This window comes from Lederbergia citri (genome assembly GCF_018343625.1).
In the GTDB taxonomy this organism is placed as follows: domain Bacteria; phylum Bacillota; class Bacilli; order Bacillales; family Bacillaceae_C; genus Lederbergia; species Lederbergia citri.
This window is the reverse complement of record NZ_JAGYPG010000001.1, coordinates 680,051-910,736: the sequence shown is the minus strand read 5'-3', so window position 1 is coordinate 910,736 and position 230,686 is coordinate 680,051. Positions and strand designations below refer to the sequence as shown.

The window sequence follows — 230,686 nt, the reverse complement described above, 5'->3', positions numbered from 1 at the left end:
GAAGCAATTCGATATTGTATGAAATCTGGAATTTGTAATGAAGGATGGGCATCAGTAAGTTTGAAAGAATCCCGTAGAATGTACAGAACGAAAGATGGAAGAAAGACTTCTGCTCAGAGAAATAAAGGTTATACTGGAGCAGATCACATCCTTCTATATGCAATCAACTGAGAGCTTCGGCTCTCTTCTGTTTGTTTGACAGCGGAAATTAGCTTGGTGAGATGCAAGCAACTACTAAACAATCGGAGGAATTACTTTATGGAATTATGCGAAGGAATTAAGGTACAGAAAGTTGTTATAAATGAAAGTCTTCTTGAGTTCGAAACTGGAATTGTAATCGGTCTTACGATGTTCAAAGATTTGTATTCTCATAATGCTAAATTCGAAGTTGGTATTTTCGAAGATGAAAACTTGGAGCCTATCCATGCTTATCAATTTGAAGCTGTTGATACTTATCTAAATGAAGAAAAACTTTATGATCTTTATCATGATGAAGTTATTCCGTTCTTGTCGAGAAAATACAAATGCAAGAAATTCTTCTTTGATACTTGGGACCTAATAGAAATTGATGAAGAGGAGCTTTAATGATGAAGAAACCATTTTCAATACGTGTCGAGTCTACTGTATCAGATAGATTCAAAGCTTTATCAACTGTACTAGGAATTGATGGCTCAGAACTTCTAAAAGAAATAGTTAATGACCGTTCTGAACAACTTAATGACAAGCAAAAAGCAGCATATGAAGCTCTACTAAATTGTTGGAAGAATGCTGAGTAATCAGCGTTCTTTTTGTTTGGTCAGAAAATACAAAATCGGAGGAATTAGAATGAAAAGAGCAGCTATTTTAACTATGGCAGTAATGCTATTAGGAGCATGCAATGATGGAAGTAATCGATGGAATTTTTCTTGTACTGTTCATGAATTGGAAGAATACGGATTTGCACAATTGAGTGACTATCAAGAATATGTCTGTGTGAACGTAAACGGAGATAAAACTGACTTTATTGTAATTGAGGATGAAGAAGAAAAATATCAACTAGGAGACCGATTAAAAGTCTTTCTAAATCACGATGATATTTTGAAGATTAAGCTGATGAAATGAAGTCTAAATTTTATAAATCGGAGGTTAGTAGAATGATAGAAATTAACGGAAAGAAGTATAAGACTTATGAATTTGATGAAATTGATCGTGAGAAATATGCTGGATTCATTTATGTGACAGTTGATGAAACAAACGGAATGATGTACGTAGGCCAGCATACTCTTTGGAATAGAAACTATTACGGAAGTGGAACTTACTTTTTAAGAGCTGTTCAAAAGAGAGGAATAGAGAATTTTAGTAGATATATTATCTTTATTGAAGAAACTCAAGAAGACTTAGATGAAAAAGAAATATTCTACATTTCTCAAGGATTTGGAATTGATACTGTAAAATCAAGCAAATGGTATAACATAAGGTACGGAGCTAGAGGCGGAGACATAACAAAAGGTATGACGGAAGAAGACTATGAAAAATGGAAGAAAAGGCAGTCTGAAGCAGCAAAAGCGAGAGATGATTTAGAAGAAACTACACGTAGACTTGTTGCTATAAATTCAAAACCAGTAGTTGTTTTTTATAACGGACAATTATATAAGGAATTTCCATCTACAGGTGCCCTTGCAAGGGATTTACAAAAGGTTTATAATCGAAAAAGTTTAATGTCTACTTGGGAAACTTGTAAAATAATTGTTAACGGAGGGAATACTGATTTTACTTGGGCAGAAGGTTGGATTGGCATATTTAAGTTAGAATTTGAAGCATTACTTAAAAACGGATATAGTATAGAAGAAATTCATTCGAAGCTTCAGAAAAACAGGCCTATTAAAAAAAGGCCAGGACGAGGTAGACCGAAAAAAGACAAAACAGAAAAAGAATATCAAAAACTTCAGCAAAAAGAAGCATAAAATTAAAATTTTATTCCTGACTTGCTTTACATCTTCCGAAAGTTCGATACAAAGCAACTAGACAACTTTGTATCGAGGTGACTATAATGAAGGAAACGAATAAGAAAAAGAACTTAAAAATAACTGTCACGATTAAGAAGGAACTTGGCGGAAAGAAAATAGCAGAATACTTACTACGGACAGCATAATTTGCTGTTCTTTTTTTATCCTTTACATTTATCGAATTAGGAGGTATCTTATGAACAAGGTAAGGGAGCGCAATATCGGATGGCGGATTGACTATTTTATTGTTTCCGAAAGAATGGCCGATAAGTTAATAGATTCACAGATTCACTGTGATGTAATGGGGAGCGATCACTGTCCAGTGATGATAACGATAAATGGATAAAACAGTGGTCATCACAGGAGCTTCTAGCGGCTTTGGGCTGCTTGCGACATTAGAGTTGGCAAGAAATGACTTTTCTGTTATAGCAACAATGAGGGATTTGCGAAATAAGGATACAATAATAAGGTTATGTAAACAAGATAGTATACTTTCAAAAATAACCTTTATGCAACTTGATGTCACAAATAAGGAATCGATTGAACAGTTCTCTAATCAATTAACCCGACTGCCTTCTGTTGATATCCTAATTAACAATGCAGGATTTGCTTTAGGCGGCTTTTGTGAAGAGACAGCCATATCAGAATACGAAAAACAGTTTCAAACGAACTTTTTTGGATTGATTAAAGTAACACAAGCTGTACTTCCTTATATGCGGAAGCAGCGGAGTGGGAAGATCATCAATTTGAGCAGCATCTCAGGAAAAATTGGATTTCCCGGACTTTCGCCATATGTTGCCTCAAAACATGCTCTTGAAGGCTGGTCAGAGTGCCTTCGTCTTGAGGTTAAACCATTTGGAATAGATGTAGCTCTCATAGAGCCTGGCTCATTCTCGACGAATATATGGACTAAAGGGAAAAAGATAGCTGAAAAATCAACCGTTGTGACATCACCTTACTCCTCTTATATGGAAGCCATAGAAAAGGAATTAGAGTCAGGAAAATCAAACCACTGTGACCCACGGGAAGTCGCTAATCTTATCGTTAATCTTTGTTCCAAAAAAGAAATTACTAAACTTCGGTATCCAATTGGAAAAGGGGTTAAGTTGTCACTCTTTTTAAAGAATTTAATTCCTTGGAAGGTATGGGAAAATATTTTTCATAAAAGATTAAGGGTGTAGGAGGGTTTGCTCGTGACAATAGAATTTATTAAAAATGAAGAATGGTTTACTTTTTTAGACGGAGAAGGAAATAAAGTTGAACGAAAAACAGAAATTCGTTTTGATCCATTAACTGGTGAGAGTTCTCGTCTTGTATTTGATCCGGGGTTAGTACCAACACCACCTGATTATACAGAGGCAGCTGAACAAACAAGTGGAAAAAATTGTCCGTTTTGTTCTGAAAATATACTAAAAATGACGCCTTTATTCCCGAAAGAAATCACGGACGAAGGGAGAATTTTTTATGGAGATGCGATTGTATTTCCAAATCTTTTTCCTTACAGCAAGCATAATGGAGTCGTTGTTTTTTCAGGGCAACATTACGTACGGTTGGAAGAATTCACTACATCCATGATTAAAGATGCATTTATGGCTGCCCAAAAATATATTGAAAAGGTTATAGAAACAGACAATAAAGCAAAGTGCATTTCTATAAATTGGAACTATCTTCCTTACTCAGGAGGGAGTATTTTACATCCTCATCTACACGTGATTATTTCTGACTCACCTACAAATTATCAAGCTAATGTTTTCGAGAAAGTAAATGATTTTAAACAAGAAACAGGATTAGAATATTTTTCCGAGTTATATCGTAAGGAAAAGGAAACCGCAGAAAGGTGGATCGGCGAAAAAGGAAGTGTAGCCTGGCTCCATGCATTCTCTCCGAAAAGTCATAATGATTTTATTGGGATATTTACTAAATCAGCGACTCTTCTAGATATTACTGAACAAAATTGGACTGATTTTGCAGAAGGATTAAAGTCTATTTTCGCCGCCTTAAGCGAACAAGGATATGCAAGCTTTAATATGTCAATGGCATTGTCAACTAATGAAACAAATAGTGATCCTATACATGTACGCCTAATTCCACGTCTAACGATTGGAAATTTAGGAACGAGTGATATTAGTTATTTTCAAGCTTTACATCAAGAATATCTTTCCTATAAAGCACCTGAAAAAGTTGCCAAGCTAGCTAGAAGACTTTTTTAACCTAACCTTCGTCAACAATAGCACCTATTAGAAATAGGATAATGGTGAACGATCGTTGGAGGTGGAGGTATGGCTGTTGTTAAAGCCAGAGAATCAGATATTGATTTGTTGGCGAGGCTATTAAGGGCTGAAGGAGAAGGTGAGGGAACACAAGGCATGTTAATGATTGGTAATGTGGGTATCAATCGAATTAGGGCCAATTGTTCCGATTTTAAAGGTATTCGAACGATTCCACAAATGATTTATCAGCCCCACGCTTTTGAAGCAGTTATCCACGGATATTTTTATCAGGGGGCAAGGGAAAAAGAAAGAAGTTTGGCAAGAAAAGCAGTGAATGGACATCGGCTTTGGCCATCTAAATATAGTTTATGGTATTTTAGACCACCAGGAGATTGTCCATCACAATGGTATGATCAACCTTTAGTAGGAAGATATAAACTTCATTGTTTTTATGAGCCGACTGGTGAAGAATGTGAAAATGTATATAATACCTATTAAAAAAATTTAAATTAGCATCGTGATTGATGCTTTTTTTAGTGGATTTAATACAACGTTATATTAATATATTATATGAAGTAGTATTTATTAATACCTGGTATTAGTAGTGGAACAGTGTTATTAATACTAGGTTTTAATTCCAAAAAAGTTATACGTACAAGTTGATTTTAAAAAACGGCAGCCTCTATGCTAAAGTGCTTGGTTGAAGGAGAGAAAACAATAAATAACATTCTAATTATAGAGGTAGTTCGTATTATAAAAAGCGAACTACTTTTTTTGAAAAAACGACGGAAAATTTATGTTAATAATATTTCCAAATATATACAGCAAAACATACATTCGTGTTACAGTATTTCTATAATGTTTACTGGGAGGATAATATGAAGTTAAAAAATATCAACATTGAAGAACGAATGAAACATTATAAAGTGCAAGGTTTAAGTATTGCGCTAATTGAAAACGGTCAAATTAGCGGAACAGAAAATTACGGTTTACTTGAGATAAATAGCAATAGAAAAGTAAATGAAAATTCTATTTTTAGTGCGTGTTCGATTAGTAAATTCTTAACTGGAATGACAGCTTTAAAGCTGATAGAGGAAGGACTTCTTGATTTAGATGAAAATGTAAATGAAAAACTTGTAACGTGGAAAGTGCCTGAGAATGAATTTACAAAAAATAAAAAAGTTACTTTAAGAAACTTGCTTAGTCATCAATCTGGAATAAAGGACCCTGAAGATAGTTTTTTTGAACTAATTTCATATATAGGAATTCCTTTAATGGTTGAATTGCTGGAGGGAAAAACACCATATTGTAAGGTTCCTATTGAAGTACAGTACGAGCCAGAAAGTGAATTCCATTACTCAGATGCAGGCTATTGTATTATTCAGCAACTAATAGAAGATGTGACGAAAAAGCCGTTTTACCAAGTGGTAAATGAGTTCATATTTAAGCCATTAGGAATGGAAAATAGCTATTTAAATATAACGATGTTAGAGATAGATAAAGAAGACTTTTCTTGTGGTCATAACAAAAAAGGTGAATTGGTAGATGGAAAATATCCTATCTACCCTTATCCAACAGCTTCAGGATTATGGACGACTTCATTAGATTTAGTTGCATTAGTTCTTGAGCTAATGAATTCTTTAAAAGGAGAAAGTAAACTTGGAATTTCCAAAAGTTTAGCTAACGAAATGATAACTTCTCAAAAAGGAAAAAGCTGGACTGGATTAGGTGTATTTCTAGAGGGATCTGAAAAAGAATTAGAAATTACATCTATGGGTTGGGGAGTAGGTTTTCAGTGTATGATGGTGGCCTATCCACATTTAGAAAAAGGTGCCGTAATTATGACGAATGCAGAATTAGGCGTTCATCAAATGGAAGGGATTATTGGAGAGATATATAAATCTCTAATATCTTAAAAAGCGTTACGTTGGGAGATGGGTGCAGATAGTTTTAGCGGATCCAACTCATATATCTGAAGTTTGACTTTTTTAACGAAAATATAGACCGCAATAACAATGCAGTTTATTCTGAAGAGTTTTTATGTCTTCCTGGAATGAAGAAAATTAAAGAAGACGAAAAAAGGCTTGGATGTAACTCAAAGCCTTTTTATTTGCTAAGTTAACTGCTAATTATTTGTATTTTCTAGCCTAATTTACTGTCAAAGCATTTGCTAAAACACTCATTAATTTATTTGTTATTTCAATTTTTTCTCTCTCTGAACCAAACCCGTTACCTTTATACAGGTTACATATTGATAAGAAACTATCACTATTCTTCTTTTTGATTACTCGTCAAAATAAGGTTCATCTCTTTGAGCTGCCCAAAATGCAGCGCCAATGGAAACTGCCAATACAATAAACGGAGCGGCAAATATAAAAAAATTAGTCATATTAACTTCACTCCTTAAGGATGATAATCTGATTTTCCTTCGACATATTTCTTATCGAATAAAAACAATCGTAATAGCAAATACAGCGAAGGAATCAATAAACATAGACCGGCAATAAAAGCTACGACGAGAGATATTGCCATCGCTTTGTTAGTAAACCCATCATAAATCGTTAGGTGAGGGTAAAGCAAGTATGGATAATGGGAAAATCCGTATGCATAAAAGGCAAGAGCAAATTGGCCAACGAGTAAGCCGAATGCACGTCCGTAGTGCTTTCGATTCCATATGAGCCAAACAGTACCGATAAACATTAGAAAAGATAGAGCGAACATCCACCAAAGACCAAGAATCCTTCCATAATGCTCAGGATTATGGAATCGCAGTTCAACGATAATTCCGCCTGCGGTTACGATTGTCGGGAAAGCCCAAAGCAGAGCGTACTTTCTCATTAGTTCAGTCGCTTTCGAATCCTTCGCTTTATTGGCATACCATGTAAGAAAGACTGCCGAGATATATAATACAGCAGCAAGGCTCAACACAACGATACTCCATGTTAGCGGGCTAGAAAATAAAGCCCAGTAATCCAAAACAGGGTTTCCATCAACCAGCGAAACAAATCCACCCTCGGATATCGTTAGAACGATGGATAATGATGCGGGAATAAACAGCCCTGATAATCCGTACATAAAAGCATATCCTTTATGTCCTCTTGATCCATATGTTTCAAATGCATAGTACGAGCCACGTATGGCTAGCAATAATATTGCGATGCTCGCTGGTACTAAAAGGATTGTCCCATAATAAAAAGCGGTCTTTGGAAAAAAGCCGACTATTCCTACAAAAAAGAAGACGAGAAAGACGTTGGTCACTTCCCACACGGGTGATAAATACCGCTGAATGATATTCGTTAAAATATGCTTTTTCCCCGCATACACACTATAAGCATTGAAAAATCCAGCTCCAAAATCGATAGACGCAACGATCGTATATCCAAATAAGAAAGTCCAAAGAACAGAGATACCGAGAATTTCTAAATTCATTTTGGAACACCGCCTTTTTCTGCAGCTCTTTCTTCCAATTCGCGTTCAACAGGATTTTTTCGGAACATCCTGCTTAACACGACAATCGTCCCAATTGCTAAAATGACATATAAGCCAGCGAATAAAACAAGCATAAGGTCAACTTGATTACTAGAGGTGGCAGCATCAGCAGTACGCATTAACCCTCGCAGCACCCACGGCTGTCTACCAACTTCCGCCATCCACCAACCTGCTTCAATCGCAAGGATAGAAAGAGGACCTCCTAATACAATTAGCCATCTAAACCACTTTGTATGAATGATTGGCCATCTCCGTTTCATACCTATCCAGAATACAAACGACAATACTACCATCCATACTCCTATCGTTACCATGATGTCGAAAAGGTAGTGGATGTATAAGGGAGGGATTTCGTCCTCCGGAAACTGATCCAATCCAAGCACTTCAGCTGTTGGATCACTATGAGCCAATACACTTAGTGCAAATGGAAGCTTAATTGCATACTTTACCTCACCATCATCCAATACACCATACATAATAAGCGGTGCTTTACCTTCTGTTTCAAAATGCCATTCAGCAGCTGCTAATTTTTCAGGCTGATATTCAGCTAAATACTTGCCGGAAAAATCACCTATCACAGCAGCAGCAATTGAAAAAATGAGCCCGAGCTTCATTGTTAGTGACAATGCTTTTTTATGATAAATATGATTGGACCCTTTTAGTAATCGAAAAGCTGCAATCGATGCAAGGACAAAAGCTGACGTCATATACGCTGTAACGACTACGTGCGCCACTTTTGTCGGCATGGCAGGGTTGAACATCGCCACAATAGGATTAATATTTACAAGCTGGCCATCAACAAGTTCAAAACCTTGAGGAGCATTCATGAATGCATTCACCATTGTGATAAAGACCGCTGAAAACGATGCTCCAACAGCTACAGGGATAAGCAATAGTAAATGTTTTCTCTGATTCTCAAATCGATCCCACGTATAAAGATATATACCTAAAAATATCGCTTCAAAGAAAAAAGCAAAAGTTTCCATGAATAGAGGCAGGGCAATGACATTACCTGCAAGCTCCATAAAATTTGGCCATAATAAGGATAACTGCAAGCCAATGGCCGTTCCTGTCACAACTCCGACAGCAACAGTGATGACAAAACCGCGTGTCCATCTTCTAGCTAGCAAAATATAGTGTTCATCATTTTTCTTGATGCCTACCCATTGAGCAATCATAATCATAAGTGGAATACCGACTCCAATGGTGGCATATATAATATGAAAAGATAGAGTGAGCTCTGTTAATATCCGGCTAAAAAAAAGTGCTTCTTCATTTACCAAAATGTAATCTCCTCCTTTACCCACCAAAGATTCTTCCGAGTATGGAAACAAACATGATTGCCGCTACAATAAATGCTAGCCAAATGAGACCTTTTTCATGTTTTTTATACATATTCCAATTCTCCTTATTTAAAATTTATATCTGTTAATCTCTTCTTCTATTTATCATACCCGTTTTTAAAAGGTATTTACTTATAGGGTTTAACAAATTAGTAACATACACTAGTATATATTGTGAACTTTATCACATACAAAAATAAATATCCAATAATTTGAAACAAAACCACAAAACTTTCGTCAAAGATTATGGAGAACAATTTCAAAAATGAGGTGCAAACATGAAAAAAGCAGTAAGTATAACAGGAATGATTGCTATTTTATTTTTTACACTTATGGGATGTAGTAACGGAACAAATAATAAAGCTGGGGCTACTGGAGTTTCAATAGAGGAAATCGTACAAAGTATTAAAGAAAAAATTGCCGAAGACTTAGCTGCTGTCGGGGTAGCCGACGCATTGAAGGATGGTGTTTTGCAATCATACATAGAAAGCGATCTTGTAAATAAAGATGAAAATAATCCAAATAGCGAATTTCTTATGGAAAAATTGTCGATTGATCCTAATGATTTGGAAAACGGATATATCATCGCGGCGATGATGAATATTAATTCGGATGAAATTATTATACTAAAGGCGAAAGATGAGTCGAAAGTGGATGGATTAATTGAAGTGCTGAAAAAGGAGAAGGAGGCACAGGTTGCTACTTGGGAACAATACCTACCTGATCAATACGATAAAGTGAAAAATAACATCATTAAAGTGAAAGGACCATATTTAATTTATATTACGTATGAACACCCAGAAAAACTGGAAAAAATATTTGATGAAAAGCTTAAATGATTTTGCATATTCGGAAGTGGTCAGATGGTCTTTAGTAGCATAGTATTTCTTTTTGTCTTCTTACCTATCACATTATTCATCTATTATCTTAGTCATAGAAAAATGAAAAATTTGCTCCTTCTCATACTAAGTTTGATTTTTTACGCATGGGGGGAGCCTATTTATATTCTTTTGATGTTATTGTCAGCGGTGATGGATTACTTACATGGATTATTAATCGCTAAGTTCAAAGGGAAAGTCTTCGCGAAGCTTTTTCTTTTATCGTCATTAATCTTTAATATTGGACTACTTTCCTTTTTTAAATATGCTGATTTTTTCATCGAGAATCTTAATCTTTTAATGGGTGCAGATTTAAAACTGCTTAATTTGCCGCTTCCAATCGGAATTTCCTTCTACACATTCCAAACAATGAGCTATACGATAGATGTTTACAGGGGAAAAGTACAACCGCAAAAAAATCCCATCGCCTTGGCAATGTATATATGTTTATTTCCTCAGTTAATTGCTGGTCCTATTGTCCGTTATGAAACTATTGAAAAAGAGCTGGTTCATCGACGTGTTACGATACATCAATTTGCTGATGGAGTTCGCTTATTCGTAATAGGACTTGGTAAAAAAGTATTGCTTGCCAATAATATAGGATTGTTATGGAATGATATAGAGAATCAGAATATGTTAGAGTTGACAGTTGTTTCGTCATGGGTTGGAATCCTTGCATTTGCAATGCAAATTTATTTTGATTTCAGTGGATATTCTGATATGGCAAGGGGATTAGGGAAAATGTTTGGCTTTACCTTCCCTATCAATTTCAATTACCCCTACATTTCTAGAAGCATCTCCGAATTTTGGCGTAGATGGCATATGACGTTAGGTGGCTGGTTTCGAGATTATGTGTATATTCCGCTTGGTGGAAACAGGGAAGGGAAGCTGAAGCTTTATCGAAATTTATTCATTGTTTGGGGATTGACTGGATTTTGGCACGGGGCAAGCTGGAATTTTGTCGTGTGGGGAATCTATTTTGGCATATTAATTGCAATTGAAAGAGCAGGACTCCATAAGCTTTTGTCAAAAACCCATCCTGTTATTCAACATATATATTTTATCTTCTTCATTTTGATAGGTTGGGTTTTATTTGTATTCGATGATCTCACGATTGGGTTTCAATATTTGACTATTATGTTTGGGGTTTCCGGGAATCCATTATTAAATCAACAAACAATATATGAGCTTTATACAAATGGTATTTTGTTCGTTGTTACCATCATTGCCGCGATGCCGGTTATCAAAGTAATCGAAAACAGAAAAATTGTGACATTGTTCTCACCGTTCATATACTTCGCGATTCTTTTACTTTCTACGGCTTTTCTAGTGAATGAGTCATATAATCCATTTTTGTATTTTCGTTTTTAGTGAGGGAATAGAATGCGAATGAGCGATAAAATAATTGTCTGCATGTTCATAAGCTTTTTGTCTATTGTTGGATTATTGAATTTGATATCAGATGATACCGTCTTTTCGGAAGAGGAAAATCGAATACTCGAACAAAAGCCAATTTTTTCATTTAAGAATGTTCTTTCTGGAAAATATATGGACCGATACGAAGCATATATTTCGGATCAATTTGCATGGAAGAAGAAATGGTTAAGTATCAAAGCTGTTTCGGAAAAAGCGATGTTAAAACATGAGTCCAATGGGATTTACTTTGGAAAAGATGGGTTTTTACTAGAAGAATTTAAAGAACCAAAAGAGCAAATATATAAAAATATCGAGTATATCAACTATTTTACGGAGCAAAACAAGGATCTTGATTACTATATGTTACTTGCTCCGACAGCTGTTGAAATTTATAAAGAAAAGCTGCCATTATATGCGCAGTCATTTTCACAAAGAGCAGCGATCAACAAAGTGGAGGATACACTGTTAGATTCAGTCCAAATGATTGAAGTAACTGATATGTTAACAGATTATAAAAACGAACCCATTTACTTTAAAACAGATCATCATTGGACGATGCGTGGAGCATATTTCGCATATGTCCAAGCAGCGCAAACATTAGGATTCGACCCTATTCCCATTAGTGATTTCAAAATTGAAACAGTGTCCAACGATTTTTATGGAACTTTTGCCTCCAAAGTGTTGGGACATCGTGTAACACCAGACGAGATTGAAATGTTTCAACCTCTGTATGAAAGGTCCTATATTGTGGAATACGACGGCAAAAAAGAAAATTCATTATTTGAATGGTCTTATTTAAATAAAAAAGATCAATATTCCTTCTTTTTAAATGGAAATCATAGTTTAGTTACTATAAAATCCGATATAAGAAATGGACGGAAATTAGCTGTCATTAAGGATTCGTACGCGCATGCATTTATCCCCTTTTTAGCCAATCACTTTCAAGAGATATATGTGATTGACTTACGCTACTATCATAAAGATCTAGATGATTTTATTCGGGAAAATAATATTAAAGAGGTGTTATTCCTTTATAACGTAGTGAATTTTTCAACAGATTCTAATTTGATTTGGTTGAAGAAGTAGTTGAAGGTGGAATCAAGAACAACTTAAGTCATTTTCCAGTTTAACTAACTGCCCCTTTATATGAATATGTGTAGAGATAATGTTTGAAAAATCTCATTTGTAATGGACTTTTTCAACTATTTTGGTAGGTTAGTTTTACTGGAACAGTCAATAAGATATGATTAATAAGTAAAAAGTCGAAAGGAAGATGGTTATGGTTTATATCGCTCTTCTTCGGGGGATTAATGTGGGTGGAAAAAATAAAATTGACATGAAGTTGCTTAAACAAACTTTTGAACAAGCCGGTATGAATGATGTGGTTACATACATCAATACAGGTAATATCATTTTTTCATGTATAGGCGACTCAAAAACTGAACTATCACGTATTTTGGAAGAAGCGATACATAATGATTTCGGATTACAAATTAAAGTAGTAGTTCTCAGTGTCGATGATGTCAGGGGAATCATTAACGCAATTCCTGACACATGGAAAAATGACAAAGACATGAAAAGTGATGTCATGTTTTTATGGGATGAAATTAATGATGAAACTGTACTTAAGAATTTGATCATAAAACCAAATATTGACACGGTTAAGTATGTTCCCGGCGCGATTTTATGGTCCGTTGACAAGAAAAATGTAAACAAAAGCGGAATGTTAAAGATAATTGGATCCAATTTATACAAACAAGTTACTGTAAGAAATGTCAACACAGCTCGTAAGATATATGAACTCATGCAAGCTCAGAACAGGTAGATCGCCGATGATAATTGTACAATAGATTATTATAGTTTTGGGAAGGAAACCCGGTTTATTCAAAGTGATAGAGAAATTAAATGGACTATTATGGTTAAAAAATGAATTTGAATTTGACTTTGCATGAATGTTCGCGAGCTGAATGCTTCTATTCAGACTTGGAATAGGTTTTATTCAATTAATTTAACTTTTTTATCATTACTAAAAAAGAGATATCGTTTGCTAAGAATGATGTTTGTGTTACAAAGCCGACTTTCTCATAAAGTGTAATAGCTCTTTTGTTAAATTCAGCAACGGTTAAACGAATTTTACTTAAACAATCCTTTTGTTGAATTTCAGCAATAATAAAGCTTACGAACGTGTAACCGAATCCTTGACCGGTTAATTCTGGCTTCATGCCGAATCCTAAATCTACTAATCCTTCTGTTTCTGGATATGAACCTTTATCTCTACCAATTGGAACCTGGGCGAATGATCCTACGCAATAAAAGCCAATAAGTTCTTCGCCAGCGAAAATTCCATTATATTGTAGCAGCTCTTGCAAGGATTCCTCATTGTCATCCATATTATAAAAATCATAGGGCGGCTCGTATTTCCAATTGATGATTTTCTTTGCATCATTTTTTGTCATTTTTTTAATCTCCATATCTATATCTCCTAAACCATTGTTTTAATATTATTATATACATTTTAACGACAATGGAGGCGGGCTGTATGAAAGAAAAAGTGCTTGGACAAACGAAATCAGTTGGATTTCTGTATTAGAAAAAATAAAGAAACATCTACAAATAGAAAGGAATGAATAATAATATGGATGCAGTTTTTAAAACAGAGACAGCCATTTTTAACTTTCGTGTTGCTGGAATTTGGATTGAGGGACATGTTCTATTACATAGAGATAAAAATGATGAGCATTGGTCACTTCCTGGAGGTCGGGTGGCACTGTTGGAGAAGTCACAGGTTAGTATTGAAAGGGAATTTCTTGAAGAATTGGGTGTAGCCATTCAAATTGATAGATTAGTATGGGTAGGGGAAAACTTTTTTAAATACGGGGGAAATGACTACCATGAAGTTGGGTTTTATTATCTGGTTTCTTCAAATGACCAATCCCTATTTCAGGAAGGACCTTTCAATGGTCTTGAAGGGGAACGGTTAATTTATCAATGGACTCCAATTGATGAAATTAAAAATGTAGAACTATATCCAAGACATCTGAGGACTGGTTTATATCATTTACCGAAGCTTACAGATCACTTTGTTGAAAAACAATATATTTTATAGAAGGGGAATGAATAAAGTGCACTCGAATATATTCTGTTAAAATCATTATAAGGAGAAATAAATGAAGCAGTTTTTTCAAAACCCTTCTAAAGTTTCACTTTTTTCTTTTATTGCCCCCGTCATTGTAGCTACTTTGCAATTAAACATCCCCAATACGATTGATATAGTGTTAGGGCCAATATTTTTAGTTTTTCTTTTGTTGAACCCTCTATTTGGGTTTGTTTATTCCTTTTTTATTAAAAGCAAAAAAAGTTTTTTACATACTATTGCACTTAGCTTGTATATGTACGATTTCATTTTTTGCGTTAACGGTTATTATATTTAGATATTTCGCCTCATTTGCACCATAATGTCACACCACGAAATGGCGTGGTGTTTTTAAATTCCGTTTGTCCTGCAATAATCAGCAACGAGCTGTTCAATTTGATCAATTTCGGGATATTTTCCATGGAACGTGAATTTTAGTTCTTCAACAAATTCTCCATTATGATATACGTGAACAGCTCCATTTTGCTCAATGACGCTATATTCTGGCTCAAAAATATATCCATTTCGTTCAATCGCACCCATTCGTTCATCCCTCCAAATTGCTTTCATTTTACTTTTCCCTATTTTTTCACAATAAATCATGAATAGGTTTTACACATTTTTGGAAAGCTTTTTTTAAAAAATCCAGAAATGAGTGTTAAATATTGCGTTATTTATGTGCGATTATTTTACTAACTTCGTTCTTTCTATTTAATGGGCAATTTGTCGAAGCAAAAGATGAGGGAATCGGAATTTCGGTTGAAATGCTTCCTTGGGATGAGGTCAATGGAATTTTACCTAAGTATAGTAAGTTTACGATTTTGGATGTGGAAACGGGGAAGAGGTTTAACGTACAGAGGCGAGCGGGGAGTGGACATGCCGACGTTCAGCCATTGACTAAAAAAGATACAAAAATTATGAAGGAAATTTATAACGGGAAATGGAGCTGGAAACGGAGAGCGATTATAGTTATTCATAACGACGAATGGATAGCAGCCTCGATGCATGGGATGCCTCATGGTGCAGGGAAACTCGATAATAATTTTCGTGGTCATTTTTGCGTTCATTTTAATGGAAGTACAACGCATAGAAGAAAAACTGAGGATCTTTCACATCAACTCATGATTTTGAAAGCAGCCGGCAAATTAAATGAACACCTAAATAGTGTAGAGCCAGAAGAACTCATCCAAGCATATGTTGCGGGAATAAAACAAAAGGATAAGCGAATCGTGTCTGCAGCTTCTGTACAAAAAATAAACTGGAAAGAGCTTTTGAATAAAGTTGAAAATATAAGTCCTAGACAAATAGTAGCAAGACCTTATGAAAAAGACGAATTGTATCTTGAAGTGCCTGTAGAAATCGAATGGATTGATAAACATTCAAAACGTCATATTTTTAATGGAACCATCCATTTAATCCGCTTTTCACCTGTTGGCGGCTGGAAAATTGATAGTAAACGGTTTGTAAAGGAACTTTTTATGCAAATTGAAGGCTCAACACCCCACTAATAAAAGTGGGGGCACCATTTTTTTATTACGTTAAACGTGCAACTGCTTCGCAATCATCTTTTTGATAATTCTAATTTGCCCTCTATGATTTAACTCGTCCTCGAATACGTGGAACCATTTAAAATAATTATTAGCTTGTTCGTCAAACCAGAAGGTAGATTGTTGAAATAACCATTCATCAGGGAGTGTTTTGAAGGTTTCGATTGTTTGTTGTCGTATATCAGCCAATTCTTTTATATAAAAGTCAATACTATTACCATTAATCTGTTCGCGTGCTTTATTCCCTAAATCCAATGCAGGATTTAACTCATTAATATCTTCCTCAGTCAACTCACGATGAAATGTTTCAATTTGATACGCTTTTTCTACTGCCCCCATATGTGCGAGCAACATCCCGATAGAATTGGCATCCTCTTCATTATAGAGAAAGTCTAGCTCTTCCACCGTCAATTTCTTTACTTCTTCAAGTGTCATGACTCTAGTATAATTCATCATTGACACTAATTTACTAAATTCTAGACTCAAACCATCCTTTTGATCAATTAAAAATAATGTCTTAATATCTATAGACATTTTTCCACCTCATTTTGTTAAAAATAACACCACATTTTATATATTCTTATATAGCTAGTCAAATCCCTTTATCAATAAAGAATTAAATAGGATTTCATTTGGAAAAAATGACTTAAGTTGTTTTTTATCTTTAAAATATTTAGGAAATTTTGTATAATTTATCCATTGAAATTAGAAGGAGGAAATATCAATGAGAAATCAAACAATGACACTAGTATTAACATATAGGGGTGCGACACTCAGTTAATGATTGTGTTCCCCTTATATGTGTAGATAGTATTCAGGAAATCTAACATAAGAGGGGTTTACTTGTGAATAATAAATTTAAGAAATTTTTATCGTATTACAAACCGTATTTGAAGCTGTTTTATACTGTAATGACATGTGCTTTAGTCGGTTCAGGCATTGCATTGTTGTATCCATTGCTAACAAGATACATTACAAAGGATATTTTGGAAAATGATCTTTCAAATGTACTGAACCAAATTTATATTGTGTGTGGGATTATGCTCGTTTTGGTTGTCATTCAAAACCTTTGTCAGTTTGTCGTGGATTATCATGGCCACAAGATGGGTGCTTTGATGGAAACTGATATGCGTAGAGAATTATTCGAGCATTATCAAAAATTATCATTTAATTTTTACGATACACAAAAAACGGGGCAATTAATGTCCAGGGTAACGAATGATTTGCTACTCTTGTCAGAGCTGTACCACCATGGCCCTGAAGATTATATGAAGTATTTCATTAAATTTGTTGGTGCGTTCGTTATCTTGTTTTGGATTAATGCACAATTGACGTTAGCAATCTTTCTCTTTATGCCATTTATGGTTGTGTTTGCAATCTATTTTAATAAAAAAGTAAATATCGCACTTCGTAGAAATAAAGATAGAATTGCAGACATCAATGCACAAGTAGAGGATAGTCTTTCAGGCATAAGGGTAGTAAAGTCCTTTGCAAACGAGGAATTTGAAGTAGAAAAATTCAATGTTGAAAATAACCGATTTTTGGAGAGTAGAAAAAACGGTTATAAAAGTGAAGCATATTTTTCTACAGGGATGGATATTTTTGTCCAACTCATTACGATCACAGTCATTGTATTTGGAAGTATAAATATCGTCCACGCTTCGTTAGATCTGCCAGATTTAATTACATTTTTGTTATATATAGCGTATTTAATTGAGCCAATTCAAAAGCTTGCTCATGTGACGATGCAATTCCAAGATGGGATCACTGGATTTGATCGATTTATGGAAATGTTAGAAACAGAACCTGATATCAAAGATGCGGAAAATACAATTGAATTGAATAAGGTACATGGAAATATTGAATTTAAAAATGTCAGTTTCAGTTATAACGGGAACACCCAACGTGTCTTGGATGATATTTCAATGAAAATTAATCCTGGGGAATATATTGCATTAGTCGGGCCTTCTGGGATTGGAAAAACGACTTTATGTTCACTGATATCCCGTTTTTACGACGTAGAAGATGGGGAAGTATTACTAGATGGAGTGAATGTAAAGGATATTAGCCTAGATTCACTAAGAAAGAATGTTGGAATCGTTCAGCAAGATGTATACCTGTTTGCTGGGACCGTCATAGAAAATATCCGCTACGGAAACCCGGATGCAACAAGAGAAGAAATTATAGAGGCAGCAAAAAATGCTAATGCCCATGATTTTATTATGGGGTTACCTAACGGATATGATACTGATATAGGTCAACGTGGCGTCAAATTATCAGGTGGGCAAAAACAACGGATTAGCATTGCGCGTGTTTTCCTAAAAAATCCACCCGTTTTAATCTTCGATGAAGCAACAAGCGCTCTTGATAATGAAAGCGAAAAAATCGTGAAAGAATCGCTGGAATCGTTAGCGAAAAATCGTACCACGATAGTGATTGCACATCGTTTGTCGACGATTAGAAATGCAGAGCGAATTATTGTATTGACTGATGATGGAATCTCTGAAGAAGGAACGCATGAGGAATTGCTCGCATTAGATAGGAACTATGCACACTTGTATAATATGCAATTTGTTATATAGTAGGTTGATAGGATCTCCCTTTTCTTGGTAAGAGGGAGATTTTTTTGTTGTTAAAAGTTAAGACGCAATTCTTTGCATTGATTCTTTGAGGATCAATGCTTTTTTATTATTAATTGTATTTTTTGAATTCAATACAATATTTTGAAGGGAGAAAATCGACAAATTATATTGATTTATTTAAACATTTGAAATAGAATACCTATATGATAGGTTGATAGCTCAGTAGCAAGATAGCATATTAATTTGAAAAGGAAGGAGAAAGTTTTGAAACAAATACGAAAAGTATTGTTACATGAGCTTGTTGCAGAGGAAATTAGACAACACATTAAATTGAAACAACTCAAGAATGGAGAAAAGCTCCCGTCAGCAGGTACATTAGCTAATACATATGGTGTCAGTATAGCCTCTGTTCGTGAAGCATTAAGGTTTTTGGAAGCAACCGGTGAGATTGAAGTGAAGAATGGAAAAGGAATATTTGTTAAAGAAATTGAGCCTTTTAAAATCTTGACAAATATCGAGGTTGAACATGAGAAAAAGTTTCTGCTTGAAATGTGTGAAGTAAGGCGAGCTCTTGAGGGAATGGCAGTTGAACTGGCAGTCGAAAGGGCCACCCCAGAACAAATACAAAAGATGGAAGCGTATTTAATCGAATACGATAGACTTCGAGCGTTGGGTGAAGATAAATCTAATGCGGATCTAGGTTTTCACAAAACCATTTACGAGGCTGCTCATAACCCAATACTAGAAAAAGTAATTTACTCGATGTCGGATGCATTTATGAAGTTCTGGGAAAAACCTTTTGGGATCGAAACGATTTTCGACGATACATATCCAATTCACGTGTTATTGTTAGAAGCCATTAAAAACAATGATAAAAAAGAAGCTAGAAGACATTTTTATTCATTAATGGATTCGGTTGAAAACACAATTCGAAACGTATTTATTAAAGGGGAGATACAACCTTGAATGAATTAGAAACAGCAGAAAATATATGTACCCATCTAGGAGATATATACGAAAAATTCAATGGTGCTGTTGTTCCGCCGATTCACGAAAATTCCTTATTCATATATAAGGATTTTGAATCATTTATAGAAGCGATGAAAGATGAGCAAGGAAACTATGTGTATTCAAGAGGAACGAATCCAACTGTTGAGATCGCCGAAAATAAAATAGCTGCTCTTGAAGGTGGCGAAAAGTGTAAATTATTTTCATCTGGAATGGCGGCAATCTCATCAGCTCTCTTAACTTTTCTCTCTTCTGGAGATCATGTTGTTTGTGTTAGTAATATTTATGGTCCTACAAAGAAATTTTTAGGGTATTTAAGTAAGTTTGATGTACAGTCAACAATAGTGCAGTCTACGGATTTATCCGATATAGAAGCAGCAATACAACCGAACACAAAAATCGTCTATTTGGAAAGTCCAACGACCATGACCTTTAATCTTGTCGATTTACCTGTAGTAGCAAAGTTGGCAAAGTCTAAAGGAATTATAACGATCATTGACAATACATGGTCGACGCCAATATTTCAGAAACCACTTCAATTTGGAATTGATGTAGTTGTGCATTCAGCATCAAAATATTTAGGTGGTCATAGTGACATTATTGGCGGAGCACTAATTACAAATAAGAACATCATGAAAAAGATATTTTATAATGAATACCATTTATTAGGTGGAGTAATGCCGCCATTTGAAGCTTGGCTATTGCTTAGAGGGCTACGAACATTACCTATTAGGATGAAAGCACATCAAGAAAGTGCAAAACAAATTGCACAGTTTTTGGAAAAACATCCTGCAGTTAAAAAGGTAAATTACCCTGGGCTAGAAAGTCATCCCGATTATGAGTTAGGCAAGCAGATGCTTACTGGGTATAGTGGATTACTAAGCTTTGAGTTAAAAAACAACAAGTTTTCAGATGTTAAAAATGTAATAGATTCACTAAAACTATTTAATATTGGTGTTTCATGGGGGGGATATGAAAGTTTAGTATTGTCACCTAACCATGGCCATAACGAAGAATTACTTGCAAGTGAGGGGCTAGATTCAGGATTAATTCGTATTTCAGTTGGTTTAGAAAGTACAGAAGAATTAATAGAAGATCTAGACAAAGCTTTGCGAGGAAAATTGACTGAATAAAGAAAAAACAAAGGGGAGTCACTTCATGAAAAAATTAAGCGTAATAATGGCAACATTTGTACTCGTTTTAGGTTTACTTGCTGGTTGCAATAGCAACGAAAGTAATTCTAGCGGTGGGAAAGATAAGGAAAAACAAGTAACAATAAAAATGATTGAAAGTATCACTAGTCCTGCAAGAACAAAACTATTAAAGGATATGCTAGCAAAGTTTGAGGAAGAAAACCCAGGAATTAAAGTTGAACTTATTTCACCGCCACTGCAAAGTGCCGACCAAAAAATAACACAAATGCTCCAAGCGAAAGAAGATATTGATGTATTAGAAGTAAGGGACTATACATTGAAGCAATTTACATCCAATAACTACACTGAAGACCTTACACCTTATACAGATAAATGGGAACATTGGAGTACAGTTAATGATAATGCAAAGAGAAATGCAATGTATGTAGATGATACTGTTTATTACATTCCGTATGGTTTATATCAAAAAACACTTTTTTATCGCAAAGACTGGTTTGAAGAAGCTGGTATCGAAGTGCCAAAAACATGGGATGAACTATATGAAGCAGGAAAAAAACTTACAGATCCTTCAAAAAACCGTTTTGGCTATAGCTTTAGAGGGGGAGCTGGAACTTCAGACTATGTTGAGTTTATGACATGGGCATATGTGGCTGATAAAATTCAACCGGATGATGGATATTTTACGACAGATGGAAAATCAATGTTCTCCACTCCGGAAGCAAAAGAAGCTTTAAATATGTTTGTTAAACTTTATAAAGATATTTCTCCTCCAGATTCTATCAGTTGGAGCTATCCGGAAATGGTTCAAGGATTTACATCTGGAGTAACAGCTATGCTGATCCAAGACCCTGAAGTAATTGTAGCTGCTGATGAAAGTATGGAAGAAGGGACATGGGATACTGCGCCATTACCACTTGGTCCAACAGGACTTGCTCAACAAACGGCTGGAGCTGCAGGATGGGGAATCACATCGTTCTCAAAACATAAAGAGGAAGCCTGGAAATTGGTTGAATTTTTGTCTAACCCAGAGGAAAATCTTTATTTCGCAAAAAACAATTCACTAATTCCAATTCATACAACTGCTGCAGATGATCCATTCTTTAATGAAGGCTATTTTAAATCTTATATTACGATGAACAGTGAAACTGATAAATATAGAGCAGTAGATCGCCCTCTCGATTATAAAGGATGGGGTGAATATAAAGGCCAGTCTGACAAAGATATCCAATCATTTTTGTTAGGTAAAACGTCAGTAGATGACTTTTTAAATAAATGGTCCAAATATTGGGATGAAGAGAAAAAGAATAAGTAACAATGAGGGCAGCTTATAGGCTGCCCTTACCCAAAGGAGGTACCCACATTGCAAAATCTCAATGGATCACATAAGCCTTTTTTTAGTTTTTCTAAACAAGGAAAGTTTATCTTACTCTGCTTACTCCCCGCTATTATTCTAGTTACCGCTTTTATATACTACCCGCTGTTTCGAGGAGTAATAATGGCATTTCAAAATTATACATTGTTTGATATGAGTAATACCGATTTTATTGGTTTGAAAAATTTCAAAGAAATTATTTCGACTCCAGATTTCAAGGAAATTTTGTGGAACAGTTTTATTTGGGTTGCTGTTTCTTTATTCTTTCAGTTAACGATAGGGTTTACTTTGGCACTATTTTTGCGAAAGTCTTTTCGTGGACGAGGTATATATCAAGCATTTGTATTTTTTCCATGGGCAATGTCAGGATTTTTAATTGGTTTAATATGGAGATGGATGTTTAATGGACAAAATGGTGTGATCAATGACTTATTACTTAAAGTTGGATTAATTGATCAACAAATACCATTTCTATCTGATCCAAAATGGGCAATGACATCAGTCATTATTGCGAATATTTGGTATGGGGTTACGTTTTTTGCCATTATGATTATGGCCGCACTGCAATCAATACCTGAAGAACTATATGAAGCAGCAGATATTGATGGAGCAAATAAAGTACAGCAATTGGTGAAAATTACCATTCCTTATATTATGCCGACCTTATTGTCTACAATCCTATTGAGAGTTATATGGATTTTGAACTTCCCAGATTTGATATATTCAATGACAAATGGCGGACCAGCTGGTTCTACACATATACTGTCAACATTTATGATTGAAAAAGTAATTTATGCTCAAGATTATGGACAAGCAGGTGCTGTAGGAGTCATAATAATTGGTCTGCTCCTCATGTTTGCTATATTTTTCCTTCTTGTGACAAATTATCGGAAAGCGGGGGATTTTTAAGTGAGTAGAAAAATAAAACGAATCTCTTGGCTAACGACAAAGGTTATTTTTCTAGGGATATTTCTAATCATTACTGTTTTTCCTTTATATTGGATTTTTATCACTTCATTGAAGTCACAAAAGGATATTTTTACAGTTCCGATTCAGTATTGGCCAGAAAATATTTCGTTTGAAAATTATATTAACATGTTTGAGTTTTCAAATTTCCAAATCTATATTATTAATAGTTTAGTAGTTTCAGTTGTCGCTGGATTTTTCACGCTCGTGATTTCAATTTTTAGTGGCTATGTTTTGGCAAGATATCAATTTAAGGGAAAGAGCCAAGTCATTTTAGCATTTTTTGTTACTCAAATGATCCCTATATTTATAGCCCTTGCGCCACTTTATTCTTTAATGTCAAAGATGCATTTATTAAACAAATTGACTTCTTTGTTATTAATTTATACAGTGATGATGATTCCGTTTTGTACCATTATGATGAGGGGATTTTTTGAAAGAATTCCTGCGAGTTTAGAAGAAGCAGCGATGATCGATGGGTGTAATAAGCTTCAAGCTCTATTCAAAGTCATTATTCCTGTTATGCTACCGGGAATAGCTGCTACTTTCATATTTGCATTTGTACAATGTTGGAATGAATTGTTTCTGGCTATTATGTTTATTGATGATGAATCAGCTAAAACCATTCCGGTTGCAATGAACTCATTTATAACAAAATTTGATATCGACTGGGGAGCTATGTCTGCCGCCACGATCATATCCGTTATCCCTACACTCGTCTTGTTTGCCTTTTTCCAAAAGTATATTGTAGAAGGAGCGACACAGGGATCAGTGAAAGGATAAGCTAAACTGCTCTAAATTCATATTTAATATTTGAACACATGGTAATGTATCGTGCCATGTGTTTTTTTAGTTTTGATTTCATTGAGGGAGATGGAATATGGAAGAATCCTATTTTTATATTTAATAGGTTTTTTGTATTTCAAGTGGCTTAACAACTTGAAAATAGTTAGACGGACGTAAAATTTTGTTTAGAGTAAAGTACCAGTTCGGCCCCGACCACCGTATCTTTAGGTAAAAACGAGTTAATTTAAGAAACGCATAAAACACTTACAAATATCGTTCATTAATGTTTGTTGGTGTTTTTTTGTGGGAAAAGGATAAAAATGGTAAGTCTCGAATTCAATTCAATTACTTTGAAAGCAAAATAAAGTATGTTAGTATGATGGCGGTACAAACAGAAACAAAAATTCATGGAATAGCCGGTTAAGCGGGAACCAAAAACATCATTGGACAACGAAAATGAGTGTGTGAACATATCTAAACGAATATGCATCTCTGCTTGTTGATAATGCAATATGCAACTTCTATACATTCACCAGGTGAGAATATATCTCCAAGAATTCAGCAAATGCTGGCATTTTTAAATCCGCATGTATATTTTGTTTCAACCCCTAGTTTTCTCGGAATCATATATTGATTTTGGATTTCAATAGCTACTTAGACAATCAAGAATTTACATGAAAGAGGTCATTAAATGGAAACTAAAGGAGAAGCCAATCAAATTTTAATCTATGCTCCCGTAAGTGGTAATGTGGTAGCTTTAGAAGATGTTCCAGATCCCACATTTGCTCAAAAAATGATGGGAGATGGCATTGCGATTGAACCTACGGATGGGAAGGTGGTCGCTCCATTTGATGGAGAGGTCATTCAAATTTTTCCAACCAAGCACGCCATTGGGCTTATTAGCCATTCGGGACTTGAATTATTGATTCATATTGGACTAGAGACCGTTTCCCTAAATGGAGAAGGTTTTGAAGCACATGTCAAGGCAGGGGATAAGGTAAAAGCCGGAGACCCATTAGTCACTTTTGACTTGGATTTTATTAAGGAAAAAGCGAAAAGTCATGTCACTCCAATTATTGTTACAAACGGAGACCAGTTCGAGGAATTACATAAAACGAACGAGAAAGATGTTATTGCATTAGACTCAATTCTTTTGGGAACAACGCCAAAAGGAAAGGCCGAGCCTAAAAATAATGAACAAAGGACTACATCCACAAATGGGGTGCAGTATGGTAAAGAGGCAGAGGGAATTGTAGCGGCTGTCGGCGGCGTAGAGAATATAAATGCAGCCACCCATTGTGTGACCCGTCTACGTTTTGCGCTAAAGGATGAAGATAAGGTTAACAAAGCAGCCTTAGATAATATGGGAATCGTAAAAGGAACGTTTTCGGCAAATGGCCAATATCAAATTGTGATTGGCCAAGGTACTGTTGATAAGGTTTATAAAGCAATGGTTCACGAGACGGGTATTGCTGAAGCATCAAAAGAGGATGTTAAAGCAGCGGGTGGAGAAAAACTAAATCCACTGCAAAAAGCAATAAAAGTATTGGCGGATATTTTTATTCCGATTTTACCGGCCATTGTAACTGCTGGTTTATTAATGGGTATTAATAACATATTAGCGAATCCTGGAATCTTTGGGAAAGGTGCACCTGCACTTATCGAGACATACCCACAATGGGCTGGTATTGCAGATATGATCAATATCATTGCGAATACAGCATTCACATTCTTACCTGCATTAATTGGTTGGTCAGCCGTTAAGAGGTTTGGGGGCCATGAATTACTTGGTGTTGTCCTTGGCTTAATTCTTGTCCATCCAGACTTAATGAATGCATGGGGATATGGCTCAGCAGTTGCGGAAGGTAAAATCCCTACTTGGAATATCTTTGGGTTGGAAATAAATAAGGTTGGGTATCAAGGACAAGTACTTCCAGTACTATTTGCTTCATGGGTACTAGCTAAAATAGAAATCTTCCTTAGGAAACGTGTCATTGATTCACTTCAATTATTGGTGGTTGCACCAGTTGCGTTATTGGTAACGGGCTTTTTGGCATTTGTTTTAATCGGTCCTGTTACATTTACAATCGGAAATTGGATTACAGAAGGATTGGTATACGTTTTTGATGCAGTACCAGTCATCGGAGGATTAGTTTATGGTGCATTATATGCTCCACTCGTTATTACCGGTATGCATCATACGTTTTTGGCGGTAGATCTGCAACTAATCGGTAGTACGGGAACGACATTCTTGTGGCCAATTGTTGCTCTATCTAACATTGCCCAAGGTGCAGCAGTATTTGCCATGATGCTAGTTGCAAGAGATGAAAAGTTAAAAGGGCTGGCAGGAACATCGGGTATTTCTGCATGGCTCGGAATTACGGAGCCTGCAATGTTTGGGGTAAACTTGAGGTATCGATATCCGTTCTTTGCGGCAATCACTGGTACTGCAATTGCTGGGGCTTTTATCACATTACAAGGCGTAAAAGCAACATCAATCGGAGTTGGAGGCATTCCGGCGATATTATCGATTGTAGCGTCTAATTGGGTATCGTTTTTAATTGGCATGCTTATCGTCATTGTCTTTCCGTTTATCGTTACGTATTTTATTGCTAAGCGGAGATTATCAATGCCTAGGAGTGAAAATAATGAGTGAAGCTTGGTGGAAAAAGGCAACGGTGTATCAAATTTATCCAAAAAGCTTTAATGATACAACCGGAAATGGTATTGGTGATATACAGGGAATTATCCAAAAGCTAGATTATCTCAAAAAACTAGGCGTCGACGTAATTTGGTTAACACCTATTTATAGATCACCGCAAAAAGATAATGGTTATGATATTAGCGATTATTACGACATTGAACCAATGTATGGGACAATGGCTGATTTTGAGCAATTATTGGATGAAACCCATAAACGCGGTATGAAGCTAATTATGGACCTAGTCATTAATCATACGTCGACAGAACATGAATGGTTCAAACAAGCAGCCTCATCCAAAACAAATAAGTACCGTGATTTTTATATATGGAAAGATGCTGTTGATGGAAAGGAGCCTACAAACTGGGAATCAAAATTTGGAGGTCTAGCATGGCAATATGATGAGAAAACGGGTCAATATTATTTGCATTTATTTGATGTAAGCCAGGCAGATCTTAACTGGGAAAACAATGAGGTTAGAGAGAAACTGGTTGAGATGATTCGCTTCTGGGCAGAAAAAGGAATTGATGGGTTTCGCCTGGATGTGATCAACTTAATCTCAAAGGATCAGAATTTCCCAAATGATCATACAGGTGATGGCAGAAGGTTCTATACCGATGGTCCACGAGTCCATGAATATTTACATGAAATCAATCAAGCTGTTTTTGCGCCTTATAAAATGATGACGGTTGGAGAAATGTCTTCGACGACAATAGAAAATTGCATCCTTTATACAAAACCGGAACGAAAAGAATTAGATATGACCTTTCAATTTCATCATCTAAAGGTAGATTATCCGAATGGGGATAAATGGACAAAGGCACCATTTGACTTTATTGAATTAAAAAAAATCCTCTCTGATTGGCAGGTTGGTATGCATAGAGGCGCGGGATGGAATGCACTGTTTTGGTGTAATCATGATCAACCACGTGCTGTATCTAGATTTGGCGACGATAAAACATATCATAAGGAATCAGCAAAAATGCTTGCAACCACAATCCATATGATGCAGGGAACCCCATATATTTACCAAGGTGAAGAAATCGGGATGACAAACCCCGGCTTTACCTCAATAAATCAATACCGTGATGTGGAATCTTTGAATACATATGAGATTCTAAAGCAAAAGGGTAAATCAGAGCAAGAAATAATCGCCATACTCCAGCAAAAATCACGTGATAATGCCAGAACACCTATGCAGTGGTCCAGTAATGAAAATGCTGGATTTACAACAGGTGTACCGTGGATCGAACCAGCCCGAAATTACAATGAAATTAACGCTGAGAAAACAATGAATGACCCCAATTCGATCTTCAGTCATTATCAAAAGCTAATTGAGCTGCGTAAAACGTATGACATCATAACTTATGGGGACTATTATCTGCTTCTAGCAAATGACCCTCAAATCTTTGCCTATACACGAGAATTTAAAAATGAAAAATTAATCGTGGTAAATAACTTTTATGCTAGGGAAGTTTCGATCGAACTGCCAGTAGAAGGTGCAGAAAACCCGCAAATCCTAATATCAAATTACGAGGATTCATCAAAGAGATTGCACAAAATAACATTGAGACCTTATGAGTCGATTGTGTATTGGGACAAGGGGGAGGTTTAACAAAGGATTTTAGAGGAAAATATAAGGTTGGCCAATATAAAACGGTTCGAAGGTGTCGCTCGATGTTAATTCAGACCATGATAGCGAATTTGTATGACAGACAAAGTATACGGATATTATCATTTTAAGTTATTTAATGTTTTGGAGTTAGTGTTAATGAGAATTTGGGACCCTATGTTTTATGCTCCCATCCGAAATCGATGGAACACGGATTTTATTTTGAATTCTGGTGCCCGATCCCCAATGCGATTTTAAATACGATATGACACTTTGATATATCAATGTTTGTAGCTGTTTTTTGTTGTACTTGAAAAAAATGAAAGAAGTAGGATTTGTATTTTTTCGACCCCGCCACAGTTATCTTTAGGTAAAAATGAGTTTAGTTAAAAAACGATAGAACACTCAAAAATGTTGATGTATCAACGTTTGTGGGTGTTTTTTGTTTTGTGGGAAAACGGGTGAAAAAGGTAGGTTTTGAAATCATTTTACACATTTTTTACACAAGATATTTTTTGTGCCTGTGGACTAATGTAAGAGTCCATACTTAGATTTGAAGAGTTTTAAGGTTACGTATTTGTATTATTTACTATTGATATTTAAAAAGAAAATGGAATGGGCCTGATTGTGTAGTAACTCTTTTTTACGTAGTAGACTTATACTGCGCAATAAATAATCTCGAATATGTAAGTATGTACTTTAAGTTTTTAATTGGTTATCTATTCGGCAATCGCGAAGATTTCAGAATAGATAAATATGGATATATTTTAATTACAGTGAATAAGTCTTAACCATGTTGGATATGAATGCAGCTTACCTAAATATTTATGATACAATAATTCTATACAATCATTTAGGAGCTGAAAATTGATGCGATTAAGTCAGGAGCAATTCTTTAAAAGGTATAACCTAGACAGAACTCAATTTGAATCGGCAAATATAAATTGGAATAACTTATTAGAGATTTATGAAGATTATTCTACATATAAAGAAACATTGAAAGCCACTGCTGACTATATATCAAATCTACTACGCACGCACCCAGGTGCTCATACTGTTAGATCTAGAATTAAAGACACCGAACACCTTATTGATAAAATTATTAGAAAGATAATTAGAAATAAGGATAATGACCCAAATTATTATATAGACATAAATAATTATAAATCTGAAATCACGGATTTAATTGGTATTAGGGTGCTTCACTTATATAAAGACCAAGCTGTTAACATTGATAGGTTTATTAGAGAAAATTGGAATTTAGAAGAAAAGTGTACTATCTATTACCGTGAAGGTGATTATTCTAAACCTGAAGAACACGAAGATAGTGAGCATTTTGAATTTAAGGTCCACGAAGCCGGCTATCGTTCATGGCATTATCTAATAAGCTCTCAAGGTACAAAGAATGCACATATTGCAGAAATTCAGGTTCGAACTATTTTTGAAGAAGGTTGGAGTGAAATCGATCATCAATTAAGATATCCTAACCATATAGATAATATGCTCCTAACTAAACAATTAATGGTTTTAAATAGAGTAGCAGGTAGTGCTGACGAATTAGCAAATTCTATCCGAGAAACCAAAGTTAACATGACTAGTTTGGTTTCAGAAAATCAAAAAAATAAAATATTGATTGAAGAATTAAAAACACAACTTGATTCATTGTTAAGTGACTATAAAGTAGAAAAAGAAGATAAAGAGAAGCTTCAAGCAAAAGTTAAAGAACTAGAAAGTTCACTTACAGTATCCTTACCAAGAGATGGGCTATTTAAGGGCTATAATTTTAATGGTGATATTGCAATACCAGGCCCTTCCTCCGGAGGCTATAGTATTAATAGTTGGACTAAACCTGGTAATTTGGTGATTCAAACAGAAGACAACACGTTTTTCGATACCAAAAAGTACTTGAGTGGCTACACACATCCAGCAATAAAAAGAGATGAAAATTAACTATCTTCAACAATCGAGCTTGTTTATCTCATATCGCGTCTCTTTTTAGGGAGCTAATGTTGATAAGAGGAAAATAACTGAACTACTTATGAGCAGTACGAATATAAAGGGGAATATAAATAGTAGAAAAGTGGTGCCGATTCAATGGTAACCGCTTTTTTTTGTTTCATAAACTCATATTAATATTTGGAGGGATTTTACAATAATATGTCGAAGAATATAACTTAGTTCTTGTAACACCAATTATGTGTATCTAATTATTAACTTTAGGACTAGTATTTAAATTTGGAGGAAAAGGGAATGAATTATAACTTTATAATATTAATATGGAGTGTTGGCTTTATTTCATTGATCTTTGAGATTACTTTTATAAATGGTTTATCAACAGCCCTAAAAGATATTAAAGAAAAAAAACCAACATATACTGGCAAACTTTCAGAGGAAATAAGGATATTCCAATATGGTTTAAAGGAATCGAGGTTTAAGGAGTATACAAAAAGAAGAATAAGGAATTTAGTTTTGAATTCAGTTGGACAAGTATTAATTATTCTGTATTGTATTTATTTTTTAGACTATTATTGGATACCATTAATATCATTTATATTATTCTTATTTTCTTTTATTTTCTTGACTTTAGGAGATTTAATTACTCAAAAGGAAGAGATTATCAGGTGAAAGGAACTTATAACGAGAGTAATTATTTATATAATTATAGCTTATATGATTATTCTTTGTATGTATCTGATTATAGGCTTACCACTTGAAGGATTAGCAACTACAGTTACACTTATTGGTTTTCCTATTGGGCTGGTCTCAGTAATCTCTTTAGTAAAAGATTGATTTGAGTGATTCTTACTGAGGTGCCATTTATAATAAGAATTGTTTTTGGAATCCTTTACTATTATGTTAGATGTCGTTATAAACTCTTGCATTTGACTTTTTTAACATAAATAGAGCTATCATTTATAATGAGATCTCTTGCTGCGTAGTACACCGATACTAAGAAATAGAAAATCAATATTTTACAAACGGGTTCTTTAATGAAAGAAGTTGAATTTTTTTGCTGGCTATTAAAACGAATGTAAACTTACCAAACATTTCATGTGTTGCCACATATAATCTGGACATGTGGAATCCGGTAAAATTGTTAGTTTGTGTTTGGCAAGTATAAAACGGCAACCAATTTATTCATAGAACCTTGCCAAACACATACCATTGGAAATATTAAGAAGGGATATTCCGGGATTTGTTGTACTGCAAATGTATTACTATATTGATGATACGGCTTTATTAAAGTATTTATAAGAAAGCCTAGAGCAAACAGGCTTACTTATAAGACATATACGGTTGAACTTTACAATCCTCCTTTGACATTTAACTGAAGTGCAGCAGAGAAGACTGCTTAGGTTGGCAAATGTCGATGAGAGAAATTGCTGTATGTGAAGGGATTAAACATCACGCAGTAATGGAGTCCATTGAACGAGGCAAGATGGATGAACTATGAAGATGTAGTAAAATCTTTTGAAGACGCTGGATATACAAACATTATGGTAAATGTGGATTATGATATTATTACTGGTCGGCTAACCGATGAGGGTGAAATAGAATCAGTCACTATTGATGGCGAGAAGAAAATTAATTCTTACGATGAATTCCGGTTGGATGCAGAGGTTAAAATTACATATCACGATCTTAGGAAGAACAAAAATAAGTGATAATGAGGTGTGCATAGGTGGGTGAGATACTTAGAGAAAATCAAAATACAAAATTGTTGCTTGAGATGAGCGTTGTGGATGGTGAATATGACTTCACATCGTCTATTGTCGAAGCGCTAAATCAAGCAGAATTAGAAATACATAATTTAGATGAAACAATTGAGTCAATTCAATGCTTAAAGCCTAATTGTGATAAATTGGACTATATATTAGCTGCGAGTTCAGGTGCATTGTGTGGCATCATTGATATTTTCTTGGTTGGTAAACCTGGAGAATCACCTCTCGGAGATATTACTGATAAATGGTTTGCTAATCGAACAACTGATTTTGCTAAATTGTGCGGATGGGAAGATAAAGGAGAGAACTCTTTGTCTTCAGCAATCCGTTTTCTTGAAAAAAAGTTTAAAATTCCATATGACCAGCGTGGAGTTGGTGACGCGGCAAGTTTTGTTTTTGATTTAAATCCGACAAATCATCATTTTAAATCACTCGCACATAATCCTAGTTTGCTTGGTTTGTTCTTTTCAATATTAGACCAGTTTACTAATTCTTCGCATTTTATTTCCGGTGGTGAACTTATATCTTTAGCTGATGCAGATGGGAAATTCGAGTTAAGAGGAAACAACATACCAAGCAAATTATTCTGTGCATTTGCTAATTGGTTTGGTCATTTAATATCTGATATGTCAGGCTCATCAGGTAGCAAGGGCCGTGGAATGGGGATTCCTTCTCCTTTATGGACATGGACAAATGATATTATTGTATTAAAAAGGTCTTTGAATATTCCAGTGTCACAGTTTGATAACTCAATAAACGAGCTAGCTATAAATATATATAAAGAAGGATATGATGCTCGATTCCAGTCGACTCAAGCCATTCCAGTTTTTATAAACGAGATATTAGTTCGACTTGTTTTTGCTATCAGAAGACTTATAAAATATTTTGCTGAAACCGATAAAGAAACTCGTTCGTTTTCACTTATGTGGAAAAAGTGTGAGCCTTTTTCAAATCCAACTGTTAAAAGAATGTTGACTATAGCACATGGGACGTTTTGCCTTATAGATATAGGTGATGCTTCTGTTCGTGGTTTTGTAACAGGTGCAGGATTTTTTAATCCGACTGAGTTTTTCTTGCGTCTTAACATCTTTGGGGTTGGACGACTTACTATTTCCTTATACGGTGAAGTTAAGCGTGAAATTGGCATACAAAAAGCAGAAAGAGAAATAATCTTTGCGAGAAAAGAAAAATTAGTTGTAGAAAATTATATTGAGGGACTTAAACTATTATCGGAATTATATGAAGATAAAAATCTTTTGAATTTTATAACTGATTTCAAGATTAGTGATATGTATATACACGCTTTTGAAAAATCTGTTATGTTAGCTAAAAAGAGAAATGTGCCAAATAATGAAATATTAAAAAATAAGATGGAAATAGATTCTTATTTTTTGGGAGGAAATAAAACGTGAGTAAGAAGAGATCAAATTTACAGATTGCTCAAGAACAAGCTGAATCTACCATCAAAAAGACAAATGATAAAATAGAGGAGCTTGGAAAATATACTAGCAATCTTTATACTGCATTAAACGATATTCAGGAGCTATTTGATAAAATTAGAAACGTGCCAAGTCAGAAACACTTGGAATATAAAAAACTAAAAGAAGTTCGTTTGAATTGGAAACAACAGGTTGAAAAAATCGAGTCAGATTATAAAAATGCTGTCGCCAAGAATGCTGGAAAAGGTGTAACAGGTGTTGGCGCAGGTGTTGCAGTAGCCGCCCTTGGTCCTACTGCAGCAATGGGAATAGCTACAACTTTCGGTGTTGCATCAACAGGTACGGCTATATCCGCTTTGAGTGGTGCTGCAGCCACTAATGCTGCATTAGCGTGGTTAGGTGGTGGAGCACTTGCCGCAGGTGGTGGCGGTATGGCAGCTGGAAATGCTTTCTTAGCCCTTGCTGGACCTGTTGGTTGGGCAATTGCAGGTATTGCACTTTTGGGTAGTGGACTTCTTTTTTGGAAAACTAAAAGTGATCAGAATCGACTTGAAAACATTTTTACATTGATAAGTAAGCGAGATAAAAAATCATATGAACTTGCAATTGTCGAGCTTAATGAACGCATATCTCGTATAAAAGACGAAAGTGTTAAACTCAACGATGCGATTGAAAAGATAGAATCATTTGGAGTGGATTATAATCAAATGACCGAAGCTCAGCAGTATGAATTAGGTGCTTATGTGAATTTGATGTCAGCATCAACACAATTGCTTGTAAATCCGATATTAGGTTTGCAACCAAAGTATAATGAAAAAGACTTCAGCAAATTTATTTCTGAAGGTAACGGAAAAGCTAATGAAGTTTTATGTTCCTCACATAAAGATTTGATAATTGCATTATCAAATCTTTTATATAAAATTAAATTAGATGATAAGGATAAAAAACTTTTATGGAAGTCCTTTAAAAAGAACAAGAAGTTCTTATCATCAATGAATATCTCGAAGAAAGAGTTTGATGATATAATTCTTGATATAGTTTGCGAGGCTCTTTATTTTAGACTCTGTTAACCATTAATGTTGACATCCAGCAAAAAAGCGAACATTCGTGCTATAATTAGAGTGTGAAACTCTAATGTAGGCAGCGGAATAATTATGAAGCTTATTGATATGCTCTACTCTATATATTGTCGATAATATTTCAACTACATAATGATGAAAGTAACCCAAATATGAAGTGGTTTGTTGCGTAGTACAATCATACTATGCAATAAAATGATTTTTTCAACAAAGAGTGGTTCTATGAATTGTGGTATATGTAAGCTCAGAGATAGTCTCTAAGCCTACATATTCTCTAAAGTATCAATCGTCAATTTTTCCTCTTCCTCCCTCAGTTCCTTAAGCACGTGAGGATAGTGTTTATAAGTCGTTTCGATTGTGCTATGTCCCAAACGCTCACTTACATAATTAATGTCAACTTTCCTATATAATAGGACACTTGCATGAGTGTGTCTTAAACCATGCAGAGTGATTGGATCGATATCAAGTTCTTGTAAGGTTTTTTGTAAGAGCTTATTGGCATTGGTGTTGCTAATTACTCTGTACTTGGACTCTGGGGTATAAAAGACTAATCCATATAGATTAGGTATCACAGTCTTGAAAAGTCTTTTAAATGAGCTCATTGTCTTTTTATCTAGTTTGATTGTACGGTTGGATGCTTCATTTTTCGTTGGTCCGAAACCTTCAGGATGCCTTTTTGCATTACCCCATGTTTTGTTAATGGTTATTGTGTTTTTTTTAAGTCAAAATCCTTTCTTGTCAATCCCACTAACTCGCCAAACCTAGCTCCAGAGGTCAATCCCAATAGAATTCAATAATAACCTAATCCTTCCTCCAACAAAATATATATCACTGCAAGTAATCTTTTAGTCTCAAAATAATTTTAAATGCTTTTCTTCTGGCTTCTTCGTGGGATTGCTCCAGGTGAGTAAGACATTTCTTGTGAAATCATGCAGGATAAATTGCTCTTCAATCGCATACTGTACGCATGATCAATATGGATATTCATTTCTCAACAGTTTCTTAGCTTATCAGCTCCAAAGTTATTTAAAAAAAGCTGGTAATCATGGCGTTTAATTTCCTGGAGTGGTTTTCCGCCAAAATATTCTTTAATCACTCTAGACGTATAATCGTAATGGAGTTTGGTGGTTTTTGTTAAATTAGATTTATAGAGTGTCATCCATTTTTCAAAATACCCATCAAACAGCAGTTGCTTCAAATGTGGTAAAATACCTTTTGCTAAATTTGCCCAATTTCTGCTGCTGCATTTTGCGCTTCCTTTTTGGTTTTGAATCCACCTTTCCTTATCAGCTTCGATACTCCGTTCACCATATGACTTACAGTAAATTGATAGGTTTTACCTCTTTTTTGTATACTTGCCATACTATGATGTCACCTTTCTAATATTGTTTGGGGTTTAACCAAGCACGGTATAAAGGCTGTGCTTAGTAATTCTGTATATTTGTAGTTTTTAAGAAAAATCCGATCTAAGTTTTCATCTAAAAACTTTGCCATTTTTGATGCTTGAAATGACCTAGTTTGGCCCTTACTTCGTGGATAGAATACAAATCCACCATTCTGTGCATCCAGTACCTTACGGAAGCGTAAAGGATAAAGTATATTTTCCTTGATCCATTCACTTTTTCTATTCACTTGTTTTTCAATGTCTTTCATTGACCAGTAGACTCCTGCAAACTAAAGTTTTTTCAGTTCATGTAATTCGATTTTAGAAAATAATTACGAAATCTGAAGGGATAGGAATGTTTATATTTATTGATAGTGCTTAAACGTAACTAGATCCTTTTGATGGTAGAAAAGATGATTTTTACTTTGATTTTCCTGTTATACAGCTGCATATCTGTTGCCATTCTTTTGACCTCCTGGTTGAAAAGTATTTATCGAAGATACTTGGTATCGGTTAGATAATAGAATTATTTGGGCCAAATACTGGAAATGAATCTAAGCAAAATATCAATTAGCTTATGTTTTTATAGTAAAATCAGAAAATTTGCTAGGGAGTGGGTGGAATTTATTGAGAGAAATAAAGTGCAAAAACAATCTGTATAACACAAGTACATTCACTCGTTTGAGAAGTGCACCCGTATTAAGCGATTTAAAGGTTCTCACTACAACTAGAACCTTATTATAAATCAGTTAAATGACGAGGAAATATTTTGGGAAAGAAAAAAATCTGAGTCGTATGGGTCCAGACCCTGGAACGGTAAAGTATTACTGTACTGGGGGTCAGGTCCCATCTTACATCCACCTTCTTCTGAGTATACGGCATGCGTTTTTCCGATATTGATTTTGCTTTGAGCAAGCGCATCATTTGAAAATAACAACGACGATCCTAAAGCAGCCGTGATGCCTAATGATAATTTGAATTTCTTTTTTAACATAAATGACCCTCCTGTTTAGGTGTAGGATTTTATTTTCAATTCGATTTAACATTCATCTTTCATTTAACCGACAGACACGAAAAACCTTTAAATACCTGCGTTTTTTGAGTTCTTCATAAAAAAACAAAAAAGGATTTGAAAAAATTGGTATATTTTTGATTCGCTTTCACATAATAAGTGTGTGAGGTTGGTACAAAAGTTCAAAAACATTTCGGCCGAAAATTCAACGTTCTAATTTGTTAAAGGCCGAAGGAAGCAACAAGAGAGAGGAACAAGGTTGAAGGTCTTCGGATCAGAAGCAAGCGTTCTTTGAAAATAAAATAAGGAAGCTTGAAGATATTTTTTTTCGCAAATCGTGGGCCTGCGAAAAAATCAAACATCAATTTTTCGGCCCAACGACAAAAAAACAAAGGAGGAAAAAAACAAATGTCAAATGCTCACCAAATGGAAGTCAACGATGAACTTGAAAGTATGTTGTCTGTGAAAATGAACAAAAAAGATAAATGGCATCGAAGAGAAGATGCGTTAGCTTTTATTCGCAGGCTTATTGATGCTCATTGTTTAATGGAAGGAATTACACGAGACGAGTTATTACAGGCTAATCCGCACATCGAAGAAAAGTTGTTACAAAGTATGTTAGAAGCTCGTTATATCACGACACATGAGGGGAAATGTTTATCCAGTCTGGATGCAAAAACACTTAAAGAACGCAAGAAGGAAATTGAAGAACTGAAGAAGATTCCAATATGGAATCAATGGGAGGCGTACAAGAAACATTTATTGATTAATAAAAAGTTTCCACAACAAATCATTGATAATGTCGATGCGGACACTGATACCTTGCTTGCTCATTTACCCATGCCTAAAAAAATGAAAGAGTTTTTCAAAATTGGGATCTGTATGGGGGCTGTTCAATCAGGAAAAACCTTGAATTATGCAGGATTAACCAACAAGTTGATTGATGTAGGGTATGACATCATCATTATTTTATCTGGTATCCCATCCAGCCTTCGTAACCAAACACAAACACGGATGGAAACAGATGTTATTGGAATTGACACCTTAACAGGCAAAAAGATCGGAATTGGTATGTTTCTTCCGAACGGCGGCGAAGTTGAGATTTATACAAAGCAAGACAGTGAGGAAGAAAGTGGTGATTTCAATTTAACCCATATGAGGCACTTGCCTGTGTACCAAAGAAAGAAACAAATTGTCATCGTAGCCAAAAAGAACCCTCATATGTTAAATGCCTTAAAAACTTGGTTACGTGAACTGCCATTTATGAACGAACAATCAGGTAAACTGGAAGACCTATCATTGGCTTTAATCGACGACGAGTGTGACAATGCGAGCCTCAATATTGAAAAAGATGCTTCGAAGCGAAGCTCTATCAATGAAAAAATCACGGATATCTTGAACTTGTTTAACAAAAGAGTCTTTATTGGATATAGTGCATCGCCTTTTGCCAATATCTATTTGGACCCTGATGATAAGAATAGTTTGTTTCCAAATGACTTTATGTATTTATTAAAAACACCAAATAATTATCTAGGACCTGTGGAATATTTTGGTGTGACGTTAAAGAATAAAAGAATTCCCGGATTGCCTCTTGTTCGCGAGACAGACGAAATTGATAAAACACATTTTCGAAAAGGGGAAACCGTTCACGATTGGGATTATGAAATGAACGGAGTGAACCCTTCGTTAGCAAAAGCCATCAACTCGTTTGTTTTATCAGGAGCCATTCGTATCCTACGAGGACAAGGAAATGAACACCATTCCATGATGGTTCACAACTCTGTTAGTGTTAAGTCTCATGAAATTTTGACCAAAGCCATTCAAAATTATATAGATGAAATTAAAGTTGTCACAAAAGGGAAACCGTTGAAACGATTTTGGAAGCGTTTGTTGGAATTATGGGAACAGGATTTTCTCGTCACATCCTCACAAATGGAACAGATTGATTCAGAACGCTTCAAGGAAATCATTAAATATAACAATGACTTCTCGTTCAAAGAAATTCAAAATGCGGTGATTGAATTTTTGAATGACTTGGAAGATGTTCGTGAAATCAACGGGAAAAGTGAAGATGAATTAGATTTTCACAAAACCAATAAGAAGTTGAAAGTGATTTGTGTCGGCGGAGCTATCCTAAGCCGTGGTTACACCATCGAAGGATTGGCTTGTAGTTACTATATGCGAAATTCGCTGTACAACGATACGGTGCTTCAAGCCATGAGGTTCGCTGGTTACAAAGGAAATTATCGCGACATGATCCGAGTTTTTACGTCAAAAGGTATCAAGCAAATTTTCCAAGAAACTGCAAAAGTTGTGTATATGTTATCTGAGCAATTAAGTAAAATGGCCGAACAAGCAAGAACACCTGAGGATTTTGGGTTGTTTATTGAAACAAAGCGAAAAAGCCAAACAAAGCCAAGTGCGAAGATTCGTCCCGAGTCGTCTTATAAAATTGACCCGAATTTTTCTGGGGCATCAAAGGACGTTGCTGCTTTCTTATTAGAAGATGACATCCTCAAGAAAAACCGAGAATTAACGAGTGATTTTATTGATAAACTTGGCAAACCAACTAAACAAACTAAGCACGAAATTACGTGGAACGGTGTTGATACACGAAAAGTCATTGATTATATCTGCCAATTCAACTATAGCCGTTATGGACGTTTTCATGCTCCGCTTTTATTAAGAAGGTATTTAGAGGAAGTCATGACGGATTACCATTCAACCAAAATGTTTGATGTGGTTATTCCTGTGTTGAGTAGATACGGAAAAGATACCGCTTACCTGGGTTCGTCTAAATTTAAAGTTCGCACAGCACGTCGTAATGGTGTTGTCTATACAACAGAAGAAACAGGAAATGGAAATCATCTTATTCTATCAGGTGGTCGTGCCTTAACAAGTCGTCACTTGGTATATGGATTAACCGAACAAGAATTACACGAATTGAATAAGAAGTATCCACTTCCAAAAGGAATGGTCCACAAAGAGGAACAGGTTCGTCAATTCCGAACAGACCGTGGGCAACTGGTACTCTATGCGTATTGTAAGGACTTCATCAATGAAACAGCGTTAGCAAAACTCGGAGTAGAGGTTTCGTATTCACCTATAGGTTTCCATTTCAACTTGCCGTTTTGCAAGGAGTATGAGGACCGAGAACAATTAACCAATCACATTTATTATTGGAATGAAATTTTAGGAGGTAATGTGAAATGAAAAAGATGTATAAAGACATGATGGCTGTTGAAGCAACTCTTCCTGAAACCGAAATTGTGATTGCACGTAAAATCAAATCCAAACACAATCAATTCTATTTGTATTACAACCGTATCAACCAAGAACTTCATTTTGGTATCGAGTTGGAAGGCAGTCGTCCTTCTAGCTCGAAATTGCCAAATTCAAAAGGATTTCAAACAAAATGGTCAACTTTACCATTCACAAGCAGTTCAAAACCTGCCTTGATTTTATCTTGCGTGGGCGTTCAAAATGTTGATTTCTTTCTTCGTGTAACAGAGGATTTGAAAAACTGCCTTCAACACATTAAGGATGAAGAACGAATGGCGACCAATGCAATTAGTCGCATCATTATGTGGCAGGATTTCTTCAAAAAACATGGAGAAAATCAATTCGCACCAGAAAAACAAAAAGGACTATATGGGGAACTTCGAACTATTGAATTAGTAAGTAATGACCTATCATTAGAAGAAGTCATTAAAGGATGGATGGGACCACGCAAAACATCACAAGATTTTCATCTCGATTTGTGTCATATGGAAACAAAAGTTACTAGCAGAAAAGACCCTGCCACTATTCGTATTCATGGTTTTGAGCAATTAACACCACCTGTGGGTAAAGAACTTTACCTTCACACATTAAGCGTAAAAACTTCTGAAACTAGTGGTGAAACAGTAATGGATATCGAAGGTCATATTTCGGCAAAATTGCTAATGTCACCTGAAGTGTTAGAACAGTTCCATTCAAAACTTCTTTCTTATGGGTATCCAGTAGGTGGTTTCAATAATCCTATGCATTTTGAAATCGAAGAAGAAAAATTCTATAAAGTTCAAGAAGGTTTTCCACGAATCGAAAGGCGGCCAGGCATCTATAATATCGAATATGATATTCTTTTAGCAGATATTGAACCGTTCAAAATTGATTATTCAACAGTTCGCAAATCATTAGGAGTACTCCACAAAGCCATATAAACACTTCCTTAGGAATTGTTTTTTTGTTGTGAGCTTAACATAGGTGCAGTCTATAGGGTGAAAGTGCCGAACTGTGGAGGCAGAAGAAACAGTTGCTTAACGCAAGGGTGTTTGCGGTGACGCAAAATCTGAAGGAAGTGAGCGGCACACCTTCGGTCTGAGGAACACGAACTTTATATAAGGCTAGTTATCATTGGATAAGCTTGCAACACAAAACAAAGTCCTTTCTGCCGAAGGTGATACAGAGTAAATGAAGCAGATAGATGGAGGGAAAGACTGTACTCTTAACTGGGGAGATCTGATTGAAATGCCAAGTACACTTGGTAACTTATTTAGAGATAGATAACTGAACACTCAGAAGTCAGCAGATGTCATAGTACTTTACTAACTCGAGATGATAGTAAGAGAATGACAGAACAATTAGGAAGAACTAGAACTATGCGTAAAATATCTTGCGTTGAGGCAGATATTCTGAAAAGACATACTTGAAGGAGGAAATGGTGAATACATGGGGGACTTCAAGAGTGCGGAATAAGAATAACACAAATAGATTTCTACATTCAGGTGGAAATGAAATATCAAATGTTAATGAATTCGATATTATCACGGGAAAACTTAATAGAAGCACTAAAACTTGTGGAAAGAAACAAAGGTAGTCATGGCATAGATGGAATGTCCGTAAAATCCCTACAAAGAGATCTCTATGATAACTGGGACTTACTATGTAACTCGTTAAGAGATGGATCCTATCAACCAGTACCAGTACTTCGAATCGAAATCCCGAAACCGAACGGTGAATAGACAAGTGCCTGGCACTTGTCTATTATTGCAAATAGAATAGAAGTTACAAAAAAGCAACTCACCCTCCCACTAAGTAGTGTGTGTTACTATTTTCTTACACGTATTTAATAGCAACAGATCTGCGGATAACTGATGTGGATGCCTGTACTGGGGCCGGTGTTACAACACCGAGACTTTTCATAAATCCTAATCTACATTAATTCTATTTCCACTGAGATTACATATTCTCAAAAGTTTCAATCGTCAGTTTCTCCTCTTACTCCCGCAGTTCCTTAAGCACGTGAGAATAGTGCTTATAAGTCGTTTCGATAGTGCTATGTCCCAAACGCTCACTTACATAATTAATGTCAACTTTCCTATATAATAGAACACTTGCATGAGTGTGTCTTAAGCCATGCATCGTAATTGGATCGATACCAAGTTCTTGTAAGGTTTTTTGTAAGAGGTTGTTAGCATTGGTGTTGCTAATTACTTTGTACTTGGACTCTGGGGTATAAAAGACTAATCCATACAGATTAGGTGTAACTGTCTCGAAAAGTCTTCTAAATGCATTCATTGTCTTTTTATCTAGTTTGATTGTACGATTGGATGCTTCATTTTTCGTCGGACCGAAACCTTTGGGATGTCTTTTCGCATACCCCCATGTTTTGTTAATGGTTATTGTGTTGTTTTTAGTGTCAAAATCCTTTCTAGTCAATCCCACTAACTCGCCAAACCTCGCTCAAGAAGTCAATCCTAATAGAATTAGATAAAAACCTAGTCCTTCACCTAACGAACTATAAATCGGTTCTAGTAATCTTTTAGTCTCAAAATAATCTTTCCTGTATTTGGTTAAGTCCAGTAGCCTAATGATCTTTGGATGATTAGACTTGCGGGTGATCCTCAGCAGATATGAAACTCAATCAGATTATAAAAGCGACTATATTTATTGTTGAAGGCTCCACAATTGGACCCTGAATTAAAAAAGAAACTGCAAAAACAAAGAATGCATTTCTCTAGTATCCAGGATATACAACTATCTCATTCGCTTTTCAATTCACATCGCTATAACCGCAATAATCAACACTATAGAATGTTAATCAACATTAGTGAGTTAATTTATCATGGATTAATCACCAATGAAAAAGGCAATGATACATCATTTTCTAATTTTATTAGGGACAGACAGATGGCCAAGTTATATGAAAAGTTTGTATTGAACTTCTATCGTAAGCATCTTAACAGTCAGATATATCATGTTTATTCACCAAAGTTGCAATGGAATCTGAATGAGGAAGTTAGTGACGGTGACTTATCACTACTTCCTGAAATGCGAACGGATATAGTAGTGGAAAATAAGGTAACGGAAACACAACTAATTATAGACACCAAATATTATGCTGAAACACTAGTCACCAGCAACTGGACAGAGACAGAAAAAATACGAACGGGGCATTTATACCAAATTTTGGCATATGTGAACAATAGTAATTATCCGGGAAATACTAAAGGAATGTTACTATATCCTTCAGTCAATAAAGAGCTAAATGCTAATTACTCTATTGGTGGAAAAGCGATTCACATAAGGACATTGAACCTTGATGCCGAATGGCATGTGATTTTTGAGAGGTTGTTGTCTTTTGTGGAGATGGTATAGAACAATATATGTGTTGGTTTGACACCGACCACCGGTATCTTTAAGTTAAATTTAGTTACGATTGATAGTAATTGTTAAGCTCGTAAACCTTGATTTAAAAAGGTTTATGAGCTTTTTCCTTTTATTTGAGTATCCGTATTTAAAACGATATGATTTTGTATCATTTTACGCATTTATACTCCATGTTTTACTCAGCCATATTTTCAAATGTTTGAACTGTAACTTATTCATCTTGGAATCGTAATTCATTTAGTACATGCGTATTCCTTAAATGTCGTTTCAATGTCACTATGACCTAGTCGTTCACTAACGTAGTGAATAGATGCCTTCCGATATAGAAGAATACTTGCATGAGTGTGACGTAATCCATGAACAGTTATAGGTTAAATGTTCAACTCCAATAGCAGTTTTTTTAGTAACTTATTGGCTTTCGTGTTGCTAATGACTTTGTATCTTGATTCTCGACTGAAGAACACTAATCCATGAATATTCGTTGGAGTGTTTTTAAAAATTTTTTAAAGTGATTCATCGTGAATTCTGGTGTCTGACCCCAAAGTTCGGTAACGCACCGTATTGGGGTCAGACACCATTTTTAATAATTTTCTTTTTAGAAATATAAATGCCCTCATTTCTCTATCTATCACATAAAGTAAGGTGGTGAAGGTAATAGAATTCAGTGGTGTAGTCCAATATCTCTTTATTTAATTTTCAGAAGAATATATTAATTACTACTAAAAGAAAGTTTATTTTGATAAGATAATTTTATAACAGATAAGGGAAATTGTCGAAAGAGGAAAGATGGTTTAATTCCAGAATAGAACTCCAATTAATGCTGATAATGCGAATAAAGAAGGTTTCAAGCTTTATAACCGTTTAGCATAAGGGAGATAGTATGCAAAACGTAATCTAGAATCTATGTTAAAAGTAGGAGGATAATATGTTATTTTCTGAACTGTATAGTGTTGACAATCCAGAAAGTGAAGAATGGTTTGATCCAATTTTACACCAAGATACAAAATTGTTTATTGACCCATTTCTTATATTTAAAACCAATCACCCTTTATTTTCGGATGTTTATGACGAAATGATGGAATTTATTAATGATGTTTTTAATCTTATTGCGAAGTCAGGTGGAAATAAGAGAGATATTAATTATAAAAAGGCAGTTTCGATGCTAAGGTTTCATGAAGTAAATGAGTTGTGTTTAGGCTATTCAACTAACCGAAACGGTGCTGGTCCAGGTCCGAAATGGTCAGAGACGATAGCATCAAATATTAGTCGTTGCATTGATTATTCTATATTCGAGTTAGATCATATGGAAGAAATAGGATTATTTTCTATTGGGATTGGACCTGACAGTATTAGTGATATAACAGCAAATATCATGAAAGATAAGTTGGTTGTGTACACCCAGAAAATATGTAAAACACACGATATTCCGATGAAAGAAACAATTCTAAAAAATGCTAGTTTTAACAAAAAGTTCAGACAGTGGGAAACAGAAAAAGTCTTATTACCAGTTAATCCTTATAAAGATAGAAGCACTGGAATATTGTTGGTTCCAGAAATATTTTTAAGAGAATTACCAACAATTAATAAAGATGACTTTCTCTCAAGCATTATGGAAAATAGCATTTTAAGGTCTGATCTTAACTTTGAAATTGATCAAAATCTTAAAAAAGAAGATATAGCCAAAATAGCCTTAGAAAATTATAAAATTGTTAAGGAATACACTAGGAAAGTTGAATCAAGAAATGGAACACCATATGATCTAATCAAAGATCCGAAAATGCTCTATAAATGGTATATTATTGCACAGTCGATCACTAACTCAAACCCTATCAGCATTAAGGATCCAACATCAAAAGAAGAATTTCTGGAACTAGTTTTCAAGATGGCAGAGACATTTAAGAATTATGTAGAAAATAAATCTGGCTATAAACTCCTATGGGATGAAAAATTTACTAAGGGTAAAAGTGAAGAATCTGTCCAACTTCTATTTAATGGGATAGTTGAACAATATTGTGTAGCAAATGGAATTGATTTAACCAGGGAAGTAAATCAAGGACGTGGACCTGTGGACTTTCGCTTTTCCTCAGGATATCAGAATCGAGTATTACTAGAGATTAAACTTGCTAGAAATTCTAAATTTTGGCATGGACTAGAGGCGCAACTTCCTAAATATTTGGAAATAGATAAATTAAAAGAAGGTATATTTTTGGTGGTAATCTATAACGAAAATGATCAAAAAAGAGTAAAAGATATAAATTCAAGAGTTAGTAGAGTTAATAGAGAACAAAATCTAAAGATAAAAACTATTATTGTAGACGCAACCCCTCAAAAGCCATCTGCGTCAAATCTGTAAAAACGGATTTTGTTCGATTTAATAAACAACAAGATGGATGACCTAATGAAGCGAATAAAACAAGAAATTATTTTCTATAGTCTAATCTAGAAATATAAAAAGTAGCATAGTCATATCTCTTCATCTATCACCTTACATTATCGTAAGGTTTTCTCTTTTTTACGTTGATAGTGTGCTATAATATAATTGTCTTAATTTTACATAGCTACTGGAGGTTTTTGCATGGTTATAAGCTATGATAAGTTGTGGAAACTCTTGATTGATAAGAAAATGAATAAGACGGAGTTGAAGGAACAGGCTGGGATTACATACAATATATTAGCTCGCCTTGGGAAACGCCAACCTGTAAATCTAGAAAGCTTATATAAAATTTGCAAGTGCCTCGAATGCAACATTGGAGACATTATGGAATTTGAAATAGAATAAGTGATTTTTCAAAAAATAGGGTGGAGGGTCTGAGCTAATGGGAAAGAGAAATCTATCTGAGGAAGATATTAAAACCAGGTATATTACACCAGCGATCACTGATGTGGGTTGGGACATAATGAAGCAAGTTCGACTTGAATATGCCTTTACGGCTGGTAGAATCATACTTCGTGGAAATGTAACCGCCAGGGGAAAAAAGAAAAGAGCGGATTATGTACTTTTTTACAAAAATAACTTTCCTATAGCTATCATAGAAGCAAAGGACAATAATCATCCAGTAGGTGCAGGTTTGCAGCAAGCGATCGACTATGCGAAAGCACTGGATATACACTATGTTTACGCTTCTAATGGAGACGCTTTTGTTGAGCAGAATCTAATCACTGGTGAGGTAAGAGAACTTAGGCTTGAAGAATTTCCATCGCCAGAAGAATTATATCAAAGATATTTAATTGATAAGAATATCAATGAGGCTGAAGAAAAGGTAATGCTTGAGCCTTATTACTATGTGCCTAATTACAAGACACCTAGATATTATCAAAGGGTCGCAATCAATAGAACAGTCGATGCGGTTGCTAAAGGGCAAGATCGTGTGCTTTTAGTCAGTGCCACAGGTACGGGTAAGACCTATATGACTTTCCAAATTATTTATAGGTTATGGAAATCTGGGTTAAAGAAAAGAATTCTTTTCTTAGCAGACCGGAATGTACTGGTTGACCAGACTATTTCCGGAGACTTCAAGCCTTTTAGCGGAAAGATGACAAAGGTAAAGAATAAAAATCTGGATAGTTCATATGAGATTTATTTAGCTCTTTATCAGCAACTTAGCGGTGACGATGGTGAAGAGACTTTCCGTCAATTCCAGCCGAACTTTTTTGATTTAATAGTTATAGATGAGTGCCATAGAGGGAGTGCAAAAGAAGAATCAGCATGGAGAAAGGTTCTGGATTACTTTTCATCGGCTACTCACATTGGCTGTACAGCAACACCAATTGAAACAAAAGAAGCCTCAAGCCAGACTTACTTTGGTGAGCCCATTTATGAGTATTCTTTAAAACAAGGAATTAATGATGGCTTCTTAGCACCTTATAAAGTCATCAGAATTGGTCTTGATAGGGATTTAGAAGGTTATCGGCCAGAAGCAGGAAAGGTTGATAAATATGGCTATGAAATTGAAGATCGAGAGTACAATGTAAAAGATTTTGACCGAACTCTAGTAATTGATGATAGAACACGAGTCGTAGCATCTAAAATCACAGAGTTCTTAAAGAAAACAGATCGTTTTAGTAAAACAATAGTATTTTGTGTGGACATTGAACACGCAGAACATATGAGACAAGCACTTATCAATGAGAATAAAGACTTGTATGCAGAAAATGATAAATACATCATGCGTATCACTGGTGACAATGATGAAGGAAAAGCCCAATTGGAAAACTTTATTGATGAAGAAAGTCCTTTTCCGGTAATAGCAGTAACGAGTAAGCTCATGACCACTGGTGTCGATGCTAAAATGTGTAAGTTGATTGTTTTGGAAAATAACATCAACAGTATGACCGAATTTAAGCAGATTATCGGTCGTGGGACAAGACTTCTTGAAGAATACGGCAAGACCTACTTTACCATTATGGACTTTCGTAATTCTAGCCGACTCTTTGCTGATCCTGCATTTGATGGCAGACCAGAGGTGGTTATTGACCTTGATGGGAATGATCCGGTGGATGAACCAGAGACACCGATAGATGGAGGCGAAGAAGGCACTGGAGAAGATGCCGGTAATGGTGGTGTCAAAGAAGATGATGGTGAGTATGGAACTGGAGATACACCTCCTTTCAATGACGAGGGTGAAGACAAACCAAGGAAATATTATGTAGGGGATGTTACCGTTAAAGTTCTTTCAGAGAGAGTCCAGTATGTTGATAAGGATGGAAAGCTTATCACTGAAAGTCTTACTGATTATACAAAGAAAAATATACTGCAGCAATATGCAAAGCTAGATGATTTCTTGAGAACTTGGACAGAAGCGGAGAAAAAACAAGCCATCATTGATGAATTACAAGACAGTGGTGTACTGCTAGATGCGGTCAGAGAAGAACTGGGCAAAACGGAGCTAGATGATTTTGATCTTATCTGTCATTTGGCTTACGATAAACCACCTCTGACAAAAAAAGAGCGAGCAGAGAATGTGAAGAAACGTCACTATCTGTACAAGTTTTCCGATACTGCCCAGCATGTAATTGAAGCACTGCTTGATAAGTATGCTAATGATGGCATTAAAGAGATTGAAGATACAAAAGTACTTCAACTAAAGGAATTTTCCAAGATTGGTAGTCCAATGAAAATAGTCAAAGCCTTTGGCGGAAAGGCAGCATATCTGAAGGCAGTACAGGAACTAGAAAATGAGATTTATTACGCATAAGAAAACATACAAGACAAGGCAGGTATAGATTATGGCGATTAGTAATTTTGTAAAGAGAATTCAAGATGTCATGCGAAATGATTCAGGCGTTAATGGAGATGCACAGAGAATCGAGCAAATCGTGTGGATTCTTTTCTTAAAAATATATGATGCAAAGGAAGAAGCATGGGAACTTTATGATGACAACTACAAGTCCATTATTCCGGAAGGATTAAAATGGAGGGATTGGGCAGTGGATCGAAAAGATGGTGAGGCACTTACAGGGGATTCATTACTTGATTTTGTAAACAACAAACTGTTTCCTACCCTTAAGAATTTAGAAATTGATGAAGAAACTCCGATGAGCCAAATCATCGTAAAATCCGCATTTGAAGATGCCAACAACTACCAAAAAGATGGTGTACTCCTTCGTCAAGTTATTAATATAATTGATGAGATCGACTTCACAGAATATAAAGAGCGCCATGAATTTGGTGCAATCTATGAATCGTTTCTTAAGGACTTACAAAGTGCAGGGAATGCTGGTGAGTTCTATACGCCGAGAGCTGTAACAGACTTTATGGTCGAAGTGGTTAAACCAATATTAGGTGAGAATATTGCCGACTTTGCCTGCGGTACTGGGGGCTTTTTGACATCTACCTTAAATGCACTAGATAAACAAGTTGGGAGCTCACTTGAAAATAGTAAAATTTATAACAAGTCCGTGTATGGTATTGAGAAGAAATCATTGCCACATATGCTGTGTGTTACCAATATGCTAATTCATGATATAGATGATCCCAACATACTTCATGGGAATGCATTAGAAATAGACTATAAAGAGCTTCGTAAAATGGAACCTTTTGATGTGATTTTGATGAATCCTCCTTACGGAGGAAGTGAGAAAGATAGCGTCAAGGTCAACTTCCCAATGGAACTGAGAAGTTCTGAAACAGCTGATTTATTTATGAATGTGATCATGTATCGACTTAAGAAAAATGGTCGAGCAGCGGTTATCTTGCCGGATGGATTCTTGTTTGGTACAGATAATGCTAAATTCAATATCAAGAAGAAATTATTCAGTGAATTTAACCTCCACACTGTTATTCGCATGCCGCATAGTGTATTTGCACCATATACATCAATCAGAACGAACATCTTGTTCTTTGATAATACCCAGCCTACAGAAGAAACTTGGTTCTATCGGGTAGATATTCCTGAAGGATATAAGAACTTCTCAAAGACTAGACCTATGAAGCTGGAGCACTTTAGTGAAGCTCTCAATTGGTGGGATAATCGTGAAGAAATCGAATCGGATGGCTTTCCGAAAGCGAAGAAATATTCCATCAGTGAGATTGAAGAAAGAAGCTATAATATTGACTTATGTGGCTTTCCTCATGAGGAAGAAGTAATCTTAGAGCCAATGGATTTGATTCAAGAGTATCAAGAAAAACGTGCTTCTCTTAATGCTGAAATCGACCAAGTATTAGAACAGATTACTTCAATGCTTGGAGGTAATTAATATGAATGCACAGGATTTAAAAAATAGCATTCTACAGCTAGCCGTTCAAGGTAGGCTAGTAGAACAAAGAGAAGAGGAAGGAACTGCTGAAAAGCTGTATCAGCAGATTAAAGAGGAAAAATCAAAGTTGGTTAGGGAAGGCAAGGTTAAAAAATCAAAGAACCTTCCAGAAATCACTGAGGATGAAATATCTTTTGATATACCTGCAAGTTGGAAGTGGGTGAGGTTAGGAGAAGTTGGAGAAACTAATATAGGGTTAACATATAAACCATCTAGTATATCTAATAATGGAACAATTGTTTTGAGGTCGAGTAATATTTATAACGGTGAATTGGTCTATGATGATATCGTAAAGGTAGAAATGTCTATTCCTGAGAATAAAATGTGTAAATCGGGTGACATTTTAATATGCGCAAGAAACGGTAGTAAAAGACTTGTTGGGAAGGCAGCAATAATCGACAAAGAGGGCATGAGTTTTGGAGCATTTATGGCAATTTATCGAAGTATTTGTAATGAGTACGTCTTACATGTAATTAACTCAACTTACTTTAGAAATGCACTGTTGCCCGAAACAGGTACTACTACAATTAATCAAATTACACAAGATAGGTTGAGAAATTTCGTTTTACCTCTCCCCCCACTTAAAGAACAAAAGCGGATTGTAGCAAAGATTGAAGAATTAATCCCGTATGTGGAGAAATACGATAAAGCCTATTCTAAAGTGGAAGAACTGAATAAAAAGTTCCCGGAGGATATGCAAAAATCTATTTTACAATATGCGATCCAAGGCAAACTGGTTGAACAGCTAGATGAAGAGGGTACTGCTGAAGAACTGTTTCAGCAGATTCAAGAAGAAAAAGCAAAGCTGATTAAGGAAGGCAAGATTAAAAAGACGAAGGCACTTCCGGTGATTACAGAGGATGAGATACCATATGATATTCCTGAAAATTGGAAGTGGGTTAGGTTGGGTGAGATTGTTTCTATTTTAGGAGATGGGATACATGGGACACCTGTATATGATGACAAAGGTGATTACTACTTTATAAATGGAAATAATTTAAACGACGGTAAAATTGAGTTCAAAGATAACACTAAGAGAGTTAATGAAGACCAATTCATTAAACACAAAAGGGAATTGAATGAAAGTACCGTTCTAGTTTCTATTAATGGGACTATTGGTAATGTTGCATTCTATGGTGGAGAAAAAGTAGTGCTCGGAAAAAGTGCTTGTTATTTCAACTTGATTATTGAAGATTTTAAATACTATTTGTATTGGGTTATAAAAACAAAGTATTTTCTAGATTACGCATTTAAAAAAGCAACCGGAACAACGATAAAGAATGTATCATTAGCAGCAATGAAAGAAGTTGCAATACCTCTCCCTCCACTCGAAGAACAGAAACGAATTGTGGAAAAGCTAGAAGAACTATTACCTTACGCAAAACAACTGATTAAGTAAACTGATACTCTAGGGCGGGTCACATCTTTTCAAAATGGTGACAGCGTCCGGGTCGTTCGCGAAAAATCGCATAAGGTAGCTAGGGGGATACCCCTAACTGTCCAAAATAAAACCACATAACCTTGTAAACCCTGATATAAAAGGGTTTAAGGGTTATGTGGCTATTTTTTTCGTGTAAGGGTATAGGTTCTTACTAAAAAATTGCTGATTAAAAATCTTAAAGTAAGGTTGTTTTTAACCCTTAAATTGTTAAAAATGACATGAAGTTAACTGAGTGATTTATGTAATAGTGAAAATATAGAATGTGCGTTAATGAAGGAGTTATATGGCCAAAAGTTTACTAATAGCAAGGATTTAAGGGAAGTAACGGAAGATGCGAAGAAAAGGGGGGGGCGGCTCGGACTATACGGTTTAATAATTTTTTTGAGATGAATATTTTTGCTTTGTTGTTCTGTCTATTATTTTATTCAGAATACCAAGAAATGAGCTCTTCCTCTATATTATGAATCTGGTTTTTTATACTTTAATAAAAAAATAAATAAGTATCAAAACTCAACGGTTTTGAAACACAATACTTAAACCTTAATATATGGGGTACCATCAGAAAAATGCGATTACAACGCTAAGCATTTTGATTCGAGTCTTATGAGACATTATGAACTTCTAATCTAACAGTGATTTGATAATGTTTCAATAGACTTTACCTTATTAAGATTGTGAAGGTTTCTACTTACACTAACGAAGTAGGTTGAATAAGAAAGTTTTATGTAATTACAGTATTCAAAAACTTTTTATTATATAATAGTATAAAATAACGAATTTAGAGGTGTATCTATGAGTGAAATATAGAATTTGATAAAACCTTAATAAAACTCCAAGAAAACAATTTTGACCTAACCAAATTAACCCCGATAGAACTTGAAATCTTACAAAAATATGCTCCTGCAATATTAGAAGGAGTTAGCAAAATTGGAGAAATGGGTCTGAAATCACAAGAAAAGGTATTTAGTATAATTGACAGAGCAATAGAGATTTTTTCAGAACAAATAAAAGATCCTAATTTAACTCAAGAAGCTAGAGATAATCTAAATGACCGTATTGAGAGGATGGTTGATAAAGCTATTCAAACAGATAGTGGTTTCAAAAAATGGATGGTTGGTTTGGTCTGGGTAGGAGTAGGTGGAGGAGCTTTAGCTTTAGCAGGAACAAACCCTGAAGTGAGAAAGGCTGCTTTAAAGTTACTAAACAAAAGTAAACCAATCTAATATTAATACTTACTGTACTATTTATTGAATATTTTTACTAAACTAATGCTTCTTTAGTACAATAAGCTAAATTTTAAAAGGGCGATTTTCAATCTCAAGAAATCACCTTTTTTTTGCTATATTATTAATTTGAAAAGAATTTGTACGAAGACTACCAACGATAATAGCAACTTTAGTCATGCTATTCTTTTAGAGGTGAAAGTTATACCTACGCTTTCTCTGGTATAAATAGAAGTGCATACTACTTTAACAAGGTAGATAAACAATGATGATCTTACTTATAGAAGTTAAAATCAACCTTTCTTTTAATCTATTAAATTTTTAAAACTACACTTTATACGCTTTAGTTAGTATCTTTTTAACAAGATTAGTTGATCATTATCCATTATTTAGAACTCAATCCTCAATCCACAACAAATTCACTTCCTGTAGCATAACTAGACTCATCAGATGCTAAGAACAATACCATATAAGAAGATCTCTAAGCTCTGCTGCATGCGGTGGAATTGGGAAATTGACCTCTAGTGTCTTTCTTAAATCAGGATCTCTTTTCAATGCAGTTTCTATTAACTGGGTTTTTATTAGACTTGCATGGACAGGATCACAGTGCCTGACCCCAGGTTTGATATTGCTTAAATCATTACCGCACCTGGGGTAAGGCCCCTTTTTTTCAAAAAAGAACCACATCCATTGAAATACAAAAATAATATTCCGAATCACTCTGTAAATACTAACCAATGTGCTATAGTAAATAAGCCTTTGTACAAATACAACGGCATTCATATAAGAAAAGAGACGTGATTAGCCTTGCTTGACTTCTTACAACTTGGTATTCGAAAAGAAATTAACTTTACATTAAAGTCATTAGGAATAGTAACTCCTACTTCTATCCAAGAACGGACGATCCCATCCGTACTGGAGGGGAAGGATGTTATTGCAAAAGCACAAACGGGAACAGGAAAGACGTTGGCTTTTGTTCTTCCCATTCTTGAAAAGATAGATGTGCACAAATCGGATGTTCAAGCACTTATTTTAACTCCCACAAGAGAATTGGCTCAGCAAATTTCAAAAGAAATTAAGAGAATGATGGAGAACGTAGAAGGCATCCATGTGTTAGCTGTGTACGGTGGTCAAGATGTGGAGCACCAATTAAAAAAGTTAAAAAGTGGTCAACATATTGTTGTTGCAACTCCTGGGCGGTTATTAGATCATATTCGCCGTGGCACAATTGACCTTTCAACGGTTGGGATGCTTGTGTTAGATGAAGCGGACCAAATGTTACATATGGGTTTTCTTCCAGAGGTAGATGACATCATACAAGAAACACTTTCTTCCAGACAAACAATGCTCTTCTCTGCGACAATCCCAAATGAAATTAAATCTCTTGCAAAAAAATATATGGTAGAGCCAGAATACATTGAAGTGAAAGCTAAAAAAGTAACGGTTGAGGAGATTAAACAAGTAGTTATTGAAACAACTGATCGGAGAAAACAAGCAACTTTATTCCATTTAATCGAAGAACATCGTCCTTTTTTAGCGATAATATTTTGTCGTACAAAAATTCGTGCCAGCAAGCTTCACGAAGCTTTGATTGCCAACGGGTACGAATCAGACGAGTTGCACGGTGATTTATCGCAGTCTAAACGGGAAAAAGCGATGAAACGTTTTCGTGATGCGAAAACTCAGTTTTTAGTAGCAACAGACGTTGCTGCAAGGGGACTTGATGTAGAAGGGGTGACACATGTCTACAACTATGATATTCCACATGATGTGGAAAGCTATGTTCACCGGATTGGACGAACTGGCCGTGCAGGTGTCGATGGAGTTGCCATTACGTTAGTGGCTCCTAAGGACCTTGAGTTCCTACGAATGATTGAAAAAGGGATTCATCAAAGATTGGAAATACAAGTGATTAAAGGAGTCAGTATCCCTGATCGTGAGGATTATGAGAGAGTAGGCAGCAAGCAACAATCTGGTAAACGCTCGGAAGGTCGTAAAAAATCTGCAACACCTTCTTCTAGTAGAAAAACTAATAATAGTCGACCAAAAGGGAATGCAGGTACTACAACAAGAGGTAGAAAACGTTCGCGCTAAAGAGTTGATAATAATAGGAGGAGACACCTATGTTACATAAACTAATGCAACAATTCATTTCTTCAGAATTGAATCAAGGGAAAAAGCTGGAGATATATCCTGAGGAAAAAGAGTATATGGTGAAACATGAATTGATTTCAAACGACATTACATTAATAGAAAAAGATCCTACTACACGTTTCCAAGAAGCTTATATAGAAAGATGTGACAAAGAAACAGAAGAAACTCTTTCTAAAGAATCATTCGCTTTTTTAGCACACCCGATGGACTACCTGCAAAAACACAAAAATGAATTTCTATACTTAGAATCTAGTTGGTTGGAACTAATCGGCGTCGATGCAATTTCGTTGGAAGTGAATGATGTATTTGGAACATACGACGTCATGGTAGGATTGAAGCTACAGAAAAGGTTTGAGACATCTATTAAAGAAAACTTAAGTAAGGATTTACATGGAGATGATGCAAGATTTGAATTAATGTTTAATCAAAATGATGGTTTATGGGACTTGAATTTCGCCTTGAATTATGTGAATGGGTTCCAAGAGGAGATGTTATTAGAGGAAGTTTTTCGGTTAATTTATCGATTTTTATTTAAACTTGTAGAGAGAATAGAAGAAAGAAGCAAGGACGTGAATTAACTGTTAAATCGTATTTCTTTCCTAGAAATGATAGCATTTAGCACTATACAAAAAGAGGACGTGATGAAACATGATAAAAATTAGCATACCAACTCCAGATATTACGATTACAAAACGGAAACAAAATCCGAAAGAAAATGAACCAGAAATCAAGGATATTTATGGTTTTATTGATTTTCACCTAATACCACGAGATAAAGGCGGCATTTTCTTATTTTTTAATAATAAGGATGAGCTTCTTTTTATTGGAAAAGCACGGAAACTACGTCAAAGAATTAAAAAACATTTTGAAGATACAGTTTCACCTATTAAAAGGCACAGAGACGAAGTATATAAAATCGATATTTGTTTAGTAGAAGATCCAATGGAACGAGAAATATATGAAACGTATATCATTAATAAACTCCAGTCGAAATATAACGTGGAGAAAGTATTTTATAAATAAGGTTGTTTTCGTAAAAATTATTGCTTGTATACACCTTTTGATTGCAGCTAACTTTCGAGTGACTTTTAAGTTTTTAAGCTGGGAAGTTCATTCAGTTCATGAAGAAATACTCCTTAGCTAGACTCAAGGCGAAAGTAAGCATTTACGACGTTAGAGATGAGATTAGTTATACCATGTGAATGATGGTAAGAGGAGCGGTGTGCGGTAGTTCCGCTCGCACGGTTCTGAGAGGAGTAAGCACACAATCTAATGACTCAGATGTAAAATGACAATAAAGTTATTTAATTTTAAAACTCAATCAAGCATAACCCCGTTCCAAATTTAGACGGGGTTTGAAATATAGTTGATTAATTCTTGATGTAAGATACTTAACTATACAAAAAGTATAACAATAAGTTGTTTAATAATCTAAGTTATACATTTTGTGGATTAAGAAAGGAAATAGGAAACTCCAATTCTATTGTATTAGAGCATCCTATTATTATACGTTTGCTATACTTATATACAATATTTGAAATAGAAAGATGTTAAAAAATAGTCGGTACCATTCCCCCATCCATACGGATAGGAGAACCTTTAAATGCGGATGCATAAGGACTACATACAAATGTAGTTAATCTACCTATTTCAATTGGCTTGATAAATCGTTGTATTTCAGATTGAGGTAGGTTTGTAGTCATAAATTCTTTCTCTTTTTCTGAAAAAGTCATATCTTTATTAGGGTATATACCTTCAATTATTTGATGAACATTTTCAGAGAGTGTTGGTCCAGGCATGATTGTATTGACTGTAACTTCTGTTCCTATTGTTAATTTAGATAAGCTTTTTGACAATGATAATAGCATTGATTTTGTCATACAATACTGAGGCATTTGTCCTGAAGGCATGATTGCTTCTTCACTCGCAATAAAGATAATTCGACCATAATCATTTTTAAACATTTTAGGTAAATAAAATTTAGATAATCCATTTGCAGCAAGAACATTAGTACGGAAGTATTTTTCCCATACATCATCGTCAATGTCCTCATATTGCATAATTTCATAAATACCCATATTGTTAACCAAAATATCAATAGTGGGGTATTTTTTAAATAAAGCTTCTCTTTGTTGAATATCGACAATATCGTCTGTAGCATTTTGAGGAGAGGTAGCCGGGAAATCCGATTTAATTTCATTTACAATTCGTTCTACCTCTTCAAAATTTCGTCCATTAATTAGCACATTGACACCTTCTTTGGCGAGTTCAATGGAAATTGCTTTACCTATACCTTTCGTTGATCCTGTAACTAAAGCTGTTTTATTGTTTAATCCCATATCCATGAATACATTTCTCCATTTCATTTATCTTTTATGAGTATAAAAAGTTACTATAATTACGCTCCTACTCTTTGAGGTAATAATTAGGTTATTTTTTTTAATTGTGTTAAATAATTTACTTTTAAGACAAAGTTAATTTATCGAGTTTGTATCTAAATGTTCCGTACGCCAATTTAAGGGAGTATCTCCTTCCCAAATGCGGAAAGCGCGGTAGAACGAGTTTTGGTCTTCATATCCAAGCATGAAGGCTATTTCTTTAATATCTAACGAGGGGTCTGCCAAGTACTCTCGAGCCAACTCATGTCGGAACTCTCTTGCGACAGTCTGAATGTCAGGGCGCCCTCCTGTTAAGCTACGTTTCATGATCCACGTTACCATTTCGGTGATTGAGCGACTGCGTTGCTGCTCATCCAACGATTTGTCCAATACGGGAGTCAGAATCTCCAGCAACTCTTCATTGTACGAGACAAAAGGGAGGTCCAAATCTCCTCGATGTAGCGTCAACCTGTTACAATTTGCACCAATCCGGATATCGCAGCCGAAGAAACCTTCAAGTGTCTGTATGTCGCCCATTGAGTGCGTAAATTCGACAAACCTTGCCATCAACGGTTGACCTGTGCCACGACGTCCAAGTTCCAAAAGAAATGCCAGTGTGATTCCAACCAGCATCGGTGGACCTGATTGCTCGGTATACAACCAATCTAGCTCGATTGTACAGTACTCACCTCTCTCGCTGATACGTAAGCTTTCAGGGGGACACAGTTGTTTGTACCGTGCCATTCGTTTTAGAGCGTCACGGTAGTCACGAGCATAGTAAGTGGCTAAGACTGCTGGTGGGTAATGCGCTGTTTCAAAGACGGTCGCAAGCTTGATAATTCCTTCGGCAGTGTCATCAATGAGATCCGAATAAGCCTGCCAAATCTTGAAATATTGGTCGGTGGTGACAAAAGGGCTAGTAATAATGGTTAGTGGCAGCCGTGCTTTTCGAACCACGTCGTGGGGGGCAATTCCTAATTGATGTATGCCTGCCCAAAATCCTGCTGGGATTTTAATACGAGTATGAGACTTCATAATAGGTCCTCCTTTAGCTATCTGCACATTCACTTGTTTGGGTTGTGATTGCATTCTGCCTAGTTAACAGGACAGATATTATATTACCGATTCAATGTTAACTTGTAACTAGCAAAGGACGACATTTTACTAGCCAACTACGTCGAATAAATCCACCATTAATGTAATAAAGCTACCGTTTCTACAGGCAGCTTCATTAAAAAAACCTAAAAAATCCTAATACCTAAGTGTTTGAAAAATGTATTAGTATTTTTGTTATTTGTACCTACTCGTCATATAGCCACTCTTTATAATCGTGGGCTTAAATTAATTTTAGTATTAAATTAACTTACCCGGTATTTATATGTCTATACTTCACAATAATCCGATTGTTGATTAGAGTAACTCGCATTCTTTTAAATAACTTTATTATTTTTTAAAAGGCTTTATTGTAAATTAAACAACTTTTTTGTCACTTTACATCAGAGCAGATAGAGAGTGCTTATTTACTCGGCCAAAGATTCTGCCAAAACATATGGAATCCATAAACCTCCCTCTATTTTTTTGGAATGTAAACACAATAATTTAGGGAGAAGGTATTGGATGTGATTTCCTTTATTTTACAAAAATATTTAGTTAAGAAAAGAGTCTACAAAAATGAAAATTAGCTAAAGATATGGTCGAGAATATTTGGGAGGAATGCTGTATGACGAATGCTAGAGAGAACTGGGAGCTTATCGAACTTTCCCGTAAACTTGAACAAGAAGCAATTGCCGCTAGAAATAATGCTGATATTGAAGCTGTTCAAGAGGTGAAACAACAATTACATGAACTACAGGAGCGGATTTTACAGGCCCAGGGAAGAGAACTGAAAGGAAACTTTAATTCTGGTGAGCCTTTATTTGACGCTCATTTGCGCGTAGAAGATTCGGTGGGGCATATGGAAAGAGCACTTATAAACCTTCAAGCTATGCAGGATGATGTACAACCATAATCCCAAAAAGCTGGAATTAAAATCACATAACAAATCCTCGGGGATCAAGTGCCAGACCTCTTCTACTATAAAGATTTAAAGTAGTGGAGGACTGGCACTTTACATGTTCCTGGCACTGTCTAAATTCCAGTACAATTCAGAATGGGTTCTTTCGACCGGCAGACGAATCGGTTTACAACACTTTTTGGAAGCAATACGGCTATACGTTTTCGGATGAATTTTCCCAGCTGTATCGATCTATTAACGGCCAACTATGGGGGGATTACGAAAATGGTAAAATTCTACTCGATATAGTATTGAACACCAGGTTTTCAGAAACCATTTCAAAACTGGGAAAAGTTGTGGATCGTTTAGAAAGGGAAAACCAATAAAGGGAGTTATTGGGCGATGGGGAACAGGTATTGATGGAGAGGGCCTTGGATGTCTGCCAAAGATTATATAAGTCACATCGTTTGTTTATGATTACTAATGGCATCACCCGCAAATAGATCAAAAGATTAAAGACATCGGGCCAATACGATTATTTTGAAGACATTTTCGTCTCGCAAAGCATCGGATTCCAGAAACCATCCCCGAAGTTTTTTGATTATGTGATGAATCATAATAAGGGTTTCAATAAAAGGGAAGTGTTGATTATCGGTAATTCATTAAGATCAGATATCAAAGTTGGTATCTTATCAGGTATCGATACATGCTGGATCAACAGAGCGCAGCAAAAAAACTGTCAGACATTCAAAGTACATACACGATTATAAGCTTGACTGAACTTTATGAAATAGTCTAGAACACTGCTGTGAAATAGTTATGAGAGGTTCTAGGAATCTGTACGGATGTAAACATAAATTTTTTTGTGAAATTATTCGGGGTAATTAAGTGGTGAAGGTGCCTGACGCCTAGTAAGCTATTTTTTTAAAACCCAATGCCTTTAGGTAAAACCTATTGAATATATATGTTATAAAGGAGAAGGGTGAAGGGTTGATGAAAATGAAAAACTTGCAACATAAATTGATTGGGCTTATTCAGGCTATAAACCGGTATCCTTTAACGATGCTTTTTCTTTTGGCTATTGCTACTGTGAACGTGAATATGATCAACAATGAAACAGAGGATTATTTAAAATATCTTTTTACTTTTATTGTTGGGGCATTGTTAAGTGTGATCGGCCAGCAAGTGTATGAACGTTTTTTACAAAAGTTAGTGAACGTGTCATGCTCATGGTTGGATCCGTTCTTTTGGCAACTGGCTATTATTTTGCTATTCAATCCGCATCCACCTTTAACTTAGAAATTGGTACAAAAACAGCTGTTTCCATATTTGCCTTAATGATAGCCTTTATCTGGATCCCAGCCATCAAAAGTAGGGTAACGTTTAATGAAAGCTTTATGTCTGCATTTAAAGCCTTTTTTCTCACGGTGCTCTTTTCATCCGTTCTTGCAGTGGGGCTAAATTTAATCATTTTTGCAATTGACCAGCTTCTTTTTCAGGTGAATTATAAGGTAAATGCACATATTATGAATATTTTATGTTCCTTATTTGCCCCCATTTTCTTTCTATCATATACCCCACCATATCCAGGCAAAAAGGATATCATCCTAAGTGACCAAGAGGAAAAGGTAAACAAAGCTATCACATGTCCCAAAACATTAGGGATCTTGATTTCTTTTATCATCATACCATTAACTGCCGTATATACGATTATCCTTCTTATCTATACAATCTTAAATATCCGCGGCGATTTCTGGACAAATAACTTATTAGAACCGATGCTCGTTTCTTACGCCATTACGGTTATTTTAGTGTATATTCTTGCGAGTCACCTTGAGGACAAATTTGCCACATTATTTAGGAAGGTTTTTCCAAAAATATTAATACCAATTGTATTATTCCAATCGGTCGCTTCGATTTTAAAAATCAGCGAAATAGGTATCACGTATGGCCGGTATTACGCTATCATGTTTGGTATCTTCGCCCTTATAGCAGGAATGGTATTCAGCTTTTTCCCTGTCAAAAAAAATGGACTGATTGCTTCTGTATTGATTGCTTTCTCTGCTGTTTCGATCATTCCACCTGTTGATGCTTTTACAGTTGCCAAGGTTAGCCAAGTAAATTTGCTAAAAAGAACTTTGGTGGAAAATGATATGCTTCAAAATGGCAAAGTTGTTCCGAATTCAGATATATCCATTGATGATAAGAGAACAATTACGAGGACTGTCAGTTATTTAAACAACTTGAACTATTTGGATGAAATCGATTGGCTGCCGGAAAAAATCTTTTACTATGATAAATTTAATAAGACGTTCGGATTCGAAGAAACAAACGATCAACCAATCGATAGAACGGAAGAGAAATTTGCTCACCTTGATTGGTATCGCAGCCCCGTTGTAAATATTGAAAATTATGACCGGATGATTCATTTGTATTTTCAAAATTCTCAAACCGATTTGAAAATACCAATTGAAATAGACAATAAAACATACTCTTTAAAGAATGACAGTGAGAATCTTATTTTAATGGATGAAAAACAAGAAATATTCCGATTTGATATGAAGAAAGCGATTGATCAAATTTTTGAGAACCAACCTGAGAGTGATTCAGGAAAAGATATGTTAACTACAGAGAAAATGATGGTTACTCAGGAAAATGACAAAGTCAAAATGACCATTCTAGCTACGTCCGTTGACAACTATGGTTCTCAATACAACGCGGATATTTTTGTTTTCCTTAAAATTAAGTAAGGGGAGGGCAACAAAGAAGCTAAATATGATTACAGTTCAGAAGCATGTAGGGAATGTAGGGTAATTCCCCGAGGTAATATCTCCGGACATGATAAATAAGGTTGAAAATAGATTAGGGTATTGAAGCTTTGGAGAAAGCCCATACAGCATAAAACAACTGTCCAAGGGCCAGACCCCAAGTAGGAAAGAGCGTTAACGTACTGGGGATCTATCCCTTACTTTTGCTCCTTATCCTATTTATGTGCGAAGTTGCCATTTTAATGGTTATAATAGAAAGAGAAATTTGCATGGGTTGACAAATGGGGAAAGACTGAATTAGTGCTAGTTAACGAATTTTCACACTATCAGGCACCCGTTTGCTTCTTCAATAAGTGAAGACGTTAAATCCACTTCCCGGAAAATTGTCTCCTGGTAACAGGGGATTTTTTTTGCTGTTAAACACAATATTTACAGTATGTTTTAGGCTTTGCTCTTGATATAGAGAATGGGTTAATTGCATTAAACGCATTGAGTTACTTTGTACTAAATATTGTCTTGAGGAATGGCCGCAATCCAAAGTATGATCTAAGAGATTGGGCTCCAAATCACGAGAAAATGGGTAAAGGTGTAACATTGACAAAAGAAGAGTTGGAAAAACTAGGAGAAATATTAAGTGAATTAGAATAACATAAAGCAGGTAGCAAAGGGGAATTGACATAAGAAAGCGATTGATAATGATACTTGGGAGGAATTGAAATGAAAAAACTGGGAATGGTGGGTGGCTTAGGACCTGAATCAACAGTCGATTATTATCAAACCATTATTACTAAATATCAGGAAAGAATAGGTAGTAAAGAGGTACTCCCTGAACTTTTTATTAATAGTATTAATATGTACCAAGTTTTCCAGTTTATTGATCAAAGCGATCTAGAGGGTTTAGCGGATTATTTAGTGGAAGCTGTTCAGAAGCTAGAACAAGTTGGATCAGATTTTGCAATCATCTCTGCTAACACACCGCATATTGTGTTTAACCAAGTCCAAAATCGTGTGCAAATTCCATTATATAGTATAGTTGAAGAAACGTATAAGAAAGCTCGGGAACTAGGATTAGATAAGATCGGACTAATCGGCACCAAGTTTACAATGGAGCATAGTTTCTTCAAAACGGCATTTACCTCCCAGGGAATAGAAATAGTTGTACCAACTGCTTCAGAACAACAGTATATTCATAAGAAAATTGTTGAAGAACTAGAGAATGGGATTGTGAATAAAACAACGAAAAAGAGTTACCTAGATATTATCAAAGAAATGGTACAACGTGATCAAATACAAGGAGTCATATTGGGCTGCACGGAATTGCCAATGATTATAAAAAAAGAAGACTTAGATATTCCACAATTAAATACAACCGAGATTCATATTGATAGAATCTTAGATTTAATGTTTAGTTAGGTTTTCAATTGTTTCGCCCTTATTGAGTAGAGGGCGTTTTATTTTTATGTTATCGGATAAGGAAAAGGGCTGGGGATTGATGTCTACTTTTCACATCCCTATGCTTCGTGGGAGCGCGGATTTAATAAGCGTCACAATGGACTAATTCGAAGATTCATTAAAGAAGGGCACCCCATCCCTTCATATTCAGATATATGCATTGGAAAAGTGTAAACTTGGATGAATACACTTCCTCGGAAAATACTAAAATATCAACAAACTTCAGGTAATGCCTTATAAGTGGTTTCTCATAAGGTGTTGCATTTAATATTGAAATTTGCGTTGGATAAAATAATTAGATAGTGTATGATGAAAAAAATGGGTATATTTCCACTTTTAGGTAAGGAAGTTTAAAAAAGATACGATTAGAGATGGGCGGGACTCAGTTGATTCTATTAGACTATATTATTAATCTCTCAATTTTTTCACTATTGGTCAGTACTCCGTTAGTCATCCGTTCGTTAATCAATCATTATCCACTTAAGCGGTTTCGTCTTTGGGTTGGAGTGTATGCGGGAATTGTATCCACAATCCTTGTTGCATTATCCTTCCAGCAAAAAGGCTACTCTTATGACATTCGGTACTCTGCAATCATTCTTGTTTTTGCTTATCTTGGACCTGTGGCGGGCATAATTACTGGGGGATTCGCGTTAATTGCCAGACTATTGGTCAGTGTTCATTGGCTTCCTGCTATTATAGGGTGGCTCATTATCATGATTGTTTTCTCAATATTGCGATTATATATATCCCGTTTCACACCAGTAAAAAGATGCATCATTCTATTTGGAGCATACGTAGTAATCTATGTTACTACTGTTCCAGTTATTTTTAATGTATTTCCGGATAGACCTATCTTTCATCTTCAATATATAGTATTTGTGATGATGGGAGTGATTATTGGGGGTTTATTGATTGAGTCAAATGAGAATCTGTATAGAATCATTACTGAAAAGATAAGTATGAAGAAGGCTTTGGAAAAAAGTGAATTTAAATACCGACTAATAGCTGAGAACACATCTGACCTCATATTGGTTGTGGGTAAAGAGGATAAGGTTAGTTACTACTCTCCTTCCCATGTACACGTTTTAGGTTACCAAAACTCTGAATTGGAAAATATTGAACTTTTTAAATTAGTTCATCCGGATGATGTTGATATATTTAGAAATACAATTAGGATATTGTTTGAAAATACAGAACCTCAGACGATAGAGTTCCGTTTAAGGCATAAACAAGGTCATTGGATTGAATTTGAATCTCGTTGTAAGCCTGTTCTAGGGGAGAAATCACTCATAGCACATATTGTTCTTATCAGCCGAGATATCTCTGAGCGTAAAAAAGCGGAGGAGCAACTATTACAATCTGAAAAATTATCAATCGTGGGTGAATTAGCAGCGGGCATAGCGCATGAAATCCGAAATCCACTTACAACCATCAAAGGTTTTGTTCAAATTTATAAAAGCAATGGGGGAATTGAATATACGGACTTGCTGCTAAGTGAACTGGAACGTATTGAAACAATTACTAGCGAACTTCTTTCCTTGGGAAAACCTCAAGTCATCCAAATGAACCATACGAATTTAAAAGACTTGATTGAGAACACGCTCGAGCTACTTTTGCCTCAGGCTAATATGAACAATATTCAATTTAAATTGAGTTATGAAGGATCATCTTTTTTTATTACATGTGAACAAAATCAAATAAAGCAGGTCTTTATAAATATATTAAAGAACGCCATGGAGGCTATGCATGAAGGTGGAGAGATTCATTTGAACCTGCGAAAAGGTGCAGAAGGTAAGTGTATAATTTCTGTTCGGGATGAAGGTTGTGGAATTCCGGAAGAAATACTCAAACGTTTAGGTGAGCCTTTTTATACTCTGAAAGAAAAAGGAACAGGACTGGGCCTAATGATTTGTCATAAGATTATTAAACAACATCATGGTACCATAACCTATCATAGTAAAGTGAATGAGGGAACCCTGGTGGAGATCGTATTGCCGTTGGTTAGTTGAGGGGGTAACGAAATCCCGAAGGAATACCTTGCTTATTGTGCCTACCGTCCCTAAAAGATCTAATCAAGATAACTTTGGATACGCAGGGTTTCATATAGGCCCACGTGGAGATATTAATAAATGATAAACACAGTGCTATTTTTTAAATCAAAATAAAATATAGGGGAGAGTCACTCAGATGGTTTCACTGCTGGGTTAAATCGCAAAATTGAAATAAGATGATTCTTTATTTCTCTTTTTGAGGAAGTCTTAGGACGGATTATCACTAGTTTTTCGTTTACAAATGTCTTGAGGAGCAGGTCCAAAAAATAATGATCTATCTTCATACATCATTCTCAAGCCCCAGGACGATTCTCATTTTTCGTAATTCCTCTTATATGACATTATTTTGTGCAGGTTTTTTAATCAGAAGTAGGTACTAGCTTGTCTCTTTTGGACCCAGAGCCTGTGATACCTAGTCTATAATTTGGGTAACATTTAAGAAAAACTTCCTTTTCTCATATTAATAAGGATTCGAAAGTAATATGGAGGGGAACTCTCTATTAAGAACGTCTAAGGCATAGTGAACAAATATTATCAAGGGGGAATTTCCATGGCAGACCTTAAATATGAAATTACCGAGCACATAGCTGTCCTTTCGGAATCACCAAAAGGATGGACAAAAGAGCTTAACCTTATTAGTTGGAATGGTCGTGAACCCAAGTATGACATTAGAGATTGGGCTCCAAATCACGAGAAAATGGGTAAGGGTGTAACATTAACAAATGAAGAATTGGATAGTCTAATGGAAATATTGGGTGAATTAGATTAACTTAAAGCAAAGTAAAACGAGCTAATAAGTATGTTATGTTAAAAGGCAAGAAAGCTGTACTTAATATTAAAACTGATCCCGACATAACCAATATAAAAACATGAGTGTTAATGAAATAACAGTTAACCCGTGAGTAATAAAGTTGGAGTATGGGCAGGTATCTTCTGCACACACTCCAACTTTTTTATACTTTATTAATATTTCTTGATCAATTCAACAAATTCATTAACGAAACCTTGTAGGAATTCTATTGTTCCTTCATTCAGATTACCCTTTTCATCCAATAATTCATGTACAGAACCAATATAAGCTTCTGGTTGTTGAACTACAGGCATATTTAAGAAAGAAAGTACTTGACGTAAGTGATGGTTTGCACCGAATCCAGCAAGAGCACCAGGGGATTGGCTAATGATTGCTGCAGGTTTTCCGTTCCAAACACTTTCTCCATAAGGGCGAGATGCTACATCAAGGGCATTTTTTAATGCAGCTGGGATTGAACGGTTATATTCAGGTGTTACAAATAATACCGCGTCTAATTCTTTGATTGCATTACGGAAATCTGTATATTCTGCAGGAGTTCCGAGGTCCCCTTCAAAATCTTGGTTAAATAAAGGCAGGTGGCCGATTTCAACAAACTCTGTTACATATCCTTCAGGGAATAAAGATGCTACATTATCAGCAACTTGTTTTGAAAAAGAATTTGTACGAAGACTACCTACAATAATACCAACTTTAGTCATGCTATTCATCCATCCTTCTTGTTTGTTTTGAATTCGAGATAATTGCACTGATTTATTTTGAATTCGAGATAATTATACTGGATTCGACATAAATCGTCAAAAGAATTGCTTCAACTTAATACAAGTCGGTCACTATTAATGTCTTGTTCATAAAATTGCTTTTACTCACGATTAATAGAGAGTAGCCAAAAAATGATTATTTAGATATTACAGCTCATCAATAAAAAGGCAATTAAATGTCCTAAACTAATATCAGTTTGATGTAGAGGCTGTACGACGATTTTAAAAGAGAGTTTAACTGTTGGCTATAGAAACAAAAGGTAAGTTCCTGATTAATAGGCAAACATTTTCAATCGATTTTCATAATCTTTTGCTCTCAATTTAAGTTTTTTGTTCTAGATTTTCTAGTAACTTCATGTGGAATAATGGAAGTCCACCACCATGTCTTTTGTTAAGTTGTCTATTTAAAGAAATTACAGAGGGTATTAGAAATATCACTTACCTCCATCCGATTGGCCCCTCGATACTTCTTCAATTAAAGGTCATGCCAAATGAACCGATCATCGGAAAATATAAAAAATTTGGTTTTCATTTCTTTGTGATTACAATCCAAGTAAGATCAGTAAATTATTTCCTTTACGTTTTACTCATAACTTTTGGGTAATCTATAGTAATAATGAAAAAATAATCGTAAAGAAGGATAAAAATGGGTCACAATCAATCCAAAGCGATAGCCCCATCTATTATTAAGCAAGCACTACAGGTTAATAAGAAACCATTTCCTTGGATAAAAGCATTTCGTGCGGGGTTAGCAGCTGCCTTGCCTGTTATGATAGGACTTGCCTTTGGTCATTTACAATATGGGTTAATAGCCGGCTTGGGTGGCTTTGCTTATTTGTATGTTTTTAACATCCCATACGCACAGCGAGCAAAAAAAATATTCTTGGTAGTTCTAGGTTTAACACTTGTTTCATATTTGGGAACTATTAGTGCACCATATCCGCTAGCAGTTGCCGTTCTGATGGGAATCATTGGAGCTGTATCCGTTTTTATTTTTGGTGCATTAAGAATTGCCGGTCCTTCCGCAATCTTTTTTATTTTAGTTTTTGCCTTGACAACAGGAATGCCAATCAATCCAAATGAAGCATTCTTAAGAGCTGGATTGGTATTTCTTAGTGGCAGTTTATCGTGGATGATTGCCATGATAGGATGGATTTTTAATCCACATGGACCTGAAACTGGTGTAGTGACTAGAGTTTATTTGCAGTTAGCGGAACTTTTGGATTCTGTTGGAACGAATAGCTTCACAGCAACCAAGCATAGAGTCATGGAGGTTTTAAATGAATCAGAAGAGACACTTTCAGCGGGTTATATTCCATTGCGGACAACAGACAGGTTCAACCGGTTATATCTATTAAATATGTATGCAAATGAATTGTTTATCACGGTTGTGGAAAATTTTTCAAATGCGAATGATATGTTGCCTAAAGAATTAGGAGAATCCATTCGAATGATGGCAAATTCTTTAAACAAGCGTGGTAACAGAGAAAATAAAAGAATATTGCAGCCGGAGAACATGGAAATGCAGGTAAGTCAGCTGTTCACCACCATCTATAATGCAGATGCAGTCCTTAATGAACCAATTAGTAAAGTGAAAAAATCGATTCAATTTGATAAAGCCTCTCTGAAAACGATTTTTATGGGGGCGTTTGATAAAAATTCAATCGTGCTTATTACGTCCGTACGCATTGGAGTGATTACGGCCATCGCCGCGATCATTGCCTATCAATTTGGATTTATTCGTTCCTATTGGATACCGTTATCTTGTGTAGCCGTGATGTCGGGTGCAACGATTGTAACGACATTTCATCGTGCGATTCAGCGATTTTTAGGTACGGCAATTGGAATAGCAATCGCCGGGTTCATTCTATCTTTCAACCCATCTGGCTTTGTAATTGTGTTGTTAATTTTAGTATTAACATTTATTACTGAGTTGTTTATCGTGAAAAATTATGGATTGGCGGTACTTTTCTTCACCCCAAATGCATTGTTAATAGCTGAAAGTACAAGTCAAGGTGTATTTAGTTTTTCTTATTTTGCCCAGGCGAGATTTATTGACATTGTAATCGGCAGTGCGATTGGCTTATTAGGGGTTTATATCGTAGGAAGTAAATCTGCATCTAGCAGAATTCCGCACTTACTGAGCAAAACCCTTCGAAGTCAAGCACAATTTCTAATGGTACTTTTTTCGGATCAGGGAGAAGGATTTAATGCAAGAAAGAGCAGTGAAAGAATAAAAATGAGGACAAATTTAAGTAATTTAGAAACCTTGTATAACACTGCCACTGGTGAGCTTCCCCCTAATCGTGAGGCGTTAGATTATTACTGGCCGATTCTTTTTTCAACAAAGCATTTAGGATATTTATTAGAAAATTGTTCAAGGGAATCGAATCGGCCAATACTTTCTCACGAAAAATTAGCACAAATACTATTTGCGTTTGAAACAATGGCAAATGCTGCAGCACGGAATGTTTCGGCAAAGCAGATCGAAATTCCTGAAATAGAAGGCTATCCTAGTATACAGAGGGAAATTCAATTTCTACAAAAAGAACTTGGGAGATCGCGTGAGTAATTGAGAAAAGGGCTGTGCTGAAAAGTTAAGACCATACTACCACCCAGAACAGCCTCATTAGTCCCATTAACTGGAAAATTATTCCGTTTATAGTTGACGTAACATAAGGGTATTTATTTCTTTAAATCACAAACACTATTTTCATTATTAATCACGAGTTGGAGTGAAAAGATGATACTCAGATTTGGTTATGTCTCAACGGCACTTTCTTTGTGGGAGGCTTCTCCTTCTCGAACGTTAACGTTTACGAATTGGAAGAAACTAGATAAAGATAGTAGAAAGGAAAAGTTATATCATCTTACTGAGCAAAATTTAAAAAATACGATTCGAATCCTTCATTATAATATCGCACATGGCATTGATATTTACCGAATGTCTTCTTCGTTAGTTCCACTTGCAACACATCCTGAAGTAAAGTGGGATTTTATAACCCCTTTTGAAGATCTCTTCAAAGAAATTGGAGCATTGGTACAACGACATCATTTACGAGTCAGCTTCCACCCAAATCAATTTACATTGTTTACAAGTCCAGATGATCATGTTACGAACAATGCAATAATAGATATGACCTATCACTATGAAATGCTGAAAGCAATGAATTTACACAAAGATGCAACTATCAATATCCATGTTGGTGGAATGTATGGCAATAAGGTGGAGGCCATAAATAGATTTAATAAAAACTTTGTAAAGCTTGATAAAGATATACGGATGCAAACGACGCTTGAAAATGACGACAAGACCTACACAGCAAAAGAAACACTACAAATTTGTGAGGAGCATGGTGTACCTTTTGTTTTTGATTATCATCATCACGTCGCAAATTCTGGAAATGAAGAATTTGAGAATTTGTTACCTAGAATTTTCGCCACATGGGAACGCACTGGAAGGGTACCTAAATTTCACTTATCCTCTCCTAAGTCAGAAAAATTAATACGAGCACATTCGGACTATGTTGATATAGAGTTTGCAATGCCCTTTATAAAAGCATTAAAAGCATACGGAAAATCAGCTGATATTATGATAGAAGCAAAGGCAAAAGATAAAGCTGCATTAAAGCTAGTAGAAGATTTAAGTAAAGTACGTGGTTTCAAAAGGGTAAATGGAGGAGCGATAAAGATTTGAGTTCTAGTGGGGTAGCCTAAGTTTTTTTGTGATAATATATAATTTGATATTAATTAAGATGGATTTATAAATGTGGGGTTGCATATTATGATTACGATTTTAGATATCGCTAAGATGGCAAATGTTTCTCGTACAACTGTATCCCGCGTGTTAAATAATACTGGCTACGTAAGTGAAGAAGCTAGGGAGCGTGTCATGAAAGTAATAGATGAAACTGGATATGTTCCTAGCCAGCAAGCGAAGTCACTTCGAACAAAAGAAACAAAAGTTGTAGGCGTCATTTTACCGAGAATTAGTACTGAAACTTCCAGTAAAGTCGTAAGTGGTATTGATGAAGTATTAAGTGAACACGGGTATCAAATTCTATTAGCCATTACGAATCTGCAAATTGAAAAAGAAATTGAGTACTTAACATTATTAGCTAATCGGCAGGTAGATGGAATCATATTAGTTGCAACGAATGTTCAACAGGAACTAATAAAGGAAATAGAAAAATTAAAACTTCCTTTCGTTGTAATCGGACAAAATATGCCCGGAATATCATCTGTTTATTATGATGATTATCATGCTGCGAAATATTTAACACTACTGCTCCTCAACAAAGGGAAGGAGAGAATTGCTTATATTGGTGTACATGAGACGGACCAAGCGGTAGGTGTTTTAAGAAAAGAAGGCTATATCGATGCTTTAAAAGAAAACCAAATTCCTCCAAGTGAAAAATGGATAGAAATTGGGAGTTTTCATTTGGAGTCAGGGTATGAATGCATGAAAAAATTAATAGAAAATAATGAAGACTTACCAGACGCAGTTTTTGCTGCTACAGATCGGATTGCGATCGGTGCCATGAGGTACTTACAAGAAAAAAACATAAGAATTCCAGAAGATATGAGTATTGTAAGTATTGGTACGTCAGAGTTATCAAAATATATATCGCCAAAACTGACGACAATTGATTATGAAAACGAAAAAGCTGGAAAGGCAGGAGCTGATATTTTATATAATAAAATGAAGGCTGGAGTGTTGGGAGAGAAAAAAATCGTATTAAATTATAGAATAATAGAGGGAGATACTTTATAATTAACATAAAGAATTTTACGAACTGTATTATTCTTGCACACAATATGGAATCGATTCCCTATCTTGAGAATATAATTTTTATAAGGTTTAACTTTATTTTCATCTTTGTGGAATCGATTCCACATCGTGGAATAAAAATTGTGCCCGATTGAATTAGGAATTTACTAATACGGGTAAAGTGTAGTATCAACTTTAAAAAGGAGTGAGAATCCATGTCAGAGAATAGTCAAATTGCAAAAGACCTAATTGAAGCGATTGGCGGAGAAGATAATATCAATTCTGCTGCGCATTGTGCAACAAGACTAAGAATCATGGTCAAAGATAAGGATAAGATTGACCAAGAACGTGTAGAAAATATTGATAAAGTAAAAGGTGCTTTTTTCAATTCCGGTCAGTATCAAGTCATTTTTGGAACAGGTACTGTTAATAGGATGTATGAAGAAGTAGTCAAATTAGGAATTAGTGGTTCGACGAAATCAGAACAAGCTCAAGAAGCAGTTAAAGCTGGTAGTGGCTTTCAACGTGCTATTCGTACATTTGGCGATGTGTTTGTTCCCATTATTCCTGCCCTTGTAGCAACCGGTTTATTTATGGGTTTGCGTGGACTTGTCATGCAAGAACAAATCTTAGCTTTGTTTGGATTAACACCAAATGATATTTCACAGAACTTTATTCTTTTTACTGAAGTTTTAACAGATACAGCTTTTGTCTTTTTACCTGCATTAGTAGCCTGGTCTACTTTTCGGGTATTTGGTGGTAATCCGATAATCGGTTTAGTTTTAGGATTAATGCTCGTCAGTCCTGCACTACCAAATGCATATGCAGTAGCAGCTGGTGATGCTGATCCAATTAAGTTCTTAGGATTTATTCCAGTTGTAGGGTATCAAGGCTCTGTATTACCAGCATTTATCGCAGGTATTGTCGGTGCCAAACTTGAGCGCTGGATCCGTAAAAGAGTTCCAGAAGTGTTGGACTTAATTGTGACTCCATTCTTAACATTATTAATCATGATTACTCTAGCATTATTTGTAATTGGACCGATTTTCCACTCCGCAGAAAATATTATTCTCTCAATATTTAAAGCGATATTAGAATGGCCATTAGGAATTAGCGGTCTCTTAATCGGTGGTTTGAACCAGCTTATCGTCGTCACTGGAGTGCATCATATCTTTAATATGTTAGAAATCCAGCTATTAGAAGCCTATGGCAATAACCCATATAATGCAATCGTCACTTGTGCTGTAGCTGCTCAAGGTGGAGCTTCCCTTGCAGTCGGATTAAAAACAAACTCCGCAAAATTAAAAGCTCTAGCATTGCCTTCATCTCTTTCAGCGTTTTTAGGGATTACCGAACCCGCTGTATTTGGAGTTAACCTTCGTTATTTTAAACCTTTCGTATTTGGTTTAATTGGAGGGGGAGTAGGTGGTTTCTTGTCGGCTATATTCGGTCTAAAGGCAACAGGAATGGCAATCACAGTTATCCCTGGTACTTTACTCTATTTAAATGGACAAATCTTGTTATACCTACTCGTTAATATTGTTGCGATTGCTACGGCGTTTATTTTAACATGGCTTTTTGGATTCTCCGATAAGATGGTAAAAGATTTGAATAAAAACTAATTGAAAAAAACTAAATGAGCGGTGAAGAGTAAGTATACTCTATACCGCTTTTCTGCTGTTAAAGGTATAGCTTACTATTTTGTAAAAGGAGTTCATTATGGAGAAGGACAAACAGCTAAGAAATAAGATAATACAAAGGTTAAAGGATTGCGAGCTACAGGATGATAATCGGGTAGCTTTTCATTTGACTCCACCAGTTGGTCTATTGAACGATCCTAACGGGTTAGTATATTACAAAGGAAAATATCATGTATTTTATCAATGGAACCCATTTGAGACGAAGCATACGTTTAAATGTTGGGGTCATTATTCTTCAAAGGATCTTATTCATTGGGAGGAACACCCACCAGCATTAGTGCCAAGTGAATGGTATGAAAAAGACGGATGTTATTCTGGTTCTGCCATTGAATATAATAATATGTTATATCTTTTTTATACCGGAAACGTTAAAACGGAAGAAGGTGGCCGGGAAACATATCAATGTCTAGCGGTATCTGAAGATGGTATTCATTTTGATAAAAAAGGACCAGTCATTCATTTACCTGAAGGATATACCCCTCATTTTCGAGATCCCAAAGTGTGGCAGCAAGAGAATAAGTGGTTTATGGTCATTGGTGCACAAACTACATCACTTGATGGTACCGTTGTTCTTTTTTCATCGGACGATTTAGAGCATTGGCAAATGGAAGGTCCGTTAGCAGGGAATGGTATATCCCTACCAAATGAATTTGGATATATGTGGGAATGTCCTGATTTTTTTTACTTAAATAATATGGATATCTTATTGGTTTCTCCTCAAGGATTAAAGACAGAACCATTTAAATATGAAAATTTATTTCAATCCGGATATTTTATCGGTGAATGGGATTTGATGGAAAATACGTTTGTTCATGGTGAATTCAGTGAACTTGATCATGGTTTTGACTTTTATGCACCACAGACTTTTGAAGATCGTTCAGGCAGAAGGATTTTAATTGCTTGGATGGGCATGGGGGATGAACAAGAGCAGTCTCATCATTCAATAAAGAGTGGGTGGGTTCATGCATTAACAATTCCTCGAGAAATATACTTAAAAGACGGCAGTTTATATCAAAAGCCTGTTGAAGAACTGAAGCAATTACGAAAAAATCCAAAGTCAGAAACCATAACAATCGCCAATGAGCAAATGGAATTCCCATTAGACAGTGAACTTAATGAAGTATTTATAGATATTGAACAATTTGATGGGAAACAGTTTGAAATTCAACTACAGAACAATTGTAAGCTCATTTTTAATAATGAAAAAGGTATTTTAACATTAGAAAGAAAAAGCTTTGATCAGGGCAATCTTGAAACTAGGCAATGTAAAATTGATAAATTGCAAAACATTCACATGTTCTTAGATCGTTCTTCATTAGAAATTTTTATTAACGATGGCCAAACTGTATTTACAAGTAGATTCTATAAGGATACAGTAGAGAATCAATGTGTAATAACCGTCGAAGGAAAATCAAAGTTTACGTGGGAAAATTGGAGCCTTCATTCCTATCAAATTAATAATCTAAAGTCTTAAAAAGGTTGTGTTTATATGTTTAAAAATCTTTTCGGTAAAAAGCAAGCAGTTTCTAAAACTATCGAGCTTAAAGCATACGCTACAGGAAACATCTTGCAACTAGAAGATGTTCCAGATCCTGTTTTTTCGAAAAAATTAATGGGCGATGGTATCGCCATTGAACCACAAGAAGGGAAATTTGTCTCTCCGGTCGATGGGGAAGTCATACAAGTTTTTCCTACAAAACATGCTATTGGAATAAAAGCATTAAATGGTGCAGAAATTTTAATTCATATTGGTTTAGAAACTGTTTCTATGAATGGTGAGGGCTTTACTTCCCATGTTGTAGAAGGAGAAAAAGTAAAAGCTGGTGATACTCTTGTCACAATTGATCTCGAAAAAGTTAAAGAAATGGCAAAAAGTATCATAACTCCAATCGTTATTACGAATTCTGATGATATGGAAAGTATTGACCATTTGATTTCATCCGGAAGCGTTTCAGTAAATGAGGAAGTTATTTTGCGCGTAACTTCAAAATAACTCCTAATAAAAATTCAATTCAGTAATATCGTTAACTGCATCACTAATTGTTAGACACACATTTAACAATTAGTGGTGTTTTTATTGTGGCTAAGTTTTTCAATTGACAGAAATTAAACAGACTATCTCTTATTCTATCAGGAGCAAAAGATTGTATTACATACATGAATTATGTAGACTCAGTTTTTAAGGGAAATAAGAACCTCATTTTTCCTAATCAAGAATGTTCGTACGGTTCTTTATCTTCTTAGAGGGAATTTATTTAACAAAGAATTAATATGTTTCCACTGAATAATTAAGATATAACCCTTATACGTCATGAAAGAGAATAAAAATAATAAAGTTATGAAAAAATAAATATTGACTGGACACTTTATGGTGTCTTATAATAAAGACACCAATTGGTGGCCAATTTGTAAGGAGAGGGTGATTTTGAACGATAAAAATCAAGAGCGAGATGTTTATGGAGCTATTGCTGATCCAACAAGACGCAAATTGCTACGTTTGTTAGCAGAAGCAGAGGAGTTACCTCTTCACGAATTAACCCCTCAATTTCAAATGGGTCGTACTGCTGTTTCTAAACATTTGGCCATTCTTAAAAATGCTGGTTTAGTTGCTGACCGTAAAGTTGGTAGAGAAACAAGATATCGCCTAAATGCTGCTCCCTTAAAGGAGATTAAAGATTGGGTATCTTTTTACGAGAAGTTTTGGACGGATAGAATGGCAATTTTAAGAAGTTTATTAGAGGAGGAGTAAATAATGGCAGATGTATCATTAGATTTCCAGTATAAAAGTTCAATCGGTAAAGTGTGGAACGCATTAACAGATTCGGATATGCTTGCAAAATGGATATGGAAAAACGACTTTAAACCAATCGTAGGACATAAATTTCAATTCCGCTCTGAGCCAAATGAATGGTGGGATGGAATTGTAAATGGCGAGGTGCTCGAAGTGAACGAGCCTCATACATTATCTTACATTTGGGCAAGTGCTGGAGAAACAACTACTATTACATGGACTTTAACTGAAAAAGAAGATGGAACAACCAATCTCCATATGGAGCAAACTGGATTCAGTGAAGCAACAAAAGCCCGCGCCGGAGCGATCCAGGGAGCTAAATATGCTTGGACGAAAAATGGTGAACAACTGGAAAAAGTGTTGGCTGAATAGTAAAGAAGATTTCTTCATCTATTAGGATGCCTGCTTTTCAGGACCAACCTTCTAAGCGGACGCTTGAATATTTCATTCAAGTAGAAATTGATCAATATTATCATTAATTGTCTTATACAAATAAAACAATCTTCAAAAATATGGCGCTTTTCCAGAAAAAGAAAAGCGTCATTTTTATCATGTAACTGAGGTTAAGTAAATACTTTGTGGGGACGTTGATAAAAGGACCACTAACTGCTGGAGTTGAACCATGGATTTTTCTTTTAAAAAATTGGAGTGAATATAAAACAAAATATATAAAATCTTCGTCTTCAATTATTATGACAAACAATAAATTCTTTTCAAGTCTTACTTACATGGCCATACTTAATTTAGAGAAGGGGAGGACAGGCTATGAAAATAAATCAATTAATTGCTAACAATATTAACCGGTTAGATACCAACTTGCCGGAAGATCAATCGTTAGGAATTGCTGGATTGTCAGGTTCCGGTAAGACTACATTTTCTCAAACGATTGGTGAAGAATCCAAGAAGCGTCTCGTTTCCTTATTGCCAAAGGCTGAATATCAGTATTTGTTTCCAAATATTATGGAAACCAATTTCAGTGCCATCAAGATGGAAGACATGCCATTAGTCCTTTTTCTTGGAAGATCATCCATTTCTGCCAATCCTCGTTCAACGATTGGCACCCATACAGGCGTTTTTAAAGAGATCCGCGTACGTCTTGCTGAAAAATTTAATCTTTCTCCAGAAGTGTTTTCATTTAACAATGAATTAGGCTGGTGTCCTGGGTGTAAAGGACGGGGTACGAATAAAAATGTCGAATGTAAAAAGTGTGAGGGTAGACGCTATAGTTCTGAAGTCGAGAAATATACAATTGTATTATTTGAAAAACAACATAGTATTTCTGATATCAACAATTTAAGTATTGAAACGATTCTTTCCCTTGCAGAAGAATTACATATTAGTGAAGCGAAACAACTTATTCTAAAACATATTATCAATATGAATATTGGTTACTTAACATTAGATCGCATTATGGGTACGTTGTCAGGTGGAGAATTAACACGACTATACTTGGCAGAATTCATGGCAGCCAGCGAAAATACCGTGATTATTATTGATGAAATCTCTGTTGGTCTTGATCACGTAACGCTAGTAAAAATTTTAGAACAGATTAAGCAATTAGGTTATAAGAATCAAATATGGCTCATTGATCATTCCGACACAGTACTCGATGCAACGGATGATCAATTGTTCTTTGGACCAGGCAGTGGGAAATATGGAGGGAAAATTGTTAAAGAATCACCGCGCCCACAGCCAATCCATTGGCAAAGAAATCAGGAAATACCAACGGAATATTATCAATTTCACGATCTTCACTGTCGTAATATTCAAATGGATAAAATTAAGATTCCTAAAAATAGACTAGTAACCATTACAGGTGAGTCTGGATGTGGTAAATCAACACTTGTCAATGAGTGTATAGTAAAAGATTTTCTGAAGCGATATCCAAAAGATAAACTAGTAATGGTAGGTCAAGATCGTAACCAATCGATTACCAGCCGTTCAACCGTTGCAACTTTTCTTGATATCAAAAAGAAGCTCACAAAATATAGTGAAGATATTGATGATATTTTTCAGCGCTCGATTGAAGATATTATTGAGGAACTGCCAAATGAAGACATCGCTCATAAACGCTTGAGCCTATTAATTAAACTGGGGCTCGGTTATTTAACGTTGGAAAGAAAGACACAAACCTTATCAACTGGAGAATTTCAATGTGTCCATTTAGTTTCTGAGCTGTTCTCGAACTCAAGAAACCCACATACTCTTTTTATTTTTGATGAGCCATCAAAAGGATTGTCTCAAAATATATTAAACCAATTTATTGATAGTGTAAGGGGCATTCTGCAGGACGAATCTGTCAGCATCATGATGATTGAACATAACGACTATATGCTGGAAAGCTCTGATTTTATCATTGATTTTGGAAAAAGACAGCTAGAACCTGTTGAGCATCTTGATGTTGTCAGTCATGATGATTATTTTCGTCAAAAAAATAGTGAAAATAAAGTTGTTCCATCACATATTTCTTCTAAACTCAAACAGCAAAATGGCATTCACTACTTAAAAGAAAACCATATTGGTTACTTTAAAAATGCAGAAAACATTTATAAGGGCGGTATCTTAAAAAGTCTATCGTCAATGGCCCGTCTGATATATGGTGAATACGAATCCGACACCATCGCACCTGTCATCGCCATTGATCTTGAAAGGCATTTGTATAGTCAATACAGCTTTCTCTATGAGATAGGTGGATTAATCAACCATATTGTAGCTGCCCATCCGACCAATAAAGATACAAGAAGCTTCGATTTCTTTAATCAAGAAAATTTTTGTCCATGTTGTTCTGGGAGACGGGTTATTGAAAAATTTGATTTTGATGTAGTCATTCAAGATAAAACAGTACCATTTTGGGATGGCCTATTACATCCAGACGTAATGGAAGTATTGAAGTATTATCAATATCCGAAATTGCAATTCCTTTTTGATGAGATTAAGAATGAACTTAATCAAGATATTAGTAAAAGCTATAATGAGATGACAGAAGCGGAAAAGCATACATTTTTATATGGTTATTGGGAAACGTCATTTTATGATAAAGCCGGCAAGACCCGGAGGACATGGGAAGGATTTAATAAAATCCTTGGGATGTATATGGCCATTTCAAAATCAAAGATTAAAGAGGATATGAAAGCATCAAAAGAGAAGATTAAATGTCCGATTTGTGAAGGATCTGTGCTTAACCATCATAAAAAACTAAAATTTGGTGACACGGATATACGCGAGATTATTCATCAGCCACTTGATCAAGTTATTGAGACAGTAGGAAAGTTACCAGAACTGGAAAAACTAAAAGCAATAGTTGGCGGCGATATGACGCTTACGGAAGATGTCTCTTTACTCCCTAGGGAAACACAAGTTTCGCTGAAAATGCTTGAATTGGAACTAGCAAGCTTTGTAGAGTATGAAATCGTATTACAAAATGTTTTACCGTTCTGGGACAGAATTAAAGGTAATATTGAAGCGATAAGTACTAAAAATCTGATCACAATCTGTGATTTTCCCAATATTGACGAAACGAGAGAAACCATTATTGATAAGTATTTCACCAATGGAAAATACAAAAAACTAACGTATGTGTATGAAGCGTTTGGATATAAAAAATTGGTGACCGAAATAAATAAGATTAAAAAAAGTCATCCATGTCCATTTTGTAAAGGGAAGAAAGTCATTTCAGAAGATAATCTCCATGATGGCGTCTTTAAATTAACAATTCCATGTGTTAGTTGTCATGCAAGTGGCATCAATGATGAAGGTCGTGAGGAAACAGTCGATGGCATAGATGTACAAACGTGGCTAACTGGTAAAGTAAGGGATGTTGTACCTGAAAGCTGGAATCTTGAAGCTGTTGCAGATATACCAATTTTCAATCGTATTCGTGAATTGAATAAACGAGAAATGATGGAAGTTTATCAATACCTTGAGCAAAATAATTAAATTAGAACAAGCGATATTTTATTTCATTGTAGATGTCAGACAGTGAAGAAAACCCATTTGCATAATATATTGCAAATGGGTTTTTTTTTCATTCTGAAGAGGTTTTTTGGCTTAAAAATAAAAATGTCAATCTAGATAGACAAAAGAACGTAAAAAATCTACTAATGATCTCCACATACTAATCAAAGCAAAAGTTTTTAGTCATTCTCTCATTCTATTGTGTAAAGGAATTAATAGAAAGAAAGGAAATCTAGATATATAAAGTGTTATTTAACAACAGGGCGCATTAATAGAGCAGCGAAAAGCCTAATTTCTTAGTATTAATTTGAGAAATTAGGCTTTTAAACATTATAAATATGCCTTTTGTAGCGAGAGACCCCCTAAAGGCCCTCATTATTTTTTCCAAAAATAAACGGTATTTTTATGTATGATTTGTTGATAAAATCTATTCTGTTGGAAAAAAGATAGATTCACTGGGGGATTAAAATGATTAAAATAAACAAAATAGAGAGAAAACGGGCATTTTTGGGCATTATTCTCTTTTCTTTCATCGTATCAGGTATTTTCGGGGTAGTGCCAGCCCAAGCTGCAACAATATCATCGGCTTATTTTTCGGTTGATGGTGAACTCATTAAGACAAACTATTATATGCAAAATGGTCGTGTAATGGTACCTGATCTATTTTTCAAGCATACAGGTGCCACAGTTGATAAGAATGAAAAATATAATTCTATTGCTGTGGAGAGAAATAATATTGTTGCACTCTACTTGGACAAGGCGTATATGGACTATTTCGTAAAAGAAAAAAACAAATGGATCCGTGAATACCTTGCTACAACCACAACGGTTATTAATGGCCGTCCTTATATTCCATTAATAGAAACTGCATTAAAATTAGGGATGACCGTTTCCTATGATTCTAAAATCAATCGAACCTTTATTCAAACAAACGCTCCAAAAGAGAGCAAGCCAATCGCTATCAAAAAAGGAGAAACAACTGAAAAGAAAATTGCTTTAACTTTCGATGATGGCCCAGACAAAATTATTACACCTCAACTTTTGGATATTTTAAAAGAAAAAGGTGTACACGCCACGTTTTTTGTAGTTGGAGAGCAAGTTTCTTATTATCCGCAGTTGGCTAAAAGAATGGTAGAGGAAGGGCATTCCATTGCAAATCATTCATGGAATCATCCGGAATTATCCAAACTTTATACGGCACAAGTTATCCAACAGCTTACATCTACAAATGAACTCATTGAAAAGGTAACGGGGGTTAAACCTACCTTATTACGGCCACCATATGGCGACTTTACAGCTGCTGATGCTCTGGTATTTGAAAAACTAGGATTTAAAAATATTCTTTGGTCCGTGGATACAATCGATTGGGATGGTAATTCAGCAGAGAATATATTAACGATTGTAAACAGGGATAAATCACCAGGAGGGATTGTCCTCCAGCACAACTTCCAAAATACCAAATTACAAGGCACTGTCGATGCGCTTCCGAAGATGATTGACCAATTAAGAGCAGAAGGCTACAAGTTTGTAACAATTGACAGCTTATTAGCAAAATAGTAGTTTAAAATATTTATATAAACATGAATAGGTTATAAGGTTCGCTACAAAGCCTACAGATGCTTGATAAAAGAGATGTACTCAACCCTCGTTACTTTAAATAAAGTACGGGGGTTTTCCCATTTGTTTAATGTAAAACTGTTTTGAAGTTTATTATTAAACAAACATGTAAAAGAATAAAAAAATGATGGACTGTTACAAAAGTACTTTTATCTTGGACATTAATTAGTTAAACGGCAGGTTAGCAAAAGAAAGATTTTTCGAAATAAAATTGGGAATTCAAGGATATTAAAGAAGAACTATGAGAGGATGCCCAAGTTTCTGTGATGTTAATGGAATTATTTTCTGGTAGTAAAAAAGTTTTATTGATGAAGATCACGAGAAGCATAAACCATAATAACCTTACCATGTAATGGGTTTTGTTATAATAAAAGCATATTGAAGATACAGTAGGTGACTTGGCATGTTACAGAAATTATCAGCAGATAATCATAGGCAACCTTTCAAAGGACCCATTACTATTACTCGAATTCAACCTAGTGACATTTATGTGGAAAAGAAGGCAGATTCAGCATTTGGACCATTAAGTATCATTGATCATGCAGTAATGAAAAAGGGAATCACGATTAAAATGCATGAGCATGTAAATGATGAGATATTGAGCTATGTTTGGAAAGGCACGATGTATCATAAGGATTCCAGAGGTCTAGAAGAACCAGTATCTCCTGGAAAATTAATGATGATGAATGCAGGATATAGCTTTTGGCATGAAGAAAAAGTAAAAAATGATCAAGTTGAGATGCTTCAAATTTTTGTTAGGCCGAGGGAGACAAATCTCGAACCGAATATTCAGTTTCACTCAAAGGCTATTTCAAATCGAGAGTGGTATTTGATGGTAGGCCCTGAAGACAGTAACGCACCACTTCACATAAGACAAAATGTCTATATTTTGGATGCACATCCGAAAAAAGGGGATGTATTAGAAATTCCTGTGTATGAAGGTTTTCAACCATTTTTATATGTTTTAGACGGAGAAATTGCTATTAACGATTTGATGATAAAAAAACAGGAAGCTGTAACCGACTTAGAAGATCCACTTCCACCCATTACAGCATTGACCCACACTACCGTAGTGCTATTTTTTGTAGATATGAATGCACCTATGTCACTAGATGGTACAATAAGTGGAAATAAGAAAAAACTAGTTTAAACTCTAGCATTCCATTCATAAATGATACAATTGAAAAATTGCATCCCCAATCGTTAAGCATATCTTACTGTTGGAGATGCAATTTTTATGGAATAGCTATATATTAACTAATTAGAAGTACCAATTAGAATTTAAATAAAAATAGATATTTCTTCAATTTGCCTTCAGAATTTTTTCATCAATTTCATTCTCTTTGGAATCAAACGTCCTAATCCACCTAAATCGGTTCACCTTCACAATCGCTACAAAACATTTCAATATTTGATCTGATTTCAGACAAATAAAAGTGATCAAAGGTGATAGATTAAATACGAATGCACAAAGGGCTGAAGCTGGAAGGACAATCATCCACATGAAAATAGTGTCATTGATCAATACAAATTTCGTATCTCCGCCACTCCGAACAATCCCTGTTAATGCAGGCATCTGATAAGCAGTGCCAATTACCGAAATAGAGAGAATGGTCATGAACTGCAAGGCAAGAGATCTTGCCTCTTCCGAAATAGTATAGAAGTCAAGAACTAGGCCCTTTGTTAAAAACAATAGCACACCTGTAAAGAACCCAATAATAACATACAAGATTTGTAATGTTTTAGCGTATGATTTAATTTTATTGACGTTTCCTTCACCAATCGTTTTTCCAATTAATACGGTTGTTGCACTAGCAGAGGCAAAAACGGCGACGGCTACTATTCCAAAAACGGTTGTTGCAATGCTGTTTGCTGCAATGGCAGCTGCTCCCATATGGCCGAGAATAGCAGTTTGTACAGCCATCGCTAATCCCCAAATAAAGTTAGACATAATAATAGGTGATCCTAGATTTATATATTGCTTGAATAAATCCAGTTCAACATGTATAAAATCTCGAAGTTTCAAATAGATTTTTTGGTCAAATCGCTTCACGTAAATGATAATTATCATTAATTCGATAATTCTTGAAGTTAGAGTCGCAATAGCTGAGCCCTGCACACCTAAACTCGGAAATCCGAAATGTCCATATATCAAGATGTAGTTTAGACAAACATTGATAATAAGAGTAGAAATGGATAATATAAACCCAATTTTTACGGTTTCTACACTTCTTAATATAGCTATAAGAATGCTAGTAATAGAAAAGAAAATATACGAAAAGCATATGATCTTTAAAAATTTTGTTCCTTCAGAAATAACATTTGCGTCTTTCGTAAAGAGTGACAGAACTGCTTCTGGGAAGAAAAAGATAATCGCCCACATAATCAACCCTACTAAAATGGATATTCTCATGCCAATGCTTGATATCTTCTTAATGGATACGATATTTTTTGCTCCCCAGTATCTTGAAGCCATAATGACCATACCTTCACCAACACCCATTACAAGCATCTGCAGAACGAATTGAATTTGATTTGCTAACGCAACTCCAGAAAGGGCGTATTCACTATATCCTCCAATCATAAGATTGTCTGATAGATTGATCCCGAACGTAATAATGTTTTGCAGTCCAATGATAACTGTTAAAGTAAAGAATGTTTTGTAAAATGATTTTTCTCGTACAAATAAGCTCATTAATTGGAACCCTTCTTCGCTATAAGATGTTTTTCTATATTTTTGTAAATTCATACAATATTGAAATTTTATCAGATTATTTCTGGAATACAATACTTTCTATAGTGTTATTTCTACTTTGCTAAATGAAAAAGGAACATTATTTGATTAATAGTAGTCGGGTATAATAGTTATTGAGGAACAGTAATATTTTGTATTAGATATTTAAATGCCTACTAGTAATGATATTTAGGCATATTAGAAAATTTTTCGGAGGACCAAATGTACGATCCAACCATTTTTGAAAATTTAAAAGTAGCATTTGAAAATCATGTATACGATCTTGATAATATCCATCGCATAATAACCATTATGAACCGTGTAGATCGAATGGATTTCTCTGTTCTTGCTAGGGAATTTTCTATTCAATTTGCTTTGGTGGATCAACCTGATGTCACTGCAGAAATTGTATTAGAGGCTTCATTAGAGGATCTGGCAGGCGAGATATTAGAATGGAAAGGGACAAGTCCGGGGTGTTCTATTACATTACGATTTTATAAACGTATCAATAACGTGGCGATTCAATGTAAAAACATTGAACAAATATTGATTTCTATTTGGGAAAATGACATAGAACTTACCCAAACATTAAGTTTTATCTATGGGGATGATTTAAATTACATAAACAAAGTGGAAGCCAGATTTAAACATAAAATTAACGAAGAAAATATGAATGAGATAGTGGAGTTTCTTGATCACGTATTAAATACGCTGGAGGAACTAACTGAAATTTGAAGATAATTCAAAACGGAATTTTATATGAAGTATGCATCTGATCCGCAAAATAGACATGAATCTGTGTTGACAGACCCTAATTGCATACCAAGTAACAGAAAAAATGCAGGGAAAAAGACCCTGCATTTTATCATTTTTTACTTTTTTTCCATCACAGCAAAATAATTATGTTCACGATCAGCAAAATTAAATACTCTTCCAGATGGCATATTAACAATTTCACCGACGGTAATCCCATGAGATGTTAAGTTTTGATATAATTTATCAAGATCTTCAGTAAAAAACATTAAAGAAGGGGTACCAAGGTTTAATTCAGGCTGCATTTTAGCGATTATATCTTTATTATGGAGTACAATACTCGTTTGCGCTTCTTTTGAAGGAGCTATTTCAATCCATCTCATGCCTTGACCATTATCAGCTTCCGAAATGACAACGAATCCTACTTGTTCAGTCCAAAATTTCACTGAGTCATCCTGATTATGTACATATAACATTATTTGACCGACTTGATTAATCATTTTCCGTTCCTCCTTAAGATAAAAGTTTAAATTAATTATATCATTGGAATGGCAGTTAATTACAAATTTAATAATGTTAGCTGGATGGTTATCTTTTTGTAAAAAAGAATAAAACCGCGTTGTGCTCCCAACTCTGGTGGTTTTAACACGTTTTATACTTGATATCCCATTAGGTACCAACTATTGCGTCGCCGTTTCGATGTTATCCGCATCGAAACATTTTTTTCTTTATGTTATTCTTACCAGGGGTACCGCCAACATATTAACGAAAATATACGCTAAGCCCTGAATTGCGCCCGACTTGGCGTTTCTCCTTACTCTAAGCTCAAACGACACAATCACCCGTCAAACTGAATTGAACTGACTTTTAAAAAAAGCAGTGACGGACTAGGAACTCGAAAGACCTAGACTTCCGCTGCTTTTATTGTGCTAACGTAATCCTTTAGCGTAATCTACTTTAGGAGATAAGGTCATCTAACCGTCTGGTATGCGAGGCCAATGGCTCCAGAATCAAATGTCTTGTTTTCGATAAGTTTAAGATTGATCTTCTCCTTGAGACCTTGGAATAACGGCAACCCGCTGCCGATCAGGACGGGAGAAACCGTAATTTTATACTCATCTATTAAATCAAGCTGCATAAGGTAGTGTGCGAACCTAGGACTGCCGAGGATGACCATATCCTTGCCTGGCTGCTGTTTGAGGTTCTTGATCTCTTCCTCGACATCTTCTTTCACTAGTCTGGAATTGTTCCATTCGACTTTCTCCAGCGTCGTGGAAAAAACGACTTTGGCTGTCTTTTCGATCCACTCGGCATGATTCAGTTCATGCTGCGAAGCTGATGGGTTCGAAGGCACAGATGGCCAGTAACTGTGCATCATCTGATAAGTCCCACGTCCCCAAATGACAGTGTCGGCAGTACTCAGAATTTCTTTCGCGTGTTTCTCCAAATCAGCATCGTAGGAAACCCAGCCAATGTCCATTTCACCGTTCGGCCCTTCCACAAAACCGTCAAGCGATGCGTGCAGAAATAGAACGAGTTTTCTCATTTCAGTTCTCCTTTGTTTATGAGGGATATCTACATTATACCTAATGAATCATTTATGAAAACATTCCATTTATTTATTAATAGCTAATTCTGCTAGTTTATTTCTTTTTTCATAAAATGAAGTCAAGAATCCTTGTTCATAAGCAAAACCTGCATGAATTAAAACTCGTTCATTATATCGTGCGGCTGCAAGTTGTAATCCAACTGGAAGTCCATTATCAGCCAAGCCGCATGGTATCGATAATGCTGGGTGTCCCGTTACATTGAATATAGCCGGAAGGCGAATCATTGTATGATATACACTATCTTGCGTACCGTTGATTTCCACCATTTCCTCACCAATTTTTTGAGGAGTGATTGGTGTAGTAGGAGTAGCGATGATATCTACTTTTTCAAATAGCCGCTCGATTTGTATAGTTATTTGGGCTCTTCTCTTTAAAGCTTTTATATAGTCAAGTGCTGGAATAGCATGGCTATTTTCAAGAGATGCTTTTACATCTAAACCTAACGAATCCAATGCAGATAAAATGGTTTCTTCATGAACAAAGCCTGCCTCTGATAATCCTATTGCAAAGGAAAGAGCAAGATCCTCGGGAGAATAAGGGATATCTATTTCGATTAGAATTGCTCCAAGACTTTCTAAATCTTTTAAAGCTTTCTTATAAAGAATTGCAGTATTTTCGTCAATTCCTTCATTAAAATAGTTTTTCGGAACACCAATCCTTAATCCTCGAATATCTTCTTTTAAGTTTACCGTAAAATTTTTACCCGTCATGGCTTCCATTATAATAGCTAGATCATCCATATTTTTAGTTAGAGGACCTATATGGTCGAGAGTCCAGGAAATATGTTTTACACCGGAAGCATCTATTAAACCGTGAGTTGGTTTTAAACCGATGACACCGCAAGAAGCTGCAGGAATGCGAATGGAACCGGCTGTATCAGTTCCAATTGAAGCAGCACTTAAAGAAGCTGCTACAGCTGCACCAGACCCACCACTTGATCCTCCTGGTGTATACTCATGATTCCAAGGATTTTTAACAGGACCGTAAAACGGATTATTTGATGTAATTCCAAACGCAAATTCATGCATATTCAATTTTCCTAGATTAATAGCACCTTCTTTTTGAAGAGTGCGAACTACACCTGCATCTTCTATTGGGATAAAATTTTCATCAATTTTTGAACCACTTGTTGTTCGAATACCTTTAGTATTTAAATTATCCTTATATGAGAGAGGGATTCCTTCTAAAATTCCAGAAGCTTCATCAGCAGCATATCTTTTTACTGCAATCTCTGCTTGTTGAAGTGCAATATTTTCCGTTACTGTTATGTAAGCATTTAAATCTTGTAAATGGTGAATTCTGTCTAAATACATTTTAGTAACTTCTACTGGAGAAAATAGTTTTTTCTCATAACCTTCTTTCAGCGAACGAATCGATAAGTTTTCCATTAATCGAACCTCCACAAAATAATTTACATCAAGCTTATCATATAATAAGGTTTAGTTCGCCATTTAGAATCTAGTAATAATATTTGGACATGTTTTATAAGATAAAGTAATGAGTACATTGGGAGTGTCCAAGATGGAAACGTGGATAATAGAGATTATGGAAAGGTTCGGCTATATTGGAATTCTATTTTTAATCGCAATCGAAAATATTTTTCCTCCCATCCCTTCTGAAGTAATCTTAACCTTTGGCGGCTTTATGACAACTAAAACAGATCTGACTTTAGTAGGAGTATTATGGTTTGCTACATTAGGTTCGGTTGTGGGAGCTGTTGTTTTGTATGGACTTGGCCATCTTATGAATATTGATAGATTGGAAATAATAGTTGATAAATATGGTCATGTTTTAAGAATAACGAAAGATGATTTGCAAAAGGCCGATTCTTGGTTCGCCAAATATGGTGTATGGACCGTATTCTTCTGTCGATTTATACCGCTGATTCGCAGCCTAATCTCCATACCAGCTGGAATGGCCCATATGAATTTCGGACTTTTTCTATTTTTGACAGCGGTTGGAACTTTTATTTGGAATATTATTTTAGTGAATTTAGGTGCTGCTTTAGGCGAATCGTGGGGTAAAATTGTACAAATAATGGATGTTTATGCAAATATCATATATATTGGTTTAATAGTATTAGTCGTTTTATTAGCCATACTATTTATGAAAAAAAGATTGTCAAGGAAGTAGGTTTTCAAATGGAAATTACAGGACATACAGTAGAACAACTTTTGGATCCAACTGGAATTCTTGAAGGAGATCGTTATGAATTTTTCCTCAATATAGAGGTACCTGAAGATGATGAACTATTTTCAGAAAATGGAATCCAATTACGCATCATATTTTCTGTCGTTGGGGAAGTAATGCGAATCGCCCATTATGATTTTATTGAACAAGTGACGAATCAAATTCTGGACTTTGCATTGGAAGAAGAAGAGGAAAAAATGGTAAAGGATTATTGTACTAATCAACTTAATCAAACCACTTGACATTTCTGGGTATCATCGTCATAATATTATAAAATCAATGAACGTTGACGAAGGACTAGTACGTAGGCCTTGATGTGAAAGAGAGCGAGATTTATGAGCTGGAAGATTTCGCCACATTAATCTGCAGAACCTGCCTTCGGAGTCTTATGACAAAACATAGGCGTAGACCTCACGTTATGAGGAAAAGTGAGATGTTTTTTACATCTAATTATGGTGGTACCGCGGAAGCATTGCTCTTTCGTCCTTAAACAATGGGATGAAGGGCTTTTTTTATTTCCACATAATGTAAAATTGCAAGGGGATTGGAAGTATGAGAAAGCAACGGATTGTTGTAAAAATCGGAAGTAGTTCTTTAACAAATGAAAAAGGGGAAATTGACCAAGAGAAACTGAACGATCACGTTAAAGCTGTAGCTAAGCTTCGTAAAGCAAGGCATGAAGTGATTTTAGTTTCTTCTGGAGCTGTTGCAGCTGGATTCGCTCATTTAGGTTATCCATCAAGGCCGGTTACGATAAAAGGAAGGCAAGCTGCTGCATCGGTGGGACAAAGTGTTTTGATTCAGTCCTATATGGAAAAATTTAGTCAATATCAAATTGTTCCCGCTCAAATTCTCTTAACTAGAAATGACTTTTCCAACCGTGAAAGATACAGAAATGCTTTTGCCACGATTATGGAATTACTTGAACGCGGAATTTTGCCAATAATCAATGAAAACGATACAGTTTCTGTTGAAGAATTAACGTTTGGAGATAATGATATGCTATCCGCACTAGTCAGTGGGTTCATTCATGCAGATCAGCTGATTATATTAACAGATATTAACGGATTATATGATTCCAATCCACGTCAAAATCCGGCTGCCAAGAAATTAGATTTTTTACATGAAATTACAGACGAAATGTTGGCAGCCACGAATGATGTAGGTTCAAAAGTAGGAACAGGAGGAATGAGGTCCAAATTACTTGCGGCCAAAACTGCTACTTCATTAGGTGTACCGGTGTTTATCGGGAAAGGACAAGGACAAGATAAATTGATGGAAATCCTGCGCGGCAATGGGGATGGTACGTATATTTCCAGTTCTGATTTTTCACCGATTAATACGAGCAGACAGTGGATTGCCTTTCATTCAGATTCAATGGGTAAAATTTATGTCGACCAAGGTGCAGAAGAAGCAATTTTATATAATGGCAAGAGTTTATTGCCGGCAGGTGTGTTTAAAATTAATGGGACGTTTCAAAAAGGAGATGTCGTTGAAGTATTTGGGATTAATGGATTAATAGGAAAAGGTGAAGTTAGTTATTCTTCTGATGAATTAAAAAAGGAAATAAAAAGAAGAAACGAAGAAAAAGGAATGGAGCCACTTGCACCTTCTATTGAAGTGATTCACCGAAATCGCTGGGTTCAAGTTTAATAAAATGGAGGGGTAGAAATGAGTGAAGTAAAAAGAAAAGGCCGGGCAGCAAAGATGGCAAGTTATTCACTTGTAACACTTTCCACCGAAGAGAAAAATGCAGCATTAGCCTTAATTGCCAACCAATTGCTTGAAGATAAAGCAACGATTCTTTCCGAAAATGAAAAGGACTTGAGTGAAGGGAAAAGCAATGGACTGACAGATGCAGTTCTAGATCGCATTATGCTGAATGAAAAGCGGATTCTAGATATGGCCAATGCGATTCATCAATTGATCGACTTAAAGGATCCAATCGGCGAAACTCTTGAGACAATAGAAAAAGATAATGGATTAGTGATACGAAAAAAGCGTGTACCAATTGGTGTCATCGGAATGATTTATGAAGCAAGGCCAAATGTAACGATTGATGCAGCAACCCTCGCTCTTAAAACGGGAAACTCAGTCATATTAAGAGGGAGTTCTTCTGCGAAATATTCGAACATGGCTCTCATAAAATCAATTCATTCAGCTCTAGAAAAAAGTGTCGTTCCAGTTGATTCTATTCAGCTTATAGAAGACACAAGCCGCGAAACCGCGAAGGAGCTTTTTCAGTTGAATGAATATTTAGATGTACTAATTCCTAGAGGCGGAAAAAATTTAATTGATACAGTGGTTCGCGAATCGACTGTACCCGTTATTGAAACGGGAGCAGGTAATTGCCATATTTTTATCGATGAAAGCGCGAAAGAGAATATGACTCATGAAATCGTACTAAATGCAAAATTACAACGTCCATCTGTATGTAACGCTATAGAATCAATTCTCATCCATGAAAAGTGGTTTGACCAATTTGGCGAAAGTCTATTAGCAAAGCTACATGAAAATAATGTAGAGATTCATGGTGATGAAAAAGTAGTTCAAATAATACCTGATGCAAAACTTGCTTCTGAAGGAGATTGGGAGACGGAATACCTTGGCTTGACCGTCAGTGTAAAAGTGATAAATTCCTTGGAAGAAGCAATCGACCATATTAATAAATATGGAACCCAACATTCAGAAGCAATTATCACCGAAGACGAAAGAAATGCAGCGATCTTTTTAAATAACGTTGACGCTGCAGCTGTATACCATAATGCTTCAACAAGATTTACAGATGGATTCGAATTCGGGTATGGTGCTGAAATTGGAATTAGTACCCAAAAACTCCACGCAAGAGGACCTATGGGATTACAAGCACTTACTTCGAGTAAATTTTTTATTTATGGGAATGGGCAAGTACGTATATAATTAAGTGAACGACATAAAGGAGATGGCATTTTTGAAAGATTATCAAATTGATGTACAGTTAAGCTCAACGAAAAAAGAAAAGCCTGCATTTAACCAGCTTTCCTTCGGTACTGTATTTACGGACCATATGTTTGTAATGGATTATACGAAAGGAAAAGGTTGGCATGATGCAAGGATTATTCCTTATCAGCCGATTACGTTGGATCCAGCTGCAATTATTTTTCATTACGGACAGACTGTTTTTGAAGGACTTAAAGCCTATAAAACAAAAGAAGATGAAGTCGTATTATTTAGACCCGATGAAAATATGAAACGATTAAATCGCTCTAATCAAAGGCTTTGCATTCCTGAAATTGATGAGGAATTTGCTTTATTTGCCTTGAAAAAACTGATTTCGATTGATAAAGATTGGGTCCCGAATGTAGAAGGCACTTCTCTCTATGTCCGTCCATTTATTTTTGCGGATGAGCCTTATTTAGGAGTATCTCCTTCAAATACGTATAAATTTATGATTATCTTGTCACCAGTTGGTGCTTATTATAAAGAAGGAATCAATCCTGTTAAGATTGCCGTTGAAAGTGAATTCGTCCGTGCTGTAAAAGGTGGAACAGGAAATGCAAAAACAGCAGGAAACTATGCAGCATCATTAAAAGCACAAGAAGAAGCTGAGGCAGAGGGATTTTCACAAGTTCTTTGGTTGGATGGAAGAGAACATAAATACATTGAAGAAGTAGGAAGTATGAATGTGTTCTTTAAAATTAAGGGAGAAGTTATTACTCCTGAATTAAATGGTAGTATTTTAGAAGGAATTACGAGAAAATCTGTATTAGAGCTTTTACACTTTTGGAATATTCCAGTCGTTGAAAGAAAAATCTCAATTGATGAAATTTTCCAGGCCTACCATGCAAGTGAATTAGAAGAAGCATTTGGTACTGGAACTGCAGCAGTCATTTCACCAATTGGAGAGCTGTCTTGGCAAGGTGAAAAAATCATTATTAATGAAGCAAAGACAGGGGAATTATCTAAAAAGATTTATGACTCATTAACAAGTATTCAAACAGGATCTGTAGAAGACCCGTTTGGGTGGAGAGTGGAAGTTGAATAATTAAGAAATATTTATATTTGCCATAGTTAGAAGATTACTAGCTACTATGGCAAATAATCCATAAAATTTTTTGAATCTTCATATAATAAGACCTTTAGACAGGAGGACATTATTATGTATGCAAAAAATAAAAAAGTGTTGGTTTACTCGACTCTGTTTGCTACAGTTTTGGTCCTTTTATTGTTTGCTACTGGTTTACCTTATTATTGGAGTGGGATCAAAGCTATTGCCGACAATACGACAGATTTTAGTGTTGAAAGAAGTCATAAAATAAAGGGCGAGTATTCAATTCCCATTGATCTTTCAAAATTGGAAAGCAATCTTGGAAAAGAATTATATAATGATGGTACCCACAGAATATATGTTTCCTTTGTAGATAATAGTGGTGATGTAAGTTCGGGTGGCTTTCGCATAGGTTTTAGATTTAGTGGAGAATATTCATTTTCACATGCGACATTAATATCAGGCGTTCAGCATTCAAGGGAAGCTAACAATTCCTTTTCATCAAATATGTCCGCTAAAATGACTTCTGAACATAATGGGAAACTATATCATTGTCCAATATTCAGTGAAAGTGGGATAAATTATAAAGATGGTGATGAATTTGGTTTTTACATTTTCCCGACTTCTGCATACGAAGATCATGACATATCTTTAAATGAAAAAGGAATTGTGAATATAACAGTGACAGATCTTTATAAAAATGATTGGAGTAAAAATAACATTTTATATAAGGAGGAGCCAGATGAGTATAGGAACTGAATACTTACGTGTTGTTACTGAAAGGTTTAAAAATATAAAAAGTCTTGGGGATCGGACATTCGAACAAATATCAGAAGACGATATTCATTGGCAAATGAATGAAGATTCCAATAGTGTTGCAATCATTGTTAAGCATTTAAGTGGGAACATGATTTCAAGGTGGACTGATTTTCTTGATTCAGATGGGGAGAAGCCATATAGGAATCGGGAACAGGAATTTGAGAATGATATAACCTCCAAAAAAGATATGATCGAGATTTCAGAAAGAGGCTGGAGCACTCTTTTTGAAACGCTAAATAGTTTAAAGGAATCCGACTTATTGAAAGAAGTGTATATACGCGGTGAAAAGCATTTAGTAATAGATGCCATTGAAAGACAGGTAGCCCATTATTCTTATCATATAGGGCAGATTGTTTATATTGGCAAGCAGCTAAAAGGAGAAAGTTGGGATAGCTTAAGTATCCCGAAAGGAAAATCAGAGCATTATTTACAGGAAATGTTGAAAAAACATCAGTAAAAATAGAGCAAATGTTTCGTAGAAAACGTTCAGAAACCTGAACGTTTTCATTTTTATCATTGCTTAAAAAAATGTTCTATGCTATATTATCAACACCACTTATTAAAGAAATTTAATAAGTTTTCGAGGTGAATCATTATGAATGAAAATATCACAACTCCAAAAACAATGAAAAAAGTTATTCATCGTAGAATTCGCTCAACTCTTTTGGAAAAGGGAAGTACCACAAAAGTTGAACTAAGCGATCATTTAGGAATAAGTTTCCCGACAATCAGTAAATTTTTAACGCAAATGGAGAAGGAAGGGGAACTTAATTTAGTTGGTCTTGATGAGTCCAGTGGAGGAAGAAGGGCGAAAAGATATGCATATAATCCAGAATATATGTTGGGTTTGGCTATTTTTTTAGAAAGAACTGAGACAAAGTTTATCATTTTTAATTGTATAGGTGAAATGAAGGAACAAGGAAAAACTACTAGTGTATTAAACGATGATATAGAAAAACTCACCAAACATATTGATGGCATCATTAAAAAATACCCAAAAATTGAATCAATCGCAATTGGCGTTCCTGGTGCTGTTGATAATGGACGAATTTTTTATATACCAGGCTACGAAAATTATAATAACTTTGATTTAAAAAAGTACTTAGAGCATTATTTTTCTATCCCTGTTGTAGTGGAGAATGATATGAATGCTGCAGTACTCGGATTTCAAAAAAATAATAGAAATAAAGATAATCCATCACTAGTTTATTTGTCATCCGGAGAAAATGGTCCAGGAGCAGGAATAATGATAAACGGAGATGTAGTGCGAGGAAGTTCTTTTTTCTCAGGAGAGGTATCGTTTGTTCCTTTATATAATAATCAAAGTTTTTTGCAGGCGATAGGGAATAACAATAAATCATTTAAAGATGATAAAGAAATTGATGCAGTTGCAAGATTGATTGCTTCGTTTACAGCTATCATTAACCCTCATACATTCATTTTTTGTAGTGACGAAGTGACCAAACCTATTGTAGAAAAAATTACATTAATAAGTTCAAGATATATTCCTCGAGAGCATCTTCCCGAGATTACAATGAGTGATTGGGAACAAGACTACCTGCATGGATTACAAAGTCTAGGTCTTGATTTATTGATTTCAAATACAGACATATAGAAGCAATAATACCTTAATAGAAGGCGGGTACATAAATGGCAACATTCTTTTTAATACTTATTTATTTAGCGTTTATTAGTTTAGGTTTACCAGACTCATTGTTAGGGGTAGCATGGCCAGCAATGCAACCTGAATTTGGTGCAAGGCTTGATACTGCTGGAGTGCTATTCATGGTAATAGCTGGAGGCACAATTATTTCAAGTCTATCAAGCGGGATAATTATTGGAAAATTAGGGACTGGAAAAGTTACATTTATAAGTGTTCTAATGACAGCGGCCGCTTTACTTGGATTTTCATATGCACCATCTCTTTTTTGGTTAGTCATATGTGCTATTCCACTAGGATTAGGTGCAGGTTCTGTTGATGCAGCATTAAATAATTATGTTGCTACTCATTACAAAGCTCATCATATGAGCTGGTTACATTGTTTCTGGGGAGTCGGCGCCACTCTTGGTCCTATTATAATGGCACAATTTATTTCAGACCAAAATGCTTGGAGAAGTGGATATTTTGCTATTGCTGGAATACAGTTCGCTTTAGTAATCATTCTTTTTTTTAGCTTACCTTTATGGAATAAGGTTGGAAATCGCAGCAATAATGTTTCGAATGAAGCAATGGATGATACAAATACTCATGTTAATGAAAGTGTTAAAAATACAAGACCTCTAAAAATTAAAGGAGTTAAGTTAGCACTAATAGCTTTTCTATTCTATTGTGGCGTGGAAGCAACTATGGGACTTTGGGGAAGTAGTTTTTTAGTAAATGTTAAACAATTACCTGTAGAAGTTGCTGCGCGATGGGTTTCTTTATATTACGGCGGAATTACTGTAGGCAGATTGATTACAGGTTTTGTTACATTAAAAGTAAACAACAAAATACTAATTAGAGGCGGACAAATGATTGCGTTAGCTGGAGCGTTATGTCTGTTATTGCCACTAGCTCCGGTATTCTCATTAGTCGGCTTTATATTGGTAGGTCTAGGATTAGCGCCTATTTTTCCAAGCATGTTACATGAAACACCGGCACGTTTTGGTAAAGAACATTCTCAAACCATTATGGGTTATCAAATGGCCTTTGCTTATACTGGCGCTACTTTCCTGCCACCTTTGTTTGGTTTCATAGCATCTCATTCAACAATTAAACTGTTCCCGTTGGTTATAGTGATTTTTGTAATTGCCATGCTTTTTGGGTCGGAGAAATTAAATCAATTCTTGAGAAAAAAACCTCTTTCTAATGTGAAATCGTCGGTAAGTTAAAAGTGAAGGATTTATAAGGATCATAAATCTATTCAATGCAAACAACTAGGAGTTAGAAAAAGCACCACTTTTTCTAACTCTTTTTTTGTTTTAAAACAATTTTTTTGTTTAGATACGTTGTTATGCAGGGAATATGACATACGTGTTGGGTAAACATAAAATAAAACTATTTGGAGGATCTCAAATGGCATTAGCTTTCGAAAAACAGTTAAGGGTTTTTTGTGATACTGAATACGAAACATTACATAAAGTGATTTTATGCGAGCCTAAGTACATGAAGATTAAGGAAGTTATTAATGAAACTCAAAAGCAATACAAAAATGAAAATATTGATTCTGAACTTGCCACTAGGCAGCATACAGAATTTATAAAGTCGTTGCAACAACAAGGTGTAGAAGTAATTCTTATACCTCCTTCCCAGCAATATCCTGAGCAGGTTTTTACTCGAGATATTGGTTTTACAATTGGTTCAACTTTATTTGTTGCAGAGATGGCCAATGATATTAGATTAGGTGAGGAGAAGGTTTTAAAACAAATTTTACAGGAAAAAGAGATTTTATTTCAGGACTTAACAAAAGGAGTTATTGAAGGCGGGGACGTTATTATCAATAAAAATACTGTCTATATCGGGATTAGTAGTCGTACAAACGGTAAAGCTGTGGAACAAATGAAAAAAATCTTACCCGATCACGAAATTATTCCAATTCCATTTGACGAAAAATATCTTCATTTAGACTGTGTTTTTAATATTCTTTCTCCAAACGAAGCGCTATATTTTCCTGAAGCGTTAGATCAAAACACTATTGATTTTTTAAAGACGAGATTTCAGTTAATAGAAGTTTCTGAAGATGAACAATTTACACTTGGAACGAATGTACTATCCATAGGTGAAAAGAGAGTTTTTAGTTTACCAATTAATAAAAATGTGAATAAAAAGTTAAAAACGTTAGGATATAACGTAATAGAAGTAGATATATCTGAGATTATTAAATCGGGAGGTTCATTTCGCTGCTGTACATTGCCAATATTAAGAGGAAAAAAGTAAAAGATGAAAACTATATTTAGTTATCGCCTTTTACATAGTAAGGCTTAGTCATTTTGACTTTGCCTTTTTTCATTTACTTTTATTTTTATTTAGATTCAAAAAACATTCACATATAAAGATAATCGGAAACATATCCAAAATTTGGCCAGATACACCATGAAAATGTCCTTATTGACCATGAATTGAGAATTTTTAGAAAGTAAAATGATACTTAACTTAATGTAACAGAGTTATTATAATTCTGTTTCACTTGCTTAGGGGGCTACAATGAAAATCATCTTTATATCATTAGATACATTAAGAGCAAATAGGCTCGGTTGTTACGGGTATCATCTACCTACAAGTCCGTATATGGATAAAATCGCGGAGCAAGGTGCGCTTTTTGAAAGCGCTTTCGCATCAGATATTCCTACCGAGGTGGCGCATACGAGCATTTTTACAGGCAAGGTCGGACTTACAACTGGAGTCGTATCACATGGTTCTTCATTGAATTACTTAACAAAAGAAATAGAGTGGTTGCCGACTATTTTACGAAATGCAGGCTACACTACTGCTGCAGTTGACAATTTATACAATTTGAAAGAATGGTTTGCAAGAGGCTATCAATATTATATCAACACTGTAGGTAAAACACGATGGATTGATGGGAAAACCATCAACGGTCTTGCAAAGCCATGGCTTAAAGAGCATAAAGATAAGGATTTCTTTCTATTTCTTCATTATTGGGATCCCCATACCCCTTATTTACCACCTAAAGAATATATCCCAGCATTTTACAACTCTAATAAATATCAATTCGATCCTAATAATAAAAGCATGGAAAGAGCATTTAATCATCCTGCTTACCCATTTTTTAAATATCACCATTATGATTTACTTGGAAATATTACAGATACAAACTATGTTAATGCATTATACGATGCAGAAATTAGATATTTAGACGATTTATTAAAGGAATTAGATATGTATCTCGATGAGCTAGGCATAATAGATGAAACGTTGCTAGTCTTGTTTGGTGATCATGGAGAAAGCTTAACGGAACACGATATATTTTGGGACCATTGCGGTTTATATGATCAAACTGTCCATATTCCATTAATCATCAGGTGGCCAAATAATATTCCATCCGGAAAAAGGATTCGAAGTTTAGTGCAACATGCAGATCTTATGCCGACTATACTTGAGGCTCTTAATCTTGAAATACCATCTGGATTAGATGGAAAAAGCCTTTTCCCATTAATTAATGGTAATGATTCTGTTCACCATAGTGAAATTTTTTTAAGTGAATGTGCATGGCAAGCGGCGCGAGGGATTCGCACAAAACATTACAAATATATCGAAACATATGATTCTGGTCCATTTACAAGACCTCCAGCTGAGCTTTATAGCTTAATTGAAGATCCTAATGAGGAAAATAATCTAATCAACAATCTATCGGAACAAGCATCTGCTTTCCATGAACAATTAACAAACTGGGTCAAAGACAAACTTCAATCCCGTGAAGATCCGATGCAATCTGTGTTAAAAAAGCAAGGCTTGCCATTTAAACGTAGGATTGAAAAAGTTCTAGGCGAATATGGCTTAACATGGGATGAATGGAAAGCTCATCCTAAAAGAGAAATAATTGATTTTGCAACAAGGAGAGCATAAATAGCCAGGAATTTGAAGAAATTTCGATTAAAAAGAGGAGGGATTACATAAAATATTGACTTAATATTCGAAACAATTCAATTGTTCAATAATAAAAATAGGGGGAAAATTTATGCGGTCATCTATTAAACTAAGCTTTATTTTGATTATCATTTTTTCGCTGATAATCGTTGGCTGTTCGTCGAAAAGTAACCAGACCTCCAATGACCCACAGAAAGAAAATCCCGATGGAAATGGAAAGTCTCAACCAGAAGTAGTCGATGTCTCTGAAATAAAGGAATTTCATCAATCTCCAATTCTAGATGGCATGGATTTACCGGATGTGAAGGATAGGCTACCAAAGGAACCTAAACTCCCAAATGAAATGCCTCCTGAGTATCTTAAGTTCGAAATCGGGAAGTATGGAGGTACTTTAAATACTGTTGCTCAATCTCCTACATGGGACCCAGACTTTTTTGTAATGAGCAATGAACCTTTGTTGAACACCCCGGGAATTCTAGGAGAAGAAGTAACTGGAAATGTGTTGAAAGATTATGAAGTATCAGATGATCAAAAAGAATTTACGTTTTATATGAGAGAAGGACTTAAATGGTCTGATGGAGAGCCTGTCACAACAGAAGATGTTAGGTTTGCAATTGAGGATTTCCAACTTAATAAAGAATTGGTGCCAATTTTACCTGCTTGGCTCCATTCAGGTGGAAATGTTGAAGGCTCACCATTAAAACTGGAAATTATTGATGATTACACGTTTAAAATATCTTTCGATGAACCAAATGGTGGATTTCCAATTAGCTTAGCGATACAAAACTGGAGAGGGTATGCTGATCTTCTCAAGCCAGCTCATTATCTTAAGCAGTTCCATAAAGATTATGCAGATCCAAATGATTTAAAGAAATTAATTTCCGATCATAAATTTGAAGAAGATCAAGAAGTTAGCTGGGTGAATCTATTTAACTATATGGATATAACTGAAAGAGAAATGAGCCATCCGAACGCAGTCGGTTTTCCAGTTTTATATCCGTGGAAGCTCAAAGAAATGACAAAAACATATGGATTATACGAAAGAAATCCATATTATTTTAAAGTTGATGCAGAAGGAAATCAGTTGCCATACATTGATATGGTAAAAAGTGCTATTGTCCAAGACATCGAAATGACAGGATTGAAAATCATTGCTGGGGAAGTAGACTTTAACCGAGAAGCAACAGCATTGTCCAAAATGCCTGTTTATAGAGAAAACGCGGAAAAAGGTGGATATGAAGCGTTACTAGCAAATATGCACTTAACTCCAACTGATGTCATGTTGAATTTAACTTATGATAATGAAAATTGGCGTAAAGTGGTCAATGATGTGCGCTTTAGAAAAGCACTAAACTATGCCATCGACCGTGATGAGATTATCGACACTCTCTATTATGGCTTTGCCGAACCATCCACAGTTATCGATAGTACCCTCGATTTAGATAAAGCGAATGCTTTATTAGATGAGATGGGAATGGAAAAAGGTTCCGATGGCTTCCGTAAAGGACCGGACGGGAAACGATTTACAATTCCATTTGAAGTTCAAGCAGCAGCTCCAGATATTGTTCCATTAGCTGAATTGCTTACAGAGATGTGGAAGGAAATTGGAATCCATGTAACAGTAAAAACATTGGATTCAGCATTATGGGGAACAAGAAATGCTGCGAATGAGCTCCAAGCAACAATTATTTGGACACATACCCCACTTTACTACATGCAGGACTGGGGGCAAGGATTCTGGGGCAACCTTTGGAATGCTTGGTGGAATTCAGGTGGAGAAAAAGGTGAAGAGCCGCCAGAAGACGTTAAAGAATTCTACCGATTAATGAATAAGATGAATGTTAGCCCACCTGAAGAGGCAGTCAAAATAATGGATACGTTGAGAGAAAAAATGCATGAAAATATTTATTACTTTGTTCATATTGAGCATGTGAAACAGCCATTAATTGTCAATTCCAAGCTAGGGAATATTACAGACAAAGGAACCGCAATCAGCATTAACTTTGCTGGAGAACAAATGTATTTTAAAGAATAACAGGTAAAACTAATAAACTTAGGTAGTATGTTAAATTGCTGCCTAAGTTTTTCCTTAAAAATTCGTAAATAAAGGAGATTCAAAGATGCTTACATATATTGGGCAAAGACTTTTACAATTAATTCCTTTACTGATCGCCATCAGTATCATCTCCTTTGCACTCATTCAATTACCACCAGGCGATTATTTAACTACTTATATTAATCAATTGGAGTTATCAGGTACTAAAGTATCCGAAGGTACCGTCATTAGTTTAAAACGTCAGTATGGCTTAGATCAACCGATATATGCTCAATATTTTATATGGATAAAAAACATCGTCCTACATGGTGATTTTGGTCGTTCGTTTACTTGGAATGAACCGGTTGCAGATGTTATTGGGGAACGGCTCGGATTAACCATTGTTATTTCAATCATGACTCTCATTTTTACATGGATTATCGCCATTCCAATTGGCATATATTCGGCTGTTCGTCAATATTCCATTTTGGACTACGTATTTACGTTCATAGGATTTATTGGACTTGCTTTGCCTAACTTTTTGATAGCACTTGTTGTGGTTTACACAGTTTTTGTAAATACAGGTGTAGCCATAACGGGATTATTTTCGCCTGAATACGTATCGGCACCATGGAGTATAGCGAAATTCTTGGATATGCTGCAAAGAATTTGGGTACCTATTCTGATTATCGGAACAGCTGGAACAGCTGGATTAATAAGAGTAATGCGTGGAATGCTATTGGACGAATTACAAAAACAATATGTTATCACTGCACGTGCTAAAGGATTAAAAGAGGGGAAACTTTTATTCAAATATCCTGTGAGAATGGCGATTAATCCATTGATCAGTACGATCGGTTGGACGTTGCCAGCTATCATATCCGGTGAAGCAATCGTATCTATCGTACTTAATTTACCAACAACTGGACCAATGCTGTTAGATGCATTAATGACTCAAGATATGTATCTGGCTGGGAGTTTTATATTCATATTAAGTGTCTTAACCGTTATCGGAACGTTAATTTCTGATATTTTGCTAGCATGGATAGATCCTAGGATTAGGTTTGGGGGTGTACAGGAATGAAGCTAGTATTTAATAAAAAGACAACACCTGACATAACAATAAACAATAAAAAAATAGAAGAAGATTACGAAGTTGCCTCCCAATGGAAATTGATGTGGTGGAAATTTAAAAAGCATAAATTAGCTATTATTTCAGCGCCTGTTCTCACACTGCTCATTATTATCGCTGCATTTTCGGAATTCTTAAGTCCGCATTTACCGCTAGAGCGCTTTTCGGAGTATAAATATGCACCACCTCAAAAACTACATTTCATTCACCCCGAAAAAGGTTTTAGCCCGAGGCCCTTTGTATATGATTTGAAGCAAGAAATGGATGAGAAAACATTCAGACGGACATTTGCAGAGGATACGACTAAAACACATCCCATTCATTTTTTTGTAAAAGGAAAAGAATATAAATTTTGGGGATTATTTAAAACAAAAACTCACATTATTGGATTAAAAGATCCTGATGCTCCTTTTTTTCTAATGGGAACTGATTCGTTAGGAAGGGATTTGTTCACTCGAACACTTTACGGTTCCAGAATATCTTTATCGTTTGCATTTCTCGGTATCATTTTGACAGTTATTCTAGGAATCATTTTAGGTGGAATCTCTGGTTATTTTGGTGGAGTCACAGATACTGTGATTCAACGTTTAATTGATTTATTGCTTTGTATTCCGACCATACCTCTATGGATGGCACTTGCAGCTGCTCTACCATCCGACTGGTCACCTTCCAAAATATATTTAGGAATGGTTATGATATTTTCAATAATTGGTTGGACCGGTTTAGCTCGTGTAGTACGAGGAAAAATTTTATCACTTCGTGAAGAAGATTTTACAATGGCGGCAAGACTTGCTGGAGCTAGCAATATGAGGATTATTACAAAACATTTAATTCCTTCTTTTGCAAGTTACATCATCATTAGTGTCACCATTTCAATCCCGGCAACGATTCTAGGTGAAACATCATTGAGTTTCCTAGGGTTAGGTCTCCAGCCACCAGTTGTAAGTTGGGGAGTTTTACTAGGCGAATCACAAAAATTAGAAAATTTAGCTCATCATCCGTGGTTACTTTGGCCAGCTGCATTTATCGTTGTGGCAGTACTCGTTTTTAACTTTCTTGGTGATGGCCTGCGGGATGCAGCAGATCCTTATAAATAAAAGGAGGATACAGAATTGGATACGATTGAAACGAAAGTGCCGAATATTCCTTCCAATATTGATCATGATGACGAAATTATTCTAGAAACAAACAATTTAAAGGTGAATTTCAAGCTTGATGAAGGGTTATTACAAGCCGTAGACGGTGTGGATATAAGAATTAAGAAAAAGAAAACACTTGGGATTGTTGGAGAAAGCGGCAGCGGTAAAAGTGTTACAGCGAAAGCTATTATGCAAATTGTGGAATATCCAGGGAAAGTGGAAGGAGAAATTAAATTTCGCCGTAGAAATAATACAGTCACTGACATTGGGAAGCTTCATCCTAAAGGGGATGAAGTAAGGAGTATCAGAGGTGGAGAAATATCTATGATTTTTCAGGAACCAATGAAAGCCTTTTCTCCCATACATACAATTGGAAATCAGCTTATGGAAGGTATAATGCTCCATGTTACGGATAATGAAAAGGAAGCTAGAAAAATAGCAATCGATACGCTGAGAAGTGTAGGAATGTCTAATCCAGAGCAGAGAATCGATCAATACCCTCACGAACTGTCGGGGGGAATGAGACAAAGAGCAATGATTGCAATGGCTCTTTGCTGCAATCCTTCAATTCTCATTGCAGATGAACCGACTACAGCATTAGATGTGACAGTACAAGCGCAAGTCTTAGATTTAATTAATAATCTAAAAGAAAAATCAGGGTCTGCCGTCATTTTTATAACTCATGATTTGGGAGTCATTGCCGAAATGTCTGACGATGTTGCCGTGATGTATTTAGGTAAAGTCGTAGAATATACAGATGTTGATACTTTATTCTTTGGCGCAGTTCATCCATACACTCAAGGATTATTACGGTCAATCCCTACAATATCTTTTAAGAATCAAAGACTTGAGTCTATTGAAGGAACTGTACCTATTCCTATGAATCTTCCAAAAGGCTGCGGATTTTACTCTAGGTGTAAATTTGCAAAAGATGGCGTTTGCAATGTAGATGATATTCCACTTGTAAAAGTAAAAGAAAACCATTTTGTCAGATGCGTGCTGGCAGAAGAACAATTATAGGAGGCATCTATCAATATGGATGACATTATTCTTGAAGTGCAGTCGATGAAAAAATATTTTCCGATTAAAAAAGGGTTTTTCAAAAGAACAGTCGGCCAAATAAAGGCAGTAGATGATGTTTCATTTCATTTGAAAGAAGGAGAAACATTTGGTTTAGTAGGTGAATCCGGATGCGGGAAATCTACATTAGGAAAAAGCTTATTGAGAGCAATTGAACCAACGGAAGGGTCGGTGAAATTTAAAAACCGGCACAATGAAATGGTTGATGTAATGGACTTGGACTATAAACATTTACGAGATATTAGAAGGGATATGCAGCTAATATTTCAAGATCCTTATTCCTCATTAAATCCACGTATGACGGTTTTAAATATTATCGGCGAGCCGCTTATTTGTAATAAGTTGGCAAAAGGTGAGGAATTGAGGGAAAAAGTTAAGCATTTAATGGAAATTGTCGGATTAAATAGCAAGCATTTAGAAAGATATCCTCATGCCTTTAGTGGAGGACAAAGGCAGAGAATTGGAATCGCCCGTGCATTAGCCACAAATCCGAAATTCCTTGTTTGCGATGAAGCTGTTTCCGCTTTGGATGTATCTATACAGGCGCAAATTATTAACTTATTGGAAGACTTACAAAAAACATTGAATTTGAGCTATTTGTTTATTTCGCATGATCTTGGAGTAATTCAGCATATCTCGGACCGTGTTGGTGTCATGTATGTCGGAAAAATGGTCGAAACAGCTACTACGGAAGAATTATTTACTAATCCGAAACATCCTTATACAGAAGCGTTATTATCAGCAAAGCCGCTTCCAAATCCAAGATTGAAAAAGGAAAGAATTATCTTAAAAGGAGAGGTGGCAAATCCAGCTAATCCTCCATCGGGATGTTATTTTCATCCAAGATGCCCTTATGCCCAAGAAATATGTAAAGTTCAAGCACCATCGTTCAATGAGGTCACTCCTGGTCATCAAGTGGCATGTCATTTCGCAGAGGAATTAGATTTAAAAGGATCTGTTGCAATATGAACACGATTCTCTTACTTATCTTTGTGTTCATAATAGCCTTATTTTCTATAATGGTTGCTTCAATCTGGGTTATGAATATATTTACGAGAAAATATATAGGTGAAAAGCATATGGTTCTAGAGGAACTAACCATGGGTAAGGTTCCTGAACTCTGGTCAAGAAAGTATGAATCAAAGCGATTGAAGTTTGAGAATGAAGGACAGTTTGATAAAGCCAAAAAAGTACAAAGGGCCGCTGTTTGTGATTATATGAATAAGCTTAATAAAATTGTTTCTTATATACAAAAAACGAGTTTGGTGGATAGTGAGGAAACACGTACTTCTATTCTCTCCGATTTAGAAGAAACACGACATCGCTGGAGGGAGAATAAAATTCATGATTGAAAAGAAACATGGAAAAGCAATATTTTCAAGCTTTCTCGTTGTATTGATGTCCACTGTTTCTTCAGGAGTTGGATTAATCCTTTGGTTTGTTTTAAAAGACACTTTCATGACAATTTTACTCTTCAATTCTATTGATAAATGGAAGGTACCGGCAGCTGATCAATTCAGTTTTTTAATAATCGGGATTCTTTGGCTCATGTTTGTTTTTATCGTGTTTCATTTCTATAACAAAGGAAAACAAAATGGTCGGTTTCTTCACACTTTTTTGCTCGTTACGGGTTGTCAATCACTCATCCTATTTATATGTGAAAGCATCATGGTTCTTTTGGACAAAGGGAAAGTGGTAAATATATTTCTGGTAACCTGTGAGTTTTTAATTGCTTGTATTTTGATTTCCTGCTCACTTTTTATAAAGGCAAAAAGCAAAGACAATAAGGCCACTGCCAAATTTTAACTAAGGAAGTAGGTATTCAATTATGGATGTCGGTGTTGTTTCAAGAAGTTTTCCACAGTTGAACAATCATGAAACTGCAGAGCTTTTATCAAAAAATGGATTCAAATGGACTGAGCTTTGCTTCTCCCAAACCGATTCAAATTATTGGGTGTATAACGGACACTCAGATATGAAAAATTTAACGAATGAAGAGAGCATTAAAATCTTAGATACGTACCGAAATGAAGGAGTCGAGGTTACTGCAATCGGAGTATTTACCAATTTATTAGAAACAAATGAAAAGGAGGCTGAGGAAAATCTTGCATATTTTGAAAGATTAATTGAAATTGCAGGAATTAACCAAGTTCCGTTCGTATCAACTGAATGCGGCTTTATCCCTGGGAAAAGGGGTGTCAATGCAGATACGTATGAAGCTGATTTTCAAAGAATTGTTGAAAATGTAAAACATCTATCCAAAATTGCAGAAAAGAATAATGTGTCGATCGCGATTGAACCATGTGTATTAGATATCATTCCTAGTGCAAAAAGAATGGTTGATTTTATCGATCAGGTAGGTTCCGTTCGGGTAAAGGTATTGCTGGATCCAGCCAATTTAATTGCTAATAATTCTGAAGAAGATATGTTTGCTTATTTAGCTTCTCATATTGCTTATTTTCATGGGAAGGACCGAAAAGTAAATGATACTTATGGTCGTGCAATAGGTGACGGAGATATTAATTGGCCATTATTTTTACATTTGTATCACAAATATACAGAAAATGTTCCTTTCATAATGGAGTACGTAAATATCGATAACTTTTGTGATATTCGTGACCGCGTTATTCATTTTGACGAAATTGCATCGTTCCAATTTAAATAAAAGGGACGTCGAATAGACATCCCTCTACATCATTACAATTGAACAGCAGGCTTTTTTCGATAAACTACCGGAAAATCATCTCCAGTTAAAATTTCACCCGGTTTGACGGTAACAAAAGGTTCCATAGGATGTGACCCGGTTGGCTCATACCGCACATGTCCAGGCATATAATGGACGGCAATAGCTCTTCGCTTTCTTTGTGACGTATTTGGTCCACTTCCATGCCATGTCAGACAATGGTGATAACCTACTTGACCTTTTTTAATTTCAAAAGGAACAGGTTCAATATTAGCACCTTCTGGTAATACTTCAGGTTTTGTGTGGTGCGGTTTATAGTCAGCAGTATTTTGTAAGTACTGCTGATGATCACCCCATTTATGACTGCCGGGAACCATCCACATACAGCCATTTTCAATTGTTGCATCATCAAATGCTACCCATGCACTAACAAGATCTGCGGGTTGAATAATTGGCCAAGCTGGATGATCTTGATGCCAGTCGCCAGGTCCGCCAACCACGGGTGGTTTGTATTGTACTTGATCGTGCCAGATTCGTAGGATATCAGTGTTGCAAAGCTGAGCGACCTCTTCACATAGCGTTTCGTTAGCTGCATGGGTCAAATATGCTTCACTCGCCATCCACATATTAACGATTTGGACGACTGTATCTTTTTTGGCCATTTTCATCGCAAACTCTGAGTTATCTTTCATATCTCGATTTAGGACTGGTTTTTTAACTGTTTTACCTGCCATGACTAAATCTAATTGCTCGCGCAAAAGCTCAACTTCTTCATCATTTAAGATTACATCACCTTTGACAAAACCATTTTCTTCAAATTCTTTTAATTGTTGTGCTGTTAACAACATTCTCATCCTTTCTAATTGGGATTTCGTTAAGTAGATGATACCAACCGTATTACAAAGTGTCGTTAGAATATTTATTAAAAACTTTGTACTTTTTACAGATTTTTTTACGAGGGTTATTTCATTATCAGGAGCTTACAATGGTGACAAATGATGTAGTAAATGTCGGGTTACTTTCAAGCCTTAAACCAACAGTGAATTTTGCTAATAAAATGACAGCTGAAGCGGGACAGGTTTGGGGACCTCGAACTATTTCTGATTGCCAATTAATTTTTGTAGAGTCAGGCAAAGCAACCTTATCCATTGGAGATAGTATTTTTTCGATTGGGGCGGGTGAATGTGTCTTTTATGGAGCTAACACACCACATAAGTTAGTGTCTTCAAATCGCAACCCATTTACATTTATGAGTATTCATTTTGATTGGAATAGAGAATCTTCCGAACCCATTCATCCAATACATGGAATACAGGAATGTCAATTATCTGAGAGATTTACAATTTACAAAATTAGAATTGATGATCATCGGGAAATCAATTTTCCGCATTATTTCATTAACCCGAATATAGAAGGATTGTTTTCTCATATTGTAAGAGAATATCGGTATGAGGAACCAGGCTACACTTTTATTCTAAGAGGATTGGTTGTTCAATTACTTACTTTAATTATTAGAAATGAATTAAACGGTGATTTATCTTTAGGAGAAAAAAGAAAGATTGCCCCTTCATTAGAATTGATACGAAAACAACCTGAGAAAAATTGGACGATTCATGAATTAGCAGATATATGTGGGTACCATCCAACTTATTTCACTTCCATCTTTAAGGAATCAATGGGGTGCACTCCTAAGCAATTTTTAATAAATGAAAGGATTAGGAAGGCAAAACATTTACTCTTGGAAGCAAAAACAGTAGAAGAGGTTTCTATTAAACTCGGATATACAAGTATCCATTATTTTTGCAGAAATTTTAAGTTAATAACAGGTTTGACACCAACTGAATATAAGTTACAAAGTTTAGAGCTTTAGAACTATAGTCTTAAAGCATAATGGCCGGATTAACCATAAAAAATGGCAGAATGAACAATGATGATTTAATTCAGTGTAGATAAAATGGTTTCAAGTAGAAAGCGTTTACAAATGATGTCGAACGGAGGAGAACATGTTGATTGGAAAGCGAACTTGGATTATTCCTGATGGCTTTTTACAACCTAAAAGTACAGGAGATCAAATCAGCCATGAAGCTGTTTGTGTATTAAATTTGACGAATGATCCCGCTGAAATCCATCTTACTTTATATTTTGAAGACCGTGAGCCGATGGATCAATTTTATTCTGAATGCAGATCTAACAGAACCCATCATATTCGCTTGGACAAAATTAGAGATCGGGAAGGAAATGAGATTCCTAGAGGGGTTCCGTATGCCATAAAAGTAGATAGTAATGTGCCAATCATCGTGCAGCATAGTAGATTGGACACTTCTCAAGAGGCGTTGGCCTTATTTACAACAATGGGTTATCCCGGAAATTAATAATTTTAATAGGAGGATGAACAAATGACGTTAAAAATAGGGATCGTTGGAGTTGGTAACATTGGCAGTATACATGCATCAGTTTACAAGGAAAATCCAGAAACAGAAATTGTTGCCGTATGCGATATTGTTAAGGAAAAAGCAGATGCTGCAGCGGCAAAATTTGGTGGAACTCCTTTTTACAGTGTAGAAGACATGCTTAGAAGCAACATTCAATTGGACCTAGTCAGTGTTTGTACAAAAGGAGAAGAAAATGGAAGCGAGCATTACGCACCGACGATGGAATTATTACAGGCAGGGATTCCTGTTCTTGGTGAAAAGCCTATATCCAATAACATCGATGAAGGAAAACAAATGGTTGAGCTAGCAAGGAAAAACAAAATTCCTTATGCAGTCAATTTAAACCATCGCTTTACTCCTGCTGCTGAAAGAGCGAAATCTTGGATCGAGAGTGGAAGATTAGGAAAAATTCATATGATCAATATGCGAATGTGGATTAATAATCCAGTAGAAAGCTCACCATGGTTCCATCTCCGTGCGTTGCATCCTCATTCCTTTGATGTGATTCGATATTTTTGCGGCGATGTAAAAAGGGTTGGTGCCTTCATGATGAAAGGTGAAGGTCGCAAAATTTGGTCGAACGCCCAGGTAATTTTGGAGTTTGAAAATGGAGCAATTGGAAATCTTGTCGGAAGCTATGACGCGGGTGCAAGCTACGGTCTTGAATTATGTGAAGTCGTAGGTTCGAAAGGACGTTTTCTATTGGAGGACGCTTGCGAACATTTAACGTTTTATCCAAGAACGAGTATCGAGACTGAAAAGTTCAGTTATCTTGGTGGAATGCGCGCTTTTCCTGAAACGTTCAAAAGCCGCATCAACTCTTTTGTTGATCAACTTGTTTCAGGTGTTACATATGACCATGTGGACGGCTCAGGTGAAGATGCCTTAAAAGCGCAACTCATTATTGAAGCTGCAATTAAATCGTGGGAAACGGGAACGATTGTTGATGTAAAAGAAGTAGGTCTTATCTCAGGAGGGGTAAAATGATAAAACTTGGTGTAAACTCTGTCTTATTTAAAGATTTCGATTTTGCAACAGCTGCAAAACAAATTGCTGCATGCGGATATGACGGAGTAGAAATATCAGCGATAAAAGGGATGTGTGAACATCTTGAATTAGAGAATTGGAAAGAACAAGTGGATGAATTGTGTTCCATTGTTGATGAAAATGGCTTGGAGTTTTTATCTATGGAAGTAGCATCATTAGACGAGGAGCGACTTACTTTGGCTTTTGAAGCTTCAGCAGCTATTGGAATTCCAGTTGTAAATGTCGGTCCCGGTGGAAAATCTGGTGTGGGGGCAGATTTAGAGCATTCCATTGAAACGCTCTACCACTTATCAAAAAAAGCGGAAAGCTATGGTGTTACACTTTGCGTAAAAGCACATGTCGGGAATGCGATCTATAATACGGAAACTACCTTAAAAGCGATGGATGAAATTTCTTCATCAGCGTTCGGAATAGATATGGATCCTAGTCATATTTATCGTGGAAATGAAAACCCCGAACAAGAATTGCCAAAAGTATTAAGTAGAGTAAAACATATCCATATACGTGATTGTAAAGGAAGGACGGCTGGACCTGGTCCGATTCAAAATCAAGCATGTGGACGCGGAGATATCGATCTATTTGCCTATTGTAAAGCAATGGTGGATGGGAATTATTCCGGTCCGGTTGTTCTCGAGGTGATTGGAGCCAATAACCACTCACTATCCGATGTCTCCATTGTCGCGGCCGAAAGCTATGGTTATTTAAATGCTTGCTTAAAGGCACTTGGTGCAAGAGAAGCAAATATCGTTCAGAAAGGATAGAGCCGATGAAAAAGAAAGCGAATATCATTCTGTTTGGGATTGATAGTCTTAGAAGAGACCGTATGAGTTCATATGGGTACGATCGGTTAACGACGCCACATATTGATAAGTTTGCTGAAGGTGGGGTATTGTTTGAAAATCACTTTAGCCCTAGTATTCCAACAACACCCGGATATGCGTCCATGTTAACAGGGATGGATTGCTTCGGGACAGATGTTGTCGCACTCAGACATAAGGGTCCTTTAGGGGATCACGTTAAAACTTTGCCAGAGGTGTTAGCTGAAAACGGCTATAATACAACGTGTGTAGGCTTTACAGGAAACCCATCCTCAAGAGGATTCCAAAAATATATTGATTATGAAGGTTGGGGACCTGATGAAACTGGTCGTTGTCCTAAAGCTGAAAATTTAAATAATGTAGCAATTCCTGAGTTAAAAAGATTAGCAGGAGAAGATAAACCATTTTTCTTATTTTTAAGGCATATGGATCCCCATTCCCCTTACTTACCGCCAAAACCATATGAACGAATTTTTTATGACGGGAATGAATCTGATCCAAATAATGACTCATTAAATAAATTGAAAGATTTTAAACCATTTGCAGATTATATAACTTCTTGGCTCCCAGAAGGATGTACTGATTCAGAATATGTAGACGCACAGTATGATGGTGCGATTGCATATATGGATGCATGTATTCAAAACATTTTTACTACAGTGGAAGCACTTGGTATTGAAGAAGAAACGTTAATCATTGTTACCTCCGATCATGGCGAAACATTAAATGAGCATGAATGTTATTATGACCATCACGGTCTTTATGAAAATACATTAATTGTTCCTTTAATCATGAAGTTTCCAGGAAAACTGCCAGCTGGAAAAAGAATATCAAGTGTTTCGCTCATAAAAGATATAATGCCAACCGTCTTAAAACTTCTCGATATAGACAGTGATAATTCATTTGACGGTCGCAATCTATTAGAGCTAATTAACAAGGATAGTATGAAAGTTTCACAAGTCTCAGAGTTTTATATAACAGAGTGTACATGGATGAGAAAACATGGTTGGCGTACACCTAAATGGAAATTAATATGTTCCCTTGAACCGGATTTTCATTTTAAACCTGAAATTGAGCTTTATAATCTTATAAAAGATCCTAAGGAGTTAACGAATCTCGCGGATGAAGAACCTGATATCGTCAATATGCTGATGGGAAGGATGAATAAGTATATTACTAAAAGAGAAGCTGAAACAGGCAGAACGAATCCTATGTATACAAATTTAAGCTGGCACGGTCGAGATCATGGGCCATTCAAAACTTCTCAAGAAGCATATGATTCACTGTATATCGGATCAATAAGTACAGCCCAGCAGCTTCAGGAAAAGGATAAAGAAAAAGTTTAAGAAGAAAAGTGCAAGGCGCCCGTTCAGCCCTGACAAGTTAAATGTATGATTCTTTATTGATTCAGGTTATTTACCTTGAGGGCTGGGGCCTGGTGCTAGGACAGCATATGTCTATGTTCAAAAATATAAACGATATAAAAGTACTAATTCTCTATTTACAATAATTAATAGAATGCTTCGAAAGAGTTACTTTCGAAGCATTCTAATTAATCTTGAAAAATATTAGCATATTATGGAAGGGAGCGTCCTATTTGATTAAAGTAGCAGTGGTAGGTGTAAACCATATTGGCAAGCTTCATTGTCGTTATTACAATGAAAATCCACATGCCCAACTAGTAGCCATTTGTGACCTAAATAAAGAACTAGCAGGAAAAGTTGCTGAAAATTATGGGGTTCCGGCTTACTCCGATCTAAAAAAGATGCTTAAGTTTGAAGAAATAGATGTCGTAAGTGTTGCAACTGGCGGATTTGAAAATGGTTCCCATCATTATGAACCAGCAATGATTGCGATGGAATGCGGAAAAGATGTATTGGTTGAAAAGCCAATATCTAACAACATTACAGAAGCTAGGGAAATGGTTGACTACGCAATAAAACAAAAGGTACGTCTAGCATGTAATCTAAACCATCGATATGTACCAACTGCTTATAAAGCTAAAGAATGGATTGATAATGGAGATTTAGGGACAATTCTATTTATGAATATGAAACTAACAATCGGAAATCCAAATGAATCTAGTCCATGGATTCACATGAGGGCATTACACCCACATTCAATTGACGTAATGCGATATTTTTGCGGGGAAATAAAAAGAGTTCAATCTTTTATGACAAAAGCACCTGGAAGAAATGTTTGGTCAACTGCATCGATTAATATGGAATTCACTTCCGGAGCTGTCGGACATTTAATAGGAAGTTATGATATGGATAATAGACACCCGATTGAATATTGCGAAGTTGCCGGTACGAAAGGAAGATTCATTATTAATGATGTATATAACGACATGACCTTTTTCCCGCATAAAGATTCAGAATTAAGAGTCTTCAAAAATTCTGTCCTTTCCGGAATAAATGGTTTTAACGAAACATTTAAAAATCGTATTGATGTTTTTATTCAAGAAATTAAAGATAACATTTCACCTGAAAGAATTACAGGTTCCGGCAATGATGCATTGGCAGCTCAAGAAGTCATTGAAGCAATTATTCGTTCACAAACGGAAAATGGAAAAGTTATTGAGGTAAATAATGATATAAAAGTAGGAAAACAACTGCTTTAAATTAGCTGAATGTTAGTAATATTCTTATCTATTCATTTTATATGATGACTCCTTTAAAAAACATGTGGAGGCACCAATTACTCAGTATTTCTAGTTAATCAATTCGTAGGAGGAGTAACAATGAGTACGACGAGATATCAGAGTAGTGAATACATGAAGACAAAGGATTTCCCTTTCTGGATTCAACGTTTCCGCCATGATTCTAATAATGTACCCCCAGTTCACTCACATGAATTCATTGAATTAGTGTACGTAATACAAGGTAATGCAAAACACGTTTTTGAAGGTCAATCGTATACGATTAAAACAAATGATGTTTTTATTATCAATCCCGGCGAAGTCCATACTTTTGAAGTAGAGAAGAATAAAAGTCTTGAAATAATTAACTGTCTATTTTTACCTAGCTTAATTAAAGATTCATGGCTAAAAGAATTAGGCGTTTCCCAGTCAATGGATTATTTCTATATCCATCCATTTTTAGATCGAAATGAACGGTTTCATCATCTTCTCAATTTAGATGTGAATTATTCTGCTAGATTTCTATCATTATTAGAAGGAATGATGCACGAATATAATCGGGAGAATTCTTGTTATTCGACATTAATACGTCTGCAAATGGTTGAATTATTGATTTTGCTCTCCCGAATTTATAATGAAAGGAATTCGCTTTCTGAAAAACCCGTTACGATGGATAGTAGTAATAGCATATTAGTTCAACGCATTTGCGGCTACTTGTCGAGGAACTATGACCAAAAGGTGTCTATTCAAGACCTATGTCATATTTTCAATATAAGTCCTCGGCACCTTAATCGACTATTTAAGCAAGAGACGAAGAAAACAGTTATTGAAATGTTACATAGTATTAGGATTGAAAAAGCAAAACAATTCCTTTTGGAGACAGATGATAAGGTGATTGATGTCGCCATAAGAGTAGGCTACGACGACTCTGCTTTTTTTAGTAAACTCTTTCGCAAAATAGTAGGATGTCCTCCAGGAAAATTTAAAGGAAAGTCGACCGTAAGCAATATAACTACGATGGTTCATATTTGAAAGGAGTATAAAAATGAGTGTCCATGCGTTACACTATTACGTTAACATCGACCCACATGGTGGAGTTTTAATTAATAGAGAAGTAAGTAGGACTGAGAAGGAAACTCAATTAAAACGGGCTTCACACTTGCCTTCCATAATCGTATCAGAATGGACAATTTCCGATATAGAATTAATTGCTATAGGTGGTTTCAGCCCTTTGACAGGATTTATGAAACAATCAGACTATCAATCTGTAATTAATCATATGCGCCTTGAAAACGGGCTTATATGGAGTATCCCGATTACATTGCCTGTTTCTTTTAAGGAAGAACCCTTGTTTAAAATCGGCCAAGAAATAGCTCTTAAAGGAACGGATGATTGTATTTACGGCATATTAAAGCTTGAGGAAAAATTTTTATATGACAAAAAAGAGGAAGCCCAATTAGTGTACGGCACGACAGATGCTGAACATCCTGGTGTAAAAAAGTTATATGAACAAGGAGACGTTTATTTTGCAGGGCCGATTACCTTATTAAATAGGCCTAATCACGGAGAATTCACTGCTTATTATAAAGATCCTGTCCAAACGAGAGAAATGTTTACTGATCTAGGTTGGAAAACAATCGTTGGATTTCAAACACGCAACCCTGTCCATCGGGCTCATGAGTATATACAAAAAATCGCCATGGAAAACATCGATGGCTTATTATTAAATCCATTAGTTGGGCAAACGAAATCTGATGATATCCCAGCACATATTCGGATGAAAAGCTATGAAGTACTCTTAGAACAATACTATCCTAAAGATAGAGTTCGATTAGTTATATATCCGGCTGCCATGCGCTATGCAGGGCCAAGAGAAGCAATCTTACATGCATTAGTACGAAAAAATTATGGTTGTACTCATTTTATTGTTGGACGAGATCACGCAGGCGTAGGTAATTATTACGGAACATATGAAGCCCAAGAATTAATTAGTATTTACGAAAGAGAAATTGGCATAACCATTCTTAAATTTGAACACTCTTTTTATTGTAAAAAGTGTGAGAATATGGCTACTGCAAAAACATGCCCTCATAGTCAGGAACATCATCTTCATTTAAGCGGTACAAAAGTAAGAGAGCTGTTAAAGAGCGGGATTAAGCCGCCAAAAGAATTTTCTCGTCCAGAAGTTGCTGAAATCTTAATAAAAGGATTGCGTGATAAAGTGAATGATGACAACTGAAATAGGATTCGTATTGTTCGTTCTTATATTAATGTTGCTTGGTCTAGTTTTTGAAATAATTAGGCCAGACATTATTCTCTTTTTTACTTTATCTATATTCATATTATCTGGTGTACTTACTACAGAAGAAGCACTCAGAGGATTTTCAAACGAAGGAATGCTTACTATTGCTTTATTATTTATCGTTGCAGCTGCTATTCAAAAGAGCGGTATCGCAGATGGAGTAATTAGGAAACTATTAGGAAACGGTTCATCCATCAGATGGTCCCTTTTTAAAATTCTTACTCCTGTTACCGCATTCTCAAGTGTTTTAAATAACACGCCTATTGTTGTAACGTTTACTCCTATCTTACGAAAATGGTGTTCAGATCAGCAAATCTCACCTTCAAAATTTTTAATACCATTATCGTATGCGACCATTTTAGGAGGGACATTAACGTTAATTGGAACCTCTACGAATTTAGTTGTTCACGGTATGTTATTAGATGCTGGAATGGAAGGCTTTTCATTTTTTCAAATAGGTCTTGTTGCATTTCCTGCAGTGTTTTTTGGATTGCTTTATGTTGTTTTATTTGGTTATAAGCTTCTTCCTAATCATAAAGTGCTGCTTGACAAAGTGAATGAGCAAAGTAAAGAATACATTTCGCAATTGGAAGTTGGGGAAGATTTCCCTTTTTTAAATAAAACTGTAGAAGGGGCAGGACTTAGAAGATTAAAAGGATTGTTTTTAATAGAAATCATTCGTAAAGATGAAAAAGTGTCTCCTGTAAAATCAACGACTATCATTAGGCAAGGAGATAAACTTATTTTTACCGGTCTTATTTCAACGATTGCAGAATTACAAAATATAAAAGGCCTTCAGCTTAAAACGGACTCCAATTTATCTTTGGATATGTTAAAAAACGGAAATACACAGCTCGTAGAAGCGGTTGTGTCTCATCATTCATCCCTATTATATAAAAAAATACAAGATTCTTATTTTCGCAGTAAATTTGATGCCGGAGTGATAGCTGTTCACAGGCACAGGGAGAGAATAAAAAGTAAAATTGGAGACATCACCTTAAAACCTGGAGATGCCCTTTTACTCTTATGTGGTCCAGACTTTGATAAGAAAATAAAACTATCAAATGATTTTTATGTAACAACCCCTTTAAAAGCACCTTCCATATTAGAAGATAAGAAGCGGGGCTGGTTTTCGTTATTTTTACTACTAGCAATGATTGTATTAGTAACCTTAAATATACTTTCCATGTTAAAGGCAATGATCATTCTTGTATGTATGTTATTACTTGTAAGAGTCATTACTCCAGAAGAAGCAATGAAATCATTGCATTTGCCTGTACTTTTATTAATTGCTTGTGCATTTGGAATCGGTACAGCTTTGTTAGACAGTGGCACGGCTTCATTTTTAGCAAGTGGATTAATCCTCATTGCCAAGCCTTATGGAATATTAGCTGTATTAAGTGTTCTCTATCTCGTAACCAATTTGCTTACTGAAATCATTACAAATAGCGCGGCTGCAGTCATTATGTTTCCTATTTCGATAGAAATGGCTCATATGATGGGAATTGCCCCTATTTCTTTTGTACTTGCTATTACGATTGCTGCTTCAGCTAGCTTCTCCACACCTATAGGATATCAAACAAATTTAATTGTTTACGGACCTGGAGGCTACAAATTTATGGACTATGTAAAGATCGGAATTCCTTTAAATATTATTGTTATGTGTTCAACTATTTTTATGATCTACACTTTTTGGGTATAGAAAAGGAGATTTTTAATGAAATCAACAAATGTTACATGGCACGTACAACATGTAAGTAAAACAGATAGACAATCATTGCATGGGCATAAAAGTGTTATTCTATGGTTTACAGGCTTATCTGCATCTGGAAAATCGACTCTATGCGTTGAAATAGAAAAAAGATTATTTACATTGGGAATGAGCACATACGTATTAGATGGAGACAATATAAGGCATGGACTTAATAAGAATTTAGGATTTAGTCCAGAGGATCGTTCCGAAAATATTCGTAGAATTGGGGAAGTATCAAAATTATTGGTAGATGCTGGAGTTATTACTTTAACTGCATTCATTTCTCCATATCGAAATGATCGGGAACTTATCCGAAATTTAGTTGACCACCATGAATTTATTGAAGTATACGTAAAATGTAGCATAGAGGAATGTGAAAGAAGAGACCCTAAGGGCTTATATAAAAAAGCTAGACTAGGGAAAATAAAGGACTTTACTGGTATTACTGCGCCTTACGAAGAACCTTTTAATCCAGAAATTATAATAGAGAGCGACAAAGAAACGATTGAAGCATCAGTAGAAAAAGTTATACAATATTTAAAAGTGCATCAATATATAGAGTAGATAAATTTTCTTTGAAAAGTATCCTTTGTTATGGGCAATATTTCTCCATAATTAAGGGTCTTTTTTACTTCTGCTTTTTAAAAAATGAAGTTGTTAAACTTTATTCTTGGCGCTTAATTTTCACGGTCAGTACACAATTCTTTTAAGCATGATGTGTCTGCAGAATGTCAATTAACCTATTTTTCTCTTCGGAATTTTCCGCCATTAAAGTTGAAAATCAATAATTGCCTAAACAGAGCATAACAAACATAAGGAGATTATCATGAAACCTATTCCTGATCATATAAAAGAAAATTTAGATGTCCTCTTCGTAGGATTTAACCCAAGTATTCGATCCAGCGAAACAGGACATCATTTCGCTAATCCAACAAACCGATTTTGGACTATATTATACAAAGCCGGAATTACAGATAGAAAATATTTACCTACAGAGGACGATAAATTACTTGATCTCGGTTATGGATTTACCAACATCGTTGCAAGACCAACTAAAAATGCACAGGAAATTTCTTCAGATGAGTATCGGTTGGGGAGAGAGCAATTAAAAACAAAAATTTCAACATACAAACCTAAAATTGTTTGCTTTGTAGGAAAAGGAGTATATCAAGAATATAGCAGTAGAAGGAATGTTGAATGGGGAAGGCAAGCCAGTTCCATCATACCAGGGGTAATTGATTTTGTTGCTCCTTCATCGAGCGGTCTTGTAAGAATGAGTATTGATGATATAGCTGATATTTATTCGGGGTTGCCAAAATTAATTGCTAAACCATGATATTTATCACGGTTTGTCCATGACATATATGTCTTCAACGATCCTTTTCTTTTGTATATGATTGTACATAATAACTAACTATGGAAGGGGATCAGTATATGTCCAAACATGACCCGAAAATCTTGAGAAAACAAATTGCTCCTTATGAAAAATCCAATACAAAAAGCAGTATAAGACAGGTAGTAAATACACTTGTTCCCTTTTTTTTACTATGGGTTCTTGCTTATTTTGCTCTTTCTATTTCCTATTTGTTAACGTTTGGAATCTGTATTGTTGCAGCTGGGTTTCTCGTACGAATTTTCATCATTTTCCACGATTGTTGTCACGGATCCTTTTTTAAAAACCGTCATGCGAACAATATTCTTGGAACTATAACAGGTATACTTACTCTTTGTCCTTATGAGCAATGGAAACATAGCCACTCCATTCACCATGCTACTAGTAGCAACTTGAATAAAAGAGGTACAGGTGACGTTTGGGTTCTTACAATCGATGAATATATGGAAGCATCACCAATGAAAAAACTAGCCTATCGATTATATCGGAATCCGTTTGTCATGTTTGTGCTAGGACCAATCTATATCTTCCTTATTGCTTACCGATTTAATATAAAAAATGCTAGACCTAGAGAGCGTCGAAATACTTACATTACGAATATTTCCATCGTCGCCATTGCTGGATTATTATGTTGGGCGATTGGATGGCAAGCATTTCTGTTAATTCAAGGACCGATTTTCTTCATATCAGGTTCATTAGGCATTTGGCTTTTTTACGTACAACATCAATTTGAAGATTCTTATTTTGAAAATCAAGAAGAATGGGACTATGTAAAAGCCGCATTAGATGGTAGTTCGTATTATAAGTTACCTAAAGTCCTTCAATGGCTTACCGGGAATATTGGTTTTCATCATGTTCATCATTTAAGCCCAAGGGTTCCGAATTATTACCTTGAGGAAGTTCATAATAAACATGAGCGACTACAAGAAGTTCAAACCATAACGATAAAAACAAGCCTTCGTTCCCTAAAATTCCGCCTTTGGGATGAACAAGGGAAAAGATTTGTTGGCTTTAAAGAAGTAAAAATTCTTACCGAAAAGAAAAAGAGAAGTACGAGCATTCCTGCTCAAGTCAAATAAAGTGATGTAGCTCTTTTGTGTTATGATAACAAAGGAGCTACATTTTTAATATTAGTTGAGGTATTTATATATGAAAAAGAAGCCTTTATCATTTCTAAAAAGTTCTGGGATTAATCCTTATATATGGAGTATTTTTACAATATTGCCATTCTATTTTATTTTTCAATCTTCTTCAACGATTGAAATTATAGTTGGAATTGTATTAACGATTGTCTTTTTCATCATCTATAGACTTGCTTTTATATCAAAGAGATGGCCGGTGTATCTTTGGACTAGTATTTTAATTGCGATTTCCATTACGATGACAATCATATTCCAATTTGTTTATTTTGCATTTTATATTGCTTATTATAATGGGAATATAAAAAATCGAATTGCGTTTTTGACCTTATATATCATTCATTTAGTTTGTACGACTTTCTCTATTAATTATGGTTTCGTTTTAAAAAATGAATTATTTATAAAACAACTTCCGTTTATCATCATCATATGGATAAGTGTCATCCTTCTTCCGTTTAATTTATTTAACCGAAAAAAACAGGAAAAGCTTGAGCAACAGCTCGAATATGCAAATAAAAGGATTGCGGACCTAGTAAAACAAGAAGAAAGACAAAGAATTGCTAGAGATCTTCATGATACTTTAGGTCAAAAACTTTCACTTATCGGATTAAAAAGTGATTTAGCAAGAAAATTAGTATATAAAAATCCAGAAGAAGCGAGAAATGAGTTAATGGATGTCCAACAAACTGCAAGAACCGCATTGAATGAAGTGAGGAATATGGTTTCACAAATGCGTGGAATTCGACTTAAGGAAGAATTGGTTCGTGTAAAGCAAATATTGAAAGCTGCTGAGATTGATTTGATCATTGAAGGTAACACGAAATTAAACAATGTCTCGTTATTCTTGGAGAACATATTAAGTATGTGTATGAAGGAAGCTGTGACCAATGTCGTTAAACATAGTAAAGCAACCTTATGCAAAATTTCTATCGATCAAACTAATAACGATATTTGTATCAAAATAGAAGATAACGGTGTTGGAATAGAAGATAGAGATTATGCAAAAGGGAACGGATTACTTGGAATGAGAGAGCGCTTAGAATTTGTTAATGGAAATCTCGAAATAAACAGTAATAACGGAACTTTATTAGCTATGACGGTGCCTAGCGTAATAAAGCAGACGTAAAAGGAGGACCCGAAGTGATTCGAATAGTCATAGCGGAAGACCAGCGCATGATGTTGGGTGCATTAGGCTCATTACTAAATCTAGAAGAGGATATGGAGGTAGTGGGAAAGGCCTCTAACGGGAAAGAAGCAGTTGAACTTGTTAACAAATATCAACCTGACATATGCATCATGGATATCGAAATGCCTGAAAAAACGGGGTTAGATGCAGCAGAGGAACTGAATGGGTTAGGATGCAAAGTGATTATTTTAACTACTTTTGCTAGGACTGGGTACTTCCACCGTGCTATTAAAGCTGGTGTTAAAGGCTACGTATTAAAGGATAGTTCCAGTGAAGAACTTGCTGAAACAATACGTAGTGTAATGGCAGGAAAAAGAGTCTATGCTCCCGAGTTGATGGACGATATATATAGTGAAGAAAATCCACTTACCACTAGGGAAAAAGCTGTTCTCGAGCTTGTGGCAGATGGAAAAAATACAAAGGAAATCGCCGATCAACTTAGTATTAAAGCTGCCACCGTCCGGAACTATATTTCACAAATCTTGGATAAACTTGAAGTAACAAACCGAATTGAAGCGATAACCCACTCAAGGAAAAAAGGGTGGTTTAAATAGGTGTAATTTTTAAAGACGGAAATCAAATAATTGATGAACCGTCTTTTTTCTATTTATAAAAAAGAGTTACAACAAATAATTCAAATTTACAAAAGCAAACAAAAGTTAAATAAACGTATTCAAAAATAAACAAATATAATGTATACTAAAACAAACAACCAAAATATGGAGGGGCAGAATGGTTAAAAACTTATGGAATCATGAATATTCTTCAAAGTTACTACAAGGTGTTGAAGAACTTGTTTATCGTTCGAACTTACTCGGATCAGACCGTTCTATCTGTAACTGGGGCGGTGGCAATACGTCCATGAAAACAGTCGAGATCGACTTTCGGGGACGTGAAATTGAGGTTATGTGGGTGAAGGGCAGTGGCTCTGATTTAGCTACGATGAAAGCTAAAAATTTCACTGGATTAAAAATGGAAGATATTCGACCGTTAATAGAGCGTGAGGAAATGTCCGATGAAGAAATGGTCGCATATCTCACTCATTGTATGATCGACAGCAAGCATCCACGTGCATCAATCGAAACATTGCTGCATGCGTTCTTGCCATTTAATCATGTGGACCATACTCATCCAGATGCAATCATAAGCATTTGCTGTGCAGATAACGGTAAAGAAATTGCCAAGGAAATTTTTGGTGATCGCTTTGTATGGGTTCCATACATTAGGCCTGGATTTACACTTTCTAAAATGATCGCCGAAGGGGTAAAAAACAATCCGAATGCTGAACTTGTATTAATGGAAAAACACGGACTTGTTACTTGGGGCGAAACATCCCAAGAGTCATATGCAAAAACAATTTCGATGATTAACGAAGCTGAGAATTATATTCAACGAATGATTAACGAACAAACGATTTTTGGGGGACAACAATACATAACCTTACCAGAAAATGATCGCTTACAAATACTTTCTAACGTGATGCCAATCATTAGAGGAGCCGTTAGTACAGAAAAGAAAATGATTTTATCACATGATGATGCTGATGACGTTCTACAATTTGTAAATAGCAGGAATGCTAAGGAACTATCTCAGGTAGGGGCAGCTTGTCCTGATCATTTAGTGCATACGAAACGAACACCTCTTTACATTGATTGGAACCCTCAAGTAGAAAATGTTGAAACATTGAAAACTAGAATAATAGAAGGTATTACACAATTCAAACGAGAGTATTCAGAGTATTTCAAAAGAAACAAAAATGATAGTGATCAATTGTTCGAGGCTGCTCCTAGAGTTATTCTTATTCCGGGAGTTGGTATGATTAACACAGGAAAAACATTCGCCATGTCAAAAGTAAGTGGTGCACTTTATCATCGTGCGATAGCTGTAATGAAAGGTGCAACGGCACTTGGGAATTTTGTTTCTTTAAGTGAAAATGAATCATACAACGTTGAATATTGGCCCCTCGAATTATATAAACTAACGCTCGCTCCCCCAGAGCTTGAGTTTTCTCGTAAAGTTGCATTTATAACAGGTGGTGCTGGAGGTATTGGGAGTGCAACAGCTCGCTGTTTAGTTTCTGAAGGAGCTCATGTCATTATTGCGGATTTGAATGTTGAAGGTGCTCAAAAATTGGCATCTGAAATTAACGAAGAATACGGAGAAGGAAGAGCTCATGCTATAAAAATGGACGTAACAAGTGAGACACTAGTAAAAACTGCGTTCGAAAGCACAGCTTTAACTTATGGTGGAGTGGACATTATCGTCAATAATGCCGGACTTGCCACATCCAGTCCGTTTGATGAGACAAGTTTAAACGAATGGAATTTAAATATAAATGTTCTCGGAACAGGATATTTTCTTGTAGCCCGCGAAGCTTTTAAGCAGATGAAAAAGCAAGGCATTGGAGGAAATATGGTTTTCGTTGGCTCTAAAAACTCTTTATATGCTGGTAAAAATGTGACGGCATATAGTTCAGCAAAGGCGCTTGAAACCCATCTAGCACGATGTATAGCGGTTGAAGGCGGGGAATATGGAATTCGAGTGAATTCTGTTTTACCAGATGCGGTCTTACAAGGATCTGCTATTTGGGATTCCAGTTGGCGTGAAGAACGTGCAGCTTCTTATGGAATTCATCCGGATGAACTGGAAGAACATTATAGAAAAAGAACTACATTACAGGTAAATATTTTTCCAGAAGATATTGCAGAATCGATTGCATTTTTTGCATCATCAAAAGCTGAAAAAACAACGGGTTGCATGATTACAGTTGATGGTGGTGTTCCGGCAGCGTTTACGAGATAGAAATATTAAATTTGGAGGTGAAAAAATGCTCCATATTGCGATAGACATTGGCGCGTCTAGCGGACGTTTGGTTGCTGGTAAAGTAGAAAATGGAAAACTCAACATTAAAGAGATTCATAGATTTCCAAATGGTTTTAAAAATAAAAACTTTACTTATGTTTGGGAAATTGATCATCTATTAGCGGAAATTTTAAAAGGATTGTCAATCGTAAAATCGATGGGATATGAAGATTGCACAGTGGGAATTGATACATGGGCGGTAGATTACGCTTTGGTAGGCAAAGATGGGAAACGACTGAATGAAGTTGTTTCCTATCGAGACCATCGTACAGATTATTCAATTGAAAAATTTACTAAGATCATTTCAAAAGAAAAAATATATGAAAAAACAGGGATACAATTTCTACCATTCAATACCATTTATCAGTTATTTGAAGAGAATAAAGATTTATTGAATGAGACAGAAAAAATATTAATGATTCCTGATTATTTAGGCTTTAGGTTAACTGGTATCGCTGCTGCAGAGACGACCAATACTTCTACAACCCAATTGATGAATGTTAAAAAAAGAACATTCGATCCCGAATTACTTGAAGCAATATCCATAAAAACAGAGCAATTTGGAGAACTTGTTGAACCTGGGAATATTCTAGGCACATTGCGACAAGAATGGTTTCCTGACTACGATTTACCGAACTGCACCATCATTAATATAGCATCTCATGATACTGCTTCTGCCATTATTGGAACACCTGGAGAAGGAGAAAATTGGGCTTATTTAAGCAGCGGCACATGGTCTCTTCTCGGAATGGAGCTCGATTCACCTGTCATCAACGAAACTTCCTTTAAAGAAAATTACACGAATGAATGGGGAGCTTTCGGAACCTACCGTTTTTTGAAAAACATTATGGGGTTGTGGATTTTGCAGGAAGTCCAGCGGAAGCTACAAGAGGAAGTTACTTTTGAGCAGCTAATCGAAGAAGCAAAGCAAGTAAAACCATATAGTCAATTTATTAATTTTGATGATCAGCGATTTTTAAATCCAGAAAATATGATTGATGAAATCCAGTCATATTGTTCAGAAACTAATCAATCTACTCCAATAACACCAGGGGAATTAGCTGCGGCAGTGTTTTACAATTTAGCGATAATGTATGCGGTTGCAATCGAGGAGTTAGAGCTAATAGTTGGGAAAAAAATAGAACATCTCCATGTTGTGGGAGGTGGTTCGCGAAATGAATTTTTAAACCAACTGACAGCAGATTTAAGTAAAAAGATCATTTACAGTGGACCCATCGAAGCGACTGCTATAGGAAATTTGGTAATGCAACTTATTTCTACTGATAAAATCAATAGTTTACAAGCAGGAAGATTACTTGTAAGTGAGTCTTTTGATATTAAAAAATATGAACCAAGCTCGTTAAACAATCAAGAGGTAATTGAAGACTTTAAAGCAATTGTTTCTAAGAAAAATAAGAAAGATACTGGAGCATTAAAGAAATTAACGTAACATAATTCTAAAAATAGCATGGATGAGGGTACGTTGATTGTTCATCGTGGCTGTAATGTGGCTGTAATCAGAAAAAAATACATTGGGAAAGGCAGGACGAATCACGAATCGTGACCTTCATAAAAAATCATTAATCTTTATGAGAGGAGAACCAGTAAATGATCCGAGAAAATTACGTAATGGCCAAAAAAGCGTATGAAAAATGGGGTATTGATGTTGACGATGCGTTAGAAAAACTTCAGAACGTTCCTATATCCATCCATTGCTGGCAAGGAGATGATATTTCAGGGTTTGAAGTAAATCAAAGAGAATTGTCTGGTGGTATTGATGTAACTGGAAACTATCCAGGTAAAGCTACAAATCCTGAGGAGCTTAGAATGGATTTGGAAAAAGCTCTTTCTCTTATTCCTGGAAAACATCGGGTAAATTTACACGCCATATACGCTGAGACGGATGGAGTTGTCGTCGATCGAAATGAAATTGAACCAAAGCATTTTGAAAACTGGGTAACTTGGGCAAAAGAGAGAGGACTTGGATTAGACTTTAATCCGACTTTATTTTCTCATGAAAAGGCTGAAGATGGACTTACATTATCACATCCTGATGAGGAGATTCGTCAATTTTGGATTGAACATTGTATTGCCAGTAGAAAAATTGGTGAATATTTTGGAAAGGAACTTGGTTCTCCATGTCTAACAAATATTTGGATTCCTGATGGATATAAAGATATGCCGAGTGACCGTCTAACACCGAGAACAAGACTTAAGGATTCCCTTGATCAAATTTTTGCTGAAGATGTGGATGAATCACATAATATAGACGCAGTCGAAAGTAAGTTATTTGGAATTGGATCAGAAGCATTTGTCGTTGGGTCACATGAATTTTATCTTGGATATGCGTTAAAAAATAATAAGCTATGTTTATTGGATACTGGTCATTTCCATCCAACTGAAACAGTATCCAATAAGATTTCGTCGATGTTGCTATTTAGCGACAAATTAGCCCTGCATGTTTCTCGACCTGTCAGATGGGATAGTGATCATGTTGTCGTATTGGATGATGAGCTTCGTGAAATCGCTCTCGAAATAGTGAGAAATGATGCACTTGATAAGGTTATGATCGGACTGGACTTTTTCGATGCGAGCATCAATCGAGTAGCTGCATGGACAATTGGTACCAGAAATATGATAAAAGCATTACTTTATGCATTACTTACACCAAATGAATATATGAGACAGCTACAAGATGAGGGCAATTATACTGAAAGACTAGCATTAATCGAAGAATTTAAAACTTACCCATTCGGAGCTATTTGGGACTATTATTGTAAAATAATGGATGTTCCAGTAAAGGAAGCATGGTTAAATGAAGTAAAGGCATACGAGGAGAAAATTTTATCAAAACGTTAAATCCTATTGTCATGGCACAATAGTCGTACTGATAAATCTGTGTTATAATTTTATTATCACAAATAAACAAAAAGAAACAAAAGTCAGGGGCGTTTACCTTGCTCGTAGCAGAAAGACATAAAAAAATTATAGAAATCGTTAATAATCGTTTAAGCATTCGTGTTTCCGAATTAAGTGAAATTTTTTCGGTAACGGAAGAAACGATTCGTCGTGATCTTGAAAAATTAGAAAGTGAAGGGAAGCTTCAAAGAAGTCACGGGGGAGCCGTTAGTATACAAGAATCCAATTCCGAAATTCATTTTTCAGAAAGGGTTATTACAAATGTTCCTGAAAAGAAAGCGATCGCAAAGGAAGCTGCAGATCAAGTAAATAATGGTGACAGAATTATTTTAGATGCAAGCACCACGGCATGGTACATGGCAAAAGAATTGCCAAACATTCCACTTACTGTAGTAACCAACTCGATAAAAGTCGTTATGGAGCTAAGCAAAAAAGAAAAAATCGAAGTTATCTCCACAGGGGGAAAACTTCTTTCGAGATCATTATCTTTTGTAGGACCTTTAGCTGAACAATCCATATCAAACTACCATGTAGATAAAGCTTTTATATCGTGTACAGGTGTTCATTTTGAGGATGGTCTTAGCGATTCCAATGAACTTCAGGCACTGATAAAAAAACAGATGATGATGAGATCTGAATTAGTTTATTTAATGGCAGATTCAAGTAAATTCGGTAAAAGGTCGTTTTCACAAATTTATCCAATCCAAGAAGTGGATGTCGTTATTACAGACAAAAAAATAGATCCTCTTGAAAAAAATATGTTGGAGGAAAATAACATCACTGTCGTAACTACGCAATTAACAAATTTCCAAGCCTTTCAAGAACGACAATTGCCTATTTTAAAAAGTAAAAATCAAAAGCTAAGGCTTCGTCGATAATTCAGTGCTTGATTTATTATTGATTTTCTTCTATACTTGCAAAAATAAATAATGTGATTTCGGTGATAAAGAGAGTATTTATGATCATTTCTGAAGCGAGTTAGGGATGGTGGGAGCCTAATAGAAGAATCATAATGAAGCGCACTTTTGAGAAATATACCTGAAACAATGAGTAGGGTAATATCGGGGAGGACCCCGTTATCAATTCAAGAAGGTTCATATGAACAATAAGAGTGGTACCGCGGGTAATCTCGTCTCTAATTTGAGGCGAGATTTTTTTTATTATCACAATTGGAGGTATGTAGAATGGATTTTATAAAAACATATGCCGAACAAATAACGGCTTCCTTAAATGAAGCATTAACATTAGATGATGTCATACAGTTAATTGAAAAACCGAAGTTCGAAGATCAAGGTGATTTAGCATTTCCATGCTTTACACTAGCCAAGCAATTAAGAAATGCCCCTGCAAAAATAGCCCATGAAGTAGCAAGCAAAATTAATCATCCTTTTTTTGAAAAAGTAGAAGCAAATGGACCGTATGTAAATTGCTTTCTTAATAAAAATCTAGCCAGTCAGATGATTTTACAATCACTTTTACAAGTAGGAAATGATTATGGATCGCTTGATACAGGGAAAGGGAAGACTATCACGATTGATTTTTCATCTCCTAATATAGCTAAACCATTTTCAATGGGGCATCTAAGATCAACTGTAATCGGAAATGCTCTTGCACTCATAGCTGAAAAATGTGGCTATAAAGCTGTTAGAATCAACCATTTAGGGGATTGGGGAACACAGTTTGGTAAACTAATTGTTGCTTATAATCATTGGGGTCATGAAGAAAAGGTAAAAAATGAGCCCATAAAAGAATTATTAAGCCTTTACGTAAAATTTCATGAAAAGGCAGAAACTGATCCAAGTTTGGAAGATGAAGCAAGAATGTGGTTTAAACGATTAGAGGAGGGGGATATTGAAGCGCAAAACCTTTGGAAATGGTTTAGAGATGAATCTTTGCATGAATTTACGAAGATCTATTCTTTGTTAGGTGTTCACTTTGATTCTTATCACGGAGAAGCTTTTTACAACAATAAAATGGATAAAACGATACAATTGATAAGTAATAAGGGTTTACTAACGCCATCTGAAGGTGCTCAAGTTGTTGAATTAAAGGAATTTGACTTTCCTCCATGCTTAATTATGAAAAAAGATGGAGCATCACTTTATGCAACAAGAGATTTAACTGCGGCCTTATACAGAAAGGAAACGTATCAATTTGAAAAAGCATTGTATGTAGTTGGGCAGGAACAAAGCCTTCATTTTAAACAAATATTTCTAGTCCTTGAAAAAATGGGATATTCCTGGGCAAAGGAAATGATCCATATTCCATTCGGGTTTATTTTAAAAGATGGCAAAAAGATGTCGACAAGAAAAGGAAAAGTTGTGTTATTGGAAGAAGTCATCATTGAAGCAATTCAAATGGCTAAAAAGAATATTGAAGAAAAAAATCCGAACCTTTTAAAAAAAGAAGAAGTGGCCAATATAGTGGGTGTTGGAGCTATTATTTTTCACGACTTAAAAAATGAAAGACAAAACAATATCGAATTTTCCCTTGAAGATATGTTAAAATTCGAAGGGACGACCGGACCTTATGTACAATATACTCATGCGAGAGCTTGCTCAATTTTAAGAAAAGCGAACTTTAACAGTCTTAACACTGATCCAATAGGATTAAATGATGATTATTCCTGGCCAATCGTGAAGCTTTTAATGCAGTTTCCTGCCGTGATCGAAAAGAGCTTCGAATATTTTGAACCATCCATTATTGCAAAATACTTGCTTGATATATCAAAAGAATTTAATAAATATTATAGCCATGTTAAGATTTTATCAAATGAAGCTGGTATAGAAAGTCGACTAGCACTTGTTAAATCTACAACAATTATATTAAAAGAAGGTTTAAGATTATTAGGGTTAAAGGCACCTGAAGAAATGTAATGAATGGGTTAGAAACATAATATAAATAAATGAATATGATAAATGGTACGAATTGTGTGCTTATTAGGAAATCTTGAAAGAGCGTTGCTTATGATTCATTATTAATTTAATATCTATATATACTTAAAATAAATTAAGAGGCAGAATAAAATGAAAGAAATTTTAATGATTTTTAAAGATTTACAACAAATGGTCCCTGATGCGGAATTAGCGATAACGGAACCATTATCAAAACATACATTTATTAAAACAGGCGGGATTGGCGATGTTTTTATTAAGCCATTTGATGTAAATGGTCTGCAAAAAATTGTAAAATATGCATTTGCACACGATATCCCGTTGACGGTATTGGGGAAAGGTACCAATGTTATTATTAGAGATGCGGGAATACGAGGAATTGTCGTAAGCCTTGACCAATTAAATAAAGTATCAGTGATAAATGAAACCATAACAGTAGGAAGCGGAGCAAATATTATTGATGTTTCAAGAATAGCTTTGCAGCATCAATTATCTGGATTGGAGTTCGCCTGTGGAATTCCTGGAACGGTTGGTGGTGCATTGATTATGAATGCAGGTGCCTATGGCGGAGAAATTTCAGAGGTATTAACAAGTGCAACCGTCCTTACTCAATCAGGGGAGTTTCGTACCTTAAAAACTGGTGAATTTCAATTTGGCTATAGGAGTAGTGTTTTTGCCAATGAACATCTGATAATAGTAGAAGCTGTCTTCTCGTTAAGGAAAGCAGATCCTACATTAATTAAAGGGAAAATGGACGAAAATACATTTCTTCGTGAGTCAAAACAGCCGTTAGAATACCCTTCTTGTGGAAGTGTATTTAAGCGACCACCGGGTAATTTTGCTGGAAAACTAATTCAAGAAAGTGGTCTCCAAGGAACGAGAATTGGAGGAGCCGAAGTTTCTACAAAACATGCCGGATTTATTGTCAATGTGGACAATGCTACATCGACTGATTATATTCAGTTAATAGAACATGTTCAAAAAACGGTAAAAGAAAAGTTTGGAATTGATCTTGAAACAGAAGTAAAAATAATAGGGAAGAATCCTGAAGGATAAGGCAATTTGTCTTAATGGCAAATTGCTTTTTTCTCTTCTTTATATTTAAATATGAATAAGTCACACAACCAAAATTACTTAATTTATCTTACTTTATAGGAAAATGGAAGCGCTTTATTAAAAAAAGGGGGATTGGTAATGTTTATAACAAGATAGAGATCACTTCTATCCAAATGATGCTCTTTATCAAATTGGTTATCATCCTGATGCATCTTGGTATTATGCGGAAGATACCCCAATTATACAAAACCTTGGCAAGTGTTTACCTGAAGTGACTAGGCAAAAATTAGGCATAACTTGGGTGGACTTTACAATAAAGGATTCATTGATATTCCAGAACTTATTAAATGTGATTCAGAGATGATAGGCTTCTTTCATTCCTCTTTACGTTTCTTGTATGATACTCCTTTTAGTGAAGTAGGCACACGATATACTAGCAATATAGCAACTTTGACCGATGCCTTATTCGTAGCTAAGCTACGAGAAATAGTAAAATCATTACCAGAAGAACAGCTGAGCAATATAAATCAAGAATATATATTCTTAAAGAGTTTGAGCCAAAAGCGATAGAAATACGGATTGAAAACTTGTTTTCTTTTTATATTAAACTAAAGGGGGACTAATAGCATGAACGGAATTCATCTCCATCCACATGATATTATTGATGAAGGTACGGATCAAATTTTTACTCTATTAAATGTAATGGGGGATATTCATTATATTTTTCCGCAAGTGAATACGATTTTTGAACGTAACCCTTATCCAAGGGGTATGTTGCCTCATAATTCTGTTCATGAATTTGTTCAAGGAGAAGGTACATGGCATGTACCGCTAGATGTAAAAATGATTTATGGAGAACTATATCAAAAGGTTGATTCTGGAGTACAAAAAGGCGAAGACTCCATACAATTGTTAAAAGAGGCTTCATCAAATACGTCTTTCAAAATTATTCCTTGGCTGAATTTGTTAAATGGAGATTTTCAAGGAAATTTGGCTAATAATGGAGTCATTGATTTTCGCGGAAACTACACTGAGAATTGGTTATGTCCAAACGGACCTGATGTTGTCCCGATGTGGTCTAAATTAATTATCGCGTTAACAGAAAAATACGGATATACGAATTATTTGATCGATAGAATACGATTTCCTGACTGGGCTGGGAAAGAAGTAAATCCAAAAGGATTATTCAGTTGTTTCTGTCCTCATTGTAAAAAAAGGATGGAAACATCTGGCATAATTGTTTCCGAACTGATTGATACAATGAATATGGTTGCTGCCCAATTAAAAAGCCAAGACTTCCAATCTGCTGTTAGTATATTGCATCAATCAGAAATAATAAGTAAATGGATTCATTTTAGGCAAGATAGTGTCTCTTCTTTTGTTGAAAAACTATTAAATGAAATCCAAAAGGTAAATCCTCACATTCAATTATGGTTGGATTTGTGGCCACCTTCATACGCCTGGTTGTTAGGTCAAGATTATAGCCGATTAACAAAAGTATCAAATACATTAAAGCATTTTCCATATCATAAACTTGGCGGTGGTGCAGATGTACAAGGGTTTATAGAATACTTTGCGGATACTTCAGCTAAACAGGAAAAAGCTTTCCAAGCTTTTCTTACATTTTTTAACTTACAATACAACATATCGTATGAAACATTTAAAGAAAATGGTTACCCAATCTCCTTCGTTAAAAATGAAAATGATAAGGTGCGTGCACTTTCGGAAGCAAATACGCATATATTTAGTGGAATTCAAATGTGGAATATTGAAGAAAATCATTTAATTGAAGCACTGGAAGCTGCAAAAAATAGTGAAGCCGACGATGTGCTATATTATTGTTACGGATGGGCTAATGAAAAGCTATTTCATACTGTTGGAAAATGGAATAAAACCAAAATGAAGTAAAGTTTTTTTGGGGGGAGTTAGAATGAAGCGGCTTATTTATTGTATACCTATATGTCTTCTTATCTTCTTTTTAACTGCTTGTACACAAATTAACTCCCAGTTGGCCAGCGGAAATAGTGCATTGCCATATAACCCTAATGAAAATATCGATTATTCGACTAGTGAACTAAATTCAATCTATTTTGCTGGTGGATGTTTTTGGGGTGTAGAAGCATATTTTGCTCGAATATTAGGTGTGAAAAATGCGACGTCTGGATACGCGAACGGCAAAGGGACAACACCCACATATGAAGATGTTATCAAAGGAGATCGTGAATTCGCTGAAACTGTCCATGTTGAGTACGACCCTAAAAGAGTATCCTTAAACGAACTTCTGACCTATTTCTTCAAGGTAGTTGACCCGACAAGCATAAATCAGCAAGGAAATGATAAAGGGATTCAATATCGTAGTGGCATTTATTTTGAAGATAAAAGTGATGAAGCTATTATTAAAGCCTATATTAAACATGAACAAGAAAAATACAATGAAAAAATTGTAACCGAAGTATTACCGATAAATAACTTTTTCTTAGCAGAGGATTATCATCAAGACTATTTAGAAAAAAATCCAAATGGATATTGCCATATTGATTTAAGTATTTTGGATGAAGATGATGATGAAGCTCAAAGTTATTTAAAACCTAGTGATGAGGACATTAAGAAGAATCTTTCGCAAGAACAATATGAAGTTGCTATGCTCGATGGGACAGAACCCGCCTATCACAATGAATATTGGGATTTTTATGAGCCCGGCATCTATGTTGATATCGTAACAGGGGAGCCCCTTTTTTCAAGCCGAGATAAATATGACTCTGATTGTGGTTGGCCAAGTTTCACTAAACCCATCTCCCATAAAGTGGTAAAATACGAAGAGGATACAAGCTTCAAAATGAACCGTACTGAAATACGAAGTCGTGTAGGTGATATTCATCTAGGCCATGTTTTTGATGATGGTCCGATTGAAGAAGGTGGGCTCAGGTATTGTGTTAATAGTGCTTCACTTCGATTCATACCGATAGAAGACATGGTAAAAGAAGGCTACGGGGACTTCATAGAAGAGGTAAAATAATGCAGGCAATTCCGATTATGAATTGGATATTGCCTTTTTTCTTTTTTAAAAAATATTTTATAAGCAAATTATTTCAAAATAATGATAAAATAGGCGTTATGAGTGATTTATAAATTAATAGGGGGAAATTGTACTTGGATATTAAATTTAACCGTCCGAAAGGATTCGGAGAGATATTAGATCTCACATTCAAATTAAGCAAATATAAGTTTTCTGATTTTTTACTAATTAATCTAATTTTTATGGGACCCATTTATTTGTTGCAAATTATTATCCAGCTTATGTCCGGAGTAAGTTTTTTTAGAGAGCTTGGGACAGGTAATGTATGGTATGAACAAATACTCTCAAGCTTCGAAGAAACTGGGAGTACTAGTTTAGGTGCAGATTTAGGAATTATTGCTGTTTCATTTTTAAGTATTTTTTTATTTCCAGTTGCTGGAGCGGCAATTCTCATTGCCATTAATCATATGAGAAAAAACGAAGAGTATACAGTTGGTTCAGTTATAAAAGAAGGATTTTCAAGATACGGTCCTATCCTTGGCAGCAGTATTCTTTTTGTACTTCTAGTAATAGGTCTAGTTTTTATTCCAATAATCATTGTCGTGCTCGTAGGATTTGTAGGCGCACTCGTAAATCCAGTTGCAGGAATCCTTATAGCAGTTCTTTTATTTATTAGTTTTTTAATAGGAATAGGATTATTGTTGACAAAATGGGGTTTTTATTTCGGCTCTGTTGTTCTTGATGGTGAAGCTATTGGTTTTTCAAGAAGCTGGAAACTTACAAAAAATAGAACTTGGGCATTATTTGGATTATATCTCGTATTTTCATTGATTGTTTCTAGTATTAGTTATGCTGTTGAAGTGTCTTTTGGCATATTTCTAGGAAATAGTGTATTGTTATCGATTATTTCAAGTGTTGTAAGTTTGTTTACTACAATGATTTTTTCAGTTGGTTATTCTGTTATGTATCTTGATGCAAAAACAAGACATGATGCGGACGATTTAAAGGAAATGATTGAAGACTATAATGCGGTGCAGTCGTAAATCGTTAGGTGATAAATAATGAAAAATCTAGATAAGGCAAAAGAAGAGATTCGTAGCATTTTGGATGGAAAAGAATATCAAATGTATGCGAACGAATCTAAAAGTATTTTTACAATATGGTGGGAACGAGCAAAAGAATGGATTGCGAATCAATTGGAGAAATTATTCCCTTCATTAGAATCGGCCAGTCACGCGGCAGCTGGTCCGGTTCTTATTGCTATTATTATTGCTGTTCTAGCCATGATTGTAGTATTGACGCTGCTACTCGTTCGGGTGCAATTACGGAAACGCAAATATTGGGATAATAAACCTTTTACATCTATGAAAGAAATGGAATGGACATATCAAACTCACTTAAATGAGGCCGACAGACTAAGCTCATTAAAAGAGTATTCATTATCAACACGTCATCTCTTCCTCGCCTTACTTTTATACTTCCATGAGAAAGAATGGCTTATGGCAAGAATATGGAAAACAAATTGGGAATATTACGATGAACTTCAAAAAGTAAACAAGGAATGGGCCGAGCGATTTTTTAATATTGCACTGTTATTCGATGAAGTTACATATGGTGAGAGGATTGTCACTAAAGAAGAATATTTGCAATACAAATTACAAGTATTGGAATGGCTTAGAAAAATAGAGGAGGGGCCAAATAATGCTGCAAAGTAAAATAAAGACGTGGATTTGGCTCATAATCCTTTTAATCATTTTTGTACTGGCAAGCTTTCTTCTGTTTTCACAAAAGCCGAAGAGTTATCCAAATTATGTATCAGATTCTCCTGCATCTACAGGAATAAAGGCTTTATATACGTATTTACATAATCATTATGACACGGTAAAGAGATGGAAACATACTCCGAAATTATTAAATCATGATAAGGGAAATCAACTTCTTATTATAATAGAACCATTTTTCATGCCGACTTCAGACGAAATAAATGAATATAAAAATTTTATGAATGCCGGAAATACGATTCTATTAATCAGTGAGAAGCCAGATGGCTTTTTTGAACTAAAATCAGACATCGTGGAAAAGAATCTTTCAAATAAGAAACTAAAAATAACGGATCAAAACGGAATTACATATAGAGGAGAAGTAAATTCTACAATACGGCTGCAAACAAAAAAACAAGATAAAGTTTTATTACAAGATACAGAAGGGGCTATTGCCTTAAAACGCACTTATGGTGATGGTCATTTAATTGTTTCCATTGCACCAGAGTGGCTGACAAACGGCCAAATTTTAACAAGTGATCATATTCCACTTATTCTTTCTTTAATTAATGAGGAAAAACCAACTACTATTCTCTTTGATGAATATGTTCATATGGGAGAAAATGCTTCTACGGTATGGACAGTGTATCCAAAGTGGTTTTTGATATTATTGTTTCAAATCCTAGTAATTGCCATATTGTTCTTATGGGCAAAAGGGAAAAGGTTTGGTCCGATATTCATTCCAAGAGAAGAAACTGTTCGCTTTAGCGATGAGGGGATTAGAGCGTTGGCTGCTTGGTATTTAAGAGGCAAAAAATTTGGGGAATCTTTAAACATACAGTCTGACTTTGTAAAGCAATTAATACAAGAACGCTACGGGATTCCTTCCACAGTTGAATGGTTTGAAATGAAAGACTTGTTTCAACGTAAAAGAATCAATTTAACAGATGTGCAAACTTTGAATGATATTGGTTCGGTTTTACAAAATGAAAAATTAAGTAAGCAAGAATACTTACAATGGTCAAAAAGATTAGATCGACTAAGGGAAGAGGTTGTCAGGAGATGAAAAAAGAATTACAAACCTTAATAGAAAAATATGAAGAAAGAATATTAGGACAAAGCTTAAATATAAAACTATTACTATCAGCTATATTGGCTGGTGGTCATGTCCTATTAGAAGGAGTTCCTGGAACAGGAAAAACACAAATGGTAAGAAGCCTTGCCGGACTTTTGGGTGGAAACTTCAATCGAATTCAATTTACACCAGATCTATTGCCTAGTGATATTACTGGAAGTACTATTTACAATATGAAAGACAGTAATTTTGAAACGATAAAAGGGCCCGTTTTCACAAATATTCTTTTGGCTGATGAAATTAACCGAACTCCTGCTAAAACACAAGCAGCACTTTTAGAAGCAATGGAAGAGAAGCAAGTAACAATTCAAGGAAAAACGTACCCCTTGTCAGAGGTTTTTTTCGTTGTGGCAACTCAAAATCCGATTGAATTTGAAGGAACATACCCGTTGCCTGAAGCGCAGCAAGATCGTTTCCTCTTTAAACTCTACATTGATTTTCCTAGTTTTGAAGATGAGAAAAATGTATTACATCAAGTTATCGAAAATAAAAGCTACACGATTCCATTATCTCCCGTCATGAATATGGACGAATTTTTAGCTATAAAAGAGGAAATCTCTCGCGTAACAGTCGGAGAGAATGTAATGGATTATATTATGAAAATAGTAAGAAAAACACGCGAGATTGATTCAATCCGCTTTGGAGCGAGTACAAGGGCAGCAATTTCTATTGGTAGAGCAGCCCAATCATGGGCTTATTTATCCGGAAGGGATTATATAACCCCAGATGACGTTAAAATGGTCTCTAAGCCCTCATTGCGACACCGTATACAACTATCTCCACATATAGAATTGGAGGGAGCGTCAGTTGACCAAATCATTGAAGAACTTGTGGGATCGGTTCCTGTTCCAAGGTAGAGGAATATTACCTTCTAGACGCTTAATTTCTATATTCATCATTCTTTCGTTAGTTCTCTTAGTATTGAGCTTCGGAAATCTTTCATGGTGGGCATTCATTTTTATGAATGTAGTCTTGTTTTTAGTTAGTTTGGTTGATTTATTTTTTTCTCCCAAGAAAAAGGATTTACATTTTAAACGACATATTCCAGATGAAATGGAAAGAAATCTATCTTATAAGGTACAAATCGATGTAACAAATATGTCAACGTACTCCTTGTCATTTACTTTGATAGACGGGATACCGCAAAGTTTCCAGAGCACATTTCCGATGAACGGGAGAGTTGATCAGCTGATAACCTCAACATTGGAATATGAAACAAAAGCTTCTGTACGAGGAGAATACGAAATAACAATGCTGTATTTTCGTTATTCCAGTAAGTTAGGATTATGGAAAAAACAAATGACAATTGATTTGACAAACAAAATTAAAGTAATTCCTGATCTAACTGAGACAAAACAATTTTTAGAAAATGCTCAGAAGTATTTGCTGTTTGAAGGAAATAAAATTCGTAGGCATCAAACAGGAATTGGCGACTTTTCTCAAATCAGAAACTATGTCGTTGGGGACGACCCTCGAAAAATTAACTGGAGACAAACAGCAAAGCTGCGTCAAGTTATGACGAATGAGTATGAACCTGAACACGGAAAATATATTACGATTCTGATAGATTGCGGTAGAATGATGGGAGCTGAATTGTCGAAAGGGAACCGCCTAGAAAAGGCATTGGAGGCTGCGCATTTAGTGGCAGCTGCAGCACTTCAAAATGGTGATTATGTCTCGGTTCTAGCTTTTGCAAAGGATGTAAAAGTGTTTGTTCCTCCAGCAAAAGGTATGGCTCATTTACAGACAATTCTTCATTCCATCTATAATGTTACGGTTGATTCCGCAGAATCCAATTATGCAGCAGTATTTTCTTTTTTAGAAGCAATGCAAAAGAAACGAAGCCTGCTTCTTTTGTTCAGTGATATACGAACATTCCTGTATGAAGAACACGCCCTTCTTTATTTAGAACGATTAAGACAAAGGCATTTATTTTTAATGGTTGGTATTGAGGACGTGACACTTCAGATGAGGACAGAAGAAAAGCCGGAAAGTGTCCAACAAGCCATGATCAAAAGCATCGCACAGCAGCAAATGCTTTTTAAAAAGAAAGAAAAAATCAAGTGGGAGAGACAGGGCCTCGTCATGATTGAGGCGAAAGAAGAGCATCTAGCAACTGCCGCAGTTTCTCATTATATCGATATTATGAACCGGAATTTGTTGTAAGAGCTGAAACTGTAAAACAACGAGAGAACGTAGAATAAAAACTTGAAATTCCCAAAAGAATATCCCAGTGGCTATTAAAATTTGTGAATCAGCTAATAGGATTACCAAAATGGCTAATAGAATCGTAAATTGGCTAATAGGATTGCGAATCGGCTAATAGAATCTTAAATCGGCTAATAGAATCATAAATCAGCTAATAAAACCGCTATAAGCATAATAAAACATAAGAAAAAAGCGAATCTATCAGCATTTCAGCTATAGATTCGCTAACAAATTACAGAATTAATACGATACATTAGAGAGAGACCGTTTCAAAAGAATTTTTCCAATCAGCATATAAAGGATTAGACCAAAAACGGTTATAAGAGCCACGACATATTTCGCTTCCAACGGTATCGCTGCTGGGGTGATAAACCCTTCAATGATTCCAGCGATAATGAATAACGGGATTGTGCCAAGTAATAACTGAACGGATCGTTTCGCTTGGTATTTTAAATGATAACCTCTTGAATAATGACCAGGTACAAACAGTTTATAGCCCATTAATAATCCCGCTCCGCCGGCAATGAAAATAGCGGTAAGTTCAATCATCCCATGAGGGACGATATATGCCCAAAAATCATATGTTTTTCCGTACTGCCAAAATAGCGCCGCGAGGGCTCCGATTATAATTCCGTTATAGATTAATACATATACTGTCAGCAAACCAAATGTTACTCCACCTGCAAATGCTAATATAGCGACTTGAATATTATTCGTCATAATGCTTGCTGACATTAATGGGGAATTAACTCCTCCATCACTGCTGCCCAGTCGCTCGGGGTCCACATTTTGGGCGATGTCTGCAGGAAGAATAGAATACAAGTGAAGAGGATCGTTTATTACTGAGAAAAAACTCCCGATTGCACCCAGAGTGAACAATAACATAGCAATTGTAATTGCTTTCCATTGTTCTAATAAAAGTCCAATAAAAGTAGTGCTGAAAAAATGACGGATTTGTTTGAAACTAGATATTTGATCTTTATATAAAAGATTATGTGATTTTGAAACGAGTCCATTTAAATAACTTGTCACTTCTTCATTTGGAAAATAGGTTTGACAATATGAAAGATTTTGCGCCGCCTTTTGGTAAAGTCTGTTAAATTGGTCAATATCTGTACCTGTATATGTATTTTTACGCTTTTGTAAAACTCCGATAAGATGTTCAAGATGTTTCCATTCGTCACGATGTTGTTTTATGAATTGTTTAATATTCATCCTAGCACCTACACTATTTATAATTAAAATCTTAGTCTATTCTCTTATTATAGTAATTTCAAAAAAAAATAGAAACAGCTTCTGTGAATTTAACAGCGAAACGAGGTTTTTCTTTTGAATGATGACCGGATTAATATAAAAACACCTGAATATGTATCACTTCAGTTTCAAATTGCAGGTCTCGGTAGCAGAACCGCAGCATATATAATCGATCAACTCATTTTAATGGCTTTTAACATTGCCATTGTCATTATCTTCCTTATCATATCTATTGGACAACCAGATTTATTGTTTTTTCTTGATTTGCACTCCTACCTTATAGCAATTATTATCATTGGCATATTTTTTATAAACTGGGGATATTTTTTTGCATTTGAATACTTTTCAGGAGGGACAACCCCTGGAAAAAGAATGATGGGTATTAGAGTCATTCAAGAAAATGGCCATAGTATCACATTATTATCAAGTTTTATACGAAATCTCCTGAGAATCATTGATTCATTGCCGGCTGGATATTTTCTTGGAATTATGATGATTTTCTTCCACTCAAAACATAAGAGAATTGGTGACCTTGTTGCAGGTTCAATTGTCGTACATGAAAGAAAGACAAATCGAAAAAATAAACTTTCACCAATTGAAAAAGAAATTCAAGCTAGAGGTTTATCAAAAAATGACCTAGTTATAGATGAGTGGGCGTTAAAATCAATAAATATGAAGGATTGGAAATTAATCCAAACGTATTCCAATCGTTTTTTACAATTGCCGAAAAGCGAAAAAGAGAATTTGACCAAACAAATTGCAGGGATATTACTACCTAAATTAGGCTTAGAAATGGAAGAAAATATTCAAGAAGTAGAAGATAAGCTGCTCATTATCTATTTAATTCTTAAAGATGATTGGGAATTTGAACTTTGAGGAATCGCTCTATGGTAAAAATATATTTTTCTCTTTTAATTACTATTTTTTTATTTGTTGGTTGTTCAACCGAAGCAATAATTGAACCTGAAAAAACTGAAGTGAAACCTGCAAAACAAGATATTAATGTTATTTATTATCATCTTCCTTTACAAAACTCGGAGGTTCGAACCGAAATACCTACTCATATCGTTTTACATTTTATAAGCAATGTTGGAAATAATGTACTAGATCCTTATAACCTCCAAGATATATACTCTATATTTTTTGAATATGGTGTCTCAGCGCATTACTTAATTGCAAGATCGGGTGAAATCTATCAGCTTGTCCCAGAAGAGAGGGTAGCTTATCATGCGGGAACAGGTGATTTACCATATTTTACAAAATACCGAAATAATTTGAATCAATATTCTATTGGCATTGAAATGCTTGCAATAGGTACTAAAGAAGAAATGGCTGAAATGATAAAAGATGAGGACTATGATTCTATTAATCCATCATTTATTGGATATACTGAGGCTCAATACAAAACACTTAATATATTATTGGCTGACATTATTACACGAAATCCTGCAATACAAAGAAATCGAAAATTTATCGTCGGTCATGATGAGTATGCACCTGGTAGAAAAACCGACCCAGGCTCATTGTTTGATTGGTCTAAGATAGGATTTTAATAACGTTTGATCACCAAAGGGTTCTTTTACTCATTATTAATTGTAATCATTGTCGTTATCATTTTTCTAACGATCATAACAATATTTCCAAATATTCCGCACTTGTTATTTATCATTGTTGCTATTACTGCTGCTCTAAGTACGTATTTTAACAAGAATTAAGGTGGAGATAAGTACGTGGATAAAGAATCAATTATTTTACAAACAAAATCATTCGTATATCAACAATTACACGATGATGCAACTGGTCATGACTGGTGGCATATTTATCGTGTAACGAATATTGCTAAAAAAATTGCTGTAATTGAAAACGCCGATATGTTCCTTTGCGAAATGGCGGCCTTGCTTCATGATATTGCCGATGAAAAATTGAATTCTACTGAAGAAGAAGGGATTAAAAAAGTTAAAGACTTTTTGTCCTCAGCAAACGTAAATGAAGTATATGTATCTAGAATCATGGAGATTATTACAACGATGTCGTTCAAAGGTGGAGGGAACCCACCGATGAAAACACTTGAAGGAATGATTGTCCAGGATGCAGACCGTCTTGATGCAATGGGAGCAATTGGAATCGCAAGGACCTTTGCTTATACAGGTGCAAAAAATCAACTAATTTATCATCCTGATATGGACCCAGTTGAAAAACTGGACAAGGAACAATATAGGAATAGAAAATCTACTGCTATCAATCATTTTTACGAAAAACTATTCAAACTTAAGGATTTGATGAACACAGATATGGGTAAAGAAATGGCTGAAAGCAGACATCAATTTATGAAAGAATATATAGTAACATTTTTCATTGAATGGGAAATGAATTAAATGGGCAATTCAATATTTGGCAGTTGTTATACGATGGTTTTTCCTTTATTATAGATTAGGTTAATATTTTCTTAATAGCTTGTTTATGTGAGAAGATGTATTTTAAGCTAGCTTTATATAATTTACCCGAGGAAACCTCTCATTACAATCTGGTAAATATTAGAAATGAGGAATTATAATGAAACCATCAATATATAGTTTAACAATGGAACAATTAACTGAATGGTTATTGGAGAAAGGTCAGAAAAAATATCGCGCCCAACAAATCTGGGATTGGCTATATAAAAAACGTGTTACCACTTTTTCTGATATGAAAAATATAAATAAAGATTGTCTAGAATTACTGGAAGAACATTTCGACATTGAGCTATTAAAGGAATCGGTTAAACAAGAATCAGCTGACGGAACAATTAAATTTCTATTTCAATTACCAGATGGAAATTTGATTGAAACCGTGTTGATGAGTTTTTCTTATGGATTATCCGTTTGTGTCACAACTCAAGTCGGTTGCAATATCGGTTGTAGTTTTTGCGCCAGCGGAATTTTGAGAAAAAGTCGTGATTTAAATAGCGGCGAAATAGTTGGCCAAATTATGAAAGTACAACAATTCCTTGATGCAAGAGGAAAAGATGAAAGAGTAAGCCATATTGTTGTAATGGGTATCGGAGAACCATTTGATAACTATAGTAATTTGATGAATTTCCTTCGTGTCGTCAATGATCCGAAAGGTCTTGCTATCGGAGCTAGACATATTACTGTATCAACAAGTGGACTTGCTCAAAAGATTCGCGACTTTGCAGACGAGGAATTACAAGTCAACTTAGCATTGTCCTTGCATGCACCAAATGATGAACTTAGAACCGAAATCATGAAAATTAACAAGGCTTTCCCAATTGAAAAATTAATGGCAGCCCTTGATTATTATTTAGAAAAAAATAACCGTAGGGTTACGATTGAATATATTTTGTTGAAAGATGTTAACGATCACGAGAAGGAAGCATTGGAGTTAGCAAAACTGCTTCATAACAAACGCCATCTCACTTATGTGAATTTGATTCCATATAATCCAGTCAGCGAGCATATACAATATGAACGCAGTGAAAAGAAATCAATCCTTGCTTTTTACGACACTTTAAAGAAAAACGGTATACAATGTGGTATCCGCCACGAACAAGGTACGGATATTGATGCGGCGTGTGGGCAGCTAAGAAGTAAACAAATAAAGAAAACAAAGGCAGTGTAAAACGTATCTATTTTATAGATGCGTTTTTTTTATTTAGGGGGCGGGATGTGGGAATGGTAGTTGAAGCTGTGTTCTTCGATTTATATGAGACGCTCATAACGGAATGGGAGAATGGAATAAAGAAAGCTGATTATAATCCGGCAAGATTGCTTGGAATTGAGGAAGACATTTACAAGAGAGAATGGGGGAAAAGAAGAGAACAGAGAATGGATGGGACTTTTCCAGATGCAAAAAGTTGTTTAGTCGATATGTATCGTGTATTGGAAACTCCATTAAATATGGATGATATTAAAAAGGTTATTGAAAATAGAATCCAAGCAAAAGCCATCCCTTTTAAATCTATTGACGAGGAGGTCATTGAAACAATTATACAAATTAAAGAAATGGGTATAAAAGTAGGGCTTATCAGTAATTGTGCACCCGAAGAAGTTTTAGAGTGGGAGAATTCTCCGTTAGCCAATTTATTCGATACTGTGATTTTCTCTTATAAAGTCAAATGCGCTAAACCGAATAAAAAAATATACGAAATCGCATGTACGAATGTAAATGTTCAACCCAAAAACTCATTATTCATTGGTGACGGTGGATCAAATGAATTATTTGGGGCAAGGGAAGCAGGATTAAAGGCTTATCATGCAACATGGTTCCAACCACCAGTTATTAGTGAAAAAATAACAGGATTTCCAAAACTGAAAAAACCTTCAGACATCTTAACAATTATAAAATCAAAAGGATAGAAGCCCTCATACGATATTATGAGGTGATCTTATGGCCAAATGGATTAGCGTTTCTACTTCTAAGCATCAATTAGCACTTCATGATGGAAATCGAATTATTAAAGTGTATCCTATCGCAGTAGGAAAAATGTTAACTCCGACACCTTCTGGAACGTATACCATTGTTAATAAACAACCCCATCCAGGTGGTCCGTTTGGAGCACTGTGGATGGGGCTATCAAGACCTCATTATGGAATTCATGGTACAAATAATCCCTCATCCATTGGAAAAAATGTTTCCCATGGCTGCATTAGAATGCACAACCGTGATGTATTAGATTTATCGTCTCGAGTTCCGATAGGGACAAAAGTAGTTATTCATCGATAACCGTTTACGCTTGAGAAGTAATTGGATGCTTAATTCGTGACGGAAAACGTGAATGTTTGGATTTTACAAATAAAACTTCAGAGCCAGAATATTTTTTCCACTCAACTTGAATATTTGGATAGTCTGGTGTGTAATGAAAGATTATTTTTCTAGTATCATTATCTGCAATGACATGTAATATTTGTTGAATGTCATATTCATTTTTACTGACGATGTCAAAAATATGTAGGTGATCGTGTTCTATCTTAAAGAGCACGATCACATTTTCTTTTTCTAAAAAGTAGATATCTTCAGGGAATACGTTCAGGCAATGAAACATAAAAATCCCTAAAGTATGATCTGTACTAAATGTTTGAGAAAGAGGAATTCTTGTAGAAACAAATTCCTTTATAAAATTCAAATCCTCTGGGTTCTTCACATCTAATTTGCGTCTGTTTACTGCTGAATTTTCTTCAGGTCGATACTTCATTGAAAACTCGTATTCATCTACAGCTCCAAATCCAAACTTTGGGTAAAAGTCCAATACTGATTGATTTGCGAACAGATAGATATAGTCACTCATTTCCCCATATTCTTCAAGAACATTTTGCATTAAATTAGCAGAAAGTCCTTTGTTCCTGTAATCCGGATGGGTCATGACAGTACCAATTTGGACAGCTTTCTTTGTTTCTCCGTCAATGATTAGATTTAATATGTTTACCGAAACGTTAGCAATGACTTTGTCTCCAACTGCATAAGAAAATGGAACGTAATCACTATCCCAAAATCCTTTTTGATACCATTCCTCAAAATCAATACCAAAAATATCGGTTGCCAGTTCATTAAAACTTTTTCTTAAACACTCATCATTTTTATAGTCTTTAATTAAGCGTAAATTGTTCATCCTATTATCCCAAATCCTGTCCGGTAACAAGGATATAACCAATTAAAAATATATTTAAAACGATGATAGCAGCAGTGCATATCCAAGCTAACACTTTCGTACCTGTTTTATTGGCAAACACACCCATTTTCTTTTTACTATTCGTAAATAGAATGAGCGGAACAACTGCGAATGGAAGCTGTAGACTTAAAATAACCTGACTCCAAAGTAGAAGATCTGCAGTTCCTCTTGAACCTGCAATCCAAGTAACGACAAATGCAGGTACGACAGCAAGCATACGTGTAATAACCCTTCTAAGCCAAGGAGAGATTCTTAAATGCAGAAATCCTTCCATCACTATTTGACCAGATAAAGTTCCAGTAATCGTTGAATTTTGCCCAGATGCTAATAATGCGACTGCAAATAAAGTACTGGCAATCCCCACTCCAACAGTAGGGCTTAGTAATTTATATGCTTCTTCGATTTCAGATACTTGTATTCCTTTTCCATGGAAGGCTGCTGCACCTAATATCAAGATGGCCGAATTGATTAAAAAAGCCATACTGAGAGAAAAGGTTGAATCAATGACTGAAAACTTAACTGCTTCTTTTTTGCCTTTTTCCGTTCTTTTATATTGACGTGTTTGCACAATAGAAGAATGCAAATAAAGATTATGCGGCATAACTGTTGCACCAAGAATCCCTAATGAAATAAACAACATTTGAGGATTCGTCACGATTTCCATTTTAGGAATATATCCATTTAGTAAGGCACCCACTTCTGGTTTAGAAGCAATGACTTCAAATGTAAAAACTCCAAATATTGTAACCATCAATACGATGACGATTGATTCAATAATACGGAATCCTTTTTTCTGTAGTAATAAGAGCAATAATACATCAACAGTCGTTATCAAAATACCTATTAATAAAGGAATTCCAAAAAGCAAATTTAATGCGATGGCAGATCCTATGACTTCGGCAAGATCGGTCGCAATTATCGCAAGTTCTGCCATAATCCATAGGAAAAAGGCTGTTTTCTTTCCAGTAGCATCTCTTGTCGCTTGAGCGAGATCTCTACCCGTTACAATTCCAAGTTTTGCAGACAATGTTTGTAATAATATTGCCATTAGACTAGATATTAAAATTATTGAAAGTAATGTATAACCAAATCGAGCTCCACCTGCAATAGAAGTTGCCCAATTTCCAGGATCCACATATCCAACAGCAACAAGAGATCCTGGACCTGCAAATGCAAATAATTTCCTCCAAAACCCGGCATTCTCAGGGATTCGAACCGAATTGTTTACCTCTTCTAAGCTTATGTTAGAACTACTTTTTAACCACCCCTGATTACGATCTAATACACTATTTTTATGGATCAACTTGCTCACCCCTTAAACTTTAGCTGCTATCTAAATAAGTTTACCTAATGCAAATTTTAGTGTAAAAAATACTTTGGTTTTATAATAAATCCAATTCAATTAATTTTGCAAGAAAAAAATTCGGGTTATTTATGGAAAAGTCATGATAATGTTAGTGAATTACATTGTATGATATTCTATAAACGAGTAGAGGTAACTATAGGTGGGAAAAAAATGCTTACAAGAAAAGCCCATAAAATTGATAAGGAAAATTCAATATCGGAACTTTTTCCATTAAAAATAGGGAATCATGAACAATGGATCTATATTAGGGGAGAGGACAGGAGTAAACCAGTATTATTAATGATTCATGGTGGTCCAGGTGCCGCTCAAATTGGCTTTATCCGCAGATTTCAAAAGAAGTTTGAGAAGCATTTTGTAGTCGTAAATTGGGATCAGAGAGGGGCAGGATTATCTTACAATAAAAGCATTCCTCCTGAAACAATGACAATAGATCGTTTTGTAGATGATACAATTGAATTAACGAAATATCTTCGTAAACAATTTAAACAAGAAAAAATCTATTTAATCGGGCATTCTTGGGGCACGATTATTGGATTATTGGCTGTCTATAAAGAGCCGTCACTTTACTATCGATATTTCGGGGTGGCACAACTTATTGATTATATAGCGGGAGAACAACTTTCATATCAATATGTATTGGAAAAGGCAAAACAAGCAAATAATCAAAAAGCCATTAAGAAATTAATTAAGATTGGAATGCCTCCATGGAATGATTTAAAAAAAGATAAGGTACATCAAAAGTATGTAGAAGTTTTTCGAGGTGGTATGTCCTACGAAGGAAATCTTATTAATAAAATACTAAAAGAATTATTAATTGGCGTGGAATACACCTTAATGGATATGGTTAATCATATAAAAGGCCAATTTTTCAGTTTAAACATGCTTCAGGATGAAATGAAAACGGTCAATTTGAATAATGTTATACACGAGGTAAAGATACCTATATATTTTTGTATGGGAAAGTATGATTTAACCATTCCTTATGAACCAACACAAGCATTTTTTAAAAATGTTTCAGCAAGTGAAAAACACTGGATATGGTTTGAACATTCAGCGCACTCTCCTATGTTCGAGGAAAAGGAAAAGTTTCTTACATTATTATTGAAAGAGACGAAAAAAGACCGATGAACACCAAAAATGGCTTCATCGGTTTTTTATATCTCGAATTTAGAGAAAGGCTGTAATAGCTTAACACCTTTACGATTTTTTGGAAATATTTTCATATCCAATATTAAATGACTGGCATAACTCGCTGCACATAGTAGTGATAAACCATTCATTTGAAAATCCTTTTCTAAATAATATCCAATGAAAGAAAAATAGATCAACCCGATTAATGAATGGGTTAGGGAACGGTGGGGAAGAAGAGCTGCAATACAAATATATATCCCAAGCATCGTTAACCATGTGTTTTGTTGATAAATCCCTATAATTAAAGAGGCTGCACCTGTCAATAACAACATATACTTTTGTTTTATCAAAAAGGACGGAACTATCATTAAGGCTAGTCCTAGTCCAAAGCCAAGCCAGCGATCAATGTCCTTATATACAATGAAGCTATTTACTAAAATTAATAAACCTAAGAGTGCTAATAGGGTAATGATCCAATTTTTATTAAGTGATATTTTATTGGAAAGTGTACCCTTCACATCAAGATCTGGGACTAATCCAATACAAGCACCTAGTAACGTAAAAGAAAAAGCGGTTGGCAGTTCCACCCCTACATATGTAGCTACCCCAATTCCCGTGATTCCTCCTACAATAAAATGAGTTTTTCCATCCATCAAGAGCATCCTTCCATGTTGATTACTAGATTAGTATCTTAACATGGTTAAGACAGTATTGAAAGAAAAAGCGCAAGCGCCTACAGCTAGACGGTAATGTTCTCCACAATGCTCCAATCTATAATTTCCTGTTTAGCAATAATTAAAAAGGATCAGTGCAATAATTCAGCACCAATCCTTATGTTTTACCACGATACATATATCCATCCATCTTCTTGGAATATGGAATATCCTTCGTAACCATCTCCAACATTTATTTCATTGCCTGTCTCCAAAACATTATTCATGTTTCCGCGAACTTCTTCAAGGTTTTCAAATCCGCTAAAAGCAAGAGATTCTGAAAGAAGATCAGCATATTCTTTTAAAGCAGACTTAGCTCCAGTACTCATAAAAAAGATTGGCGTTTCATCTTTAACAATCGCAAAGACATCACTATCAGGTATCGCATATAGTCCTGCATTATATTTAAGAGCCAGTTGACTCAATTCAGTAAATTTTTCTTCATTCATAATATTTACAAAAACGGTATCATCAATTGTTACTTCTTTAGGTAGTAGTTCATCAGTCGGAATTGAAGATTTCGATTCCACAACTTCTGCAACAGGATCCCCAAGAACGCTGCCCTTAGATAAATCGTAATTGGATTTTTGAGGGTGTATTAATATATCAGCTGTATCCTGTGGAGTTGTTGCCTTGCTATGTAGTCCTTCATTCCCAATGGTTCCAGCAATAAATAAAATAAATGACATAATAATAATTGCATAAAACTTTGTTTTCATATTTAACACTCCTCGTTAAGTCCTATACTTATTAGACGTATGATAGTTGAAAAAGTTTCATCTTTTTATCAAAAATATTACTATTGTTACAAAACTGTTACAAAAACTAGTAATTTATTATTAGTATATATATAACCTATAAAAAACGTATTAAAACAGGTTTTTCTATTCTATTACGCCAAAAAGATGATACACTATCCATATTGATAGAATATTTACATAAGAGGCGAGGACGAAAATGATTAAAGCAGTATTTTTTGATTTAGATGATACCCTCCTTTGGGACCAGAAAAGTGTAAAGGAAGCCTTTGTTGCAACATGTAAAATAGCAAAAGTCAAACACGATATTGATGTAGATAAGTTGGAAGAGGCTGTTCGTGAGGCGGCTAGCCATTTATACTCAACCTATGAAACGTATCCATTCACACAAATGATCGGAATCAACCCATTTGAAGGACTTTGGGGCAACTTTCTTGATGATGAACCAAATTTTAATAAAATGAAAGGGATTGTTCCAACTTATAGAAAAGAGGCATGGACCGAAGGATTAAAAAAGCTGGGCATCGATGACCCTGAATTTGGATTTGAACTAGCGGAACGTTTTCCAGTAGAGCGTAGAAATCTTCCATTTGTGTATGAAGAAACATTTGATGTATTAAATAAATTAAAAGAACATTATCGCTTATTACTTTTAACGAACGGATCACCTGATTTACAAAACACAAAATTGACGATTACACCTGAGCTTTCTCCGTATTTTGAACATATTGTGATTTCTGGAGGGTTTGGAAAAGGGAAACCCGATCCTTCTATTTTTGAACATGCCTTGTCGCTAATGGGATTGGACAAAGACGAAGTATTAATGGTTGGAGACAACTTAAATACTGATATTCTTGGTGCCAATCGTACTGGAATTAAATCGGTATGGATTAATCGCCATGATAAGGAACGGACTGATGTTGTGCCAACATACGAAATTCAACATTTAGAAGAACTTTTTCCGATATTGGAAAATTTAGCTATAAACGTTGGAATTTGATAATGGTGGGTAGCATATGAAAATTAGAAAATTAAATACTATGGAAGAACCTCCTATGAGCTTATTACTATTAGCCGATCCTTCTCAGGATTTAATAAGTGATTATTTAAAAAGAGGAGAATGCTTTGTAGCCGAAAATAATCATGAGAAGATAGGTGTTTTTGTTCTTTTACCAACAAGACCCAATATGGTGGAATTAGTTAATATTGCCGTTGCAGAAAACTATCAAGGTAAGGGAATCGGAAAGCAATTGGTAACGGACGCGATGCATAGAGCTAAAATAAAGGGGTATAAAACAATAGAAGTTGGAACCGCGAACTCTAGTATAAACCAACTGGCTCTTTATCAAAAATGTGGGTTTAGAATATCGGGCATAGATAAAGATTTCTTTATTCGGCATTACAATGAAGCTATATTTGAAAATGGTATACAAGCCATTGATATGATACGTTTATCTAGAGATTTATGAATCTTTTAAGTGGGCGATATGTTTTATGAAAACGACTAATAAGTATTATCGTATTTACAAAGTGTTATCGATGTTCTTTATAAGCTTTTTCCAAATATATTCGTATAAAATGAGGAGAAAGTCTGATACAGACTGGGATATGCTTTGGGAAAAAATAGGGGAGCGGTTTAGGAAAACACTTTTTGAATTAGAGGGGCTCCTTATCAAAATCGGACAGATGCTTAGTATTCGTGGCGATATACTGCCGAATGCGTTTATTAAACAATTACAAGACCTTACAGACAATGTGCCACCTTCTCGTTTTGAGGAAATTGAGAAGATCATAGAAAAAGAATGGGGCTGCAATATAAACCAACACTTAATTTCTATTGAAAAAAAAGCCATTGCATCCGCATCTATTGGCGAAGTATATAAAGGCGAGTTAAAAGATGGTTCTACCGTTGCCATCAAAGTGCAGCGCCCGTATATTGACTCAATCATTAAAACAGATTTTCGAACAATAGGATTCATTATTTGGTTTGCCGATCATTTTATACCGATTCCAAAAGGATTTATTAACTTAAAAGTTTTGTTTAATGAACTAAAAGAAGTGATTGATAGAGAATTAGATTTTTTAAAAGAACAAAAATCTCTTCTTACGTTTAAGGAACGTTTTAATGATGATGAATGCATTAAAATCCCTTCTGTTTATCCCGAATTGAGTACTCAAAAAGTTCTTGTAATGGAATGGGTAGAAGGGAGCAGGATAACTGAAGCTGAGACTCTAAATCGACTATCAATTAACCGAAATGAATTGGCTCATAAACTCATATCGGTGTTCCTTCCGCAATGGCTGGAGTCAGGGATTTTTCATGCAGATCCGCATCCCGGAAATGTTCTCGTATCGAAAAAGGGGAGCATAATCTTACTAGATTTTGGTATGGTGGGAGAAATCTCAAAAAAGGATGCTACCAATTTCCAATCCTTAATCGAAAGCTTTCTTTCAAAAAATTATGCAAAAGCAGTTGAATGTTTTGTTCAATTGGGATTCGTTTTGCCAGAAGCGGATACAAGAACGATGGAAAAACTGTTAGCTGAACTTATGTCCTTCCAATCTTTCCAATTGAAAGATATAGATTTAATTGCATTTAAAATGGAAATGAATGACATCATTCGAGCACTCCCTATTCAAGTTCCAACCCGATTTGTATTTTTAGGAAGAGCTTTCGTCACAATCGAAGGAATGATTCGTGAATTAGTACCGGAAGAAGATTTGTTCGATTTAATAAGATCTGCTTTTATGGAGTGGTTAGAAAAGAAGGGGGATAATAAATGGACTTTTGTTTGGCATTGGGTCCAATCGCAGCCCTTATTTAGAATTGTTTATTCTATAAAAGAGTTTCTAGCTTTACCGCAGCATATTGAACGGATAAAAGAAGTTGAACAAAGAAGGCATTTTCAATTTACGATTTATGAAAATAATAAAAAACGGTTCTATCAAATAATGCTCATTAGTGCAATTGGAATGCCATTTGGTTTTTATATAACACAACCTATACTTTGGAAGCTTGCGATTGGTATATTTGTTATTAGTAGTGTTGGGTATCTAATATGTGGCTCAAGGCAGAAAAAATGGATGAAATATATGCATGATCATAGAAGAGGATGAGGGAGAGAGGAGTATTGTTTCTTTCCCAAATTCTTCTTTTTTTATTTGTTTAAAAACCCCTTTTCTCCTTTTTCGCATAAAAAAAGTTTATGGACTTACTGCTATCCATAAACTATAGTTAGATATTTAAACTCCCATTTTTCTTCTAGTGTTGCTTGTTTTTTTCGTTTGCTGGCTTTTTAACTTTTTTGTTTCGGTGTTGCCCTTTACACTAGACTTAGAATTTTGGGCAGCTTTTTTTTCGGCAAGTTTTTTTTGCATTAACTCTTGTAATGATATTTTTTTGGGACCTTCAGTCATTATATATCCTCCACCTATAAGTACTTTAAAGATAGTATAAAAAATAATTAAGTAATTGTATAGTATGGGATGAATATTTATCTGTTCTAATGTCGTAATTTTTATTCCTAATTTTCTTGTTTTTAATATCAGTTAATGTAATAATTAGGAAAATATTAAATCTAAAAACTTTGATGAGAAGAGTAAATCAATGGATTCTTGTACAGAGAGCTTCGGTAGCTGAAAAGAAGCAAAGAAAAGTTGATTGAAGATGGTCTCTGAGTTGCATAGCTGAGCTTTAATTTAAAGTTAGGCTATGACGAGATTTGGCACTCGTTATAAATGTCAAAGTATAAGAACGTCTTCGTTCCGTACTTAATGAGGCTAATCATGCGAATGATTAGTGAAAAAAGGTGGTAACACGAGCACAACCTCGTCCTTTGACAATTTTGTCTTGGGGCGGGGTTTTTTATTTTATTTAAAGGAGGAAATATAATGAGCATCTTAATTGGTGGAGCATGGCCGTATGCTAATGGATCTCTGCATATTGGTCATATTGCGAGTTTATTGTCAGGCGATATTTTAGCACGTTATTATAGGGCAAAAGGTGAAAAGGTACTATATGTATCAGGCAGTGATGTTAATGGTACTCCGATTTTTTTGAAAGCAAAACAGGAAGGAGTTGCCCATAAGGAAATTGCTGATAAATATCACGGAGAGTTTAGTGATTGTTTTAGAAAGCTAGGATTCACATACGATTGTTATACACGAACAGATACCACACTCCATCACGAAATTGTGCAGGCTTTATTTTTAAAGTTATTAAATAACGGATATATCTATAAAAAAGAGGTCGAGCAAGTATATTGTTATACTTGTAATCAATTTTTGCCGGATCGATTTGTAGAGGGAATATGTCCAAACTGTAGTAATGAAGCGAGGGGAGATCAGTGTGACCACTGCTCGCAAATATTGGATCCTTTAGATCTTTTGGAGAAAAGCTGTAAAATATGTGGTGATTCTCCTTCGTCAAAGAAAACTGAACATTTTTATTTCAGATTAAGTGCATTTCAATCAAAATTAGAGGAATATGTTAATTATGCCAAAAGACATAATTTGTGGCGAACGAATGCTATTCAATTGACGGAAAGATATTTAAAGGAAGGATTGCATGATCGGCCCGTTTCTAGAGATTTACCAATTGGAGTCCCTGTACCTGTTAAGGGATATGAAGAGAAGAAAATCTATGTATGGATAGAAGCCGTGGCAGGATATTTTTCCGCTAGCAAAAAATGGGCGAAAGACTTTAATCAAAGTGATGCAGACTATTGGAATAAAAATTCAATATCTTATTATGTACACGGAAAAGACAATATTCCATTTCATTCTATTATTTGGCCATCAATCTTAATGGGAGCGGGAATCAATAGTTTGCCTACCCATATTGTATCTAATGAGTATGTAACATTGGAAAAGAAAAAGATTTCAACAAGTAAAAACTGGGCAGTTTGGGTTCAAGATCTTTTGAAAAAATACGAACCTGACTCCATACGCTATTTCCTAACAATTAATGCACCTGAAAATAGAGATTCTGACTTTTCGTGGAGAGAGTTTGTTTACAGTCATAACAGTGAACTATTAGGGGCATATGGAAACTTTGTCAATCGAACATTAAAATTTATTGAGAAATCGTATGGAGGGCAAGTCCCAAAAGGAAACATTAATGAAAAAATAAAAGATGAGGTTGCAAAACTATATACTAATGCAGGTGAGCTTATTGAGAAAAGCCAATCTAAACAAGCATTGGAATTGATCTTTGAATTCGTTAGACGTGCGAATAAATATTTTGATGACGAAAAGCCTTGGATACAAATACATGACACTCCAAGAGAATGTGAAAATACATTGACAACTTGTGTATTTATTATCATAAATTTGGTGCAGCTTTTACATCCATTTTTGCCATTTTCAAGCGAAAAGATAAATGAAATATTAACAATACCAAGCTTTGAGTGGAGTATAATAGAGAACACTGCATATTCTTTGAAGAGAGTAGATCCTTTGTTTAAGAGGATAGATATTGAAAATATTGCAGTTGAAATAGAAAACTTAAAAAAACAATTAGAAAAGTAAAAAAAGGTAAAAATAAAAACCATCGTTTCCGTTGTGGGAATCATGGTTTTTATGTTTTATCATATAAAGTTGATCTTTTTTGGTTTTTGTTTTTCGTGTTCTCATATCAGCAAAAGCAAATGGGCTTCTGTTGTCAGCTGGATTTCTACGTCCTCCACGAATTAATTTTTGTCTTTGTTTTTTTGCTTTGGAAGATGCCAATTAAATCACTCCTATTAGTAAATGATAGATACTATATCAATAATTATATTAGAAAACGAATTGCTATGCCATATTTTATTAATATGAACAAAAGAAGAAATAAAACAAAACTTTTCGTAAAGGTTTTTTGAAAAGTTTTGTTTTTCAATTATAAGGATAGGTCTTTTTAGGATTATATATTAGTAGTTGTGAGTAAATTCAGTATACGTACAATACTACAAAATTTAAGAGGAAAATTTTTAGTCACTAGGACTAGATGGAAGTTATTTGGGTAGTATTTGAGGTTCCGTGAATGGTTAAGTTGATATTTGATTTATTAATATTGTTATTTAGCTAAAAATCCGTCTCCTAAACGCTTCACAACTGCTTTTCCCGTATGTCCTTTTGTCACATTTCTTGCATCAAATACAAGAGAAGCATGATTTAATATTTTTTCAAGAGGAATGGCCGTATGGTCACTTAATATAATCACACAATCGACCTCCTCCAGTAAGTCTTCTGTTATGGCGGTATTCTTATATAATTTATTCCCAATATTTAATGAAGGAATATACGGGTCATGATATAAGACTGAAGCTCCTTTTTTGTTAAACTGCTCAATTATTTCAAGAGAAGGAGCATCACGAGTATCTGCAACATCCTTTTTATAAGTTACACCATAAATCAGAATTTTTGATGAAGAAAGTTTTTTGTTTGGTTGTAGGACCTCATCTGTATGGCGAACAATATAATCAATCATTTTTTGGTTTACTTGTTCGGATATAGTAATAAAGTCACTGTTTGTACCTATTTGCTGAAGTTTCCATTGAAGGTAAAGAGGATCAACAGGTATGCAATGTCCCCCGATACCTGGACCTGGATAAAATGGCATATATCCGTATGGTTTTGTCCCTGCAGCCGCAATGACATCCCATATATCAACCTGTAATTGATCGCATAGCATTGCCATTTCATTTATAAAGGAAATATTAATGAAACGAAAGGTATTCTCAAGGAGTTTGGTCAATTCAGCTGCTTCTGTTGAGGAGACCGGAACAACTTCGCTATAAATTACACTATAAAGAGACACTGCCTCTTGTTTACATCTGTTTGTCAGCCCACCAATTACTTTAGGAATTTCTTCTATGCCATATTGACTGTTACCAGGATCAATTCTTTCTGGAGAATTGGCTAAGTAAAAATCCTCACCTACTTTCAATCCACTTTTCTCAAGTATTGGCAAGAAGACTTCCCTCGTTGTACCGGGGAAGGTCGAGCTTTCTAGTACAACCAATTGCCCTTTTTTAAGCCTTTGTTGAATTTCTTCCCCTACGTTAATAATAAATCGTAAATCGGGTATTTTCTGTTTTGTAAGGGGTGTTGGCACACAAATAATAATTGTGTCAACGTCCTTGATAACATCAAAATTAGTAGTAGCCTCGAATTTTCCACTTTCTATAACTCTGTTTAACCTTTTGTTAACAATGTCTCCAACATAGCTTATTGAGTGTTGAAGTTTTGATATTTTACTCTCATCCACATCTATTCCAATTACTTGAAAACCTTTTTCGGCAAGCATCATAGACAATGGAAGTCCTACAAAACCTAATCCTATTACAGCTATGTTTTTTCTTATGAAATTTGATTCACCGGTGTTCATTCATCTCCCCCGTCTCAACATTGAAGTAATACATCTAAATTATGTTTACAGGTTAAATTGGAAATGGACAAACAACATATTTTTTACAATTTGTGCAGAGGTACTATAAATGTTTTCTCGATACATAATAGTTTTAAAGAAAAATTGTCGATAGGAATGGTTTTTTGCCGTTACTGTGTTGATGAAAGAGTCATAGATTATGGAGAATTATCTAAATGACTATATCAACAGGAATACAAACGGTTAATAAAAAACGGATAGGATTTCGATAAAACTTATCAATTGAAAGTATGTTGGCGCCAATCCTTTTTCCGATATTTTACATGTACCGTAACGTTTTTTGATATAGGGATAAGGAGTATATGATGATTAATTTAGTCAATCTAAAGCGTCAGTTTCAAAGTGTAAAAGAAGAGATACTTCAAGGGATTAACGATGTTATTGATAACGGGAACTACATTTTAGGTCCAAAAGTGAAGGAACTCGAAGAAAAAATTGCGAGAAAGCTAGGCGTTCTGGAAGCAATTGCTGTGGCAAATGGTACAGATGCGCTGATTCTTACTCTAGAGGCTTATGGAATAGGAAAGGGAGATGAAGTCATTACAACACCATTTACTTTCTTTGCTACGGCAGAAGCAATCTCGCGTGTTGGAGCCATCCCCGTTTTTGCTGATGTAAATCCTTTAACCTTTAATCTAAACCCTAAAGAAATTGAAAAAAATATAACGTCATCAACTAAAGCCATCATTCCAGTTCATATCTTCGGGCAGCCTGCAGACATGGATGAAATCAATGAGATTGCCAAAAAGTATGGATTGTTAGTCATTGAAGATGCTTGTCAGGCATTTGGTGCTACGTATAAAGATCAGTGGGTAGGAAGTTTAGGAGATGCAGCTTGCTTTTCTTTTTTTCCAACGAAAAATTTAGGAACAGTTGGTGATGGGGGAGTCATTACTACTTCAGATATTAAGCTAGCAGATAAAATTAGAAATCTTCGCACTCACGGAACTACTAAAAAATACTATCACGATAGGATAGGGTACAACAGTCGTTTGGATGAAATACACGCAGCTATTTTACTTGTTAATCTTACAAAAATTGATCAATGGAATGTAGAAAGAAGAAGGATTGCGGACCGTTATCGACATTTTCTTAAGGAAGTTCCTAATTTACAATTACCTAGTGAGGCATATGATCGAACACATATTTATCACTTATTTTGCATTGAATCTAATTTTCGTGATGAAATTATAAATGCTCTGGCAAAGGAACAGATTCAAACAGGTATTTATTATCCACGTTGTTTACACCTCCAAGAAGTATATCGCTCTTTCAACTATAAGGAAGGAGATTTCCCAATCTCTGAATCGTTATCTGAAAGATTATTTGCTATTCCTCTTGATCCATTTTTATCCGAGAGTGAACAAGATAGAATTATAGATATTTTATGCGATATGGGAGGTGCCTAGATGGTCGTACGATTTGGCTTGATAGGCTGTGGCTATATTTCCAATAAACATCTAATGGCACTCTCGTCCTGTACGGAGACTCAGTTAACTGCAGTGAGTGATCTTAATCATGAAAGAATGGAGGAAGCGGAGAAATATTATCAAACAATCTCAGGTCAGGAGAATCCAATTAAGTTTTATAAAAATTATAAAGAAATGCTTGAGGACGAAAATATTGATGCCGTGATTATAGCATCGTTTTCGGGTCTTCATGCAGAGATGGCAAAGGCATCACTCACAGCAAACAAACATGTTATTTTAGAAAAACCAATGGCTTTATCTATAAAGGAATCCAATGAATTAATTCATATAGCCCAAAAACAAAATAAGGAACTTATGATCTGCCATCAGCTTCGTTTTATGCCAATTATGCAAAGGATAAAGAAATTAATTAATAAAGGGAAACTCGGAAAACTGTTTTTAGGTGTTTGTTCAATACGAATTAATCGTTCCCCGGAATATTATTCATTAGCTTCATGGAGAGGAAAATGGGAAAGTGATGGCGGAATGCTCATTAATCAGGGTATTCATGTTATTGATTTACTTCAATGGTTTTTAGGCGACGTTGAAACAGTATATGGAGAGATAATACAGCATTTATCACAGTTAAAGGAAACTGAGGACGTTGCGGTAGGAGTCATCCGCTTCCGTAATCAAGCGAAGGGGATTATTGAGGCCAACATAGTTACCAACCCTAATAATTTAGGATACTCGTTATCCATTTTCGGGGAAAAAGGAACCATTTGCATTGAAGGTCCTTCACTCAATAAAATTTCTAGATGGTTTATTGAGGGAGAGGAAGTAAATATTGAGGAACTTAATAATCTCATTAATGATAAAAATGAGGAAATTTACATGTATGACAATTTTCTTGAAGCCGTAAATTTCGAAAATAAGCATGTATTGATTGATGGAAAGGAAGGAAAAAAAGCACTTGAACTGATTTTCGCCCTTTATCAATCAGCTCTTAATGATGAAATTGTGAACTGTCCTTTAAAGGCATTTGCAACATCTGACATGAACAGAAAGAAAGGAGATTAATCGATGAATTTAGGAAAAGTAGTGGTTACTGGTGGAGCAGGCTTTTTAGGTTCACAGCTTGTTAAAAGGCTGCTTCCGTTATGTGACCATGTTTATGTGATTGATGATCTATCAACAGGAAACAGAGCTGCACTCCCTGATTCTGAACACATCACATTTTATGAAGAAAGCATTACAAATGAAAAGATATTGGAAGAGATATTACCAAAGGTCAATTATATTTTTCATTTTGCGTGTAAAAATCTAATTTTGTCAGTTGAAAATATAGAAAGTGATTTTGAAACGAATTTGTATGGAGGGTATCTACTCCTTCAAAAGGCTCAAGAATACTGTACAGAATTAAAAAGGTTCGTTTATGCTTCTACTACCTCAATATACGGTCAAGCCTCTACTATACCTACCCCTGAATCATACTATAATATCAACCTTCCGTATGCCGCCAGTAAATTCTCTATGGAGCATTATTGTAATGTTTATCATAAGATGTACCAATTACCAGTCAGTATACTAAGATTTTCAAATGTATATGGTCCTGGCCAGCTTTCCACCAACCCCTATTGTGGTGTCGTTGCAAAGTTTTTTGAAGCAGCTCAAAATGATCAACCTATGATTATTTATGGTGACGGAAGTCAGACGAGAGATTTTACATTTGTTGAAGATGCAATGGATGCTATTATCCTAGCAGCTACCCGCGAAAAAGCAATTGGGCAAGTTTATAATATCGGAACAGGAGTGGAAACAAGTATCCTCGACCTTGCTCAAGAAACAAAAAAAGCCAGTAGGCACTTAGATCTTCCACTTAAGTTTGAGCCGAAACGGAAAGTTGATGTGGTGGAGAGGAGATGTATTAGTGCCGAAAAAATTAAGAATGAGCTTAATTGGAACCCCCGTCATTCTTTAGAAGAAGGAGTTAATAAAACGTATTCTTGGCTAAAAGGAGAGGAGAACAATTAGGATTTTTCACGGAACGACTGAAATCGCAGGTCAAATGGGAATCTTGAGTAGTGCCCTTATTAACAAGGGACACTACTCTCTTGGTTACAATACCTTTAATTCCTATTTAGGTTATAAGGATAATCTAGTTAATATCGATGTTGAAGCACTTGAGGAAAGCTATCAAGAAATTCTTGAATCATATGACGTTTTTCATTATCATTACGGGACGACTCTAAGTCCGGATTTTAGCGATTTGCCCGAGCTTAAAAGAAGAAATAAAAAAATGATTATGCACCACTGGGGAAATGACGTAAGGTTTCATGATCAAGCAAGAAAAAATAATCCTTATGTCTATACAGGCGATTCACCACCAAATGAAGTAATACACGATAAACTAACGAAGATAACAGCTTTTATCAAGGAAGCTATTGTTCAAGATTATGAAGTAAATGAATATGTGAAGGATTATTACGAAAAGGTACATGTATTACCAATTGCTATAGATCTTGAACAATTTCATCCAAATTATCCATCTACAACAAAAGAAAAGCCTCTCATTCTTCATGCTCCAACAAATCCTGACTTTAAAGGCACTTACTATATTGAGAAGATCATAGAAAAATTAAAACAAGAATATAATTTTGAATATAAAAGAATAGAGAAAATGAGTCATGAGGAAGTTATTAACATTTACAAAGATGCTGATATAATTATTGACCAAGTTTTATGTGGATCTTACGGGTTACTTAGTGTGGAATCTATGGCACTTGGAAAACCTGTGCTGACTTATATTCGCCCCGACCTTATTTCTACTTTCCCTGCTGAATTACCTATCGTAAATAGCAATCCTGATAATTTATATAACCAAGTAAAAATGCTGCTTGACAACCCAGATAAGCGTAAAGAACTAGGAATGAAAGGACGTCAATATGTAGAAATGTATCATTCACATGATGTTGTAGTAAATCAATTGATTGATATATATATGAATCTTTAGGAGCAATAGCAATGTGGCTAGTTCAAAAATGTACAATTTTTGAATTAGCCACTGTTTTTTAGTTAGATTAAAAAACATCAAATTGGAAGGTACCTTTCTATCTGTTTAAAAGAATTACGTACTGATGGAAATGAAGCTGTAGGGTATAGTGGATTATATTTATTTTTTATAAAAGAATAGAGATAAGCATACTCCCTAGGACGGTCTTTATAAATTTTTCGCATTGTTTGATTAGGAAAATGATAAACTAGCAAACTATCGTTCATATATTTTTTGAAAACACCGGAGTTTAAATAATCCATAAAATGATTTTCTTTAAAAAGAGTGCCTTTTCCAAAAATAATTTGTATGCCTGTATGGTAATGTTTAGCGAAATTCGTCGAGTTATTAATCCAATTAAAATTAGGTCCTTTTTCTCCATAATAATTAGGATGGGTACATGCTGCATTGAAACCAAACTTTTTCCATTTCATACAACCAGCTGAGCCATACTGCTGCAGCCATAAGGAGAGAAGACCTTGTTTACGAATAAAATTAGTTACACTTTTAACAAGTTTTTCGTCTCCACTATCAATTGAGGCGCGCGGCCATACAAACCCTTTGAATGATAATTTATCATGTAAATGTTTAGACTTTTTCCACTCACTTAAAAACTCCAGAATCCACCATTTTATTGCTTCAATTCGGTTTGATTCGATTTTAAAATTAATAATATTACCATTCATTGTTCCGAAATTAGTTTGAGTATGAGTAGGGTATGGAAGTGTTACCCATATATCTGTTTTATTTCCTATTTTTGTATTGGTTGCTGCAGCATCAAAATTGTAGTTTTTCATAAATAGTCTTTTTAATGCTAATTCCCAGTCCTCTTTTTCTGCTAATAAACCAAAATTCGCATACATCGGGTAAAGAAAACGATTTCGTCTCCCACTGATGGTGTGGAAAATCAAGCCTCCAAACATTGTGTCTACGACTTTATTATTAACTAGATAAGACTGGTAAGGTCTTAAGTCTATAACGTTCCATTTAGAAATCCGGCTTTCTGATTGGTCTCCACACGGAAGTAGGCATATATGATTTTGTACGCCGAGCTGATTTGCTGACATATAGTTATTTTTTTTTGACAATAAAATCCCACCTTTTTAATGTCCTATTTTACAGAATATGACTTCCTAGTATTTACTGTGTGTCCGCAATTTATTCAATTCTAAAATGTGATATAACCAATTTGTCCTTTCAGAATATACTAAAACGAAAGGAGAGATTTATATGAATATTGTGCATGCCCCAACAGAAATAGCAGGACAGATGGGCATTCTTTGTAAAGAGCTTAGAAAAAAGGGGCATAACGTTTCCGGCTACAATTGCTTTCATACCTACTTAAGCTATAAGGGAGATATTACTAATACCGATGCATGGGAATTGTTAAAAGAATTGGATTTCCTCATAGATAATACAGATGTCTTTCACTTTCACAATACCAATACGTTTCTTCAGAATTTCGAAGACCTCCCCATACTTAAAGAAAAGGGAAAGAAAATGGTGATGCAACATTGGGGGAGTGATGTGCGTACCGTTAAAATGGTTAAAAAGCTAAACCCTTATCCACTTGAACCAACCTACTACACTGATAGCGAAATTCACAAACAACTCACCTTTATTTCTAAGTATATTGATACAGCGATTGTTCAAGATTTTGAAGCCTATCATTATGTAAAAGACTATTACAAAAATATTTACGTATTACCTTTGGCATGTAATATTAATGATTTTAGAGTGTCTTACCCATCAGTAAACAATGATAACCCCCTTATTGTTCATGCTCCAACCAACCGAAAATTTAAGGGCTCTCATTATGTTGAGAGGGCCATTAAAAAAATTCAAAACAAAGGTAAGTTTACCTATAAAATTATAGAAAAAATGAGTCATGAAAAAGCAGTTTCAGAGTATTTAAAAGCTGATATCATTGTTGACCAATTATTGTGTGGAACATATGGAATGCTTAGTGTAGAAGCAATGGCAATGGGGAAGCCGGTTGTTGCATTTATAAGAGATGATGTTCGTGAAAAGTTTCCAAAAGATCTTCCAATTGTTCAAGCAACACCAGAAACTCTTGCAGATGTTCTTTTAGAGCTCGTACAAAATCCTAAACGACGTCATGAACTTGGAAAAGCAGGGAGAAAGTATGTTTCAAATTACCATTCAGCTGAGCGTGTAACAGATGAACTTGTAAAGATTTATCAGAAACTATAAAGGTATTAAAATAAGAGCTTATATGATTAACAAAGCTAAGTTTGTATTCGGAAGAAAAGGAGCTCCTAGTATGATAGATCCAACAGCAAAAATAGGAGAGAGCGTTTCTATTGGAGAGTATGTGGTGATTGAGGAAAATGTTATAATAGCTGATCACGTAACGATTGGACATCATGTAGTGATTAAAAAGGATACAATAATTGGACAATACACGCAAATTGGAGATTTAAGTGTTCTAGGTAAACCTCCATCCTCCAATAAAAAAATGAGGCGCAAAACAGAAAAAGATCTTGAGCCTCTTATTATTAGAGATCATGTTATTGTCGGTTGCAATAGCGTTATTTACCGAGAAGTAAAACTTGATACTGGCGTGTTTATTGGTGACTTGGCAAGCATCCGTGAAAAAGTAATTATAGGTGAAGATAGTATTATTGGTAGAAACGCAATAGTAGAAACTAATACAAAAATTGGAAAGCGCGTCACCATTCAGACCGGATCTTATATAACCGCAGATATGATCATTGAAGATGAGGTTTTTATTGGTCCATGTTGTTCTTCATCCAATGATAAGTACATGGGTAAGGGGAATTTCATGCATCAAGGTCCAGTTATCAAAAGAGGAGCTAAAATTGGAAACAACGCCACTTTGCTACCAGCCGTGATTATTGGTGAAAATGCGATTGTGGGAGCCGGAAGTGTTATAACGAAAGACGTTCCTGCAAATAAAACAATTGTTGGAAATCCAGGTAGAATCATTAAATAGCATAACTATTGTAAAATATTCAGATACATTATGTGATCTTTAAAATGAAGATCACATTTTATTTTGCTACTACTAATCTTCTTTTATGAAACTATTTTTTATAAATATTCGTATAAGAGTGTAAGACAAAGTTTAGGAGGTTGTTCCGATGAAAAAAAGTGGAATCATTGGCGCAGTAGCTGTCGTTATCGTAATTACTACATTTTTTATATGGTATTTTAATACGGCTTCAGGGCAAAGAACTGTTAAAAGTTGGCAGTCAAATAATTCCGGTGGTATAGAAAGAATTGTCAAAGTATATAGCAATGATGGAAAATTGATCGAACAATATGAAGGAAAAATTGATATTCAAGATACGGAGTATGGAAATAAGGTATTGTTTGATTTAAACGGAAAGCGCGTCGTGATTTATAATGCAACGGTAGTTACGGAGGAAAAATAGATAGATTATGTATATTAATGGATTATCGATTATAAGAGAAGTAACGCCTTCGCTTGTCCCATTAATAAAATTGATATGCCGAAATAATACGTGACTGATGTTTTGAGCAAAACTCGCGTCCAATCAACAGTTAAGCAAAATTCGGACATCTGTCTGGGCATATGTACCGAGGCAAAAAATGGGGGACAGCACTTAACAAAATGGTTTCATAATATATGTAAAAAGACTTAGCCAAAGAATTATTAATAAGGCTAAGTTTTTACATTCTTAAAAAAAATTAAATCTTTAATACAAGTGACTGGTCAATTTCAGAAATGGATTTTCTTCCACATATGGCCATTTGCAGTTCCGTTTCTGCAATGAAATTTTCTGCAACAGCCTTAACTCCCGTTTCTCCTGCCACGGCAAGACCATAAATATAAGGTCTACCAATTAATACACCTGATGCCCCTAATGCTAAAGCTTTAATGATATCGGCACCGCGACGGATTCCACTATCCATTAATACAGGAACTTTATGTTCAACTGCTTCACAAACAGATGGAAGGGCTTCTAATGTTCCAATGGCCCCATCCAACTGTCGCCCACCATGGTTTGATACTATAATTCCGTCTGCTCCGTGCTCCACAGCTAATAGAGCATCATCTGGATGAGTAAGACCCTTTAATAGAACCGGTAAATCAGTTTCCTTTTTAATGAATTCAAGGTCTTTCCAAGAGAAGCCTACATTATTTCCTTCATCTAATGCTTTTTTACAAGCAGCCTCTAGATTTTTTTCTGGGGGGGCGTCAAGCATGGAGAGGAAAACAGGGTCGGTAAAGTAATTCCCCATACCCTGCCCGGTTAAAAAAGGAAGGAACGCGTTTCTAAGGTCTGTTTCTCTCCAGCCTAAAAGAGTTGAATCGATGGTCACAACAATAGCCGAAAACCCGGCGTTTTCTGCTCTTTTTAAAAAACTTTTCGTAAGCTCTTGATTTATTGGTGGATAGAGTTGAAACCACCTAGGAGAATCCCCCATTACCTCTGCAATTTTTTCCATAGGAGTACTAGACACGTTACTTAATATATACGGAATTCCTAATGAGGTTGCCGCTTTAGCAGGGGCAACCTCCGCATCGGAATGTACAATTGAATTTACTCCAATTGGTGCAAACAAAAAAGGAACAGGATATTTTTTTCCAAATAATGAAATTTCTAAGTCTCGTTTTGAAATATCCCGACAAACCCTGGGTCGGATTCGATATTGTCTGAAAGCCTCTTCATTTGCCTTCATTGTGTCACCAGCACCAGCTGCCCCATAGATATAACCGAAAGGACCGGACGCTAATTTCTTTTTTGCCCTTTCTTCCCACTCAGTAAAAGAAACGGGTAATAGTGTGGCCCCGCTATCTGCACTTTCATAGTATCCCATTTGTATTTTTTCGCAGTCTTTCAAATATATCACCCTAGATTCGTTTTATCAGGTAATAGTTTTGTCTATTTTGTTTGTTTTAATCGGAAAAAGTTTAGGCAAATTATTTGTTTGTAATTTTATTCTTTTTTTTAAAAATGCAATAACTTTTTGAAGTTACTTAGTAATGGAATAATATATAGATATAAGGGAGGTTTATATGAAATTTTATCTATTATCTTCAAAAATTGGGAATGCATTTGATATTACAACAGATATAGAAAGAAAAAATAAAAGTGATGCAAATATTTCAGACCTTGAAAAATTGGTTTTACAGTTGATGTTAGATTTATAAAGGTATTTCCACAATCTGAACTCAATCTATTTGAAAAAATAGGGATATTTACGTATTAATTACATAATTTTGGATCGTAAAGGGGTTGTTGTTATGGGTATGGACTGGTATAACATGATAGCAATGAAACTTGGCGGATACTCTAAAAATTGGGAATCAGTAAAGGAAGGTATTTCAGGTGAAGATATTTTTGAAGAACAACTAAAAGAACTCCTTAAAAAATATCCGATAGCTTTAGATACAGGTTGCGGTCATGGTAATTTCACATTAAAAATGGCTCATTTTGCAGAAAATATTATTGGATTTGATTTTTCCATAGAAATGATTAAAAAGGCTAATCAACTTCTTGAAGAAAGTCAAATTACAAATGTGCAATTTTACCATTTGCATGCTAAAAACTTGCCATTCCAAGACGAACATTTTGACATCATTTATAATCGTCGAGGACCATTAAGTATTTTTAGAGAGATAAGGGTCCTTAAAAATGGTGGCATTATTTTTGGAATTCATATTGGAGCGTTAGATGAAATTAAAAATGAACTAAAAACTAACGGTTTTCATTCAATCGAAATAAATGAATATAATGTGAATGAATATTTTTCCACTGAAGAGGATCTTGCTAGATTTTTCACAAGAATACCTGGAAACATTGATTACTTAGATTCTAAAAACCAACCACAGTTAAAAAATCTAGTAGAAGCTTATCAAACTAATAAAGGACTAATGGTTCCAGAAAAACGATTTATTTGGAAGGCTTTTAAGAAATAAATAATTGATTAGTTTTTAGAACTTTTTTTCATAATTTTTTGTTCCTATACAAGAGAAATTTTCGTTGAAGAATACATACTACATAATTAATAACAATTAAAGCTTATATAACGTGGATTTTAAAAACAATGGAGGAAGATTCTCTTTAAATCGTATAATTATTACTAACTATAATTCGATTTTATTTCTATTAATATTTTCGAGTACTTCTGTTAGTTTTTGAACTATCCATTGAGAAACCGACCATTACCTATGATAATGTTTTAACTATGCCCAATATCTGAATATTATTTTCTTGAGGTGAGGGGAGAAAGCAAATGAATCTAGAATTGATGGATATTTTTCGCATGGAATATGACTTTAGTTGGGACACTCAGACCTGGTTTTTACCCTTAGAATCTGCTCTTGAGGGTGTAAATTCCACTGATGCAAGCTGGCAACCCCCTGGAGGAGGGAATACAATTTGGCAAATTGTAAACCATCTAAATTATTACAACGCCCTACTTGTTAGACAACTCAATGACACACAGCTTAGAAAAAAGGCATCTAATAACAAAGCTACATTTGGAGATATCGGGGAACCTGTTTCTGAAAAATGGAAGGCAGTCTTGGCAGTGAATACATTTGGCGATATCGGGGAATCAGCAGATTCTGAGAAATGGAAGGAAGTCTTGGCAGAAACACGCATCATTTGTGAAAATTTGCGTAAATCACTAGCACAAGTCAATGACAGTAAGTTGGATGAGGAACTTGTTGGGGGTCTGGCTCGTCAAATTTTGCACAACGTATACCATATAGGGCAAATTGTATTAATACGAAAACAACAAGGCTCTTGGCCAAAGGAGCGAGAATAGTTGTATATTCCGGTATAGGGCGCGATTGTGGAGCAATCAAGGTAGAGAAAATAGTTAAGCTTTAGAAGTCCTAGCTTTTCACTTTCAGTCAAATAATGATTGTAACTCTAAATAATACTCAAATTTTTCATGAATATATTTTTACTAAAAAGTTAAACGGTGATGTGATTTGACAAATATAAACAAATTTAATGGGAAATCTATAGTTTATTCTAAATTCCGTCCAGATTATCCGGATCAATTAGTAATCGATTTGATCGATGAAAATAATTTAAATGATAAATCAGTTGTCGCAGATATTGGATCAGGGACTGGAATTATGACAAGGAAATTACTAAATTTTGGCTTAAAAGTATTTGCAGTTGAGCCAAATATGGAAATGCGTACAGTCGCTGAAGAAAAACTAAAAAGTTATAAATTCTATTTTTCAGTTGATGGTTCTGCAGAAAATACATCATTAAGTCCGAGTAGTGTAGATTTTATTACCGTTGCTCAAGCATTTCACTGGTTCGATTTGAGAAATTTCCAAAGAGAATGTCACAGAATTTTAAAGCCGCATGGTAAAGTTGCAATCATTTCAAATGAACGAATTAGAGAAACAGCGATCAATCAAGAAATAGAATCTATTTTTAAACGATTCTGTCCTGAATTCAAAGGATTTTCTAATGGATTAGTTGACTCGAAAGATATTTTCGATAGATTCTTTAAAGATGATTATTCATTGAAAATGTACGATAACCCACTAATGTATAATAAAAAAAGCTTTATTGGCCGGCATCTATCCTCATCTTTCTCTCTAAATGAAGATCACGAATACTATCCAATGCTTGTAGAAGCATTAACCAACACATTTGAAAAGTACCAGAAGAATGGGACTATCATATTGCCTAACGTAACAAAGTGTCGATTTGGATTTGTAAATAATATTTAATTTTAATTTCTAATATTTTCTTAGAATAACTGAAGTTGATACTCTAAATCTGCCATTCTTTGTATTTTAGACACTTCTGACGAGTGACACAAAAGTCCTTAAATTGCAGGGTTTTTGTGTCATTTATTTTGAGAAGATATTGAATAGAAGAGGGATAGGGCTTTTGTGTCTGTTTTTAACATAAAAGGACCTACTTACTTGGAAAAATGTTAAGTGACAATATAGTTGCTTAAAACTTTTAGTAAACTAACTGGCAGTTTGTTGAACAAACAGGAATAAATATTCATAGAGTCGAAAGTTACTAATGTAATGAAAAACTAGGAGCGAAGATATGTCATATAATCCAAAAAAGATCAGTTTGGAAGAAGCGCGTTTATCTGGTATAGATCTTAACTTTGAAATTATGAATAATGGGGAAGAGCGATATAGGCTAGTTAGTTCCGATGGCAGTTCTTATTGTCGTACTGTTGGCTCAAGAATTGGTGCTTGGCAAAATAGCCATTATCACAAATCTGTTTCTGAATTTTATGTTGTTCAATCAGGTTAGATTGTTTATGCAGAAATTGGTTTGAACGGAGAAGTTGATTTGCGTTTTCTACGGGAAGGGGAAAATGTAAGAGTAAACCCATTTGTACATCACAATATTTACCTGTCTTCTAATTCAATAATGCATACTATCAAATATGGTGGTGGGAATCATGGAATTGATTGGTTTCCGTCGGAGGAATTAGATAATATAACAACAAAATTAACGGATAATGACTTGCTTGGGATCAGTAAAAACTAAGACAGTTGTTATTCAACTAAAGAGGGCGTTAATCAGAGAGGTACTGCACCCCAAATGTTAGACACGAATCTAACATTTGGGGTGCAGTACAAGAATGATTAAAGCTTTTTTTGTTGAAGTTATTGAGCTAACTGAGCAGATTAGTGGAATAAAAAGTGAATTAATCCATTATTATGTGTATTATGTTAACTGCATAAATCAGTTGTACAGAGGTTATAAAGTTATTTAATTTGCAATTATTTTGCGGTAATGAAATTAAATATCAAATAAAGGAAATATCTTCTTGACTGTCGAATAATATTCTAGAACCATAATTAACTATTCCGATGAGGAGGATTCTTGTGCGTTCACGACCATTATCTATTGAAAATCCAGAGCATGCTAGGTATGTTAGTCTTGTGCCAGATGGAGATATTGAAGAAATACTTAGTAAGCAACGAACTAAGACCATTACCCTCTTGAGCAGCATATCAGAGGAGTCAGCAAGGAAGGCGTACGCACCAGGGAAATGGACTTTAAAAGAAGTGATTGGGCATATGACCGACTCGGAACGTGTGATGTCGTATCGAATGCTTGCCATTGCACGAAATGAAAGTGCGCCACTCCCAGCAATGGATCAGGATCAATACGTTTCTGCGGCAAACTTCAACAAATTATCTTGGGAGCAGCTAATAGCTGGTTTAGACACGGTACGCTCCAACACGTTAAGTCTTATTTCAACCATTGATGATGCAGCATGGGATCGTAATGGAACTGTAATGAACAGCCCAGTTTCGATAGGTACCATTGCATATGGAATTGTCGGGCATGAGTTACACCATTTGAAAGTGATTAGTGATAAATACTTATAAGTCTTTTTTAATATTAAACTTCCTTAACGTTGTAAAACCGCATTTTCCAGACGCTACTGTACAGAGATAATAAAGTTGTTGTTTAATTTACAATAAAGGCATTAAAAAAAATAATGTTGTTTAAAAATCCTTATGTCACTAACGGTGCAGGTTAATTAAATATAGATGGTAATTATTAGAGAAATTTAAGTAAAACTGATTAATCTTTTAGAAACATTAAATACACCGAACACTAGAATTGTTATAAAATAAACGAGACAAGAGATATTATATCGTCAATAACGGTGATTGAGAGGAAATAGTATGTTTAATATATTTATACCTGATGACGAATTAATAATTGTAAGAGCGAAAGAAGATTTTAGAACGAATGGATATAACGTTAAAAAAGGCGAACTTTTCAATGCTTCAGAAAAAGAAGGAGTAATTGTAAATGGTAGTTTCGCGTGTACTTTAGGTAGTCCTAATTTCGAGGCTTGGTTTGAAATAATCGCCTAAGATAACTATTAAACTGACTGATTCATAAATTTGTTGTCAATACTGAAAGCAGGGATATATTATGCCTTGCTTTTTTTATTTCTACTACGTATATTTCTCCTATAAAGCCCTTCAGAGCAATTTGAGAGGCTTTTTATTTATAAATACCATGATTTGATATAAATGCTTGTTAAACTAAAGGGTACGATAGTCCAAGAAGGATTATCGCTTATTTTTGTTGAAGTTATTGTACTAACGTGGCAGTTTAGTTCAAGAGAGGTTTAACGTGTATTTCAACAGTCGGTCCATTTAATGGAGCAAAGCGCAGGAAAGGTTAAAAAGAAGGTAGAATCACTAAGTTATTTAATTAACTAGTTGGATAGTTAATAAAAGTAGTGTCCGTGTTAAAATATCAGGGAACGCAAATTCTTATAGAGAGTCTAAATAGGAGGCGTATTATGAAGAACCAACGGAAGATAGTGTTGTTTATTGCTCAAAGCTTGGATGGATATATCGCAACAAAAGAAGACTCTTTAGATTGGTTATTTAAAGTTGAGGGTGAAGGGGATAATGGCTATTCGGAATTCTTTAAAACAATAGACACAATCTTAATTGGTAAAAGAACATATGATTGGATTATGAAATACGAAAAAGGTCAATTCCCATATCAAAATAAAAATTGTTACGTTTTTTCTAGGTCACCATTAGACAATACGAACGATGTTAAATTTGTAAATGAAGACATTGTTAACTTTACTCATAACTTGAAAAAAGAAGAAGGAAAAATATATGGATAGTTGGTGGCGGAGACTTACTACATACGTTTTTAAAAGAAAAATTAGTCGATGAACTGATATTGACAATTGCACCAACTATCATCGGAGAGGGAATTCCTTTATTTAAAGTAGGTGATTATCAGCTAGATTTTTCTCTAAAAGGAACTAGAACTTTTAATCAATTCGTTGAATTACATTATATAGTAAAAAAATGAACACAAATACTCTTCAACTAAAATAACTGTAGAGCCATTTTTGAGCTCTTTCGCATTTTTCAATTTTCCGCAATATGGCGCTTTTCTTTAATAAGAGGCGTCTTTTTATATTGCTTCTGGTTCAGAAAAAAGGTATTTAATAGATTGGATTATGTTTAAAGAAATTCTGAAGGTTCTACTTAAACTAACTGCTACGATAGTCGAAGAAGGATTATCGCTTATTTTTGTTGAACTAACAGGCAGCTTAGTTAAATTAGCTTCCATAGTATTAAAAAATGTAACTAGTTGATACTAAGGGTAAAGTTTGGAGGGGTACTCATATGGTTCCTTTAACCTTCTTTGGGAATCTAAAAGAAAAACGAAGAGAGAAAAAAATTCAAAGGGGAATATGTCCCGATTGCTCAGGTAGAGGATTCTTTTCTTCAGGTTTTGAATCAGTTCATATCGAGGATTGTAACACTTGTTTGGGTACAGGAAAGGCTATAAGGGATTTTTAGTCAGGAATTTTCAACTAACGGTTGCGTTAATCTAAAAGGATTAACGCTCTTTTGGTTGAAATTATTGAACTAACGGGCAACATTCCTGTAATAAAAGCTAAGTTTGTGAAAAAATGTACTCAGACTATAATGGACTAATTAAAAAGCCTAATTTTCAATATCAATACAGAGGAATTAGATTTTTAATATTAGAATTCCTTTGACGTTGTATTTCTAAATTTTCCCGACACTACATCAAGTTGTATTTGCAAAATATCGCCTAAATATGTGCAAAATAAATCCTAAATCCACAAATTATTAGTTTTTCATTAATATTGTTCAAATTGAGTACACTCAATATGTTTATTAGCCCTATGCTATATATGCAAGTGACAGTTTAGACACTTCTAAAGTAGTGTTTTTTTATTTCCATATTAATCATCTTGTATTTCGAACGTATGTTTAGACACAACGATAGTAAACATGCTTTGCGAAGTTCTAATTGGAAAAAAACAACGGTAAATGGCAAATGATATTCCATCAGGGGACTCCTACTAAATAACACCTTTTTACATAACAATGGGATAATTATGTGAATTATTGTACTTAAATTAACGGGTGCGTTAATCGAAGAAGGATTAAAGCTTTTTTTGTTAAGTTTTAGAGCTAACTGATAGTTTAGTTCTAGAAGAAATAAATGAAAATGACTAAGCTATGTTCTTATGTCTATGTAAGCTGGCCCCCATTTGGCTTGGGGGGGTCAGAGTCTGATCTATTTTCGTTTAGGCTCCTGGATCGATACATGCTTGGGCCGTTTTGGATATAATGCCTTGCCTGAATCGTCAGGTCCAGTAAGGTCATTTCGTTGGTCTAGAACCTTCCCTGTATACTCAATAGGATTTTTATTTGTCATGATTACCACCTGCCTTAATTGGATTGGTAAAAATTAAACTTCAATCTAAACTTGACTTAGGAATGGACATTTTGATCCGGAAAAAAAACCTGTTTAATTGGCTTTGCTCCCTTTTTTTTGTTCGTTGTTTCTATTTTGGCTAAGTCTGTTTCCGGAAGAATATTCATAACCGAAATTTAGTCCGCCGGTTTTATTTTCATAATCCCCGGTGGTCACCCTATATTGTTTTTTGTCATTTTGGACCATTTAAATTTTCCTCCCTTAATAGGATTGATCTCTATTGTCTTCTTTTATTGAGGCCTGAACTTCTTCTGTATCCGGTCTTTTAAAGCCTTTATCCAGTTTTCCTGCATTTTCAATATCACCGGAAGTCTCATATCCGCCAATGTTTTTATTCGAAGTTGTCCCATAAAGACCCATGCCGGCCAATTCTACATTCACGTTTTCCTGGATCTTGTTTTTCTTGCCCACCAATTTCACCTCCTTGATGATATTTTGCCCTGATCAAAAAAAGATATAAAAACTGCAAAGCACAATCGTTTTGTAACGATTGACCTGCTGAATGCAAATGTATTGTATGTTGAAGAAAACATACCTCCATAATAAAAACTTATAGGACAAGTAATTAAATATAATGTAGGATATTGTCTTCAATATTTTCGCGAAGAGAATCTTCCTACATAAAAGATAAATGAAAAGAATGAACCTACATCCTTGTAAAAGGACAAGAACGAATAAACTGCAACAATACTGTAAAACAGCGTTTATGTTGATTTTGTTTAGAGTTTTATGTCTTAAAATTGGTACAAGAAAGTATAAACTCCTTGAACATTGGACAGGGAAGTCTAAACTGTTTCTACAGTTGTACAGAGATAATAAAGTTGTTTAATTTACAATAAAGTCTTTTAAAAAATAATAAAGCTGTTAAAAAATGCGAGTCATTCTATTTCACAATCGGGCAGGATTGTTGAGTAACTCATTTTCAAAATAAATGGATATTTTAGAAGAGGTTGTGAAGAAATGTACTTAAACTAAAGGGCTAGTTAATTTAAAAAGGATTTTTGATTGAAAGTGTAGAATTTTAAATAAATCTATATAGAATTTTAGAGGATAAATTTAAAAATATTATGATTCGGGTAGAGGTGAAAGTCGATAAACAATCATCTTTCGTCAATCATCAAACATTATTAAATTTTGGGAGGTTGAAAATTATGAAACTTCTGCTCACATCTGCAGGCGTCAATAACAAAAGCATACATGACGCGTTGGTTGACATGATAGGCAAGCCGATCGCCGACTCCAACGCCCTTTGCATCCCTACCGCGATGTACGGACACCCGTGGGTCGGCCCCGGCGTTAAAACCTGGCAGTTCATCAGCGGTGATTCCGATAATCCCATGGTCGACCTGGGTTGGAAGTCCGTCGGCGTGCTAGAGCTCACAGCGCTGCCAAGCATCGACGAAGACCGCTGGGCGCCGCTGGTCCGGGAGACGGACGTCCTGCTGGTGTCGGGCGGCGACGCCCTCTACCTGTGCCACTGGATGCGGCAATCCGGGCTGGCAGACCTCTTGCCGTCGCTGCACGCAGTATATGTGGGAATGAGTGCTGGGAGCATGGTGATGGCACCTAACATCGGGGAATTTTTCGTTGGCTGGACTCCACCCAACGGTGGTGATGAAACGCTGGGACTGGTCGATTTTGCAATGTTTCCGCACCTGGGGATGCTTCCGTATAACACCATGGCTGCTGCAGAGAAATGGGCCGCCGGGATGCAGGGGCCGGCGTATGCAATTGATGATCAAACCGCCATCAAAGTGATCGATGGAGAGGTCGAAGTTTTATCCGAAGGGAATTGGAAACTGTTTTCGCCATGATATTACTCCGCCGCTAAACATATCAAAAAACGTAGGCGAGATTCTTGTGAAGAAAATATGATTTCATTTGACTGGGTCTTCGCTTCAACCAACGTCAACAGATGAAGAGCGGGTATTGCTTGATAACTTTGGGTCAAAGAATCTTGATGGTATGGGGAACAGTAGAAGTGTTCTAATGTATGCCCCCAATTTAAGCTTTAAAAAGTAGAAAGATATGCCTAACGGAATCAGGCAATACTGGTTCCGTTAGTTTTTTTGTAATATCATCAGCACCACTTGTGTTCCCACATACACTCTGGATATGTGGGAACACGTGGTCAATTTCTTCTATGGTTTTACGCATGGAGCGAATACCGATGATATTGTAAACCGTGTTAATTTTACGATTCGATAACTAAGAAACCATTCTATGTGCTTACGGAGCAGTTTAGTTTAACAAGAATTGACTTTGCTTTGGAGAATGTATGATTGTATAATATATTTACAATAAAATAATACAGTATCCTATGATGAGGAGAAGTAATTAAATTTAGCTTCAATACAGAGAGCTAGGGTAGCTGAGAACCTAGTAAGAAAAAATCTAATGAATGGACCTCGAAGGAACAAGGTGAAATTTTAAAAGAGAGTATCTAAGTGGTGGTCTGCACCTTATAGCAGATAAAGTATGTTAGTACTTGATAATGAGTGGTGCAATTGCGTTTATTAAAATAATTGCACAATTTAGGTGGCAACACGGAAATAATCTCCGTCCTATTAATTTAGGGCGGAGTTTTTTTATTTTTCTAATATTAAGGAGAGAGAAAATATGAAAAAGGAAATTTTGTTAACAGGAGATCGACCTACAGGCAAACTTCATATTGGGCACTATATAGGTTCCTTGAAAAATCGTGTTAAACTACAAGACCAATACAATAGTTTTATTATGATTGCAGATCAACAAGCATTAACTGATAATGCCAAAAATCCCGAAAAAATTAGAAGTAACCTTACTGAAGTAGCATTAGACTACTTATCAGTAGGTATCGATCCTTCTAAAGTAAATATCTTTGTTCAGTCACAAATTCCAGAGCTTAATGAACTAACAATGCATTATCTAAATATAGTTACACTTTCTAGACTCAAAAGGAATCCTACTGTTAAAAATGAAATTAAGGAAAAAAATTTTAACGAAAGTTTGCCTACTGGATTTCTTATTTATCCAGTTAGCCAAGCAGCAGATATCACAGCCTTTAAAGCAACTGTGGTTCCAGTTGGAGAAGACCAATTACCTATGATTGAACAGACCAGAGAAATTGTAAGAAGTTTTAATTCTATATATAAAAGAGAAGTACTGTTCGAACCCAATGTATTACTTCCAGAAAAGGGTTTAGGGAGATTGCCTGGCATTGATGGTAAAGCAAAAATGAGTAAATCATTAGGTAATGCAATATACCTATCGGACTCCTCAGACACTATTAAACAGAAAGTTATGTCAATGTATACAGATCCAAATCATATAAGAGTAGAAGACCCTGGTAATGTGGAGAATAATACTGTCTTCACTTACTTAGATGCATTTTGTTTGGATAAATTGCAGTTAGAAGAAATGAGAGAACATTATAAAAATGGAGGTTTAGGCGACGTAAAAGTGAAAAGGTATTTGAATGATATTCTTCAAGCAGAATTAGAGCCAATTAGAAATAAAAGAAACTATTACGAAAAACATATGGATTTTGTGTATGAAGTTTTGAAAACAGGAAGTATAAATGCACGTTCATTAGCAGCAGAAACACTCTCAGAAGTAAGAGAAGCCATTGGAATAAATTTTTTTTTTAAATTGAATAGATAAATGGAAGGAGAAATCCCATAATGAATGTAATAACTTAGAAGGGCCATTCCATTATCACATTTCAACTAACTGGTACAACAGAGAAATATTGGCTGTCATTGTTGACAGCTTTTTCTTATTTTGAGGAAAATATGAATAAATGCACTTAAAAAAACGGGTGCGTTAATCGAAGAAGGATTAAAGCTTTTTTAGTTGAAGCTATTGAGTTATTAGCAGGTTGTTTTTCCGCTTTAACAAACCAAACAATAACTGATTCAAAAGAATTTATGTAGCGTTTCTGACATCAGTTATTCGATTCCTTATTGTACCAGCCTTTTTCTATGAATTTTCAGGTAGATATAATTTAGCATCTGGTTTAGCATTAAGTATAGTGATTACTTCATCTTGTATTAATCCTCTGTTATTATAAAAATAATAGATGTAACAAGTTCCTGTTACACATTAACAATAGATTAAAGAGTTCATTGTTCAATTAAATGGTTACAGTTTGAAAAATTTTTTAAAAGTGAGTAGGCGAACAACATGATTGAGGTAAAAAAATCTCCACTAAGTGACGGAGAATTCAACAGAGGGGTATTTGCTACATGTGATATCAAAAAAGGAGAGCTTTTACACGAAGCCCCTGTCATTTCTTATCCAAACGATCAGCATCGATACATTGAGCAAACCTTACTCGCTGATTACGCTTTTGAGTATGGGATAAATCATTCTGCGATCCTTCTTGGTTATGGAATGTTGTTTAACCATTCTTATGAACCTAATGCAATTTATGAGATTAATTTTAAAAATCACACATTTGACTTCTATGCTTACAGAAATATAAAAGCAGGAGAAGAGATTCTAATCAATTATAATGGCGATGCCGAAGACAAAGATCCACTGTGGTTTTAATCAGGACTAAAAAGGATAGTAAAATATTCAAAATATAGTGATGTTTAATTGTGTTACTACGACTTTTGCTAATTATTGAACGGATGCCAGGAAAAGCTTCCGCCAAGCAATAAAATATCGAGGTGTAAAAGAATGAATAAACGATGGACAATCGGTAAAATTAAAGAATTTGTTGAGAACAATTCGGAAAGTACGTTGCTAACGACGGAATATCACGGTTTTTCTCAAAAGTTACTATTTAAATGTGCATGTGGTAGCAATTTTGAAAAAACATTTACGAAATTTAAAAATAATCACCAACGAAAATGTGACGTGTGCCAACCGCCAAAAGCGTCACGCTAAAACGTATAGCAAATAAACTAAGTGCCGATTTCTATATTGGTGCTATATTTTTGAAATAAGTAAAGAACATTATGAGTACCAAAACTTGGATATAGTAAGTTTTACGGAAAGAACAATACAAGGATCGACCAACTCATCTTTGTTTTTCTGAATTTTATCTTTGTCTTGTCTACATTTGTTTTAATTTTTACTAGCGATTTGCTAATGAATGTGGCGGCAAAATGGGGCCAAATCCTAAGGACGGGCCCCATTTCCGTATGGAGAAAGAAAATTGATGATAAAGCAAAAGGGGAAAATGGATAAAGGCTGTGATTTAGATAATAGTTTTGTCCATCTTCTAAATACGCTATCCAACTCCTATTCATTCATCAATCTACTATGTTCATAAATGACAAAAAATTGTTATTGGTTCGTGAAAAGTAACCCTCTTTTTTCATTCTACTATTACAATACATTTACCTTTCTACCAATTCTAGCTTCTCACCATTCGGACCATGAAAAAAGGCAATTTTAACATTATCCTTTAAAATGCTTCGAGATTCTTCATCTATTAATTTGATACCTGCTTCCTTAAAGCGTATGAGTTCGGCTTCAATGTCTTCAACAGTAAAGGCCAAGTGGTTCACGATTCCTTCGTTTTCAACCCGAACGCCAAAAACAAGTTCAATCTCTACACTTTGCTGCTCTGGAAAATATAAAAAGGCAAGTTCAACAGTGTCATTTAACCACTCTCTATTTCTTAATTTTAAACCAAGGATGTTTTGATAAAACGCTAAAGACTCGTCCATGTCATTGACCATAATTCCTACATGTTCCATTTTCAAAATGCATTCCTCCCAACGGAAAATAGTATGTATCGTACTTTTATATAATAGTCCATAATTGACTATTCCGATAGTGGGAAAATTCAAATTAAAGAGGTTCTAGATTTTATTGGGGGGAGGATAGTTTAATTATAATGTTTTTTTACTATCCAGTTCATCAGTAAGAGCTGTTAAACTATACATAAATTAGAGGGATTTGGATGGTGTGTAGATGGGCGATAAAATATTCATTCAAATTCTGTGGTTATACATTCGTACGCGGAATCGGAGTGATCTGTACGCATTCTATCACGTGATGTGTCTATAAAATAATAATAGAGTTTTAAATATGTTAGTAGCTAAAGGAGAGGATGGTTTGACTTATAACGAGGTTGTTAAAATTGGTGAAAAGTATTTAATACCATTAGTGTTAAAGTTGTATGGGCTGGAAGGTTATGAAACCAAGCTGGTTAAGGCACATACCGGAGGGCGTAATGTTGTTTATAGCTGTGAGAAAAAGGGCGCCGACTCCAAAATTCTTAGAATCGCTTTTTTGAATGACAGAAGCAGGGAAGATTTTCTGGGAGAAGTTGAGTATATCAGATATTTATTCGAAAATGGCGGAAGTGTTTCGGATGTAGTCAGCTCAAGAAATCGAAATCTGTCGGAAGAGATAACTCATAATAATCATACCTTTTTTATCTGCCTTTTTAAAAAGGCTAAGGGAAAAATGCTTGTGGAAAATAACTATCGGTACCGGGAAGGAGTTCCAATTTCCGAATATTATTATAACTGTGGTAAAGTTCTGGGGAAACTACACCAATTGTCTAAAGAATATACTCCTGTCCATCGTCGATATAGTTTTTTTGATAAATACAATGCCGAATACATCAATAAACTGATACCAAGCTCCTTATCTCTACTTAAGGAGAAACTGGTAGAGCTCCTTAAAACTTTAGAAGGATTGGACATGAACCGTGAGTCTTTCGGTATGATTCATTTTGATTTTAACGATGGGAATTATTCAATAGATTTTGATACAGGGCAAATAACCGTATATGATTTTGATAATTCATGTTTCGGTTGGTATATGTATGACCTGGCAGATCTCTGGACACATGGAGTTGGATGGATACAATTTGAACAAGATGCTGGTGAACGTAAGAAGTTTATGGATGATTATTTTAAAACAGTCCTAGAGGGGTACAGATCCGAGACTAGGATTGATAGTACGGTGTTGGATAAATTGCCCTTATTTATCAACGTAGTTCTCATGGAAAATATTGTAGATGCATTTGAAGTGACGCAGAATAATGGCGAAGATCCAGAGGGTGACGAGGAGCTGTCGTATCTCATAAAATGTTTGGAAGACGATATCCCGTATAAAGGTTTTTTCCATGAAATATACTCATGTGAAGAACCGTTTGAGTATGAGAAACGTATTATTTAGTCTGTGTGGGGACAATTGGGAATGGATTATCCGACCATTCTAATACATTACAGGGGGTCTTAATGGGGTCCAAGGGGACGGTTCTTGATGTTAGGACGATCATCACTATAAACCGTGTGAACCATCCCTTTGGCACTTCTATTTCGCAAACACATGATTCCCGATTGTCTCTACTGTTTGACGAGAACGAATCCAATTATCTGTTGCAATTTCAGGGTTATAGAAAAAAATAGAATCATGTAAAGTATCTTCTCTCTTTAAAGCTTGTTCTACTGCTCGAATTGATTCTTCTGATGCCGGCTTAGTAATTTCACCATTTTGAACAGGTGAAAAGGCATAAACATCACCGACTACTTCATTAATTACTTCTTTCACTGTATCAGGAAACTGAGGGGATTCCACTCGATTTAGTACGACGGTTGCAACGGCTAATTTTCCTTTATAGGGTTCGCCTTTTGCCTCCGCTTCAACTAATCTTGCAAATAAGTCTTTTTCTTTATCTGAAATAGAAATCGCAGGTGTTCCAAGCTCTTCCACTGGAGCTTCCACTTTTGGTTCGATTGGTTGAACCTTTTCTTCTTCTGCAGCTGTCATATTATTAGTTTTCTCAGCTGTAGGTTTTGACTGCTCTGCTAGTATTTCAATGCCTTTTGCAGCTACATGTATCACAGGTTTTACTAATTGGATGGATAAGCCCTGCGGTTGTAAAATTTCTCCAATAAAAATATCTTGTTTTATCTCATTAATCCCAATGGCTAAACTATTTTGTATGTCATGTACTGGAAGGCTGTGTTCATTTTGAACGAAAGATTCGGTAATCGCCTTCACTGTATTAGTGTGTACTCCTAAAGTAATTGTAGCCACACAAGCTACAATTATTGAGTTCATAGAATTCTTCATGCTGTGTGCTACCTCCAGTAAAATTCTCATGATATTAACCTAACATGGCATTTATCTGATTTACAGAACGATAGCATTACAATTCTTTATGTTTTGATGAACAACATTTCACAAAAAGTTGTTTTATGACAATTCTCCTATGGAAATGTCATAATCTAGGAAATAATACGAAGTAAAGGGAGAAATTACCCAAGAGGGGAACCAAGGGGACGGTTCTTGTGGCCACTTAATTACGGGTGGAAACTGTTGAGTTTTTAGTTTATTCTTGCGGGATTGGGATCTATGTAGTTTTTATAAAGCGACAATGCACAGAGAACAGCATTTGACTCAGAAAGAATGGGAAGTATCTTACAGCCTTCAAGAATTTAACCATATTTAGATGAAGAATACAAACCTCAAGGATATAATCTTTGTTGGAACTGCGGTAAAGTTGGCAGCGGATAGTCATTCTATTCCCAACCGTGCCAGATTGTGGAGTATTTCCTTTAGAAAATTGTACCTCTTTGCAAAATTTAAAAAGAGAATATGAATGGTTATACTGCAATTAACGGTGTAGCTAGTTTAACAAGAAATTATTATAAATAATGTCATAGAAAGGTAATATTGAATTGAGCTAAAGTAATCAGCTGCCATTTTTGGTAGCTTTTTTAACGTCTGCAAACTTTTAACTGTGAAACTGTAAGATAGACTTTAAAAATCCGTCTTATTACAAAAGGGGGGAAAGCTATGGATGCCGGCCGGCAAGTGGAACAATGGTTTCATGAATATGAAAAAGACATTACCAATTATTTGGTGTATTACACAGGATCCAAAGATGTGGAGGATCTTGTACAGGAAACATTTTTAAAGGCTTTTCAGTCCTTCGTGAGCTTTAAGTTCGCATCTAACCCAAAGACATGGCTAATCAGTATTGCTCGTAATGAAGCTATTGATTTTTATAGAAAAAAAAGTGTTTGGCATAATCTTAATGAAAAGCTGTTACGGCAAACTTCTGGAAAAGAATTAGCAATCACGGAAGAAATTATTATCCAAAAGGCAGAATCTGCCCGATTATTAAAGGCTATCAATGCATTGAAAAAAAATTACCGCGATGTGGTCCTCCTTAGAGGAATTGCTGATTTGTCTGCTGAGGAGACGGCCCAAGTATTAGGGTGGACTGATAATAAAGTAAATGTCACTTTTCATCGTGCAGTAAATAAACTAAATTTGCTTTTAAAGGAGGATGAACAAGTTGACCCATCTTTCAGATAAAGAGCTTCTTAAGAAAATGAAGGAACTCCCTTCTTATGAACTGAATGAGGAGCAAAAAACTAGAATTATTAAGGCGATTCTGGAGAAAAAGTCGCCTAGAAGAAGATTTGGCTTTTCTTTTCAGCGGGCTGGTGTGTTGGGTGCTCTATTTGCGTTAATGCTTATTGTTCCTGTTTTATTTTTAGAGAATATGGAACTGCCTGAAACTAATTCCTCGGAAGGTGTTGAGAAAGCAGAGATTGGTGAATATTTTGCTCTATTTAACGAAGCTGGGAAGCAAATTTATCTAGATTCAAACTTTGGAATACCTGGAAAAGTGAGTTTATTACTTCCAGTTGAATTGGTAGCCGAAGATTACAGAGGTATATCAAAAATAATGGTTTATCTTTGGGGCAATCCGGATGACCTTGTTAATAAGGATATGAAAATAGAGGGTGTGCATGTTGACAGCGGCATTACTCAGGAAATGGCTTCTTTCACATTAAGTAACGGCATGAATGGCTCTGATGCTCACGCCTTAACAAGTTTTAAGCCTTTTGAAAAGCAAGGTTATTGGAACCTGAAGTTAATAAATAAGGAAGGAACCTTTGGAGATTTCTCAGTCTATGTGAAGGAACCTTATGTGGAGATTGGTAAGGCCACACTAATGATTTCAAAGGAGGATTTGGTGGCAGAAACTTTTGAGGATGTGAATCTTGAAGTTGAAGGAGAAGATCTGCCTGAGCAAGTAAAGCTTAGACTATTTAGTCTAGAAGATGGTACTACAGAAGTATTCACATTTTCTGATAGAATGGATTTTATAAAATCTGCAAAAAAAGTAAGTATTTTTACAGGCGACATAGTTTTAAAGAAAAGCGGTAAATATCGAATAACAGTTCTAAATCAATCAGTGCCTGTTGAGGTGAGGGAATCTGGGCCTCCTGCAAATCAATAAATTAGGTTAAGGCTAATAAAAATTAATGCCCTTTACTCTTACAATCATGGAGGAAGGGGCTCTTGATAGTAAATATCGAAAAAAATATATGTCTGTATAGTAATAGTTACTGAATAATCAGGTGCATTTCTTGAATATCTGTCCAGCATGGATTTTCGAGAATGATCTTCAATTAAAGGGTACTTTTTTGAAATAAGGAGAGCGTCTTTCTTTGTGAATGGGACATATTGTTGATTAAGTGTTCGAAACTTTTTGCACTATGAAACGTATAAAAATTGCGAAGGTATGTATTTGAACTACGTAGAGGTTTAGAAGGTAATTCTGCTGTTGGGTCCATCAAAGTTCAGCTACCTAATCCATTATGTTGAAGAAGGGAATGTCGTAGGATTTTATATATTTATACAGGGTGAATCATGACTAAGATATTTTCAAAAGAAAGGCTTACACACACAAAGTTTTTGCTTCATATTATAATTGCTGCAATAGGACTTATTAGTGTGCCGTTACATATACTTTTTTCTCCTGAACCAAGTGTATCTATTACAAAATTCACAATTCATTCTAATATCATTGTTACCATAATATTTACAGTTAGCACGTTTGTTCTTTTGTTAAAGAAAAAAGAAAGTCGTATGTTGGACTTGTATAAAAATGCAGCGCTTATTTATATGATGGTAGTTTTATCAACTTACCACCTTATCCTTTCTAGTGGTGGAGAATACAGCGGGATTAGGATAATTACAAATTTTACATTACACTACTTAATTCCAATGTTTGTTTTACTAAACTGGATCATTTTTGAAGAGAAAAAGTGGTATAGTTACAAATCAATCGTCTTTTGGTTAGCTTTCCCAATACTCTACGGCGCTATATCATTATTAAGAGGAATGTACGATGGATTCTATCCTTATTTCTTTCTAAATCCGAATGGTCATATTCCTGATGGAGTTGGCAGCTATGCAAATGTAGCGTTAGTCATAGTAGGTTTCACTTTTGTTTATTGCATGCTTGGTTTTCTGCTAATATTAATGAATAGGGTTATTTTTAGATTTAAAAATGCAAAGTACCTGCAAAATACTAAAAAGGTAATGTGAATTGAATTAAATAAAAAGAAGCGCCCTAAATTTCATTATCGGGCCATATAATGGAGTACAGGGTAGGAATATTTTGTAGGGTAGTCAAAGTTGTTTTATCGAATAGTAACTACGGTATCGAATTTTTGAAACTATTTGAACATGATGGCATTCATGAAATAAGGTTCGCGAATATCGAATATTCCAATAGTAGAAGGTTTCAGAAGTGTTGTTCGTTAACAAGATGTTATGACATACCCGAAAACCCAATTTCACCTTTTCCTATACTGTGACAAGGTGTTTTTTGTTTGGAAGGATTTTGTAACTTTTTAATAGAATAATTATGAAGATGATCAGATAATAAATTTTTACACATAAGGAGATAAGACTATGGCAAAAAACAAATTACTAAGAATGGACAATGTCGGCATCGTTGTAGAATCCCTTGATGACGCAATCTCTTTCTTCGAAGAGATTGGCTTGAACCTCGAAGGGCGAGCCACTGTCGAAGGTGAATGGGCTGGTCGCGTAACCGGATTGGGTTCTCAGTGCGTAGAGATTGCTATGATGGTTACCCCAGATGGCCACAGCCGACTTGAACTTTCGCGATTTCTCACCCCACCTACTATATCAGATCACCGGACTGCTCCTGTAAACGCCCTAGGTTATCTACGCGTCATGTTCACCGTTGAAGACATTGACGAAATGGTATCCAGACTCACTAAGTATGGTGCTCAGCTCGTTGGCGAAGTGGTTCAGTACGAAGACTCGTATCGGCTCTGCTACATTCGTGGAATCGAAGGACTTCTAATCGGTTTGGCTGAACAACTCGGTAACAAATAAGTAAGTGACGTTTTATAAAAAGCCTTAAATATACATTACTGAAATAAAAATATTTGAAGAAAATTCTTATTCAATAAAAGGGCGCAATTCTTGAACAAGGATAACTCTTATATTGTGTAGTAGACTGATACTGCAGCAATGGACTTAATTATCAGATGACTTTGTGAAGATATATATTAATACGGACTCACCTATTGGTGGGTCCGTTGTTAGCTTAGTCAGTTTAAAATTAAAGGTTAAACTGATATATTAGAAAATCACAGATATCCTCCGCAAGCAAGTACAACACTCGATGAAAAAAGAATAAATTCAAACTAAAAACCGGACATACCAAGTCCATTAGTCCGGTTTTGTGAAAAAACTTAATGATTCTGATTCACCTCTGATCCAAGAGGAACTTCTTCCGGAAGCTTATACGAAGCGCTAGGAATTTTTCGTGGCTCATTATTAATGGTATCTGACGAATACACCAAAATTCTAACGGTTCCACCGTAAACATTTGATCGAATCAATATAGGCTGGTTGTATTTGTTCGTAAAGCGGAAATCGGGTCCATACCAGCTAACAGTAGCGTCTCTTCCTGAAGGTACATAGCCAACCCGTTTGCTATGGGAGTATCGTTCAGTAATAGTCAACCCCGCTTTATCTACTGCATTGTACAACGTTGAAGAAATTTGGCATATTCCACCACCAATGTCCTCCGACAATTCACCCTTTACGATAACCGGTGCCCGCTTATAGCCCTTTTCCCTCGTTCGTTTTCCGACCACTTTATTAAAAGAAAAAGTCTCACCAGGAAAAACAACGTGGTTATTGATTGCTTCACTTGCAAGTAAAATATTATGAGAACGCTCTCTGTTATTTGAATTAAAATAGGTAGCATAATGTCCAATTCGATTTACTCTTATATGTGAGAGCAGTTCGCTATCCACGTTTGGAAATATTGTATGCATGGGAGCTTCTACGTAAGAGGAGCCTTTATTGAAAAAATATGTATAAAACAAACGTGTGAACGCCTCATGGTCCAGTTTATACCCTACTTTTTCAGCAACAATATTCCCATTGTTATCCAGAGAAGCGTTTGTTGGCGGTTTATAGATGCTCTTATCTAGTTTTTGTATAAATTCATTGTAGTTTTTTTGATCAATAAGCGGAATATCTATTAATGGGTTTGAAAAATAAACGCGATTAACAATTGCAATTGTTTTCCCTTCATGACTAACGACTAAATTATCAGGAAGATTGTTTTGACTTCCTATCAATAATAATACTGACAACCAGATGAATTTCATAAGATAGCCTACCTCCCAAAGTTAGTATGGGTATAGGGATACCTTTTCATGTGTATATATACACTTAAACTTACTAAGTTCAATAAGGAGGGAGAGGTTTTAGCACTTCAAATTCGAAAAGGTTTAAGTATATGATGCAGTAGAAAAATTTATCAAAGCATTAGAGGGATATCGAGTTGATGGAGTATTAGACCTTGTAGGACAATACCCTGAAAGATTTAATGAACGTGATAAAGAGTTGATCGAGAGAAGGAAAAATGAAATACTACGTAATACAATTCGAATGTTGTCAGGGATATAAATTTCGATTGAAGTGATTGCTGAGTCAAAAAAAGTGACAGTAAAAGAAGTAAAAGAAGTGATATACAATTAATATTTCTCATGGTGGCTCAATTCAGTTGAACATTCGATTCCCATTAAATAATGATTACCAACATACCTATGAAATAATCTCGAAAAAAGCTGAGACCTGCCATTTTACCTGATGCGCAAAAATTCTCTACACATTATATCCCAGCCGATCATCCAATGATTAAAACACTACAATCGGCTTATCAATCGATTACAGGGGATGAACCCACAATTTTAACATCGGGCGGGGTACAAATGCAGCGTTTATGAAAATTGCAGTGGGTTACGGTTCGCTTTTCCCTGGTAAGGTAGATAGCTCTCACCAAAATGAAGGAATAAATGCTGGTTGAGTCGAATAAGTCATAGTGATCATGGTTTTGTTGTATTCTCAAAATAAAAGAATGGAGTATCCATTGAGAATATTTTTTCGTAAGATTACACTTAACAGTGAGGAGATTGGTTGTATGCAAGTTGTAACCAAAATGTTTTTAGAACAACTCGACATGCATTGCCATGAGAATAATTGGTTTGCATCCATGGATCAGGCGCTTCATGGAGTCATCGCAGCTGAGGCATCATGGACAAGTTCGGGAATCAGCAATTCGATTTGGCAGATTGTCAACCACTTGATATTTTGGAATGAAGACGTAATCCATCGAATTAAGGGCACAGAGAATCCGCATAAGGCAGAAGACAATGAAGAAACCTTTGGAAATCCGGGAGATCCAGAAGATGAAATTGGGTGGACTCAGACAGTGCAGCGCCTAAATGAAGTCATGAATAAATTAAAAACGGTCATTGCGGACCTTGACGATGAAAAGTTAAAAGCTCCGTATGCAGCTAACAGGGATTCTATTGAACGTTTACTCAGCAATATCATGATGCACGATACGTATCATCTCGGCCAAATTGTTCTGTTGCGAAAGTTGCAATCCTCTTGGCCTGGCGTAGATTGGTCCTAAAGCACAATAATTTAGCGACCTTCCTCGCCCAGCCGTAGAAGCAGTATTGAAAATGAGAAGCCCTTTTCATTCTCTATGGTGAAGCGGGTTATTTTCCTGCATTATGGATGGCTAAAAATAAATTAGAACGTATTTACGGACCTATTTTTCGCATACTTCATTGTTCAACAGTCGGGCGCTTTTCTTAAATAAGAAGGCGTCTTTTTGCATGTACAACACATTTAGGGATTGAGTTTAATGAGGTGTAAAAAAAGATTGTGAAGTCCTGTATTTAAAGTAAAAGGTGAGTTAATCGAAGAAGGATTAACTCTTTTTTTGTTGAAGTTATTAAGCTAACGGAGCAGTTTAGTTCAAGAGAGGTTTATAACTTGTATTCAACAATCGGGCCAATATATGTAATAAGAAATACGTTTAAGCTAAAAGATATTAAAAAAAATAGGTTGAGGTGTTTGATATTATTATTGAGGCGATTATTGGCTTCATTATAGACTTATTAGCGAATGCTCTATTTTTTATTACTCCTAAATCTAAACTCGAAAAAAATATTGATAAATTAAGGAACGAAAAATGGTTTTCCACATTGTATCAAGACTATAGATATAGTTATGTCATTTGGTATAACAGAAAAGTGAAACTTTACCTTATTAAGTCTAATAATGTTGAATTACTTATTAGAAACGAACAGGAAAGAGAAAAATTTATTAAACTTATTGAACAAGAACACTTTAAATTCACTGGCTTAAAATAATACTTAATTTTTTTTACTAACCAGCTAATAGGAGCTCTATTATCGGGCGCAATTCTTGAACAAGGATATGTGCATTATTTTCATTTAAAGGGCCAGATTGCTAAGTAACTCATTTTCAAAATAAATGGATATTTTAGATGAGATTGTGAAGAAATGTACTTAAACTAAAGGGCAGTTTAGTTCAACAAGAATACCTAGCCGATGTTTTTTGCTCTGGTTAAGAATAATGGTGATTTTTGATAACTCTTCGAAATCTTACTTTCAGTTACCTGTCAGATGGTAAGAGATATAGGAATAGTATATTACTGGATTAATAAAATTGAAACAGGAAGAAAAATGAGGTGATTTTATTTTAGAAATACTCAGGAAAATTAATATTAAAACTGCTGTATTTATGGGAATTATTTTTTACTCTTTGACTATCTTAATCCACTTTCTTATTATAAGCAAAAGTATTCCATTCACTTGGGTTAATGGTGGAAGGTCTGAATCATTCGCTGAACAGCTACCAATATCTGTTATAAATATCGTTATTTCTATTATTGGAGTAGTTTTTACGTCGATTGTTGGTAGAATTAAACTATATAAATACAAAAGAGGAATAACCGTTATATGTTGGTTTTTTGTTGTACTTTGGTCTTTTGGATTTATACAACAATTGTTTGGAACACCTTTCGAAAAAATGGTTTGTTCGTTAGTATTGCTTATTGGAGTTATCTCGAACTTGCGTATGGCGATTGAAAAAAAATAGATGTAACTATTTAATTAATAAGTTTGTGAACAATTACACTTAAACTAAAGGGGGCGATAGTCCAAGAAGGATTATCGCTTATTTTTGTTGAAGTTATTGTACTAACAGGGCAGTTTAGTGGAACAAAGTGTAATTAAGAAAACAACAAAGTTCCTTGATAAAGGTGGATGGATTTATGAACGAAAATATATTATTCGAAAAAATAACAATGCATCTAAAACAAAAATATGATTGTCATACGATCATATTATACGGTTCATACAGTAGAGACGATTTTACAGAAGAAAGTGACTTGGATATTGTTTGTTTTTCAGATATAACCGAGGATAAGAATGACGTGGAATCTTATGAAGGTAAACAATTAGATGTTTGGATATATAATACAGAAAAGATGGATAATCCCTCACAATTTTTGCGAATCAATAAAGGGAAAATATTGTTAAATGATAAGGGTTTCGCCAATAGGTTTTTGTCGGAAATTGAGAATATATTTAAAAACGGACCAAAAAAACTATCGAATGAAGAAAAGGAGTTTTTGAAGGGCTGGCTAAGAAAAATGTATCTACGATCCAAAAAAAATGACATCGAAGGTAATTATAGGTTGCATTGGATGCTTAAAGACAGCTTGGAAATCTATTTTGAACTAAAAGGTTTATGGTATTTAGGATCCAAAAAAGCAATCAGTTGGCTTAGAGAAAACGATGAGGTTGCTTATAACCTTTTCAGCAATGCTTTTGCAAAAGATGCAAAAAACTATAACATCCAGCAATTACTAGAATACTTGAACGAAATGTAGAGGTTTCTGATTCTACTAACGGGGGCTTTACAAAACAACTAGATTATCACTATGGCGGTCTTTTTTGACTAAAGTGGCATTTAGTTGATGAAGGTAAAGTAATCACTTTCAAGAATAAATATTAATAACGATTTTATGAATTGGGAATTGATAGGAGGATGTTATGAACAGGTTATTTGGGCTTTTAATAATTAGTTTATCATTGCTTACTGTCTCAATTGTATTTGATGTTTCTTGGCCAATTTTTATTGTTTTAATTTTAGGCATTTTATTGTTATTTCCTAATAGTAAGAATCATAGCAATGAAGAGGAATTTGTATCAGACGAAGAAATAGAAGTAGAATTACTGAATTCTAATAAAAAAAATGAATGAAGGCGAGGGATGTTCCTTTCTTGTGAAATTATTTTTTCAACACATCAAACAAATGTTTTAGCATTTCTTGCAATAAGTTTGTGAACAAATGTACTTAAACTTTCGGGTGCGTTAATCTAAGAAGGATTAACTCTTTTTTTGTTGAAGTAATTAAACTAACAGGCAGGTTAGTAACATAAAGGTTATTTAAAATAAAGAAATTCTTCCTGCGGAGTAGATATATCCCTTATGAATCTTGGGAGGTAAGTCCAAATAAAATGTTAAAAAGATTAGATAATTCAAAACGGAGTCGATAATATGAATAAAATTTACTCTTCTTACTGCGGAGCCTGGAACAGGCAAAACAACCTGCATTCGGAAAATAATCAATGCGATCGGGATAGAAAATTGTGAAGGATTTTACACCGAAGAAGTTAGAAAAGACGATGTCAGGACGGGATTTGTTTGTGTCTTTCTAACAGGAGAACGAACGACTTTGGCGGATATCGATTCAATTAGTGAGCTTCGTCTTGGTAGGTATGGCATTGAACTTGAAGATTTTGGACGATTAGTTATTCCAACGATTGAAAAAGCCCTAACAACAAAAAAGTTTTTAATTATCGATGAAATCGGACTAATGCAACTCTTTTCAGAACGCTTTAAAGAAACGGTAAATAAGGTATTGAACAGCGATAAAATCATTATTGGGACAATTTTCTTCAATTCCCACCCAGAGGTTGATAAATTAAAAGAAAATCCAAACGTTCATTTAGTTTCAATTACGAAAGAAAACAGAGATACCATTCCATATGAAATTGCTGATGAATTAAGAAAAATTGTGAAATAAAAAATCTTGATGCAGGTAGGAGTCGGAAGATTTTTCAAATTAAATGATAAAAAGTGAAAAATCAATTCTTGGACTACAACGGGGGCAAGAGCAGTAAATCAACTATGATTGCAACTTTTTTTCTTTGAATAATGAGTTAGCATTTCTTTATAGGTTTGAAGGGGAGAAAATTGGTTGTACTTACACCAAATAAATTATATTTTTTTAAGGATTTCACTTAAATTTATCGTATCTTAGAATTAAGTAAATACATTAAATTAAAATGATGAATACAAGAGGGGGGGCGTTATTGAGGTTTTTATATTTATTAATAATTTTGACAACGCTTACAACCGTGGGGTGTGATTCAAACCGTGTATCTGACGATTATCCAATGGTTTATGTATTTCATTCAACTCAAGAAAGCGATGGAGTAACGATTACATTACTTCAAGTTTCTAGGAAAAAGGAAATTTTCAGGGAAAATATAAGACAAAATTCTATGACAACTTTTTATTATAATATTTCCAATGACACTGGTGATGAGATACAAATTACCAATAAAGATGGACAATCAATTTATTTAAAGGATGAGAAGGATGTGAGTTTTCGCATTGTTGGGTTGGTGTCTGATAAGGTTATATGGCCAGGCGGTTCAGATATCTATACAATACCTATTCCTAAAGGTTCAAATAATATGAGAGTGGAAATCGATTTCGATGTACTTGATATAGAACATTTCGAAAACCAATTGGTGGTAACATTATCTGATGGAAAGACAGTACCCTTTTTATTTAAAGGAGACTTAAATGAAAAGAACCTTAATAAAATTGGAGAATAATAAGACAGCTGCAAATCAGTAATGGTTTATTCAAGTTAAAAGGCAGCGGAATGTCCGTTGCTTTACGATAAGAATAATGAGCTTTTGGGCTAACAGTTTTGATGTTAATTTTGTCTGAATTTTAATTTTTAGTATCTTCTTCTTGCCTCAAAAAATGGTGACATTTTGCGGTGTTCTATTAGGTATAGGTGCAATTGTATTAAAAGAATCCATCGTTAAATCAGTCATTGCTATAGCATTAAATACTGTTTATATTTTTGCAAACTAACTGGTGTGTTGATCCAAAAAGGATTAATGCACTTTTTTGTTGAACTTATTGTACTAATGAAGCAGAAGAGTTGAAGAATAGGGGGGAGAATTAATGAAAAGTTGGTCTGGGGCAGCAGGAATTTGTATTAATGAACAAAATGAAATGTTGATGGTTAAATGTTTTGAGTCAGAAGAATGGGCAGTCCCATCTGGAGGTATTGAAGAGGGAGAAAGTCCAGAGGAATGCTGTATTAGAGAAGTTAAAGAAGAAACAGGATACGCTGTGAAAGTTATCGAACAATTAAAGATAAAAGAAACCACAATTAAAGGAATTGATGTAAGAACATATTATTTTAAAGTCGAAAAGATTGGTGAAAGTAATGGAATTAATGATCCTGATAAAATTATTGCAGAAGCCGATTGGAAGTCAATTTCTGAAATGAAAACAATAAAACAAGCTTATCCTGAAGATTTAGATTTTCTACTGAAACAATTTAACCCCAAATAGTGGATTATTTCTTATTGTGCTAACGGGCAGGTTAGTTTAAGTGCATTTCTTCACAAAGTAGAAAAAGCTGATCTTCCAAATTAGGAAAATCAGCTTTTTTATTACTCAAATGTACGTCCGGCTTGAAATCAGCACACTGAAGCGTTCATCCCATATACAGCCGCTGTATCCCATTTTGCCGGGGGAATTTAGCCCTTGGTATATATGCGTTTTCAAACATCAATATACTTCTTTTAACATCAACTGTACTTTTTCTAACGTCTAACTATCAAACGATCACTTCGAAAAGGATTTTGATTAATTACAGCAATCTTTTTTAAATCGTAGTATTGTTCACTTTATGCGATTTATTTATCTTAAATAAAAAAAGTTTACCCTTCCAGAAGGAACTTTTCAGGCATATTTTATTGTAAACGGTATATGATTGAGCTAATTGTTTACCTCCAATAAGAAGGAGGAAACCGGAATTTTCTTCTTATTACATTGTTCAAAGTAATGCAAAAACGTCTAAATGGCTTAGGAGGTATGGAGATGAAATTTAAGATTTTACCATCAAAAAATACAGAAGCATACGAATTGTTAAAGATTCAAAGAGAAGCGTTTTATTCCGATTTAATGAAATATAAGGATTACGATACAAATCCAGCAACTGAATCATTGGAATATTTTTTATTTAAAATGCAAAACTCTTTGCATTATTCTATTTTTGTTGAAGATAAGCTTGCAGGCGGAATCTGCATTGTCATACAGACCTATACTCATTATTATTTGTCTTCGATTTTTCTTAGCTCTCGATTTCAAAACAAAGGTTTGGGTTCTAAAATAGTACAGGAGCTAGAAAGACGATTCCCTCATGTACGAAAGTGGTCACTTCATACCCCAAAAGATGATCATCGAAATCGCCATTTTTATGAAAAACTCGGGTTTAAAAAAACAGGGAAGGAACCAATAAACCAGTACTTGACACTTATAAATTATGAAAAGAATATGTGGTAAATTTAGCCGTATTCATAATACTCCCAGGTTAATAATTGCCAATGAAAAAACAAACCATCAGCCTTCGCATTACAAAATCTTGAAATTAACACAAAGGTTATTTCAACACACTTTTCGAGGTGTGGAACTGAATGTTGAAAATGCTTTAAAATACATATATATGAGACAAATCCTGATGCAATTATGTTTGGCACAGATTTGCCATCTACAAGAACAAAAAGACCTTTTGAGTATGGAGATATTGAATTGATTCAGCACCTATTTGATGAACAGGCTACCGATAAAATCCTGTACACGAATGCTTTAAAATGGTATTTCAAGTAATTCAGCTTTAATTAGATTTAGAATGAAAATTGTAAAATTTGTGAAGAAATGTACTTAAAGTAACGGGTGCTTTACTTCAAGAAGGAGTTAAGCCTTTTTTTCTTATTGAACTAAAGAGTTTCGCTTTTTATTAAACAATTCAATTTATCTGGTTTAAGAAAGGTTGCCAAATGTGCCAGGATGCCAAGATGGTCATACCTAGAAGGAATAACTTTAAAGACCATTCCTAAACGTCTTTTTTTAATTAATGTTATTATTTCTGCTGTGTTTACGACAGGTATTCTTTCCTCGATTTATGCCTCAATGTAAGTCCCAAGCGATTATGCCCAGGCTGCATTGATGTCTTCTGGAATTATTAATGGAATTGCGACTATTCTTCTGACCTTATTTGCAGATCCAAAAGCCTCTGTTTTGGCTGATAGGGTGGTTAATAAACAAAGTCAGTATATCTACTTAAAAAGTTATTCTTTGACAATGGTTAGCTCCAAATTGGTTGGAACGATAGCTGCCCAGTTAATATTTATTCCAGCTGCGTACTATGTCGTTTGGTTTGCTGAGTGGATTTAGGCTTATTAAACAAACGGGGCAGGTTAGTTGAAAAAGGAGTTTCATAATTTTATGTAGAAATAATAGTAAAAAGCAAATTGCTCCAGGTTTTGTATCGCAAAGCATTTATTCTAAAACTAATCTTCTGTAAAAATAGAACTGTATTCTCAATTTGTACAGATAAGTGTGTGAGGGAGAAAAATAATGGACAGCTTGGGTTTTATCATAGATGGTTAATAGATCACACGTTCCACATTCGGGCACTTTAATGGAGGAATAAAATTGCCTTATTTAGGTGAATTAGACTTTCAACGAATAACGGATAAAGTGGCTAAATTGGCAAAAGAGGTGAACCCCCGATGAATTTATGGGAGAATAAAAGCTTTGTTCGTTTTTGGATTGCATCCACAACTTCCATCTTTGGCACATACATTACGACTATTGCTCTGCAAGTATTGGTGGTGGTTAATATGGGAGGTAGTGCTGTTGATGTTGGCTGGGTTTCAGCATCAAGATGGCTTCCATATGTACTGTTGGGATTAATAGCGGGGGTTTTGGTTGATCGTTTTAACCGAAAGACTGTACTGGTGGTAACAGATATGGGGCGTGGCATTATATTTGCTTTTATTTGCTTATTGGCTGTCACAGGAGTACTCAGTATTGGCTGGCTAATGATCCTGTTGGTGCTCTTTGGCGCCATGTCTCTGTTTAATGATGTTGCCCACCGGTCCTTTGTGCCACAATTAGTCCCTCGTCCTTTATTAACACGTGCATATGCAAGGCTAGAACAAAGCGCAGCTGTTGCGGAAACGGGAGGTCCAGCCATTGGAGGTGGACTTGTCTCATGGATCGGTGCACCTATTGCCCTTCTTGTAGATGCCTTATCGTATCTGTTTTCAGGTATTTTAATGGCCACTGTTAAACACCAACCCTCAGATAAAGTGAAGGCTGTTCCACTTAGTCAGCAAATCAAGGAAGGATTGCAATGGGTCTACCAACACCAAAACCTTCGTACACTCGCATTAAACACGCACGCTTGGTTTCTCTTTCATAGCATGACGATGACGGTTCTAGTATCCTTTTTTTTGATTGAGCTTGGCTTCGATGCCTCGCACCTTGGGTTTGCCCTCGCCGCTGCAGGTGTCGGTGCGGTCGCTGGAACCTCTCTATCTACTCGGGCTGGTGAGCGCTTTGGTGTCGGGCGTGCAATGACTTTTTCTCGAATTCTCTATGCTCCAGCAGTAATCCTGATGGCTATAGCTCCAGCAGCTAACAACTCCGACCCACTTAACATAGCTCTCATTTTTGCGGTTGTAGGACAGCTACTGTACGGCTTTGCCATGGGAATCGAGGGTCCTGTGGAAATTAGTTATCAGCAGTATGTCACGCCATCTCATCTGCAAGGTCGCATGAATGCAACGATGCGATCCATCAACCGTGGTGTGATCGTTATCGGCGCCCCACTAGGTGGTGCCATAGCCGATGGACTAGGGTTCCAAACGGCTTTATGGATTTCGATAGCTGGTTTAGCTTTATGCGGACTATGGTTCAGTCTTTCATCGATGAGAAAAGCTCAAATATAAGAATATGAAATTTAAAAATGCATTAAAAATACTTAGACTCTGACTACTATCTATTAAAATTATAATTAAATGTAGAATAATCTATGTAAGAACAAGTAGGATTTTGTTTGTGAAATGATGTAATTAAAGTAACGGGGGCTTTAATCAGAGAGGATTATCGCTTTTTTTGTAGAAGTTATTAAACTAACGGAGCAGTTTAGTTCAATAGGAAATCTTGTTTCCAAACAAAAGCGTCAGAACGTACATTCGTCTTATAATTTCATTATAAAGTTCTAGGAGGAGAATAATGAAATTAAAAAACATCAAAATTGAAGAACGAATGGAACATTATAATGTAAACGGTTTAAGTATTGCATTGTTCGAAGAAGGTCAAATCAGCAGAACAGAAAACTATGGTTTACTTGAAGTTAATAGTGATAGAAAAGTAAATGATGATTCTATTTTTAGTGCGTGTTCCATTAGTAAATTCTTAACTGGAATGAAAGCTATAAAGTTACTAGAAGAAGGGCATCTTGATTTAGATGAAAATGTAAATGAAGGACTTGTTACTTGGAAAGTGCCTGAAAATGAAAATACAAAAAATAAAAAAGTTACTTTTAGAAACTTGCTTAGTCATCAATCTGGAATCAAGGACCCTGAAGGAAGTTTTTTAGAACTAAATTCAGATATAGGTTTTCCTTCGATGGTTGAATTGTTAGAGAGAAAATCCCATTATTGTAAGGTTCCTATTGAAGTTCAATTCGAGCCAGAGAGTGAATTCCATTATTCAGATGCAGGCTATTGTATTATTCAGCAACTAATAGAAGATGTAACGAAAAAGCCGTTTTATCAAGTGGTAAATGAGTTCATATTTGAACCACTAGGAATGAAAAATAGCCAATTAAATACAACAATGTCGGAAGTGGATAGAGATAACTTTTCTTGCGGTCATAACAAAAACGGGGAATTAGTAGATGGAAAACATCCTATATATCCTTATCCAGCAGCTTCTGGACTATGGACAACTTCTTTGGATTTAGCTGAATTAGTTCTTGAGTTAATGAATGCTGTAAAGGGAGAAAGTAAGATGGCTATTTCGGAAAGTTTAGCAAAAGAAATGATAACCCCGCAAAGAGGTTAAAGCTGGACAGGATTAGGTGTGTTTCTTGAAGGCTCCGAAAAAGAACTAGAAATTACATCACTAGGTTGGGGAGTAGGTTTTCAATGTATGATGGTGGCACATCCACACTTTAAAAAAGGTGCCGTTATTATGACGAATGCAGAATTAGGCGTTCATCAATTGGAAGGGATTATTGGTGAGATATATAAATCTCTTCTATCTTAAAAAGCGTTAGTTTTTTTAAAAATGACCGTGTTAAGCCATTAAATGTCTTATTGAACTACCATGACAATAAGTTTCTTCAAGAACTGAAAAATGACAATACTTAAGAAGACCCTGCTCAATGGTTAAAAAAGAGGAGAGTGTTACTTCATAAGTCTATGGATTAGGGTTGACTGGATTAAGGTCTGTATCAGTATTGACATTACCTAACCATTTTCATTCTCTGTGGTGAAACACTGATTTTGTGCTGCATGGATGGCTATCGGGGGCTTTTATCCAAGAAGGATTAAGACACATTTTTCTTGAATTCCTTTTCCAATTATTTCTCAACCTCATTTTCGGCGAAATAAAAATCCATTTAATCAATGCGCAACATTTGATCAATGTTTTTTCGGTTTACTAGTCAGGGTGTATCGTTCATCTTACATTTTTAACATTATTTCTTTTCCCAAGCCACCTTCATTACCGATCTATATCGTCCTTGCTTTCCACAATGTCAAGAAGGACGGAAGTCAGATCCGCCTGCTTGAGTCGCTCGTTCATTAGATACATTTATCTCTACTTCCGTCGAAAAGCGAGCCATCAAAATCAGAGTAAGGGGGCTGCCTAAGATCAGCCAACTACCAATCCGACGATAATGCAAAACACGGCGAAGAAAAAGCCCGACCACAAGATAGCATATTACCAGGGTACCACAAGCCAGAAAGAAGCCAATAAAATGAAAGGATATTCATAGGTGTAAAGACCGCAGATGATAGCTCCAATCGGTGAGAGTTCAAGCAAACTAATGCAAACCCACCGAGCCTTCGCACCCAACTCTTTCATGTTTTGGAAGATACCAATGACACCAACGAAAAGCAGTAGCCCCATAAGGATGAAAGAAACATTCATGGCTAGGGAATTTGTACCAACCCCGAGGCCGCTGATGGGCTCACTGACAAGTGAGAACCCGGGTCGAAGAAAACCCAAAATTGTATATGCTAACGCAAACAAGATCGGTCCGGCGACTGCACAGAGAGCAAGCCACCGATTGATTTCTGAAACAGTATTCTTTCGATGTTCTAGCAAGTTTCCATCATATCAAATATCTCTCCTTGTCTTACATCTTGGTTTTAAAAAATCTAACCAATTCCTGCGCAACACGTTCGGGATTTCCGCCTCTGTTTTTATTACCTGAGGCACCGTGGTTTAGTTCGGGAAAATCAACACGTTCGGCATGAGGTAGAATCCGCGTCAATGCATCAAGAGCTGTTTTGAAGTATTGAGGACTTTTGCCCGTTCCCAACAAAAGGACTTCAACATCAATCGCATTAAAACACTCAAGTTTGTCTTCGAGCTCAAAGGATAAGTTAAAATCATAGTGAATCGTCGGGGCCAACATTTTCATTGTTACATTATCTTTTTTGGCATGCCTCTCGTCACTTATTAACATTATCTTTGTGAGCATTTTGAGAAGCCAGCGAGGGACAGAATTAAAAATTGGCGGCCCCATTTGACCTCCCAACATAGCTGTTACTAACGCTGACACCAAGTCGCCGTCGGCAATCTCTTTGTCATATCGAACCATAAAGTCACTCGACACTGACCCATCAATAATTAAAGGAGGGTCAAAGAGTGCGGCTTTGTCAATGGATGTTAGATTGAGTGCGGCTTGGAGGCAGATAAGAGCACCTGCACTAACGCCAAATAAAAAGAGAGCACCTGTTTTAGAAAGAACGGCCTCAAGATCTTCCACTTCCTTTTGAATTACGTGGTCGTCTCTATATGGGCCGCTAAGGCCACGTCCGCGACGATCATACAAATAAACTGTAAAGTTGTCTGAAAGTGCTTTGGCTAATTGACTATGGCTAAGAGACGTCTCCATAGTGCCGTGAACAATGATCAACCCGGGACCTTGCCCTATTTCACGATAACCAATATTCGTTCCATCTTTTGAGGTTACGAAACTAGTGTGCATGTTTAGTCGATCCCTCTTTTCTTGAAAATCTTTTTAGTTTGAATTATAATGTCTTTAATAATAACTTAATAATTATCTTAATCGTTAAGATAATTATTTGTCAAGAGGTAAAGGAGAGAATTTGTATGAATGATTCCGAGAAAAGAAGAGATCTTATAAATCAAATGCAAAGTTTGGCCCAAAAGAATAGTACCGAAACAGCTTTATTTCACCAAGCCGCTGCAGAAAAGCTCGGGTTAGGGATCACGGATCTAAAGGCTGTTTCAGCTCTACTGCAAGAAGGTCCTATGACGGCTGGACAACTAGCAAAACGACTAAACCTTACTACAGGGGCGGTTTCAAATGTCATTGATCGCCTCGAGAAAGAAAAGTTCGTTCACCGCATACCGGACACTAAGGACCGTCGTAAAGTAATTGTTTCCGTAAATAAAGAAAAGCTATCTTCCACTAACAATATATATCGTTCGATGGGAGAAGCTTTTGAAAAATTGCTTGAAACATACTCAATTGAGGAACTTAAGTTTTTGGTGAAGTTTTACCACTCGACGATAGAGCTGACCAAATTGGAAATTGCAAAATTAATAAGCTCTTGGCGGTAAAACAAGAAGAGATAGTGATGGAGACTATAGCTATTGAGGAAAGATAGGAGCTACTACATAATCAGTTGGGAATACAAGAAAGATCTGTGGTAACATTTTGGAACAAAAGAATGAGCCTGAAATAACCATTTTATGCTTACATCAAGATAGATTGTGAAACATTATACTTAAACGAACGGGTGCGTTAGTTTAACAACAGATAAAGCAGTGGTCTACTAAAGTAACAAATGTTAATAAGAATATAATATTGGAGGGTAAGGGGGGAAACTCTCCTTTAAACCCTTTAGAGGTATTAAGACTTTCACTTTCCAAAGGGGGGTCTTTTTCTTTTTTTTATCTGTCCAATATTAATCTTTCCAATCAACAATTACTTAAGAACAGCGATTGCAAATAGTTAATCATATCAACAATGATAATAAATAGAATCGCACATTTAGAAAACTTTCAGTCATGGTATTTATTATCCATAAAAAAACACCTTGAAAAACAAAAAATTTATATGTAATTCTATTTATTTGCTATAATTGAATTAATGGCAAAAATTTACAAGTGGGAAGGTGATGCTGATTGAGCTATGTCGACGTAATCGAATTCTACAAAAAGGAACTCCAGCACTATTCTTTGGATCAAATAAGATTTATATAAGAGCCGGGAGTTTGGTCTCTTGGTCAAATGTACGCTCACTTGATTGAAGATTCGCATTATTATCTAGACCAGGTGGAAAAATGTGCGTCTGCAAAAGATGAGATAAGTCAGGGAAAGACGGAAGGGGGTGAAGAATTGTTTGAATCCCGTGCATTCCCTCCAATCAAAATTAAAGGACCTGGGCTGCCCAGCAATCCGAAAAACAAAGAGGATCTTATGCTTGGACTTAATCAGTTGCTTGAGAGAATGTCTGAATGGGACAAAAAAATAGATTCAATAAACCCAAATTTTAAAGAGAGACACGACGGTTTTGGTTGGCTAAATGCGCAGGAGTGGTTCGCATTGGTTGGATTTCATTTTCGCCATCACCTGCGTCAGAAAACCGAACTCGAACAAATGCTGAAAAATTTTAATAGAGAGGTATACAAATGAAGAGTTTAGGAACTATGAATGTGGATGTCATTACGCTGTTTGTTGAGGATTTTCAGAAAGTTAAGGCGTTTTATCAGGAAATATTCGGATTTCAAGCAGTATATGAAGACGAGGTCTCGTCGGTGTTTAATTTCGGGAATGTGAGCGTGAACCTCTTGGATATTTCAGAGTCACACGGATTGATGAAACCGGGAACAATCGCAACACGTGAATCCGGATTCCGTTTCCTGCTCACCATTCAGGTGGATGACGTGGATGCAGTCTGTGATGAATTGAAAAAGCGCGGGGTCGCTCTACTTAACGGTCCGATCGATAGGCCGTGGGGAGTACGAACAGCTTCATTCATCGATCCGGCAGGACATCCCTGGGAGATTGCGAAACAATTGGCATAGGACAGTAGTTTAGGTATTGAATAAAGAATGTAACATTCAATTGGTAATTTTGTGACTAAAGTTAATGACATTCACTTACAAATAAACACTTCAATGGAGCCGATTAACCAAGTAGGTAAACGTAAATTTATACAATTGAAATCTAAGTAACTCCAATAATTGTAATTTTCTTCACTTAAGGAGAGCTAGTATAGAGCTCTCCCTTTATATGCTTTTAATGATATACAGTATTTGAAGGGATACCTTAAACTAACGGGGGCATCACTGGAACAACGATAATGCTTTTTCTTATTGAAGTAACGGGCAGTTTAGTTGAAGTAGGAATTGTAATATACTGTTATAAAAAGGTTGAAGACCGGAGGGTATTTATTGAATAAAATTATATCTGAATAGAAAATAACTTTTTGATACAGTTAAAGAGATTAAATCTGTTCAATCTTGTCTCCTCGCAGATTTACCTCCTTGTTATTGATGAGGGGAAATTTCCCTAAGGATGTGACAAATGGATATACAAACTTTTTATAAAATAAAAGAAATTACATCTATTGGTGAATGGAAAGAAGTTGAAGGTTGTCCGAATTACATGATAAATACAGATGGCGATGTATTAAATATAACTAATGGTAAACTAATGACACATCATATTAACCATAATGGGTATAAGTATGTTCCCTGAAGGGTTAATAATAAACCTAAACAGCTTGGGTTTTCTCTCAAAGAATACGGAACCCGGATTTTTGTACGCCAAGTAGGATCGTCTAACTGATTTGCATAGTCTACCCAATCTCGCAAACGAACCAAGACTGCTGACTGTCTAATTGAACCAAAATGGCTTCTTGACTCTTTTAAAACTGAAGATGAGCTTCAGGATTGCTTCCTAGAGTTTATTGAAGAGAAACATTTAACTAAGTAATCTAAGTATATAACATTGAACTGTCGAATAAATGCAGATGAATAGCTAAGTTAGATGTCTACTGTTATTTCTTAAAGAAAATTTGTGAAGGATTGTACTTAAAGTAACGTGTGCGTTAATCAAAGAAGGATTAACGCTCTTTTTGTTGAAGTTATAAAGCAAACAATCAGAAGAGTTGAAGAAATCTTCAAAAGGTGGAGTGGAATAATGATCTCATATATTTGTAAAGTTTTATTTGTTGCCATCATCGAAATTGCCATTTTATGGGGAATCTCAAGTTATTTCGGATTTGATTTTATAACGATTTTGTTTATGGGATCAGCCTTCTTAGCACTTTTTACTTTTATGATTGGTTCAAGTGGCGACTTTTTTACAAAACGGGCGGAGATGGGGGTGTTTAGATTAATGGCAGGTGCATATACACCAAAAAATGAGAAAATAACCCTAAGGGCCGGACCATTCTTGGTTGGCTCAATCTTGAGCTTAATTCTTTCTTTTATCTTGGCCTATATTTAATTTTAATAGTTTAAAATAAAAAAAACGAATTTAATGTTTTGAACGGGTTCCGTTTAGAGGCACAAAAAAAGTATAAAAGTAAAATCATTTTGTAGTGTAATTCGCATTAAATTTAACACACAAAAAAGCACACCCAATGATTTGACCCAATAAAGTTAGACAAAATTAGTTAGGTAGCTTCCAATACCTGTAGGGTGGGAATGTAATGAAACAAATACCATTTGAGCGACCGAGCGAGCATTATGATGAACGGTTATACCCAATTGATGAGCAAATATGTTCTTTATTAAAGCAAAGAAAAGATATATCAAATGATAACGTAAAAGGTCAACTGCAGCATCTCGTTAAGGAAATGGAAAACGACTAGAGTTGACGCGTTGCTTTAAGCGTTAAAACGTAAATCAGATCACTCGTGTTTTGGCATAGCGCGGGTGGTCTGATTTATCTTCTTTTCATGACTGACGATAATTGGATCTAGGCAATTGGAGTTGTTCAGTGCTTGTGTTTTAAACTTTTCTTGCGAAACATCCTCAATCATGATAAAGTGCAATTGTCAGAAGATTCAGCACGAATGTAAGACTGGGCCTGAAATGACTGAACTAAAAAAATAAAACCATAATGGAGGTATATAGTTATGCGGCAATTCAAAAGAACGGGAGCGGAAACCAATATGAGAAATGAAAAGAGGATATTACTGAATGAAAATGTTAAATATAGGGATCCTTGCATGTCGATGCAGGGAAGACGACCCTTACTGAGAATATTCTATATGAAACAAAGGTTATAAGCGAGCTTGGAAGAGTGGATAAGGGCAATACTCAGACGGACTCCATGGACCTGGAGCGGAGAAGAGGCATCACGATTAAAGCTTCGACGGTATCTTTCACAATCCAAGATCTTAAGGTGAATCTAATAGATACACCGGGGCATGCTGATTTCATATCAGAGGTGGAGCGATCTACTAGCGTCCTTGACGGCGCAATACTCGTGATCTCAGCCGTTGAAGGGATACAGGCGCAAACCAAAATCCTGATGAACAGTTTGATGAAGCTAAAAATACCTACTCTTTTGTTTATTAATAAGATCGATAGAAGTGGGGCCGATTCTTCTAAAGTTATCCAAAACATTGAGGAGAAATTAACTGATCGAGCTATCCCTTTATATACAGGAGTAAATGAAGGAACGGATACTGCGCAAGCTGAAAGTTATGACTTCGGTAGTGAAGCGTTCGTAGAAAAATGCATTGATGTGCTGTCGATGAATAACGAGACACTGCTCGAGGATTATGTTAACGGCAAAGTGCAGACTGAGGAAGCCTTAAGACATGAGATCAGCCAACAGTCGAAAGAGGGAAAGGTTTTCCCCGTATTCATTGGGTCTGCGGTAAAAGGTATCGGTGTCAAAGCGCTGATTGACAGTTTAGAAGCTTTCCTTCCTGTAAATTGTGGTCGGGATACAGCAGGCGATCGACAAGCTCTTTCTGCGATGGTTTTTAAGATAGAAAGAGAGCGTTCGGGAGAAAAGAAAGCCTACGTCAGGTTGTTCTCAGGTGTACTTCGAGCTAGAGAGGAAGTCCTTGTCAGCAGGAGAAATAGTAAGGGTGGGCTAGAGCAATCCACGGATAAGGTCAAAATGCTCAGCGCGCTTCGAGAAGGCAAGACGCTTCATGCAGAAAAGATTGAAGCGGGAGACATCGGGATTGTTCATGGCCTTAAATCTCTTAAAATCGGTGATGTCCTTGGAGAATGGACGGATAACATCAGAAATGTCTCCTTTGCTGAGCCGAATATGGAGACGAGGATAGAGGCCAATAATAGCGAGGATACTCAAAAGTTGTATGAAGCGCTGACTTTTATGGCGGAGGAAGACCCGCTTATTAAGATATCTAGGGATGATTTTAATCAAGAAATCTATATCTCGCTTTTCGGTGAAGTACAGAAGGAAGTCATTAAATCGGTGCTTCAGGAGCAAGATAATATAGAGGTTGGTTTTTCTGAAACGAGGATCATATGTATGGAGAAGCCAAAGGCTGCTGGAAGTGCGGTCGTGGTCATGGGAAGTAACGGGAATCCATTCTATGCAACGGTAGGATTTAAGGTTGAACCTAGTGAGCAAAATAGCGGGATCATTTATAAGCTAGGTGTGGAATTAGGGTCCCTCCCCTTATCGTTTCAAAAAGCAATAGAGGATACGGTGTATCATGTATTGAAGCAGGGTTTATATGGTTGGGAGGTGACGGACGTCATTGTGACGCTGACACATACTGCTTACGCTAGTCCCGTAAGCACAGCCGGGGATTTTAGAAACTTGACGCCTCTCGTTTTGATGGAGGCTTTGGCAAAGGCCGGTACAGAAGCTTATGAACCTATTAACAGCTTTGAGCTCAGAGTTCCTGCACAAGCATTGAGCAAGGCCATATTTAATCTTTCAACAATGAAGGCGGATTTTAATGAACCTATATTAATGAATGAAGCAGTTCTCATAACAGGAAGCATACCGGCCGCGACAACTGAGCCATTTAAGGTCGGTCTTCACTCCTATACGGAGGGTGAGGGCGTCTTTATCGCTAGGCCGTTAGGCTATAAAAAAATTGATGGTGAGATACCAACAAGAAAGCGAAGGGACCATAATCCCCTGAATAAAAAAGAATATTTGATGCATGTGCAGAATGCTGTGAGAAAATAGAAGCTGGCGCCTGAGCTGGTTCGATTTAAACAATCGTTTAAATGATATTCAATAGCCGGCTGCTGCTAAGCATGCATAGAAAAAGCCGCATTTTAATGAAATAAATGCGGCTTTTTTATAAGGATAAAGTTTTCGGCTGCTTTCTTTAATAAATGGCACTGAAAATGACGTGTAAATTTACGTCATTTTCTTTATTTATAAAGGGTTCTGCCGGATTTTCCTAATCGTGAGGAATTATTTGGAAATATTTATGTGAATGTAGAGGAGAAATAAAACTAACCGACGAGCGACACAAAAGTACTTAATACCTTGCGGAATGACACAAAATTCCTTATAAACATGTAAAAAAATCATATTAAAAAGGGATCATTATGAAATTTTTCACTTAAACTACCGGGTGAGTTAATCCGAGAAGGATTAACTCTTTTTTTTGTTGAAGTATTAAGCTAACGGGCAGGTTAGTTAAACAAGGGATTCCGTATCAAAAAAGAATAAATTAATAATTGTAACAAATTAGTTGAGGTGCTCATAACACCCATCCCCCTCTAAAATCAACAGATGTTATTAGGTAATCAGCTCCGACCGTACTTAAAGCTATCCCAACCCAACATCTTTAAATATAAAAACATACTCTCGTAAAGTGCTAGTTAATCTTACTACATATTCATTTGATTTATAAATGGTATTAAGAGGATTAGGCAATGATTTAATACAAACTTGATAACGGTAGCATTTTTGTTTGATGGATAATAAGTATACGCCGTTCTACCTTTCTTTACTATCACAAAGAATTGAAGATTAATATGCAAATAGGAGGATTTCGTATGCAAAAAGTAATTTTAAACAATGGTGTTGAGATGCCTATACTAGGCTTTGGTGTTTTTCAAATGAATGATCCAAAAGAATGTGAACAAGCTGTTTACGAAGCTCTTATGGCAGGATATCGTCTGATTGATACCGCTGCGTCTTATCTAAATGAAGAAGCAGTCGGCAGAGCAATCAAAAGGACTGGTGTAGCAAGAGAGGAATTGTTTATCACTACAAAACTCTGGGTACAGGATGCTGGTTATGATAGCACAAAAAAAGCATTCGCAAAATCACTGGAAAGACTGCAATTGGATTATTTGGATTTGTATTTAATTCATCAGCCATTTGGGGATGTATACGGTTCTTGGCGTGCAATGGAAGAATTGAACCGTGAGGGGAGAATTAAGGCGATTGGAGTAAGTAACTTCCATCCAGACCGCTTAATTGATTTAATCATTCACAATAAAGTGATTCCTGCTGTTAACCAGGTTGAAACGCATCCCTTCAATCAGCAAATCGAAAGTTCTAAATTTATGAAAGAGAACAATGTGCAGATAGAGTCCTGGGGACCATTTGCCGAAGGAAAGAATAATATGTTCCAGAATGAAATTTTAGTATCAATAGCCGAAAAATATAATAAATCTGTTGCCCAAGTGATTTTACGTTGGTTGATACAAAGAGGAGTCGTTGCAATTCCCAAGTCTGTTCGTAAGGAAAGAATAATTGAAAACATTAATATCTTTGACTTCGAGTTAAGCCAAGATGATATGGAGAAGATCCTTACGCTAGATACAAAAGATAGCTTGTTCTTTTCACATAGAGATCCTGAAATGGTGAAATGGATTGGTACCCGTAAACTTGATATTTAACATATTACCGTCAAATAAGGTATTAAGAACTATTCATCAAGAAAAAGTCGATTTCCTTTCAGGTACATCGGCTTTTGTCTTTTATAAAAAATATGATAGCGTTTTACAAATTTCAAATTTTGAATAATTGTACTTAAACAAACGGGGGCGTTAATCAAGAAGGATTAACGCTTTTTTTGTTGAAGTTATTAAGCTAACGGGCAGCTTACATAAGGAGAATGGGTTTTTATGGAGAAATAGTCTCATAAAGACGGTGTTGAAATGAGTAAAAAAGCAAATTGCTATTTAGAATAATTAGTTGAGAAAAAATGGTGTCACTATTGTAATAAATTTGCTTGCTGACGTAGGACACCCCTAAGTAAATTAATGAATTTGAAACTTTTTAAAAGCATTTAATAATCTATCGAGTTCTTGACTACATTTAATTGTCTTACTGTTTAACATACCATTTAACGTAGCAAGACGAATCATTTCATCCCTTTTTTGGACTATTGATAAAATAAGAGCTTCTCTATTACGTTGTGCACTTTCTTGTAACAATTTTTACACCTCTTTATTAATTAACGCTTTACTTAAAACAAACACAAACAATATTATGCAAAACTCTTTACATAAATAAAAGACATTCGACAAAACAAGTCAAAAGAAGATAAAAAACACGTGACAAAAATGTGTCAAAAATAACCACCTTTTTACAAAAGGCGAATGAAGTACAGTTGATTGAGAAAGACGACAAATAGAATAGTATACTCTTCTTCTAAACAGGGTCGTTAATCGAAGAAGGAGTAACGATTTTTTGTTGAAGATATTAAGCTCGAGGGGGAATCAAATTGGAGAGCATAGAAATTGTAAGGAAATTTTATGATGAAACAGTAAATTTTGAATGGGAACGACTCGAACGTCACAAAGTAGAATTTGAACTTACAAAACGTTTTTTGAATCGTTATATTAAGCCTAAAGACAAAGTATTAGACCTGGGTGGTGGTCCAGGTAAGTATTCTTTATATCTTGCTGAACGTGGTTGCGATGTGACATTAGCTGACCTTTCGAAAAAGAATGTAGACTTTGCATTGAATAAATCGAAGGAACTTGGTCTCCCTATTAAAGGATTGCAAGTCGATAGCCGTGATTTATCTGATATTGAAGATGAACTATATGATTATGTTCTATGTATGGGTCCGATGTATCATCTTAAAAGCGAAAACGATAGAGTTAAAACTATCAACGAATGTTTGAAAAAATTAAAACCAAATGGAAATATTTTTGTGGCATTTGTTTCCTCTTATTCGTTTGTTTGGGACTATCTCATACGTAACCCTGAATTCATTTTAGATAATGAGCGGAAAGCACAACTAAATAAAATAGTGGAAGAAGAGGATTTTGCAGGACAAGGGTTTTCAGACAACTTTTTTATTTCACCAAAAAATGTACTTCCATTCTTTAATCAATTTAATCTGGAAAAACTTCATTTACTTAGCTGTGAAAGTTTTTTATATCTTCGTGAGCCAGAACTCCTTAGGCATGACACTGAAGTAATAAATACTTGGTTAGATTTAGCAGAACAGGTATGTGAACGAGAGGATTTACTTAGTTTAGCTGAACATATAATGTATATCGGTAAGAAAACTGGATAAGTATACTTCAACTAAAGGGTGATTTACTGAAACAAGAATAATGCTCTTGCCTTGTTGATGTAACGGGCAGGTTACTTGAATAAGGATAGTTGTAAATGCTTTAGGCAAAATAACACCTACTAAAAGCGTTTGTATAGAAGAATTAGAAAAAGAAATTAAAGAATTTGATCACAAAGTGTTAAAAGATATTGTAAAGAGCTACAACGTATATTTAACGGGTTATCAAGAATTTACGCACGATGACTTAAATTTAAAAATAGGGGATAACCTTAATAATCAGTCTAATAACAGTGAAAAGAAATTAGTAAAGAGGATAATAAACAAAATGTTTACGGTTATTGCTACTTTATTCATCACCTTTTCTCTATTGGTTTTTTTCATAGGTGCCTTTGGTAATGTTATATTTCAAGAAGGAAATCCAATTCCAGTTATTTTGCTGGAGAGGCCTGAAATTGAACCGCATTATGAAAAAGTAAAAAACATTTTTGCTGGATATTCCTTACATATTGTTGAAGTGTTTTGCCCTTTGGAAATTTGCCGCCAAAGAAATATTGAACGTGGAGATAGAACCGAGGATCTGTCAGATTGGCAAAGCAAAATTATGGCAAAAGATATACCATATAATTATACTGTCAACACACATTTAAATTCTCCAGAGGAATGTGCTGATTCTATTCTAAAAGGTTTGTTTTGCAAATCCGAAGTTTAGCGTATACTGTGATGCAATTCTAAATGATGCGCCAATCGTACATAAGGATGCTGAGCTTGATGTTTGTGAATAAATGTACTTAAACTAAAAGGTGCTTTAGTAAAAGAATTAAGGTTCCTTGCACACAGTATTTAAAAATGCTATTCTAAAATTGATTATTTTTGTTCGGTGTAAAGGATAGTATTAGTAAGAACTTTTCGTCTTGATGATCACTGAGAGCAAAGATAAGTAATACATTGGTGTGCTAACACACTAGGAGGCAACAAACATGGAAAAAGGTAAAGTAAAATGGTTTAATGGCGAAAAAGGTTTCGGATTCATCGAACGTGAAGGTGGAGAAGACGTATTCGTTCATTTCTCAGCTATCCAAGGCGAAGGGTACAAAACATTAGAAGAAGGTCAAGAAGTGACTTTTGATGTTGAGCAAGGTCAACGTGGAGCACAAGCTGCTAACGTTCATAAGGCGTAATGATAATGCTAAACATGGACAGACTCTTTTTTAGAGTCTGTTTTTTATTTCTCTTTAAAAACAAAAATCCCCACTCATTAATGAGTAGGGAACATGAAAACAGTAAATAAAATGGTTAACACATTGTAACATATAATTTGTAGGATTCCTAATTTCCATCACCTAAACTAAAAGTATCTTCTAAAATAGAATCCAACGAAAAAGTAATTATTGTGAATGATTATACTTAAACAAACGGGTGCGTTAATCGAAGAAGGATTAACGCTTTTTTTGTTGAAGTTATTAAGCTAACGAAGCAGGATAGTTGAATAAGGTTAGTCATGATTAGGAGTATTTTACTTTGAATATTGAACTAGTTGAAATAAATAGAAAGTAGTTTATTCGAAAGCGAAAAGGACTATTATTTGGTATTATAAACCTTGACTACTATCGATAATAAATCAGAGGAGAATAGATGAGACAATTTTTTAAAGATAATAAGTGGATTATTCCTATTTCATTATTGATTGTATTAATCCCTGTGGGTCTAAATATCTTTTATATATATGGTGATTTAAATACAGGTAAGGATTTAGGTAATGCCGAATGGTTGGCGTTTTGGGGGAGTTATCTTGGAGGGGCAGCAACCTTAATCGCAGTGTGCTTAACATTAAGCCAAAATATGAAGGTTATTAAACAAAATGAAAAGATTTTTATTCAGAATCAAGAAAATTTAAAATTTCAAGAAGAGCGCTCAAGGATAGCTCTTATGCCGTATATAGAAGTAATGGTATCTCTTGATGAAGATATGAGTTTGCATAAAACAAAACTTCATCCTCCTAATGGTTTTATAATCTTAAAAAACAAAAATGATGCCATAAGATTTAGTTCTGATTTCCCCGAAAAGTATCATCAAACTATTGAACAGTTATGTGAATAGGGAGAAAAAAACCGTAATAATTAACTTCTTTTGTATAGATAATGAGAACCCATTTGGAAACAGAGTGAGATTAATTCAGTATTTTATATTAGAGAACAGAAAACAGTTACCTAATTGGTAACTGTTTTCTGTTCTAATAGTCGTGCCAGTAATCCTGTAGTAAAAAGTAAAGAAGTTCTACTTATGTTACAACAGGGCAGAATCCCTATAATAAATGGGTTAGCGTCAGGAAAATTCGGATTTCAACGCAAGTAGATTCCAAGGACGCTACCCCCGTTTTTAACTACATTAAGGAAGCTTTAATGGTCTTAAAGAATCAGTCGAGGCCATCTACTTCGAATTAAAATGGCCAAATCTTAGTACAACAATAAAATACCTTACATATAAGGTGTTATAAGCTGGTTTCCTCATTAAGAAGCCTCTTCTGGTTGTGCGATTTCAAATTCACCTTCTGCATACTCTTGCTCCGCATAATGGCTTCCCCATTGACAGAGCTCCTGCAAGATAGGTTTAAGAGATTCTCCAAGTTCAGTGGATGAATATTCAACCTTCGGTGGTACTTGATTATACATCTTTCTGCTCACAAGTCCACTGTCTTCAAGCTCTCTTAGTGTTTGAATCAGCATTTTCTGAGTTATATTTGGGACAATGCGCTTTAATTCACTCGTTCTCTTTGGTCCATTCATTAAAAAGTATAATACAAGACCTTTCCATTTTCCGCCAATAACTTCCTTTGTCACTTCAAAACCACAACTAAATTTTTTCAAGTCTAAACCTCTCCATTCCACATTTATTACTTTTTAGTTACTATATCACAAAAAAGTGGGTACTTCCGTTAATGTGCTTACTGAAGGATACTATATCTTGTAAGTTGTTCTTCAAGTACTTAAAGGTATTAGACATAAAATAAAATTAATTAGGAACTATATCTTGTAAGTTGTTCTTCAAGTACTTGGGGAATGGTGTAACGGAATCGCCGCAAAATATAAAATTTATAGGAGGAGTCAATATGACCAATCAACAAGTTCAACTCAATATTCGTTTTAAGGCTAAACCAGGGAAGAAAGAAGAATTCCGCAAGGAGCTATCTTCCCTTATTGAGGAGATGTCATCCGAGAAGGCATTCATTAGCGCCATTGTATCGGACGATCTGGATCAGCCGGATGACTTGATCATTTATGAAACATGGCAAGGCACGAGAGATAGCTGGCTTGCGGAAGAATTTATTAAACCATACCGCAAGAATTACGAAGGAACACTGGGCGATTTAATTGTGGATAGAAGCGTCAGCTGGTTGCAACCGAAGGGCGAATGGGGAAGTCATATAACGAATGCGTGATGACGCTGAATCTTTAATCATTTAACCGAAGAAGGCAAACGCCTTGAAAGTGTGGTTATCCCTATTCTTAGGGATAACCATAAAACCGTATTGAATGGAATAACGGATGAACAATCCGAAGTGTTACATAATTTAATTTCAAAAATTATTACCAATACATCAGGAGGAAATAAAGGTTGAATATTGTTGTACTCGTAGGAAGTCTAAGGAAAGAGTCTTATAACATGCAGCTGGCTAAAACAATGCAGGAAAGATACAAAGAAAAAATGAACTTGGAAATTGCCGACATCCGTTCCTTGCCTCATTTTGATCAAGATGAAGAAAACAATCCGCCGCAGTCTGTAAAAGAATTCAAAGAGGCAGTTTCAAATGCTGACGGAGTTGTCATTATTACTCCGGAATACAACTGGTCGATTCCTGGTGTTTTGAAAAACGCCTTGGACTGGGCTTCGAGGGTGGATAAGGTTTTCATTGGCAAACCAGTCATGGCTCTCGGTGCGACTATGGGAATGCTCGGAACCGTCCGTGCCCAAATGCATTTGCGTGAAATTCTGGATGCCCCTGGCATTCAAGCAAGAATCCTTCCTCCGGGCGGAAATGAAGTACTAATCGGTTTTGCCCATCAGAAGTTTGATGAACAATCAGGCCAATTAGTTGACGAAGGAACGCTTAATTTCTTGGACAGTAAAGTCGAAGCATTTATTGACTTTGTAAAATCACAAAATTAAATGTACAACAAAAAGACCGGCCCGCAATATGGCAGGTCTTTTCGCTTACCTGAGGAGGTGTCTGCCAGGTAAGGTGGATATGGCGGCTAACGGGATCCTCCTCCTATGGACAGGTACGTTCTACCCCGGCTACCGTAATGATAAAACTATATAAATGATGTCTTTTTTTATCCTCCTATTATAGATAATAAAGGTCTTTAATATATTTAATTAAAAGGAGAGTATATTATTATGTTAGATTGTGTAATTGTAGGTGGAGGTCCAGCGGGTTTAAACGCTGCACTTGTATTAGGCAGGGCAAGAAGAAATGTGATTTTATTCGACAATAACTCTCCAAGAAACGCAGTTACCCAAGAGTCGCATGGATTTATTACAAGAGACGGAATTAAACCAAGAGAATTTAGAGAAATTGCTCATCAGGACATAGCCAAGTATCCTTCTATCATGATAAGAAATGAAAAAATTATTGATGTAAAAAAAACGGGAATGCATTTCGAAGTCGTGACCGAAAAAGGAGAATGTATTGAAGGGAAGAAGGTGATTTTAGCTACAGGACTTAAGGAAATTCATCCGGCAATAGAAAACATTATGGATTTCTATGGAAAAAGTCTTTTCAGCTGTCCTTATTGTGATGGCTGGGAGTTGAAAGACCTTCCGCTAATGATTATTTCAGAAAGCCACTCTGCTTTCCATATGGCTAAAACAGTTTACAATTGGAGCAAAGACTTAATTGTTTGTACCAATGGAAAGAAGATATTAACCGTAGAGCAAAAGAATATGTTACAAAGAAAAGGAATTAAAGTATATGAGCAAAAAATTAAATCTCTAATTGGCGGAAATGGGAGTTTAGAAGCTGTAATTTTTGAGGATGGTGAAGAGGTAAAGAGGAATGGAGGATTTGTGACACCTGAATGGATTCAAGCCACCACTTTCGGTCAATCTTTAGGATGTAAAACACACGAGCTCGGTGGAATTATAACTGATCAATTTGGCAGAACTAATATTGAAGGGCTATATGCCGCTGGAGATACATCAGTTATTGCTCCTTCACAAGTGATTATTGCAGCAGCGGAAGGTTTTAGAGCCACAATGGGAGTCAATACAGACTTATCTCAAGATGATTTTAATTAAACTATTTAAAAACTTTGTGAAACAATGTACTTAAACAAACGGGTGCTTTACTTCAATAAGGAGTAAAGTTTTTTTCTTTTTAAGCTAACGGAGCAGTTAGTTGTACAAGAAAGAAACCTTTTGTAAGGAATTTTCGCAAACTTTAAAGGATATATTGTGAACGGATTCAACAACAGGGGGCATATTTTATGCAGAAAGATAAAAAAGAAAAACGGGAAAAAAATCCTATGATTGATTTTGCTGATGCCGTTAACCGTTCAATGGTTGGAGACCCAAGTTCATTAGTAAAGGGTGGCTGTCTAACAAAAATTATTACGTTAGTTATCATTGTTATTGGATTTTTTATTCTTTCCCGATGTTCTTATTAAGCTAACGGGCAGTTTAATTCAACAAGAAGTATCTTTTGTAGGGATTTTTGCGATAGAATAATGTGAATAGTTAAAAAATTTGGAGGGTGAAATGAAAAAGCTACTATCTTTACTTGTAACTATCGCTTTGCTATCTGGTTGTAGCTCAAAATTATCTTTTTCAGAAGTAGGTGAGAATAGTGTTAATAAAGATATTCAATCATTCATTAACGATGTTAATGATGAGAATGGAGTACATCTTTTCTTCGAAAATCAAAAAGCTGTTTATGTATATTTGAATGGTTCAAATGTAAAACAAGGTGAAAAAGCTATACATTTTACTGATTTTAATGTTGAAAAAAACGATAAGACATTAAGCATTTGCATTTTATACAATACTGCTAAAACTGCTGATTATTCAAATCAATCATTAAAGCATGAACTTATATATAAGGTTAATTTAGACAAGAAATATGAGGTTATTAAGTCTTTTAGTAATGGTGAAGAAGCCTCATTCGGTATAATATCAGGAAATCAGTAACCATCTTCTTAAACTAAAGGGTGGTATCCTTAAAGAACTGGCTGCAAAAACGCAGCCAGTTCTTATTGAGCTAAAGGGTAGTTTAGTTGAAGATCGATGTTTAACTTGTGTTCAACAATCGGGTCAGATTGTTGAAGAGCGGCAAGAAGATATCGAAATAGCAATCTGGAAGAAACGGAGAAAAGCAACAGATGGTATAGTAAAGAAAACCATGTAAGGGAGAATGTTTTATGACCAAATCTTCAGAAAGTCATGTTCTCAAACAAAAACAAATAGCAGAGGCGTTTTCAAATGGTAATTTTGACCTTACTTTCCCATTTCTAGCAAAAACAATTGAATGGAATATTATCGGTGACAAAACCTTAGTGGGTAGGGAATCTGTAATAGAAAATTGGAAGCAAACTTCAAATTATTTCAAAACTGTAACCACTAAATTCACTACATTTAATGTTATTGCAGAAAATAATTGCGTTGCAGTAAATGGAACAGGCGAATTTATTCGTAATGGTGAACAATTATCTTATGTTTCAGCCTGTGATGTCTATATTTTTAATGATAATAATGAACTACAAAGAATTGATTCTTATTGTATATGAGTCACTTTGATTTCTACTTTCAAAAGTATCTTTAAGGGTTATAAAGATGTAAGTCATGTAACAATCGGGCGCTTTTCTTTAATAAGAGGCGTCTTTTTATACTGCTTCTGATTCTGGAATACCTTATTAGATTGGATTATGTTTAAAGTATAGACGAGATCGTGAAGGTCTTTACTTTAACTAACGGGGGCGATAGTCCAAGAAGGATTATCTCTTATTTTTGTTGAAGTTATTGTACTAACGGGCAGGTTGCTTAAGAAGGAATTACTTGTAAATTAGTTGAATAAGTAAATAAAGGTAAAATTTGTAATCAAGGGGGGTGAATATGTCAGATAGAAAACCAATAAATGATGCAATGGAACATATGAGTAACATTGAAGGGTATCCAACAGATGTAGATTTAAAGAAATTGCCTAAACCGTTAAGGTATTTTGGATATTTCTTCATTGGTTTTTTTCTATATCAATACTTTTCATAATAATAACTAAGTTATTTTTGTAATAATAAATGTCTTACCATTTGGCTGCTTGGTTACGTTGGAAACTGAAAATTGGAGGGCGTTATTGAAATGGCTAAATTGATCTACCCTATTAACGTATCTTTGGACGGTTACATGGAGGACGAGCGCGGCAATATCGAGTGGGGGATCTCCGATGACGAGGTGTTTGCGTTCTGGACTGACTTCCAGCGGCCGATTGGCACCTACCTATACGGGCGTAGAATGTACGAGTCGATGGTGTACTGGGAGACGGCGAGCGTCAAAAAAGGCGATCAACCGGAGGAAATACGGGAATTCGCGCAGATCTGGCGAGCTGCTGAGAAGATCGTGTATTCACAGACGCTTCAGTCGGCTTCAAGCGCCAGGACTAGAATCGAGCGCGAATTCAATCCTGATGCGATTCGGAGGCTGAAAGAGTCTTCAGAAGCCGACATTACGATTGGCGGCCCCGAGCTTGCTGGGCAGGCAATGAGCGCGGGACTGATCGACGAGTGTCATCTGCTTGTTAATCCGATCGTATTGGGTGGAGGTAAGCGAGCATTGCCGGACAACCTCCGCATGCGACTCGTGCTGCTCGGTGAGCGTCGCTTCCCAAGCGGCGTTGTTCAACTTCACTACCGCGTGATCGTCTGACCGCGACGCTAGAGTGAAATTCAGGAGATACGCTTTCGAGCTCACTAAAATCAAGTGAAATTACGAAAGAAGGAAGTTATGAGCGTATCCCATTTTTAAACTAACGGGGCCGTTAATCGAAGAAGGATTAACGCTTTTTTGTTGAAGTTATTTTACTAGCGTACATATTAATATTCGAAAAAACTTAGGAAAAGATGTCTTATTTACAAAGGGGAGAATCAGGAAAATGAATAATTGGTGGGTATAGTTTTTATTTTTTAATTATAGGTGTAGTCTCTTTTTTTACTGGTGAAATAGTTATTTTTATTATGTTAGGCTTTAATTTGCTAAGTTTGAATAATATAAATACAACATTAAAAAAGATTTATAATCAGAATAATAAAAAGAAAAATAGTGATGTAAAACAGGGCTAAACGAAAGCAATTTTTTAATCAACTAACTTCCGTTTTTTCTACGGATTTATATCGATAAATCATTGTTACCCGAACTTGAAAAACTAAAACAATTGCACGACCATTGTAGTTAGATTTTTAAGTGAAGAATTTCACTTAAACTAACGGGTGCTTTAGTGAAAGGAAGAATATTTTGTTTTTTAGTTATTCCATAGGGAGCGATTGTTGAACAACATAGGTAGAAAATGAACAAACTTGACGAGCGATACAAAAGAACTAAATTAAAAACGTCTAATCTATAGCATTTTTAACAAAATATTAAGTACTTTGTGTCAAAAATAATGACACAAAAGTACTTAATACCTTGCGGAATGACACAAAATTACTTATAAACTTGTAAAAAATCACATTAAAAAGGGATTATTATGAAATTTTTCACTTAAACTACCGGGTGAGTTAATCCAAGAAGGATTAACTCTTTTTTTGTTGAAGTTATTGTACTAACGGAGCAGGTTAGTTGAATAAAAAAGTAAAATTAATTTAATTTTAATGATTCTTAAGGAACTAAGTTATATAAATAAAAGTCGAAGTAGAAAATATATTTTTTTACTTTGACTTTTAATTATTTTTTGTAAACTTAAAAGTTCCAATTTCTAGTATGTTGTTAGTATTATTACTTCTTTTTAAGATTGGATACCTTTTCCTACAACAACAGCATTACAGAGGTGTACTTTAGTAATTAAAATTTTTATCTATCAAAATAAAGTAATCTTAGAATATTTGAAACAAAATGTAATGAAATACGACTTGTTAGTAAGGGGGGATGTAAGTGAGTAACGGTATAGATATAGAAAATTTATTTGAAAAATTTCATTTAGATATTTATCATTTTTCTTTATATTTTTCCAGTAACAAACAGGATGCAGAAGATATTACACAGGAAACCTTTTTAAAAGCAATACGAAATATCCATATGCTAAAAGATCGCACTCGTGCAAAATATTGGTTACTATCGATAGCAAGGAATACAGCAATAGATCATTTGCGAAAAAAGAAGCTGAAGTCAACATTACCTGAATTGCTAGAAAAAATTACATACCAAGATAAAAAGGATTCCTTGGATGACTATCTACTAATAAAAGAGCAGTGGGAGGAAGTTCAAAATGCTTTACTGAGAATAAAGCCTCATTATCGTAGTTTACTCATTTTACGTGGAATTCAGGAAATGACAATTAAGGAGACGGCAGAAATATTGGAGTGTTCCGAATTAAAAGTACGTGTAGACTTTTATCGTGCTATAAAGGTTTTGAAGAAGGAACTACACGTATTGGAAGGAGTGAATTTAGATGAAAAAAGCCGAAAATCTAACTCAAGAGGCTGAACAGCTGCTTCGTCCAATTAAAGTTAGGCCAGACTTAGTACCAAGTCAAGACTTTGTGAATGAATTACAGTATCGTATCATGTTGGAAGGAACAAAGAAAAAAACAAGGGGGAAGGTACTTCCGCTGTTTGCTGCTGCAGCTGTCATTTTTATACTGCCTTTACTTATCTTATCTTCTCTATTTGAAAAAGAAAAAACAAATGCATTCACGATTGAGGAATTATCTCGCATTCAATTGGTGGATACAATTAAATATGGAAATGGGGAAGGAGAAATCGGATATGCTCAGGGTATGACCATAAACCCAGTAAGTAGCTTTGATATTCAGCATGGAACCATATATCTTTTAGATGAAGTAAGGTCTCAGGTAGTGATTAGGAGTAGCGAAGGAACTACCAGATCATTTCCAATTCAAAAAGATAATAATATTATTGGCAATGGTGATATTTTGGTCACAAAAGATGAAGATATATATATTTTAAATTCTTTGGAAAAGATTGTGTATCAATACCAATCCGATGGAGAGTTAACAAAGACCTATAATTTATCAAAATTAGATTTATTTTCCCCAGACTCATTATATGAATTAGAAAACACTGAAATTATCGTTAGTCAAAATCAAGAGAAATTTGTAAGCCTAAGAACAATGAGTTTCATAGAGGATGAGAATCTTCCTTTTCAAGTTCAGCTAGTGAATCCTAAGGAAAGAATATTAGTACTTAATGATGAAGGGAATCAGACTGAACTTACTTTGTTCTCAGATTTAAGACTTGGCAATTTGGCTTTAAAAGAGGTAACAGATGAACAAATTATTTATATGCAGACCGTTACTCCTGCTGTAAACACGCCTATTTCAGAGACACATGTTTTTGGGCTTAATAAGCAGGGGACTACACTTGGAGGTGTACGAATACCAGAGGAAAACTTTATTGAAAAACCTCAACGAATGGAAAACTATATTAAAATAGATCAGAATGAAATCTATCTTCTTATACCTGAGAACGAGCATGTAGCCTTATATGAAGTAATCCTGGGAAAGGAGTATGAAAGCTTGATCGAGGAACAGGTGGAAAAAGTAAATATTGGCTTTGATTATCAAACATTTGGGAAGCCTTTTCCGGAATTAGAGGAGGAAATTAACAAGTTATTAAAAAATGGCGAAATCCAATATGGGAATGAAGATTCATTGAATGGAGTTGCAATCGATGAAGATGGAACGGTTGTGATAGATTTTAAAGAATTCTTGGCAGGGAGTCCTGCAAGTGCTGAAGTTCAATCTTTATTCAAGGTACTTCATTCTGCAACTTTTGAAAAATTCCCGGAAATACAACAAATTTATTTTCAGTTTGATGGGAGCTTTAGTGCATGGGTTCATTGGTTAGAAAGCATCGAAGAACCTTGGAAAAGGAAAGACTTACAATAATATAAATAAACTAGTAAGTATGTTATATATAATTGAAAGTAGATAAAACACCACTAGATTGTTATTCAACTAATGGGGTGCTTTAATCTAAGACCGACTTTCGTTTAACCTTACTATAGCGTATCTGCATTAAGTGGAGACGTTTGATTCCTAAATAAATGAAACAAAAGTACTAAATTCAAAACTCTTACATTACAACATTTTCATCAAAACATTAAGTACTTTTGTGTCAAAAATAATGACACAAAAGTACTTAATACCTTGCGGAATGACACAAAATTCCTTATAAACGTGTAAAAAAATCATATTAAAAAGGGATCATTATGAAATTTTTCACTTAAACTACCTGGTGAGTTAATCCAAGAAGGATTAACTCTTTTTTTGTTGAAGTTATTAAGCTAACGGGCAGTTTAGTTCAATAAGGTTGAGGGATAATAATAAGGGCTTTTTTATAATATTTGAAAATATGGAGAGAATTTTATGGAATGGGTCAAAATTTTTGAGTTAATATGGGTTATATGTTGGCTTGGAGCATTAGTTCAAGTATTACGTTTTAGTAAAGAATTAAGAAGTATTGACAAAGACCAAGAACTGACCGACGAATGGGCAAAAAAGTGGAAAAGACTTCTTTTTTGAGTCGTTGTTTTGGTAGCATTAGGTTCAATATTTAGTATAATAACCTATATTTTTCGATTATTGTATTATGATTAAAATTATGATGATGTTTGCCATCACTGCAACAATCTATACGGGAACCACCTATATTGGGCAATTAGGGAAGCCTTTTATTGAGCTAACGGGAGCTTTACTTCAATAAGTTAAATTTAGGACCTAAAAAAAGTCCTTTTTATTTTTGTTTTTATAGAGAATGTTTGTTCGTATATAACAATAAAGAGGTGAGTTATATGGCGATACGAGACCGCGGTAAAAAGAAATGGCAGTTTGCGTTTGGGATGCCCGAGTTAATTAAGGCACATCGAGACCTCTGGACCGACCAAGGGCGAATCATAAAGCCAATCATTGATGAATACGAGAAGGAGGAATTTGACCAACGGATCTGTTATGCGATGGAGTATAACCTTTCGGTAAAGATAACGATATGGTCTAACGGCTTTTTATCCAATATTATCGGTCGCATTCATTACGTAGATTCTATATCGTACCAGCTTCGAATCGAACTATTTGAAGGCAGGGTTCAGCGGATTGATTTCGAGGATGTTTTAGGAGTGTCAGTCATTGAATAAATGTGGGTCAAATTATCATCTATTTATTTTTATTTTTCTTCTCCAGCTAACGGGCAGTTTACTTTAATAACTGATAATTTATGATAGAAGGGTGTTATAATAGGATTATTAAATTTTATTTTATTCAGTTATTTTAAGGTGATTCATCTTCAACTAACGGGTGCTTCTCCATAATAATCAAACAGACTTTGTCACATCCACCATAAGCAATCACTAGCTAAATTTTAGATTTGAAAAAACGAAAATGCTGTTGATGAAATCCTACAAAAATAATGAGGGTGTTAGTCTATGTTAACACTCCGAGATTTTTAGAATGAACAGTATGAAACTATTACAGGAGAGTCCTAAAATGAAAAAGAAAATGAACTATTTAATCTTACTTTTAACGATCATCTTTATGGTTGGTTGTACCAACGTAGAAGATGCATCCAATACAGATGTAGAAACAGCTCCACAAGAAGTAACCACAGTTGAAACAAATACAAATAATGAAAAAGAAGAAACTGTCACTACGATTTTTGATGAACCAGTAGTAGAGGAAACGCCGAGTGTTCCGATTGCGGAGGAAACACCAACCCAACCAAATGATGAACTGTTCTCAGGATACAAACTTATTGAAGTTGATGGTGGTGATTTGTCTGGTTATCGTGAACCAAACGTCGTCGTTGACATTGGTTTTGGGGACCGTGAATATTGGGCATTTACGAATGAATACGGGCAACTGGTACGTGTCATTGCTGACAAAATCATTCTACAAGATGACAATAACGAACCTGTATTATCGTCTGGCAGATACTATTCTGATGAGGCAAAGGTTCCTGGTGTCGAAAGTGAGTTTTTAGATGAAGGCCATGTCATTGCTGATTCTCTCGGAGGGGTATCGAATGCTTATAATATTACCCCGCAAGATAGTACACTCAACCGACACGGTGATCAAGCCTATATGGAAAAGGCAATTAGCAAAGCTGGTGGAGCTACTAATTTTGAAGCAATTATCACATATCCGAATAAGAAAACGCAGATTCCTTCCAGTTACAAGTATACCTATACTTTAAGGGGTAACGTGATCGTTGATACATTTGACAACGTGAACCCTGATGAAGTAAACAAATCACTCGGTTTAACTGGTAGCGAGTCTTCCGATTCGACAAATTCAAACACAAGCTCAAACAAAAGCGGTGATATTTCTAGTGTTGATACAAACGGTAATGGGAAAGTGACGATTAAAGAAGCGAAAGAGGCAGGTTATAAAATGCCGATTACACGTGATCACTGGTTGTACCCATATATGGATGATCGTGATGGTGACGGTATGGTAGGTGAGTAAGCCCCCATCTGTACAACTGAAGTTAATGTTCATATCATCTATAAAATTTGTAAGGTGAAAATATAATTATTTGTCACTAACGGTTGCGATAGTCCAAGAAGGATTATCGCTTATTTTTGTTGAAGTTATCTGTACTAACGGGAAGTTTAGTTGAAGAAGAAAAAAGGGGGGAGATGGGCTTTTGACGTATAAAATGGTAGCTTTGGATATTGATGGTACCCTTTTGAATAGCGAGGGGAAAATTCCCGATTTGCATAAACAAATTATTCAAAGGGCACATAATGATGGAGTTTATATTGTTTTAGCAACAGGTAGATATTTTATGCAGGCAAAACCAATTATGGATGAACTCAATTATGAAGGCATATTGATATCTAACGATGGGGCTGTAAGTATTGACGGGAAAACATATGAAGTTGTATGTGAAAACTCATTTTTAATTGATGATGTTTCCCACTTTATTAAAGCGTGTCGAAAAGAAAAAGTTCAATTTGCAATGATTACAGCATTTAATTATTACGTTGAGTCTATTAGCCAAAACCATAAGGAAAATTGTAATCAATATGGTATTAAGTACACATCTTGTGAAGATGTATTAACTTTATCTGAGAAAGTAATGAAATTTTCAATAATGGATACATCAAAAATAGGTGGTTGGCAACATCTTGAAGTACCTAAAACTTTAAGGTTAAGAGTTGATAGTGAATTTTGGAAAGAATATATGCTCAAACAAGCTACTAAAACAAGTGCAATAAAGGAAATCGCAAATAAATTAAGCATAGACTCATCAGAAATTATTGCGATTGGTGACCAATTTAACGACTTAGATATGATTGAATATGCAGGTATGGGCATAGCAATGGGAAATGCACCAAAAGATGTTAAAGATAAGGCAAATGATGTAACACTTTCTAATGATGAGAATGGTGTTTACCACGCATTAAATAAATATCTATTTAATTAAAACTTCATTTTTATGAAACTAACGGGTGCGTTAATCGAAGAAGGATTAACGCTTTTTATGTTGAAGTTATTAAGCTAACGGGGCAGTTTAGTTGAAGAATATTATGTATTAATTTGAAACCATTCCCAATAGATATCGTCAAACTTACGTATGGAGAATTGTTGTGGAATGAGCAATTTATTTTTGAAAGGGGAATTTAGAAGTGATGAAAAAAGCTATAATTTCAGGAATTGTATTTTGTTCAATCTTGTTAGTTGGATGTAATACAACCGAGGTATTAGAAAGCGAGCAGGAAGTAGTAGTTTCTCAGATAAACGGGGGGAATGATGGAATATCAAATTTATTATCTGAATTACAAAATGAAATAATAGCATCTATTACAGAGCAAACGGAACTTGAAAGTGATTCACTAGCAATAACGTTAGGCGGTGGTACTGATGAATTAACAGTTTCAGTAGGTTTCCCGAAGGATACAAAAATTGATGATACGTTGATTCAACAAATAGTTGAAGATTCTATTAAGATTGTTTCTGAAACAGTAACAATTAGCGAAGAAAAAATAAAAACGAAAGTAAAAATAAAGATCGAGAAATACTAACAGTGCAGTTCTTAAAGGATACAAACAGCCTTAAAAATAAAGTAGTTTCATAAGTATGTGAATAAATGCGCTTAAACTAACGGGGGCGTTAATCGAAGAAGGATTAATGCTTTTTTTGTTGAAGTTATTAAGCTAACGTGCAGGTTAGTTTAAGAAGAAAAATTAAACAAGTAATTGATTAATAAAAAATGTAAGCAGTAATTAATCACATAGATAATTAAGGAGAACATTATGATAGAATCAGTTGTTTTGAAAGCAGAACGAATTACAGAGGATTTTTTGCAAGAAAGGGTCAAAAAATCATTTCAAATAATAGGTAAAGGAAGCGTAAATCAAGTTTGTGTAGCTGAGACAGATAACAGTAAAGTTGTTGTCCGCATGAACAATGCAGGTACATATTCGAGTTTTGTTAAAGAAAGTTGGTGCATTGAGCAAGCTCGAGCAGTTGGCATTCCTAGTCCTGAGGTGTTGTCTATTGGAATTGTTGACGAAACAGCGTATATGATCCAAACCTTCGTAGATGGAGAGAACGGATTAGATAGTACGAAACCTAAGCTGGATATTTGGAGGCAACTTGGCGTTTACACCAAACTTATTCATACGATTCCAGTTAAGGGGTATGGGGAAAACCTGATTAATACAATACATGGTGTGTTTCAGTCGCCTTCTCATGCTGGGTCAGATGGTAGTTGGCTGGGTTATGTAAATTATAATATCAACAGTTTAACGGAGAATGATCGGTTTATTGAACTTGGGGTAATCAATCAAACGGAATCGAAAAGAATAAGAAAACTGTTCGAAGGTTTGAAGAAGGAGAAGTTCCATTTTGCTTTAAATCATGGGGATGTCTCATTGAAGAATACAATCGTCGATAATGAAGGGCAGGTAGTTTTACTAGATTGGGGCAGTGCCGAAGTAACTGTTGTACCACATGGTGACATTATTGAAATGATGAAGTGCCAAATCCTAGGTGAGGGACCTAATATTGAGGAATTTAAAGCATTTTTAGATGGCTATGGTTTAAAGGAAAAGGACCTTTCTAGCATGAGAACTTTGTTGCTATTAAGAGCTTTCGACAAACTCAGATGGGCTATTGATAAAAGCCCTGACCTAATTGAACCCTTTGTTACGTTTGCGAAACAAGTTGTTGATATGAGTTTGGATTAGATAAATACTGTATTTTTGTCTCAAAATCACACCAATGGATAAGAACCATATTAAACTAACAGGCAGGATAGTTTAAGAAGGATTATTGGGATATTATGTTGAAATGTATTGGAGTTAAGGTGGAGGGTGTGAATTATTTCAATTGAGATATATAGGTGTTTTTATTGGACTTCTTATTTTATCGTTCATTATTTTTAACTTAGTCGCTTTAATAACAGGGGCAACATCGAATGAAGAAGAAATGATAGCTATAATTGTCGTTTGCATTCAAAATGTAGCAATCATTACTCTGCTTATTTACATAGTACAGAAACTAAGAAAAAGATAGGGTTTATTGAGCTAACGGGTGCGTTGATCCAGGAAGGATTACCGTATTTTTTGTAGAGGTCCTTATTAAACTAAAGGAGCAGGATAGTTGAACAAGATCAAAGTATCTAGATTAAACTTTTAAATAGAAAAAAAGACATTCTTTTCGAAAGTCTTTAACTTGTTATTAAATTCATAACCCATCTCTTTAAAACAAAGGGAAAACAAATAAAAAAGCTTGAAAAGATTTATCATTATTTTAAAAAATTAGACCGCTAGATACTTGTAATCTTTAACTTAAATTTTCATAGTGGAATAAAAAGAAAAATTCCTTCTTTCAATATAAAAGTAGGAATTTTTGTCGTTTTAATATCCTTAGTGTTGCTCAAAAGACTAGTTCAGCATAGTGAACTTAAAAAGAGAGACCCCCAATATAAATCCCCGTTTACTATGCGTTAGACAGACATTTTTGATTGATTGCTTAAAGGATTCGAGCGCATAACCAATGTAAACCAGACGGCAAACCCAAGATAAACTAATGTCAAAATAACGAATATGAAATGAAACTGCTCCGCCAACTGTCGGATTAGAGCAAAAAAGACAACGATGTAATGTATTAAATTTCCCAATACGACAGGTTTGTTATAGATGCCGCCGATCAGGGCAGAACGTGTAAACCAGTTCAACATTGCGAACCCTAAATATAGACCTCCGATGATTTGCAGAAGAATCAGAGTAATGGGTGAAGGGTCAATCCCTAATATTTTTGAAATCTCTTCGGGAATAAAGGTTCCTGCCAACCCCAACAAACCCATCATCACGGCACTACTACTCAAAAGCCATTTTGTTTTCATTTTGTTTCCCCTTTTCATTTAATCTTCGAATTTTCTAAACAGCAACCAGAGAATTCTAAACAAGGCATGTGTTAGCTTCAAACAGCAATAAAGCACGAGTACAGTCCTAAGTAAATTAACAGGCTATCGTTAAACGGCATCCTAGAGACATAAAATTGCTTCCCTTTAGGAGATCGATGAAAGTTTTAGCCATTTTGGGCGAGGGGGGTGTGACATCAAATGTTCATTTAAACGAGTTCTTTTATCCATATGAGTATTTCCCCACCAAACACAACAATCGTTAAATTAACCTTTATATAACCTCTGGATAGGTAATTTATTATATTCGAGGAAACTCCACTTTTTACCTTTAAGCAAAAGCTAGCGTCAACAAACTTTTACGTTCCCTAATCAAGAGCATTTCAGCAGCAAGTAAGATGGCGTCTTTTTGCATGGATAACACATTTTAAGGATTAAGTTAATGAAGGGGGAAAAAAAGATTGTGAAGTATTGTACTTAAACTAACGGATGCGATAGTCCAAGAAGGATTATCCCTTTTTTATGTTGAAGTTATTGTACTAACGGGCAGGTTTATTTAATAAGGGGGAAATATAATGGAAGTGAAAATTGAGTATTATGTTCTTGGTTTGCTTATATTTTCATTTATGTTTTTCTATATTGTTGCATCACTTTTAGGAGGGACAGATGCGCCATATAGAGACCTGTTACTTACTATTACAGTGAGTCATTTTGTTATGTCAAAACTGATAACAATAAAAAAGAAAAAAGGGCAACAAGAAAAATAAATTATTGAAGTAACGGGCGCGATAGTCCAAGAAGCTTATATTTGTTGAAGTTATTGTACTAACGGGCAGGTTAGTTAAATAAGGATTAGTTAAAAATAATTAAAATATTTATGTGAATTCGGTTTCAGTAATTGCTAAATCGGGTACCTGAAATTGAATATGAGCGGCGACAGTGAGGCGAAGCAAGTGTGGGAACAGGAACAATTCCTCTTCAAGAGGGAACTTAATAGGCTGCTAATGGAATCTAAAAGGTGTTCTAATCCATTTTACAAAGAACAGATTCACGAAGAAATAGTTTTTTTAACTGCAGCCATTGCTGACTATGAAACAACCCCCTTTGAAAAGTGAAGGGGGATTTTTATTATAAATCGTTAATGGAGCGTTCGTACAGGAGGATTATCACTTATTTTAGAGAAGTTGTTATTAAACAAACGGGGCAGGTTAGCGGAAAGAAAGGTTCTTATACAGACCCATAAGTGGGCAGAAAAATGGGATTAGGAGGTTTCAAATGACACACCCAATCTTCAATGAACAAACTGAGTTACAATTAAAGGTGTTGGCTGAAATTAGTACAATTTCTAAGAAAATCGGAATTGAATTCTGGTTGCGTGGAGGATGGGCAATCGATTTTTTACTTGGTAAGATTACTCGTCCACACGATGATATTGATTTAGTAACGTGGATACAGAATCGGGAACGTTTAGAAGATGAACTTGTAAAAGCTGGATATGAGAAGACATTCGTTAAAGAGGAATTTCGTGATAGGCAGTCTGATTTTAGCAAGGAAAATGTAGAAATTACATTTTGCTATATATCCCTTTCAG

216 protein-coding genes, 12 pseudogenes and 4 other annotated features (2 of these 232 cut by a window edge) are annotated in these 230,686 nt (G+C 35.3%); of the genes and pseudogenes, 186 read left to right on the top strand and 42 right to left on the bottom strand.

Features of this window, described 5'->3' with window-relative positions; genetic code table 11:
* The 10 genes and pseudogenes from KHA97_RS04585 to KHA97_RS04540 form a co-directional block, all read left to right on the top strand.
* On the top strand, window positions 1-171 hold the final stretch of the coding sequence (locus KHA97_RS04585; protein ID WP_213123537.1) for a Rho termination factor N-terminal domain-containing protein. The gene continues 420 nt to the left of window position 1, outside the view; only the last 171 of its 591 coding nucleotides appear in the window; its start codon lies beyond the left edge, outside the window; it ends in the stop codon at window positions 169-171.
* Window positions 172-258: 87 nt separating this feature from the next.
* Entirely contained in the window at window positions 259-585 is a 327-nt protein-coding gene (locus KHA97_RS04580) for a hypothetical protein (protein ID WP_213123536.1), read from the top strand.
* A complete protein-coding gene (locus KHA97_RS04575; protein WP_213123535.1) occupies window positions 585-776 on the top strand; it encodes a hypothetical protein in 192 nt (63 codons plus the stop codon). The genes KHA97_RS04580 and KHA97_RS04575 overlap by 1 nt, the downstream gene beginning before the upstream one ends.
* A gap of 49 nt (window positions 777-825) precedes the next feature.
* The gene (locus KHA97_RS04570; RefSeq protein WP_213123534.1) at window positions 826-1,101 is read left to right on the top strand and encodes a hypothetical protein; all 276 of its coding nucleotides are present in this window, start codon (window positions 826-828) and stop codon (window positions 1,099-1,101) included.
* Window positions 1,102-1,133: 32 nt separating this feature from the next.
* Entirely contained in the window at window positions 1,134-1,943 is an 810-nt protein-coding gene (locus KHA97_RS04565) for a GIY-YIG nuclease family protein (RefSeq protein ID WP_213123533.1), read from the top strand.
* Window positions 1,944-2,181: 238 nt separating this feature from the next.
* A pseudogene (locus KHA97_RS04560) lies at window positions 2,182-2,331 on the top strand (exodeoxyribonuclease III); the annotation flags it as partial.
* Window positions 2,324-3,166, top strand: a complete 843-nt coding sequence (locus KHA97_RS04555) for an SDR family oxidoreductase (RefSeq protein WP_213123532.1) — start codon at window positions 2,324-2,326, stop codon at window positions 3,164-3,166. The pseudogene KHA97_RS04560 and the gene KHA97_RS04555, both read left to right, overlap by 8 nt.
* A 12-nt stretch (window positions 3,167-3,178) precedes the next feature.
* Window positions 3,179-4,195, top strand: a complete 1,017-nt coding sequence (locus KHA97_RS04550) for a hypothetical protein (protein ID WP_213123531.1) — start codon at window positions 3,179-3,181, stop codon at window positions 4,193-4,195.
* A 69-nt stretch (window positions 4,196-4,264) separates the two neighbouring features.
* The gene (locus KHA97_RS04545; protein WP_213123530.1) at window positions 4,265-4,693 is read left to right on the top strand and encodes a cell wall hydrolase; all 429 of its coding nucleotides are present in this window, start codon (window positions 4,265-4,267) and stop codon (window positions 4,691-4,693) included.
* 380 nt (window positions 4,694-5,073) lie between these two features.
* Window positions 5,074-6,111 carry a serine hydrolase domain-containing protein gene (locus tag KHA97_RS04540; RefSeq protein ID WP_213123529.1) on the top strand — a complete coding sequence of 346 codons (1,038 nt, stop codon included), beginning with the start codon at window positions 5,074-5,076 and terminating at the stop codon, window positions 6,109-6,111.
* A gap of 368 nt (window positions 6,112-6,479) precedes the next feature.
* On the opposite strand, the gene cydS is transcribed toward KHA97_RS04540, so the two are convergent.
* The 3 genes from cydS to KHA97_RS04530 are packed head-to-tail and all read right to left on the bottom strand — an operon-like array spanning window position 6,480 to window position 8,967.
* The gene (gene cydS / locus KHA97_RS24575; RefSeq protein ID WP_407657985.1) at window positions 6,480-6,584 is read right to left on the bottom strand and encodes a cytochrome bd oxidase small subunit CydS; all 105 of its coding nucleotides are present in this window, start codon (window positions 6,582-6,584) and stop codon (window positions 6,480-6,482) included.
* A 14-nt stretch (window positions 6,585-6,598) separates the two neighbouring features.
* Complete coding sequence (locus tag KHA97_RS04535) at window positions 6,599-7,624, bottom strand: cytochrome d ubiquinol oxidase subunit II (protein WP_213123528.1); 1,026 nt, start codon at window positions 7,622-7,624, stop codon at window positions 6,599-6,601.
* A complete protein-coding gene (locus KHA97_RS04530) occupies window positions 7,621-8,967 on the bottom strand; it encodes a cytochrome ubiquinol oxidase subunit I (protein WP_213123527.1) in 1,347 nt (448 codons plus the stop codon). The genes KHA97_RS04535 and KHA97_RS04530 overlap by 4 nt, the downstream gene beginning before the upstream one ends.
* Before the next feature lie 338 nt (window positions 8,968-9,305).
* Here KHA97_RS04530 and KHA97_RS04525 point away from each other — a divergent pair, with 338 nt between their 5' ends.
* The 4 genes from KHA97_RS04525 to KHA97_RS04510 all read left to right on the top strand — a co-directional run bounded on the left by KHA97_RS04525 (window position 9,306) and on the right by KHA97_RS04510 (window position 13,146).
* Window positions 9,306-9,866: a DUF4358 domain-containing protein gene (locus KHA97_RS04525; protein WP_213123526.1), complete on the top strand. Its 561-nt coding sequence runs from the start codon at window positions 9,306-9,308 to the stop codon at window positions 9,864-9,866.
* A 24-nt stretch (window positions 9,867-9,890) separates the two neighbouring features.
* Complete coding sequence (locus KHA97_RS04520; RefSeq protein ID WP_213123525.1) at window positions 9,891-11,276, top strand: MBOAT family O-acyltransferase; 1,386 nt, start codon at window positions 9,891-9,893, stop codon at window positions 11,274-11,276.
* Window positions 11,277-11,294: 18 nt separating this feature from the next.
* Entirely contained in the window at window positions 11,295-12,407 is a 1,113-nt protein-coding gene (locus tag KHA97_RS04515; RefSeq protein ID WP_213123524.1) for a DHHW family protein, read from the top strand.
* A 193-nt stretch (window positions 12,408-12,600) separates the two neighbouring features.
* The gene (locus KHA97_RS04510) at window positions 12,601-13,146 is read left to right on the top strand and encodes a DUF1697 domain-containing protein (RefSeq protein ID WP_213123523.1); all 546 of its coding nucleotides are present in this window, start codon (window positions 12,601-12,603) and stop codon (window positions 13,144-13,146) included.
* 178 nt (window positions 13,147-13,324) lie between these two features.
* On the opposite strand, the gene KHA97_RS04505 is transcribed toward KHA97_RS04510, so the two are convergent.
* Window positions 13,325-13,792, bottom strand: coding sequence for a GNAT family N-acetyltransferase (locus KHA97_RS04505; RefSeq protein ID WP_233713293.1), 468 nt, complete (start codon window positions 13,790-13,792; stop codon window positions 13,325-13,327).
* A 164-nt stretch (window positions 13,793-13,956) separates the two neighbouring features.
* Between KHA97_RS04505 and KHA97_RS04500 the strand changes: the two genes are divergently transcribed.
* Window positions 13,957-14,427 carry an NUDIX hydrolase gene (locus KHA97_RS04500; protein WP_213123522.1) on the top strand — a complete coding sequence of 157 codons (471 nt, stop codon included), beginning with the start codon at window positions 13,957-13,959 and terminating at the stop codon, window positions 14,425-14,427.
* 378 nt (window positions 14,428-14,805) lie between these two features.
* Here KHA97_RS04500 and KHA97_RS04495 read toward each other — a convergent pair whose 3' ends face one another.
* Window positions 14,806-14,997, bottom strand: coding sequence for a YbxH family protein (locus KHA97_RS04495; protein ID WP_213124307.1), 192 nt, complete (start codon window positions 14,995-14,997; stop codon window positions 14,806-14,808).
* A 122-nt stretch (window positions 14,998-15,119) separates the two neighbouring features.
* Here KHA97_RS04495 and KHA97_RS04490 point away from each other — a divergent pair, with 122 nt between their 5' ends.
* The gene (locus KHA97_RS04490) at window positions 15,120-15,962 is read left to right on the top strand and encodes a hypothetical protein (RefSeq protein ID WP_213123521.1); all 843 of its coding nucleotides are present in this window, start codon (window positions 15,120-15,122) and stop codon (window positions 15,960-15,962) included.
* Between the two features lie 30 nt (window positions 15,963-15,992).
* On the opposite strand, the gene KHA97_RS04485 is transcribed toward KHA97_RS04490, so the two are convergent.
* Window positions 15,993-16,535 (bottom strand): DinB family protein, encoded by a 543-nt coding sequence (locus KHA97_RS04485; RefSeq protein WP_233713292.1) that lies wholly within the window; start codon window positions 16,533-16,535, stop codon window positions 15,993-15,995.
* Between the two features lie 311 nt (window positions 16,536-16,846).
* Between KHA97_RS04485 and KHA97_RS04480 the strand changes: the two genes are divergently transcribed.
* From KHA97_RS04480 to KHA97_RS04420, 13 genes are all read left to right on the top strand, one after another.
* Window positions 16,847-18,583 carry an ABC transporter ATP-binding protein gene (locus KHA97_RS04480; RefSeq protein ID WP_325167407.1) on the top strand — a complete coding sequence of 579 codons (1,737 nt, stop codon included), beginning with the start codon at window positions 16,847-16,849 and terminating at the stop codon, window positions 18,581-18,583.
* Between the two features lie 264 nt (window positions 18,584-18,847).
* Window positions 18,848-19,549, top strand: coding sequence for a FadR/GntR family transcriptional regulator (locus tag KHA97_RS04475; protein WP_213123520.1), 702 nt, complete (start codon window positions 18,848-18,850; stop codon window positions 19,547-19,549).
* Window positions 19,546-20,724: a trans-sulfuration enzyme family protein gene (locus KHA97_RS04470; protein ID WP_213123519.1), complete on the top strand. Its 1,179-nt coding sequence runs from the start codon at window positions 19,546-19,548 to the stop codon at window positions 20,722-20,724. The genes KHA97_RS04475 and KHA97_RS04470 overlap by 4 nt, the downstream gene beginning before the upstream one ends.
* A 25-nt stretch (window positions 20,725-20,749) precedes the next feature.
* Complete coding sequence (locus KHA97_RS04465; RefSeq protein ID WP_213123518.1) at window positions 20,750-22,057, top strand: ABC transporter substrate-binding protein; 1,308 nt, start codon at window positions 20,750-20,752, stop codon at window positions 22,055-22,057.
* 183 nt (window positions 22,058-22,240) lie between these two features.
* Window positions 22,241-23,026, top strand: coding sequence for a carbohydrate ABC transporter permease (locus tag KHA97_RS04460; protein WP_233713291.1), 786 nt, complete (start codon window positions 22,241-22,243; stop codon window positions 23,024-23,026).
* Window positions 23,027-23,866: a carbohydrate ABC transporter permease gene (locus KHA97_RS04455; protein WP_213123516.1), complete on the top strand. Its 840-nt coding sequence runs from the start codon at window positions 23,027-23,029 to the stop codon at window positions 23,864-23,866.
* Between the two features lie 694 nt (window positions 23,867-24,560).
* Window positions 24,561-26,525, top strand: a complete 1,965-nt coding sequence (treP, locus tag KHA97_RS04450; protein WP_213123515.1) for a PTS system trehalose-specific EIIBC component — start codon at window positions 24,561-24,563, stop codon at window positions 26,523-26,525.
* Entirely contained in the window at window positions 26,518-28,185 is a 1,668-nt protein-coding gene (treC, locus tag KHA97_RS04445; protein ID WP_213123514.1) for an alpha,alpha-phosphotrehalase, read from the top strand. The genes treP and treC overlap by 8 nt, the downstream gene beginning before the upstream one ends.
* Window positions 28,186-29,052: 867 nt before the next feature.
* Window positions 29,053-30,132, top strand: a complete 1,080-nt coding sequence (locus tag KHA97_RS04440) for a hypothetical protein (RefSeq protein ID WP_213124304.1) — start codon at window positions 29,053-29,055, stop codon at window positions 30,130-30,132.
* Window positions 30,133-30,432: 300 nt separating this feature from the next.
* On the top strand, window positions 30,433-30,807 hold the full coding sequence (locus KHA97_RS04435; protein WP_213123513.1) for a hypothetical protein: 375 nt from the start codon (window positions 30,433-30,435) through the stop codon (window positions 30,805-30,807).
* A gap of 818 nt (window positions 30,808-31,625) precedes the next feature.
* Window positions 31,626-31,847, top strand: a complete 222-nt coding sequence (locus KHA97_RS04430; protein ID WP_213123512.1) for a hypothetical protein — start codon at window positions 31,626-31,628, stop codon at window positions 31,845-31,847.
* Between the two features lie 17 nt (window positions 31,848-31,864).
* Window positions 31,865-33,316 (top strand): hypothetical protein, encoded by a 1,452-nt coding sequence (locus KHA97_RS04425; RefSeq protein ID WP_213123511.1) that lies wholly within the window; start codon window positions 31,865-31,867, stop codon window positions 33,314-33,316.
* A complete protein-coding gene (locus KHA97_RS04420) occupies window positions 33,313-34,413 on the top strand; it encodes a hypothetical protein (protein ID WP_213123510.1) in 1,101 nt (366 codons plus the stop codon). Before KHA97_RS04425 ends, KHA97_RS04420 begins: the two co-directional genes overlap by 4 nt.
* A gap of 272 nt (window positions 34,414-34,685) precedes the next feature.
* Here KHA97_RS04420 and KHA97_RS24380 read toward each other — a convergent pair whose 3' ends face one another.
* From KHA97_RS24380 to KHA97_RS04405, 5 genes and pseudogenes are all read right to left on the bottom strand, one after another.
* A complete protein-coding gene (locus tag KHA97_RS24380) occupies window positions 34,686-35,024 on the bottom strand; it encodes a tyrosine-type recombinase/integrase (RefSeq protein ID WP_325167406.1) in 339 nt (112 codons plus the stop codon).
* A gap of 389 nt (window positions 35,025-35,413) precedes the next feature.
* Window positions 35,414-35,581, bottom strand: a complete 168-nt coding sequence (locus KHA97_RS24375) for a tyrosine-type recombinase/integrase (RefSeq protein ID WP_325167427.1) — start codon at window positions 35,579-35,581, stop codon at window positions 35,414-35,416.
* A gap of 59 nt (window positions 35,582-35,640) precedes the next feature.
* Entirely contained in the window at window positions 35,641-35,784 is a 144-nt protein-coding gene (locus KHA97_RS24370; RefSeq protein WP_325167405.1) for an Arm DNA-binding domain-containing protein, read from the bottom strand.
* Window positions 35,785-35,793: 9 nt separating this feature from the next.
* Window positions 35,794-36,175 (bottom strand): annotated as a pseudogene (locus KHA97_RS04410) (DUF771 domain-containing protein).
* A 376-nt stretch (window positions 36,176-36,551) separates the two neighbouring features.
* Window positions 36,552-36,800, bottom strand: a complete 249-nt coding sequence (locus tag KHA97_RS04405) for a hypothetical protein (protein WP_213123509.1) — start codon at window positions 36,798-36,800, stop codon at window positions 36,552-36,554.
* A gap of 426 nt (window positions 36,801-37,226) precedes the next feature.
* Here KHA97_RS04405 and KHA97_RS04400 point away from each other — a divergent pair, with 426 nt between their 5' ends.
* The 3 genes and pseudogenes from KHA97_RS04400 to KHA97_RS04390 form a co-directional block, all read left to right on the top strand.
* Window positions 37,227-40,031, top strand: a complete 2,805-nt coding sequence (locus tag KHA97_RS04400) for a Z1 domain-containing protein (RefSeq protein WP_213123508.1) — start codon at window positions 37,227-37,229, stop codon at window positions 40,029-40,031.
* Window positions 40,028-41,020, top strand: coding sequence for a PD-(D/E)XK motif protein (locus KHA97_RS04395; protein ID WP_213123507.1), 993 nt, complete (start codon window positions 40,028-40,030; stop codon window positions 41,018-41,020). Before KHA97_RS04400 ends, KHA97_RS04395 begins: the two co-directional genes overlap by 4 nt.
* A 582-nt stretch (window positions 41,021-41,602) precedes the next feature.
* A pseudogene (locus KHA97_RS04390) lies at window positions 41,603-41,815 on the top strand (group II intron reverse transcriptase/maturase); the annotation flags it as partial.
* Between the two features lie 262 nt (window positions 41,816-42,077).
* On the opposite strand, the pseudogene KHA97_RS04385 reads toward KHA97_RS04390, so the two are convergent.
* Window positions 42,078-42,527, bottom strand: a pseudogene (locus tag KHA97_RS04385) (site-specific integrase); the annotation flags it as partial.
* 222 nt (window positions 42,528-42,749) lie between these two features.
* Here KHA97_RS04385 and KHA97_RS04380 point away from each other — a divergent pair.
* Window positions 42,750-43,457 (top strand): 5-methylcytosine restriction system specificity protein McrC, encoded by a 708-nt coding sequence (locus KHA97_RS04380; protein WP_325167404.1) that lies wholly within the window; start codon window positions 42,750-42,752, stop codon window positions 43,455-43,457.
* 245 nt (window positions 43,458-43,702) lie between these two features.
* Here the strand turns inward: KHA97_RS04380 and KHA97_RS23850 are convergent, their stop codons facing one another.
* Entirely contained in the window at window positions 43,703-43,801 is a 99-nt protein-coding gene (locus KHA97_RS23850) for a hypothetical protein (RefSeq protein WP_325167426.1), read from the bottom strand.
* Between the two features lie 593 nt (window positions 43,802-44,394).
* On the opposite strand from KHA97_RS23850, the gene KHA97_RS04370 reads away from it, so the two are divergent.
* From KHA97_RS04370 to KHA97_RS04330, 9 genes are all read left to right on the top strand, one after another.
* A complete protein-coding gene (locus KHA97_RS04370; RefSeq protein WP_213123505.1) occupies window positions 44,395-45,822 on the top strand; it encodes a hypothetical protein in 1,428 nt (475 codons plus the stop codon).
* A gap of 222 nt (window positions 45,823-46,044) precedes the next feature.
* Complete coding sequence (locus KHA97_RS04365) at window positions 46,045-46,248, top strand: helix-turn-helix domain-containing protein (protein ID WP_213123504.1); 204 nt, start codon at window positions 46,045-46,047, stop codon at window positions 46,246-46,248.
* Between the two features lie 37 nt (window positions 46,249-46,285).
* Window positions 46,286-48,664: an EcoAI/FtnUII family type I restriction enzme subunit R gene (gene hsdR, locus KHA97_RS04360; protein WP_213123503.1), complete on the top strand. Its 2,379-nt coding sequence runs from the start codon at window positions 46,286-46,288 to the stop codon at window positions 48,662-48,664.
* A 31-nt stretch (window positions 48,665-48,695) separates the two neighbouring features.
* Window positions 48,696-50,165, top strand: coding sequence for a class I SAM-dependent DNA methyltransferase (locus KHA97_RS04355; RefSeq protein WP_213123502.1), 1,470 nt, complete (start codon window positions 48,696-48,698; stop codon window positions 50,163-50,165).
* A 1-nt stretch (window position 50,166) separates the two neighbouring features.
* Window positions 50,167-51,624: a restriction endonuclease subunit S gene (locus KHA97_RS04350; RefSeq protein WP_213123501.1), complete on the top strand. Its 1,458-nt coding sequence runs from the start codon at window positions 50,167-50,169 to the stop codon at window positions 51,622-51,624.
* A gap of 977 nt (window positions 51,625-52,601) precedes the next feature.
* On the top strand, window positions 52,602-52,889 hold the full coding sequence (locus tag KHA97_RS04345) for a hypothetical protein (protein ID WP_233713289.1): 288 nt from the start codon (window positions 52,602-52,604) through the stop codon (window positions 52,887-52,889).
* An 807-nt stretch (window positions 52,890-53,696) separates the two neighbouring features.
* Window positions 53,697-54,983, top strand: a complete 1,287-nt coding sequence (locus KHA97_RS04340; RefSeq protein ID WP_213123500.1) for a DEAD/DEAH box helicase — start codon at window positions 53,697-53,699, stop codon at window positions 54,981-54,983.
* Window positions 54,984-55,012: 29 nt separating this feature from the next.
* A complete protein-coding gene (locus KHA97_RS04335; RefSeq protein ID WP_213123499.1) occupies window positions 55,013-55,621 on the top strand; it encodes a branched-chain amino acid aminotransferase in 609 nt (202 codons plus the stop codon).
* Between the two features lie 70 nt (window positions 55,622-55,691).
* A complete protein-coding gene (locus tag KHA97_RS04330; protein ID WP_213123498.1) occupies window positions 55,692-56,066 on the top strand; it encodes a nucleotide excision repair endonuclease in 375 nt (124 codons plus the stop codon).
* A gap of 527 nt (window positions 56,067-56,593) precedes the next feature.
* On the opposite strand, the gene KHA97_RS04325 is transcribed toward KHA97_RS04330, so the two are convergent.
* Window positions 56,594-57,388 carry an SDR family NAD(P)-dependent oxidoreductase gene (locus KHA97_RS04325; protein WP_213123497.1) on the bottom strand — a complete coding sequence of 265 codons (795 nt, stop codon included), beginning with the start codon at window positions 57,386-57,388 and terminating at the stop codon, window positions 56,594-56,596.
* A 129-nt stretch (window positions 57,389-57,517) separates the two neighbouring features.
* Complete coding sequence (locus KHA97_RS04320; RefSeq protein ID WP_213123496.1) at window positions 57,518-58,456, bottom strand: AraC family transcriptional regulator; 939 nt, start codon at window positions 58,454-58,456, stop codon at window positions 57,518-57,520.
* A 685-nt stretch (window positions 58,457-59,141) separates the two neighbouring features.
* Here KHA97_RS04320 and KHA97_RS04315 point away from each other — a divergent pair.
* From KHA97_RS04315 to KHA97_RS04280, 9 genes and pseudogenes are all read left to right on the top strand, one after another.
* A complete protein-coding gene (locus KHA97_RS04315) occupies window positions 59,142-59,429 on the top strand; it encodes a hypothetical protein (RefSeq protein WP_213123495.1) in 288 nt (95 codons plus the stop codon).
* Between the two features lie 488 nt (window positions 59,430-59,917).
* A complete protein-coding gene (locus tag KHA97_RS23845; RefSeq protein ID WP_325167425.1) occupies window positions 59,918-60,184 on the top strand; it encodes an HAD-IA family hydrolase in 267 nt (88 codons plus the stop codon).
* Between the two features lie 223 nt (window positions 60,185-60,407).
* Window positions 60,408-60,713, top strand: a complete 306-nt coding sequence (locus KHA97_RS04305) for a hypothetical protein (RefSeq protein ID WP_213123494.1) — start codon at window positions 60,408-60,410, stop codon at window positions 60,711-60,713.
* The gene (locus tag KHA97_RS04300; RefSeq protein WP_213123493.1) at window positions 60,638-62,164 is read left to right on the top strand and encodes a DUF4153 domain-containing protein; all 1,527 of its coding nucleotides are present in this window, start codon (window positions 60,638-60,640) and stop codon (window positions 62,162-62,164) included. The genes KHA97_RS04305 and KHA97_RS04300 overlap by 76 nt, the downstream gene beginning before the upstream one ends.
* Before the next feature lie 522 nt (window positions 62,165-62,686).
* Window positions 62,687-62,830 (top strand): annotated as a pseudogene (locus KHA97_RS04295) (PC4/YdbC family ssDNA-binding protein); the annotation flags it as partial.
* Between the two features lie 69 nt (window positions 62,831-62,899).
* Complete coding sequence (locus KHA97_RS04290; protein ID WP_213123492.1) at window positions 62,900-63,595, top strand: aspartate/glutamate racemase family protein; 696 nt, start codon at window positions 62,900-62,902, stop codon at window positions 63,593-63,595.
* A gap of 81 nt (window positions 63,596-63,676) precedes the next feature.
* A pseudogene (locus tag KHA97_RS23840) lies at window positions 63,677-63,805 on the top strand (IS30 family transposase); the annotation flags it as partial.
* A 215-nt stretch (window positions 63,806-64,020) separates the two neighbouring features.
* Window positions 64,021-65,643, top strand: a complete 1,623-nt coding sequence (locus tag KHA97_RS04285; protein ID WP_213123491.1) for an ATP-binding protein — start codon at window positions 64,021-64,023, stop codon at window positions 65,641-65,643.
* A gap of 592 nt (window positions 65,644-66,235) precedes the next feature.
* Window positions 66,236-66,454: a YdbC family protein gene (locus tag KHA97_RS04280; protein ID WP_213123490.1), complete on the top strand. Its 219-nt coding sequence runs from the start codon at window positions 66,236-66,238 to the stop codon at window positions 66,452-66,454.
* Window positions 66,455-66,648: 194 nt separating this feature from the next.
* Here the strand turns inward: KHA97_RS04280 and KHA97_RS04275 are convergent, their stop codons facing one another.
* On the bottom strand, window positions 66,649-67,194 hold the full coding sequence (locus tag KHA97_RS04275) for an NADPH-dependent FMN reductase (protein ID WP_325167403.1): 546 nt from the start codon (window positions 67,192-67,194) through the stop codon (window positions 66,649-66,651).
* Between the two features lie 706 nt (window positions 67,195-67,900).
* Between KHA97_RS04275 and KHA97_RS04270 the strand changes: the two genes are divergently transcribed.
* From KHA97_RS04270 to KHA97_RS04225, 11 genes are all read left to right on the top strand, one after another.
* Complete coding sequence (locus tag KHA97_RS04270) at window positions 67,901-69,826, top strand: FUSC family protein (RefSeq protein WP_213123488.1); 1,926 nt, start codon at window positions 67,901-67,903, stop codon at window positions 69,824-69,826.
* A gap of 171 nt (window positions 69,827-69,997) precedes the next feature.
* A complete protein-coding gene (gene uvsE / locus KHA97_RS04265) occupies window positions 69,998-70,951 on the top strand; it encodes a UV DNA damage repair endonuclease UvsE (RefSeq protein WP_213123487.1) in 954 nt (317 codons plus the stop codon).
* An 87-nt stretch (window positions 70,952-71,038) separates the two neighbouring features.
* A complete protein-coding gene (locus tag KHA97_RS04260) occupies window positions 71,039-72,028 on the top strand; it encodes a LacI family DNA-binding transcriptional regulator (protein ID WP_213123486.1) in 990 nt (329 codons plus the stop codon).
* Between the two features lie 212 nt (window positions 72,029-72,240).
* Window positions 72,241-73,647 carry a sucrose-specific PTS transporter subunit IIBC gene (locus tag KHA97_RS04255; RefSeq protein WP_213123485.1) on the top strand — a complete coding sequence of 469 codons (1,407 nt, stop codon included), beginning with the start codon at window positions 72,241-72,243 and terminating at the stop codon, window positions 73,645-73,647.
* A gap of 97 nt (window positions 73,648-73,744) precedes the next feature.
* Window positions 73,745-75,199: a glycoside hydrolase family 32 protein gene (locus tag KHA97_RS04250; protein WP_213123484.1), complete on the top strand. Its 1,455-nt coding sequence runs from the start codon at window positions 73,745-73,747 to the stop codon at window positions 75,197-75,199.
* Window positions 75,200-75,214: 15 nt separating this feature from the next.
* Window positions 75,215-75,718, top strand: coding sequence for a PTS sugar transporter subunit IIA (locus tag KHA97_RS04245; protein ID WP_213123483.1), 504 nt, complete (start codon window positions 75,215-75,217; stop codon window positions 75,716-75,718).
* A gap of 432 nt (window positions 75,719-76,150) precedes the next feature.
* Window positions 76,151-76,474, top strand: a complete 324-nt coding sequence (locus tag KHA97_RS23835; protein WP_233713287.1) for an ArsR/SmtB family transcription factor — start codon at window positions 76,151-76,153, stop codon at window positions 76,472-76,474.
* Window positions 76,475-76,888: an SRPBCC family protein gene (locus KHA97_RS23830; protein ID WP_325167424.1), complete on the top strand. Its 414-nt coding sequence runs from the start codon at window positions 76,475-76,477 to the stop codon at window positions 76,886-76,888.
* A 393-nt stretch (window positions 76,889-77,281) separates the two neighbouring features.
* Window positions 77,282-80,452, top strand: a complete 3,171-nt coding sequence (locus tag KHA97_RS04235; RefSeq protein ID WP_213123482.1) for an ATP-binding cassette domain-containing protein — start codon at window positions 77,282-77,284, stop codon at window positions 80,450-80,452.
* 486 nt (window positions 80,453-80,938) lie between these two features.
* Entirely contained in the window at window positions 80,939-82,027 is a 1,089-nt protein-coding gene (locus KHA97_RS04230; RefSeq protein ID WP_213123481.1) for a polysaccharide deacetylase family protein, read from the top strand.
* Between the two features lie 463 nt (window positions 82,028-82,490).
* The gene (locus KHA97_RS04225) at window positions 82,491-83,237 is read left to right on the top strand and encodes a pirin family protein (RefSeq protein WP_213123480.1); all 747 of its coding nucleotides are present in this window, start codon (window positions 82,491-82,493) and stop codon (window positions 83,235-83,237) included.
* A 153-nt stretch (window positions 83,238-83,390) separates the two neighbouring features.
* Here KHA97_RS04225 and KHA97_RS04220 read toward each other — a convergent pair whose 3' ends face one another.
* Window positions 83,391-84,782 carry an MATE family efflux transporter gene (locus KHA97_RS04220; protein WP_213123479.1) on the bottom strand — a complete coding sequence of 464 codons (1,392 nt, stop codon included), beginning with the start codon at window positions 84,780-84,782 and terminating at the stop codon, window positions 83,391-83,393.
* A 261-nt stretch (window positions 84,783-85,043) separates the two neighbouring features.
* Between KHA97_RS04220 and KHA97_RS04215 the strand changes: the two genes are divergently transcribed.
* The gene (locus KHA97_RS04215) at window positions 85,044-85,556 is read left to right on the top strand and encodes a hypothetical protein (RefSeq protein WP_213123478.1); all 513 of its coding nucleotides are present in this window, start codon (window positions 85,044-85,046) and stop codon (window positions 85,554-85,556) included.
* 137 nt (window positions 85,557-85,693) lie between these two features.
* Here KHA97_RS04215 and KHA97_RS04210 read toward each other — a convergent pair whose 3' ends face one another.
* From KHA97_RS04210 to KHA97_RS04200, 3 genes are all read right to left on the bottom strand, one after another.
* Window positions 85,694-86,074, bottom strand: a complete 381-nt coding sequence (locus tag KHA97_RS04210) for a VOC family protein (RefSeq protein WP_213123477.1) — start codon at window positions 86,072-86,074, stop codon at window positions 85,694-85,696.
* Window positions 86,075-86,544: 470 nt separating this feature from the next.
* Window positions 86,545-87,120 carry a dihydrofolate reductase family protein gene (locus tag KHA97_RS04205; RefSeq protein WP_213123476.1) on the bottom strand — a complete coding sequence of 192 codons (576 nt, stop codon included), beginning with the start codon at window positions 87,118-87,120 and terminating at the stop codon, window positions 86,545-86,547.
* Window positions 87,121-87,189: 69 nt separating this feature from the next.
* A complete protein-coding gene (locus KHA97_RS04200) occupies window positions 87,190-88,572 on the bottom strand; it encodes an amidase (RefSeq protein WP_213123475.1) in 1,383 nt (460 codons plus the stop codon).
* A gap of 133 nt (window positions 88,573-88,705) precedes the next feature.
* Between KHA97_RS04200 and KHA97_RS04195 the strand changes: the two genes are divergently transcribed.
* The 19 genes from KHA97_RS04195 (at window position 88,706) to KHA97_RS04105 (ending at window position 107,858) form a co-directional block, all read left to right on the top strand.
* On the top strand, window positions 88,706-89,317 hold the full coding sequence (locus tag KHA97_RS04195; protein WP_213123474.1) for a DedA family protein: 612 nt from the start codon (window positions 88,706-88,708) through the stop codon (window positions 89,315-89,317).
* An 8-nt stretch (window positions 89,318-89,325) separates the two neighbouring features.
* Window positions 89,326-89,616, top strand: a complete 291-nt coding sequence (locus KHA97_RS04190; protein ID WP_213123473.1) for a DUF6509 family protein — start codon at window positions 89,326-89,328, stop codon at window positions 89,614-89,616.
* A gap of 35 nt (window positions 89,617-89,651) precedes the next feature.
* Window positions 89,652-89,865: a binding site (T-box leader), on the top strand.
* Between the two features lie 61 nt (window positions 89,866-89,926).
* Complete coding sequence (gene proB / locus KHA97_RS04185) at window positions 89,927-91,027, top strand: glutamate 5-kinase (protein WP_213123472.1); 1,101 nt, start codon at window positions 89,927-89,929, stop codon at window positions 91,025-91,027.
* A gap of 18 nt (window positions 91,028-91,045) precedes the next feature.
* On the top strand, window positions 91,046-92,293 hold the full coding sequence (locus KHA97_RS04180; protein WP_213123471.1) for a glutamate-5-semialdehyde dehydrogenase: 1,248 nt from the start codon (window positions 91,046-91,048) through the stop codon (window positions 92,291-92,293).
* A 31-nt stretch (window positions 92,294-92,324) separates the two neighbouring features.
* Window positions 92,325-93,398, top strand: a complete 1,074-nt coding sequence (locus KHA97_RS04175; RefSeq protein WP_213123470.1) for a branched-chain amino acid aminotransferase — start codon at window positions 92,325-92,327, stop codon at window positions 93,396-93,398.
* A 114-nt stretch (window positions 93,399-93,512) separates the two neighbouring features.
* On the top strand, window positions 93,513-94,160 hold the full coding sequence (locus KHA97_RS04170) for a hypothetical protein (RefSeq protein ID WP_213123469.1): 648 nt from the start codon (window positions 93,513-93,515) through the stop codon (window positions 94,158-94,160).
* On the top strand, window positions 94,144-94,677 hold the full coding sequence (locus KHA97_RS04165) for a DUF1572 family protein (protein ID WP_213123468.1): 534 nt from the start codon (window positions 94,144-94,146) through the stop codon (window positions 94,675-94,677). The genes KHA97_RS04170 and KHA97_RS04165 overlap by 17 nt, the downstream gene beginning before the upstream one ends.
* A 138-nt stretch (window positions 94,678-94,815) precedes the next feature.
* Window positions 94,816-95,835 (top strand): ROK family transcriptional regulator, encoded by a 1,020-nt coding sequence (locus KHA97_RS04160; RefSeq protein WP_213123467.1) that lies wholly within the window; start codon window positions 94,816-94,818, stop codon window positions 95,833-95,835.
* Between the two features lie 35 nt (window positions 95,836-95,870).
* A complete protein-coding gene (locus KHA97_RS04155; RefSeq protein WP_213123466.1) occupies window positions 95,871-97,091 on the top strand; it encodes an MFS transporter in 1,221 nt (406 codons plus the stop codon).
* 184 nt (window positions 97,092-97,275) lie between these two features.
* A complete protein-coding gene (locus tag KHA97_RS04150) occupies window positions 97,276-98,136 on the top strand; it encodes a dimethylarginine dimethylaminohydrolase family protein (RefSeq protein WP_213123465.1) in 861 nt (286 codons plus the stop codon).
* A 267-nt stretch (window positions 98,137-98,403) separates the two neighbouring features.
* Window positions 98,404-99,786 (top strand): sulfatase, encoded by a 1,383-nt coding sequence (locus KHA97_RS04145; RefSeq protein WP_213123464.1) that lies wholly within the window; start codon window positions 98,404-98,406, stop codon window positions 99,784-99,786.
* A gap of 112 nt (window positions 99,787-99,898) precedes the next feature.
* Entirely contained in the window at window positions 99,899-101,842 is a 1,944-nt protein-coding gene (locus tag KHA97_RS04140) for an ABC transporter substrate-binding protein (protein WP_213123463.1), read from the top strand.
* 85 nt (window positions 101,843-101,927) lie between these two features.
* Window positions 101,928-102,926 carry an ABC transporter permease gene (locus KHA97_RS04135; RefSeq protein WP_213123462.1) on the top strand — a complete coding sequence of 333 codons (999 nt, stop codon included), beginning with the start codon at window positions 101,928-101,930 and terminating at the stop codon, window positions 102,924-102,926.
* Window positions 102,923-104,071 (top strand): ABC transporter permease, encoded by a 1,149-nt coding sequence (locus KHA97_RS04130; protein WP_213123461.1) that lies wholly within the window; start codon window positions 102,923-102,925, stop codon window positions 104,069-104,071. The genes KHA97_RS04135 and KHA97_RS04130 overlap by 4 nt, the downstream gene beginning before the upstream one ends.
* Window positions 104,072-104,086: 15 nt before the next feature.
* A complete protein-coding gene (locus KHA97_RS04125) occupies window positions 104,087-105,133 on the top strand; it encodes an ABC transporter ATP-binding protein (protein WP_233713285.1) in 1,047 nt (348 codons plus the stop codon).
* A gap of 15 nt (window positions 105,134-105,148) precedes the next feature.
* Window positions 105,149-106,162, top strand: coding sequence for an ABC transporter ATP-binding protein (locus tag KHA97_RS04120; RefSeq protein WP_213123460.1), 1,014 nt, complete (start codon window positions 105,149-105,151; stop codon window positions 106,160-106,162).
* 110 nt (window positions 106,163-106,272) lie between these two features.
* Entirely contained in the window at window positions 106,273-106,545 is a 273-nt protein-coding gene (locus KHA97_RS04115) for a hypothetical protein (protein WP_213123459.1), read from the top strand.
* Entirely contained in the window at window positions 106,538-106,999 is a 462-nt protein-coding gene (locus tag KHA97_RS04110; RefSeq protein WP_213123458.1) for a hypothetical protein, read from the top strand. Before KHA97_RS04115 ends, KHA97_RS04110 begins: the two co-directional genes overlap by 8 nt.
* A 22-nt stretch (window positions 107,000-107,021) precedes the next feature.
* Window positions 107,022-107,858 (top strand): sugar phosphate isomerase/epimerase family protein, encoded by an 837-nt coding sequence (locus tag KHA97_RS04105; RefSeq protein WP_213123457.1) that lies wholly within the window; start codon window positions 107,022-107,024, stop codon window positions 107,856-107,858.
* A 32-nt stretch (window positions 107,859-107,890) separates the two neighbouring features.
* Here the strand turns inward: KHA97_RS04105 and KHA97_RS04100 are convergent, their stop codons facing one another.
* A complete protein-coding gene (locus KHA97_RS04100; protein WP_213123456.1) occupies window positions 107,891-108,721 on the bottom strand; it encodes a phytanoyl-CoA dioxygenase family protein in 831 nt (276 codons plus the stop codon).
* A gap of 140 nt (window positions 108,722-108,861) precedes the next feature.
* Here KHA97_RS04100 and KHA97_RS04095 point away from each other — a divergent pair, with 140 nt between their 5' ends.
* The 27 genes from KHA97_RS04095 to KHA97_RS03965 all read left to right on the top strand — a co-directional run bounded on the left by KHA97_RS04095 (window position 108,862) and on the right by KHA97_RS03965 (window position 140,395).
* Complete coding sequence (locus KHA97_RS04095) at window positions 108,862-109,746, top strand: AraC family transcriptional regulator (protein WP_213123455.1); 885 nt, start codon at window positions 108,862-108,864, stop codon at window positions 109,744-109,746.
* 133 nt (window positions 109,747-109,879) lie between these two features.
* The gene (locus KHA97_RS04090) at window positions 109,880-110,248 is read left to right on the top strand and encodes a sensory rhodopsin transducer (protein WP_233713283.1); all 369 of its coding nucleotides are present in this window, start codon (window positions 109,880-109,882) and stop codon (window positions 110,246-110,248) included.
* A gap of 24 nt (window positions 110,249-110,272) precedes the next feature.
* Window positions 110,273-111,295, top strand: coding sequence for a Gfo/Idh/MocA family protein (locus KHA97_RS04085; protein ID WP_213123454.1), 1,023 nt, complete (start codon window positions 110,273-110,275; stop codon window positions 111,293-111,295).
* Window positions 111,292-112,116: a sugar phosphate isomerase/epimerase family protein gene (locus tag KHA97_RS04080; protein ID WP_213123453.1), complete on the top strand. Its 825-nt coding sequence runs from the start codon at window positions 111,292-111,294 to the stop codon at window positions 112,114-112,116. The genes KHA97_RS04085 and KHA97_RS04080 overlap by 4 nt, the downstream gene beginning before the upstream one ends.
* Window positions 112,117-112,121: 5 nt before the next feature.
* Complete coding sequence (locus tag KHA97_RS04075) at window positions 112,122-113,519, top strand: sulfatase (protein ID WP_213123452.1); 1,398 nt, start codon at window positions 112,122-112,124, stop codon at window positions 113,517-113,519.
* 251 nt (window positions 113,520-113,770) lie between these two features.
* The gene (locus KHA97_RS04070; protein ID WP_213123451.1) at window positions 113,771-114,796 is read left to right on the top strand and encodes a Gfo/Idh/MocA family protein; all 1,026 of its coding nucleotides are present in this window, start codon (window positions 113,771-113,773) and stop codon (window positions 114,794-114,796) included.
* A gap of 120 nt (window positions 114,797-114,916) precedes the next feature.
* Window positions 114,917-115,846, top strand: coding sequence for an AraC family transcriptional regulator (locus KHA97_RS04065; protein WP_213123450.1), 930 nt, complete (start codon window positions 114,917-114,919; stop codon window positions 115,844-115,846).
* 13 nt (window positions 115,847-115,859) lie between these two features.
* Entirely contained in the window at window positions 115,860-117,053 is a 1,194-nt protein-coding gene (sat, locus tag KHA97_RS04060) for a sulfate adenylyltransferase (RefSeq protein ID WP_213123449.1), read from the top strand.
* Window positions 117,040-118,818 (top strand): SLC13 family permease, encoded by a 1,779-nt coding sequence (locus KHA97_RS04055; RefSeq protein WP_325167402.1) that lies wholly within the window; start codon window positions 117,040-117,042, stop codon window positions 118,816-118,818. Before sat ends, KHA97_RS04055 begins: the two co-directional genes overlap by 14 nt.
* 15 nt (window positions 118,819-118,833) lie before the next feature.
* Window positions 118,834-119,433: an adenylyl-sulfate kinase gene (gene cysC / locus KHA97_RS04050; RefSeq protein WP_213123448.1), complete on the top strand. Its 600-nt coding sequence runs from the start codon at window positions 118,834-118,836 to the stop codon at window positions 119,431-119,433.
* Between the two features lie 262 nt (window positions 119,434-119,695).
* Window positions 119,696-120,205: a G/U mismatch-specific DNA glycosylase gene (gene mug / locus KHA97_RS04045; RefSeq protein WP_213123447.1), complete on the top strand. Its 510-nt coding sequence runs from the start codon at window positions 119,696-119,698 to the stop codon at window positions 120,203-120,205.
* Window positions 120,206-120,303: 98 nt separating this feature from the next.
* On the top strand, window positions 120,304-121,341 hold the full coding sequence (locus tag KHA97_RS04040) for a fatty acid desaturase (RefSeq protein WP_213123446.1): 1,038 nt from the start codon (window positions 120,304-120,306) through the stop codon (window positions 121,339-121,341).
* Between the two features lie 70 nt (window positions 121,342-121,411).
* Window positions 121,412-122,527, top strand: coding sequence for a sensor histidine kinase (locus KHA97_RS04035; protein ID WP_213123445.1), 1,116 nt, complete (start codon window positions 121,412-121,414; stop codon window positions 122,525-122,527).
* Window positions 122,528-122,541: 14 nt separating this feature from the next.
* Window positions 122,542-123,141 (top strand): response regulator, encoded by a 600-nt coding sequence (locus tag KHA97_RS04030; protein ID WP_213123444.1) that lies wholly within the window; start codon window positions 122,542-122,544, stop codon window positions 123,139-123,141.
* A gap of 178 nt (window positions 123,142-123,319) precedes the next feature.
* Window positions 123,320-125,389, top strand: coding sequence for a bifunctional aldolase/short-chain dehydrogenase (locus tag KHA97_RS04025; RefSeq protein ID WP_213123443.1), 2,070 nt, complete (start codon window positions 123,320-123,322; stop codon window positions 125,387-125,389).
* Window positions 125,390-125,414: 25 nt separating this feature from the next.
* Window positions 125,415-126,899 (top strand): rhamnulokinase, encoded by a 1,485-nt coding sequence (gene rhaB, locus KHA97_RS04020; RefSeq protein ID WP_213123442.1) that lies wholly within the window; start codon window positions 125,415-125,417, stop codon window positions 126,897-126,899.
* A gap of 158 nt (window positions 126,900-127,057) precedes the next feature.
* On the top strand, window positions 127,058-128,308 hold the full coding sequence (gene rhaA / locus KHA97_RS04015; RefSeq protein ID WP_213123441.1) for an L-rhamnose isomerase: 1,251 nt from the start codon (window positions 127,058-127,060) through the stop codon (window positions 128,306-128,308).
* A gap of 98 nt (window positions 128,309-128,406) precedes the next feature.
* Window positions 128,407-129,246 carry a DeoR/GlpR family DNA-binding transcription regulator gene (locus KHA97_RS04010; protein ID WP_213123440.1) on the top strand — a complete coding sequence of 280 codons (840 nt, stop codon included), beginning with the start codon at window positions 128,407-128,409 and terminating at the stop codon, window positions 129,244-129,246.
* Between the two features lie 53 nt (window positions 129,247-129,299).
* Window positions 129,300-129,508: a binding site (T-box leader), on the top strand.
* A 44-nt stretch (window positions 129,509-129,552) separates the two neighbouring features.
* Complete coding sequence (gene argS, locus KHA97_RS04005; RefSeq protein WP_213123439.1) at window positions 129,553-131,244, top strand: arginine--tRNA ligase; 1,692 nt, start codon at window positions 129,553-129,555, stop codon at window positions 131,242-131,244.
* A gap of 150 nt (window positions 131,245-131,394) precedes the next feature.
* Complete coding sequence (murB, locus tag KHA97_RS04000) at window positions 131,395-132,318, top strand: UDP-N-acetylmuramate dehydrogenase (RefSeq protein WP_233713282.1); 924 nt, start codon at window positions 131,395-131,397, stop codon at window positions 132,316-132,318.
* A gap of 627 nt (window positions 132,319-132,945) precedes the next feature.
* Entirely contained in the window at window positions 132,946-134,226 is a 1,281-nt protein-coding gene (locus tag KHA97_RS03995) for a hypothetical protein (RefSeq protein ID WP_213123438.1), read from the top strand.
* 22 nt (window positions 134,227-134,248) lie between these two features.
* A complete protein-coding gene (gene msrB, locus KHA97_RS03990; protein ID WP_213123437.1) occupies window positions 134,249-135,334 on the top strand; it encodes a peptide-methionine (R)-S-oxide reductase MsrB in 1,086 nt (361 codons plus the stop codon).
* A gap of 134 nt (window positions 135,335-135,468) precedes the next feature.
* Window positions 135,469-136,377 carry a hypothetical protein gene (locus tag KHA97_RS03985; protein WP_213123436.1) on the top strand — a complete coding sequence of 303 codons (909 nt, stop codon included), beginning with the start codon at window positions 135,469-135,471 and terminating at the stop codon, window positions 136,375-136,377.
* An 18-nt stretch (window positions 136,378-136,395) separates the two neighbouring features.
* Window positions 136,396-137,049, top strand: coding sequence for a DUF4129 domain-containing protein (locus KHA97_RS03980; RefSeq protein WP_213123435.1), 654 nt, complete (start codon window positions 136,396-136,398; stop codon window positions 137,047-137,049).
* On the top strand, window positions 137,036-138,160 hold the full coding sequence (locus tag KHA97_RS03975) for a DUF4350 domain-containing protein (protein ID WP_213123434.1): 1,125 nt from the start codon (window positions 137,036-137,038) through the stop codon (window positions 138,158-138,160). Before KHA97_RS03980 ends, KHA97_RS03975 begins: the two co-directional genes overlap by 14 nt.
* On the top strand, window positions 138,157-139,086 hold the full coding sequence (locus tag KHA97_RS03970; RefSeq protein WP_213123433.1) for an AAA family ATPase: 930 nt from the start codon (window positions 138,157-138,159) through the stop codon (window positions 139,084-139,086). Before KHA97_RS03975 ends, KHA97_RS03970 begins: the two co-directional genes overlap by 4 nt.
* A complete protein-coding gene (locus KHA97_RS03965; protein ID WP_213123432.1) occupies window positions 139,037-140,395 on the top strand; it encodes a DUF58 domain-containing protein in 1,359 nt (452 codons plus the stop codon). Before KHA97_RS03970 ends, KHA97_RS03965 begins: the two co-directional genes overlap by 50 nt.
* 282 nt (window positions 140,396-140,677) lie before the next feature.
* On the opposite strand, the gene KHA97_RS03960 is transcribed toward KHA97_RS03965, so the two are convergent.
* Window positions 140,678-141,652, bottom strand: a complete 975-nt coding sequence (locus tag KHA97_RS03960) for a stage II sporulation protein M (protein WP_213123431.1) — start codon at window positions 141,650-141,652, stop codon at window positions 140,678-140,680.
* A 114-nt stretch (window positions 141,653-141,766) separates the two neighbouring features.
* On the opposite strand from KHA97_RS03960, the gene KHA97_RS03955 reads away from it, so the two are divergent.
* The 6 genes from KHA97_RS03955 (at window position 141,767) to KHA97_RS03930 (ending at window position 146,413) form a co-directional block, all read left to right on the top strand.
* Window positions 141,767-142,567, top strand: a complete 801-nt coding sequence (locus tag KHA97_RS03955) for an RDD family protein (RefSeq protein ID WP_213123430.1) — start codon at window positions 141,767-141,769, stop codon at window positions 142,565-142,567.
* Between the two features lie 11 nt (window positions 142,568-142,578).
* The gene (locus KHA97_RS03950; protein ID WP_213123429.1) at window positions 142,579-143,244 is read left to right on the top strand and encodes an N-acetylmuramoyl-L-alanine amidase; all 666 of its coding nucleotides are present in this window, start codon (window positions 142,579-142,581) and stop codon (window positions 143,242-143,244) included.
* Window positions 143,245-143,421: 177 nt separating this feature from the next.
* The gene (locus tag KHA97_RS03945; RefSeq protein WP_213123428.1) at window positions 143,422-144,066 is read left to right on the top strand and encodes an HD domain-containing protein; all 645 of its coding nucleotides are present in this window, start codon (window positions 143,422-143,424) and stop codon (window positions 144,064-144,066) included.
* A gap of 178 nt (window positions 144,067-144,244) precedes the next feature.
* Window positions 144,245-145,309: a 23S rRNA (adenine(2503)-C(2))-methyltransferase RlmN gene (rlmN, locus tag KHA97_RS03940; protein WP_213123427.1), complete on the top strand. Its 1,065-nt coding sequence runs from the start codon at window positions 144,245-144,247 to the stop codon at window positions 145,307-145,309.
* Window positions 145,310-145,362: 53 nt separating this feature from the next.
* Window positions 145,363-146,046, top strand: a complete 684-nt coding sequence (locus tag KHA97_RS03935; RefSeq protein ID WP_233713382.1) for an HAD family hydrolase — start codon at window positions 145,363-145,365, stop codon at window positions 146,044-146,046.
* 31 nt (window positions 146,047-146,077) lie between these two features.
* On the top strand, window positions 146,078-146,413 hold the full coding sequence (locus KHA97_RS03930) for a L,D-transpeptidase (RefSeq protein ID WP_213123425.1): 336 nt from the start codon (window positions 146,078-146,080) through the stop codon (window positions 146,411-146,413).
* 4 nt (window positions 146,414-146,417) lie between these two features.
* On the opposite strand, the gene KHA97_RS03925 is transcribed toward KHA97_RS03930, so the two are convergent.
* Complete coding sequence (locus KHA97_RS03925; protein WP_213123424.1) at window positions 146,418-147,296, bottom strand: GNAT family N-acetyltransferase; 879 nt, start codon at window positions 147,294-147,296, stop codon at window positions 146,418-146,420.
* 4 nt (window positions 147,297-147,300) lie between these two features.
* Complete coding sequence (locus KHA97_RS03920; protein ID WP_213124297.1) at window positions 147,301-148,656, bottom strand: Nramp family divalent metal transporter; 1,356 nt, start codon at window positions 148,654-148,656, stop codon at window positions 147,301-147,303.
* A gap of 216 nt (window positions 148,657-148,872) precedes the next feature.
* Here KHA97_RS03920 and KHA97_RS03915 point away from each other — a divergent pair, with 216 nt between their 5' ends.
* Window positions 148,873-149,850 (top strand): alpha/beta fold hydrolase, encoded by a 978-nt coding sequence (locus tag KHA97_RS03915; protein ID WP_213123423.1) that lies wholly within the window; start codon window positions 148,873-148,875, stop codon window positions 149,848-149,850.
* A gap of 26 nt (window positions 149,851-149,876) precedes the next feature.
* Here KHA97_RS03915 and KHA97_RS03910 read toward each other — a convergent pair whose 3' ends face one another.
* The gene (locus KHA97_RS03910; protein ID WP_213123422.1) at window positions 149,877-150,506 is read right to left on the bottom strand and encodes a metal-dependent hydrolase; all 630 of its coding nucleotides are present in this window, start codon (window positions 150,504-150,506) and stop codon (window positions 149,877-149,879) included.
* Window positions 150,507-150,691: 185 nt separating this feature from the next.
* Entirely contained in the window at window positions 150,692-151,285 is a 594-nt protein-coding gene (locus KHA97_RS03905; RefSeq protein ID WP_213123421.1) for a hypothetical protein, read from the bottom strand.
* 238 nt (window positions 151,286-151,523) lie between these two features.
* On the opposite strand from KHA97_RS03905, the gene KHA97_RS03900 reads away from it, so the two are divergent.
* The 3 genes from KHA97_RS03900 to KHA97_RS03890 are packed head-to-tail and all read left to right on the top strand — an operon-like array spanning window position 151,524 to window position 154,441.
* Window positions 151,524-152,324 (top strand): HAD family hydrolase, encoded by an 801-nt coding sequence (locus tag KHA97_RS03900; RefSeq protein ID WP_213123420.1) that lies wholly within the window; start codon window positions 151,524-151,526, stop codon window positions 152,322-152,324.
* 16 nt (window positions 152,325-152,340) lie between these two features.
* Window positions 152,341-152,793, top strand: a complete 453-nt coding sequence (locus tag KHA97_RS03895) for a GNAT family N-acetyltransferase (protein WP_213123419.1) — start codon at window positions 152,341-152,343, stop codon at window positions 152,791-152,793.
* 25 nt (window positions 152,794-152,818) lie between these two features.
* Entirely contained in the window at window positions 152,819-154,441 is a 1,623-nt protein-coding gene (locus tag KHA97_RS03890; RefSeq protein WP_213123418.1) for an ABC1 kinase family protein, read from the top strand.
* A gap of 126 nt (window positions 154,442-154,567) precedes the next feature.
* On the opposite strand, the gene KHA97_RS03885 is transcribed toward KHA97_RS03890, so the two are convergent.
* On the bottom strand, window positions 154,568-154,741 hold the full coding sequence (locus tag KHA97_RS03885; RefSeq protein WP_213123417.1) for a hypothetical protein: 174 nt from the start codon (window positions 154,739-154,741) through the stop codon (window positions 154,568-154,570).
* Window positions 154,742-154,902: 161 nt separating this feature from the next.
* Window positions 154,903-155,164: a binding site (T-box leader), on the top strand.
* 51 nt (window positions 155,165-155,215) lie between these two features.
* Between KHA97_RS03885 and metG the strand changes: the two genes are divergently transcribed.
* Complete coding sequence (gene metG / locus KHA97_RS03880) at window positions 155,216-156,853, top strand: methionine--tRNA ligase (RefSeq protein ID WP_213123416.1); 1,638 nt, start codon at window positions 155,216-155,218, stop codon at window positions 156,851-156,853.
* Here the strand turns inward: metG and KHA97_RS03875 are convergent.
* Together KHA97_RS03875 and KHA97_RS03870 are read right to left on the bottom strand one after the other, a co-directional pair.
* On the bottom strand, window positions 156,842-157,054 hold the full coding sequence (locus KHA97_RS03875; protein WP_213123415.1) for a hypothetical protein: 213 nt from the start codon (window positions 157,052-157,054) through the stop codon (window positions 156,842-156,844). The two genes, metG and KHA97_RS03875, sit on opposite strands and share 12 nt — an antisense overlap.
* Window positions 157,055-157,379: 325 nt before the next feature.
* Window positions 157,380-158,693, bottom strand: coding sequence for a nucleotide sugar dehydrogenase (locus KHA97_RS03870; RefSeq protein WP_213123414.1), 1,314 nt, complete (start codon window positions 158,691-158,693; stop codon window positions 157,380-157,382).
* Between the two features lie 365 nt (window positions 158,694-159,058).
* Here KHA97_RS03870 and KHA97_RS03865 point away from each other — a divergent pair, with 365 nt between their 5' ends.
* From KHA97_RS03865 to KHA97_RS03850, 4 genes are read left to right on the top strand one after another with little or no spacing between them, the layout of a single operon-like run.
* Entirely contained in the window at window positions 159,059-160,162 is a 1,104-nt protein-coding gene (locus KHA97_RS03865; RefSeq protein ID WP_213123413.1) for a DegT/DnrJ/EryC1/StrS family aminotransferase, read from the top strand.
* Complete coding sequence (locus KHA97_RS03860; RefSeq protein ID WP_213123412.1) at window positions 160,163-161,242, top strand: Gfo/Idh/MocA family protein; 1,080 nt, start codon at window positions 160,163-160,165, stop codon at window positions 161,240-161,242.
* Between the two features lie 3 nt (window positions 161,243-161,245).
* The gene (locus tag KHA97_RS03855) at window positions 161,246-162,196 is read left to right on the top strand and encodes a GDP-mannose 4,6-dehydratase (RefSeq protein ID WP_213123411.1); all 951 of its coding nucleotides are present in this window, start codon (window positions 161,246-161,248) and stop codon (window positions 162,194-162,196) included.
* A gap of 34 nt (window positions 162,197-162,230) precedes the next feature.
* Window positions 162,231-163,175 (top strand): glycosyltransferase family 4 protein, encoded by a 945-nt coding sequence (locus KHA97_RS03850; RefSeq protein ID WP_213123410.1) that lies wholly within the window; start codon window positions 162,231-162,233, stop codon window positions 163,173-163,175.
* Window positions 163,176-163,252: 77 nt separating this feature from the next.
* On the opposite strand, the gene KHA97_RS03845 is transcribed toward KHA97_RS03850, so the two are convergent.
* Window positions 163,253-164,302 (bottom strand): DUF4855 domain-containing protein, encoded by a 1,050-nt coding sequence (locus KHA97_RS03845; RefSeq protein ID WP_213123409.1) that lies wholly within the window; start codon window positions 164,300-164,302, stop codon window positions 163,253-163,255.
* Window positions 164,303-164,444: 142 nt separating this feature from the next.
* On the opposite strand from KHA97_RS03845, the gene KHA97_RS03840 reads away from it, so the two are divergent.
* The 3 genes from KHA97_RS03840 to KHA97_RS03830 all read left to right on the top strand — a co-directional run bounded on the left by KHA97_RS03840 (window position 164,445) and on the right by KHA97_RS03830 (window position 166,633).
* Complete coding sequence (locus KHA97_RS03840; protein ID WP_213123408.1) at window positions 164,445-165,428, top strand: glycosyltransferase family 4 protein; 984 nt, start codon at window positions 164,445-164,447, stop codon at window positions 165,426-165,428.
* A 70-nt stretch (window positions 165,429-165,498) separates the two neighbouring features.
* On the top strand, window positions 165,499-166,191 hold the full coding sequence (locus KHA97_RS03835) for an N-acetyltransferase (RefSeq protein ID WP_213123407.1): 693 nt from the start codon (window positions 165,499-165,501) through the stop codon (window positions 166,189-166,191).
* Between the two features lie 148 nt (window positions 166,192-166,339).
* Window positions 166,340-166,633: a hypothetical protein gene (locus KHA97_RS03830; RefSeq protein ID WP_213123406.1), complete on the top strand. Its 294-nt coding sequence runs from the start codon at window positions 166,340-166,342 to the stop codon at window positions 166,631-166,633.
* Between the two features lie 277 nt (window positions 166,634-166,910).
* Here the strand turns inward: KHA97_RS03830 and KHA97_RS03825 are convergent, their stop codons facing one another.
* Entirely contained in the window at window positions 166,911-168,044 is a 1,134-nt protein-coding gene (locus KHA97_RS03825; protein WP_213124296.1) for an alpha-hydroxy-acid oxidizing protein, read from the bottom strand.
* 199 nt (window positions 168,045-168,243) lie between these two features.
* Here KHA97_RS03825 and KHA97_RS24240 point away from each other — a divergent pair, with 199 nt between their 5' ends.
* The 9 genes and pseudogenes from KHA97_RS24240 (at window position 168,244) to KHA97_RS03785 (ending at window position 174,037) form a co-directional block, all read left to right on the top strand.
* A complete protein-coding gene (locus tag KHA97_RS24240) occupies window positions 168,244-168,378 on the top strand; it encodes a hypothetical protein (protein ID WP_267912405.1) in 135 nt (44 codons plus the stop codon).
* Window positions 168,379-168,471: 93 nt separating this feature from the next.
* Complete coding sequence (locus KHA97_RS03820; protein ID WP_213123405.1) at window positions 168,472-169,146, top strand: class I SAM-dependent methyltransferase; 675 nt, start codon at window positions 168,472-168,474, stop codon at window positions 169,144-169,146.
* Window positions 169,147-169,463: 317 nt separating this feature from the next.
* Entirely contained in the window at window positions 169,464-170,000 is a 537-nt protein-coding gene (locus KHA97_RS03815; protein ID WP_213123404.1) for a DinB family protein, read from the top strand.
* A 169-nt stretch (window positions 170,001-170,169) separates the two neighbouring features.
* Window positions 170,170-170,931, top strand: coding sequence for a class I SAM-dependent methyltransferase (locus KHA97_RS03810; RefSeq protein WP_213123403.1), 762 nt, complete (start codon window positions 170,170-170,172; stop codon window positions 170,929-170,931).
* 331 nt (window positions 170,932-171,262) lie between these two features.
* Entirely contained in the window at window positions 171,263-171,478 is a 216-nt protein-coding gene (locus tag KHA97_RS03805; RefSeq protein WP_213123402.1) for a hypothetical protein, read from the top strand.
* Window positions 171,479-171,517: 39 nt separating this feature from the next.
* Window positions 171,518-171,718 carry a hypothetical protein gene (locus KHA97_RS03800; RefSeq protein WP_213123401.1) on the top strand — a complete coding sequence of 67 codons (201 nt, stop codon included), beginning with the start codon at window positions 171,518-171,520 and terminating at the stop codon, window positions 171,716-171,718.
* A gap of 341 nt (window positions 171,719-172,059) precedes the next feature.
* Window positions 172,060-172,569: a DinB family protein gene (locus KHA97_RS03795; RefSeq protein ID WP_213123400.1), complete on the top strand. Its 510-nt coding sequence runs from the start codon at window positions 172,060-172,062 to the stop codon at window positions 172,567-172,569.
* A gap of 303 nt (window positions 172,570-172,872) precedes the next feature.
* Entirely contained in the window at window positions 172,873-173,067 is a 195-nt protein-coding gene (locus KHA97_RS03790) for a hypothetical protein (protein WP_213123399.1), read from the top strand.
* Between the two features lie 437 nt (window positions 173,068-173,504).
* Window positions 173,505-174,037 (top strand): annotated as a pseudogene (locus KHA97_RS03785) (dihydrofolate reductase family protein).
* Between the two features lie 1,248 nt (window positions 174,038-175,285).
* Here the strand turns inward: KHA97_RS03785 and KHA97_RS03780 are convergent.
* The 3 genes from KHA97_RS03780 to KHA97_RS03770 all read right to left on the bottom strand — a co-directional run bounded on the left by KHA97_RS03780 (window position 175,286) and on the right by KHA97_RS03770 (window position 175,897).
* Window positions 175,286-175,426 carry a hypothetical protein gene (locus KHA97_RS03780; protein WP_213123398.1) on the bottom strand — a complete coding sequence of 47 codons (141 nt, stop codon included), beginning with the start codon at window positions 175,424-175,426 and terminating at the stop codon, window positions 175,286-175,288.
* Window positions 175,427-175,519: 93 nt separating this feature from the next.
* Window positions 175,520-175,672, bottom strand: a complete 153-nt coding sequence (locus KHA97_RS03775; protein ID WP_213123397.1) for a hypothetical protein — start codon at window positions 175,670-175,672, stop codon at window positions 175,520-175,522.
* Between the two features lie 15 nt (window positions 175,673-175,687).
* Window positions 175,688-175,897, bottom strand: coding sequence for a hypothetical protein (locus KHA97_RS03770; RefSeq protein ID WP_233713423.1), 210 nt, complete (start codon window positions 175,895-175,897; stop codon window positions 175,688-175,690).
* Window positions 175,898-176,637: 740 nt separating this feature from the next.
* Between KHA97_RS03770 and KHA97_RS03765 the strand changes: the two genes are divergently transcribed.
* From KHA97_RS03765 to KHA97_RS03750, 4 genes are all read left to right on the top strand, one after another.
* Entirely contained in the window at window positions 176,638-177,300 is a 663-nt protein-coding gene (locus tag KHA97_RS03765) for a Type 1 glutamine amidotransferase-like domain-containing protein (RefSeq protein ID WP_213123395.1), read from the top strand.
* Between the two features lie 497 nt (window positions 177,301-177,797).
* Window positions 177,798-178,056 (top strand) — a binding site (T-box leader).
* A gap of 49 nt (window positions 178,057-178,105) precedes the next feature.
* On the top strand, window positions 178,106-179,128 hold the full coding sequence (gene trpS / locus KHA97_RS03760; RefSeq protein ID WP_213123394.1) for a tryptophan--tRNA ligase: 1,023 nt from the start codon (window positions 178,106-178,108) through the stop codon (window positions 179,126-179,128).
* A gap of 522 nt (window positions 179,129-179,650) precedes the next feature.
* Window positions 179,651-180,019: an SET domain-containing protein gene (locus tag KHA97_RS03755; RefSeq protein WP_213123393.1), complete on the top strand. Its 369-nt coding sequence runs from the start codon at window positions 179,651-179,653 to the stop codon at window positions 180,017-180,019.
* Between the two features lie 132 nt (window positions 180,020-180,151).
* Window positions 180,152-180,361, top strand: a complete 210-nt coding sequence (locus KHA97_RS03750; protein ID WP_213123392.1) for a hypothetical protein — start codon at window positions 180,152-180,154, stop codon at window positions 180,359-180,361.
* Window positions 180,362-180,816: 455 nt separating this feature from the next.
* On the opposite strand, the gene KHA97_RS03745 is transcribed toward KHA97_RS03750, so the two are convergent.
* The gene (locus KHA97_RS03745; protein WP_213124295.1) at window positions 180,817-181,179 is read right to left on the bottom strand and encodes a VOC family protein; all 363 of its coding nucleotides are present in this window, start codon (window positions 181,177-181,179) and stop codon (window positions 180,817-180,819) included.
* A gap of 334 nt (window positions 181,180-181,513) precedes the next feature.
* On the opposite strand from KHA97_RS03745, the gene KHA97_RS03740 reads away from it, so the two are divergent.
* The gene (locus KHA97_RS03740; protein WP_213123391.1) at window positions 181,514-182,614 is read left to right on the top strand and encodes a phosphotransferase enzyme family protein; all 1,101 of its coding nucleotides are present in this window, start codon (window positions 181,514-181,516) and stop codon (window positions 182,612-182,614) included.
* 138 nt (window positions 182,615-182,752) lie between these two features.
* On the opposite strand, the gene KHA97_RS03735 is transcribed toward KHA97_RS03740, so the two are convergent.
* On the bottom strand, window positions 182,753-183,514 hold the full coding sequence (locus KHA97_RS03735) for a cell wall hydrolase (protein WP_213123390.1): 762 nt from the start codon (window positions 183,512-183,514) through the stop codon (window positions 182,753-182,755).
* A gap of 726 nt (window positions 183,515-184,240) precedes the next feature.
* Between KHA97_RS03735 and KHA97_RS03730 the strand changes: the two genes are divergently transcribed.
* The 4 genes from KHA97_RS03730 to KHA97_RS03715 all read left to right on the top strand — a co-directional run bounded on the left by KHA97_RS03730 (window position 184,241) and on the right by KHA97_RS03715 (window position 187,615).
* Entirely contained in the window at window positions 184,241-184,765 is a 525-nt protein-coding gene (locus KHA97_RS03730; RefSeq protein WP_213123389.1) for an RNA polymerase sigma factor, read from the top strand.
* Complete coding sequence (locus KHA97_RS03725) at window positions 184,746-185,699, top strand: hypothetical protein (protein WP_213123388.1); 954 nt, start codon at window positions 184,746-184,748, stop codon at window positions 185,697-185,699. The genes KHA97_RS03730 and KHA97_RS03725 overlap by 20 nt, the downstream gene beginning before the upstream one ends.
* Window positions 185,700-186,112: 413 nt before the next feature.
* Window positions 186,113-186,793 carry a Pr6Pr family membrane protein gene (locus KHA97_RS03720; RefSeq protein ID WP_213123387.1) on the top strand — a complete coding sequence of 227 codons (681 nt, stop codon included), beginning with the start codon at window positions 186,113-186,115 and terminating at the stop codon, window positions 186,791-186,793.
* A 369-nt stretch (window positions 186,794-187,162) separates the two neighbouring features.
* Window positions 187,163-187,615 (top strand): VOC family protein, encoded by a 453-nt coding sequence (locus KHA97_RS03715; protein ID WP_018393205.1) that lies wholly within the window; start codon window positions 187,163-187,165, stop codon window positions 187,613-187,615.
* Window positions 187,616-187,977: 362 nt separating this feature from the next.
* Here the strand turns inward: KHA97_RS03715 and KHA97_RS03710 are convergent, their stop codons facing one another.
* Window positions 187,978-188,907 (bottom strand): VanW family protein, encoded by a 930-nt coding sequence (locus KHA97_RS03710; protein ID WP_213123386.1) that lies wholly within the window; start codon window positions 188,905-188,907, stop codon window positions 187,978-187,980.
* Between the two features lie 815 nt (window positions 188,908-189,722).
* Between KHA97_RS03710 and KHA97_RS03705 the strand changes: the two genes are divergently transcribed.
* The 11 genes and pseudogenes from KHA97_RS03705 (at window position 189,723) to KHA97_RS03655 (ending at window position 200,064) form a co-directional block, all read left to right on the top strand.
* Entirely contained in the window at window positions 189,723-190,220 is a 498-nt protein-coding gene (locus tag KHA97_RS03705; RefSeq protein WP_213123385.1) for a DinB family protein, read from the top strand.
* A 1,674-nt stretch (window positions 190,221-191,894) separates the two neighbouring features.
* Window positions 191,895-192,515, top strand: coding sequence for a nucleotidyltransferase domain-containing protein (locus tag KHA97_RS03700; RefSeq protein WP_213123384.1), 621 nt, complete (start codon window positions 191,895-191,897; stop codon window positions 192,513-192,515).
* A gap of 163 nt (window positions 192,516-192,678) precedes the next feature.
* Entirely contained in the window at window positions 192,679-192,888 is a 210-nt protein-coding gene (locus KHA97_RS03695; RefSeq protein ID WP_213123383.1) for a hypothetical protein, read from the top strand.
* A 301-nt stretch (window positions 192,889-193,189) separates the two neighbouring features.
* Complete coding sequence (locus KHA97_RS03690; protein WP_213124294.1) at window positions 193,190-193,714, top strand: nucleoside-triphosphatase; 525 nt, start codon at window positions 193,190-193,192, stop codon at window positions 193,712-193,714.
* 289 nt (window positions 193,715-194,003) lie between these two features.
* Window positions 194,004-194,534: a hypothetical protein gene (locus KHA97_RS03685; protein WP_213123382.1), complete on the top strand. Its 531-nt coding sequence runs from the start codon at window positions 194,004-194,006 to the stop codon at window positions 194,532-194,534.
* A gap of 361 nt (window positions 194,535-194,895) precedes the next feature.
* Entirely contained in the window at window positions 194,896-195,291 is a 396-nt protein-coding gene (locus KHA97_RS03680; RefSeq protein WP_213123381.1) for an NUDIX hydrolase, read from the top strand.
* A 531-nt stretch (window positions 195,292-195,822) separates the two neighbouring features.
* Window positions 195,823-196,287 (top strand): GNAT family N-acetyltransferase, encoded by a 465-nt coding sequence (locus tag KHA97_RS03675; protein WP_213123380.1) that lies wholly within the window; start codon window positions 195,823-195,825, stop codon window positions 196,285-196,287.
* A gap of 112 nt (window positions 196,288-196,399) precedes the next feature.
* Window positions 196,400-196,611 (top strand): annotated as a pseudogene (locus KHA97_RS03670) (amidohydrolase family protein); the annotation flags it as partial.
* A 129-nt stretch (window positions 196,612-196,740) separates the two neighbouring features.
* Window positions 196,741-197,178: pseudogene (locus tag KHA97_RS03665) on the top strand (lipid II flippase family protein).
* Window positions 197,179-197,516: 338 nt separating this feature from the next.
* Window positions 197,517-198,740, top strand: coding sequence for an MFS transporter (locus tag KHA97_RS03660; protein WP_213123379.1), 1,224 nt, complete (start codon window positions 197,517-197,519; stop codon window positions 198,738-198,740).
* A gap of 286 nt (window positions 198,741-199,026) precedes the next feature.
* Window positions 199,027-200,064 (top strand): annotated as a pseudogene (locus tag KHA97_RS03655) (serine hydrolase domain-containing protein).
* A 678-nt stretch (window positions 200,065-200,742) separates the two neighbouring features.
* On the opposite strand, the gene KHA97_RS24570 reads toward KHA97_RS03655, so the two are convergent.
* Together KHA97_RS24570 and KHA97_RS03645 are read right to left on the bottom strand one after the other, a co-directional pair.
* Window positions 200,743-201,129, bottom strand: a complete 387-nt coding sequence (locus KHA97_RS24570) for a DUF998 domain-containing protein (RefSeq protein ID WP_213123378.1) — start codon at window positions 201,127-201,129, stop codon at window positions 200,743-200,745.
* A 31-nt stretch (window positions 201,130-201,160) separates the two neighbouring features.
* Window positions 201,161-202,018: an alpha/beta fold hydrolase gene (locus KHA97_RS03645; protein ID WP_213123377.1), complete on the bottom strand. Its 858-nt coding sequence runs from the start codon at window positions 202,016-202,018 to the stop codon at window positions 201,161-201,163.
* A 125-nt stretch (window positions 202,019-202,143) separates the two neighbouring features.
* On the opposite strand from KHA97_RS03645, the gene KHA97_RS03640 reads away from it, so the two are divergent.
* From KHA97_RS03640 to KHA97_RS03605, 8 genes and pseudogenes are all read left to right on the top strand, one after another.
* Window positions 202,144-202,617 carry a MarR family winged helix-turn-helix transcriptional regulator gene (locus KHA97_RS03640; protein ID WP_213123376.1) on the top strand — a complete coding sequence of 158 codons (474 nt, stop codon included), beginning with the start codon at window positions 202,144-202,146 and terminating at the stop codon, window positions 202,615-202,617.
* A 660-nt stretch (window positions 202,618-203,277) separates the two neighbouring features.
* Window positions 203,278-203,694, top strand: a pseudogene (locus tag KHA97_RS03635) (DinB family protein); the annotation flags it as partial.
* Window positions 203,691-204,086 (top strand): VOC family protein, encoded by a 396-nt coding sequence (locus tag KHA97_RS03630; RefSeq protein ID WP_213123375.1) that lies wholly within the window; start codon window positions 203,691-203,693, stop codon window positions 204,084-204,086. The pseudogene KHA97_RS03635 and the gene KHA97_RS03630, both read left to right, overlap by 4 nt.
* Before the next feature lie 502 nt (window positions 204,087-204,588).
* Window positions 204,589-204,762, top strand: a complete 174-nt coding sequence (locus tag KHA97_RS03625) for an NUMOD4 domain-containing protein (protein ID WP_213123374.1) — start codon at window positions 204,589-204,591, stop codon at window positions 204,760-204,762.
* 444 nt (window positions 204,763-205,206) lie between these two features.
* A complete protein-coding gene (locus KHA97_RS03620) occupies window positions 205,207-205,515 on the top strand; it encodes a hypothetical protein (protein WP_213123373.1) in 309 nt (102 codons plus the stop codon).
* Window positions 205,516-205,720: 205 nt separating this feature from the next.
* The gene (locus KHA97_RS03615; protein WP_213124362.1) at window positions 205,721-205,882 is read left to right on the top strand and encodes a hypothetical protein; all 162 of its coding nucleotides are present in this window, start codon (window positions 205,721-205,723) and stop codon (window positions 205,880-205,882) included.
* A 331-nt stretch (window positions 205,883-206,213) separates the two neighbouring features.
* Window positions 206,214-208,200 (top strand): annotated as a pseudogene (locus KHA97_RS03610) (GTP-binding protein).
* Window positions 208,201-209,024: 824 nt separating this feature from the next.
* A complete protein-coding gene (locus KHA97_RS03605) occupies window positions 209,025-209,876 on the top strand; it encodes an aldo/keto reductase (protein ID WP_213123372.1) in 852 nt (283 codons plus the stop codon).
* A gap of 363 nt (window positions 209,877-210,239) precedes the next feature.
* Here KHA97_RS03605 and KHA97_RS03600 read toward each other — a convergent pair whose 3' ends face one another.
* A complete protein-coding gene (locus KHA97_RS03600; RefSeq protein ID WP_213123371.1) occupies window positions 210,240-210,416 on the bottom strand; it encodes an aspartyl-phosphate phosphatase Spo0E family protein in 177 nt (58 codons plus the stop codon).
* 290 nt (window positions 210,417-210,706) lie between these two features.
* Between KHA97_RS03600 and KHA97_RS03595 the strand changes: the two genes are divergently transcribed.
* The 4 genes from KHA97_RS03595 (at window position 210,707) to KHA97_RS03580 (ending at window position 213,607) form a co-directional block, all read left to right on the top strand.
* A complete protein-coding gene (locus KHA97_RS03595; RefSeq protein ID WP_213123370.1) occupies window positions 210,707-211,510 on the top strand; it encodes a class I SAM-dependent methyltransferase in 804 nt (267 codons plus the stop codon).
* Window positions 211,511-211,685: 175 nt separating this feature from the next.
* Complete coding sequence (locus KHA97_RS24365; RefSeq protein ID WP_325167401.1) at window positions 211,686-212,219, top strand: phosphotransferase-like protein; 534 nt, start codon at window positions 211,686-211,688, stop codon at window positions 212,217-212,219.
* A gap of 268 nt (window positions 212,220-212,487) precedes the next feature.
* On the top strand, window positions 212,488-212,688 hold the full coding sequence (locus KHA97_RS03585; RefSeq protein WP_057775982.1) for a cold-shock protein: 201 nt from the start codon (window positions 212,488-212,490) through the stop codon (window positions 212,686-212,688).
* Between the two features lie 454 nt (window positions 212,689-213,142).
* Entirely contained in the window at window positions 213,143-213,607 is a 465-nt protein-coding gene (locus tag KHA97_RS03580; protein WP_213123369.1) for a hypothetical protein, read from the top strand.
* Between the two features lie 410 nt (window positions 213,608-214,017).
* Here KHA97_RS03580 and KHA97_RS03575 read toward each other — a convergent pair whose 3' ends face one another.
* Entirely contained in the window at window positions 214,018-214,374 is a 357-nt protein-coding gene (locus KHA97_RS03575) for a winged helix-turn-helix transcriptional regulator (RefSeq protein WP_007085798.1), read from the bottom strand.
* A 242-nt stretch (window positions 214,375-214,616) separates the two neighbouring features.
* Between KHA97_RS03575 and KHA97_RS03570 the strand changes: the two genes are divergently transcribed.
* The 16 genes from KHA97_RS03570 (at window position 214,617) to KHA97_RS03495 (ending at window position 227,917) form a co-directional block, all read left to right on the top strand.
* Window positions 214,617-214,946: a putative quinol monooxygenase gene (locus KHA97_RS03570; protein WP_007085797.1), complete on the top strand. Its 330-nt coding sequence runs from the start codon at window positions 214,617-214,619 to the stop codon at window positions 214,944-214,946.
* Window positions 214,947-215,122: 176 nt separating this feature from the next.
* Window positions 215,123-215,674 (top strand): NADPH-dependent FMN reductase, encoded by a 552-nt coding sequence (locus tag KHA97_RS03565; RefSeq protein WP_007085796.1) that lies wholly within the window; start codon window positions 215,123-215,125, stop codon window positions 215,672-215,674.
* A 228-nt stretch (window positions 215,675-215,902) separates the two neighbouring features.
* The gene (locus KHA97_RS03560; protein WP_213124292.1) at window positions 215,903-216,805 is read left to right on the top strand and encodes an NAD(P)/FAD-dependent oxidoreductase; all 903 of its coding nucleotides are present in this window, start codon (window positions 215,903-215,905) and stop codon (window positions 216,803-216,805) included.
* 188 nt (window positions 216,806-216,993) lie between these two features.
* Entirely contained in the window at window positions 216,994-217,173 is a 180-nt protein-coding gene (locus KHA97_RS03555; RefSeq protein WP_213123368.1) for a hypothetical protein, read from the top strand.
* Between the two features lie 91 nt (window positions 217,174-217,264).
* Window positions 217,265-217,693, top strand: coding sequence for a lipoprotein (locus KHA97_RS03550; protein ID WP_213123367.1), 429 nt, complete (start codon window positions 217,265-217,267; stop codon window positions 217,691-217,693).
* 230 nt (window positions 217,694-217,923) lie between these two features.
* The gene (locus KHA97_RS03545) at window positions 217,924-218,289 is read left to right on the top strand and encodes a nuclear transport factor 2 family protein (RefSeq protein ID WP_213123366.1); all 366 of its coding nucleotides are present in this window, start codon (window positions 217,924-217,926) and stop codon (window positions 218,287-218,289) included.
* Window positions 218,290-218,614: 325 nt separating this feature from the next.
* Window positions 218,615-218,767, top strand: a complete 153-nt coding sequence (locus tag KHA97_RS03540) for an amino acid transporter (RefSeq protein WP_213123365.1) — start codon at window positions 218,615-218,617, stop codon at window positions 218,765-218,767.
* A gap of 90 nt (window positions 218,768-218,857) precedes the next feature.
* The gene (locus KHA97_RS03535; protein ID WP_213123364.1) at window positions 218,858-219,421 is read left to right on the top strand and encodes a dihydrofolate reductase family protein; all 564 of its coding nucleotides are present in this window, start codon (window positions 218,858-218,860) and stop codon (window positions 219,419-219,421) included.
* A 1,221-nt stretch (window positions 219,422-220,642) separates the two neighbouring features.
* Window positions 220,643-221,194 carry an RNA polymerase sigma factor gene (locus KHA97_RS03530; RefSeq protein WP_213123363.1) on the top strand — a complete coding sequence of 184 codons (552 nt, stop codon included), beginning with the start codon at window positions 220,643-220,645 and terminating at the stop codon, window positions 221,192-221,194.
* Window positions 221,160-222,617, top strand: a complete 1,458-nt coding sequence (locus KHA97_RS03525) for a GerMN domain-containing protein (RefSeq protein WP_213123362.1) — start codon at window positions 221,160-221,162, stop codon at window positions 222,615-222,617. Before KHA97_RS03530 ends, KHA97_RS03525 begins: the two co-directional genes overlap by 35 nt.
* 480 nt (window positions 222,618-223,097) lie before the next feature.
* Window positions 223,098-223,253 (top strand): hypothetical protein, encoded by a 156-nt coding sequence (locus KHA97_RS03520; protein ID WP_213123361.1) that lies wholly within the window; start codon window positions 223,098-223,100, stop codon window positions 223,251-223,253.
* A 269-nt stretch (window positions 223,254-223,522) separates the two neighbouring features.
* Window positions 223,523-223,861: a YolD-like family protein gene (locus KHA97_RS03515; RefSeq protein ID WP_213123360.1), complete on the top strand. Its 339-nt coding sequence runs from the start codon at window positions 223,523-223,525 to the stop codon at window positions 223,859-223,861.
* Between the two features lie 349 nt (window positions 223,862-224,210).
* Complete coding sequence (locus KHA97_RS03510) at window positions 224,211-225,188, top strand: DNA/RNA non-specific endonuclease (protein ID WP_213123359.1); 978 nt, start codon at window positions 224,211-224,213, stop codon at window positions 225,186-225,188.
* Window positions 225,189-225,369: 181 nt separating this feature from the next.
* Window positions 225,370-226,152 (top strand): Cof-type HAD-IIB family hydrolase, encoded by a 783-nt coding sequence (locus tag KHA97_RS03505; RefSeq protein WP_213123358.1) that lies wholly within the window; start codon window positions 225,370-225,372, stop codon window positions 226,150-226,152.
* 205 nt (window positions 226,153-226,357) lie between these two features.
* Complete coding sequence (locus KHA97_RS03500) at window positions 226,358-226,750, top strand: topoisomerase (protein ID WP_213124291.1); 393 nt, start codon at window positions 226,358-226,360, stop codon at window positions 226,748-226,750.
* A 231-nt stretch (window positions 226,751-226,981) separates the two neighbouring features.
* Window positions 226,982-227,917, top strand: a complete 936-nt coding sequence (locus tag KHA97_RS03495; protein WP_213123357.1) for an aminoglycoside phosphotransferase family protein — start codon at window positions 226,982-226,984, stop codon at window positions 227,915-227,917.
* A 761-nt stretch (window positions 227,918-228,678) separates the two neighbouring features.
* Here KHA97_RS03495 and KHA97_RS03490 read toward each other — a convergent pair.
* Window positions 228,679-229,077: a multidrug DMT transporter permease gene (locus KHA97_RS03490; protein ID WP_213123356.1), complete on the bottom strand. Its 399-nt coding sequence runs from the start codon at window positions 229,075-229,077 to the stop codon at window positions 228,679-228,681.
* Window positions 229,078-229,670: 593 nt separating this feature from the next.
* On the opposite strand from KHA97_RS03490, the gene KHA97_RS03485 reads away from it, so the two are divergent.
* Both KHA97_RS03485 and KHA97_RS03480 read left to right on the top strand, forming a co-directional pair.
* Window positions 229,671-229,862, top strand: coding sequence for a hypothetical protein (locus KHA97_RS03485; protein ID WP_213123355.1), 192 nt, complete (start codon window positions 229,671-229,673; stop codon window positions 229,860-229,862).
* Window positions 229,863-230,370: 508 nt separating this feature from the next.
* Window positions 230,371-230,686: the 5' portion of a nucleotidyltransferase domain-containing protein gene (locus KHA97_RS03480; protein ID WP_213123354.1), read on the top strand. It continues 221 nt past the right edge of the window; only the first 316 of its 537 coding nucleotides appear in the window; the start codon lies at window positions 230,371-230,373; its stop codon lies off the right edge, out of view.

What these genes read in the sequence shown, in the direction of transcription:
- KHA97_RS03975 (WP_213123434.1), top strand. Translation starts at nt 137,036, where the DNA reads ATGCTGCAAAGTAAAATAAAGACGTGGATTTGGCTCATAATCCTTTTA.
- KHA97_RS04320 (WP_213123496.1), bottom strand. Translation starts at nt 58,456, where the DNA reads ATGAAGTCTCATACTCGTATTAAAATCCCAGCAGGATTTTGGGCAGGC.
- msrB (WP_213123437.1), top strand. Translation starts at nt 134,249, where the DNA reads ATGAAGCGGCTTATTTATTGTATACCTATATGTCTTCTTATCTTCTTT.
- KHA97_RS03730 (WP_213123389.1), top strand. Translation starts at nt 184,241, where the DNA reads ATGGATGCCGGCCGGCAAGTGGAACAATGGTTTCATGAATATGAAAAA.
- KHA97_RS04235 (WP_213123482.1), top strand. Translation starts at nt 77,282, where the DNA reads ATGAAAATAAATCAATTAATTGCTAACAATATTAACCGGTTAGATACC.
- KHA97_RS04510 (WP_213123523.1), top strand. Translation starts at nt 12,601, where the DNA reads ATGGTTTATATCGCTCTTCTTCGGGGGATTAATGTGGGTGGAAAAAAT.
- KHA97_RS04345 (WP_233713289.1), top strand. Translation starts at nt 52,602, where the DNA reads ATGGGTCTGAAATCACAAGAAAAGGTATTTAGTATAATTGACAGAGCA.
- KHA97_RS04165 (WP_213123468.1), top strand. Translation starts at nt 94,144, where the DNA reads ATGAGTATAGGAACTGAATACTTACGTGTTGTTACTGAAAGGTTTAAA.
- KHA97_RS03740 (WP_213123391.1), top strand. Translation starts at nt 181,514, where the DNA reads ATGTTAGTAGCTAAAGGAGAGGATGGTTTGACTTATAACGAGGTTGTT.
- KHA97_RS04260 (WP_213123486.1), top strand. Translation starts at nt 71,039, where the DNA reads ATGATTACGATTTTAGATATCGCTAAGATGGCAAATGTTTCTCGTACA.
- KHA97_RS03695 (WP_213123383.1), top strand. Translation starts at nt 192,679, where the DNA reads ATGAACAGGTTATTTGGGCTTTTAATAATTAGTTTATCATTGCTTACT.
- KHA97_RS04180 (WP_213123471.1), top strand. Translation starts at nt 91,046, where the DNA reads ATGAGTGAAGTAAAAAGAAAAGGCCGGGCAGCAAAGATGGCAAGTTAT.
- KHA97_RS03630 (WP_213123375.1), top strand. Translation starts at nt 203,691, where the DNA reads ATGAAGAGTTTAGGAACTATGAATGTGGATGTCATTACGCTGTTTGTT.
- KHA97_RS04215 (WP_213123478.1), top strand. Translation starts at nt 85,044, where the DNA reads ATGTACGATCCAACCATTTTTGAAAATTTAAAAGTAGCATTTGAAAAT.
- argS (WP_213123439.1), top strand. Translation starts at nt 129,553, where the DNA reads ATGGATTTTATAAAAACATATGCCGAACAAATAACGGCTTCCTTAAAT.
- KHA97_RS04090 (WP_233713283.1), top strand. Translation starts at nt 109,880, where the DNA reads ATGTTGATTGGAAAGCGAACTTGGATTATTCCTGATGGCTTTTTACAA.
- KHA97_RS03500 (WP_213124291.1), top strand. Translation starts at nt 226,358, where the DNA reads ATGAAAAAAGCTATAATTTCAGGAATTGTATTTTGTTCAATCTTGTTA.
- KHA97_RS03780 (WP_213123398.1), bottom strand. Translation starts at nt 175,426, where the DNA reads ATGACAAATAAAAATCCTATTGAGTATACAGGGAAGGTTCTAGACCAA.
- KHA97_RS03540 (WP_213123365.1), top strand. Translation starts at nt 218,615, where the DNA reads ATGTCAGATAGAAAACCAATAAATGATGCAATGGAACATATGAGTAAC.
- KHA97_RS04300 (WP_213123493.1), top strand. Translation starts at nt 60,638, where the DNA reads ATGCTCATGGTTGGATCCGTTCTTTTGGCAACTGGCTATTATTTTGCT.
- KHA97_RS03900 (WP_213123420.1), top strand. Translation starts at nt 151,524, where the DNA reads ATGATTAAAGCAGTATTTTTTGATTTAGATGATACCCTCCTTTGGGAC.
- KHA97_RS04315 (WP_213123495.1), top strand. Translation starts at nt 59,142, where the DNA reads ATGACGAATGCTAGAGAGAACTGGGAGCTTATCGAACTTTCCCGTAAA.
- KHA97_RS24380 (WP_325167406.1), bottom strand. Translation starts at nt 35,024, where the DNA reads ATGAGCTCATTTAAAAGACTTTTCAAGACTGTGATACCTAATCTATAT.
- KHA97_RS03950 (WP_213123429.1), top strand. Translation starts at nt 142,579, where the DNA reads ATGGTAAAAATATATTTTTCTCTTTTAATTACTATTTTTTTATTTGTT.
- KHA97_RS24375 (WP_325167427.1), bottom strand. Translation starts at nt 35,581, where the DNA reads ATGACACTCTATAAATCTAATTTAACAAAAACCACCAAACTCCATTAC.
- KHA97_RS04170 (WP_213123469.1), top strand. Translation starts at nt 93,513, where the DNA reads ATGTATGCAAAAAATAAAAAAGTGTTGGTTTACTCGACTCTGTTTGCT.
- KHA97_RS03675 (WP_213123380.1), top strand. Translation starts at nt 195,823, where the DNA reads ATGAAATTTAAGATTTTACCATCAAAAAATACAGAAGCATACGAATTG.
- KHA97_RS04440 (WP_213124304.1), top strand. Translation starts at nt 29,053, where the DNA reads ATGCGATTAAGTCAGGAGCAATTCTTTAAAAGGTATAACCTAGACAGA.
- KHA97_RS04305 (WP_213123494.1), top strand. Translation starts at nt 60,408, where the DNA reads ATGAAAATGAAAAACTTGCAACATAAATTGATTGGGCTTATTCAGGCT.
- KHA97_RS04430 (WP_213123512.1), top strand. Translation starts at nt 31,626, where the DNA reads ATGAACTATGAAGATGTAGTAAAATCTTTTGAAGACGCTGGATATACA.
- uvsE (WP_213123487.1), top strand. Translation starts at nt 69,998, where the DNA reads ATGATACTCAGATTTGGTTATGTCTCAACGGCACTTTCTTTGTGGGAG.
- KHA97_RS04290 (WP_213123492.1), top strand. Translation starts at nt 62,900, where the DNA reads ATGAAAAAACTGGGAATGGTGGGTGGCTTAGGACCTGAATCAACAGTC.
- KHA97_RS03550 (WP_213123367.1), top strand. Translation starts at nt 217,265, where the DNA reads ATGAAAAAGCTACTATCTTTACTTGTAACTATCGCTTTGCTATCTGGT.
- KHA97_RS03825 (WP_213124296.1), bottom strand. Translation starts at nt 168,044, where the DNA reads ATGGGATACTATGAAAGTGCAGATAGCGGGGCCACACTATTACCCGTT.
- KHA97_RS04225 (WP_213123480.1), top strand. Translation starts at nt 82,491, where the DNA reads ATGTTACAGAAATTATCAGCAGATAATCATAGGCAACCTTTCAAAGGA.
- KHA97_RS04230 (WP_213123481.1), top strand. Translation starts at nt 80,939, where the DNA reads ATGATTAAAATAAACAAAATAGAGAGAAAACGGGCATTTTTGGGCATT.
- KHA97_RS04160 (WP_213123467.1), top strand. Translation starts at nt 94,816, where the DNA reads ATGAATGAAAATATCACAACTCCAAAAACAATGAAAAAAGTTATTCAT.
- KHA97_RS03850 (WP_213123410.1), top strand. Translation starts at nt 162,231, where the DNA reads ATGGGAATCTTGAGTAGTGCCCTTATTAACAAGGGACACTACTCTCTT.
- trpS (WP_213123394.1), top strand. Translation starts at nt 178,106, where the DNA reads ATGAAAAAGGAAATTTTGTTAACAGGAGATCGACCTACAGGCAAACTT.
- KHA97_RS03790 (WP_213123399.1), top strand. Translation starts at nt 172,873, where the DNA reads ATGTTTAATATATTTATACCTGATGACGAATTAATAATTGTAAGAGCG.
- KHA97_RS03775 (WP_213123397.1), bottom strand. Translation starts at nt 175,672, where the DNA reads ATGGTCCAAAATGACAAAAAACAATATAGGGTGACCACCGGGGATTAT.
- KHA97_RS04280 (WP_213123490.1), top strand. Translation starts at nt 66,236, where the DNA reads ATGGCAGACCTTAAATATGAAATTACCGAGCACATAGCTGTCCTTTCG.
- KHA97_RS03765 (WP_213123395.1), top strand. Translation starts at nt 176,638, where the DNA reads ATGAAACTTCTGCTCACATCTGCAGGCGTCAATAACAAAAGCATACAT.
- KHA97_RS03735 (WP_213123390.1), bottom strand. Translation starts at nt 183,514, where the DNA reads ATGAAGAATTCTATGAACTCAATAATTGTAGCTTGTGTGGCTACAATT.
- KHA97_RS03705 (WP_213123385.1), top strand. Translation starts at nt 189,723, where the DNA reads ATGCAAGTTGTAACCAAAATGTTTTTAGAACAACTCGACATGCATTGC.
- KHA97_RS03620 (WP_213123373.1), top strand. Translation starts at nt 205,207, where the DNA reads ATGATCTCATATATTTGTAAAGTTTTATTTGTTGCCATCATCGAAATT.
- KHA97_RS03605 (WP_213123372.1), top strand. Translation starts at nt 209,025, where the DNA reads ATGCAAAAAGTAATTTTAAACAATGGTGTTGAGATGCCTATACTAGGC.
- KHA97_RS04465 (WP_213123518.1), top strand. Translation starts at nt 20,750, where the DNA reads ATGAAAAAATTAAGCGTAATAATGGCAACATTTGTACTCGTTTTAGGT.
- KHA97_RS04140 (WP_213123463.1), top strand. Translation starts at nt 99,899, where the DNA reads ATGCGGTCATCTATTAAACTAAGCTTTATTTTGATTATCATTTTTTCG.
- KHA97_RS03585 (WP_057775982.1), top strand. Translation starts at nt 212,488, where the DNA reads ATGGAAAAAGGTAAAGTAAAATGGTTTAATGGCGAAAAAGGTTTCGGA.
- rhaB (WP_213123442.1), top strand. Translation starts at nt 125,415, where the DNA reads ATGCTCCATATTGCGATAGACATTGGCGCGTCTAGCGGACGTTTGGTT.
- KHA97_RS04565 (WP_213123533.1), top strand. Translation starts at nt 1,134, where the DNA reads ATGATAGAAATTAACGGAAAGAAGTATAAGACTTATGAATTTGATGAA.
- KHA97_RS03490 (WP_213123356.1), bottom strand. Translation starts at nt 229,077, where the DNA reads ATGAAAACAAAATGGCTTTTGAGTAGTAGTGCCGTGATGATGGGTTTG.
- KHA97_RS04145 (WP_213123464.1), top strand. Translation starts at nt 98,404, where the DNA reads ATGAAAATCATCTTTATATCATTAGATACATTAAGAGCAAATAGGCTC.
- KHA97_RS04085 (WP_213123454.1), top strand. Translation starts at nt 110,273, where the DNA reads ATGACGTTAAAAATAGGGATCGTTGGAGTTGGTAACATTGGCAGTATA.
- KHA97_RS04120 (WP_213123460.1), top strand. Translation starts at nt 105,149, where the DNA reads ATGGATGACATTATTCTTGAAGTGCAGTCGATGAAAAAATATTTTCCG.
- KHA97_RS03860 (WP_213123412.1), top strand. Translation starts at nt 160,163, where the DNA reads ATGGTCGTACGATTTGGCTTGATAGGCTGTGGCTATATTTCCAATAAA.
- KHA97_RS03535 (WP_213123364.1), top strand. Translation starts at nt 218,858, where the DNA reads ATGGCTAAATTGATCTACCCTATTAACGTATCTTTGGACGGTTACATG.
- KHA97_RS03640 (WP_213123376.1), top strand. Translation starts at nt 202,144, where the DNA reads ATGAATGATTCCGAGAAAAGAAGAGATCTTATAAATCAAATGCAAAGT.
- KHA97_RS03750 (WP_213123392.1), top strand. Translation starts at nt 180,152, where the DNA reads ATGAATAAACGATGGACAATCGGTAAAATTAAAGAATTTGTTGAGAAC.
- KHA97_RS04400 (WP_213123508.1), top strand. Translation starts at nt 37,227, where the DNA reads ATGTCAAATGCTCACCAAATGGAAGTCAACGATGAACTTGAAAGTATG.
- KHA97_RS04220 (WP_213123479.1), bottom strand. Translation starts at nt 84,782, where the DNA reads ATGAGCTTATTTGTACGAGAAAAATCATTTTACAAAACATTCTTTACT.
- KHA97_RS04540 (WP_213123529.1), top strand. Translation starts at nt 5,074, where the DNA reads ATGAAGTTAAAAAATATCAACATTGAAGAACGAATGAAACATTATAAA.
- KHA97_RS03840 (WP_213123408.1), top strand. Translation starts at nt 164,445, where the DNA reads ATGAATATTGTGCATGCCCCAACAGAAATAGCAGGACAGATGGGCATT.
- KHA97_RS04495 (WP_213124307.1), bottom strand. Translation starts at nt 14,997, where the DNA reads ATGGGTGCGATTGAACGAAATGGATATATTTTTGAGCCAGAATATAGC.
- KHA97_RS04245 (WP_213123483.1), top strand. Translation starts at nt 75,215, where the DNA reads ATGTTTAAAAATCTTTTCGGTAAAAAGCAAGCAGTTTCTAAAACTATC.
- KHA97_RS03865 (WP_213123413.1), top strand. Translation starts at nt 159,059, where the DNA reads ATGATTAATTTAGTCAATCTAAAGCGTCAGTTTCAAAGTGTAAAAGAA.
- KHA97_RS04355 (WP_213123502.1), top strand. Translation starts at nt 48,696, where the DNA reads ATGGCGATTAGTAATTTTGTAAAGAGAATTCAAGATGTCATGCGAAAT.
- KHA97_RS03525 (WP_213123362.1), top strand. Translation starts at nt 221,160, where the DNA reads ATGAAAAAAGCCGAAAATCTAACTCAAGAGGCTGAACAGCTGCTTCGT.
- KHA97_RS03615 (WP_213124362.1), top strand. Translation starts at nt 205,721, where the DNA reads ATGAAACAAATACCATTTGAGCGACCGAGCGAGCATTATGATGAACGG.
- KHA97_RS03700 (WP_213123384.1), top strand. Translation starts at nt 191,895, where the DNA reads ATGAACGAAAATATATTATTCGAAAAAATAACAATGCATCTAAAACAA.
- KHA97_RS03710 (WP_213123386.1), bottom strand. Translation starts at nt 188,907, where the DNA reads ATGAAATTCATCTGGTTGTCAGTATTATTATTGATAGGAAGTCAAAAC.
- KHA97_RS04325 (WP_213123497.1), bottom strand. Translation starts at nt 57,388, where the DNA reads ATGGATATGGGATTAAACAATAAAACAGCTTTAGTTACAGGATCAACG.
- rlmN (WP_213123427.1), top strand. Translation starts at nt 144,245, where the DNA reads ATGAAACCATCAATATATAGTTTAACAATGGAACAATTAACTGAATGG.
- KHA97_RS04150 (WP_213123465.1), top strand. Translation starts at nt 97,276, where the DNA reads ATGGCATTAGCTTTCGAAAAACAGTTAAGGGTTTTTTGTGATACTGAA.
- KHA97_RS04075 (WP_213123452.1), top strand. Translation starts at nt 112,122, where the DNA reads ATGAAAAAGAAAGCGAATATCATTCTGTTTGGGATTGATAGTCTTAGA.
- KHA97_RS03970 (WP_213123433.1), top strand. Translation starts at nt 138,157, where the DNA reads ATGAAAAAAGAATTACAAACCTTAATAGAAAAATATGAAGAAAGAATA.
- KHA97_RS04195 (WP_213123474.1), top strand. Translation starts at nt 88,706, where the DNA reads ATGGAAACGTGGATAATAGAGATTATGGAAAGGTTCGGCTATATTGGA.
- KHA97_RS24370 (WP_325167405.1), bottom strand. Translation starts at nt 35,784, where the DNA reads ATGGCAAGTATACAAAAAAGAGGTAAAACCTATCAATTTACTGTAAGT.
- KHA97_RS03680 (WP_213123381.1), top strand. Translation starts at nt 194,896, where the DNA reads ATGAAAAGTTGGTCTGGGGCAGCAGGAATTTGTATTAATGAACAAAAT.
- KHA97_RS04570 (WP_213123534.1), top strand. Translation starts at nt 826, where the DNA reads ATGAAAAGAGCAGCTATTTTAACTATGGCAGTAATGCTATTAGGAGCA.
- KHA97_RS04250 (WP_213123484.1), top strand. Translation starts at nt 73,745, where the DNA reads ATGGAGAAGGACAAACAGCTAAGAAATAAGATAATACAAAGGTTAAAG.
- KHA97_RS04130 (WP_213123461.1), top strand. Translation starts at nt 102,923, where the DNA reads ATGAAGCTAGTATTTAATAAAAAGACAACACCTGACATAACAATAAAC.
- KHA97_RS04255 (WP_213123485.1), top strand. Translation starts at nt 72,241, where the DNA reads ATGTCAGAGAATAGTCAAATTGCAAAAGACCTAATTGAAGCGATTGGC.
- KHA97_RS03820 (WP_213123405.1), top strand. Translation starts at nt 168,472, where the DNA reads ATGGGTATGGACTGGTATAACATGATAGCAATGAAACTTGGCGGATAC.
- KHA97_RS04350 (WP_213123501.1), top strand. Translation starts at nt 50,167, where the DNA reads ATGAATGCACAGGATTTAAAAAATAGCATTCTACAGCTAGCCGTTCAA.
- KHA97_RS03995 (WP_213123438.1), top strand. Translation starts at nt 132,946, where the DNA reads ATGAACGGAATTCATCTCCATCCACATGATATTATTGATGAAGGTACG.
- KHA97_RS03495 (WP_213123357.1), top strand. Translation starts at nt 226,982, where the DNA reads ATGATAGAATCAGTTGTTTTGAAAGCAGAACGAATTACAGAGGATTTT.
- KHA97_RS04330 (WP_213123498.1), top strand. Translation starts at nt 55,692, where the DNA reads ATGATAAAAATTAGCATACCAACTCCAGATATTACGATTACAAAACGG.
- KHA97_RS24240 (WP_267912405.1), top strand. Translation starts at nt 168,244, where the DNA reads ATGAAATTTTATCTATTATCTTCAAAAATTGGGAATGCATTTGATATT.
- KHA97_RS03935 (WP_233713382.1), top strand. Translation starts at nt 145,363, where the DNA reads ATGGTAGTTGAAGCTGTGTTCTTCGATTTATATGAGACGCTCATAACG.
- KHA97_RS04520 (WP_213123525.1), top strand. Translation starts at nt 9,891, where the DNA reads ATGGTCTTTAGTAGCATAGTATTTCTTTTTGTCTTCTTACCTATCACA.
- KHA97_RS03960 (WP_213123431.1), bottom strand. Translation starts at nt 141,652, where the DNA reads ATGAATATTAAACAATTCATAAAACAACATCGTGACGAATGGAAACAT.
- KHA97_RS04500 (WP_213123522.1), top strand. Translation starts at nt 13,957, where the DNA reads ATGGATGCAGTTTTTAAAACAGAGACAGCCATTTTTAACTTTCGTGTT.
- KHA97_RS03555 (WP_213123368.1), top strand. Translation starts at nt 216,994, where the DNA reads ATGCAGAAAGATAAAAAAGAAAAACGGGAAAAAAATCCTATGATTGAT.
- proB (WP_213123472.1), top strand. Translation starts at nt 89,927, where the DNA reads ATGAGAAAGCAACGGATTGTTGTAAAAATCGGAAGTAGTTCTTTAACA.
- KHA97_RS04505 (WP_233713293.1), bottom strand. Translation starts at nt 13,792, where the DNA reads ATGGAGATTAAAAAAATGACAAAAAATGATGCAAAGAAAATCATCAAT.
- KHA97_RS04190 (WP_213123473.1), top strand. Translation starts at nt 89,326, where the DNA reads ATGGAAATTACAGGACATACAGTAGAACAACTTTTGGATCCAACTGGA.
- KHA97_RS03910 (WP_213123422.1), bottom strand. Translation starts at nt 150,506, where the DNA reads ATGGATGGAAAAACTCATTTTATTGTAGGAGGAATCACGGGAATTGGG.
- KHA97_RS04040 (WP_213123446.1), top strand. Translation starts at nt 120,304, where the DNA reads ATGTCCAAACATGACCCGAAAATCTTGAGAAAACAAATTGCTCCTTAT.
- treC (WP_213123514.1), top strand. Translation starts at nt 26,518, where the DNA reads ATGAGTGAAGCTTGGTGGAAAAAGGCAACGGTGTATCAAATTTATCCA.
- KHA97_RS04405 (WP_213123509.1), bottom strand. Translation starts at nt 36,800, where the DNA reads ATGTTAAAAAAGAAATTCAAATTATCATTAGGCATCACGGCTGCTTTA.
- KHA97_RS04555 (WP_213123532.1), top strand. Translation starts at nt 2,324, where the DNA reads ATGGATAAAACAGTGGTCATCACAGGAGCTTCTAGCGGCTTTGGGCTG.
- KHA97_RS03915 (WP_213123423.1), top strand. Translation starts at nt 148,873, where the DNA reads ATGCTTACAAGAAAAGCCCATAAAATTGATAAGGAAAATTCAATATCG.
- KHA97_RS03580 (WP_213123369.1), top strand. Translation starts at nt 213,143, where the DNA reads ATGAGACAATTTTTTAAAGATAATAAGTGGATTATTCCTATTTCATTA.
- KHA97_RS04205 (WP_213123476.1), bottom strand. Translation starts at nt 87,120, where the DNA reads ATGAGAAAACTCGTTCTATTTCTGCACGCATCGCTTGACGGTTTTGTG.
- mug (WP_213123447.1), top strand. Translation starts at nt 119,696, where the DNA reads ATGAAACCTATTCCTGATCATATAAAAGAAAATTTAGATGTCCTCTTC.
- cysC (WP_213123448.1), top strand. Translation starts at nt 118,834, where the DNA reads ATGAAATCAACAAATGTTACATGGCACGTACAACATGTAAGTAAAACA.
- KHA97_RS04515 (WP_213123524.1), top strand. Translation starts at nt 11,295, where the DNA reads ATGAGCGATAAAATAATTGTCTGCATGTTCATAAGCTTTTTGTCTATT.
- KHA97_RS03905 (WP_213123421.1), bottom strand. Translation starts at nt 151,285, where the DNA reads ATGAAAACAAAGTTTTATGCAATTATTATTATGTCATTTATTTTATTT.
- KHA97_RS04485 (WP_233713292.1), bottom strand. Translation starts at nt 16,535, where the DNA reads ATGTCTATAGATATTAAGACATTATTTTTAATTGATCAAAAGGATGGT.
- KHA97_RS03980 (WP_213123435.1), top strand. Translation starts at nt 136,396, where the DNA reads ATGAAAAATCTAGATAAGGCAAAAGAAGAGATTCGTAGCATTTTGGAT.
- KHA97_RS03925 (WP_213123424.1), bottom strand. Translation starts at nt 147,296, where the DNA reads ATGAACAATTTACGCTTAATTAAAGACTATAAAAATGATGAGTGTTTA.
- KHA97_RS03515 (WP_213123360.1), top strand. Translation starts at nt 223,523, where the DNA reads ATGGCGATACGAGACCGCGGTAAAAAGAAATGGCAGTTTGCGTTTGGG.
- KHA97_RS04270 (WP_213123488.1), top strand. Translation starts at nt 67,901, where the DNA reads ATGGGTCACAATCAATCCAAAGCGATAGCCCCATCTATTATTAAGCAA.
- KHA97_RS03895 (WP_213123419.1), top strand. Translation starts at nt 152,341, where the DNA reads ATGAAAATTAGAAAATTAAATACTATGGAAGAACCTCCTATGAGCTTA.
- KHA97_RS04435 (WP_213123513.1), top strand. Translation starts at nt 30,433, where the DNA reads ATGAATTATAACTTTATAATATTAATATGGAGTGTTGGCTTTATTTCA.
- KHA97_RS04275 (WP_325167403.1), bottom strand. Translation starts at nt 67,194, where the DNA reads ATGACTAAAGTTGGTATTATTGTAGGTAGTCTTCGTACAAATTCTTTT.
- KHA97_RS04365 (WP_213123504.1), top strand. Translation starts at nt 46,045, where the DNA reads ATGGTTATAAGCTATGATAAGTTGTGGAAACTCTTGATTGATAAGAAA.
- KHA97_RS04055 (WP_325167402.1), top strand. Translation starts at nt 117,040, where the DNA reads ATGATGACAACTGAAATAGGATTCGTATTGTTCGTTCTTATATTAATG.
- KHA97_RS03570 (WP_007085797.1), top strand. Translation starts at nt 214,617, where the DNA reads ATGACCAATCAACAAGTTCAACTCAATATTCGTTTTAAGGCTAAACCA.
- metG (WP_213123416.1), top strand. Translation starts at nt 155,216, where the DNA reads ATGAGCATCTTAATTGGTGGAGCATGGCCGTATGCTAATGGATCTCTG.
- KHA97_RS03855 (WP_213123411.1), top strand. Translation starts at nt 161,246, where the DNA reads ATGAATTTAGGAAAAGTAGTGGTTACTGGTGGAGCAGGCTTTTTAGGT.
- KHA97_RS03830 (WP_213123406.1), top strand. Translation starts at nt 166,340, where the DNA reads ATGAAAAAAAGTGGAATCATTGGCGCAGTAGCTGTCGTTATCGTAATT.
- KHA97_RS04035 (WP_213123445.1), top strand. Translation starts at nt 121,412, where the DNA reads ATGAAAAAGAAGCCTTTATCATTTCTAAAAAGTTCTGGGATTAATCCT.
- KHA97_RS04105 (WP_213123457.1), top strand. Translation starts at nt 107,022, where the DNA reads ATGGATGTCGGTGTTGTTTCAAGAAGTTTTCCACAGTTGAACAATCAT.
- KHA97_RS03885 (WP_213123417.1), bottom strand. Translation starts at nt 154,741, where the DNA reads ATGACTGAAGGTCCCAAAAAAATATCATTACAAGAGTTAATGCAAAAA.
- KHA97_RS04135 (WP_213123462.1), top strand. Translation starts at nt 101,928, where the DNA reads ATGCTTACATATATTGGGCAAAGACTTTTACAATTAATTCCTTTACTG.
- KHA97_RS04460 (WP_233713291.1), top strand. Translation starts at nt 22,241, where the DNA reads ATGGCATTTCAAAATTATACATTGTTTGATATGAGTAATACCGATTTT.
- KHA97_RS04095 (WP_213123455.1), top strand. Translation starts at nt 108,862, where the DNA reads ATGGTGACAAATGATGTAGTAAATGTCGGGTTACTTTCAAGCCTTAAA.
- KHA97_RS04200 (WP_213123475.1), bottom strand. Translation starts at nt 88,572, where the DNA reads ATGGAAAACTTATCGATTCGTTCGCTGAAAGAAGGTTATGAGAAAAAA.
- KHA97_RS04025 (WP_213123443.1), top strand. Translation starts at nt 123,320, where the DNA reads ATGGTTAAAAACTTATGGAATCATGAATATTCTTCAAAGTTACTACAA.
- KHA97_RS04115 (WP_213123459.1), top strand. Translation starts at nt 106,273, where the DNA reads ATGGTTCTAGAGGAACTAACCATGGGTAAGGTTCCTGAACTCTGGTCA.
- KHA97_RS04535 (WP_213123528.1), bottom strand. Translation starts at nt 7,624, where the DNA reads ATGAATTTAGAAATTCTCGGTATCTCTGTTCTTTGGACTTTCTTATTT.
- KHA97_RS03715 (WP_018393205.1), top strand. Translation starts at nt 187,163, where the DNA reads ATGGCAAAAAACAAATTACTAAGAATGGACAATGTCGGCATCGTTGTA.
- KHA97_RS03625 (WP_213123374.1), top strand. Translation starts at nt 204,589, where the DNA reads ATGGATATACAAACTTTTTATAAAATAAAAGAAATTACATCTATTGGT.
- KHA97_RS03890 (WP_213123418.1), top strand. Translation starts at nt 152,819, where the DNA reads ATGAAAACGACTAATAAGTATTATCGTATTTACAAAGTGTTATCGATG.
- KHA97_RS03510 (WP_213123359.1), top strand. Translation starts at nt 224,211, where the DNA reads ATGAAAAAGAAAATGAACTATTTAATCTTACTTTTAACGATCATCTTT.
- KHA97_RS03930 (WP_213123425.1), top strand. Translation starts at nt 146,078, where the DNA reads ATGGCCAAATGGATTAGCGTTTCTACTTCTAAGCATCAATTAGCACTT.
- KHA97_RS04580 (WP_213123536.1), top strand. Translation starts at nt 259, where the DNA reads ATGGAATTATGCGAAGGAATTAAGGTACAGAAAGTTGTTATAAATGAA.
- cydS (WP_407657985.1), bottom strand. Translation starts at nt 6,584, where the DNA reads ATGACTAATTTTTTTATATTTGCCGCTCCGTTTATTGTATTGGCAGTT.
- KHA97_RS04335 (WP_213123499.1), top strand. Translation starts at nt 55,013, where the DNA reads ATGTTACATAAACTAATGCAACAATTCATTTCTTCAGAATTGAATCAA.
- KHA97_RS04155 (WP_213123466.1), top strand. Translation starts at nt 95,871, where the DNA reads ATGGCAACATTCTTTTTAATACTTATTTATTTAGCGTTTATTAGTTTA.
- KHA97_RS03755 (WP_213123393.1), top strand. Translation starts at nt 179,651, where the DNA reads ATGATTGAGGTAAAAAAATCTCCACTAAGTGACGGAGAATTCAACAGA.
- KHA97_RS03815 (WP_213123404.1), top strand. Translation starts at nt 169,464, where the DNA reads ATGAATCTAGAATTGATGGATATTTTTCGCATGGAATATGACTTTAGT.
- KHA97_RS03660 (WP_213123379.1), top strand. Translation starts at nt 197,517, where the DNA reads ATGAATTTATGGGAGAATAAAAGCTTTGTTCGTTTTTGGATTGCATCC.
- KHA97_RS03805 (WP_213123402.1), top strand. Translation starts at nt 171,263, where the DNA reads ATGTCATATAATCCAAAAAAGATCAGTTTGGAAGAAGCGCGTTTATCT.
- KHA97_RS03645 (WP_213123377.1), bottom strand. Translation starts at nt 202,018, where the DNA reads ATGCACACTAGTTTCGTAACCTCAAAAGATGGAACGAATATTGGTTAT.
- KHA97_RS03835 (WP_213123407.1), top strand. Translation starts at nt 165,499, where the DNA reads ATGATAGATCCAACAGCAAAAATAGGAGAGAGCGTTTCTATTGGAGAG.
- KHA97_RS04080 (WP_213123453.1), top strand. Translation starts at nt 111,292, where the DNA reads ATGATAAAACTTGGTGTAAACTCTGTCTTATTTAAAGATTTCGATTTT.
- hsdR (WP_213123503.1), top strand. Translation starts at nt 46,286, where the DNA reads ATGGGAAAGAGAAATCTATCTGAGGAAGATATTAAAACCAGGTATATT.
- KHA97_RS04210 (WP_213123477.1), bottom strand. Translation starts at nt 86,074, where the DNA reads ATGATTAATCAAGTCGGTCAAATAATGTTATATGTACATAATCAGGAT.
- KHA97_RS04065 (WP_213123450.1), top strand. Translation starts at nt 114,917, where the DNA reads ATGAGTACGACGAGATATCAGAGTAGTGAATACATGAAGACAAAGGAT.
- KHA97_RS04525 (WP_213123526.1), top strand. Translation starts at nt 9,306, where the DNA reads ATGAAAAAAGCAGTAAGTATAACAGGAATGATTGCTATTTTATTTTTT.
- KHA97_RS04395 (WP_213123507.1), top strand. Translation starts at nt 40,028, where the DNA reads ATGAAAAAGATGTATAAAGACATGATGGCTGTTGAAGCAACTCTTCCT.
- rhaA (WP_213123441.1), top strand. Translation starts at nt 127,058, where the DNA reads ATGATCCGAGAAAATTACGTAATGGCCAAAAAAGCGTATGAAAAATGG.
- KHA97_RS03870 (WP_213123414.1), bottom strand. Translation starts at nt 158,693, where the DNA reads ATGAACACCGGTGAATCAAATTTCATAAGAAAAAACATAGCTGTAATA.
- KHA97_RS03485 (WP_213123355.1), top strand. Translation starts at nt 229,671, where the DNA reads ATGGAAGTGAAAATTGAGTATTATGTTCTTGGTTTGCTTATATTTTCA.
- KHA97_RS03745 (WP_213124295.1), bottom strand. Translation starts at nt 181,179, where the DNA reads ATGGAACATGTAGGAATTATGGTCAATGACATGGACGAGTCTTTAGCG.
- KHA97_RS04110 (WP_213123458.1), top strand. Translation starts at nt 106,538, where the DNA reads ATGATTGAAAAGAAACATGGAAAAGCAATATTTTCAAGCTTTCTCGTT.
- murB (WP_233713282.1), top strand. Translation starts at nt 131,395, where the DNA reads ATGAAAGAAATTTTAATGATTTTTAAAGATTTACAACAAATGGTCCCT.
- KHA97_RS03520 (WP_213123361.1), top strand. Translation starts at nt 223,098, where the DNA reads ATGGAATGGGTCAAAATTTTTGAGTTAATATGGGTTATATGTTGGCTT.
- KHA97_RS03720 (WP_213123387.1), top strand. Translation starts at nt 186,113, where the DNA reads ATGACTAAGATATTTTCAAAAGAAAGGCTTACACACACAAAGTTTTTG.
- sat (WP_213123449.1), top strand. Translation starts at nt 115,860, where the DNA reads ATGAGTGTCCATGCGTTACACTATTACGTTAACATCGACCCACATGGT.
- KHA97_RS04370 (WP_213123505.1), top strand. Translation starts at nt 44,395, where the DNA reads ATGTTATTTTCTGAACTGTATAGTGTTGACAATCCAGAAAGTGAAGAA.
- KHA97_RS03545 (WP_213123366.1), top strand. Translation starts at nt 217,924, where the DNA reads ATGACCAAATCTTCAGAAAGTCATGTTCTCAAACAAAAACAAATAGCA.
- KHA97_RS04575 (WP_213123535.1), top strand. Translation starts at nt 585, where the DNA reads ATGATGAAGAAACCATTTTCAATACGTGTCGAGTCTACTGTATCAGAT.
- treP (WP_213123515.1), top strand. Translation starts at nt 24,561, where the DNA reads ATGGAAACTAAAGGAGAAGCCAATCAAATTTTAATCTATGCTCCCGTA.
- KHA97_RS04545 (WP_213123530.1), top strand. Translation starts at nt 4,265, where the DNA reads ATGGCTGTTGTTAAAGCCAGAGAATCAGATATTGATTTGTTGGCGAGG.